The sequence below is a fragment of the Streptomyces sp. enrichment culture genome (genome assembly GCF_964273255.1).
GTDB lineage: Bacteria > Actinomycetota > Actinomycetes > Streptomycetales > Streptomycetaceae > Streptomyces.
Genome location: NZ_OZ186835.1, coordinates 2,059,412 through 2,290,097, shown reverse-complemented (window position 1 = coordinate 2,290,097; position 230,686 = coordinate 2,059,412). Strand labels below are relative to the sequence as shown.

Below are 230,686 nucleotides of genomic sequence, written 5' to 3'. Positions count from 1 at the left end.
ACCCCTTCGGGAACGCGAGACCCACGAGGCCCCACCGGTGGGGTGGGGGCACGACCGAGGGCCGGTTCAAGCCTTCTTGGTCTCCCAGAAGATCTTGTCGATCTGGGCGATGTAGTCGAGGGCCTTCTGGCCGGTCGCCGGGTCGGTGGACGCCTTGGCGGCGGACAGCGCCTTCAGGGTGTCGTTGACGAGCTGGTGCAGCTCCGGGTACTTCTCGAAGTGCGGGGGCTTGAAGTAGTCGCTCCACAGCACGGAGACGTGGTGCTTGGCCAGCTCGGCACGCTGCTCCTTGATGACGGTGGCGCGCGCCTGGAAGTGCGGGTCGTCGTTGCCGGCCATCTTCTCCTGGACGGCCTTCACGGACTCCGCCTCGATGCGGGCCTGGGCAGGGTCGTACACGCCGCAGGGCAGGTCGCAGTGGGCGCTGACCTTTACCTTGGGGGCAAACAGGCGGGAAAGCATGGAGCATTCCTTCCTCGTGATCGTCTTCTCACACTGGACATTACTCCGTGGCCGAGAACTTTAGGCGGGTGCCCCCGCGGGCTTAGGACAAAAGTCCGGGGTGAGACTGGGAGTGGCGGAGGATGAAACCGGGGAGGTGCCGGAGGATGCCGGAGCTGTCGCAGGACGCCGAGCGGTCACAAGCGCCGCTGCCCTTCGGGGTGGCCGAGGTGACGGGGCCGTCCATGGTGCCCACGCTGCACCACGGGGACCGGCTCCTGGTCCACTACGGGGCGCGGGTCCGGCCGGGTGACGTGGTGGTGCTGCGCCATCCCTTCCAGCAGGACCTGCTCGTCGTCAAGCGGGCCGTCGAGCGGCGCGAGGGCGGCTGGTGGGTGCGCGGCGACAACACCTACGCGGGCGGCGACAGCACCGACTACGGGACGGTGCCGGACGACCTGGTGCTCGGCAGGGTGCGCTTCCGGTACCGGCCGCGCCGGACGGGTCAGCGCTCGCCGCTGGCACTGGCGGGCTGGGTGCTCTCGGCGGCCCGGCCCGTGCTGTCCGCCCGGGTGCCCTCCAGGCGCTTGCGGGCGCGGTAGGCGGCCACGTTGGCGCGCGTCGCGCAGCGGTCGGAGCAGTAGCGGCGGGAGCGGTTGGTGGAGGTGTCCAGGTAGGCGTTGCGGCAGGGCCGTGCCTCGCACAGGCCGAGCCGGTCCACGCCGTACTCCGTGAGGTGGAAGGCCAGGCCCATGGCGGCGATGGCCGCGTAGCCGGCGGTCGCGTTGGACGGGTGGTCGGCCAGGTGCATGTGCCACAGCGGGCGCCCGTCGTCGTCCCGCACGTCGTGCCCGGAGATCTGCGGGCTGACCGGGAACTCCAGCAGCAGCGAGTTCAGCAGGTCCACGGCGAGGGTCTCGTCACCGCCGTCCGCCGCTTCGAAGACCGAGCGGAGCCTTCCTCGGACGGAGCGGAAGCGGGTCAGGTCGGCCTCGGTCGCGCGACGTGCCGCGGACTGGTTGGTCCCGAACAGGCCCCGGATCGCGTCGACGGAGGTCAGCGCGTCCTTCCCCCGGGCCGGCTCCTCGGTGTTGACGAGACGGACGGCGAAATCCGAGTAATAGGCCAGTTCCACTTGTAGTCCTTACGACGGAGCTCTAGGGTCGTGCCTGCGGTCAGGTAACGGACGATCGTGCCTTCAGGGTATTACGTGACGGATGCGAGGAGGGGCTCGATGACGGACACACCCACCGCCACCACCGACTGGCAGGCCTGGCAGGAGAGCTGGGACCGGCAGCAGGAGTGGTACATGCCCGACCGCGAGGAGCGGTTCCGGGTCATGCTCGACATGGTGGAGGCCCTGGTCGGCACCGCCCCGCGCGTCCTCGACCTGGCGTGCGGCACCGGCAGCATCACCGCCCGGCTGCTCGCCCGGTTCCCCGGAGCCACCAGCACCGGCGTCGACCTCGACCCCGCGCTGCTGGCGATCGCCGAGGGCACCTTCGCGGGCGACGACCGGGTCACCTTCGTCACGGCCGACCTCAAGGACCCCGACTGGCCGACGGGTCTGCCGCACGACAGCTACGACGCCGTCCTGACCGCCACCGCCCTCCACTGGCTGCACCGGGAACCCCTCGCCGACCTCTACGGACACCTCGCGGACCTGGTGCGCGACGGCGGCGTCTTCATGAACGCCGACCACATGATCGACGAGACGACGCCCCGGATCAACGCGGCCGAACGCGCCCTGCGGCACGCGCGCATGGATCAGGCCAGGCGGGACGGTGCCCTGGACTGGGCCGAATGGTGGCAGCTCGCGGCGAAGGACCCGGTCCTCGCCGGCCCCACCGCCCGCCGCTTCGAGATCTACGGGGAGCACGCCGACGGGGACACGCCCTCGGCCGACTGGCACGCCCGCACCCTGCGGGACAAGGGGTTCACCGAGACCCGCCCGGTGTGGTGCTCCCCCTCGGACACCCTGCTGCTCGCGCTGAAGTGAGCGGCTGCCGGGGCGGCCGGTGAACGGCGGAAGGGGCGGTACGGAGATCCGTACCGCCCCTCGCCGTGCGCGCCCGTCCGCGGACTCAGAAGACCTTGGACAGGAACGACTTGGTGCGCTCGTGCTGCGGGTCGGTCAGCACGTCCCGCGGGTTGCCGGACTCCACGACCACGCCGCCGTCCATGAAGACCAGGCTGTCGCCCACCTCGCGGGCGAAGCCCATCTCGTGGGTGACGACGACCATGGTCATGCCCGACTCGGCGAGGTCGCGCATGACGTCGAGGACGTCACCCACCAGCTCCGGGTCGAGCGCCGACGTCGGCTCGTCGAACAGCATCAGCTTGGGCTCCATGGCCAGCGCCCGGGCGATGGCCACCCGCTGCTGCTGACCGCCGGACAGCTGCGAGGGGTAGTTCCTCGCCTTGTCACCGAGCCCCACGCGCTCCAGGAGCTGCATCGCGCGCTCCTTGGCCTCCGCCTTGTTGGCACCCCTGACCTGCACCGGCGCCTCGATGACGTTCTCCAGCGCGGTCATGTGCGGGAACAGGTTGAAGCGCTGGAACACCATGCCGATGTCCCGGCGGTTGAGCGCGACCTCGCTGTCCTTGAGCTCGTAGAGCTTGTCGCCCTTCTGGCGGTAGCCGACCAGCTCGCCGTCGACGTAGAGGCGGCCGGCGTTGATCTTCTCCAGGTGGTTGATGCACCGCAGGAAGGTCGACTTGCCGGAGCCGGAGGGTCCGATGAGGCAGAACACCTCACCGCACTTGACCTCGAGATCGATGCCCTTGAGGACCTCGACGGCGCCGAAGGACTTGTGGACGCCCTCCGCCTTGACCATCGGGACGCTCGGGTCCCGCTCGGGCGTCGGCGCGGACGACTGCTTCTTCTGGATCATGCCTGGCCTCCGTTCGGGCGGCCGAGGGACAGCAGGTTCGCCTTGACCTTCTGCAGGGGCGTGGGCGGCAGCTGTCGGGTGGAACCGCGGGCGTAGTGGCGCTCCAGGTAGTACTGGCCGACGCTGAAGACCGACGTCAGCATGAGGTACCAGGCAGCCGCCAGGAACAGCATCTCGGCCGGGGAACCGGAGGTCTGGCCGATGTCCTGCGCCACGCGGAGCAGTTCGGAGAACTGCACCACGGACACCAGCGAGGTCGTCTTCAGCATGTTGATGACCTCGTTGCCGGTGGGCGGCACGATCACGCGCATGGCCTGCGGGATGACGATCCGGCGCAGGGTCTTCGCGTGGCTCATGCCCAGCGCGTGCGACGCCTCGGTCTGGCCCTCGTCCACCGAGAGCAGACCGGCACGGCAGATCTCCGCCATGTACGCGGCCTCGTTGAGGCCCAGGCCCAGCAGCGCCGTCAGGAGCGGGGTCATGAAGTCCGACCACTCGTCCCGGTAGAACGGACCGAGGTTGATGTACTCGAACACCAGGCCCAGGTTGAACCAGACGATCAGCTGCACCAGGACCGGCGTGCCGCGGAAGAACCAGATGTAGAACCAGGCGATCGCCGACGTCACCGGGTTGCGGGACAACCGCATGACGGCCAGGATCACGCCGCCGACGATGCCGATCGCCATGGCCAGCACGGTCAGCAACAGGGTGTTGCCCACACCGGCGAGGATCCGGTCGTTGAAGAAGTAGTCCGGGATGGCGCCCCAGTTGATCTTGCCCTGGGAGAACGCGTAGACGATGCTGCCCAGCAGGACCAGGGCGATGACGGCGGTGACGTACCGCCCGTAGTGCCGGACCGGAATGGCCTTGATGGCCTCCGGTCCGGCCGGGGGCTTCCCGTCCGGTCCCGTCGTCTTGTCGATGTCAACAGTCACGGGTGATGCCTTTCAGTGCCGCCTGCTCGCGGTCACTTGCCACCGTTGATGGTGGCTTCCTCGATGGCGCCGTCCGTGACGCCCCACTTCTCCAGGATCTTCTGGTACTCGCCGTTCTCGATGATGGCGTCCAGTGCGGCCTTGAGGGCGTCCCGCAGTTCGGTGTTGTTCTTGGCGACCGCGATGCCGTACGGCGCCGCCTCGACCTGCTCGCCGACGATCTGGAAGTCGTTGCCGCCTCCGGAGGTCTTCACGGCGTAGGCCGCCACCGGGAAGTCGGAGGAACCGGCGTCCGCGCCGCCCGCGCGCAGGCGGGTCTGGGCCTGCTGGTCGTTGTCGAAGCGCTCGATGGTGAGCTTCTTGCCGGCGGGGCACTTCTTCGCCTCGGCCTTGGCGAGGTCCTCGGAGACGGTGCCGCGCTGCAGGACGATCTTCTTGCCGCACAGGTCGGACCAGTTCTTGATGCCCTGGTCGTCGCCCTTCTTGGTGTAGATCGACACGCCGGCCGTGAAGTAGTCGACGAAGTCGACGCCCTCGCCGACCTTCTTGCCGGTCGCGGGGTCGACGCCGTTCTGGCGGTCGGCGTTGTCCGTCATGGCGGACATGGCGATGTCGTAGCGCTTGGAGCGCAGACCCGTGATCAGGGTGTCGAAGGTGCCGTTCTCGAACTCGAACGTCACACCGAGCTGCTTGCCCATGGCCGCGGCGATGTCGGGGTCGATGCCGACGACCTTGCCGGAGCTGTCCTTGAACTCGACCGGCGCGTAGGCGATGTCCGACCCGACCTTGATGACGCCCTTGTCGCGGATCGACTGGGGCAGCTCGTCGGCCAGCGGGGCGGTGCTGGTCTTGGACTCGCCGCTGCTCGAGCCGTTGTCCTTGGTCTGGTCACCGCAGCCGGTGAGAAGCAGTGCGCCTGCGACCGCGATCGCGCCGACCGCGGCAGTCCGGGAGCGCGCGGCGGTGGTACGACGGGTGGTGCTTGCGGTCATGGTGGTTCCTCCGGCGGATGGGTGGAGTGCCGATGGGGTCGGGGCCGTCGTCGATGGGCATCGACAACGCCGCAGGTCGACAACAACACACGTCTTCGAGTGTCGCGACCCCGTGTGATTACGGCATCTTGCCATTCGGACTGGGCCATTCAGGGGGCCCGCCATGTCAAAATCGGATAACGGGTCACACTCGAACCGCACCACTCCGGTACATCACGGCCGGACAGTCTGCGGGAATCTTCCATTCCGGCCGGAAGATCTTCGGTACAACGGGAGATCGGGAGACGAGCCCCGCCTCGTTTGGCGCCCCGCGACCGGTTGCCGCTCGTTTGTCCAGGTCTTGTCCTGAAATCAGTCGATGAATCCCGGCGCCGGTCTGTGACCTTCGCGTTATGGACTCGTCCTCGGTGGCGTCCGTCCGGTAAGAAGGTTCTTTACACCCCTCATCCGGGGCTCAGGGCGCGTGTGCGGCGCGCCCGTCGCGTCAGGCCCGTACGTATCCACCACCGGGCCGAGCGCGGTCCCGCCCACCCCTCACCAGGAGTGGCAAACCCTCAAACCGTGAACAATTAAGGGGTAAAACCTAGTGGCAGCGGAGATTGTCAATCCTCGCAGCGACAGCGAAAGCCGGAACGGGCAGAACGAGGAGGGTTCAGGGGCGGAGCCCCTGGAGTCCTTCGACCCGGCATTCGCGCTGCACCGCGGCGGCAAGATGGCTGTGCAGGCCACTGTGCCGGTCCGCGACAAGGACGACCTGTCCCTGGCGTACACGCCCGGCGTCGCGAAAGTGTGCAGCGCGATCGCCGAGCAGCCGGATCTCGTCCACGACTACACCTGGAAGTCGTCCGTCGTCGCCGTCGTGACCGACGGGACGGCCGTGCTCGGGCTCGGTGACATCGGTCCCGAGGCCTCCCTCCCCGTGATGGAGGGCAAAGCGATCCTGTTCAAGCAGTTCGGCGGCGTGGACGCCGTTCCCATCGCCCTGAACTGCACCGACGTCGACGAGATCGTCGAGACCGTGGTCCGGATGGCCCCCTCCTTCGGCGGGGTCAACCTGGAGGACATCTCGGCGCCCCGGTGCTTCGAGGTCGAGCGCCGGCTGCAGGAGCGGCTGGACATCCCGATCTTCCACGACGACCAGCACGGCACGGCCGTCGTGACGCTGGCGGCCCTGCGGAACGCCGCACGGCTGAGCGGCCGTCCGCTGGGCGACCTGCGGGCCGTCATCTCGGGCGCCGGAGCGGCGGGTGTGGCGATCGCCAAGATGCTCATCGAGGCCGGCATCGGGGACGTCGCGGTCGCCGACCGCAAGGGCGTCGTCTCGCGGGACCGGGACGACCTCACGCCGATCAAGACCGAGCTGGCGTCGTTCACCAACAAGGCCGGGATCTCCGGCACGCTGGAGGCCGCCCTGGAGGGCGCCGACGTGTTCATCGGCGTGTCCGGCGGCACCGTGGCGGAGCCCGCGGTGGCGTCCATGGCCAAGGGCGCGTTCGTCTTCGCCATGGCGAACCCGAACCCGGAGGTGCACCCGGAGGTCGCGCACAAGTACGCGGCCGTCGTGGCCACCGGGCGCTCGGACTTCCCCAACCAGATCAACAACGTGCTGGCGTTCCCGGGCATCTTCGCCGGGGCCCTGCAGGTGCGCGCCTCGCGCATCACCGAGGGCATGAAGCTGGCGGCCGCCGAGGCGCTGGCGTCCGTGGTCGGTGACGACCTCGCCGCCGACTACGTCATCCCGTCGCCCTTCGACGAGCGGGTCGCCCCCGCCGTGACGGCGGCCGTGGCCGCCGCCGCGCGGGCCGAAGGAGTCGCCCGCCGCTGACGCGTCCCGACGTGCGCGGTCGCGAGACCTGGATCGGCCCCGTCCCGGGTGGACGGGGCCGATCGCTGTCTCCGGCGGACGCTCCGGGCGGGGCGCCCGGATTCTGGGCGGCGGGTTGGGCCGACCGGGTGGTCCCCGGGCCGTGCGCGGACCGCCGGGACGCCTCGCGGCGGCTGACGGGAGGGCCCGGGCCGCCTCGCGTGCGCTCTTCCGGAGGGCGCACCCGGGAGCCCACGGGTGGGGATCCCTGCCGGCGCAACAGGGCGTGTCTCACAGCGCGGGACTGTTCCTTCGGTGCCCCGGGGACCCTAGGGTCAAGGTCATGTTCGCTGTCTACGCCGCCCGAATCGACCGCGACCAGCCGCTCTCCGGTCTGGAGTCGGGAGAGCGACCTGCTCCCGAGGCCCGTCCCGGCTGGAGCACCGTCACGGTCAAGGCCGCCTCCCTCAACCATCACGACCTGTGGTCCCTGCGCGGCGTCGGCCTCGCCGAGGACAAGCTGCCGATGATCCTCGGCTGCGACGCCGCCGGGATCGACGAGGACGGCAACGAGGTCGTCCTGCACTCGGTGATCGGCCAGACCGGTCACGGGGTCGGCCCCGGGGAGCCCCGGTCGATCCTGACGGAGCGCTACCAGGGGACCTTCGCCGAGCAGGTGGCCGTGCCGACCTGGAACGTCCTGCCCAAGCCCAAGGAGCTCTCCTTCGAGGAGGCCGCCTGCCTGCCCACGGCGTGGCTGACCGCCTATCGGATGCTGTTCACCAACGCCGGTGTACGGCCCGGTGACTCGGTGCTGGTGCAGGGCGCGGGCGGCGGTGTCGCGACGGCGGCCATCGTGCTCGGCAAGGCCGCCGGGCTGCGGGTCTTCGCCACCAGCCGGGACGAGGCCAAGCGCAAGCGCGCGCTGGAACTGGGGGCCGTGGAGGCCCTGGAGTCCGGCGCGCGGCTGCCGCAGCGGGTGGACGCGGTCATCGAGACCGTGGGTGCGGCGACCTGGTCCCACTCGGTGAAGTCGCTGCGCCCCGGCGGCACCCTGGTGATCTCCGGTGCCACCAGCGGCGACCGGCCCTCCCACGCCGAGCTGACGCGGATCTTCTTCCTGGAGCTCAAGGTCGTCGGGTCGACCATGGGTACCAAGGACGAGCTGGAGGACCTGCTGGCGTTCTGCGCGGCCACGGGAGTGCGCCCGGTGATCGACGAGGTGCTGCCCCTGGACCGGGCCCGCGAGGGCTTCGAACGGATGGCGTCCGGTGAGCAGTTCGGGAAAATCGTGCTGACCGCCCCCTGAGTATTCCTCGCGGTGCCGCTCGGGTGCCGCGCTGTCCCTGTCACGGCCGGTCCGGGTCCCCCGGGCCGGCCGTCGGCGTTCCTCCCGCCGGGCCGCATGTATGTCAACCACAGTTGACAGGGCCGGGTTGTCAACGTAAGTTGACATCATGAGTGAGGCAACCGATCTGGCCGCGCGGGCCGGAGACCGTGATCCGCGCGTGGGGCTGCGGGCCGTCGCCGCACTGCGCCGGCTGCTGGAGCAGTTGGAGGCGGTGCAGGTGCGCAACGCCCGTAACCAGGGCTGGTCGTGGCAGGAGATCGCCGGTGAACTCGGCGTCAGCAGGCAGGCCGTGCACAAGAAACACGGGAGGCATTGATGTTCGAACGGTTCACGAAGGATGCCCGGGCCGTGGTGAAGGAGGCGGTCCGGGTGAGCGAGGAGGCGGGGGACCCGTCCATCACGGCCGAGCATCTGCTGCTCGCCCTGCTGGACCGCGAGGGAAGCCGGGGCGCCTTCGCCCTGGCCGCCCTCGGGCTCGCGGAGCGCAAGGAGTCCGTGCGGGAGGCGCTGGAGGGGGCGCGGCGCAGGGCAGGGCTCACCCGGGCCGAGACGGACGCCCTCGCCGGGCTGGGCATCGACGTGTCGGAGATCGTGGCCCGGGTGGAGGACGCCCACGGCGTCGGGGCGATGTCCGGCGACCGGTGGGGCCGCGGACGACGGACGGGCCACCGGCCCTTCGACCGGGACGCCAAGGAGGTCCTCACGGGCGCGCTGCGGGCCGCCACCGCCCACCGGGACCGCGCCATCGGCGACGAGCACCTGCTCCTGGCGCTCACCGGCCGAGCGGGCGTCCCCGCCGAGGTGCTCGCCGACCACGGGGTGACGTACGAGGCCGTCACCCGCGTGCTCCACGGCAGCGGCGAGGCCAAGGCGGGCTGACCGGGGCGGCCGGCCGGTACGGCCGCCGGGCCGCCCGCGGTCCTGGCGGGTCAGCTTCTGGGACTCCGCAGCAGCGCGCCGATGTGGGCCGCCGCCGTGGAGAGGTGGCGGCGGGTGTCCCGGAGCTGGTCCTCGGTGATGCCGTGGTCCCGGGCCGCGTCACGGATGTCGTCCCGGAAGCGGTCCAGCAGCCGGTCGAGGTCCCGGCCGGGGTCGCCGGTCGGCTCCGTGGCGCCTTCGTGTGCCCAGGAGGGGGTGTAGGAGGCCGGGAAGTCCGCAGGAGTCTCGGAGTACGCCGGCTGGTCGGTCGCCGGCGTACCGCTCTCCCGGCCGAACGGGAAGTCCTTGCCCCCCAGGTTGCTGCCCAGGTCCTTCCCGAGATCCTTGCCGAACTCACTGACCTCCCGGGCCAGTTCGGCCAGCCCCTCGCGCAGGCCCGTCGGCCAGTCGCCCCGGGAGAAGTGGCCCTGCACCTGTTCCTGGACCCGGCGCGCGAGGCGCTGCACCTCCTCCTGGGCCTGTTCCCTGGCCCGCTCCTGGGCCTCCTTCGCCTGGCGCCGGGCCCGCTGGGCCTCCTCGCGGGCGCGGCGGCTCTCGTCCTTGGCGCGGCGGGCCTGTTCCCGCCACTCCTGCTTCGCGCGGCGCATCTCCTCCTTGGCGGCACGCCACGCCTCCGTCTCACCGAGGCCGGAGAGGTCGCCGAAGGGTGAGTCCGTCCCGCTGCCCTGGGCGGCGGCCGGCCGGCGGGCCCGGTCCGCAGCCGCCCGCATCTTGCGCCGCAGGTCGCCCGCCGCCCCCCGCACGTCCGCCTTGATCTCGGCGGCGAGTTCAGCGACCGACTCCCGGATCTCCAGCTCCAGATCGGCCAGCTCACCGCTGCGGTCGGCCAGTTCGGCACGGCCGGCGTCGGTGATGGAGTACACCTTGCGGCCGCCCTCGGTGGTGTGGGTGACCAGGCCCTCCGCCTCCAGCTTGGCCAGGCGGGGGTAGACCGTGCCCGCCGACGGCGCGTAGAGGCCCTGGAAGCGCTCCTCCAGGAGGCGGATCACCTCGTAACCGTGGCGCGGGGCCTCGTCCAGCAGCTTGAGCAGGTAGAGGCGGAGGCGTCCGTGGGCGAAGACGGGGGGCATGTCAGAGCACCTTCTTCTCGGTCGGGTCGGCGGTCGGACCGTCGGCCGGGGCGTCACCGGGGCCGGTGGGCGGAGCGGACCCGCTGTCGGGCGGGGCGGATGTCCCCGGCGCGCCCGCGTCGTCCCCGGACGGGCGGCGCAGCAGGGCGATGGACCCGGAGACGGTCGTGGCCCGCAGTCTGCCGGTGCCGGCGCCGAGACGGCCGGTGATCTTGTGGGCGCCCCACTGGCCCTGTATCCGCAGGTCGTCGAAGGCGTTGGAGATGGCACCGCTCGCCGTGTTCGCCTCGACCTCGGCGTCCGCCGGATCGGGCAGCCGGATCGCGACCTCGCCCGAGACGCTGGTCAGTCCGACGTCGGTCGGGCCGTGCGGATCGAGGTCCACGATCATCGAGCCGCTGACCGAGTCGGCCCGGACGGAGGGGCCGGACCCCTCGACGACCGTCAGGTCGCCGGAGACGGAGTTGAACCGCAGATCGCCGGTGACGGCCTGGGCCTCCAGATTGCCGGACACCGTGTCCGCCCGGACCGGCCCGGACAGCGCCACCAGGGTCGTGTCGCCCGTGACGCCCTTCACCACCGTCCGGCCCCGAATGCCCGAGACCACGGCAGCGGCGCCGACCACCCCCACCTCGACCCGCGTCGCCGCCGGGACCGCCAGCGAGACCACCGCGTTGCGGCGCCATCCCTTGCGGTCCAGCAGCTTCAGGAAGCCCTTCCAGGGCAGATCCTCGTACGCCACCGTCAGGGCACCGCCCTGCTGCGTGACGATCAGGGGCGGACCCTCGATCTCCGACACCTGGAGCCGGGCGGAACCTTCCTCGGTGCCCACGACGTTCACCGTTCCGTTGACGATGCGGACGTGGAGCTCGCTCACGGGCTCGTCGAAGGCGAGTTTCGCGGGCTCCGCGACGGACCACTCGGGCATGGTGGGACCTCCTGAATACGCGCCATATCGCGTCTTACGTGATTCACGATATATCGCGCTCAGGGGAAAACCAAGACACTCGTTCGGGTGGATCGCTCGTCCGCGCTCCTGACGTGCGGGCCGCTTACGCCTGCCTGCTGCCTGCTGCCTGCTGCCTGCTGCGGGGAGCGCGGAGAGTGCGGGGAGCGCGGGGGAGGCAGGGCAGGACGGCGGGAGACGGGAAGGTAGGCGCGGGAAGGGCGCGCGACGGCGCCCTGTGGCATGCCGCGCCTCGGGGTGCGCGCGGTGGGGATGTGGGGGTGAGGCCGTCGTGAGGGGGAGTGGGTGCCGAGGCCGGAGGCCCTGACCGTCGCCGCATGGCGTGGCGCGGTCCATGTCCGCGGGCGGGCCTGGCGGCAGTCCGACACTGCGCGGGACGGCGCACCGCCCCCTGTGCTGCTGCGCTCCTTGGTCCTGCCGCGCTGGTGCCCTGCTGCCGGAGAAGCCCCGAGCTGCCGGCGGTGTACGGACGCCGGGGCTCCGTGCCCGCCCCCGGACGGTCGCTCGCCCTTGATCAGATCACCCGCAGAGCCCCCGCAGTGGGCGTCTGCGTCGAGACGTCACGAACCCGAGGCGCTACGAACCCGAGGTGTCACGAACCCGAGGTGTAACGAACAACGAGGTGTCACGAACCCGAGGCGTCACGCCCCGAGACCTCGGGGACCGAGGCGTCGCAGACCCGACAGAGCAGAGGCCCGAAGGGGGCAGACGCCCCGAGAGGGTGAGCGCCCCGAGGGGTGAGCGGCCCAAGGGGGGAGCGCCCCGAGGGGGTGAGCGGCCCGAGGGTCAGCAACCGGGGAGGCGCCGGCCGGCCGGCCGAGCCGCTGTCACGGGCCGTGCGCAGCACACCCCCGCGCTGGCGGCATCCCCGCCCCGTCTCCACGCACCCGCGCCCGACGCGCCCGCACCCCACAGGCCCGCTGCCGGCGCGACCGCACGACCCACGACCACACGACCGCGCGACCTCACGCCCGCATGCCACGCCCGCCCGCCACCGCACGCCGACGAGCCGAGCCCTCAACGCCGACAGGCCAGTCACCGGCGGCCCGGCCCCCGACACCCCCCGGCACCCCCGGTGCGCCCCGGACCCCGTCGCCGTCGCCTACTCGCCGTCGCCTACTCGTCGTCGTCCTCGTCGTCCAGACGTGCCAGCCAGGTGGCGAGGCGCTCCACCGGTACCTCGAAGTCGGGATTCAGGTCGACGAAGGTCCGCAGCTGCTCCGCGAGCCACTCGAAGGAGACCTCCTCCTCGCCGCGCCGCTTCTCCAGTTCCTCGATGCCACGGTCCGTGAAGTACATGCCGTCCAGGATAGGACCAGGAGAAACGGCTGGGCCGCACCCCCCGGGCGGAGGATGCGGCCCAGCCGTGAAGCGGAACGCGGGGGCGGGGCCTAGGCCTCGAACACCTCGCGCACCAGCTGCTCCTGCTCGGCCTGGTGGCGCTTGGCGGAGCCCACCGCGGGCGACGAGCTGTGCGGACGCGAGATGCGGCGCAGGCGCTCGTCGTGCGGCACGTCGGCGCCGACGGCCAGGTCGAGGTGGTCGATCAGGTTGAGCGCGATGAACGGCCAGGCACCCTGGTTCGCCGGCTCCTCCTGGGCCCACAGGTACTTCTCGGCGTTCGGGTACTTCTTGATCTCCGCCTGGAGCTCGGCACCCGGCAGCGGGTACAGGCGCTCGATGCGGATGATCGCGGTGTCCGTCGCGCCGCGCTTCTTCCGCTCGGCGTCGAGGTCGTAGTAGACCTTGCCGGAGCAGAAGACGACCTTCTTGACCGTGGCCGGGTCGACCGTGTCGTCGCCGATGACCGGGCGGAACTGGCCCGAGGTGAACTCCTCCGCCTTCGAGGCCGCGGCCTTCAGGCGCAGCATGGACTTCGGGGTGAAGACGACCAGCGGCTTGTGGTGCGGGTTGTGCACCTGCCACCGCAGGAGGTGGAAGTAGTTCGACGGCGACGTCGGCATGGCGACCGTCATGTTGTTCTGCGCGCACAGCTGCAGGAACCGCTCCGGGCGGGCCGAGGAGTGGTCCGGGCCCTGGCCCTCGTAGCCGTGCGGCAGGAGCAGGACCACGCCGGAGGTCTGCGCCCACTTCTGCTCGGCCGAGGAGATGAACTCGTCCACGACCGTCTGCGCGCCGTTGACGAAGTCGCCGAACTGCGCCTCCCACATCACCAGCGCGTCGGGGCGGGCGAGCGAGTAGCCGTACTCGAAGCCCATCGCCGCGTACTCGGAGAGCAGGGAGTTGTAGACGTTGAGCCGTGCCTGGTCCTCGGAGAGGTACTGCAGCGGCGTGTACTCCTCGCCGGTGCTGCGGTCGATGATGACCGCGTGGCGCTGGCCGAAGGTGCCGCGCTGGGAGTCCTGGCCCGCCAGGCGGACCGGCACGCCCTCCAGGAGCAGCGAACCGAAGGCGAGGGTCTCGCCCATGCCCCAGTCGATCGTGCCGTCCTCGACCATCGTGGCCCGGCGCTGCAGCTGCGGCAGCAGACGCGGGTGCACGGTGATGTGCTCGGGGATGTTGACCTGGGAGGCGGCGATCCGCTTGACGACCTCCGAGGACACCGCGGTGTTCACGGCGACCGGGAACTCGGCCTGCGGGTCGGTGGCGATCTCGGAGGAGGGCTGCGCGGTGGCCTCGCGGACCTCCGTGAAGACCTTCTCCAGCTGGCCCTGGTAGTCCTGCAGCGCCTGCTCGGCCTCTTCCAGGGTGATGTCGCCGCGACCGATGAGCGACTCGGTGTAGAGCTTGCGCACCGAGCGCTTCTTGTCGATCAGGTCGTACATCAGCGGCTGGGTGAAGGCCGGGTTGTCGGACTCGTTGTGACCGCGGCGGCGGTAGCAGATGAGGTCGATCACCACGTCCTTGTTGAACGCCTGGCGGAACTCGAAGGCGAGCCGCGCCACGCGCACGACGGCCTCGGGGTCGTCGCCGTTGACGTGGAAGATCGGGGCCTCGATCATGCGGGCCACGTCCGTCGCGTACATGGAGGAACGCGAGGACTCGGGGGCCGCGGTGAAGCCGACCTGGTTGTTGATGACGATGTGGACCGTGCCGCCGGTGCGGTAGCCGCGCAGCTGCGACATGTTCAGGGTCTCGGCCACGACGCCCTGGCCCGCGAAGGCCGCGTCGCCGTGCAGCGCCACCGGCAGGACCGTGAAGTCCGTGCCGCCCTTGTTGATGATGTCCTGCTTGGCGCGGGCGACGCCCTCCAGGACCGGGTCCACCGCCTCCAGGTGGGACGGGTTGGCGACCAGGGAGACCTTGATCTGCTCGCCGTCCAGGCCGGTGAAGGTGCCCTCGGCGCCCAGGTGGTACTTGACGTCGCCGGAGCCGTGCATCGACTTCGGGTCGAGGTTGCCCTCGAACTCGCGGAAGATCTGCGCGTACGACTTGCCGACCACGTTGGCCAGCACGTTCAGCCGGCCGCGGTGGGCCATGCCGATGACGACCTCGTCCAACCGGGACTCGGCGGCCGAGTCCAGGACCGCGTCCAGCAGCGGGATGACGGACTCGCCGCCCTCCAGGCTGAAGCGCTTCTGGCCGACGTACTTGGTCTGCAGGAACGTCTCGAACGCCTCGGCGGCGTTCAGGCGGCGCAGGATGCGCAGCTGCTCCTCGCGCTCCGGCTTGGTGTGCGAGCGCTCGATGCGGTCCTGGATCCACTTGCGCTGCTTGGGGTCCTGGATGTGCATGAACTCGACGCCGGTGGTGCGGCAGTACGAGTCGCGCAGCACACCGAGGATGTCGCGCAGCTTCATCAGGGTCTTGCCGGCGAAACCGCCGACCGCGAACTCGCGCTCCAGGTCCCACAGGGTGAGCCCGTGCTCGGTGATGTCCAGGTCGGGGTGCTTGCGCTGGCGGTACTCCAGCGGGTCGGTGTCGGCCATGACGTGGCCGCGGACCCGGTAGGAGTGGATCAGCTCGAAGACCCGGGCGGCCTTGGTGACGTCGTCGTCGTGCGAGGCGTCGATGTCCTTGAGCCAGCGGACCGGCTCGTAGGGGATGCGCAGCGCCTCGAAGATCTCGTCGTAGAAGCCGTTCTCGCCGAGCAGCAGGTTCGCCACGGTGCGCAGGAACTCGCCGGAGGCGGCGCCCTGGATCACCCGGTGGTCGTAGGTCGACGTGAGCGTCATGACCTTGGAGATGCCGAGCTTGTTCAGGGTGTCCTGGCTGGTGCCCTGGAACTCCGCCGGGTAGTCCATCGAGCCGACGCCGAGGATCACCGACTGGCCGGGCATCAGGCGGGGCACCGAGTGCACGGTGCCGAGGCCGCCGGGGTTGGTCAGCGAGACCGTGACGCCGGTGAAGTCGTCCATCGTGAGCTTGTTGTCACGGGCACGTCGGACGATGTCCTCGTAGGCCTGCCAGAACTCGAAGAAGTTCATGGTCTCGGCCTTCTTGATCGCCGCGACGACGAGCTGGCGGTCGCCGTTGGGCTTCACCAGGTCGATGGCGAGACCGAGGTTGACGTGCTCCGGCTTCACCAGGGTCGGCTTGCCGTCCACCCGCGCGAACGAGTAGTTCATCGACGGCATGGCCTTGATCGCCTGGACCATGGCGTAGCCGATGAGGTGCGTGAAGGAGATCTTCCCGCCCCGGGCGCGCTTGAGGTGGTTGTTGATGACGATGCGGTTGTCGAACAGCAGCTTCACCGGCAGCGCGCGTACGGACGTGGCCGTGGGCAGCTCCAGCGAGGCGTCCATGTTCTTGGCCACGGCTGCGGACGGACCGCGCAGGGTGACCTGCTCGGGACCCTCCTTCTTCGCCTCGGTTTCCTTGCCGTCCCTGCCGTCCTTGCCGCTCTTGGCCCCGGCGGCGGGAGCCTGCTTGGCCGGGGCGGGGGCGGGCTTCGCGGCGGGCGCGGCGGCCTTCGCCGGGGCGGCGGCCCGGGCCGGGGCCTTGGCGGGGGCCGGCTGGGCTGCCGGGGCGGCGGCGGGCTTCGCGGCGGGGGCCTGTGCGGCCGGCTTGGCCGGGGCGGTCGCGTTCGCGCCCTGGGGCGCCGCGGCCGTGCTGCTCGCCGGGGCCGAGGTCGCGGGCGCGCCCGGCTTGTAGTCCGCGAAGAAGTCCCACCAGGCTCGGTCCACCGAGTTCGGGTCCTGGAGGTACTGCTGATAGATCTCGTCGACGAGCCACTCGTTGGCACCGAAGGCCGCCGCGGGGTTCTTCCCGGATTGGTCGGTGTCGGACGTGGGGGTACCACCCGGCCGAAGGCTGGGGGAGCTCGAGTTACTGGGGGACTGTGGCGACACGGCGTCAACCGCCCTCTTCCGCTTCACAAGATGATGGACAGCGGGAATCAAGGCTACGCCCCTGAACGCGAGAAGGTCAGGTCGGGCCCGTGCAACGTCGTGGAAGTCACATTGTGAAGGGTGTTTCACCGCGCGAAATGGCGGGAAACAAGCGTGGTTCCGCTTCATCGGCCCTGGTCGGGGGCAGGTCGGCATCGACCCGGCGCACCCCGTGCACGGGTTTCTCCCTGCTCACACGTGTCCGTCAGCGCGAACGCGGGTGGATCATCGGGCTCCGATTCGAACCCTACGTCAACCTCGGGTGGCGGGAGCTCCCGGAAGAGTGACAAGAATTCGGCAACCCCGATCGGATTCGGCCACCCGGATGCGGCCCCCGTGGAGATCGACGGCCCAGCGGGCGATCGCCAGCCCCAGTCCCGTGCCGCCGTCGCTGCCCGGACCGTGGGGCCGGTTGACGCTGCCGCGGTTGAACCGCTCGAAGACCCGGTGCCACTCGGTGCGCGGGATGCCGGGGCCCTCGTCCAGCACTTCCAGCTCCAGGGACCCGGGCTGCTCGCCGCGCCGCGCCTTCACCGTCACCCGGCCGTGCGGCGGGCTGTGCTTGACCGCGTTGTCGATCAGGTTGGCGACCACCTGGTGGATGCGCTCCGGGTCGGCGTGCGCGGTCAGCTCCGGCGGCGACACGTCCAGGCGCAGGTGCACGTCGGTCCGCGTGTGGCTGCCGGAGCCGGTCGCCATCCCCGCCCGCGCCGAGGCGACCATGTTGGCCTCCTTCAGCACGCCCGACAGGTACGGCCACACCTCGAAGCGGCGCTTCTTCAGCGGGACGACGCCGTTGTCCAGCCGGGACAGGTCCAGCAGCGTCTCCACCAGCCGGCCCAGCCGCTCGGTCTGCTTCAGCGCGGTCCGCATCGTCTCCGGGTCGGCCTCGGTGAGACCGTCGACGATGTTCTCCAGCACCGCGCGCAACCCGGCGATGGGGGTGCGCAGCTCGTGCGAGACGTTGGCCACCAGCTCCTTGCGCTGCAGGTCCTGGGCCTCCAGCTCGTCGGCCATGGCGTTGATCGTCTGGGCCAGGTCGCCCAGCTCGTCCCGCCGGTTCTCGCGCACCCTGCGGGTGTAGTCGCCGTGCGAGATGGAGCGGGCCACCGCGTTCATGTCGTCCAGCGGCGCGGTGAGCGAGTGGGCCACGAACTGGGTGATGAGCAGGGTGGCGATCATCGAGAACACCGTGATGAAGCGCAGCTCCGTCTTGGTGTGCACGGCGATCACCGACAGACCGGTGGTGATCAGCACGGAGACGACGACCAGCGCGCCCAGCTTCGTCTTGATCGAGAACGGGCGCACACCGCCCCAGGGCTCCGGGCCCCGCGCGCCTCCGCGTCCGGCCGGCCCGTCGCTCATGGCGTCGGCGTCTCCAGGGCGTAGCCCACGCCGTGCACGGTGCGGATGCGCTCGGCACCGATCTTCCGGCGCAGCGCCTTGATGTGGCTGTCGACGGTCCGGGTGCCGGAGGCGTCCGCCCAGTCCCAGACCTCCGCGAGCAGCTGCTCCCGGGAGAGCACCGCGCGCGGGGTGTTCGCCAGGCACACCAGGAGGTCGAACTCGGTGGGCGTCAGGTGGACGTCCTCGCTGCGCACCCGCACCCTGCGCTGTGCGTGGTCGATCTCCAGCTCGCCCATGCGCAGGATCCCGCTGCGCGGGGTGGTGGCCGCCAGGGCCGCCCGCTCCATGCGGCGCAGCAGGACGTGCACGCGGGCCGCCAGCTCGCGCATGGAGAACGGCTTGGTCATGTAGTCGTCGGCGCCGACGCCGAGCCCGACCAGCATGTCCGTCTCGTCGTCGCGCGCGGTCAGCATCAGCACCGGCACCGGCCGCTGGGCCTGGACCCGGCGGCAGACCTCCAGGCCGTCGAAGCCGGGCAGCATGATGTCGAGGATCAGCAGGTCGGGCTGCCATGCCTCCGCCGTGTCGACGGCGGACGGGCCGTCACCGGCCGTTTGCACGAGGAATCCCTCGGCGCGCAGGCGGGTCGCGATGGCGTCCACGATCGTCGCGTCGTCCTCGACCACCAGGATCCGGCGCTGCGCGCCGGGGGCCGCCGTGCCGTTGTGGGTGGTCTGTGTCTGCTCCATCGCCCGCCCCTGAAGTGTGCTTTCCGGAAACCGTGGGGTGAATCCGTGCTCTGCCCATGAGTGCGATCGACGCGGAAGGGCCCCGCGTCAGTGCAGCAGCGTACGGGGAGTCGCGGCGGCTTTGCTATCCAGGGCGGACGGCGAGGTGCACGACGTCGGGAACGCCCCGGGCAACGGGGATCTCTTCGGTACGCACCTGCTGGAACCCGGCATTCCGCAAGGTTCCCTCGAATTCCGGAGACGGCTTGGCGGACCACACCGCGAGCACCCCGCGCGGCCTCAACACCCGTGTGCACGCGGCCAGTCCGGCGGGCGTGTAGAGGCCCTCGTTGTCCTCGGTGACGGTCCAGTCGGGCCCGTTGTCGATGTCGAGGCAGAGCGCGTCGAACGTGGCGGACGTCTCATTGACGTACGCCACCAGGTCCGTCTCCACGATCTCCGTGCGCGGGTCGGCGAGGGCCTCGGCGGAGAGGCGGGCCAGCGGGCCGCCGTCGCGGTGCCAGTCGATGATGGCCGGTTCGCGCTCCACCACCGTGATGCCTCCCCAGCGCGGCCCGGCGGCGGCGTGTGCGAGTGAGAAGCCGACGCCGAGGCCGCCGATCAGGACGCGTGGCCCCGGCCGCGGCGGGCGGCCCTCCCGGGCGTCGGCCGTGTCCAGCGCCGCCAGCGCGGCGTCGACCAGCAGCCGCTCCGAGCGGCCGTCGGAGGTGTCCATCAGGAAGCAGCCGTTCGCGATGATCTGGAGCAGGTCCCCGTGACGGCGCAGGACGACCTCGCCGTACGGGCCCTCGCGGCGGTCCAGGACTTCGGGGATGACGTACGGGGTGGACATGCGTTCATCTTGGCAGGACCCCGCGCGGCGGTGATCGCTGACAGCGAACACGGCTCCGGGAACATTCGGCAGCGGCTCTGCATTGAGTCGGTATAGCTCAACTTGACTGCCGAAGGGGAGATCATGGCTACTGAGTCCGCATCGCTCGCCCTACCCGTGCTGCCGCTCGACGACGAGGTCGTGCTGCCCGGGATGGTGGTCCCGCTGGACCTGAGCGACTCCGAGGTGCGCGCCGCCGTGGAAGCGGCCCAGGCCGCCGCCCGGTCGACGCCCGGCAAGCCCCGGGTCCTGCTGGTCCCGCGACTGGACGGCACCTACGCCGGCACCGGCGTGCTGGGTACGGTCGAGCAGGTCGGACGGCTGGCCGACGGCGACCCCGGCGCCCTGATCCGGGGCCGCGACCGCGTCCGCATCGGCGCCGGCACCACCGGGCCGGGCGCGGCCCTGTGGGTGGAGGCCACGCGGATCGAGGAGAGCGTGCCCGACCCCCTGCCGGGGCAGGTGGCCGAGCTGGTCAAGGAGTACAAGGCGCTCGCCACCGCCTGGCTGCGCAAGCGCGGCGCCTGGCAGGTCGTGGACCGGGTCCAGGCCATCGACGACGTCTCCGCGCTCGCCGACAACTCCGGCTACTCGCCGTTCCTGTCCACCGAGCAGAAGGTCGCCCTGCTGGAGACGGCCGACCCCGTGGCCCGGCTGAAGCTGGCCACCCAGCAGCTGCGCGACCACCTCGCCGAGCAGGACGTCGCCGAGTCCATCGCCAAGGACGTCCAGGAGGGCGTCGACAAGCAGCAGCGCGAGTTCCTGCTGCGCCGCCAGCTGGAGGCCGTCCGCAAGGAACTGCGCGAGCTGAACGGCGAGCAGGAGGGCGAGGAGTCCGACGACTACCGCGCCCGCGTCGAGGCCGCCGACCTGCCGGAGAAGGTCCGGGAGGCCGCCCTCAAGGAGGTCGACAAGCTGGAGCGCGCCTCCGACCAGTCGCCCGAGGGCTCCTGGATCCGCACCTGGCTCGACACGGTCCTGGAGATGCCGTGGAACGAGCACACCGAGGACGCCTACGACATCCGCGGCGCCCAGGCCGTGCTCGACGCCGAGCACGCCGGCCTGCAGGACGTCAAGGAGCGCATCACCGAGTACCTGGCCGTCCGCAAGCGGCGCGCCGAGCGCGGTCTCGGCGTGGTCGGCGGGCGCCGAGACCAGGGGGCGGCGCGAAGCGCCTCGGTTGAGGGTGGCGGCGGGCGACGGGGGGGCGGTGCCGTGCTCGCGCTGGTCGGCCCGCCCGGCGTCGGCAAGACCAGCCTCGGCGAGTCCGTCGCCCACGCCATGGGCCGTAAGTTCGTCCGGGTCGCCCTCGGCGGTGTCCGCGACGAGGCCGAGATCCGCGGCCACCGGCGCACCTACGTCGGCGCCCTGCCCGGCCGCATCGTGCGGGCCATCAAGGAGGCCGGGTCGATGAACCCGGTCGTGCTGCTCGACGAGATCGACAAGGTGGGCTCCGACTTCCGCGGCGACCCCTCGGCCGCCCTGCTGGAGGTGCTCGACCCGGCCCAGAACCACACCTTCCGGGACCACTACCTGGAGGTCGAACTGGACCTGTCCGACGTCGTCTTCCTCGCCACCGCCAACGTCCTGGAGGCCATCCCGGAGGCCCTGGCGGACCGCATGGAGATCGTCCGGCTGGACGGCTACACCGAGGACGAGAAGATCGTCATCGCCCGCGACCACCTGCTCCCGCGTCAGCTGGAGCGCGCTGGACTGGCCCCCGACGAGGTGACGCTTCAGGAGGGTGCGCTGCGCAGGCTGGCCGGCGAGTACACCCGCGAGGCGGGCGTGCGCAATCTGGAGCGGTCCGTCGCGCGGTTGCTGCGCAAGGTCGCCGCCCAGCACGAACTGGGCGAGCGCGAGCTGCCCTTCACGGTGACCGAGGACGACCTGCGCGGTCTGATCGGACGGCCGCACCACGTGCCCGAGTCCGCCCAGGACCCGGCCGAGCGGCGCACCTCCGTACCGGGCGTGGCGACCGGGCTCGCGGTGACCGGCGCGGGCGGCGACGTGCTCTACGTGGAGGCGTCCCTGGCCGACCCCGAGACGGGCGCCGCCGGGCTGACCCTGACCGGTCAGCTGGGTGACGTGATGAAGGAGTCCGCGCAGATCGCCCTGAGCTTCCTGCGCAGCCACGGCGCCGAGCTGGAGCTGCCGGTGGGCGACCTGAAGGACCGGGGCGCGCACATCCACTTCCCGGCGGGCGCGGTGCCCAAGGACGGCCCGAGCGCGGGCGTCACGATGACCACCGCGCTGGCCTCGCTGCTCTCCGGCCGCCTGGTCCGCACGGACGTGGCGATGACCGGCGAGGTCTCGCTGACCGGGCGGGTGCTGCCGATCGGCGGGGTGAAGCAGAAGCTGCTCGCGGCGCACCGGGCGGGGATCACCACGGTGATCATCCCCAAGCGCAACGAGCCCGACCTGGACGACGTGCCCGAGGAGGTGCTGGACAAGCTGGACGTCCACGCCGTCACCGACGTCCGCCAGGTCCTCGAACTGGCGCTGGCCCCGGCCACCGAGGGCGCCGCGCCGGAGGTTCCGGTCGCCGTGTGACGGCGGTGGCCGGATACGGGAGGCCCGGGCTTTCGTGAGGGAGGCCCGGGCCTCTCCGTGCGTCCGGGCCTCTCCGTGTGTCCTGGCCCTCTGGTACCTCCGGGCCTCTCCGTGCGTCCAGGCCCTCTTGGTGCCTCCGGGCCCTCCCGTGCGGCCGGTCCGGGAACCGGGGCCGGGCGGCGCGCGCGGGTCAGCCCTGGGCGAGGGCGCGGACCCGGTCGACGGTGCCGTTGAAGCGGTTGTGGTCGCCGACGGTCGGGCCGGTCGAGGTGTACTGCCACATCGTGTAGGTGCCCCAGCCCGCGGGCAGTTCACCGACGGTCGAGGCGTACCGGGCGATCCACAGCGGGGTGGTGGAGGCGAAGCCCGCGTAGTTGCCGGTGCACTGCTTCCACCAGCTCGTCGCCGTGTAGAGGACGGCGTCCCGGCCGGTGCGCGCCCGGTAGCGGTCCAGGAAGTCGCGGATCCAGCTCACCATCGAGCTGTGCGACTTGCCGTAGCAGGCGTCGCCGTAGGGGTTCCACTCGATGTCGAGCGCCCCCGGGAGCGTCCTGCCGTCCGGGCTCCAGCCGCCGCCGTGGTCGACGAAGTAGTCCGCCTGGGCGGCGCCGCTCGCGGTGTCGGGGGTCGCGAAGTGGTAGGTGCCGCGGATCATGCCCACGTCGTAGGAGCCGTCGTACTGCTGCTCGAAGTAGGGGTTGCGGTAGTACGTCCCCTCGGTCGCCTTCACGAAGGCCCACTTCACGCCGCTGTTCCACAGCGTCTGCCAGGCGACGTTCCCCTGGTGGCTGGAGACGTCCACCCCTTCCGTCTGGGTGGCGCGGTCGGCGGGCGGGGTTCCCCAGCGGCCGTCGTGGGCGACGACGCCCATGCCCATGGAGGCGGATCCGCGCGGGGGAGCGACGGGGCCGGGCTCGTCCGCCCGGGCGGTGTGGGGGAGGGAGAGGAGGGCGAGCAGGGTCGCCGCCGCGACGGTCGTGCGGGGTATGCGGGAAGCGCCGGACGGACCGGCGGCGCGCGACGCGCGGATTCTGCGGACGGGCATGTACGTGTCTCCGTAGGTCGTGGGCCGGCGGGGGCCGGCCGGGATCCGGACTGTGACCCGCCTCGCATGTAGTGGGCATGCCACCCGGGCGCCTGATAGAGAAGCTGCGCACGCGGAACGCGGAGCGGAGGGAAAAGTCCGGAAGCTGCCGTTGGTCTACGCCTGCGAAATACTGGCCAAGCCGCGACGGCGTCGCCACTTGGCGCGACACTCACGACCCGAAGGACCGAGGCAGGGGCTGACGTGCACGACAACGGAAACGGCGGCGGCGGACAGGCCGCCGCCCCGGCAGCCGGGGACCGGCTGGAACAGCCCGCATTCCTGGCCCTGGAGCGGGAGTTGACGGTGCTGCTGCGACGCGCCCGGGCCAACCAGGGGGAGATGGCCCGGGAGGTCCACCCGGACCTGGAGCCCTCCGCCTACGGGCTGCTCGTCCGTCTGGATGAATGCGGCCGGCAGCGGGCCACCGACCTCGCCGCCTACGTCGGCGTCGGCAAGGCCACGATGTCCCGTCAGGTCCACGCGCTCGAGGACCTCGGCCTGGTCACCCGCGAACCCGACCCCGCCGACGGCCGCGCCTGGCTGGTCGCCCTCACGGCGGAGGGCCGCGAGCGGGTGACCCGGGTCCGCGAGGCCCGCCGCGCCCGCTACGCCGGCCGCCTGGCCCACTGGGACTCCACCGAGGTCACCGAACTCGCCCGTCTGCTGAACCGGCTCAACCAGGAGATGGAGAGGTAGCGGCGGCGGGCTCGCGCGGGCCGCCACCCGGGCGGCCCGCGGGGGACCCTTCCCGGACCTTCCCGGAGACTTCCCGGACCCCTCCCGGACTGCACCCGCGGCGGCGCCCGAGCGCGCCCCGGACAGCCGGGGACGCGCCGTGCTCACAGCTCCACGAACACCACGGTCGCGTCGTCGTGCGTCTTGCTCCGGCCCAGCAGGACCCGCTCCGTGTCGGCCCGCTCCAGCTCCCGCACCCGGTCCACCAGCGCCCGCGCCCCCTCCTTGCGCACCAGGGCCAGGCAGTCCGCCCAGTCCCCCTCGCCGAACCGCTCCACCCAGCGGGTGGCACCGTCCGTCAGCGCGGCCAGGGCCCGCACCTCCCCGCGCGGCAGCGACCCGGTCACCGCGCGGGCGGACACCGACGGGTCCGCGGCCGCCGTGAAGAAGCCGCCCTCCCGGTTGCGCACCGTGGCGTCCACCAGGGCGTCCGTCGCCAGCGCCGAACGGGGCAGCAGGGCGAGCCGGTCGTCCAGCAGGGCCGTGACCGCGCCCCCGGGCGCCTCCACCAGCAACGCCGAGTCGGACAGCACCAGGTACTCGACCTCGCCCGGCGACCAGCGCGCCAGCACCACGGTTGCCTGCGGGGTCCGGGGGTGAGAAAGGTCACAGGTGTCCGCATGGGCGGCGGCGGTCCGGGAGATCGCCCGGGCCAGCAGATCGGCCAGCGGCACACCGGGCAGCGAAACGGTCAGTTCGGACAGGGCCCCGCCCAGGTGCGCGGTGAACCAGGGGACGGAATGGAGACAGCCGGTGCCGTCCGGCGGCGGCGTCACCCCGTCCAGCACCACGAGGGTGCCGCCTTCCCCCGACGCGGGCAGGCCCACACTCGCGAAGTCCTCGTTGGGGCGGCCCGCGTCCCCGGGCTCCGAAACCAGCTCAGTGCGCATCCGGCCAGTCTGCACGACCCCTTCACAAGGGTCGCCGAAGACCACCCCTCCTGCCCCGGATCCCCCCGGTGACGCAGGTCAGGTGCCTGGTTTGGGGCGTATTGCAGACTCCCGGAAACGCGTGGCGGCGAATATTGCCACCGCCCGGCCCCCACGTCCAACCGGTATGCGGTGGAAGGCCCCTGCGCGCGGCCCCGGAACTTGCCCACCAACTCCCGTCCGATGTTCACTCCTTCGAGTGGCGGGTCAGGTGATGCGCTTTCCCTGTCCTCCCCCGCTGGGAGGGTCGGGCGTTGGCGGCCCTGCCGCCCGGGTGGCGTGGACGGCTCGGGGGAGGCGCGGACACGCCCGTTGACGGAGCGTCACCCGGACCCACGGGTACACGAGTCAGGAATGCGAGCACCGGTGCAGAAGACGCGGCCTCGTCGCCCAGGCAAGCAGCCGACCCCGACGGGGGACGCCGAACGGACACCCACCGTCGGCAGGGGCCGCCCCACCCACGTACGCAACCGGCTCATCGTGGCCGTCGCCGTCGTGGCCGCGGCGATCGCCGGAGCCGGCGCACCCTCCGTGCTCGCCGCCTCGGCCGAACTCAGCGACGCCCAGGACCTGGTGAACCTCGCCGAGCAGACCCAGGACGCGCTCAGCCTCGCGCACTCCCTGGCCGACGAGCGCGACGAGGTCACCTCCTACATCGCGGCCGGCCGCCCCCGGTCCAAGGCGCCCTCCGAGCAGCACAGCTCCCGCGTCGACCGCCTCGTCGAGGAGATGCGCGCCGACTCCGACACCTCCGACGCGCTGCGCGACGACCTCGACGCCGTCGCCGCCGTCCGCAGGGCGGCGCTCACCGGCAAGAGCAGTGCCCTCGAAGCACACGGCGCCTACTCCGCCGCGATCACCGAACTGCACCGCCTCGCCGAGCGGCTGGCCGACCGGACCCCGCCGCGCGCGGGCTCCGGCGCGCACTCCCTCGCCGACCTCGACACCGCCGTCCAGCAGGCCGCCGCCGCCCGGGGACTGCTGCTCGCCGCCTTCAACGTGCCGAGCACCCCCCAGACCGTCATCGACCCCCTCACCGGGGCGGCCACCACCACCTCCGTCTCCTCCGAGGCCGACGCCGAGCGGCGCGACGAGCTGACCGCCGCCGCCATGGAGGCCCGGGTGCGCTCCGACGCCGCCCTCGCCGCCTTCCGCGACACCGCGCCCAAGGCGGCCCGCTCCTCCTACGACGCCACCGTCACCGGCCACGAGGTCAACTCCGCCGAGAAGTACCTCGCCAAGCTCACCGACGCCCCCACCCTCTCCGACGGCGAGCTCGCCACCAGCACCAAGAAGCTCCAGGCCGCGCTCACCGCCCGCGTCGAGACCATGCGCGGCGTGGAGTCGTCCCTCTACGACAAGCGCGGCAAGGAACTCGCCCAGCTGCGCGACGACGACGTCACCGCCCTGGAGATCCGGGTCGCCGTCCTCGGCGCGCTGATGCTGGTCGCCGTCGCCGTCGCCACCGCGATGGCCCGCACCCTCACCCGCCCCCTCTCCGTGCTGCGGCGCGGCAGCGCACGGCTCGCGGAGGCCGAGAACCCGGTCGGCGAGGACCCGATCACCTTCACCGGCCGCAACGACGAGTTCGCCCAGGTCGTCCGCTCCGTCAACGCCCTGCACGCGCACGCCGCCGGGCTCGCCGAACGCGTGGCCACCCTGGAGGCCGACCGCAAGCACCTCGTCGGCCAGCGCCAGAAGATGGCCGACGCCCGCGAGGAACTGCGCGCCGAACTCGCCGAGTCGGCCGCCCACCTGGAGCGCCTGCGCACCAGCATCGGCGGCACCTTCGTCAGCCTCGCCCTGCGCACCCTCGGCCTGGTGGAACGGCAACTGGGCGTCATCGAGTCGCTGGAGGAGCGCGAGGACGACCCGGACCGGCTCGCCACCCTGTTCAAGCTGGACCACTTCGCCACGGTGATGCGCCGGCACAGCGAGAACCTCCTCGTCCTCGCCGGCACCGAGCACGTCCAGCGCACCGCCGGGCCGGTGCCCCTGGTCGACGTGGTGCGGGCCGCCGTCAGCGAGATCGAGCGGTACGAACGCGTCCGCATCGCCGCGCTGCCGCCGCACGCGCACATCGCCGGGTTCGCCGCGGACGACCTCTCCCACCTGCTCGCCGAACTGATGGAGAACGCCACCTCCTTCTCCCCGCCGGACCTGCCCGTCGAGATCTCCGGCTGGCTGATGGAGAACGGCGAGGTCATGCTCTCCGTCCAGGACGAGGGCATCGGCATGGCCGCCGACCGGCTGGAGCGGCTCAACGAACGCCTGACCGCGTTCGACCCGGAGGCCCCCTACGAGCAGGAGGGCGAGGACGGTCTCGGCCTCGGCCTGTACGTCGTCGCCCGGCTGGCCCAGCGGCACGGCCTGCGGGTGAAGCTGCGGGAGCAGAAGCAGGGCGGGATCGCCGCGGTCGTCGTCGTCCCCCAGCCGCTGCTCGCCGCGCCCACCCCGTCCGCCGTGCCCGCCACTGGTCCCGTGCCGGGCGGCGCGGCGTCCTACTCGCTGCCGGGTGCCGACGCCGAGGCCAACTCCAACGTCCTGCACGGCCGCACGGAGAGCGACGACCCGCTGGTCGACCTCGCGGAGCGGTCCCTGGCCCGGGAGGAATCCGCGGCCCCGGCCGAGGAGCCGGAGCAGCCCGGCCGGCCGGACCCGGCGGACCGGGAAAGCCCGGCCGAGGGAGCCGAGGAGCCCCGGGCGAACGACCTCCCCGGCGACGCGGCGGACGACCTCCCCGGCGGCGTGGCGCGGGACGCGGTGGCGCGTGACGCCGGCCGCCCCGGCCCGGACGCCTCGGAGCGGGTGGATCACGCGGCGGCCGAGGACGGGACCGACCCGGCCGGCTCCGCGGGGCAGGAGCCCGGCGAGCAGCGGGCCGCGGGCCACGACGCGGAGGCTCCGGGTGAGCCCCACGCCGCGGACGCTTCCGCCGCCGCTGCCTCCGACACCGCCCCCGGCGCGGACGCCGAGGAGCCGGACACCCCCGGCGCCGCCGTTCCGGACGCCGACACGGCGAACGCCGACACGTCCTCCGACACGGCGAGCACCAGAACCTCCGCCGACGCCGACGCCGACGCCGACGCCGACGCCGATACCGACGCCGACGCCGATGCGCCCGCCCCCGGCGCCCCCGCAGACGCCGACGTGCCCGCCGACCATGCCGGACAGGACGGCCCCGCCCGCCCCGTACCGCCGCAGCGGCCCGCCGAGACCACGATGGAGCTGCTGATCCCGGCCCCGTCGCAGCCGGGCGACGACCGCGCGACCGGACCGGACCACCGAGGCGGCACGCCGGACGCTCCCGACGACGCTCCCGCCCCCTCCCCGGCCGTCCCCGCCCAGCAGACCGGCGCGGACGCCGACGCGGCGACCCGCACCGACGCGGCGACCCGCACCGACGCGGCGACCCGCACCGACGCCGGGGCGGACACCGAGCACGCCCGGGTCCCCGACGGCCCGGCCGCCGACGGGCCCGAGGCCGCCGAACCGGTCACCGCCAAGGGCCTGCCCAAGCGCACACCCAGGATCACCGCACCCGCCGAGACCCCACGGCCGCGCACCGGCTCCGTGGACGCGGAGGCCCTGCGCCGCCGCCTCGGCGGCTTCCGCCGGGGGGCGGAGGCCGGTTACCGGGACGTCGAGGCGGAGATCAACGAGCAGACGGGACCCCACCGGGCACCGTCCGCCGCCACCGCACCGCAGGCGGCACGCGCCAGGGACGCCGAGGACACCACCGGCACCGCAGCGGCCGCGACCGAAGAAGCCACGGGGGGCACCGTCGAGGAGGCAAGCAGTTGACCGCGCCCAGTACCTTCGGACTGAGCAGTGAGGCCCGCAACCTGCACTGGCTGCTGACCAACCTCGTCGAGGAGGTGCCCGGCATCCTCTCCGTCGCCGTGGTCTCCTCCGACGGACTGCTGCTGCTCTCCTCCGACGCCGACCGCGTCACCGCCGCCCGTGCCGCCCGCGCCGAGAAGCGCACCGGCCCCCGCGGCTCCGCCGCCGACCTCGCGACCATCGTCTCCGGCATCGGCAGCCTCACCGTCGGCGCCGCGAAGCTGATGGACTCCGGGCCGGTCAAGCACACCATGGTCGCGATGGACGAGGGCAGCCTGTTCATCATGTCGATCAGCGACGGCTCGCTGCTCGGCGTGCACGGCTCCGCGGACTGCGACATGAGCGTGGTCGCGTACCACATGGCCCTGTTCGTGGGCCGGGCCGGCCACGTCCTGACCCCCGAACTGCGGCACGAACTGCGCCAGTCCCTGGAGACCGAGTCCGCCGGGAGCACCCGATGAGCAGTACGCCCAGGAAACAGCTACCGGTGCGCGGCGGTGACCGCAAACCCGCCCGCGTGCGCCCCTACTCGCTGACCGGGGGCCGGACCCGTTTCGGCCACGTCCTGCTCGTGGAGACCTTCGTCGCGAGCACCGCCGCCCTGGAGGCCCCCGAGGAGCGGAAGGAACTGACGAGCGGAGGGCTCTCGGCGGTCATGCCGGAGAGCAGGGCCATCGTCGAACTGTGCCGCCGGATGCGGACGGTGGCCGAGATCGCCGCGCTGCTCAGGATGCCGCTCGGCGTGGTCCGCGTCCTGCTCAGCGACCTGGCGGACCAGGGAAAGATCCGTGTCCACGGAACCGGGACCGGCCACGGCACGGGCCGCCCCGACCGCGCGTTGCTGGAAAGGGTGCTGAGTGGACTCCGCCGTCTCTGACGCCGCCCCCGGTGTCTCCCCGCTCGTCGAAGGCGACGAGCCCCTGCTGCCCTGGCAGACGGACCGCACCCGGGCGCCGATCGCCACGAAGATCGTCGTGGCCGGCGGCTTCGGCGTCGGCAAGACGACCCTCGTCACCGCCGTCTCGGAGATCACGCCCCTGCAGACCGAGGCGCTGATGACCGAGGCGAGCGAGGGCACCGACGACCTCACCGCCACGCCGGAGAAGCTCACCACCACGGTGGCCATGGACTTCGGCCGCATCACGCTCGACGACGACCTGGTGCTCTACCTCTTCGGCACCCCCGGCCAGCAGCGCTTCTGGTTCATGTGGGACGACCTGGTGCGCGGCGCGATCGGCGCGGTCGTCCTCGCCGACACCCGGCGGCTGAAGGACTGCTGGCCGGCCCTGGACTACTTCGAGAGCTGCGGGCTGCCGTACGTCGTCGCGGTCAACCACTTCGACGGCAGCGAGCGCTTCGAACCGGAGGACGTGCGGGAGGCGTTGACGATCCCCGCGCACATACCCGTCATGATCATGGACGCGCGCAGCCGGATCTCGGCCATCGAGACCCTGTTGTCCCTCGTGGGCCACGCGCTCGACGAAACCCCCGAGTAGGAGTCACCCCCGTATGCGGAAGATACTCGTCGTCGGAGCCGGCCAGTCCGGCCTCCAGCTCGCTCTCGGCCTCCAGTCGCACGGGTACGACGTCACCCTGATGTCGAACCGGACCGCGGACGAGATACGCACCGGCCGGGTGATGTCGACGCAGTGCATGTTCCACACCGCGCTCCAGCACGAGCGCGACCTCCAGCTGAACTTCTGGGAGTCCCAGGCGCCGAAGATCCGCGGCCTGGGCGTCTCGGTCGCCGCCCCCGGCTCCCACGACCCGGGCCCCACCCAGCGCGCCATCAACTGGCTGGGCATGCTCGACGGTTTCGCGCAGTCCGTGGACCAGCGGGTGAAGATGGCGGGCTGGATGGAGACCTTCGCCCAGCGCGGCGGCCGGCTCGTCATCCACGGCGTGGCGGTCGGCGACCTCGACTACTTCTCCCGCGCCTACGACCTCGTGCTGGTCTCGGCCGGCAAGGGCGAGCTGGTGCAGATGTTCGGCCGCGACGCCGGACGCTCCCCGTACAGCGAGCCGCAGCGCGCCCTCGCGGTCGCCTACGTGCACGGACTCGCGCCCCGCCCGGAGCACCCGGACACCGAGGCCGTCCGCTGCAACGTGGTCCCCGGCGTCGGCGAGATGTTCATCATGCCGACCCTCACCACCACGGGCCGCGCCGACATCCTGTTCTGGGAGGGCATCCCCGGAGGCCCGCTGGACGCCTTCAAGGACGTCAAGGACCCGGGCGAGCACCTCGCCCTCACCCTGGACCTGATGAAGACCTTCCTCCCCTGGGAGTACGAGCGCACCCCCGGGGTCGAACTGACCGACGCGGGCGGCACCCTCGCCGGCCGCTACGCCCCGACCGTCCGCAACCCCATCGGGCGGCTGCCCAGCGGCGGGGCGGTCCTCGGGGTCGCCGACGTGGTCGTCGCCAACGACCCGATCACCGGCCAGGGCTCCAACTCGGCGTCCAAGTGCGCCGCGTCCTACCTCGCCTCCATCCTCGAACACGGCGACAAGCCCTTCGACGAGAGCTGGATGCAGCAGACCTTCGACCGCTACTGGGAGACCGCCCGGCACGTCACCAAGTGGACGAACGCGATGCTCGCGCCGCCGCCCGAGCACGTGCTGAACCTGTTCGGCGCGGGCGGGCAGTTCCAGACGGTGGCGGACCGTTTCGTCAACTGCTTCGACGACCCGTCCGACCTGGAGAACTTCTTCTTCGACCCGGCCAAGGCGGACGCCTACCTGGCCGAGGTCGCCGGCGCCGCGGCCGGTCCCGCCGGCGCGCCCGCCTCCGCGTAGCCCTCGTCGGATCCCTCCGTGGCCCCCTCGGGGAGCTCGGGCGGCTCGTAATGCCGCAGGGGCTCCCCGTCCGGGTCGGGGCGCACCGCGCCCAGCACCGGGTTCGCGGCGATGGGGGAGACCTTCACCCGCGCCCCCGGACGCGGCGCCTGCACCACCATCCCGTCGCCCAGGTACAGGGCGACGTGGGTGGCCTCGGGGAAGTACACGACGAGGTCCCCGGGCCGCAGCCGGTCCAGCGGGACACGCTCCAGCTCCGCCCACTGCTCCTGGCTGGTGCGGGGGACGGATGCCCCGGCCGCGGCCCACGCCTCGGACGTCAGCCCCGAACAGTCGTAGGCCGCCGGGCCCTCCGCGCCCCACTCATAGGGCTTGCCGATCTGCTCGACGGCGTACCGCACGGCCCGCTCACCCGCCGCGGTCGGGGTGCGCCCGGGGCCGGGGGAGCCGAGCGCTCCGGAGGCGAGGAACTCCTCCTGCCGCTCGGCCGTCCGCGTCCGCTCCAGCTCGGCGAGGGCGGCCAGCTCCTCGGTGCTGAGCGAGGCGAGCAGTTCCTCGACCTCACCGAGCCGTCGGCGCACCTCGTCGCGCTGCTCGCGGTGCCGCTCGGCGAGCACGAGCTGGTCGTCGAGGGCCTTGCGGGCGCGGCGGGCGAGCGCGGCGGCCCGCTGCTCGCCGGCGGCCAGCCGTCCCACCGTCTCGGTCCGCTCCCGCGCCACCCGGCCGATCACGTGCCGCTGCTCCAGCGCGCGCTGCGGGTCCCGCGCCAGCAGCAGCCGCAGGTAGGGCGAGAGGTCGGAGCTGTTCTGGTACTGCTGCCGGGCCAGCCGTCCGGCCGCGCCCCGGCTGTCGTGGAGGGTCAGCCGGGCCCGGGCGAGGGCGCGGTCCAGCCGGGCGGTCTCGGCACGCTGCTTCCTCAGCCGCTCCTCGGTCGCGTTGAAGGTCTCGGTGGCCCTGCCGGCCTCCCGGTACAGCTCCTGAAGCTCCGTCAGCAGCTCCGCGACCGACCGGCCTTCGGCGCCGGGCACGTCCGTCCGCGCTCCGGCGGCCGCGCCGGACGCGCTCCGCTCCGGCCCGCTGCCCGTGGCGCCGGGCGACGGTGCGGGCACGGCGGCCGCGGGCAGTGGCGCGAACACCGCTCCGGCGGCCAGCGCCGCCGTGCACACCAGACGCAGCACCCTTGCTGACACGTCATCACCTCCGATCCGGGGCGGCTTCTCCGCTCCGCATCGCGAGCATCAGACGGTCCTGCGCGGCCCGCGCGCCGGGTGTGCGCGGTTCGGCGCAACGGGGTCACCCGTGCGCGTCGTCCGGCTTGCCCGGCGGCGTGGCGTCCGGACGGCCGGCCGGCCGGGACCACGGCCAGCGCGGACGGCCCGCCGACCGGTCGGCACCGGGGTCGTACACGTACTTCCACCCCCGGGTCAGCCCCGTCCGCCCGCTGTGGCCGCGGGGCGTGCGCCGGTAGACCAGCACGGTCTCCGGGCCGCCGTCGGGCGCCGGGACGGGGATGCGGTACGTCTTGGGCGGATGCCCGGTCATGCCCAGCAGCACGGGCAGGACGCGGCCGTCCATGGGCCCGCCCTCGAAGGGGGTGTCTTGGCTCTTCACCGGACCAGTGTCCGTCATCCGCCCGGCCGGCCCGCGTCCGCCGCCCGCCCGAGGGCGGTGCCGGTCAGCCGTCGGCCGCCAGCGCCCGGACCAGTTCCTCGGTCTGCGCGTCGCGCCGTCCGGTGACCTCCAGGCCCGCCACGAACTGCTCCACGAGCCAGTCCCGCAGCTCCTGGGCCGGGGGCTGCTGGTCCTCGTCCAGCCAGATCAGCGAAGCGGCCTCCACGGCGGTGATCCACATCCGGATCGTCATCCGCAGGCGGGGCCCGGCCGCGTCGACCCCCAGATGGTTCAGGATGTGTTCGGCGGCGGCCCGGCGCACGCCGTCCACGATCGCGGTCGTCCGGGAGGTCTCCACGACGCTGCCGCCCTGGAGCAGCGCGCTGAACCCCGCGCCGTGCTCGTCCACGAAGGCCAGGTAGCGGTCCAGGGCCCGGGACAGCCGGGGCAGCCGCGGGCCCTCGTGCGGCTCGTCGAAGCAGTGCCGCAGCTCGTCGGCGGCGGACCCGAGGGCCGCCTCGTACAGCTGCTGCTTGCCGCCGGGGAAGTACCGGTAGACCAGGGGCCGCGACACCCCGGCCGCCTCCGCCACGTCGTCCAGGGAGACGTCCTCGGGGGCGCTGTGGGCGAAGAGGGACAGTGCGGCGTCGAGGAGCTGACTGCGGCGCTCCTCGACGCTGAGCCGCCGGTAGGCGGGGGTGGGGGCCTGCGGGGTCATGCCCCGCAGCGTAACCGCCCGCACCCCGGACCGGTGGGGGCGGCCGGGGCGGCGGCCCCGCACCCCGCCGAACCTGATCGACCACTGGGCTGAACGCGGTCGCGAACCCGCGCCGACACCTCTGCCGGCCTGCGAGCCGTCGGGGCTGCCCTCGGGCCCGTTGTCCGAGCACACGGCTCAAGCGCAGGGGGCGGGGACGCAGGACGCAGCACCGCGGCCCCGAACGCGACCAGAGTGCCGAGCAGGCGTGCGGCCAGAATGACGACCGGGTCCGCCGCTCCCCTGCCCGGCACCGCCCCAGGACATCGGCCATGGCCGCCCACGCCTGCCTGACCGTCCTGGGTGCCCACAGGCCGGACACCGGGTGAGCGGAAACGGATCCCTCAGCTCGTCCACCACGACCTCGCCGGGATCAGACGGCTGATCACCGCCTCACCGTTGCAGCACTAGGCTCTTCCCAGAACGTGACCAGGGGGTAGAGCAGTGCGAATAGAGCGTCACCAGGTGGGCGAAGCGGCCGTGCGAGCAGCGCGCGAGGACTTCACGAACCGCATCGGAGGCTACGTCCGGTCGATGTCACGGGTCGACCGGATGTCCACTTACACATGGCAGTCGATCGCCGACCAGTTCCTCGATCACCTGGGCGCGCTCTCCGTCGAAACGCCCTGTCTCGACACGGCGGAGGCCAAGGCCGTCCTCGAGGACGCCTGCGAGGCGGCGGCCGGCGCCGTCGCCTACGCCGCCTACCACCCCCACTGCGCCTTCCAGGTCTTCCTGCACTACGTGAACTTCGGCATGTGCTACGACCCGGGTGACGACGCCCCCGAGGAGAGCGTCGCGCCCGGGAAATGGATCGACGCGCTCTGCCTGGCCGTCCTCGGGGACAAGGCCAAGTGGCACGGCGAGGCCTTCCACTTCGCCCGGCAGAAGTTCGCCGAGCGGCTGAAGGGCACGCCCACCGGTGAACTCGCCACGGGTCTGACGGCCGTGGTCCTGGACGACACCGGCGACGACGAGGACTACCCGCCGAGCGCGCGGGCCAAGCTCACCGCCGTCGACGCTGCCCTCGACCGGATCCGGATCCGCGCCGAGGAGACCGGCAAGCCGCTGCTGGACCGGCCGGACAGCGTGGCACTGCGGGCGCTGCGCGCGCTGGCCGCCGAGGACCGGGAAACCTTCGACGCCGCACTGGCCGACGTCCTTGCTCGACACGCCGCTCAGCACGGCCCCACGGCCTCCCCGAGCAGCCTGCTGCCCCTCGTTCCCCTCGCGCTCGCCGCGCTCGCTCACCGGGCCCTGGGCTGGGCGCCTGCCGTCCACACCGACTACCTCCCGCGCGCCCTGGTCACCGGCTTCGAGACCCCCGGCCCACGGGTCGCCGGGTTCGGCCGGGACCGGCGGCCCGACGCGGTCGCCGCGCTCGCCGCGGGTCCGCTGGCGGTGGAGCGGCCGGCTCTCGACTGGACGGTCAGCCCGCGGACCCAGGAAATGTACGACAAACGCGTCCGGGAGGTGTGCACCCCCAGCGCCGGGGAACCCCTGGCCGCCCGGCGGCTCGCCCGGGTCATGAACGATCAGGAGCGCCTCTTCAAGCGGTACGCGGGGAGCCCGGAAGAGGCCACGCAGACCCAGCTCACGGCCCTCCGGCTGGCCTCCCGGACGGGGGCCGCCCTCTTCCGGATCGCACTGGCGGAGCCGGGCACCGAGGTCGAGGTGTCCATCGACGGCCACCGAGTCCGCTGTACGGCTGAGCGGGGCGAGCATGCCGGCGCCGGCACGTGGCAGAAGGCCACCGCCCTGGCACTCATCACGGGCGCGCGCGAGGACCTCGCCCCGCTGGTCCTCACCGGCCCTGCCTTCGCCCGTCCGGACGGCTCCGCGTTCGGTGCGTACCGCGAGGCCCTCCACGCCTATCTGAAGGGCACCGATCCCGAACCGGCCGCGCAGCGGGCCGTGCGGCAGGCTGAGAGGGTCGAGGTCCGGGGTCTCGCCATGCCGCCTGCCGTGCTGCTGTCGCAACTCGTGGACGGCGACGAGGAGAGCTTCAACCTGGCCCTGGCCGACGCACTCGAGGCCCACCGAGCGTATTACCAGGTCGCCGACCGCGCCGACGACCCGGACGCCTCAGTGGACCTCGACGTCCTCGCCCTGGCCTGCCACGCCCGCCGCCGCGGATGGACCATCCGCGTGGAAACCCCCTACCTCCCGCAGCGCATCCTGCAGGCCGCCGAACCGTTCTAGTGCCGGTGCCGTAGCACTACGCCAGCAGCCCCGACGACTTCCACAGGCGCCGGCCCACGCCGCGCAGCACGCCGATGTCGTCCAGGAAGTCCGTGAGCCGCTTGGACCCCTGCTGCATCACGTCCCGCCGGTGCCCGCTCGCCTTCACCTGGGCGAGGGCCTCGCGCTTGTCGAGGCCGACGTTGGTGTAGACCTCCGGGTTCACGAAGGCGACCGAGAAGACCCGGGCGAACTCGCCGGAGGTGATGCGGGTGAACTCCTGGGACCACTTCGGCGCGGTCACCATCTGGCGCCGCAGCTCCTCACGCGCGTACCGCACGTGACGGGCCTCCTCGACGACGTGGATGCGCGTGACGCCCCGGATCAGCGGCTGCACGCGCTCGTCGGGGAACGTGAGCCGCTGCATCCAGTCCAGGACCTCCTCGCCGAGCAGGGTGGCCGTGAAGGAGCCCGGGGTGGTCGAGATGGTCTTGAACAGCCGGCCGAGCTGCTGGTGGACGCGGCTGACGGGGTACCAGGGGGTGCCGCCGTGGGTGATCAGCCGGGCGAACATCTTGGAGTGCCGGCACTCGTCCTCGATCTCGGTGAGCGCGTACCGCACGTGGGCGCTCGTCGCGGACTTGTCGTAGATGTGCCGCACCAGCAGCTGCATGAGGATGATCTCGAACCAGATGCCGAGCGAGGCGAGGGCCGCGGCCTCGTGCTGGGACAGCAGGATGCGCTGCTCCTCGCTCATCCGCTTCCACATCGGGGTGTCGTACAGGGACACCAGCTCGGGAGGCCAGAACCACTTGCCCTCCTCGAAGGGCGCCTCCCAGTCCAGCTCCTTGTCCGGGTCGAAGGAGTGCTTGGCGGAAGAGTCGAGCAGCCGCTGGGCGACCTGCTCGCGGTCCTTGAGCAGGCCGAGCGCGTCGCGCAGGCCGTCCAGCGCGTCGGCTTCCGTCAGGGTCGTCATGGCGGTTCCACCTCATGGGCGTCTCGGGTTACCGGTGGTTCACCCCACTTATGAGACTGCCTGTCAGCAAGGTCGTCAATCCCTCCGGCACGACTTGTTGACGAACGGTCTATCGGGCGGAGTGTGTCAACGGCTCGCCCGTGCTCCTGCTCCACCTCGTCGGGCGTCGGAAAGCGGACGCGCCCTGGGTACGCCGGCCGTGCCGTTTCCCGTGGACACCGATCTCACCGCCGTCCACCGCCGTCCACCGCCGTCCAGCGCCGTCCGTGGGGCCTGTCGGGGTCCTGGGGCGTGTTCCGCCCTACGGGTTGTCGTCACCTGTCACGCCCACATCAGCAGCGATGCGAGGGTGACAGCTGCTTGGCAGGACTCGGCGGTTTTGTCGTAGCGGGTGGCGATGCCGCGCCACTGCTCGAGGCGGTTGAAGCACCGTTCGACGACGTGCCCCTGCCTGGCGTACCTCACGGATGTGTTACTTCGTCAGCCGGTGCCCGGTCGGCTCCGCGTTTCTCCGGACACGGGCCGTCGGTGGTCCTCCTCGCGAGGTTGGGAGCGCTACCCCAGTTCGTCGGCGCGCCGCTGGAGGCGCTCGGCGAAGGTGTCCCAGTCGGGCCCGAAGGACAGGAGGTCGGCGGCGGCTTCCCTCAGCAGCTGTGGGTCGTCGGGGCGTTGCAGACAAGCAAGGCGGTAGGCGAGGTTTCTGGCCCAGGGTGGCAGGGCCATCCAGTCCTCGGTGAGGACCTCCCGGAGCATGGCGAGGATGTCGTCGGCCGTCGCAAAGGTGAGCTGCTCGACGAAATCACGGGAGGCTTCGACGACCTGCCGGCTGTCGGCGGCGTCGATCGCACGGCTGAGGTTCCTCGCCGCGGGAGTGAGGTCGGGCATGGTCGGGGTCTCCTGGTGGTTCTCGACCGGTGCGCCCAGGTCCGGGGCGGGGTCGTGGCGGCGGCGACGGGGCCAGACCTTAGCAGCCGGTCCCTTCGCCGGCCGGAGGGGCACGGGCGCGGCCCGGAGGGTTCTGCCGCGCGGCCGGACGCTACGGGTTGAGCCAGTAGGTCGACAGTTGGTAGGCGCCGTCGGGGCGTTGGATGACCCGGTATCCGACGTCGTGGCCGTCGATCTTCACCGATCCGTCGAGCGGGCCGCTGAATCCGGGGGTTCCGGCTCGGGGAACGGTGCCGCCGTCCCTCATGTACGCGTAGACGTCCGAGACGATCGCCTGCTCGATCTGATCGGGTTTCAGGTCGGTGGTGCGCAGGTCGTTGGTGACGCCGCCAGGTCCGGTGTGGGCCCGGTCGTAGCCGTGACCGGTGTTGAAGTGCCACTGGTCGTCGCCCACCTTGGCGGAGCGTTTGAGGTCCTGTCCCTCGCCCTTGGACGTGTACTCGCCGATGGTCGGGCCGTCGGTGTTCGAGTACGGCGACAGGCCGAAGGGGTCGCACAGGGTGTGCGGGTTGGACACGTAGGCCACCGGGTTCGGTGCCGGCGAGAGACCGAGGGGGTCGGGGGACGCGTAGCGGGCCGTGGCCGGGTCGTAGTAGCGGAAGAGGTTGTAGTGGAGTCCGGTCTCCGGGTCGTAGTACTGGCCGGGGAAGCGGAGCGGGGTGTAGGCGCTGCTGGTCCGGGTCCAGGCGGTGGTTCCCCACAGGGTGGTGCGGCTGCGCCAGGCGATGTCCCCCATGGGGCCGACCAGTTCGGTGGGGGCGCCGATCAGGTCGGTGACGATGGCGAAGAACCGGCGGTCGATCTCCTTCTGCCGGATGTCCGGGGAGAGAATCCGTTCGGTCTGGGAGAGCGGCACGAGCCCGCGGTGTTCCCAGGTCACAGCGACCGGGCGGGGGGCATCGGCGGTGACGGTGACCTGCTCGCAGAGTGTGGGGCCGTCCCACGTGAAGCGGACCTCCTCGACGACCGTCCCGCCGTCCGGGCCGAGGCGTTGCTTGGCGGTGCGTCGGCCCAGCGGGTCGTAGCGGTAGCGCCAGCGGGTGCCGTCGGGGGTGACCACGGCGGTGAGGCGGTTCTCGGCGTCCCAGGTGTAGCGCCAGGTGTCCGGCTTCCTCGAGAGGCGGATCTTCTGGCGCAGGACGACCCGGCCGGCGGCGTCGTGCTCGAAGCGGACGTCGCCCGCGCGGGTGATGGTGGTGCCCGTGTAGGCACGTGTGCCGGTCGCCTCACCGCCCGGGTGGGCCCTGGGCCAGGTTGCCTCGGTCTGGTTGCCGCTCGCGTCGTAGACGTACCGCTCGCTCCAGTCGGGGGCCTGGACGGCGGTGACCCGGCCGGCGGCGTCGAGGTCGAAGGTGCGCGTCCCGGAAGAGCGGTCGGAGGTGGCGACGAGGTGGCCGTGGGCTCCGTAGGTGTAGGTGCGCTCGTCGAGGGTGCGGGAGCCGGCGGTGAGGCGCCCGCCGGCCAGGCGGCCGGCGCTGTCCCGGTCGGAGGTCTGCGTGATGAAGCCGTCGAAGGCTCGTCGCACCTCTCGTCCGGCCGCGTCGTGCGTGAAGGTGATGTCGTGGTCGCCGCAGGTGACGCTGGTGGGGCGGCCTGCGGCGTCGTGTGCGTACCGCGTGACCAGTCCGGTCGGGGTGGTGCGGCGGGTCCGGCGGCCGAGGGCGTCGTAGGCGTACTCCAGGGCATGGCCGTCGACCATTTCGGTCTTGAGGCGTCCGCACCGGTCGTAGCGGCGCACCAGCCGGCTGTCCGGGCCCGACGCCTGGATCAGGCGGCCCGCCCGGTCGTAGGAGTGGACGGTGACCTGTCCCCCGGCCTCCCTCCGGATCAGCCGGCCGAGCTCGTCGTAGGCGTACGTGGCGACGGTGCCGAGGTGGTCGGTCCTGGTGGTGAGCTGCCCGGCGGCGTCCAGGCCGTAGGCCACGGTGCGGCCGTCGAAGTCGGTCTCGCGGACGAGGCGGCCGGCCCGGTCGTACTCGTACGTCCACACGAGGCCCTGCGGGTCAGTGACCCCGACGAGCCGGAGATCGGCGTCGTGCTCGAAGACGTAGCGGGCGCCGTCGGGTTGGACTCGGGCGGCGAGCAGGTCGAAGTGGGTGTACTCGAACCGGGTGACGCCTCCGGTCGGGTCGGTGTGGGTGAGGCAGTTGCCTTCGCCGTCGTAGGTCCACGACTCCGTCGTGCCGTCGGGGCGTGTGCGCTGGGCGAGCCGTCCGTCGGGGTGCCACCGCAGGCGGGTCACTCCTCCGGCGGGGTCGACGACGCGGACCAGGCGGCCGAGGGCGTCGCGTTCCAGGCGGGTGGTGCCGCCCGCCGGGCCGGTCACGGTCACCGGCAGGCCCTCGGGGCCGCTGTCGACGGTGGTGGTGGCACCGAGTGCGTCGGTGACCGAGGTCAGGAGGCCGGCGTCGTCGTAGGTGTAGCGGGTGGTGTTCCCGGCCGGGTCGGTGACCGCGGTGCGGTTGCCCCGCTCGTCGAACTCCTGCAGCCACCGGGCGCCGTCCGGGTCGTGGCGCTCCACGGGCAGCCCGAGTGGGCCGCGCGTGACGCGCAGTTCGGTGCCGTCGGGGCGGACGACGGACAGGAGCCGGTCCTCGGCGTCGTAGGTGTGGACGGTGGTGCGGCCGAGGGGGTCGGTGCGGGTGAGGAGGTTGCCTCGTGTGTCGTAGGTGTAGCGGGTGGTGTGGCCGAGGGGGTCGGTGGTGGCGATCACCCGGCAGCGGTGGTCGATCAGGTGCCGGGTGGCGTGGCCGGCGGCGGTGGTGAGGGTGGTGGTGCGGTGGCCGGTGTCCGGGTCGGGTTCGGTGTAGGCCAGGGTGATCTGGACGTGCCCGGCTTCGCCGCCCTCCGCCACGACACGGTCACGGTCGTCGTAGGCGTAGTCGTAGCGGCTGCCGTTGGAGTCGATCCAGGCGGTGACGCGGCGGCGGTCGTCGTAGACGAAGGTGGTGGTCGCGCCGGAGGGTTTGGTGACGGTGGTGAGGTTGCCGTCCTCGTCGTAGCCGTAGGACATCAGCGGCAGATCGGCACCGTCCTCGCCCCCGCCGGCCAGGTGCAGTGCGGTGATCAGGCCGTCGGCGGAGGCGAGGTCGATCCGGCGGCCGGCCGAGTGGACCAGGGCCGTGGGCAGGCCGTCTCCGGCGCGGTCGACGGTGACGGTATGGCCGTTGCGTTCGGTGAAGCAGGCCAGCCAGGCGGTTCCGTCGCCACCGGGTTCGGCGTCGGGCGGGGCGGTGAAGCGACGGGTCAGGCCGGTGTCGGGGTCGGTGAGCGTGTAGTCGCCGTCCGCGTCCCGGGCCAGCAGGGTGCGGGCGGGGCCGGACTCCGGGCGGGTGGCGGTGCCGGGGGCGGGGTGCGGATAGGTGATCAGCAGCCCGTCGGCGGTGACGTGGACGATGCCGACCGGGTCGACCTCCAGGCGCTCGTCGACGGTGGAGGTCCAGGACGGCCCCAGGAAACGGCCGGCCGTGCAGCCCGACTCGGTGCGGCGGGTGAACACCAGCGGCAGGATGCCGGGGATCTCCACGTCCGTCTGCGGCAGGAACATACGGCCCGAGGCGAGGTCGACCGGGTCGGTGCCGTCGGTCGTGCGGTCGCCGTCCGGCCGGTTGTGGGTGCCGTCGGGCGCGTCGTCGACCAGCCTGCGCACCCGGGCCGCGTCGGCCGCGTCGGCGGCGACGCGCACCCCCTTGACGGCGGCGCCACCCCCGCCCGTGGCCACGGTCAGCGCCACGTCCGGCAGCAGACGGCCGAAACCCTCGTAGGGGTCCTTCGTGAAGTCGCTGACCATCTGCTTGCCGGTGCCGACCGGGTCGTTGGCGGCCAGCACCAGCCCCGCGGCCAGGCTGTTGAGGCTGGTGGCGTATTCGGCGGGGTGGGTCAGGTTGTACGGGTCGAGGGGGTTGATGCCCCGCACGAAGTTGAGCAGCCCGGCGGTGCCCTTGATGACGCCGCCGCCGACATGGTCCCCCATGATCTGGAACTCCTGGAGGCCGTCGCCGAGTTGCTCCGTGTACGACGGCTTCTCCGGCGCCATGTCCCGGGCCGCGCGCACCGCTGTGCGGGCCGTCTCGGCCGCGGTGTTGCGCTGCTTGCGGGCCTCGGCCAGGATCTCCTGCGCCTCTTTCATCAGCTTCTTGCCCGGGTCGTCGAACGTCGGAGCCGGGCAGGGCGGAAGCGTGGAGGGGTCCCGCTTGTCGGCGGGCAGGGCGTTGTAGCGGTCGACGGCCTTGTTGTAGGAGTCGACCTTCTTGCGGTGGGCGTCGGCGGCGTCCTCGGACGCCTTCACCCCGTCCTTCCACTTCTCGATCGCCGTCTGCGCCTGCCCCTGCGCCCAGGTCACGGTGGAGGCGAACGACTCCAGCGCGGCGGCGGCCTTCTCGCAGGCGTCGGCGCCCTCGAACCACTTCGGCGGCTGGGTGCTCACCGCCTTGCGCAGCGCCTCGGCCGTCTCCCCCTTCAGACGGGAGGGGTCCAGGCCCTTCAGGCCGCCGCCCGCGTCGTCGAACGCCTTCTGGAAGCCGCGCAGTTTCTCCGCGGTGGAGCGGATCTTGTCCGGGCTTCCGTGGACCAGTTTCGTCTTGTCCTCGGTGTCCCCGAGGTCCATCTCGTCGACCTCGGCGCCCATCCGGTTCGCGACCGAACGGGACTGCTCGCGCACCCAGTCCGCGCCGGACTCCCAGCCGACGTCGTCCAGCCGGTCCGCGGTCCAGTTGCCCGCGCCCTCGACCCTGTCACCGAGCCATTCGACACCGTCCTCGACCGCTTCCTCGACCGAGTCGGGAGTGATGTCCTTGATGAAGTCGCCGATGCCCACGCTCAGTTGCCTCCGCCGTCACCCGGACCGCCCTGCTGCTGCGCCTGCTGGGCGCGTTCCTCGGGCGACGGACCGAACGTCTCGTCCAACGCCCGGTTCCACTCGTTCTCGTCGATGCCCAGCCGCTCGTTGAGCCACTCCGCCTGCTGTCCGCCCCGCCCCTCCGTGAGCAGCGAACGGCCGGTGTCCTTCCAGGTCTGCTCGATCTCCTCACCGGCCCGCTCGAACGACTCGCGGCTCCAGTCCGGGTCGAAGGCGTCCGGCGTGAACACCTCACCCCAGCCCTGCTGGGCGATCTCCTCCTCGGAGGCGTGCGGGTTGCCGCCCATCAGGGCGTTGACCCCCACCTTCAGCGAGCCGGCCACGTACTGGTCGTGCTCCCACAAGGTGCCCGCCGCGAGGCCGAGCCGGTTCGCGATCTGGCTGGCGTCGTTGACCAGGGCGCGCACACCCCACTCCCACCGCTCGCAGAAGTCCTCGAAGTCCACCGACAGGCCGTGGTGCCCGGCCTCCATCCCCGTCATCGACAGCCCGGAAAAGCCCTTGCCCATGATCGAGCCGGTGGCACCGCCCAACTCCCCCAGCCCGTCGATGGTGGCGCCCACGCCCTTGGTGAACTTCGCCACCGAGGCGGCATCGAGATTCAGATCCACATCGTCAGCGGCCACGGCCGTGCCCCTCCCCGTCCGAGCCGACGGCCCCGGCGTCCACGGCAGCTTCGCCGGGCACGATCCCCGTGACCGGCGGGAAGAACATCGACCCGTCCTCGGTCGCGATGTCCACCGCCAGCCCGGCCGGCTCCCCCAACCCCGGCACGATCTCGTCCACGATCCGCGCACCCAGCAACGCCGCGTAGTCCAACGGCCCTTCCGTCATCCCGCGCTGCTCCGCGAACCGGGCCAACGCCGCCTCGTCCGTGAAGCCACACACCCACCGCACCCCACCCGAATGCGCGCTCCACAGGCGGCCGTCCACCGACGGCACCAGCAGCACCGACCGGCGCATCTCCCCCACCAGGGCCCGCGGATCACCGACCCCGGCCCGCTGTTCCGCGATCCGCTCGGCCAACGCCGTCCTCGCCTGCTCCATGCCCCGACCCGCTCCTCGCGCTTCCGACAGTCCCGGCGCCTCACGTTCGCATCACGCCGGGCTCGCGGGCCCGGCACCGGACCCCGACCCCGACCCCCTGATCCGCCCTGATCCGAACGAAGGGGCCCCAGGGAACCCTAAGAGACGACGCACGGGACGGGGCAGGCGGTTCTTGTGCAGGAACGGTTCACAGCGGGCCGGAGTTGCTCAGCGTCAAGGCCCGGACGCCTACGGGGCCGGAGGCACGGGCCCGTCCCCGTACGGTCCCGGGGGCCGGGTAGGGCCGGGGCCCTCGCCGGGCGGGTCGGATGCCCATGGAGGCCGTCTCGATCGCCGGGCTTCACTCATGGGTGAAACTGACCAAGCCCTACTGGACCGCCGAGCAGCCCAGCCCCTCCGGCGCCTCGCCCGTCGCCGGTTCCGACGCGCCCGCCGGGAAGGCCGTGCGCAGCGTGAAGGCGTACGGGGTGGGGCCGTGGGCGCGCAGGTGGAGGACGCGTGCCTCGGCCTCCGCCACCGTCGGGCGGCGTCCCGCCGGGACCCACCACAGGGCGACCATCGCCTCCTCGACCCGCTCGAACCACTCGCGGCGCCGGGCGAGCATCTCGCGGTGACGGCCCCGGTACATGAACGCGGTGAGCGCGTCCGTGTCCCGCCACACCGACAGGTTGACGATCATCCACCGGTCCCCGAAGACCGGCACGTCCGTCGCGTTCCCCGCGTCCCCGACCAGGCGCCACACGAAGCCGTCGGCGGCCTCCGCGTCACCGTTCACCGGGTCCAGCGCGTCGACGAAGTCCTTGAGCCGAGGGGAGTCCAACGGGGCCAGCAGACGGGCGATGTTCACCTGGGCGAGTTCGTGCACGGCGGTTTCGGTCATGCGGCGGACCGTAAGTCGGCCCGGCGTCCCTCCGGTACCCCCGTCTCGCCCAGTGAGCACATCAAGTGCGCTATGGCGAGGCTGAGTTGAGGACCGCTTCCATCACCGCCCGGGCGACGGGCGCCGCCGTTCCGCCGCCGCTGATCTCGCGCCGGTTCGCCGCCGCGTCCTCCACCACCACCGCCACGGCCACCCGCGCCTGCGCGTCCCGCTCGCCCTGCGCCCAGGCGACGAACCAGGCGTACGGAGTGCCGGAGTTGCCCAGGCCGTGCTGGGCGGTGCCGGTCTTGCCGCCCACCACCGCACCGGGGATCGCGGCATTGGTGCCGGTGCCCTTCTCGACCACCTCGCGCATCAGCTCCTGCATCCGCCGTGCCGTCGAGGGGTGCATCGCCCGCCGCGCCGGCCGCGGCCCGGCCGTCGCCACCGTGCTGCCGCCCGCCCGCGTGGACCGCTCCACCAGGTACGGCTGCCGCACCTGCCCGTTGTTGGCGACGGCCGCCGCCACCATCGCCATCTGCAACGGGGTGGCCCGGGTGTTGTACTGGCCGATCGAGGACAGGGCGAGCTGCGCCCGGTCCATCGTGGTGTCGAAGGTACTGCGCGCCACGGAGAAGGGGATGCGCAGGCCGGCGTGGTTGAACCCGAAGCCGTGCGCCGTGGCCGTCATGTCCTCCAGCCCGGTCGTCACCCCCAGCTTGGCGAACACCGTGTTGCAGGACCAGACGAACGCCTCCCGCACCGACGCGTCCGCGCAGCCGCGGGAGGAGTTCGTCAGCCCCGTCGTCGTCCCCGGCAGCCGGTACGGCTCCGGCGAGTCCGTCGGCGCGTCCAGGTCCTTGACGACACCCGCGTCCAGAGCCGCCGCCGCGGTCACCACCTTGAACGTCGACCCGGGCGGATACGTCTGCCGCACCGCGCGGTTCAGCATCGGCTTGTCCGGGTCGGCGTTCAGCCGCGCCCAGGTCTCCCGCGCCTCAGCCCCGTTCCCCGACAGCGGCTGCGGGTCGTACGACGGCACCGACACCAGCGCCAGGATCCGCCCGGTCGACGGCTCCACCGCCGCCACCGCGCCCTTGCGCGAGCGCAGCCCCTCGAACGCGGCCCGCTGCGCCGCCGGGTGGATCGTCGTCTCGACGTGACCGCCCGGGCTGCGCGAGCGCGTGAAGTCGTTCCACAGCGGCAGCGGCGCGAGCGCCGGGTCGGTGCCGGACAGCACCCCGTCCTCGGTGTGCTCCAGCAGCGTCGTCCCGTACTCCTGGGAGGCGAACCCGGTCACCGGGGCGTACAACGGCCCCTCGGTGTACGTCCGTTCGTAGCGCAGGTGTTCCCCGGTGTCCCGCGAGCCGGTTACCGGCCGGCCGCCGACGAGGATGTCGCCGCGCGGCTGGTCGTACCGGGCGATGGTCTCCCTGCGGTTGGCCGGGTTGCCGTCGTAGGCGTCGGCCCGCAGCACCTGGACGCGGGCGGCGTTCACCAGCAGGGCCACCAGCAGCAGCGCGCAGAAGAGCGCCGCGCGCCGGATGTACGGCGTCACCGCAGCCCACCTCCCTCGTCCTGACGGCGCGCGGAGTCGCTCAGCCGGACCAGCAGCGCCACGATCGCCCAGTTGGTCACCACCGACGAACCGCCCTGCGCGAGGAACGGCATCGCCATGCCCGTCAGCGGGATCAGTCCCGTCACCCCGCCCGCGATCACGAACACCTGCAGCGCCACGATCGAGGCCAGCCCCACGGCGAGCAGCCGGCCGAAGGGTTCGCGCAGCGCGAGCCCCGCCCGGTAGCCGCGCTCCACCAGCAGGCCGTAGAGCAGGAAGATCGCCGACAGTCCCGCCAGGCCCAGCTCCTCACCGGCCGTCGCGAGGATGAAGTCGGACTTCACCGCGAAGCCGATGAGCACCGAGTGCCCCTGGCCCAGACCGGTGCCGAGCAGACCGCCCTCGGCGAACGCGAACAGCGACTGCGCGATCTGGTTGGCGCCCTCGCCCGCCTCGATCGACGCGAACGGGCTGCGCCAGGTCTCGATCCTGCGGTGCACGTGCGGCTCCAGCCGGCCCACCGCCAGCGCCCCCAGCGAGGCAAGCAGCAGCCCGACCGCGATCCAGCCGGTGCGGCCGGTGGCGACGTACAGCAGGACCACGAACAGGCCGAAGAACAGCAGCGAGGTCCCGAGGTCCCGCTCCAGCACCAGGACGCCCACGCTCACCAGCCAGACGGCGACGATCGGGCCCAGCACCCGCCCCGTCGGCAGCCGGAGCCCGCCCACCCGGCGTCCGGCATAGGTGAGGGCGGCGCGGTTCGCCGCGAGATACGCGGCGAAGAACACCGCCAGCAGCACCTTCGCGAACTCGCCGGGCTGGATGGAGAAACCGGCGACCCGGATCCAGATGCGGGCGCCGTTCACCGCCGGGAACAGGATCGGCACCGTCAGCAGCACCAGCGCGGCGGTGACACAGAGGTACGTGTAGCGCTGGAGCACGCGGTGGTCGCGCAGCACCAGCACCACCGCGATGAACAGCGCCACCCCCAGCGTCGACCACACCAGCTGGGTCGGGGCCGCCCGGTCCCCCGGCGTCTCCAGGTCGAGCCGGTAGATCAGCACCAGACCGAGCCCGTTGAGCAGGACGCCGATGGGCAGCAGCAGCGGATCGGCGAGCGGTGCCCGCAACCGCACCGCCAGATGGGCGACCAGCGCGAGCACGCCGAGCCCGGCGCCGTAACCGGCGGCGCCGGGCGGGACGGAGCCGTGCCGGGCGAGGCCGACCGCGCAGTACCCGTACACCGACAGCAGGACCGCCAGGACGAGCAGGGCGAGTTCGATCCCGCGGCGCCCGGAGGGGCGGACGGCGGGCGGGGACGGGTCGGCCGTCGCCGGGGTGGTTCCGGCCTTGCTCATGTCCGGAACCTACCCATGGGGGGTGTGCGCGTCCGGCTCATCAGCACCAGCGTGGCGCGGGCCCGATGTTGTCGATGTAGCGTGCGGCTCCCCAGGCCCAGGTGCCGTCCGTGAGGAGGTACCAGAGCGGGTTGCCGTTCACGTTGTCGCCGGGGACCTTGCAGAAGATCGAGACGACCTCGCCGCGGTGCGCGTACCGGATGACCTGCGAACCGCGGGTCGGCGCGCTGCGCAGGGCCAGCCGGTCCGCCGTCACGACACCCCGGTACGCGCCCTGGTCGCCGTGGCCGCCGCCGCTCATGTGGCCCCAGTCGCCCTGGCCGCCGGTGCCGTTGCCGCCCTGCTGGTTGCCCTGGCCGCCGGTGCCGTTGCCGTTCTGCTGGCCCCAGGTGTTGTTCCCGCCCTGCTGGTGGGTGCCGCCGCCCTGCTGGCCGGAGCCGCCGTCACCGTTGCCGCCGTTGCCGCCCTGCTGGCTCCACGGGGTCTCGTCGGCGGGGGCGGTGCCGGCGCTCGCGACGGCCGGCGTGACGGCGGTCGCCAGCGCGAGCGCACCGGCCGCGAGCGCTATGGGCAGCCGGCGGGTCAAGGGGGAGCGCAGGGACATGGCGATACCTCCATATGAGGTCGAAAGCATGGAAAGCTGACTTGTCGCCACATTAGGAGCCGACGCGGGGACCCCGCCCGCCCTGCTGCGCCATCGGAGAAGCCGTCAGGTCACTCCACCGGCGGTCGCGGGCGCCTCCTGAGGCAGGGTCAGCCTGGCCACGGCGCCGCCCTCCGGAGCGTTCGACAGCTCCAGCCGGGCACCGAGCACCTCGGCCTGCCCCAGGGCGATGGTCAGGCCCAGCCCGTGCCCCTTGGACCCGCTCTCCGTGCGGAACCGCTGCGGCCCGTGCGCGACCAGGTACTGCGGAAAGCCGTCCCCGTGGTCCCGCACCGTCACCACCGGCCCGTCGACGGTCAGCGTCACCGGCCCCCGCCCGTGCCGGTGCGCGTTGGCGACCAGGTTGCCCAGCACCCGTTCCAGCCGCCGCCGGTCGGTCTCCACGGCGGTCTCCCGCACCACGACGACCTCCGTGTCCGTCCCCGACCCCCGCACCACCCGCCGGGCCAGCTCCCCGAGCCACTCGGTGTCCAGCTCCAGCCGCTCCCGGCCGGCGTCCAGCCGGGAGATCTCCAGCAGGTCCTCGGTGAGGGTGCGCAGCGCCGCCACCCTGTCCCGCACCAGCTCCGTCGGCCGGCCCGGCGGCAGCAGCTCGGCGGCCGCGTGCAGGCCGGTCAGCGGGGTGCGCAGCTCGTGCGCCACGTCCGCCGTGAACCGCTGCTCGGCGAGCAGCTTGCCCTGCAGCGACGCCGCCATGGTGTCCAGCGCGGCGGCCACCGCCGCCACCTCGTCCTGCGGCCGGGTGCGGTCCCTGGCCCGCGGATCCTCCACCCGTGCGTCCAGATCGCCCGCGCTGATCCGCCGCGCCACCCGCGCGGTGGTGTGCAGCCGCCGCGTCACCCGGGTCACGGCGAAGGCGCCTAGCAGTAGCGTGGTGCCGATCGCCAGCCCCGAGGACCACACGATGGCGCGGTCCAGCCCGTCGATCGTGCGCTCGCCCTGGGAGTAGTCGACCCACACCGCCAGCGCCCGTCCACCGTCCAGCGGCCCGGCCGCCCACATCGCGGGCCGCCCGTCGTGCTCCGCGACCATGGTGCCGCGTTCCCCGGACACCGCGAGCCGGCGCAGCTCGCCCGGCAGCTGCTCCGGGTCCACCCCGGCGTGGCGGCGCGGCGACTCCCCGGCCTGGTACGCCTCGGTCGCCTCCGCCAGCCGCCGCAGCGCCAGCTCACGGGCCTGGCCGACGGTCTGGTCGGTCACCTGGACGTGCACCAGGATCCCGAGCAGGGCGGCCAGCGCGCAGCACATCACGGTGATGAAGACGGCCGTCTTCAGGGCCAGGGGCCCGGCCCAGCGGGGGAGCGCGCGTCTCACCGAGCGACCGCCGGGGACTGCGAGGAGCGGGCGGACGAGAGATCCCTCGACTCCGGGGACACGGAGGGCGCCGAGGACCGCGAGGGCTCCGGGGATACCGAGGGCTCCGGGGACGCCGGGGACGCCGAAGCCGGGTCCGGAGGCCGGGGGGACGCCGAGGACCCCGGACGGGCCGACGTGTGGGTGCGCAGCATCTCGTCGTGCGTCAGCAGCATCGCCCGCTGGTCCGGGTCCCAGGTCCACTGGAGCCGGTACTCGTACCCGGCGACCTCGGAGGGGGAACGGATGATCACCGACCGCCGGGCCAGCTCGACACCGCTCAGGGCGTCGTCGTAGGCCATGATCCGCGTGAGCCGGTTCCGCCCGGCGGTGTAGACGCGCACGGCGGTCAGCTTCTCCGGCAGCAGCCGGAAACCCAGCGTCAGCTCCTCGCGGCCGTCACCGGTGAGGTCGCGGTAGTACGGCTCGAGCACCGGACAGCCGTCCTCGCCCTGCCGCGCACCGGGTTCCGCGGTCCGGGGGCCGCCGGCGCAGTCGGCCATCCGGCGGGCCGTCTCCCGGAAGGGTGCCGCGTCGCCCTCGTAGTCGTCCGGGTGGGCGGCGATCTCGGCGCGCACCACCGCGACCGGGTCCACCGCGCGGATGTCGCCGCCGGGCACGGTGACCCCTTCGATCACCTCGGTGTCCACCTCGCCGAGGTCGAACGCCGGGCTCGACGCGGGCGTCAGTTCCGGCCACAGCCGGGCCGGACTGATCGCGGTGGGCGTCGCCCCGGCCCCGCGCAGCCTCCCGTCGTCACCGCAGCCCGCGAGGGCCGCCGTCACCAGCAGGAGACAGGCGGTACGGCGGACGGCACGCTGACGGCGGCTGGCGGGCACAGCACTCCTGGGTTCGTGGGCCGGTGCGCACACACCTTATTCGCGAGGAAGTCCCCTTTTGGGTACCGGGTGGCCCTGCGGCGCCCGGGGGAGCCCCGGGGCCACGGGGGCGGCTGACCAGGCAGGCCGCCCGGTCGGCGGGCCGGGCCCGTCGGCGGGCGGGGCGGGCCGTGGTGGCCCGGCCGTGGCGGGTGGCGGGTGGCGGGTCGTGCCGGAGCGGGCGGGCGGCGGGCCGTGGTGGGGCGGGCGGGCGGTGGCGGGGTGCCGCCCCGGCGGGTGGCAGGCCCCGCCTCCCGCCTCCGGCCTCCCGTCTCCGGCCTCCCGCCCCCGCTCCCTGCCGGGGAGCCGCCCGTCCGGCGATCCCAACTGCTCCCCACGGCGGCCGGGTTCTTGCCCCTGGAGCACCGCGGCTGGTCCCATGGACGTGGGGTGATGGTGCATGGACCGACTGCGCGTCATACCGATCCGGCAGCACGGCCGGGAGCGGCTGTACGTCTGCCGCCCGGACGGCGGCCACCTCGCCTGGTACGACCCGGAGGCGGGCCGGGTCGACCTGCGGAGCGCCGATCAGGAAGAGGCGGTGCTGACCGCCCTCGGGCCGTTCCTCACCGGCCCCGTGTCGATCGGCCCGCCGCCCGTGCCCACGCCCGCCGAGCTCGCCCGCCTGTCCCTCCACCCCGACGACGACCTCGCACCCAACCGTCCCGGCGAGGCGCTGCTGGTCGCCCTCGACCGTGCCCCGGGACGCGCGCACCGCCGGTTCCTCCGCGGCCCCGATCCGCGCCGCAGGGCCCTCGACGCGGAGCAGACGGTGGGGGAGGCCCTGGACCGGCTGGAGGACGCGGGCTGGCACACCCTGCACTCCGTCCCACTGCCCGGCGGCGACCGGATCCACCACCTGCTGATCGGCCCCGGCGGTCTGCACGCCGTGCACACCCTGGACGCCCACCGGCAGCGCGTCTCGGTCGTCGACCCCCGGGTCGCCGTCGGCCGCCGCGAGCCCCGGCCCCTGCTGCACCGCGTCCGCGCCGACGCCTCCCGGGCCTCGTACGCCCTGACGGCCGAGGTCGGGGCGGTGCTGGTGGTGGTGGGCGCCTCCCGGCTCACGGTGCCGGCCGTCCCGCGCGGGGTGCGCGTCCTGACGGACGCGGACGTGGCGGAGCCGGCCCGCCCCGGCGGAGTGCTCAAGCCGGCCGACGTGGAGGCCCTGTACGCCATGGCCCGCGACCGGACCACCTGGTCACGGGTGTAGCGCGGGGTGACCGGCGCGCTCCCGGGCGGGGGCGGCCGGTGCGATGGCCGGTGCGATCCGCCGTGGCCACGTCAGGGCCGTGGCAGGGGGGCCGCCTCGGACGGGTCCAGCAAGGGGGCCAGCAGGTCGCCGTGGTCCTGGAGGCGGGGTGGGAGGTCCGGGGCACGGAACGCCAGTCTTTCGGGTGCCCGGCACTCCTCGACCTCCTCCCAGGTCACCGGAGCCGACACCAGCGGCTCGGCCCGCGCGCGCATCGTGTACGGCGTGGCCGTGGTCTTGCGGGCGGCGTTCTGGCTCCAGTCGACGAACACCTTCCCCGGGCGCAGGCTCCGCGTCATCCGGTGCAGTGCGAGCCGGGGCATGGCCTCCTCCGCCTCCACGGCGAGCCGCTTCGCGTACTCCGACACCTCCTCGGACGAGGCGCCCCGGACCGCGGCCAGCAGATGCAGGCCCTTGGAGCCCGAGGTCTTCGCGTACGCCTCGACGCCGTCGGCCGCCAGCCGCTCCCGGAGCCAGAGGGCGACCTCGCAGCAGTCCACGACGGTCGCCGGAGCACCCGGGTCCAGGTCGAACACGATCCGGTCGGCCTCGGCCGGGTCGTCGATGAGCCACTGGTGGGTGTGCAGCTCGGCGACCAGGTTCGCCGCCCACATCAGGCTCGGCAGATCCTGGAGCAGCACCATCCGCGCGGGGCCCTCCGACCGGGGCACTTCGGCGGTGGTGACCCAGTCGGGCGTACCGGGCGGCACGTTCTTGGTGAAGAACACCTGGCCGTCCGGGCCGTCCGGGTACCGCAGGAACGACACCGGCCGGTCCCGCAGATGCGGCAGCAGTACGTCGGCGACGGTCGCGTAGTAGTGCAGGACCTCCGCCTTGGTGAACCCCGTGGCGGGATACAGCACCTTCTCCAGATTGCTCAGCGCGAGCCGTCGCCCCTCCACCTCGGTGATGGGCGCCATACGATGAGAATCCCACGCAAACCGGGGCAAGCACCCCAGGAGTGATCGGCAGACGACCGGAAAGGTGCTCACGTGAGATCCATATGGAACGGCGCGATCTCGTTCGGCCTGGTCAGCATCCCGATCAAGCTGGTGAACGCCACGGAGAGCCATGCGATCTCCTTCCGCCAGATCCACACCGAGGACGGCGGCCGGATCCGCTACCGCAAGTTCTGTGAGCTGGAGGACCGCGAGGTCAGCTCGCAGGAGATCGGCAAGGGCTACGAGGACGCGGACGGTTCGATCATCCCCATCACCGACGAGGACCTGTCCCAGCTCCCGATCCCCACCGCCCGCACGATCGAGATCGTCGCCTTCGTGCCGTCCGACCGGATCGACCCGCTCCAGATGAGCTCGGCGTACTACCTCCAGGCGAGCGGGGCGCCGGCGGCCAAGCCGTACACCCTGCTGCGGGAGGCGCTCAAACGCAGCAACAAGGTCGCCATCGCCAAGTTCGCCCTGCGCGGGCGGGAGCGGCTGGGCATGCTCCGGGTGGTCGAGGACGCCATCGCCATGCACGGTCTGCTCTGGCCCGACGAGGTCCGCGCCCCCGAGGGCGTCGCCCCCGACACCGACGTCACCGTCCGCGACAAGGAGCTGGACCTGGCCGACGCCCTGATGGACACCCTCGGGGAGGTCGACCTGGAGGACCTGCGCGACGAGTACCGCGAGGCGGTGGAGGAGGTCATCGCCGCCAAGGCCGCCGGGGAGACCCCGCCGGAGATGCCGCAGCCGGAGCGGGAGGGCAAGGTGCTCGACCTGATGGCGGCGCTGGAGAACAGCGTCCGCGCCGCCCGCGAGTCCCGCGGGGAGGAGGACGCCGAGGTCAAGCAGCTCCCGCAGCGCAAGACGTCCCGCTCCTCCGCGAAGGAGACCGGCGGGAAGAAGTCCGCGTCCACGGCGAAGAAGGCGCCCGCGAAGAAGACGGCCTCGGCCTCGTCGTCGTCGGCGTCGAAGTCCGGCGGGAGCGGCAGCGGCGGCGGCAAGTCGGGGGCGCGCAAGTCGGCGGCCAAGAAGACGTCGTCGGCGAAGAAGACGGCCGCGAAGAAGACCCCGGCCAAGAAGACGGCGTCCCGCAAGCGCTCCGCCTGAGGCACCGGCCGGGCGAGGGACCGGCGGGCCGCCGGGACGGAGGGCCAGGGGGCGGCGTCCGTGCGCGACGGCACCTCGACGCGGTCCGTCCCGCGCTGCGGCCCGGGCCCCCGAGGGGACGCCCTGCGGTGGCCCGGCCACCGCAGGGCCGTGGCCGACGGTGCTCCGGGGCGACCCCCCTCCACCGCCGACCGCCTGCACGCCTCGGCGGCGGGCCCGCTACCGGGCCCGCTCCCCGGCCCGTTACCGGGCCCCCTACCCGGCCCGCCGCAGCGCCAGCACCGCGTTGTGGCCGCCGAACCCGAACGAGTTGCTGAGCACCAGATCGCCGTCGTCGGGCAAGGCACGCGGGGTGCCCCGCACGACGTCCAGGCCGATCGCCGCGTCGACCTCGGCGCAGCCCACCGTCGGCGGCACCACCCGGTGGTGCAGGGTGAGCGCGGCGGCGACGGCCTCGACGCCGCCCGCCGCGCCCTGGAGGTGCCCCAGGTGGCCCTTCAGCGCGGTGACCGGCACGTTCCGCCCGCCCAGGACGCTCCGCAGGGCCCGCGCCTCCGCCAGGTCGCCGTCCACCGTGGCGGTGGCATGGGCGTTGACGTGCACGACGTCCGCGACCCGGCCCCCGGCGTCCCGCACCGCCCGGCGCAGCGCGAGGGCGATCCCGTCGCCGGACGGATCGGGGGCGGCGACGTGGTGGGCGTCGGCGGAGAGCCCCCACCCGGCGGCTTCGCAGTAGACGCGTGCCCCGCGGGCCCGCGCGTGCTCCTCGGACTCCAGGACCAGCACACCGGCCCCTTCCCCGTTGACGAACCCGTCACGGTCCGCGGCGAACGGGCGCGACGGCGGGGCGACCGAGGGGTCCCCGTCCGCCAGCGCCCGCATCGCGGCGAAGGACGCCATGATCGCGGGCGTCACGACGGCCTCCGCACCCCCGGCGAGCGCCACGTCGACCCGCCCGTACCGGATGCGGTCGACGGCCTGCCCGATCGCCTCCGTGCCGGAGGCGCAGGCACTGGTCACGGTGCGCGCCTCCCCGGTGATGTGCAGGTCCAGCGACACCTGCGAAGCGGCCTGCGACGGCACGGTCATCGGGGTGGTCAGCGGCGAGACCCCGCGCGGCCCCCGCTCCCGGAGCCGGCGGTCGCCGCCCACCAGGACGGACGCGTCCCCGAGAATCGCCCCGAGGCTCACCCCGACCCGCTCCGGGTCGATGCCGCTCTCGCGGGTGCCGCCCGGCGCGTACCCCGCGTCGGCCCACGCCTCGCGGGCCGCCAGCACCGCGAACTGGGCGGCACGGTTCATCCGCCGGGCGGCCTGCCGGGACAGCAGCTCCGCCGGGTCCACCGGCACCGTCCCGGCCACCCGGACCGGCAGGCCGTCGAACGCGTCGTCGGCCACCTCCCGTATGCCGTGCCGCCCCTGCAACAGTCCCTGCCACAGCGTGTCCGTGCCGACGCCGAGCGGGGTCACGGCACCGAGGCCGGTGACGACGACGCGCCGTCCCGCGCCGACCGTGGAACCGGCGTGGGCGGGCCGCGGCTCGTGCCGTACGACGTCGCCCGCGTGGTCCGCCTCGGCCGCCCACCGCCGCACGTCCGCGTCGCTCACGGTGTCCGTGCCGACGGCGGGGGCGGGGGCGGGAGCGGGGTGAGGGGAGGAGGGGGAGGGAGAGGGGGAGAGATCGCCGGCCACGGAGGTGCCGTCGGCGCCGGTCGTGTCGGTCGCGCCGGCTGCGTCGGCTGCGTCGGTCGGGGCGGCCGGGCTGGCCGGGCTGGCCGGGTCGGCTGCGGGGGCCGGGGCGGTCGCCTCGCCGCCCGGCTCGTCCGGCTCCCGTTGCCAGGTGCCCCAGCGCCGTACGTACGTCTCCTCCGTCGCCTCGGGATCGACGGCGCGCAGCCGGGTCAGCCGGTCCCCGTCCCGGAACGCGACGCCGTCGAGCGGGGGCGAGGACGCCAGAGGCACCGCCGCCACATCCATCCGCCGCCCGGCGGCCGTCACGCGCTGCTCGCGCCGCAGCACCTCCTCGCGGTCCGTACCGCCGAGCGGCGGCCGCAGGGTGACCCGTATCACGTCGGGTGACTCGGGCAGGGTGTGCGTCACGACGTACCACCGGCGCCGCGTCACGTCGTCAGGGGACAGCGCGACGAGATCGCCCGGGACGACCTCGGCGGCACTCACCGGGTGCGGGTTCATGGGGAGTTCGTTGGTGCCGGAAGAGTGGGGCATGGGAGGACATGCTTTCTTTGGTCCGAACTGTCGTACTGATGACCGTTGCGAGTGAACTGCACGCATCCCGCCGCGACCACTGTTGAATGACGTACATGACCGTTTCGTCAGAATCTGAGAGGTTTCGGCGTGTACTGATCGACTGCGCAACTGGGCACGTGCGAGCCCCACTTACCCTCCGGTCGCCCCTCTCGTGTGGAACGGGTCACTCCCGGCCGCCCGTCCGCCCCGCCTGCCAAGAGCTCCCACCCCTCGTCCCCCCGGGCCGCGGCGCACCGGCGTGGCCTGCCCCTCCACGTGAACTCACCTCCTGAGCAACGGACTTGTGGCACCGGCCCGAGCCGCCGCTGTCCGCCCGTCGGAACGAGGGATCCTGGAACGCGAGTTCGGCGTCCTCTCAGGCGGGTGTGCTTCGATGAACGCGATCCGTGGGACTCGTCCGCGGGACGGGAGCGCCCGGGTCGCACGGAAGGACGAGGTCCGGTGGAGGGCATGACCGAGGACGAGTTCGACGCTTTCTACGCGGCCGCGTTTCCCCGTCTGACCGGGCAGCTCTACGCCTTCACCGGGGACCTGGGGGAGGCCCAGGACGTGGTCCAGGAGGCGTTCGTACGGGCGTGGGACCGGCGCCGCAAACTGGTGGCCGACGAAGCGCCCGAGGCGTGGGTGCGCACCGTCGCCATGCGGCTGGCGGTCAGCCGGTGGCGGCGCGCCAGACGCTGGCTGGAACTGATGCGCGGCACGCCGCCCCCCGAACCCGCGCCGGGCCCGGGACCCGAACGCACCGCCCTGGTCGCCGCGTTGCGCTTACTCCCGGAACCACAGCGCCGGGCCATCGTCCTCCATCATCTGTGCGACTTCAGTGTCGAGCAGGTAGCCTCCGAAACCGGTGCGCCCGTGGGGACGATCAAGGTCCGGCTGTCCCGCGGGCGGGCGGCGCTGGCGAGGCATCTGACGGTGGACGAGGCCGAGGAACCGGCCTGGAGGGAGGGCGGCCGTGTCGGATGAACTCGCCTCGGCCCTGCGGAGGCTGGCAGCCGACCACGAACTCCCGCCCACCGTCCCCCCGGCCCGCATCCGCTTCCGCGCGGTGCGCCGCGCCCGCCGCCGCCGTGCCACCGCCGCCGTCGGCATGACGGCCGCGGCCGCCTGCGCTGTCACCGCGCTCGCCTTCACCCTCCACCCCGGCGGGACCGCCGCCGCCCACCGCAGCCCCGCCGCGGGCTCCACGGCCCCCGCCCCGGCTCCCGTCGCCACCGCTTCCGCGAGCCCGGCGACCCCGGTACCGGACCCCACCGACGAGGACGTCCTCGACCTGCGTCGGCACACCCTCACCGTCGACCACCGCACCATGCGCGTCGACGCCCGGTCGGACGAGGCCGCCACCCTCCCCGCCGGCAGCGAACTCACCGTGGCCGCCAAGCACGCGGTCAAGGAACTCCCGGCCGAGGCCGTCATCAAGGACGGCTACGGCATCAAGGTCCTGTACGTGGTGGAACTCCGGGCGGCCGACCGGAAGGCCACCGTGTACGTGGGCGCCCGCGCCGACGCCTCCCTCCGCGGGAAGCTCGGCTGGACGGCCCTGAGCTCCACCGACGCGAAGTGGTTCTACGCCCACATCCGGGTCGGCGACCGCATCGACGTGACCTGACGAGGCTCGGCGGGACGCCCCGGCCGTCCCGCGCACCGGGCACCACGACGAGGCGGCCCGCCACCGTCGACGGACCGCCCCTGCCCCGTGCCCGGAGCCGGCCGGCCCCGCCCCCGTCAGACCGTGAGATCTGTCAGACCTGCTCGATCGGCCGGCCCTGCCGGCCCTGACCGGGACGGCATCGCTGTCAGCCCCACACGCTCGTGTAGTTGTACTGACGGTGGTAACGCGGCGTCCACAGGCTCGGGTAGGGCTCCTTGATGTTCCCGCACGCCCCCAGCTGGATCGCGCCGCGCCGTCCGGTGTCCATCAGGCACTTGCCGCTGGACGCCTCGACGATCTCCCAGTGGTCGTTGCCCTGGTCCACCCAGCGGAAGTACTGCCCCGGCCCCTGGCAGTGACCGATCACGATCGGGGTGCCGTCCGCCTGCGAGGCGTTCTGGGCGCCCAGACAGTACTTGCCGTAGACACCGATGAAGAACAGGCCGGGCGTGGGCGACTGCATGAAGTAGAACCGCTGGTGGAGCTTGCCCTTGCAGTCGAAGCGCTGGACGACCGCCCCCGGGTTCTGCGACGCGCCGCGCACGTCCATGCACTGCCAGGAGTACGAGGCCCGCATCTCGTAGATGGCGGCGTTGTCGATCCAGCCCGTGTAGCGGATCGGCGGATCGGCTGCCGTGGCCATGCCCGGGAACAGCATGACCAGCAAGGACGCCAGAACCGCGAGGATCCCCCCACGGCGCACACATCGAGCCACTGCGCTTCCTCCTTTGCCTGAATTCCGAGCGGTGAGGTGCGCCGGTGCCGTGATCTGATGGCTTGTCGTGTTCAGCACCGGAACGCCCTGAAAGCTAGTGCGTCCGGTCGTCCGGCTGTACCGCCTGTTCAGGGGGGTTGTGTGGGCGGGGGGAGAGTGCCGTGAGCGAGGGTTCCGGGCTCCAGCGGTCCCAGTCGTTCATGATCCTGGCGACCGGCCTCTATCGGGCCAGCCACCTGGTGGTCGGCGTCCTGGCGGTGGCCCAGCACCAGCGGCACAGCCCGCTGTCCTGGGCGGGCGTCACCGTCGCGCTGGCGGTGAGCGTCCTGCTCTTCGCCACCGCCCGCTCCCACGGCTGGTTCACCACCGGGCCGGTCCTCGCGGACCTGCTCCTCGTCGGCTGCGTCCTGCCGTTCGTCGTGTACGCCGGCGGCGCGCGGCGTCCGGCGGAGGTCGCCTGGGCGATGCTCCTCGGCGGCTCGGCGAGCGCCGCGTCGGCGGTCGCCCTGCGCCGGCTGCCCGCCGTGGCCGGAGCGGTCGCCGCGCTCCTCGCGACGCACGCGGCCGGCTACTGGCTGACCGACGCGGACGTGGCGGTGGTCGTCGCGCATCTCAACGCCGTCGTGGCCTCTGCCGTCATGGCCCGCGTCTTCTGGTGGTACCTGCGCCGCCAGGGCAGCAGGCTGGACGCCGCCACCGCCCAGGCCCTCGCCGCCGAGACGGAACGCGCCCGGTACGCCGAACGCATCGCCCACCACCGGGCGTTGCACGACACGGTCCTCGCCACCCTCACCGCCATCGCCACCGGCCGCGCCGACCCCGCCGCACCCCCGGTCCGCGAACGCTGCGCGCGGGAGGCGGCCTACCTGCGCCGCCTGATACAGCAGCAGACCGACGAGGAAGCCGTCTCCTGCGGTCCGCGGGGAACGACCGCGGACGGCCGCGCGACCTCGCCCGCGATGGCCGCCGTCGAACGGGCGGTCCACTCGGCGGAATGCCTGGGCCTGCGCGTCACCGCCCAGTACCAGGGCCTGGAAGCGCTCACCGGCCTGCCCGCCGACGTCGCGACGGCCCTCGGCGCCGCCCTCACCGAGGCCCTCAACAACGCCCTGTGCCACGCAGGCACCGGACGCGCCTACGTGACCGTCACCGGCTCCCCGGACGGCACCGCCCGGGTGACGGCGGTCGACCGCGGCGTCGGCTTCGACCCGGCCACCGTCGCCAAGGGCCTGGGCCTGCGCTCCTCGGTCGCCGCCCGGATGCGCGAGGTGGGCGGCCGCGCCGACATCGACAGCGCCCCCGGCGAGGGCACCCGCATCGAACTGCGCTGGCCGGCATGACGGGCACCATCATCACCGTGGGCGCGGTGGACGACGACCGGATGCTGCTCGACGGCCTGCGGCTCTGGCTGGCCGACGTCCCTGGCATCCACCTGGCGGCGACGGCCCCCACGGTCGGCGAACTCCTCACCCCGGCACCGGCACCGGCCACGCCCGCCGGGCCGCCGTGCCTGGACGTCGTCCTGCTGGACCTGCTCCTGCGCGACGGCTCCAGCCCGTCCGACAACATCCGCCGCCTGCGGGCGGCCGGACCCCGCGTCCTGGTCATCAGTACGGTGGCCGACCGCGGCAGGATCGTCGCCGCTATGGCCGCCGGAGCGGACGGCTACCTCACCAAGGACCACGACCTCCCCACCCTGGTGACCGCCCTCACCGACATCGCCGCGGGCGGCACCGCCCACTGCCCCGAACTCGCCTTCGCCTGGGCCCACGACGACACACCCGCCCGCCCCGCCCTGTCGCCCAAGGAACGCCAGGTGCTGGTCGAGTACGCCTCCGGCCTCACCCTCAAGGCCACGGCCCGGCGCCTCGGCATCAGCCCGCACACCGCCAAGTACTACCTGGACCGGGTCAAGGACAAGTACCAGCAGGCGGGCCGCCCCACCTACACCAAGACCGACCTGGCGAGCCGGCTGCGCGAGGACGGCTGGGCCCCCGACTGAACCCGCTCCGTCCGCGAGGTGAACGGCCGGCCAAAGCCGACCGGCCGGATATGCGTACGCCCGCCGCGCCGCCACCGTCGCCGCTGCCGGGCAGTGAGCGGCCGGAACCCGCGCCGAGCCCCCCGGACCACCCGCCAACCCGCCAGATCCCTCGGGGCGTGTGCTCCTCTACCGGCTGCTCCACGGTGCCGGCGCCCCGGCCCTCGCCCGCGCGTGGCCGCGCACCCGCACCGGGTGCGGCGGCGCCCCCGTGGTGACCAGTACCAGTTCGCCCCCGTCGTGGGGCGCCCCGAACAGCACGGCCTCACGGAGCCGGGGTTCGACGGCACGCGGGTCGGCGACCACGGGCTCCCCGGGACCGGCCACCCGCACGGCGAACACCCGGTCGCAGACCAGCACCGGATCACTGCCCGCCACATCGTCGGCGGCATACACCCGGACGAGGCCGTCCTCCCCGAGCCGTTCGAGCACCCGCAACGCCGGCACCGGCGCCCGCCGCAGGGCCACCGCCCGCCGACGCGTCAGCAGCCCCGAGCCCAGCAGCGAGAGCCCGGGCAGCCCGGCGACCAGGACCAACAGCTGCCAGTCGAAGGCGTCGTAGGGCTCGGCCACCAGACGCCGCCACGACCCGTCCTCCAGCACCGTCACCGTGCCCCCGACGGGGTAGTGCTCCGGGAAGAGCGCGTCGACGGTGACCGTCCGCGTACCGTCGAGACGCACCCGCAGCGACAGGTCGTGCCGCGCGACCACCTCGGCCTCCACGGCGACGGCCGCGTCGGCGCGCCGCTCGTCCGCCCGGATACCGCCGAGCCCCATCCCCACCGCCCAGGCGGCCAGGCCGCACAGCGTCGCCCCGACCGCGATCAGGATCGTGCCCCGCCGCAACGGCATCACGGACGCCGGCAGCGGATGCCGTGCCTCTCCCGCCGCCCGCAGGGCGAGCTCCCGCTGCCGACGCCGGGCCGCCACCCGCTCCCGGGCACCGGCCCAGCACAGCCCGACGGCCGCGATCACCCCGAGGTTCGCCACCGCCGACGCGGCATCCGCGCCCGGCACTTCCGTCAGCCCCACCGAGACGGCCAGCAGCGGCGCGGCGACCAGCACCAGATCCGACCCCCGGGCCGCCCAGTACACGAGCCCCACGGCCAGCCCCAGTTGCGCCATGCCGCCCCAGTCCGGCCCGCACGGCACCGCCTCACTGCACACCGGCCCCGGCTCCACAGCGAAGGCCCACACCAGGGAGGCCAGCAACGCCGACACCGCCCACACCGGCCGCGCCCACCCGGCGGGCCGAGCCCGCTCCCACGCCCACGCGTCCCCCGACGACCAACCGACCACACCCGCAGGAACCGAAGCCGACGGTATCGGCACAGGACTCTCGATCACGCCTGGAGTATGGCGGAGGCGGGGGAACGGGGCCCGCGTTTTCCTCCAGGCCCCGTCCACCCCCGTCGGTACGAGGCGTCGCCGCCCAGTGACAACCGCCCGGCGGAAACGTGTGGTCACACCCTCTGGGCGGTCAGCCACCCTTGTGTCCCGAGGGAGCAGTCCTCCGCCCGGCCGCTCCGCCGCTCCCCGTCCCCGAGGCGTCACCGGAGGAGCCGGTAGCGGGCCTGGGTTAGGGACCGGTTCAGGATCCGGGCCCGGTACGGGACCGGACGCACAGGGTCGGTCTCGGTCGCCACCATGGCCCGGATCCAGATGTCCTCATGTCCTCATGGCACTCATGACACATCCCCTGCGCGCGCACTCCCGTGCTCCGGACCGGTCCCGGCGAGCCCGCGCAGACGGCCGTAGAAGGCCGGTACCAGCAGGGCGTTGGCCAGGGTGAGGCCGGTGGCGACGAGGACGGTCCGGGAGCTGCCGAGTTCGTGGTACAGCCAGCCGCCGATCGCCCCGCCCAGGGAGTCCCCGGCGAGGAAGGCGCTCTGCACCAGCCCGAAGAACACCCCGGCGAGCGCGCCTGGAAAGGCGTTGAGCTGCAGCAACTCCTGGGACACCGTCGCCCCGAGCAGGAAGGCACCGCGCACCGCGAGGGCACAGGCCGCCAGCCAGGGGCTCACGGACAGGGCCAGGAGCAGCGTCGCAGCCGCGCAACAGCTCTCCGACACCAGGAACACCGCCAGCGGCGACCGGGAGCGCAGGAACCGCCCGGCGACCGCCGCCGCGACCAGCCGTACGACACTGGCCACGGCCAGCACCACACCCACCAGGGCCACCGGCACACCGCGCTCGGCCAGCAGCAGGGGCAGGTAGGGGCTGAGGATACTGACGTAGAAGCCCATCAGCAGACCGAGCCCGACGATGCCCGACGCCAGCCCTCGGTGCCGCCGGAACACGGTACGGAACCCGGCGTCGCCACCAGCGTCCGGAGCCGTGCCGTCAGGGCCGGTGCGGGGCCGGCTCGGCGGAACCAGCAGCAGGCCCGACAGCACACAGCCCGCGGCGAGCAGCAGCACGGTGACGTAACCGGAGTCCCCGGCGCCGACGAACGCGGCGAGCGCCCCGGCGGTGCCCATACCGAGCGCCGTCCCCGCCTGCGTCATGAACTCCCGCCGGGACACCAGGCCGACCCGCTGGTCGTCGGTCGTGTTGTGCAGGGTCCAGGTCCGCAGACCGATGAACACCGACGACGCCCCGGCACCCGCCACCAGCCCGGACACGACGGCGACGAGCGCACTGTCGTGCACGATCCGCAGCGCCATACCGGCCGCGTACAGGGCCGTGCCCACCGCCAGGACCGTCCGCGGCCCCCACCGGTCCGCGAGCCGCCCGATGAACACCGACGTCGTGCCTGCGAGAGCCATCGCCGTATACGAAAGCCCGAAGTTGACGAGGTCGTCGTGCTCCGCGAAGTACAGCGGATGCACTGTCTTCGACAGCCACATCCCCGCGAAGAACACGAAGGTGAACGCCACGACGCGGCGCCCGCCCGGCACGGTCGCACCATGCCCGGGAGACGTGTCGGGGGCAGAGGGAGGGGGAGGAACGGCGGACGACGAGAACGACGAGAACGACGAGAACGACGAGAACACGGACGTCTTGCCGGCTCCGGACACGCGACTTCTTGTCGCCAGGCGGCCGGGGGATCGTTTTCCTTCGGGCCTTCGCCCCCGGCGCGCCCTCGGTACGCCGGACCAGGGCAACCGTCCACTCCCCAAGGCTCCCCTCCCTCGCCGCATCGCACTTCAGCCGCTCCCGGACGCGTGAAGGCGACTGCGATCCGCTCGACACCTGCGCGTGCGAGCCGGGTCGTCAGGAGCCGGCACCACGACACACGACCTCCTCCTACCACCGAGTGGAGGGAGCTCCCCGAGCCGCGTGCCGCTCGGCCGTCGGCGTCAGAAACCCGGCCGCCGGCTCATCCGGCCGCCGCCCTGACGGCACGCCGCAAGCCCGCGCCCCGAGAACCGACTCGGCGGAGGACAGACGAAGTCGTGGCGCCGTCCCGTCTCCCGGAGAAGCTGCACGGGTGAACGAGCGTCAGGCACCGCCGCCCGGTGAACAAGTGACGCCGCGTTCGACCGATCACGGCGTGCGTCGCGAACAGACGGGGTGGCGATCACCTACGTGCCACCGGCCAGATTCCGAACATCGGAAGCGACAGCCGCATCACACCTTCTCCCCATGCTGACCAGGAGAAAAGGACGTTGCTCTCCCGGCTCTGCACGACAGCGCGGTGTCACCTTCCAGCCCTGATGGAACGCGAACCGGTCAACCCGTTCGCCGCCCGGAGTGACCTCACTCTCGCGCGAATCAGGTCATCCTCCCCGTTCCTTGGCGCAGCACGGCGAAGCTGAGGGTGGCACCACTCACCTCCCGAATGCGTGCAGCAGTCGTGGTGACCGTCGACTGGCTGAGGAGGAGCCCCGCTGCATGCGTCGGACACGGTTGTGCGTCCCTGCAAGCACGGGAGTTCGCGCTGACTCCACGGCAGCCGTATCGCCGGGCGCACCGCGCCACGCACGCTCACCCGGATGTCCGACGCCACACCACCTCGAGCGCCCGCAGCTCACTCCACCGGGGTGATTTTCCGCTTTCCTGCCACAACACCACCCATCCAGTGCAATATCCCTTGCAGAGCACTCGGGTGTGGTCGGAAGCACACCGTCGTGGTGGTGCTCGCTCTGGCACGGGAGAACGCACGTGATAGCACTCGGATCGACCCTCACCCTGAAGCACGCCCGTGGCTACGTTCCCAAGCGGGGCGTCACCACATCAGGCGCACAGGACGGCGGGTTCGCCAACGAATGGCACTTGGAAGCCGTTGACCGACCGCGGCTGACGATCCACGACACGCGCTGGGACGGCGGCGAGCGGGACGTGGTCCTCCAGCAGGTCCCCGTGTTGCCCGAGATGCCCGCCGCCTTGGCCAACCTGCACAGTCGGCACCGGGCCGGAATCACCGCGGTGTCCGATGAACGCCGTAGGATCACGGCCTTCTTGTCCCTGCCGCAGCCGGAGGGAAGGCCGCGTCAGAAGCGCGCCCTGACCACGGCGCAGTTGGCCCAGGGGTGCGGGCCCACGCGGCTGTGCCAGTTGCTGGGGCGCCCCGGTGTCTCGCTCACTCCGGCCTGCGATCCGACAGATCCACAGGACATCGAACGCTTTCAGCATGCGATCACCTTTGATGACGAGGACCAGGAGACGCCCGTTATTGCTTACGTTTTTACACGGCTCATGCCGACGTTGCGGCACACCGGTTGGGCCGCCGATGAGTGACGGGCGGCTGGACGCGTGCGCACGGCATAGCTTCTCCAATGGTGGGCGGGGACGCCGGCGAACCGCTCTCCGTACTCCGCACCGAATGCATGGTCAACGGCCTGAGCGCTGCTGAGCGGCCGAGAACGGCACCGAAACGGTGGTGCACCGGGCCGGCAGGACGGCTCCACCGTCTCCCGTGTCGCTCGCGCCGGTTTCCCAGTGGCCGTACGACAACAACGGGTGCGCCATTCGCCCAGGTTTGCAAGTAGCCCGCCATCCATCGTTGAGGGTTCTCAGCCCGATTGCCGGTGCCGGAACAGGGGGAAGGGGGAGGATGAGCTCGGGGGCCGTGGAGACGGCATCGCTGGCCGGGGGGAGACGACACACCATGAGCGTGACCGTTGGACCCGGGAACGCCCGGCCCACTGCGCAAGAGGCTCGGGAAGCCTGGGCACGAGAGGCGTACGTGGTCCTCGCGGATGTAGCGCGCAGCTATCACGCCGTCATCACGTACAAGGAGCTCGCACAGGAGATCCAGCAGAGGACCGGAATCCACACCAAGGCTCTCCTCCAGAACTGGATCGGTTCCGTCCTGGGCAGGGTGGTCCATGAAGCGCATCGCCGGGGAGATCCTCCGCTGACTGCTCTGGTGGTCCGCGGCCACGACGGCATGGTGGGCGACGGCTACAAGGAGGTCCTGAAGGTTGCCGGAGAACCGCCGGTGGAAGACGTACTGGAACGCGAGCAGCACGCTGCCGAGGCCCGTCTCAGGTGCTACAGACACTTCGGGGCGACCCTGCCGGTCGAAGGTGGTGTGCCCGCCCTTGCACCCAGGTATCAGGCGCTCATCGACCGTCGCCGCACACGTACCGAGAAGCCCCCACCCGTCTGCGGTACGTGTTTCATGCAGCTCCCTTCAACCGGCGTCTGCGACTCGTGCGGCTAGCCCCTCGTCTCGGGCGGGGCCCGCGTACGGGGACCCAGAGGGCACTGCGGTGTCCGCCTTGACGGCACACCCGCAGTGAAAGAGTCCCGGGGACGCCGAGACGATGGATCTCGCCCAGCCCTCTCGTGTCACCCCGATCGCGATGGCGTTTGAGACATGCGACGCGGCTCCAGTAGACCGCGAGGCCGCCGACGGGGCGTTCCTCCGTCTAACAGCCCCGGCCTATACCGCTCCGATCCGCATGCCTGGGGCCAACGCGAAGACCCCGTCTCAGCGTTTCCGCTGGTGACGAGGTCTGGGTCACACCTACACAGTGTGCCCCCGGCAGGATTCGAACCTGCGCACACGGCTCCGGAGGCCGTTCACCGATGGGAGGTATGCCCTGGTCAGAGCTTCACTGTGTCCTGATAGCAGCGTCTCTGTCCACAAATAGGCCGCGGCCGCGAACCGAGCCTAACGACGAAAACGCGGGCTGGCTTAGCCTCGGCCGCCGACCATGAGCCCACCCATCATAAGATCACTGACGCCCGCGGGCGGTCAGACGGTGGTCTTCACCGGTGAGAAGTGCGGAGGGAGGAGAGCTCAGGCCGAGCCGACTAGGGGAGCTAGCCGGTCGAGCAGCTGGTCACGGGTGCACTGGTGTTCCTCGTAGATTTTCCGTGCCTCCTGGAGCAACTCGCCGACCTTCCGGCCCGGTTCTACTCCGAGCGTGTCGATGATGTCTCTTCCAGTGATGGGCAGGAGCTTGGAAACTTCGGTGAGTAGCACGCGTTCGATGCACTGACGGGCGGCGAACTCCAGATCCGACTCGTTCGTAATCCTCAGGGCCTTCCTTATCTCGTTCTCGCTCCGTCTGAACAGCGCGACCGGGTCGACAGTGTTCCGTCCCATGTCGCTCGCTACAGTGGAGACGATCTCGTGGAAGCGGTGGGCGGGCCAGTCGCGCGAGATCCGGTCCTCCCATTGCTGGCATATCTGGGCGCGTGCGTCGTCAGCCCTGATGTCTTCGACCTGCTTGGTGAGTTGGCTAACGAATTCGCAGGCCTCGCCCAGCAGGACGTGGAGGGCCCGTCTCCAGTCCTCGTCGGAGCTGGGGAGCAGAACGGCGCACGCCCCTTCGAACCAGTCAGAACAGGTCTTGAGGATCCCCCGATCGTGATTGCCCGACGCCGGGTTGATGGTGTGCTGGGACCACGTCCGAAGCGCGTGCACGAGCCGCTCGTGTGCGCGTATCTCCGGCAGGTTCTGGACGGCTGGCCGGTCCATCAGGAACTTGACGCCGACTCTCCCGGCTTCTTTGTAATGGCTGTAGAGCCAGCTCGCGGTTCTGATGAATGCAAGTTCTGGCGCGGCATCGACGTTTGGGGTCGGCAGCGAAACGGTTCCGAACACCGGAGTGGCGCTAGCGAGCAGCGCGCGGGACAGATCATCGATATGCTCACGGAGCCGGACGAACTCCACCAGCTGATCCTTAGGAGTGTTCGCAGTCCTTGACACGGGGTCAGCGCTCCTGTCGCCGGGTGTGGAGGAACGACTCGGGATCGGCGATGATGCCCAGTAGGTTGAAGCCGATATGGAAGTTGCCGAGGTTGGCGCCGGACTTGAGTTCGCGGCCCCTGAACTCCGATGGAATGAACTTCACACGTCGGCGCAAGCTCTCGACGTAGACCTCGCCCCGGCGTAGGTCGCTGGAGAGCCGGGCGATCTCGCCGCTAAACAGCTGAGGGTTTCCGTGGCTGTCCGACGCGAGGTAGGAACGGATGATCCGCCGCCGTCCCCTGACCTCGTCGGACCGCGTCTCGAGGTCGGAGAAAGTTGAGAAGGCAGCACCGAGATCCCCTCGGTGAAACTCCGCGATGCCGCGGATGAAGGTCAAGGGAATGTCCCGGTAATTGGGCCCGGCGTCCTCGATTGCGGAGATCAGTCGGAGTGCCTCCTGCCACTGCTCCTGGTTGAACGGCAGGCACTCCCGTTCGTCGCCGAACAGGCGCTTACCCGCATTGTGTAGCCACCAGAGATCCAGTCTCAGATTGAGACATCTGCTGTCCCTGGATACCAGCTCCTCGTACGTGTCGAGATAGTCCAGGGCATGAGAGATCCTTTGGTGCGCTGATGAATCAAGCGTCCCCTTGATAGGTGTGGACGCGATCGCCCGAGCCCTCAGATATACGCCTGCCCCCGACCCACGTTCGACCAGTGCCTGGAAAGCCTCATCCGCCAGCTTGAGGCTGTTGGCCTTGGTGGCGAACTCCATGCGACGCCTGTGGTAGTTCTGGACCTGGCTGGGATCGAGATCCTCGGGCGACAGCGCCTCAAAGGCGCTGAGAACGTCCACGATCGCCTCTGAGCGGCCTTCGTCGCTCAGTGAATCGAGAATGTCGCGGGTTGACCAAGCAAGGACGTCGAGAGGGTAGAAGCTGTCCTGCTCTTCTTCTCGTGCTAGCGCGAGCTCCTGTTTCGCTCGCTCGAAGAACTCGACTTGCTCGGCTGTCCGATGTTCACTGCTCATGATCTGAGCCTGGGCCGCGTAGGTGGACGCCAACTCGACCCGCAATTTGCTCCTCAGTGGAGACAGCGCATCGGGCCGGAACTGGGTAAGAGCGATGTGCAGGACCTCTGCCGCGGTCCGTAGGGCCACGCTCGCCTGTGGCAGGTTGTGAGTGTTTTCCCCCTGGTGCTGGTTATTGCGTGACCATATTGCGAATTCCCGCAGTAGGTTGGCCTCCTGCAGCATCAGCCGGGGATTCTCTAGCCCGCGTTCTTCGCGCAACTCTCGGAGCGCATCGGAGATGAGTGGAAATTCCTTGCGGTAACGAAGGGGTTCGGGGCCCTGGGCGCCCATGGCTCGGACCAGGTCGGCGACGAAATCGATTTCGCGAGCACCGGAGATGGCATACTCCGAACCGCGAGCCTCAACGATCAGGCGCAGTGCGTAGTCCAGCTCGCGAGCGGTGGTCCCGAGCCGACTGGTGACTATGAGCTGGGCCTCCAGACGGCTTCGGGATCCCAGCCTAAAGTTCCCCTCGTGGTCCTCCTCCCAGCGCACCAGATCAACCTCGTCGAAAAGGCGGGCGACGTTAAAGTAGCCCGGCCTTCCGGTGGCTCGGATCAGTAGCTCCAGTGGCACGGACAGCCCGAACTGGCCGGCGACCATGACAAGCGCCGTCAATTCCTCCACGACCGTGAAGTTCTCAGAATCCGTAGTGTTGGCGGCTCTGCTGTCAAGGGACAACTGGGGAATGAGGCCCGCCTTCAACAGGGCATAGCCCAGTGCTGTCTTTGGACTGTCCTTGACATCCGGCCGGGAGACCCGTTTGACCAGGTGCCGCTCGACTTGCTCCAACTCGCGGACAACACCTCTACGGACGGTTGCCCGGGTCGGCGGGAGTAGGCGATAGAGGAACGCGAGGAAGCTTGCTTCCAGGCTGAGCTTGCGCTCGACAATCTGGGCCAGGCTCTCGTCGAGCGCGGTCAGAAATTCCGCTATACGTCGTGGCTCATCGCCCATGAGCATAGCGGGTGCCTCGACGTAGTCCTTACGGCGTTTCGACGGGATCTTGGTTACGTCAATGCGATAGCTGCTACCGACGAGGACTACGCGGCGTCCACGTCCGGAAAACCGTCGGGCGATATCCGCATACCAGTCCATATCCCGCATCGCGTCCCAGACGATGATCGTACTGTCCGCTCCTTCTCGCTCGGCCCACTGGCAGAAGGCGTCCAGGGCGGGCAGGGCGGAGGTACCGACACTCTGGCCGAGGTGTATCACCGGGTACCGGCGGCGGCTGGCGAGGGCATATGCCACGCTGGCGAGTGCCACGCTTTTGCCCGTCCCGGTCCCCCCGTGCAGGACGAGCGGCCGGTCTGAGATCTCTCGCCGTGCGGCGCGATTCAGGACTCCCTCTTCGATGCGTCGCTCGAAATCCCGGTGGAACGCGAAATCCCGCCCGATCCCCTCCCAGTCAACGCTGGCCGGTGACGAGCCGAGGAAGTGGCGGAATGCGGAGTAGCGGGCATCCGCGGAGACGGGAGCCGGTGTGACGAGCACGGCTTCGCTAAGCAGCTGGGCATTCGACGACAGCGGCACCCATAGATCCCGGGGGACCGAGTGACTGCCGCCGCCGAAGCTGACGAGACGCTGGAGATCACCTTGTTCGACGAGGGGGTCCGTGGTGATGAGCCCCGCAGAAAGGCCCTCTTCAAGCACGAGGGCGAGCGGCTGGTCGTGGACCACTAGGTATCCGTCAGCTACCAGCTCGGCCAGCATTGGATGCTTCAGCAGCTCGTCCGTGGCGGAGAAGAGATGACACTGTCCGCTCTCCATCTGGAGAACCAGGCCGGCCAGATCTTCGACCGTTAGCCAGTCGCTAGTGGTGTATCCGTCGATGGCCAGGGTGCCGAGCGGCCCGAGTGCCTCAACCATCCTGTAAGCTAGAGCGTTTGCCACGGTCCGCCGCTTCAGCTTTTCGATCCTGGATGCCGGGAACCGCTCGTCCGGCTCTGTTCTGGCCGTGCATCCATAGAGGTAGGTGCAGTGGAGCCGCCGCCGGTTGCGGGGATCGGTGGGTTTATACCGCTCGCTGAAGATCCGCTGAACCTCTCGCCAGGGTTTCTCGAACACGCTAGGCCAGATACTGTCGATGGCCGAGGACCACACTCCAACCCACGGGTAGTCCGAGATGACGTCCAGTTGCTCGGACGGAGCAAGCTGGTTGCACCGCTCCTCAAGCCAGTTGGCGAAGCCAGGTCCGGCATCGCCTGCCGTGAGTAGAACGTCGTAGCCGTCGACGTCCCCCCCGAGCTTCTTCTGTGCCAATGAGAGGAGTGGGTCGTCCAGGCCGCCAAGACGCAGATGGCTCTGACCAAGCAGAAGCCCGGCCGGGCCGTGGTTGATCCTGTCGATGAACGCCTGGGTTGGACGGTCCATTCAGGTCACTTCCCAGCCGAAGTCTGACGGTTTCCCGCAAAGCTTAGCCTGCTGAAGATCGTTGTGGAAGGCGTTCGGCGAGGGGCGGCACCGCAAGATCATCACCGTGCTATGTGAACCGGAACGGTCAGTCGCTGGCGGCCGCGTTCCGCGATTTCACCAGTGTCCACGTCCGGGGAGTCACCTCACTCCTCTGCCCAGCCCATTGCCGCGTCGACATCCTGTTCCAGTACGACGCTAGGCTGCCGAGTGTCGCTGCCGTCCGTCGCCGTTGCCGTCACCGCCGCCGGCCGCAGCTTCTGTGAGCACCGCTTTGAAAGTCGATTCCCCATCCGTGCAGAAGGCTCCGACTCGTGCTCGCCGGGAAGTCGGGAGGCCCGCCCCAGCCGCCGGGTCCGTCGCCGTTTCGCCACGTTGATGTCAGCCAGTGAGCATTTTCAGCATTGCCTCTCCAGGGTGAGGACAGCTTTGGCGATGACGGTCATGCGGTTGGGGCTGATCCGGGACCTGCGGAAGATCTGCCAGGACTTCAGCCGTGCCATGCCGCGTTCAACTGGTGCTCTCGCCGCGGCCAGAGCACGGTTGGCGGTGCGCTGGGTGAGGGAGAGCTCACCACTCGGTGGCCGTTTGAGTCCGGTGGTGACCCAGGGGCCGGCGCCTTGGTAGGCGCGGTCAGCGAGGATCGGGACGCCCTGGCGTTCGCAGATCCGGATGATGCGGTGGGTGCGGGCTGCGGTCAGGTCGTGGGTGCGGCCCGGCAGCGCGGGCGAGATCCACAGGACCTCACCGGCGGGGTCGGTGACGATCTGGACGTTCACGCCGTGCCGGCGGTGCTTGGCCGAGTAGTCGGCCCGGCTGTCGCCGACCCGGTCGCACTCGGCGAGGGTCCCGTCCAGCAGGACGAACTCCGGATCATGCTCGCGCAGCCCGGGGCCCGTTCGGCAAGCAGAGCGGTCACGGCGGCGACATACGCGTGGGCGGTGCCGACGGATATCCCGAAACCGGACGCGAGCCGGGTAAGGGTGTCGTGGCGGCGTAGGTACACCAGAGCGACGAGCGCCCGCTGGTGCGGCGGGAGTTTGCACCGCCGGTCACCCTCACGGGTGACGATGAGCATCGTGACCCACTCGACAAGGGCATGCGGGAGGTCGAGTGCGGCAGGATAGGGAACCAACAGGGCTCCTGTGCCGACGGGTTGAGACTTCGAACACCTCCCCCAACGGCGGGGGCTTTGTGCGTTGCGGCCGTCACCTCGACCTCACCGGCGTCACCCGATCAGTGGCCACGCTGAAAATGCTCACTGAACCGGCCACGGCTCGCGCGGTCCTCGACTCGCTGAAGCTCAAGCTCGACGGCACGGCAGCAGCGGCGGAGACCGTGCGGCGCAAGCGTCGGACGCTCGTCAATGCCGCGAATTACGCCGTCGACCTGGGGGAGCTGCGCGAGAACCCCATCACGGCTGTCCGCTGGCAGAAACCGAAGGTGTCCAACCAGGTCGATCCGCGGGTTGTCGCCAACCCAGAGCAGGCACGGAACGTTCTGGCGGCGGTTTCCTACGTGGGCGGGTACCGGCGTGCCCGTGGTCGTCGCCTCGTGGGTCTGTTCGCCGCCATGTACTTCGGCGGTCTTCGGCCAGCGGAAGCGGTCGGCCTCGTCGAGACGGACCTGAACCTTCCCGAGCAAGGCTGGGGCTCGACGCTGCTCCACCGGACCCGTCCGTCCGTCGGCAAGCAGTGGACCGACTCGGGGGAGACCCATGACGACCGCGGGCTGAAGAAGCGGCCGACCGAGGACGTGAGGCGGGTGCCGATCCCGCCTCACCTCGTCGCCGTGCTCCGCGAGCACCTGGCCACCTTCGGCACGGCGGACGACGGACGGCTCTTCTTCAGTGAGAGGGGCTCAGTCATCCCGTCCTCGACCTACTACCGTGTGTGGCAGGAAGCCCGGTTCCTCGCGCTTCCGCCGGCCGTCGCGGCCTCGCCGCTCGCAAGTCGGCCGTACGACCTCCGGCACTCGGCGCTGTCGACGTGGCTCAACGCCGGTGTCGACCCGACCGAGGTGGCCGAGCGCGCCGGCAACAGCGTGGAGGTCCTGCTGACCCGCTACGCCAAGTGCCTTGACGGACGGCAGGACGTCGCCAACCGGCGTATCGAGGACTTGCTCCGCGAGTACGAGTGACCCCGCCTGACCGTGTCCGAGGCCCCTGGCATCCACCAGGGGCCTCGCTTCTACCGGTTCCTTCGCTGGTCATACCGGCTTGACACCGCCGCGATGGTCGGCCGATCTACGCAGTGCTCAATGCCTCCTTGGAGGACGACTCGAACAAGTAGGGAAGCGAGCGGCGCATCATGCATGAACCATCCATAGTCTCCAGCACCCCGCGTCAGTGATCAGCGTGGTCACGACGCATGAGGGTTCGGAGCACCTTTAGTTGATTGTCAAGACTACCTTTTTGGTCAAGACCGAATGCTTCAGGTCAACTTCACAGCTAACTTCCTTGACCTTCGATATTTCTTAAGCGAAGTCGCTTAAATAAGCATGTGGCTGCCGAAGAATTGGATCAGTGCAGCTCACGGCTCCTTCAATTTGCAGGAGAGTGGCCGTGGAGCTACATAAGCGCCTAACTTCGGCCTGCCCAAAAACAAAAAAACTGTGCCCAATTTCGGCGTTTGCCCTGGTCAGAGGCCAGACCCATGCTCATCGCCATGAAACACGTCGCAATCAGTGGCGCCCTGGCCGTCTTCGGCTTCCTGGGCCTCTTGATCACCCTCATGGCCGCTCTTCTGCGCCAGCTCCCTGAGCTGTTCTCGGCCTGGCGCGAGGTCCGTAGAGCTCTGCGGAGCACCGCACGGGATGGCGGGGCCGATGACCGTCAGCCGTTGTAAGCGGTCAGGCTGACCGGGCCACTCTTGATCGGGCCGTATCAACTAGTAAGTCTGAGCCGGTGCGCCCCATCGGCGCGCCGGCCATCCTTACGGGTGCCTGTCGGCGGCCTCTGCGGCATGATCAACGTCCAGGGCGGTGCGTCTGGCGGTGGTGCGGGCCTCATCGTTTCCAGATGCTCACCTGCGCCGATGCCGGAAGAGCCCGTCCACGCCTCGTCCACGGACCCCGACGTACAGCCGCTCCGACCTGCATCCGCCTGCATAAACGCGAAGACCCCGTTCTCAGCGTTTCCGCTGGTGACGGGGTCTTTGGGCACCTCATGCTGGGTGCCCCCGGCAGGATTCGAACCTGCGCACACGGCTCCGGAGGCCGTTGCTCTATCCCCTGAGCTACGGGGGCGTGTCGGGCGCGGTGATCGCGGCGACGGGTAGAACACTACCAGTTCCGGTGGGGTGGTCATGAACCCCTTTTGGTGAGTCGGCCGGGGGCGTGGGCGGGGGTCGGGTCAGCCTGGTGGGCAGGGTTCGCTCATGCGGGGTGGAAGTGGGGAAAAGCCGGACGCGGTGGTCGGTGCGGACCTACTCTCGAGTTGTGCCAGGGGCTTCTGGCCGGGTTCTTGTTGTGGACGACAACAAGGTCATCCGGCAGCTGATCAGGGTCAATCTCGAGCTGGAGGGCATCGAGGTCGTGACCGCGGCCGATGGTGCCGAGTGTCTCGAAGTCGTCCATCAGGTGCGGCCCGACGCGGTCACCCTTGATGTGGTCATGCCGCGGTTGGACGGCATACGGACCGCGGCGCGGCTGCGGTCGGATCCGCGTACCCGGGATCTTCCGCTGGCCATCGTCAGTGCCTGCAGTCCGCACGAGGTGGAGAGCGGGCTCGAAGTCGGCGTGGACGCCTTCCTCGCCAAGCCCTTCGAGCCGGCCGAGCTCGTGCGCGTCGTGCGGCGGTTGGTCGAGTCGGGCTGGCGTGACGGGGGGCGTCCCGGCGAACGGCCCGGGGTCGACCGGCTCGGGCGGGTTCCCGACGGGGCCGACGGGTCGCAACGCGCTGCCGGGCACGCCTGAACGCTGGCACCCTGCGCCTGCACCCTGCCCTGCCCCCCGGTCCCAGCTTCCCGGGACTCCTGACTCCTCGCGGCGCCTGACGTTCCCGGTGCACCCGAAGGCCGAGGGGCAGGACAGAAGGAGGACGGGGAGAAGGGCAGGGGCGGGGGACAGGGGAAGGGGAGCGCGCCCCTCTGTCGTCGGTCTTCCGCCAGCGGTCGTCGGGCCAGTCGGCCGTCTGCCGGGCGCGGGTCCGGCGCGCAGGCCTGCGGCGGCCGGTCTGTCCACATGACGGGACCACCGCAAACCGGTTCGCCTACCCACCCCCCTCCTCGCCTACGCTGGTCCCGTGACCCCCGTAGAGCTCTCCCGCACCGTGCTGCGCGCGGTGCGTCGTGCTGTCGAGGAGGGGGAGCTGGAGGTGGCCGTGCCCGAGCGGGTGGTGGTCGCGCCGCCGGGGGGCGGGGGGTGCGGGGACTACGCCACCGGTGTCGCCCTGCAGCTCGCGCGGCCCGCGGGGGAGACGCCTCAGCGGGTCGCCGGCATCCTGCGGGCGCACCTTCTCCGGCAGAGCGGGATCCGTGACGTCGCCGTCACCGGACCGGGGTTCCTCAACATCAGCCTGGGCGGTTCGGCCGCCGTCGCCCTCGTCGCCGAGATCCTGGCGGTCGGCGCCCGGTACGGGGAGAGCGACGCCCTCCGCGGTCAGGTCGTGCGGCTGGGCGTGCCCGCGGAGGTGCGTGCCGTCGTCCAGGGTGAGGTGATCGCCCGCCTCCTCCGGGCGCAGGGGGCCGACGTCCACCTCGTCCACCTCACCCCCAGGGCGCAGACCTCCCGCCCTTCCGGCTCCACCGGCTCCACCGGCTCCTCCCGCCCTTCCGGTTCCTCCGGCCGTGACGCCGACGGTGGAGCCGTCCGCCTGCCCCGGGAGTGGGGCGCCGTTCTCGGGGTGCCCCACGTTCTTCCCGCGCCAGGCGGGGACGTGTCCGCACTCGCCCCCGTGCCCGTGCCCGTCCCCGCCCCCGCCGACGTCCTCGCCCTCGGCCGGGACGCCGCCCGCTGGGCGTTGCTGTATCCCGCCCCGCACGATCGGCCCGTCGTGCCCGGCGTGCATCTCCTGCAGCGGGAGAGCAACCCCCTGTTCCGCGTGCGGTACGCCCACGCCCGGGTCCGCTCCCTGCTGCGCAACGCGGCCGACCTGGGGTACGGGTCCGACCTGGGGTACGGGGCCGACCTGGGGTACGGGGCCGAGCCCGGCGAGGCGGTCGGTCAGGCGCCCGCCGAGCGTGCCCTCCTCGCCCTCCTCGGCGATCACCCCCGGGTTCTCGCCGCCGCTGCCGCTCAGCGCACGCCCGACCGTCTGGCCCGGCAGCTCGTCGCCGTGGCCGATGCCGTGATGCCGCTGTTGCCGTCCGTGCTGCCGCTCGGGGAGGAGAAACCCTCGGCCGCCCACCGTGCCCGGCTCGCGCTCGCCGAAGCCGCCGGGGCGGTGCTGGCCGGCGGCCTGGACCTGCTCGGCATCGACGCACCCGACCACCTCTGAAAGAGCCTGCGAAGAATGAGCCGTTCCGCACACCCCGCCGGGCCCCGCTACGCCGATGTCCTGCCCGAGGGGCACTACTCCGCGCCGCCCGCCGATCTCAACGCCCTCGACCCCAAGGTGTGGGCCGAGACCGTCACCCGGAACGAGGACGGGGTCCTCACCGTGGGCGGGATCCCCGCCACGCGGCTGGCCGAGGAGTTCGGCACGCCCGCCTACGTCCTGGACGAGACCGACTTCCGGGCCCGGGCACGGGCCTGGCGCACGGCCTTCGGGGACGACGCCGACGTCTTCTACGCGGGCAAGGCGTTCCTGTCCCGTGCCGTGGTGCGGTGGCTGCACGAGGAGGGGCTGAACCTCGACGTCTGCTCCGGAGGGGAACTGGCGACCGCCCTGTCCGCCGGGATGCCCGCCGAGCGGATCGCCTTCCACGGCAACAACAAGTCGCCGGCGGAGATCCGCCGTGCCGTGGAGGCCGGGGTGGGGCGGATCGTGCTCGACTCGTTCCAGGAGATCGTGCGGGTCGCGCACATCGCGCAGTCGCTGGGCAAGCGGCAGCGCGTGCAGATCCGCATCACGGTCGGGGTCGAGGCGCACACGCACGAGTTCATCGCCACCGCCCACGAGGACCAGAAGTTCGGCATCCCGCTCGCGGGCGGGCAGGCCGCCGAGGCGGTGCGGCGGGCGTTGCAGCTCGACGGGCTGGAGCTGATCGGGATCCACTCGCACATCGGCTCGCAGATCTTCGACATGTCCGGGTTCGAGGTCGCGGCGCACCGCGTCGTCGGGCTGCTCAAGGACATCCGTGACGAGCACGGGGTCGAACTGCCCGAGATCGACCTCGGCGGCGGCCTCGGCATCGCGTACACGAGCGACGACGATCCGCGCGAGCCGCACGAGATCGCCAAGGCGCTGACCGAGATCGTCACCCGGGAGTGCGAATCGGCGCGGCTGGCCACGCCGCGCATCTCTGTGGAGCCGGGGCGGGCCATCGTCGGGCCGACCGCGTTCACGCTGTACGAGGTCGGCACCATCAAGCCGCTGGACGGGCTGCGGACGTACGTCTCCGTGGACGGCGGGATGTCGGACAACATCCGCACCGCGCTCTACGACGCCGAGTACAGCGTCGCCCTGGTCTCCCGCACCTCCGACGCCGAGCCGATGCTGTGCCGTGTCGTGGGCAAGCACTGCGAGAGCGGTGACATCGTGGTGAAGGACGCCTTCCTTCCGGCCGACCTGGCCCCGGGGGACCTGATCGCCGTGCCGGCGACGGGCGCGTACTGCCGGTCGATGGCCAGCAACTACAACCACGTGCTGCGTCCGCCGGTCGTCGCCGTGAACGACGGCGGTGCCCGGGTCATCGTGCGCCGTGAGACGGAGGAGGACCTGCTCCGGCTGGACGTCGGGTAGCGGGCGTGCGGCGCGGCACCGGAGGTGGAAGATCTCCGGTGTCCGGGCCGCGACAATGAAATAGATGTCTCACGATCCGGACATAGGGCAGAAACGTCCGTCCGGTGAGTGAGACTGGTGCAACCGAGACGGTAATCAGGAAACGAGGTCGGATGATGCGTACGCGTCCGCTGAAGGTGGCGCTGCTGGGCTGTGGAGTGGTCGGCTCAGAGGTGGCGCGCATCATGACGACGCACGCCGACGACCTCGCCGCCCGCATCGGCGCCCCGGTGGAACTGGCCGGGGTCGCCGTGCGCCGCCCGGACCGGGTGCGCGAGGGCATCCCGGCCGGGCTGATCACCACCGACGCCACCGCCCTGGTCAAACGCGGCGACCTCGACGTGGTCGTCGAGGTCATCGGCGGGATCGAGCCCGCCCGGTCGCTGATCACCACCGCCTTCGAGCACGGCGCGTCCGTCGTCTCCGCGAACAAGGCGCTGCTCGCCCAGGACGGTGCCGCGCTGCACGCCGCCGCCGAGCAGCACGGCAAGGACCTCTACTACGAGGCCGCCGTCGCCGGTGCCATCCCGCTGATCCGCCCGCTGCGCGAGTCGCTCGCCGGGGACAAGGTCAACCGGGTGCTCGGCATCGTCAACGGCACCACCAACTTCATCCTCGACAAGATGGACACCACCGGCGCCGGCTACCAGGAGGCCCTCGACGAGGCCACCGCGCTCGGCTACGCCGAGGCCGACCCGACGGCCGACGTGGAGGGCTTCGACGCCGCCGCGAAGGCCGCCATCCTCGCCGGGATCGCCTTCCACACCCGCGTGCGCCTCGACGACGTGTACCGCGAGGGCATGACCGAGGTGACCGCCGCGGACTTCGCCTCCGCCAAGGAGATGGGCTGCACCATCAAGCTGCTCGCCATCTGCGAGCGCGCGGCGGACGGGAACTCGGTCACCGCCCGCGTGCATCCGGCCATGATCCCGCTCACGCACCCGCTGGCCTCGGTGCGCGGCGCGTACAACGCCGTCTTCGTGGAGTCGGACGCCGCCGGGCAGCTGATGTTCTACGGCCCGGGGGCGGGCGGCGCGCCGACCGCGTCCGCCGTGCTCGGCGACCTGGTCGCGGTGTGCCGCAACCGGCTCGACGGAGCCACCGGACCGGGCGAGTCCGCCTACGCCGCGCTGCCCGTCTCGCCGATGGGCGAGGTCGTCACGCGCTACCACATCAGCCTGGACGTGGCGGACAAACCGGGTGTTCTCGCCCAGGTCGCCACCGTGTTCGCGGAGCACGGTGTCTCGATCGACACGGTTCGCCAGCAGGGCAAGGACGGAGAGGCATCCCTCGTCGTCGTCACCCACCGTGCGTCCGACGCGGCCCTCGTCGGGACGGTCGAGGCGCTCCGCAAACTCGACACCGTGCGCGGTGTCGCCAGCATCATGCGGGTTGAAGGAGAGTAGGCAGCAATGACCCACCAGTGGCGCGGAATCATCGAGGAGTACCGGGACCGGCTGCCGGTATCGGACACCACGCCGGTCGTGACGCTCCGCGAGGGCGGTACGCCGCTCGTGCCCGCGCAGGTGCTCTCCGAGCGCACGGGCTGCGAGGTCCACCTCAAGGTCGAGGGCGCCAACCCCACCGGGTCCTTCAAGGACCGCGGCATGACGATGGCCATCTCCAAGGCCAAGGAGGAGGGCGCGAAGGCCGTCATCTGCGCCTCCACCGGCAACACCTCGGCCTCGGCCGCGGCCTACGGCGTGCGGGCCGGCATGGTGTCGGCGGTGCTCGTGCCGCAGGGCAAGATCGCGCTCGGCAAGATGGGCCAGGCGCTGGTGCACGGCGCCAAGATCCTCCAGGTCGACGGCAACTTCGACGACTGCCTCACGCTCGCCCGCGGACTCAGCGACAACTACCCCGTGGCGCTGGTCAATTCGGTCAATCCGGTACGCATCGAGGGCCAGAAGACGGCCGCGTTCGAGATCGTCGACATGCTCGGCGACGCCCCCGACATCCACGTCCTGCCGGTGGGCAACGCGGGCAACATCACCGCGTACTGGCGGGGGTACCGCGAGTACGCCGCCGACGGCGTCTCGACCCGCACCCCCCGCATGTGGGGCTTCCAGGCCTCCGGCAGCGCCCCGATCGTGCGCGGCGAGGTCGTCAAGGACCCGTCGACCATCGCCACCGCCATCCGCATCGGCAACCCGGCCTCGTGGCAGTACGCGCTCGACGCGCGCGACGAGTCCGGCGGTCTGATCGACGAGGTGACGGACCGTGAGATCCTGCGCGCCTACCGGCTGTTGGCCTCGCAGGAGGGCGTCTTCGTGGAGCCTGCGTCCGCTGCTTCGGTGGCCGGTCTGCTGAAGGCGGCCGAGCACGGGAAGGTCGACCCGGGGCAGCGCATCGTGTGCACCGTCACCGGCAACGGCCTGAAGGACCCGGACTGGGCCGTCGCGGGCGCCCCGCAGCCGGTCACCGTCCCGGTCGACGCGGCGACCGCGGCGGAACGGCTGGGCCTGGTCTGAGGCGTGCGGGAGTCCGGGCGCCCGAAGGCTGGGGCGTCCGGACATCCGGGCCCCCGGACATCCGGGCCCCCGGACATCCGGGCCCCCGGACATCCGGGCACCCGGGCCTCGGGGCGTTCGGGCGACATGCGTGTCGTGGCCGCCCGGTGCCGGTGCCGTCGCCGGCCGATGCGGTGGAGGGCGATGTCGCGGCAGGGGTGCCAGGCAGGTGAGCGCTGCGGCACGTGTGGTCTGAGTGGCGGTGGCGCATGGGGAGCGTTCGGTACCTCACCGGGTACAGCAGAGCCGTGGGACACCCGCCGAGCAGCCCGTCGGCGTCAGCCGGGCATCCCGGTCGGGCGTGCGGCCCGGGCCGCGTGTGCCGCATGTGCGGGCATTCCGGACGGTGTTGGGGTGTTCGGCCGACCTTCGGCCCCCTCCGGCCCCCTTCAGCCACGGGCGGCGTCCACTCGCCCCCGGAACCATGAGCCCCGGAGCCCCGAAGCCCCGAAGCGCAGGGCCGGAACCCCGGGCCGAAGCCCGGCGCGCAGGACCGGACGCCCCGCCCCATAGCCTCCGGGCGGCGGCCTCCCGCGCGGGACCGTCCGCGCGCGGGGCCACCGCCCGCGCCACGCGTCGCCGCCGGACAGCCCTCCCCGCACGCCCCCAGGCACCCCGATCCGGTACACGTACCGCCCCCGGGTTTGCCGCGCCGACACAGGCGTAAAACGGCGCCCACCTGGGAAAGTTCCGGACAGGGGGCACAGGGGGCTTACGACACGCATCGTGCGCCTCCCGTGCGCCCTATGTCGACACAGAACCTTCCTTCGATAGGCTGTACTGAACCCGCCCGCCGCATATGCCGCGGTACAGCGTCGTCCCCGTGGTCCGGCCCGTGGCCCGGGACGGCCGGGCAAGCGGCCGGCCGGCCCGGCCGGCGGCGTCCCCCCATCGGTTTCCGTACGTCATCGAATGTCATTCGACAGACACGCAGCTCAAGGAGAGTCATCGAGCGATGGCCGGTCCCGCCTTCCGCGCTGCCGCCGTCCGGGTGCGCGTTCCCGCCACCAGCGCCAATCTCGGCCCGGGCTTCGACGCCTTCGGCCTGGCGCTGGGCCTGTACGACGACGTGGTCGTCCGCGTGGCCGACTCGGGACTGCACATCGACATCGCCGGTGAGGGCAGCGAGACCCTCCCGCGCGACGAGAGGCACCTGCTCGTACGCTCCCTGCGCACCGCCTTCGACCTGCTCGGCGGGCAGCCCCGCGGCCTCGAGATCGTGTGCGCCAACCGCATCCCGCACGGCCGCGGCCTCGGCTCCTCCTCGGCGGCCATCTGCGCCGGCATCGTCGCCGCCCGCGCCGTGACCATAGGCGCCGACGCCAAGCTCGACGACACCGCGCTGCTCGAACTCGCCACCGAGATCGAGGGCCACCCCGACAACGTCGCGGCCTGCCTGCTCGGCGGCTTCACCCTGTCCTGGATGGACGCCGGCCCCGCCCGCGCGATCCGGATGGACCCGGCCGCTTCCGTCGTTCCGGTGGTGTTCGTCCCCGGGAAGCCGGTCCTCACCGAGACCGCGCGCGGCCTGCTCCCGCGCACCGTCCCGCACGTCGACGCGGCCGCCAACGCGGGCCGTGCCGCCCTGCTCGTCGAGGCCCTGACCAGGCGCCCCGAGCTGCTGCTGCCCGCCACCGAGGACCGCCTGCACCAGGAGTACCGCGCCCCGGCCATGCCGGAGAGCGCCGCGCTCGTGGAGCGGCTGCGGGCGGACGGCGTCCCCGCGGTGATCTCGGGGGCCGGGCCGACGGTCATGGCGCTGGCCGACGCGGAGAGCGCCGACAAGGTGGAGGCGCTGGCCGGCGCGGACTGGGCCGCCAACCGGCTCGACCTGGACCAGCACGGAGCGAGCGTGCTGCCGCTCGCCACCTGACACACGGTTGCCGGACAAGGAGAGGGGGAATGTTTGTTGGATCCGGTAGTGTTAACCTCAAGTCTGCACCCGACCCCACCATGGCGAGGTGCCTCGTGTCCCCGTTCGGGACAGACATTCTTCCGGGAGCTCCCCAAGCCACACTGTGTTCTCTGCTACGTACGCGAGTAGTACGTCGTACGCGGACATCGAGGGCCCACCGGGCTCGCTCCGGAACCGGTGCAACCACGCCACGTGTCACCAGGTGCCACGGCTCGAGGTAGCGCCATCACCAGAAATTTCTTCCGCCGCTGAGGCGGACCACCGCCCCGGCACGGTTCTCGGAAGAAGAACCGAAGCCGGACAGCACAACCGGTCGCCGAGCCAGACAGGCCGACGTCCGCTCCAGGGAAGGACCCTTCGTGAGCGACACCACCGATCTGATGGGCGCACGTGTCGAGGAGACCGCTGCCGCGCCCGCCACGGACGCTTCCGCGCCTGCCACCGGTGCCGGCTCCCGGCGGCGCCGCGGTACCGGCCTCGAGGGCATGGTGCTGGCCGAGCTGCAGCAGGTCGCGTCCGGCCTCGGAATCAGGGGCACCGCGCGCATGCGCAAGAGCCAGCTGATCGAGGTCATCAAGGAGGCGCAGGCCGCCGGAGGCAGCGCCCCGGCCAAGGCCGACGCGCCCGCCGAGAGCGAGGCCAAGCCCAAGCGCCGTGCCACCTCCCGTGCCCGTACGGACGACGCCGCCGCGGAGAAGAGCGCGGACGCTCCCGCCGAGGCCCCCGCCGAGAAGGCCGCCGCCGCTGCCCAGCAGCAGATCGACATCCCGGGCCAGCCCTCCCCGAAGGCCGACGCCCCCGCCGAGCAGGCCGCCGCCGAGGCGCCCGCCGAGCGCCGCCGGCGCCGCGCCACCGCCGAGGCCGGAGCCCCGGCCGCGACCGGCACGGTCGCCGCGGACGCCAAGACGGACACCCGTTCCGAGCCGCAGAGCGAGCCGAAGGGCGACGCCCCGGCGCAGCAGGGCCAGCAGTCGCAGAGCCAGCAGTCGCAGGGCGACGCCAAGTCGGACCACGACGGCGAAGGCCGCCGCCGTGACCGCCGGGACCGCGGACGCGACCGCGGCGACCGTGGCACGGAGCGCGGCAACGACCGTGGCAACGACCGCGGGGACCGCCGCGGCAAGGGCGACGACCAGCAGCAGAGCCAGGGCGGCCAGGGCGGCCGGCAGAACCAGGGCCAGCAGCAGGGCGGCGGCGGCCGGCAGGACCGTCAGCACGACGACGACGACTTCGAGGGCGGCCGGCGTGGCCGTCGCGGGCGCTACCGCGACCGCCGTGGCCGCCGTGGCCGCGACGACGTGCAGGAGCCGCAGATCGCCGAGGACGACGTCCTGATCCCGGTCGCGGGCATCCTGGACATCCTCGACAACTACGCCTTCATCCGCACCTCCGGCTACCTGCCGGGCCCGAACGACGTGTACGTCTCCCTCGCCCAGGTCCGCAAGAACGGCCTGCGCAAGGGCGACCACATCACCGGTGCGGTCCGCCAGCCCAAGGAAGGCGAGCGGCGCGAGAAGTTCAACGCGCTCGTCCGCCTCGACTCCGTCAACGGCATGGCGCCCGAACACGGCCGCGGCCGCCCGGAGTTCAACAAGCTCACCCCGCTGTACCCGCAGGACCGGCTGCGCCTGGAGACCGACCCGGGCGTGCTGACCACGCGGATCATCGACCTGGTGTCGCCGATCGGCAAGGGCCAGCGCGGTCTGATCGTGGCCCCGCCGAAGACCGGCAAGACCATGATCATGCAGGCGATCGCCAACGCGATCACCCACAACAACCCCGAGTGCCACCTGATGGTCGTCCTCGTCGACGAGCGTCCGGAAGAGGTCACCGACATGCAGCGGTCGGTCAAGGGCGAGGTCATCTCCTCGACCTTCGACCGCCCGGCCGAGGACCACACCACGGTCGCCGAGCTCGCCATCGAGCGTGCCAAGCGTCTGGTGGAGCTGGGTCACGACGTCGTCGTGCTGCTCGACTCGATCACGCGTCTGGGCCGTGCGTACAACCTCGCCGCCCCGGCCTCCGGCCGCATCCTGTCCGGTGGTGTCGACTCGACGGCCCTGTACCCGCCGAAGCGGTTCTTCGGCGCGGCCCGCAACATCGAGGACGGCGGTTCGCTGACCATCCTCGCCACCGCCCTGGTGGACACCGGGTCCCGCATGGACGAGGTCATCTTCGAGGAGTTCAAGGGCACCGGCAACGCCGAGCTCAAGCTGGACCGCAAGCTCGCCGACAAGCGCATCTTCCCCGCGGTGGACGTCGACGCGTCCGGCACCCGCAAGGAGGAGATCCTGCTGGCGCCCGACGAGCTGGCCATCGTCTGGAAGCTGCGCCGGGTGCTGCACGCCCTGGACCAGCAGCAGGCGGTCGAGCTGCTGCTCGACAAGATGAAGCAGACCAAGTCGAACGCCGAGTTCCTCATGCAGATCCAGAAGACGACGCCGACGCCCGGCAACGGGGACTGACGTCCGACGGGAGCCCGTCCCCGCGCGGGAACGGGCTCCCCGCCCGCAACGCACCGAAGTGGCCGTCCTGCTCGCAGGACGGCCACTTCGCGTGCACTCGGACAGGTGTACGATCACGCTCTTCGGTCCGTCGATCATCCTCCGGGCCGGACATCCGATCCCAAGGGGGGACTCGCGTGGGTACATCCATGTCCGGATCCGGCCGTCACAGACGCCGCGCCCGGATCGCTCTGCCCGTTGCCGCCGCCGGCGTCGCCGCGACGGTCGCCGCCGCGCTGCTGACCTCGTCCGCGGGGGCCGCCCCGGCCCTGCCGCGGCCGACCGTCACACCGGCCGCCACCTCACCGTCGCCCGCCGAGCTGACGCGGCGCGTGACCGGCGCCCTGGCCGGGGACGACCTGCCGGGCGAAGGCAAGCGCTCGGCGCTGTCCGGGAGCACCGACACCGGCTCCCGGGTGGACGCCAAGATCATCGGCGGGAGTACCACCGGCATCAGCACGGCGCCGTGGATGGCCCAGCTCCACTACTACGACGACCGCGGCACCGCCGCCACCACCGACGACATCGGCTTCTTCTGCGGCGGTGCCGTCGTCGCACCGACGAAGATCCTCACCGCCGCGCACTGCGTCAAGGGTTACAACTGGAGGGCCCACGGCGCCGTCGTCACCGGCACCGCCCAACTCCCCTCCGCCGAGGGCGACCTGCACGGCGGCACCGTCAGTGGCGTGTGGCGGCAGTGGCACCACGCGTCGTACAGCGCGCGCACCATCGACAACGACATGGCCGTGCTCACCCTGCCGTCGCCGGTGCGGGCCACCCCGATCCGGCTCACCACCGCCGGGGACACCGCCTCCTACACCGCCGGCCGCAGCGCCAGGGTCTACGGCTGGGGCCGCACCAGCTCCACCAGCCAGGACGGCTCGCAGGTCCTGAAGACCGCCACCCTGCCGATCCAGTCCGACGCCACCTGCGCCCGCACGTACGGCACGGACTTCGTCAAGGGCCACATGGTCTGCGCGGGCCCGCCCGCCACCGGCTCGGACGCCGGCACCACCTCCGCCTGCAACGGCGACTCCGGCGGGCCCCTCGTCGTGAACAACCGGATCGTCGGCGTGGTCTCCTGGGGCGTGAAGGACTGCGTGGAGCGGGGCGCCCACAGCGTCTTCGCCAAGGTGAGCGGCTACGTCGGCGCCACCTACCCGCGGATCGACGACTCCGACCTCAGCGGCGACCACCGGGCCGACCTGTGGCTGCGCAAGGCGTCCAACACCACCGGCTACTCCCGCGACTCCAAGGGCACCTCCTTCGCCGCCCGCAGGAGCTGGGGCAGCTGGAAGGGCGTGAACACCGTCCTGCAGACGGACCTGAACCGGGACGGCCACCAGGACCTGGTGTACCGGCGCAGCAGTGACGGCGACGTCTTCTGGACCCGCTACGTGATCTCCAGCGGCGCCTGGTCCACCAAGCGGGTCTTCGACAACTGGAAGTCGCGCACCCGCATCGTCGCCCCGGGCGACGTCACCGGCGACTACCTGCCCGACCTGCTGTCCGTCGACTCCGCCGGCGTGCTGTGGATCTACCCCGGCAAGGGCAACGGCACGTTCGCGAGCCGGGTCAAGGCCGGCACCGGCTGGAACCAGTACGACACGGTGCGCGGTCACGGCGACTTCAACGGCGACGGCCGCACCGACCTGATCGCCCGAACCAAGGGCAAGGGGTACGTGTACCTGTACAAGGGCACCGGCAAGGCCGGCACGGCGGCCTTCGCCGGGCGGGTGAAGGTGCGCACCTGGACCGCGAAGACCTACAACACCCTCGTCACCCCGGGCGACGTCACCGGCGACGGCCGGGCGGACCTGCTGGCCCGGAAGCCGAACGGCACCCTGTACCTGTACCGGGGGACCGGGAAGGCCACCAGCGAGATCTTCGCCACACGCACGTCCGTCGGCACCGATTTCAAGCAGTACGACATCCTCGGCTGACGCCGCAGGTGAGAGCCGGATCCACCGTTCCCGGCGGAACCCGGACGTGCCCGGCCGGCCCCCGGCCGGGCACAGGGCCCCGTGCAACCCTGTGCCCGGTTTCCCCGTCTGAGGCGGAGAGCGACGATAGGTGTCACAAGGGTCTTCACCGGCCATGTCCGACACCGACCGCAGGGGGTACCCGACCGGACACGAGCTGAGGAGCGCATGACTGCCGAGAGCACACCGGGATCCGGTGCACCCGGACCCGGCACACCGGGGGAGCCCGCCGCGGAAGGGCCGCGCCGACGGGCCGGCGGCACGCGGCGCCGGCCGCGTGGCAAGCGCACCGGTCTCAGGATCGCCGCGTGGACCGCCGCGGGCATCGTCGTGCTGGGCGGCACGGGTCTCGGCTACGTCTACTTCACGCTCAACGGGAACATCAGCAGCGTCGACATCGACCAGGCCCTCGGCACCGACCGGCCCGACAAGGCGGACAACGGCTCCGAGAACATCCTCGTCCTCGGCTCCGACACCCGCGCCGGCGGCAACAAGGACCTCGGGGGCGGCGCCGACGACGGCACCGCCCGCTCGGACACCGCGATGATCGTGCACGTCCACGAGGGCCACGAGAAGGCCAGCGTGGTCTCGCTGCCCCGGGACACCCTCATCGACCGGCCCGAGTGCACCGACGCCGACGGCGGCACCCACCCCGCCGCCCGCAACGTCATGTTCAACTCCGCGTACTCCACCGGCGGGGCCGCCTGCGCGGTGAAGACCGTCGAGGAGATCACCGACCTGCGCATGGACCACTACCTGGAGGTCGACTTCTCCGGCTTCCGGAAGCTCATCGACGAACTCGGCGGCGTCGAGATCACCACCAGCAGGCCCATCGACGACCCCGACAGCCACCTGAAGCTGGACCCCGGCACCCACCGGCTCGACGGCGAACAGGCCCTCGGCCTGGTCCGCACCCGGCACGGCGTCGGCGACGGCTCCGACCTCGGCCGCATCCAGCTCCAGCAGGCCTTCATCAAGGCCCTCGTCCGGCAGGTCAGGGACGTCGGCGTCCTCACCAACCCGAAGAAGCTCTACGACCTCGCCGACACCGCCACCCGGGCCGTCACCACCGACTCGGGCCTGGGCTCGGTGAACTCCCTGATCTCCTTCGCCAACGGCCTGAAGGGCATCGGTCCGGACGACCTGCGGATGGTGACCATGCCGGTGCGGTACGACCCCGCCGACCCCAACCGCGTACTCGTCCAGCAGGACAAGGCCCGCCTGGTCTGGGACGCGCTCAAGAACGACCGGGCGATCCCCGGGGCGGCGACCGAGGACTCGGCCACCGGTGAGGCCGAGGACGTCGTCAGCGCACCGTAGGGCCCACCCGGTGCCCATCCCGGCCCGCGCCCCGGCCGGACCCCTCCGCCGCCGGACCCCTCCGCCGACGGGAAACCCGCCCCCGAGGGAACAAAAAACGGCCACCCCCGGTTTTGGGTGGAGGCCCCAGTCCTGGCAGACTGGTTCGTCGGCTCCGGTTCACGCTCCCGCACCCCGTGGTGGCGACCCGGCGCCCTCCCGGAATCTAGGAGACACCTTGAAGCGCGACATCCACCCCGAGTACGTCGAGACCCAGGTCAGCTGCACCTGCGGTGCGTCGTTCACGACCCGCAGCACGATCGAGTCCGGCACCATCCGGGCCGAGGTCTGCTCCGAGTGCCACCCGTTCTACACGGGCAAGCAGAAGATCCTCGACACCGGTGGCCGTGTGGCCCGCTTCGAGGCCCGCTTCGGCAAGGCTTCCGGCTCCAAGAAGTAGCGAGCCGCCCATCGCCGGTCCACGGCAGCGTCCCCGGCCGGGGGCGCTCCCGGGACCGGCGTTTTTGGTCGCCCGCCCCTTCACCCCGCAGACCGCAGGAGCCCAAGATGTTCGAGGCCGTCGAGGAACTCGTCGCCGAGCACGCCGACCTGGAGAAGAAGCTCGCCGACCCGTCGGTCCACGCCGACCAGGCCAACGCGCGCAAGCTGAACAAGCGCTACGCCGAACTCACCCCGATCCTCGCCACGTACCGCTCCTGGAAGCAGACCGGCGACGACATCGAGACCGCGCGCGAACTGGCCGCCGACGACCCCGACTTCGCCGCCGAGGTCAAGGACCTGGAGCAGCAGCGCGAGGAGCTCACCGAGAAGCTCCGCCTGCTCCTCGTCCCCCGCGACCCCAGCGACGACAAGGACGTCATCCTGGAGATCAAGGCGGGCGCCGGCGGTGACGAGTCCGCCCTGTTCGCCGGCGATCTGCTGCGCATGTACCTGCGCTACGCCGAGCGCGTGGGGTGGAAGACCGAGATCATCGACGCCACCGAGTCCGAGCTGGGCGGCTACAAGGACGTCCAGGTCGCCGTGAAGGCCCGCGGCCAGGTCGAGCCCGGCCAGGGCGTGTGGGCCCGGCTGAAGTACGAGGGCGGGGTGCACCGGGTGCAGCGGGTGCCCGCCACCGAGTCGCAGGGCCGCATCCACACCTCCGCGGCGGGCGTCCTGGTCACGCCCGAGGCGGAGGAGGTCGACGTGGAGATCAACCCCAACGACCTGCGCATCGACGTCTACCGCTCCTCCGGGCCCGGCGGGCAGTCCGTGAACACCACCGACTCCGCCGTGCGGATCACGCATGTCCCGACCGGCGTCGTCGCCTCCTGCCAGAACGAGAAGAGCCAGCTCCAGAACAAGGAGCAGGCCCTGCGCATCCTGCGCTCCCGGCTGCTCGCCATGGCCCAGGAGGAGGCGGAGCGGGAGGCCGCCGACGCCCGCCGCAGCCAGGTCCGCACCGTCGACCGCTCCGAGAAGATCCGGACCTACAACTTCCCGGAGAACCGCATCTCCGACCACCGCGTCGGCTTCAAGGCGTACAACCTGGACCAGGTCCTGGACGGCGACCTCGCCGCGGTGATCCAGGCCTGCGTCGACGCGGACTCGGCCGCCAAGCTGGCCGCAGCGTAATCCCCGTAGACCGTCCGGAGGACCCGTGAACCTGCTGCTCGCCGAGGTGGCCCAGGCCACCCAGCGGCTCGCCGACGCCGGCGTGCCCTCGCCGCGTACCGACGCGGAGGAGCTCGCCGCGTTCGTGCACGGCGTCAAGCGCGGCGAGCTGCACCACGTGCCCGACTCCGACTTCGACGCCCGGTACTGGGAGGTCATCGCCCGCCGCGAGGCGCGCGAACCGCTCCAGCACATCACCGGCCACGCCTACTTCCGGTACCTGGAGCTCCAGGTCGGCCCCGGGGTGTTCGTGCCGCGCCCGGAGACCGAGTCCGTCGTCGGCTGGGCCATAGACGCCGTCCGCGCGATGGACGTCGTCGAGCCGTGCATCGTCGACCTGTGCACCGGCTCGGGCGCCATCGCGCTCGCCCTCGCCCAGGAGGTGCCGCGCTCGCGCGTGCACGCCGTGGAACTGTCCGAGGACGCGCTGCGCTGGACCCGCCGCAACATGGAGGGCTCCAGGGTCGACCTGCGTCAGGGCGACGCGCTGACCGCGTTCCCCGACCTCGACGGCCAGGTCGACCTGGTCATCTCCAACCCGCCGTACATCCCGCTCACCGAGTGGGAGTACGTCGCCCCCGAGGCCCGGGACTACGACCCCGGCCTGGCCCTGTTCTCCGGCGAGGACGGTCTGGACCTGATCCGCGGCCTGGAACGCACCGCGCACCGGCTGCTGCGCCCCGGCGGCGTGGTCGTCGTCGAGCACGCGGACACCCAGGGCGGCCAGGTGCCCTGGATCTTCGCCGAGGACCGCGGCTGGACGGACGCCGCGGACCACCCCGACCTGAACAACCGCCCCCGGTTCGCCACCGCGCGCAAGGCACTGCCGTGAGCGGCCCGCAGACTCCCTTTCCCAGCAGCACGTGTACGAGGAGGCCCGCCTCATGGCCCGGCGATACGACACCAACGACGTGACCGACCGCGCGACCGGTCTGCGCGAGGCCGCATCGGCGGTACGTCGTGGCGAACTCGTGGTGCTGCCCACGGACACCCTCTACGGCATCGGCGCGGACGCCTTCACCCCCGAGGCGGTCGGCGACCTGCTGGAGGCCAAGGGCCGCGGCCGGAACATGCCCACCCCCGTCCTCATCGGCTCCCCGAACACGCTGCACGGCCTCGTCACGGACTTCTCCGAGCAGGCCTGGGAACTCGTCGACGCCTTCTGGCCGGGCGCGCTGACGCTGGTCGCCCGGCACCAGCCGTCCCTCCAGTGGGACCTCGGGGACACCCGCGGCACGGTCGCCGTGCGCATGCCGCTGCACCCCGTCGCGATCGAACTGCTCACCGAGGTCGGCCCCATGGCCGTGTCGTCGGCCAACCTCACGGGCCACCCGGCTCCCGAGGACTGCGACGCCGCCCAGGAGATGCTCGGCGACTCCGTCTCCGTCTACCTCGACGGCGGGCCCACCCCCGGCATCGTCCCGTCCTCGATCGTCGACGTCACCCGCCCCGTGCCGGTGCTGCTGCGCGAGGGCGCCCTCTCGCCGGACGAACTGCGCAAGGTCGTACCAGACCTCGAGGTGGCGAATTGACAGCCCCTGAGGCGGGGCGTGGCATAGGCAACGAGGAACACGGCGCGGAGATCACGTCGACCTTCGGCTTCCCGCGCGACACCTTCCGCATCCTCCACGTCAGCACCGGCAACGTCTGCCGCTCACCCATCACCGAGCGGCTGACCCGGCACTTCGTCAGCCAGCGGCTGGGCATCCTGGGCGGCGGGCTGATCGTGGAGAGCGCCGGCACCTGGGGCCACGAGGGCGCACCCATGGAGACCCACGCGGAGACCGTGCTGGGCGAGTACGGTGCGGACGCCTCCGGCTTCGTCGGCCGCGAACTGCTCGACGAGCACGTCATACGGGCCGACCTGGTCCTCACCGCGACCCGCGACCACCGCGCCCAGGTCATCTCCATGGGCCACTCGGCCGGGCTGCGCACCTTCACGCTGAAGGAGTTCACCCGCCTGGTGAACGCCATCGACCCCGCGACCCTGCCCCCGCTCGACGACGGCCTGGTCATGCGCGCCCGCGCCCTGGTCCGCGCCGCCGCCGCACTGCGCGGCTGGCTCCTGGCCCCCACGGCCGAGGCGGACGAGGTCCACGACCCGTACGGGGCGCCCCTGACGTTCTTCCGCTCCATCGGCGACGAGATACACGAGGCCCTGGACCCGGTGGTGACGGCGCTGACGGGGGTTCCGGCGCGCGCCTGAGCCGGTGACGGCGCCGACGGAAGCTCCGGGCGCGCGCCTGACCCCCCCGGGGGCCCCTACGGGGCGGGCAGATCCGGAGCGGCCGGGCCCCGGGGCAAGGGCGTTCCGGGCAGGGGCCGCGCCGGCTGCCGTGACCCGTCCGGCCCCCACCGGTTCCGCAGCCGCGCGTTTCCCGAGGCCCCGGCCTACATTGGTGCTACGTCAGCGTCGACGTCCGGGAGCCCCACCATGACGGTCAGCCCTGCCCTCGAAGCCGATGTCCTGCGCCGGCAGGACCCCGAACTCGCCGACATCCTGCGCGGTGAGCGCGAGCGGCAGCGGACGACGCTCCAGCTGAGCGCCGCCGAGAACTTCACGTCCCCGGCCGTGCTGGCCGCGCTCGGCTCCGCCCTGGCCAACAAGTACGCCGAGGGCTACCCGGGGGCCCGGCACCACGGAGGCTGCGCCTACGCCGACGCCGCCGAGCGTCTCGCCGTGGAGCGCGCCAAGGCGCTGTTCGGCGCCGAGCACGCCAACGTCCAGGCGCACTCCGGCTCCTCCGCCGTCCTCGCGGCCTACGCCGCCCTGCTGCGCCCCGGCGACACCGTCCTCGCCCTCGGGCTGCCCCACGGCGGTCACCTCACCCACGGGGCGCCCGGCAACTTCTCCGGCCGCTGGTTCCGCTTCGTCGGCTACGGGGTGGACGCGGAGAGCGGCCTCGTCGACCACGAGCAGGTCCGCGCCCTCGCCCTCGCCCACCGGCCCAAGGCGATCGTGTGCGGTTCCATCGCCTACCCGCGCCACATCGATCACGGCTTCTTCCGCGAGGTCGCCGACGAGGTGGGCGCCCACCTCATCGCCGACGCCGCCCACCCCATCGGCCTGGTCGCCGGGGGAGCGGCGCCGAACCCGGTGCCGTACGCGGACATCGTCTGCGCCACCACTCACAAGGTGCTGCGCGGTCCGCGCGGCGGGATGCTGCTGTGCCGCGCCGAGCTGGCCGAGCGCGTGGACCGGGCGGTGTTCCCCTTCACCCAGGGCGGCGCCCAGATGCACACCGTCGCCGCGAAGGCCGTCGCGTTCGGCGAGGCGGCCACCCCCGCCTACACGGTGTACGCCCACCAGACCGTCGCCAACGCCCGGGCGCTGGCCGCCGCCCTGGCAGCCGAGGGACTGGTCGTCACCACCGGCGGCACGGACACCCACCTGATCACCGCCGACCCGTCCCCGCTCGGCGTCGACGGCCGCACGGCCCGCGGCCGGCTGGAGGCGGCCGGGCTGGTGCTGGAGTGCTGCGCGCTGCCGCACGCCGACGCCCGCGGACTGCGCCTGGGCACGGCCGCGGTCACCACCCAGGGCATGGGGACGCGGGAGATGACCTTCGTGGCCGGACTGCTGGCGAGCGTGCTGCGCGGCGGGACGGAGGCGGCGCGGGCTCGGGAGGACGTACGGGAACTGGCCGCCGCGTTCCCGCCGTACCCGCACTGAGCGCCGGGCCGCCGGGTAGGCGGACAGGATGCACAGTCGTCCGTGCAACCATCGTCGCTACCCGGAAGTCCCCACCCATATGCGTGCCTCGCTAGGGTGTGGGGCTGTGATGGCCAGCGAGACCTGTGGGGAAGCCCGTGCGTGAATACCTGCTGACGCTCTGCATCACGGCCGCGGTGACGTACCTGCTGACCGGTCCGGTCCGCAAGTTCGCGATCGTGGCCGGTGCGATGCCGGAGATCAGGGCGCGGGACGTGCACCGGGAGCCGACGCCGCGGCTCGGGGGCATCGCGATGTTCCTCGGACTGTGCGCGGGCCTGCTGGTCGCCGGCCATCTGACGAACCTCAACGAGGTCTTCGAGAAGTCCAACGAACCACGGGCCCTGCTGTCGGGCGCCGCCCTCATCTGGCTGCTCGGGGTGCTCGACGACAAGTTCGAGATCGACGCCCTGCTGAAGCTGGGCGCCCAGATGATCGCCGCGGGCGTCATGATCCTTCAGGGGCTGACGATCCTGTGGCTGCCGATCCCGGGCATCGGCACGGTGGCCGTCACACCCTGGCAGGGGAACCTGATCACCGTCGCCCTGGTGGTCATCACCATCAACGCGGTCAACTTCGTCGACGGACTCGACGGCCTCGCGGCCGGCATGGTGTGCATCGCGGCCACGGCGTTCTTCCTCTACAGCTACCGGCTCTGGTACGGCTACGGTGCCGAGGCGGCCGCGCCGGCCACGCTGTTCTCCGCCGTGCTCATCGGGATGTGCCTCGGCTTCCTGCCCCACAACATGCATCCCGCGCGGATCTTCATGGGGGACTCCGGTTCGATGCTGATCGGGCTGGTGCTCGCGGCGAGCGCGGTGTCCGTCACGGGGCAGCTGGACGTCGAGGCGCTCAACGTCAACCTGGGCGGCGACCGGGAGACGACCCATGCGATGCTTCCCGTCTTCATCCCGCTGCTGATGCCGCTGACGATCATCGCGGTGCCCATGGCCGACCTGATCCTGGCGATCGTGCGGCGCACCTGGCGCGGCCAGTCGCCGTTCGCAGCGGACCGGGGGCACCTGCACCACCGGCTGCTGGAGATCGGCCACTCGCACAGCCGGGCGGTGCTGATCATGTACTTCTGGTCGGCGCTGATCGCCTTCGGCGCGCTCGCCTACTCCGTCAACTCGGCGTCCATGTGGATCGTCCTGGGCGTGGTGCTGCTCAGTGCCATCGGCCTGGTCCTGCTCCTGCTGCCGCGCTTCACGCCGCGCACCCCGCGCTGGCTGGAGGCCTTCGTCCCGCCGCGCTACCGGCGGCGGCGCGGGGCCGGCGGAGCGGCGGCGGGTGCCCGGGCGCCCGAGGTGCGCGACGGCGCGGCGCAGGCCGCGGGGGCGGCGGCGGAGGAGCGGACGCCCGTCGCGGCCGGTGTCGCCGGGGTCAACGGGGCGACCGCCGTGGGCCACCGCGCACGCCTGGGCGGCGACCGCCGGGCCCCGGCCGAGGCGGACGCCCGCTCGGCGCCCACGGCGCGGTGAGCGGGACGCACGGCGGGACCGCGGCCGGTCGGCGCCCACGGGCGCGGTGAGCGGGGCGCACGGCGTCACCGCAGGGCGCTGAGCGAGCGGCTCGGCTCTGGCATCCGCCGAGTCCGGCGGGCCCGCGGGTGTGAGCGGGGGAACACCGGCGGCCCGGTCGGTGGGCAAGGTAAGAATCCCCCTAGAACATTGCCAACTCGTGGCAGATCGTTGGGGCTCCGTTGGGCCCTCCTTGAGGGTGCGAATCGCCCCAATATCAGGCATGTCGTCCCGAACCCCGGTCCTGACATGCGGGTTCACCCATCCGTGTGACACCGAGCACGCTCGTCGGGTAAAGACTGCATCAAATAGTTTGTGATACCGTTCACGAGTCCCCGGGCAGAGCCGCCGGGCCGCAGTGCGACGGCCCGCTCGGTGCGAGGAATTTCCATCCGGTCCGGGGGACTACGCTCGTCCGTGACGACACCCCCTTGCCATCTGAAAGCGGAGTTGCCGCCATGCCGTCAATCGACGTCCGGATCCTGATCAAGGCTGCCGTGCCCACCGCTGCCGTCGGTGCGGTCGCAGTCGCGATCGGCGCCGCCGTCGAGGGCGGCAAGGGCGCGATCGGGGGAGGTGTCGGGACGCTGCTCGTGATCCTCCTCATGGGAGTGGGGCTGTACGTCATGCAGTGGACCGCCAAGTCGCTGCCCCATCTGTTCCAGGCCATGGGACTGATGATGTACCTGGCGCAGATCCTGCTGATGTTCATCTTCATCGCACTGTTCAAGGACACGACGCTGTTCCATCCGAAGGTCTTCGCCCTCTCCCTGCTCGTCTGCACCCTCACCTGGGTCGCCGCGCAGGCCCGGGCGCACATGAAGGCCAAGTTCCTCTACGTGGAACCGGATTCGACGGTGAGTGAGCAGAAGAAGGAAACTCCGGGGCGTTCGTCGTGAGGCGTAGGGCCGCGATAAAGGCGCATGCGGGACCCTGCTATCGTCCGGTGCCAACTGCGGCATCGCGGGCGCGGGCATCCGAGATGACGCCTGCCGTATCGCGAGGCGTGATGCCCCCCGGCCGCCCCCACATTCGTTACACCAGTCCCGTGCCGATCCGCGGCCTCGTGCCGCGCCGACACCACGAGGTTGCCCAATCCATGCGCCACGCCGAAGGAGCCCGCGGTGAGTGCTGACCCGACGCAGGTGCTCGCCTTCGAGACCGACTGCCACATCTTCGACGGCTGTGGCTTCCCGTCTCCCGGGCTGCACTCGTTCGTCTTCGAGCCCCTCTGGGGCGACGGCGACAGCAACCTGTACTTCAACAAAGTGATGTTGCTGGCGCTGATCGGCTCACTCGTCGTGATCGCCTTCTTCTGGGCGGCCTTCCGCCGGCCCAGGGTCGTTCCCGGCAAGCTGCAGATGGTCGCCGAGGCGGGATACGACTTCGTCCGCCGGGGCGTCGTCTACGAGACCATGGGCAAGCGCGAGGGCGAGAAGTACGTCCCGTTCATCGTCGCCCTGTTCTTCTTCGTGTGGATGATGAACCTCTGGTCGATCATCCCGCTCGCCCAGTTCCCGGTGACGTCGATCATCGCCTACCCGGCGGCGCTCGCCCTGGTCGTCTACGCGGTCTGGGTCTCGTTGACCTTCAAGAAGCACGGCTTCGTCGGCGCCCTGAAGAACTTCACCGGTTACGACAAGTCGCTCGGCGCCGCGCTCCCGGTCGTCATGCTGATCGAGGCCTTCTCGAACCTGCTCGTGCGCCCCTTCACGCACGCCGTGCGACTCTTCGCGAACATGTTCGCGGGTCACATTCTGATCGTGCTGTTCACCATCGCCAGTTGGTACCTGCTGAACGGCATCGGGATCGCCTACGCCGGCGTCTCGTTCGTGATGGTGCTCGTGATGACCGCCTTCGAGCTCTTCATCCAGGCCCTGCAGGCCTACGTCTTCGTCCTGCTGGCCTGCACCTACATCCAGGGCGCGCTCGCCGAGCAGCACTGAGCCGCCCCGCTCCACACCCCCAGTCGTCCGGTGGCGCACCCCCACCGGCCCGTGAAGAAAAGGAAGAACTGGCATGTCCCAGACCCTCGCTGCCGTCTCCGGCTCGATCGCTTCCGTCGGTTACGGCATCGCCGCCTTCGGCCCCGGCATCGGCGTCGGCATCATCTTCGGCAAGGGCACCGAAGCCATCGCCCGCCAGCCCGAGGCCGCCGGCCTGATCCGCGCCAACCAGATCCTCGGCTTCGCCTTCTGTGAGGCGCTCGCCCTGATCGGCCTGGTCATGCCGTTCGTCTACGGCACGTGATCATCTGATTCACGACCGCCCCTCTAGACGAAAGGCACTTTGATATGAACGCACTGCTTCATATCGCGGCCGAGGAGCCTCAGAACCCCCTCGTCCCGCCGATTCCCGAGCTCGTCATCGGCCTGCTCGCCTTCGTCATCGTCTTCGGCTTCCTCGCCAAGAAGCTCCTCCCGAACATCAACAAGGTTCTGGAGGAGCGCCGCGAGGCGATCGAGGGCGGGATCGAGAAGGCCGAGGCCGCTCAGACCGAGGCCCAGAGCGTGCTGGAGCAGTACAAGGCCCAGCTCGCCGAGGCCCGGCACGAGGCCGCGCGCCTGCGCCAGGAGGCACAGGAGCAGGGCGCCACGCTCATCGCCGAGATGCGCGCGGAGGGCCAGCGGCAGCGTGAGGAGATCATCGCCGCCGGTCACACCCAGGTCGAGGCCGACCGCAAGGCCGCGTCCGCGGCCCTGCGCCAGGACATCGGCCGGCTCGCCACCGAACTGGCGGGCAAGCTCGTCGGTGAGTCCCTCGAGGACCACGCCCGGCAGAGCCGTGTGATCGACCGCTTCCTCGACCAGCTCGAGGAGAAGGCCGAGGCAGCACGATGAACGGAGCGAGCCGCGAGGCACTGGCCGCCGCACGTGAGCGGCTCGACGCGCTGACGGACTCCACGTCCGTGGACGCGGCGCAGCTCGCCGACGAGCTGGCCGCCGTCACCGCGCTGCTCGACCGCGAGGTCAGCTTGCGCCGGGTCCTCACCGACCCGGCGCAGGCCGGCGACGCCAAGGCCGACCTGGTGGGTCGGGTCCTCGGCGGTCAGATCGGCGGCCCGGCCGCCGACCTGGTGGCCGGCACGGTGCGCTCCCGCTGGTCGCAGTCGCGCGACCTGGTGGACGCGCTGGAGGAGCTGGCCAACACGGCCGACTTCACCGCCGCCCAGCGGGCGGGCGTGCTCGACGACGTCGAGGACGAGCTGTTCCGCTTCGGCCGGATCGTCTCGTCCGACACGCAGCTGCGGGCCGCGCTGACCAACCGCGCCGCGAGCGACGCGGCCAAGGGCGAGCTGGTGCGCAGCCTGCTCCGCGGCCGGGCCGGAGCCACGACCGAGCGTCTGGTGACGCGCCTTGTCACCGCGCCGCGCGGACGTAGCCTGGAAGCGGGACTCGAGTCCCTGACCAAGCTCGCCGCGGAGCGCCGCGACCGCGCGGTCGCCGTCGTCACCTCGGCGGTCCCGCTGAGCGACACCCAGAAGCGGCGTCTCGGTGCCGCGCTGGCGAAGCTCTACGGCCGTGAGATGCACCTCAACCTCGACGTGGACCCCGAGGTCCTGGGCGGGATCCGGGTGCGCGTCGGCGACGAGATCATCAACGGCTCGCTCGCGGACCGGCTGGAGGACGCCGCCCGGCGCATGGCGAGCTAGCAGCAAACTCCATAAGCATGACTACGGCCCGGGTTGGGCCGTGCAGAGGATTCACCTCTCATTGGGGGGAGTCCCGACTCGTGGAATACCCCCAAGTGAAACTTCGGGCCCAACAAGGAGAGCAGGGAACTCAGATGGCGGAGCTCACGATCCGGCCGGAGGAGATCCGGGACGCGCTGGAGAATTTCGTCCAGTCGTACAAGCCGGACGCGGCCTCGCGCGAGGAGGTCGGTACGGTCACCCTTGCCGGCGACGGCATCGCAAAGGTCGAGGGTCTTCCGTCGGCCATGGCCAACGAACTGCTGAAGTTCGAGGACGGCACCCTCGGCCTCGCCCTCAACCTCGAGGAGCGCGAGATCGGTGCCATCGTCCTCGGTGAGTTCAGCGGTATCGAGGAGGGACAGCCGGTCACCCGTACCGGCGAGGTCCTGTCCGTCGCCGTGGGCGAGGGCTACCTGGGCCGTGTGGTCGACCCGCTCGGCAACCCGATCGACGGCCTCGGCGAGATCGAGACGGAGGGCCGCCGCGCCCTCGAACTGCAGGCCCCCACGGTCATGCAGCGCAAGTCGGTGCACGAGCCGATGGAGACCGGCTACAAGGCCGTCGACGCCATGACCCCGATCGGCCGCGGTCAGCGTCAGCTGATCATCGGCGACCGCGGCACGGGCAAGACCGCCCTCGCCGTGGACACGATCATCAACCAGCGCGACAACTGGCGCTCCGGCGACGTGAACAAGCAGGTCCGCTGCATCTACGTCGCCATCGGCCAGAAGGGCTCGACCATCGCGTCGGTCCGCCGCGCGCTGGAGGAGAACGGCGCGCTGGAGTACACGACCATCGTCGCCGCCCCGGCGTCCGACCCGGCCGGCTTCAAGTACCTCGCCCCCTACACCGGCTCGGCCATCGGCCAGCAGTGGATGTACGAGGGCAAGCACGTCCTGATCATCTTCGACGACCTGTCGAAGCAGGCCGACGCCTACCGTGCCGTGTCCCTGCTGCTCCGCCGCCCGCCGGGGCGCGAGGCCTACCCGGGCGACGTCTTCTACCTGCACTCCCGTCTGCTGGAGCGCTGCGCGAAGCTGTCCGACGACATGGGTGCCGGTTCGATGACGGGTCTGCCGATCGTCGAGACCAAGGCCAACGACGTGTCGGCGTTCATCCCGACCAACGTCATCTCCATCACCGACGGCCAGTGCTTCCTGGAGTCGGACCTGTTCAACGCCGGTCAGCGGCCCGCGCTGAACGTCGGTATCTCCGTCTCCCGAGTCGGTGGTTCCGCCCAGCACAAGGCGATGAAGCAGGTCTCCGGCCGTCTGCGCGTGGACCTGGCCCAGTTCCGTGAGCTGGAGGCGTTCGCCGCCTTCGGTTCGGACCTGGACGCCGCGTCGAAGGCGCAGCTGGAGCGCGGTCAGCGCATGGTCGAGCTGCTGAAGCAGGACCAGTACCAGCCGATGGCCACCGAGGACCAGGTCGTCTCCGTCTGGGCCGGCACCACCGGCAAGATGGACGAGGTGCCGGTCGCCGACATCCGCCGCTTCGAGAAGGAGCTGCTGGAGTACCTGCACCGCAAGGAGCAGGGCCTCATGACCTCCATCCGCGAGGGCGGCAAGATGTCCGACGACACCCTGCAGGCCGTGGCCGACGCGATCGCGGACTTCAAGAAGCAGTTCGAGACGAGCGACGGCAAGCTGCTCGGCGAGGACGCCCCGGCCGCTGCCGCCAAGTGACGTAAGGAAGGGACCTGACTCATGGGAGCTCAGCTCCGGGTCTACAAGCGTCGCATCCGATCCGTCACCGCGACCAAGAAGATCACCAAGGCGATGGAGATGATCGCCGCCTCGCGAGTCGTCAAGGCGCAGCGCAAGGTGCGGGCCTCCTCGCCGTACGCGGAGGAACTCACCCGCGCGGTCACGGCGGTCGGCACCGGTTCCGACGCCAAGCACCCGCTGACCACCGAGGCGGAGAACCCGGCCCGCGCCGCGGTCCTGCTCCTCACGAGCGACCGCGGCCTGGCCGGCGCCTTCAACGCCAACGCCATCAAGGCCGCGGAGCAGCTGACCGAGCGCCTGGAGCGCGAGGGCAAGCAGGTCGACACGTACATCGTCGGCCGTCGTGGTCTCGCGCACTACAACTTCCGTGAGCGCAAGGTCACGGAGTCGTTCAGCGGCTTCACCGACGACCCCTCGTACGCGGACGCCAAGAAGGTCGCGGCCCCGCTGATCGAGGCCATCGAGAAGGACGCGGCGGACGGCGGCGTGGACGAGCTCCACATCGTCTACACCGAGTTCGTGTCGATGATGACGCAGACGGCGGTCGGCGCCCGGCTGCTGCCGCTGCGTCTCGAAGAGGTCGCCGAGGAGTCGGCGACGAAGGACGAGATCCTTCCGCTGTACGACTTCGAGCCCTCGGCGGAGGATGTCCTCGACGCCCTGCTGCCGCGCTACGTGGAGAGCCGTGTCTACAACGCGCTGCTCCAGTCGGCCGCTTCGAAGCACGCCGCCACGCGGCGCGCGATGAAGTCGGCCACCGACAACGCGGGCGAGCTGATCAACACGCTCTCCCGGCTTGCCAACGCGGCCCGCCAGGCCGAAATCACCCAGGAAATCAGCGAGATCGTCGGTGGCGCCAGTGCACTGGCCGACGCGACCGCGGGGAGTGACAAGTAATGACCACCACTGTTGAGACCGCGACGGCTACGGGCCGCGTCGCCCGGGTCATCGGCCCGGTCGTCGACGTGGAGTTCCCCGTCGACTCGATGCCGGACATCTACAACGCCCTCCACGTCGAGGTCGCCGACCCGGCCAACGCGGGCGAGCTGAAGACGCTGACCCTGGAGGTCGCCCAGCACCTGGGTGACGGCCTGGTCCGCACCATCTCCATGCAGCCCACCGACGGCCTGGTCCGCCAGGCCCCGGTGACGGACACCGGCTCCGCCATCTCCGTCCCGGTCGGCGACTTCACCAAGGGCAAGGTGTTCAACACCCTCGGTGAGGTGCTGAACGTCGACGAGCAGTACGAGGGCGAGCGCTGGCCGATCCACCGCAAGGCGCCCAGCTTCGACGAGCTCGAGTCGAAGACCGAGATGTTCGAGACCGGCGTCAAGGTCATCGACCTCCTCACCCCGTACGTCAAGGGTGGAAAGATCGGTCTGTTCGGCGGTGCCGGCGTCGGCAAGACGGTGCTCATCCAGGAGATGATCTACCGCGTCGCCAACAACCACGACGGTGTGTCGGTGTTCGCCGGTGTCGGTGAGCGCACCCGTGAGGGCAACGACCTCATCGACGAGATGAGCGAGTCGGGCGTCATCGACAAGACCGCGCTGGTCTTCGGCCAGATGGACGAGCCGCCGGGGACGCGTCTGCGCGTCGCGCTGGCCGGCCTGACCATGGCCGAGTACTTCCGCGACGTCCAGAAGCAGGACGTGCTGTTCTTCATCGACAACATCTTCCGCTTCACCCAGGCGGGTTCCGAGGTGTCGACCCTGCTCGGCCGCATGCCCTCCGCGGTGGGCTACCAGCCGAACCTGGCCGACGAGATGGGTCTCCTCCAGGAGCGCATCACCTCGACCCGTGGTCACTCGATCACCTCGATGCAGGCGATCTACGTCCCCGCGGACGACCTGACCGACCCGGCCCCGGCCACCACCTTCGCCCACCTCGACGCGACGACGGTGCTCTCCCGTCCGATCTCGGAGAAGGGCATCTACCCGGCCGTGGACCCGCTGGACTCGACGTCCCGGATCCTGGACCCGCGCTACATCGCGCAGGACCACTACGACGCGGCCATGCGCGTGAAGAACATCCTGCAGAAGTACAAGGACCTGCAGGACATCATCGCGATCCTCGGTATCGACGAGCTCGGCGAGGAGGACAAGCTCGTCGTCCACCGTGCCCGTCGCGTGGAGCGCTTCCTGTCCCAGAACACCCACGTCGCCAAGCAGTTCACCGGCGTGGACGGTTCGGACGTGCCGCTGGACGAGTCGATCGCCGCGTTCAACGCGATCTGCGACGGCGAGTACGACCACTTCCCGGAGCAGGCGTTCTTCATGTGCGGTGGCATCGAGGACCTGAAGAAGAACGCGAAGGAGCTGGGCGTCTCCTGACCCCCGCGCCGTGGGTGGGCCCCCGGGCCCACCCCTGAGGGGGCGGGTCCGTCCCGCCCCCTCCTTCACGCCCCTTAGACTTGTAATCGACACCCGGCACGACCGCCGGGTGGTGACCCGAGGAGCCACCTTGGCAGCTGAGCTGCACGTCGCGCTGGTCGCGGCCGACCGAGAGGTCTGGTCCGGCACGGCCACTCTGGTCGTCGCGCGCACCACGTCCGGCGACATCGGCGTCATGGCCGGTCACCAGCCGCTGCTCGGTGTGCTGGAATCGGGCCCCGTGACCATCCGCACCGGCGAGGGGGAGACGGTCGTCGCCGCCGTGCACGGCGGTTTCGTCTCCTTCGCGGACAACAAGCTGTCGCTGCTGGCGGAGTTCGCCGAACTGGCGGGCGAGATCGACGTCCAGAGCGCGGAGCAGGAACTGGCCCGCGCGAAGGCGGAGGACGATGCCGTGGCCGAGCGCCGCGCGAACGTCCGCCTGCGGACGGCGTCGGCGGCCCGCTGAATCCAGCGCTGTGCGATGACGTGACTCAGCCGCGGCCGGCACCGGAGCAATCCGGAGCCGGCCGCGGCTGAGGCAGATCTGGATGATTTTTCCGTTCCGTTACCTAGGAGACGAGGAGGTCGGTGTCGATGGTCCTCGCTCTGACTGTGTGCGGAATCGTGGTGGTACTCGTGGTGGCGGGCCTGTTCGTGTTCGGGCTGCGCCGCCGCCTCATCCAGCGCTCCGGCGGGACGTTCGACTGCAGCCTGCGCTGGGACGCGCCCGAGGCCGGTGACTCCGGCGGCAAGGGCTGGGCCTACGGCGTGGCCCGCTACAACGGTGACCGGGTGGAGTGGTTCCGCGTCTTCTCCTACGCGCCCCGCCCGCGCCGGGTCCTGGAACGCTCCGCCATCGAGGTGGCCGGCCGCCGCGTCCCGGAGGGCGAGGAGGAGCTGGCGCTGCTCTCGGACGCGGTGATCCTCGCCTGCCGGCACCGCGGCACGCTCCTGGAACTCGCGATGAGCGAGGACGCGCTGACCGGCTTCCTCGCCTGGCTGGAAGCGGCTCCGCCGGGACAGAGGGTGAACGTCGCCTAGAGCGGCGTTCAGGGCCCCTCTGGGTGGGGGTCCCCCCCCGGCGGCGGAGCCGTTGGGGGAGGGTGAACGTCGCGTAGGGCGGCGTTCGGGGAGCCGCTGGGTGGGGGTGCCCCCGGCGGCGATGCCCCGTCGGCTCGGGAAGGTCCGACGACGGTGCGCATCCGCCGCGTTCCGAGCGTGCAGAGCTCTCACCGAGGGTGACCGGCGCCCACAACGATCTCGTCCCTTCCGCGGCAAGCGGTCCCGAGGCTGCCGCCCCGGAGCCGCAAGCCCCCCTGCCGTGCCCGCGAGCGGCCCCCTGGCGGAGTCGAACCGGGCGAGGACGTCGTGGCGCCGGCCGGGTGCGGCGTCCGCTGCCGGCGACGGGGCGGGGGTGGTGCCGGAGCGGGGCGCGGCACGGCTCCGGCCGGCGTACGGGAACCGCCCCCGGACGCGGTCGTCCGGGGGCGGTCCTGTGCCCGTGGCCCTGAGGCCGGGGCGTTGCGGTCGTTGTTACTTCAGGCCGCTGTCGATGGCGCTCACGAGTTCGCCGTTCGCGGTGTCACCGCTGAACTCCCAGAAGAACGCGCCGCCCAGGCCCTGGTTCTTGGCCCAGGCCATCTTGCTCTTGATGGTGGCGGGGGTGTCGTAGGACCACCAGTTGTTGCCGCAGTGGGCGTACGCGGTGCCGGCGAAGGTGCCGGTCACGGGGCAGGTGTTCTTCAGGACCTTGTAGTCCTCGATGCCCGCCTCGTAGGTGCCGGGCGCCGCGCCCGTCGCGGTGCCGCCGGGGGCGGACTGGGTGACGCCGGTCCAGCCGCGGCCGTAGAAGCCGATGCCGAGCAGCAGCTTCTTCGCCGGGACGCCCTTCGCCTTGAGCTTGGCGATCGCGGCGGCCGAGTTGAAGCCCTCCTTCGGGATGCCCTCGAACGAGGTCAGCGGCGAGTGCGGGTTGGTCGGGCCGGTCTTGTCCCAGGCGCCGAAGTAGTCGTACGTCATCACGTTGTACCAGTCGAGGTACTGCGCGGCGCCGCCGTAGTCGGCGGCGTCGATCTTGCCGCCGTCGGAGCCGTCCGCGGTGATGGCGGCGGTGACCAGGTAGTCGTCGCCGAACTCGGCGCGCAGGGCCTGCGAGAGGTTCTTGAAGGCCGCAGGGCCGCTGGTGTCACAGGTCAGGCCGCAGGCGTTGGGGTACTCCCAGTCGATGTCGATGCCGTCGAAGACGTCGGCCCAGCGCGGGTCCTCCACGACCTGCTTGCAGGACTTGGCGAACGCGGCCGGGTTCTGTGCGGCCTGGCCGAAGCCGCCGGAGTAGGTCCAGCCGCCGAAGGAGTACAGCACCTTGATGTGCGGGTACTTGGCCTTCAGCTGGCGCAGCTGGTTGAAGTTGCCGCGCAGCGGCTGGTCCCAGGCGTCGGCCTGGCCGCTGACGGACTGGTCGGCGGTGTAGGCCTTGTCGGTGGCGGCGTAGGCGTCGTCCAGCTTGCACTGGCCGTTCACCACGTTGCCGAAGGAGTAGTTGATGTGGGTGATCTTGGCGGCCGAGCCGGACGTCACGAGGTCCTTGACGTGGTAGTTGCGGCCGTAGACGCCCCACTCGGTGAAGTAGCCGAGGTTGATCTTGTCGCCGGGGGGCGGCGGCGGTTCCTCGGTGTTGCCGGTGGTGCGGACCTTCACCGCGCCGCTGACCGGGCCGGTCTGGTCGGCGGTGTCGCGGGCCTGCACGGAGTAGGAGTAGTCGGTGCCCTTGCTGAGCCCGGTGTCCGTGTAGGTGGTGCCGGTGACCGTGGCGACCTTGGCGCCGTCGCGGAGCACGTCGTAGTTCTTGACGCCCTTGTCGTCGGTCGCCGCCGCCCACGACAGCTTCACCGAGGTGTCGGTGATGTTGGAGGCGGTGGGGGTGCCGGGCGCGGAGGGTGCCTCGTCGTCGGGGACGCTGCCGCCGCCGTCGCAGCTGCCGCCGTTGAGCTTGCAGCCGGAGGGGGAGCCGGTGCCGCTGCCGTTGAAGCCGAAGGAGACGGACGCCCCGGGGGCGAGGGTGCCGTTCCAGCCGAGGTTCTTGGCGGTCCAGTGGTCACCGGAGTTGGTGACGGTGGCGTCCCAGGCCGAGGTCACCTTGGTGCCGACCGGGAAGTCCCACTCGATGGTCCAGGCGTTGATGGTGGTGGTGCCGGTGTTCTTCACCGTCCACTTGCCCTCGAAGCCGGAGCCCCAGTCCTGGGTCTTGGCGTAGGTGGCGGTGGCGGAGGTGGCGGCCTGGGCGGGCGGTGCGAGGGCGACCAGGCCCGACAGGGGGAGCAGCAGGGTCGCGAATCCTGCCGCGGCTCTGTGTCTGAAGCGCATGCTGCGCCTCCTTGTGAGGTTGTGGAGGGGACGTGACTGAGCCATCACGCCCACGGTGCCGCGAGAATAGAAAGGTCTGGACCACGGGTCAATAGGTCTGGACCACCTGGACGGTTTGTCCGCCCCCGCCGCGCTAGATCCCCAACTCCTGCGCGAGCACCGCCGCTTGCACCCTGCTGCGCAGGCCCAGCTTGCCCAGCAGGCGGCTGACGTGCGTCTTCACCGTCGCCTCCGCCATGTCCAGGCGTTCGGCGACGTCGGCGTTGGACAGTCCCTCACCCAGGCAGGACAGCACCTCGCGTTCGCGCCGGGTCAGCGTCCGCAGAACCTCCGGATCCGCCTCCGGAGCGCGCCGGGCGGGCTTCGCCGCGAACTCGGCGATGAGCCGCCGGGTGACGGCCGGGGCGACGATGCCCTCGCCGCGCGCCACCGTGCGCACCGCGGCGAGCAGACCCTGGGCGTCGGTGTTCTTCAGCAGGAAACCGGCCGCTCCCGCGCGCAGCGCCCCGAACACGTACTCGTCGAGGTCGAAGGTGGTCAGCACCAGCACGTCGGCCAGTCCCTCGCCGACCACCTCACGGGTCGCCGACACCCCGTCCAGGCGGGGCATCTGGACGTCCATCAGCACCAGGTCCGGGCGCAGATCACGGGCGAGTGCCACCGCCTGCTCACCGTCCGCCGCCTCGCCGACCACCTCGACGTCGGGCGCGCTGCGCAGGATGAGGACCAGTCCGGCGCGGACGGCGGACTGGTCCTCGGCGACCAGGACACGGATCATCAGGCATCTCCCGGAACGGAATCGGTGTCGGTGACGGGCAGGGAGGCGCGGACGGTCCACACCGCGCCCCGGGCGCCGTCCGGGCCCTCGTCGGGGCCGGCCTCGAAGGTGCCGCCGAGCAGGGCGGCCCGCTCGCGCATGCCCACCAGGCCGGCCCCGGAGCCCGGGACGCGCGGGGCGTCGCGGCCGCCGTAGGGGCTGGTGACCCGGACGTCCAGGGTGCCGTCCGTGCGGCGCAGCCGGACCGTCACCCGGCCCGCCTCGGCGTGCTTGAGCGCGTTGGTCAGCGACTCCTGGACGATCCGGTACGCGGCGAGCTCGACCGGCGCGGGCACGGAGCACGGCTCGGAGTCCAGGACGGCGTCCAGGCCGTTGGCGCGGGCGCCCTCGACCAGCGCGGTGAGGCCGTCCAGGGTCGGGACGGCCGCGGGTTCGCGCTCGTCGCTGCCGTCCCGCAGGATGCCGATCAGGCGCCGCATCTCGGAGAGCCCCTGCACGCTGTTCTCCCGGATCACCGTCAGCGCCTCGTGGGAGGTGCGCGGTTCGTCCAGGGAGAGCGCGGCGGTGGAGTGGATGGCGATCGCCGACAGGTGGTTGGCGACCACGTCGTGCAGTTCCCGCGCCATGCGGGCGCGTTCCTGGTTGACGGCCTGGGTGCGGTCCATCTCGGCGAGCAGGGCCGTCTGTTCGGCGCGCAGCCGGGCGGCGTCGGCGGCGTCGCGGTGGTTGCGCACGATGAGCCCGGTCGACGCCGGCCCGAAGGACACGGCGGCGACCACCAGCCCGATCAGCAACGCCTCCGGCACCCGCCACACGGCGTAGGGGATCACGATCGCGGCGACCGTGATCACGCCGGTGATCTTCGGCAGGCGGCGGGCGGTCGCGGGCGGGCCGTACACCACCGCCGCGTACGCCAGGTCGGTGTACATCACGATCGTGGCGATGCTGCCCTGGGTGACCGAGTCCGCGGCCAGCGCCGCCGTGCCGATCAGCAGGGCCGTCCGCGGTGCGGTGCGGCGCAGCAGTTCGCAGCCGGAGATCACCACGAGCGGCGCGAGCAGCGCCCACCGGCCGGTGAGGAGCACCATCGGGTCGTCCGTCTCGCGCAGAGCCAGCCCGAAGCCCCACAGCAGCAGGCCCCCGGCGAGACCCGCGAGCGCGATCCACGCGTCGAAACGGGGAGGTCGGGACAGTCGTACGGCCATGGCCTCCATCCAACACGGTGGGGGCGTGCGGTGCCCGGTCCCCGGGAAGGGTCCTGGACTGCATCTTTCGATGTACCCCGAGTTCGTCGTCGGCGACGACGTCCGCGGCCGTCCGGTCCGGAAGCCTGGGAGGGTGACGGAGAGGAGCGAGACGTGATCGTCGCCCTGATCGCGGCCTGCGAGATCGGCTTCTGGGTGCTGCTGGCGGCCGGACTGGCCTGCCGTTACCTGCTGAGGATGCCGCGCACCGGCCTGGTGCTGCTGCTGTGCGAGCCGCTGCTGGAGGTCGTGCTGCTGGTCGTCACCGCCCTGGACCTGAAGAACGGCGCGGAACCGAACTGGACGCACGGCCTGGCCGCGCTCTACATCGGCTACACGGTCGGCCACGGCCACCGCACGGTGAAGTGGCTGGACGGCCACGCCGCCCACCGCCTGGGCGGCGGGCCGCGGCCGGCCGGCCCGCCGAAGTACGGACTGGCCCGCGCCCGGCACGAGACACGGGTGTGGCTCGGCACGCTGGCCGGCGCCGCGGTGGCGACCGTGCTGCTCCAGCTGGCCATCTGGTACGTCGGCGACCCGGGCCGCGTCACGTCCCTGGAGTCCTGGCGCTCCACGGCCTGGCGGGTGGCCGGGATCCACGGCCTGGTGGCCCTGGCGTACTGGGTGTGGCCGAAGAAGGCCCCGGCCGACGACGCCGGCGCGAGCGTCGCGGACCATGAGAGGGCGGGCCGGTGAGGCGGGCGGCCGAGCACTGCGCCACCGGCGCCGGCACGGTGCTCGGGGGCCTGGCCCTGTGGCGCTACACCCAGGGCGTGGAGCTGCCGGTGGTCTCCCTGCCCACGGTGGGCGTCCTGCTCATGTGCCTCGGCGCCGCCGAGATCCTGCTGGGCCTGTACCAGGCCGTGCGCCGGTAGGGCTCAGCGCTCCCCGCCCGGCACCCACAGCACGTCGCCGGTCTCCTTGTTGGCGATCCGGGCCAGGATGAACAGCAGGTCCGAGAGGCGGTTGAGGTAGGTGGCGGTGAGCGGGTTCATGCTTTCGCCGTGCGCCTCCAGGGCGGCCCAGGTCGAGCGCTCGGCCCGTCGCACGACCGTGCACGCCTGATGCAGCAGCGCGGCGCCCGCGGTGCCGCCCGGCAGGATGAACGAGCGCAGCTTCTCCAGCTCGTCGTTGAAGCGGTCGCAGTCCGCCTCCAGCCGGTCGACGTAGAACTGCTCGACCCGCAGCGGCGGGTACTCGGGGTTCTCCACGACCGGCGTCGACAGGTCGGCGCCCACGTCGAACAGGTCGTTCTGCACGCGGGTGAGGACCGTGACGACGTCCTCCCGCAGACCGCCGAGCGCGAGCGCCGTGCCGATCACCGCGTTGGCCTCGTTGGCGTCGGCGTAGGCGGAGATCCGCAGGTCCGTCTTGGGGACCCGGCTCATGTCCCCCAGGTTGGTGGTGCCCCGGTCACCGGTCCGGGTGTAGATGCGCGTGAGATTGACCATGGGGCCAGCCTAGTTCGGGTGCGGCTCCCGGGGGGCGGTGGTGTGCGGGGGGTCACGGAGCGCCGGAGGGCGTTCCGGCCGCGCCGCCGGGGTGCGGCCGCAGCGGCCGGGCGTGCGGCGGGGCGCACGCCCGGCACTGGTCAGATGCCGCAGGTGGGCGCCGACCAGTAGGCGGACGGGTCGAAGGCGACGTGGGTGTGGTCGTTGTGGCCGGGGTAGCCCGGGCCGAGGATCTCGGAGAAGCCGTGGACCCGGGCCTGGCGGGCCAGGGTGCACAGGCTGGGCGATCCGACGAGGTCGGCCGCGTCGCCGTACAGGTGGCGGCTGTTGGACGCGCCGCCGACGGCGCTGTTGCAGGAGTACGAGCGGAAACCGCTGGAGATGGTGATCGGGACGTCACCGAGCTGCCGCCGCATCGCCTCCAGCTTCCACATGGTCTTCAGCGCGTTGGCCTTGGCGGTGGCGGCCGGGACGGCGCCGCCGGACCAGGTGGAGTTGCACTTGTTGAGTTCGGCGTAGCTGAAGTGGGCGGGGGTGCAGTCGGCGTCCTGGAGCGCGTAGATCTTGCTGAAGGTGGCGGGTCCGGCGACACCGTCGGCGGACAGGCCGTAGGCGGCCTGGAACTTCTTCACGGCGGCCGCGGTGCGGGCGCCGTACTGGCCGTCGTAGGAGAGCCGTTCGCCGGAGGTGACCCAGCCGGCGACGCGAATCTGCAGTTGCGTCACGTCGCTTCCGGAGGAGCCCTGGGACAGGGTGCGGTTCCAGGTGTAGCACTCGTCGGCGTGCGCGGTGCCCGCGGTGGCGCCCACCCCGAGGACCGTACCCGCCATGAGCATGACAATCGTGAGAAGGGTGCGTGTCGCGCGTCTGAACATTCCGGCCTCCCGACCGTCTCGCTGGGGAGAAGGAGGCGCCGCCGCCGGACGGCCGCCGCCGACCAGCGTGCGGCAGAGTGCTACGCGCGTCAACAACGCCGCGGTGGAAAGCGCGTGTTGACGGCCCGCCGGACGGCCGTCGGGCGTTGCCGGGCGGCCCGTTCCGCCGCACCCCGGGGACCCGTCCCGGGCCCCGCGCGCACCGGGCCCGGCGGACGTGACCGGTGTCTCACCCCGTGAGACGTGACACGCATTACTAACCCCCTCCCACGCCCCCTCGCGACCGCTAGTGTCCGCCAGTGACGTACAGGAACAGTGTGTGAGCGTTCGAAGGGGAGTCGCACAGTGGCAGGCAAGCTCGCCGTCATCGGGGCCGGTCTCATGGGGTCCGGCATCGCCCAGGTCTCCGCTCAGGCGGGCTGGGACGTCGTCCTGCGCGACGTCACCGACGAAGCGCTCACCCGGGGCACCGACGGGATCAAGGCGTCCTACGACAAGTTCGTGAGCAAGGGCCGGATGGAGGCGGTCGACGCCGAGGCCGCCCTCGCCCGGATCACGCCGACCACCGACCTGGACGCCTGCGCGGACGCGGACGTCGTCGTCGAGGCGGTCTTCGAGAAGCTGGACGTCAAGCACGACATCTTCCGCGCGCTCGACAAGATCGTGCGGGAGGACGCCGTCCTCGCCTCCAACACCTCGGCCATCCCGATCACCAAGATCGCGGCCGTCACCGAGCGCCCGGAGCGGGTCGTCGGCACCCACTTCTTCTCGCCGGTGCCCATGATGCAGCTGTGCGAACTGGTCCGGGGCTACAAGACCAGCGACGAAACCCTCGACCGGGCACGGGAGTTCGCCGAGTCGGTCGGCAAGACCTGCATCGTCGTCAACCGCGACGTGGCCGGCTTCGTGACCACCCGGCTCATCTGCGCCCTGGTCGTCGAGGCGGCCAAGCTGCACGAGTCGGGCGTGGCCAGCGCCGAGGACATCGACCTCGCCTGCAAGCTCGGCTTCGGCCACGCCATGGGACCGCTGGCCACCGCCGACCTCACCGGCGTCGACATCCTGCTGCACGCCACCGACAACATCTACACCGAGTCCCAGGACGAGAAGTTCGCCGCTCCGGAGCTGATGCGCCGGATGGTTGACGCCGGTGACATCGGCCGCAAGAGCGGGCAGGGCTTCTACGAGCACTGATCCCGACCCCTCACCCCGGCGACATCACTCGCCGGGGTGAATTCGGTATCGGTTCGCTTACAGATAGCAACCTCTGCCTCCTCCACGCAGTCAGAGGATGCAATACCTCAGTCAAAAAGACGCGGAGCACGAGACGCACGCACGGGAGCGCATATGCACATCAGGGGCGACCACGTCGAGCTGGTCGTCGGGGGCCGCCTCGACGTCCGCAGCGCGGCGGACGCCCGTACGGTTCTGCACTCGGCCGTCGACGACGGAGTCGGCGACCTGGTCCTGGACCTGTCCGAACTGGACTCCTGGGACGCCACCGGACTCGGCGTGATCATGGGAGCCCACCGGCGGGCCGGCCGCTGCGGCCGGCGCCTGGTGCTGCGCGGCGTCCCGCCGCAGATGCAGCGCCTGCTGGTGGCCACCCGGCTGCACCGCATCCTGGCGATCGAGGGGGGCATCGGAGTGGACACGCTCCCGCGTGTGTGAGGCGGCGCGGACCCCCGCCGGATGACCGGCAGGACCCGCCACCCGGGCCAGCCCCGGCCGCGCCCCGCGGCACACGCACAATCCTCACGAGACCGTGACGTCGCGGACGGCGCGGTACCCCGGACTGTCGTACATACTGAGCGAAGGTTTAGGGTCTGGCTGCCCGCTGCCACGACGAGCCTCGAGCGGGCCCGGACCAGGAGCGACAGCGGGTGTGCGCAAGGCCGGGGAGGGCTTCAGGCACACGACGCTTTTGGGGGGCTAGGACCTATGGACCCGCACCACACGGGACCCGAGGAGTACGGCCACGACGGCACCGGCCACCCGCCGCGCCAGCGCCCTCCCCGGGAATCCCTCACATCGGACTTCGGCCAGCCCGCGCTCGCGCGCACCGTGCAGCTGGTCTCCGGCGACTTCCTGCTCACCGTCAACCCCGTCGACGGCAGCGAGATCGAGCCGTGCCCGCCCGCCGAGCGGCCCGCCCGCCCGGTGAAGCTGGACGCCGCCGGCCGCGCCGAGACCGAGCGCGCCGCCCGGCCGCCCGTCCCGCCCGGCCCGGCCCACCCCGAACCGCCGCTCCTGGCCCGCCAGGACGAGCGCGAGCAACTGGTCAGGCTGCTCGCCCGCGGCCGCTCCGTACGCCTCACCGGACCCGGCGGCTCCGGCCGCACCCGGCTGCTCGACATCGTCGCCGACGACTGCGCCGACCTCGCCCCCGACGGCGTCGTCCGCCTCAACGGCCTCGGCCGCAGCGCCGACGACGTGCTGTACGACCTCTTCCACGCCGTCTACAGCGCCCCGCTGCACCGGCCGGAACGGGACGAACTGCTCGCCTGCGTCCGGGAGATCGGCGCCGTCGTCGTCCTGGACGACCTGGAGTTCGGCGGCGCGGCCCTCGACGGGCTGCTGGACGCCTGCCCCGAGTGCGCCTTCCTGTTCGGCGCGACCCCCGCCGTACCCGCCCCGTCCGCCGAATCGGGCGTCGAGGAGGTCGCGCTGGCCGGCCTCGACCGCGCCGCCGGCCTCGACCTGCTCGGTCACGTCGTCGGCCGCAGCCTCACCGAGGACGAGTCCAACTGGGCCGGCGACCTCTGGTTCGAGTCCGAGGGCCTGCCCCTGCGCTTCGTCCAGGCCGGCGCGCTGCTGCGCCAGCGGGACCGGATGCGGGCCGGCGCCGGCGCCGTCGACGAGTTCGGCGTCTTCGAGGACGCCCGGCCCGACGACCTGCCCCCCGAGGCCGCCGCCGACGCCGACGAGGTGCCGCTGCCCGCGCTCGGCGAGGCCGCGGCCCCCGCCCCGCTGCTCGCCTCCCGGCTCAGCGCCTCCGCCCGCGCCACCCTGCGCTTCGCGGTCGCCCTCGGCGGCGAACTGCCGCACCAGGCCCACCTGCCCGCCCTGGTGGGCGACACCCACGCCGACGCAGCGCTGGGCGAGCTGGCCGCCTGCGGACTGGTCTCACCCGTCGGCGCCCGCTACCGGCTCGCCGCCGGAGTGATGGCGCAGCTCCGGGCCGCCGGATACGCCGACGACCTGGACGCCCGGATCCGCACCGCCGGGCAGCACTACTCCTGGTGGGCCGGGCACCCGTCGGTGACCCCGGAACGGGTCTGCGCCGAGTCCGACGCGCTGCTCGCCGCGCTCACCGTGCTGGCCCCGCTCACCGCCGCCGTCACCGAGGGCGAGCCGAGCACCGCCGTGCTGCTGGCCCGCACCGCGGCGCCCGCCTTCGCCGCCGGACTGCACTGGAGCGCCTGGGAACGGGCACTGCGCTCGGGCGCCGAGGCCGCCCGGCTGGCCGGGGACGTGGGGGAGGAGGCCTACTTCCACCACGAGCTCGGCATCCACGCCCTGTGCGCCGGACAGCTCGACCGGGCCCGCACCGAACTGGAGGCGTCCATCGGCCTGCGCGGCGCGCTCGCCGACAAGCGCGGCACGGTCGCCGGCCGCCGCGCCCTGGCTCTCGTCGCCGACCGCTCGGGCACCCCGATGGCCCTTCCGCCGCTCGCGGGGGACGGACTGCCGGACGTGCGGCCCGAGGAGCCGCCCACGCCCTCACGGGGCGCTCCGTCGGCCTTCCCCGCGCTCCAGCCGCCCGCCGACACCGGCCTGGTCGTCCAGCGCACCGGCGCCACGCCCGTCGCCGCCCCGACGCCCTCGCCGAAGGCCGGCGGCGGCCTCAAGGGTGTGGCCCGGCGCAACCTGGTGGCGACCGGCGCGGGCGCCCTGCTGGTCGCCGTGCTCGGCACGGTGGTCACCCTCGGCGCGACGTCCGGCAACAACGACACCGGGACGCCGTCGGAGAACGTCGGTGTGAACCCCTCGGCCAGCCAGGGCGTCGACGACGGCAGCCTGGGCGCCGACCGCGCCGGCGAGGACGGCGACACCGGCACCGCCACCAGCCGCCCCACCGATCCCGGCCCGGACGGCACCTTCGGCACCTCGGACGACCCCACGCCCACCGAGAGCGGTTCGCCCCGCCCGTCGGACGGCCCCGACGACTCCGGGGAGCCCGGCGACCCGACGTCGACGACGAAGCCGTCGTCGTCCACCCGGCCGCCGTCCTCGACGAAGCCGCCGACCTCCACCAAGCCGGCCGACCCCACCCCGACCACGCCGACGGACCCGCCGAGCGAGACGGAGACGACCCCGCCGCCCACGGACACCGAGGAGCCCCCGCCGCCGTCCACCAGCGACAGCGCGAGCGGCGAGGCGCCCTCCTCCCCGGCGGCGTCCAGCAGTTCGGCGAGCGCCCCGCGGAGCAGCGACGCGGGCACGCCCGGTGACCCGGACACGGTGATCTGACACCCGGCCCGCGGGCCGCGGCGCGAAGGGCCGGATCCCCCGTGGGATCCGGCCCTCCGTACACGGCGTGGACGCTCCTCGCTCAGAACAGGCGCAGCTTGTCGTCGTCGATGCCCCGCAGCGCGTCGTAGTCCAGGACCTGGCAGCCGATGCCCCGGTCGGTGGCGAGCACCCGCGCCTGCGGCTTGATCTCCTGCGCGGCGAAGATGCCGCGCACCGGGGCGAGATGCGGATCGCGGTTCAACAGCTCCAGGTAACGGGTGAGTTGCTCGACGCCGTCGATCTCACCGCGTCGCTTGATCTCCACCGCGACGGTCTGCCCCGCGGCGTCCCGGCACAGGATGTCGACCGGTCCGATCGCGGTCATGTACTCGCGCCGGATGAGGGTGTAGCCCTCGCCGAGGGTCTCGATACGGTCGGCGAGCAGCTCCTGAAGGTGTGCTTCCACGCCGTCCTTGATCAGACCGGGGTCCACCCCCAGTTCGTGCGAGGAGTCGTGGAGGATCTCCTCCATCGTGATGATGAGCTTCTCGCCCGCTTTGTTGACGACGGTCCAGACCCCCTCCTCCGCTCCGGTCCCCTCCTTCAGCGTGCAGGGCGGCGACATCCAGTTCAGGGGCTTGTAGGCCCGGTCGTCGGCGTGGATGGAGACGCTGCCGTCCGCCTTGACCAGGATCAGACGGGGCGCCGGGGGGAGGTGGGCGGTGAGCCGCCCGGCGTAGTCCACGGAGCAACGGGCAATGACGAGACGCATGGTCGGCAACGCTACTCGACCGGCCCGCCCCGATGCGATTCGCCCGGGAACCGGTCCCGGATTCAAGGACCGCACAGGGCCCGTGAGGCCCCTCTGGCACGTCCTGAATCTCCTGGAAACCACGTGTTCGTCGATGGCCGATTACCGGCCCACAGGTTGTTCCGCATCCGGCTGTTCGCCTGGTGCGGGCCCGATCGGTTGCTTACGGTAGTGAACGGGAGGTCGCGAGACGTGTACGCAGCGTGTCCGATATCGCGAACTCCCTTATCTGTCAGGCAACCCCTGCTCGACGGGGGTGCGAGAGGAGAACCCATGTCGCTCGACGTCTCACCGGCCCTACTCGAACAGGCCGAGCGAGGCGAGGTCGACGAAGCCGCCTTCGTCGACTGCGTCCGGACCTCCCTGCCGTATGCATGGGAGATGATCAGCTCCCTGGTGGCCCAGCTGAAGGTGGACGGCGGAGTCTTCGCCGACAACCAGACGCCCCCGCCGGACGAGCAGGCACGCGGTCAGCTGCTGCGTGCACTTGCGAGTGACGCGATACGTGGCGCGCTGCAACGGCACTTCGGTGTCCGGCTGGCCTTCCAGAACTGCCACCGGGTGGCGGTGTTCCCGCTCGACTCCTCGGTCGACGAGACGCTGGCGCGCTTCACCTCCATCCGCGGTCAGTTGCTGAACCAGTCCCCGGAGCTGCGCGACTGCTGATGCGCCCCCGTCCTTCGCTTGCCGCTCCGTACGCGGGAGGTGCGGTCTGTACCGGGGCGGCAAGCCCCATGGCTCCCCGGCTCGTTCAGGCGAGCTGGGGGAGCACGTCGCTGCCGAGACGCCGGACGTTCTCCTCGGTCGCGGCGAGGTCGCCGGAGCCCTCGACGAGCAGCGCGAAGCGGGAGATGCCGGTGCGCTCACCGGTCGCGGCGAGCCGGTCGGCGCACAGCCGCGGCGTGCCCACCGGGTGCAGCTCGCAGAGCAGTTCGGTGTACGCGAGCGGGTCGCGCATCTGCCGCTGACGCCCGTCCACGGTCACATGGGCCTCCAGCCCCTGCCGCAGCCAGCCGGGCATCGCCTTGGTGAGGGTCTCCACCGCGTCCGAGCGGCGGTCGGCGATCTGGCAGACGCCGGCGGAGACATGGGCGGCCCCGTGGATCTCGGCGGCGGTACGGCCGCAGGCGCGCGCGTGCCGCCGCCACAGGGCGACCATCTCGGCCTTCTCCTCGTCCCCGACGTGCATGCCCAGCAGCATCGGCAGGCCGCGCTCGGCGGCCAGCCGCACGCTCGCGGGCGAGGTGCAGGCGACGACGACCTCGGGGCCGTCGCCCGGGGTGAGCGACTCCGACGGCCGCGGGACGACGGGGACTTCGCGGAACCGGAAGCGTTCGCCGTCGGCCCCGACCCGCGGGTCCCGCAGCCAGCGCGTCAGCAGATCGAGTGATTCCGGGAAGCCCTTCTCGTACGCCTCCAGGCCCGATCCGAACACCTCCAGGTCCACCCAGGGGCCCCCGCGCCCGACCCCCAGCGAGAAGCGGCCGCCGCTGGTGAGGTGCAGCAGGGCGGCCTGTTCGCCGAGCGTCACCGGGTGCGTGGTGGGCAGCACGCTGACCGCCGTACCGACCCGCAGCCGCCGGGTGCGGCCGAGCAGCAGCGCGGCCAGGGTCACCGCCGACGGGCAGGTGCCGTACGGGACGAAGTGGTGCTCGGCCAGCCAGACCGAGTCGAGCCCCGCCTCCTCGGCCACCTCCGCCGAGCGGACCGCACGGTGCAGTGCCTCCCCTTCGCCCTGCCCGGGGAACTGGGCGGCCAGTACGAAACTTCCAACGCGCATTGCTTTCCTGCTTCCTTGGCTCCGACACGGAGCTCCCCCGCACGGCATAACCGTCTGACACGTGCCGAGGACACGGCCGCGCGGGGGATTTTCCGGATTGTCTGCAGAATCGGCCGCAGGCCGGGGTCCCGGAGGTGCTTCCGGAGCGGTGCGGACGTGGGGAAGGTGCGCGGGTACCCGGCGGTCCGCCGCGTACGCTGGACGGGTCGCTGCACCCTGTATAGCCCCGTGAGGTGTCCCTTGTCCCCGCGTCGCAACCGACCCAAGGGAGCCGGTTCCGCCGGCCGCAGTGCCGACGACGACCGCGCCGGCCGCTACGGCGGCTGGCAGTCCACGGAGAGCTGGCAGGGCGAGGAGTGGAGTGTGCGGCACGTGGCCGGAGCCAGCGCGCGCGGCAAGGCCTACCGCTGCCCCGGCTGCGACCAGTTGATCCCGGACGGGGTGCCGCACCTGGTGGCCTGGCCGGAGCACTCCGGCGTCGACGAGCGGCGACACTGGCACAAGGCGTGCTGGAACGCGCGCGACCGCCGCGGCACGCGGGTGCAGCGGTCCCGCAACGCGCCGAGGTTCTGACGCTCCCGGCCGGTTCTCCGGCGGCGGAGGCGCACACCCGGGGGAGCACCGGGTGCCGTCCGGGTTGATAGGCAAGTAATTACTTGCCTATGGTGGGGCGGTGGACGACGACCTGTTCAAAGCCCTGGCCGACCCCACGCGCCGCATCATCCTGGACGAGCTCGTGGAGAAGTCCGGCCAGACCCTGTTCGAGATCTGCTCGCGGCTGGCCATGAAGCACGGGCTCGGCATCTCCCGGCAGGGTGTTTCCCAGCACCTGGCCCTGCTGGAGGCGGCGGGCCTCGTGGAGACCAGGCGCGAGGGACGCTACAAGTTCCACGACCTCGACACGGCCCCGCTGCGGCAGATCACCGAACGGTGGCCCCCCACCGCCCCGACCGGACCGGAGAACTCCCCATGAAGATCCATCTGACCAGCGTCTTCGTCGACGACCAGGCCCAGGCACTGCGCTTCTACACGGACGTCCTCGGCTTCGTGAAGAAGCACGACGTCCCCGTGAGCGGCGAGGACCGGTGGCTGACGGTCGTCTCGCCCGAGGACCCCGACGGCACCCAGCTCCTCCTGGAACCCCTCGGCCACCCCGCCGCCCGCACCTACCGCGACGCCCTCGTCGCGGACGGCATCCCGCTCGCCCAGTTCGCGGTCGACGACGTCCACGCGGAGTACGAGCGGCTGCGCGGCCTCGGGGTCCGCTTCACGCAGGAGCCGCTGGAGATGGGCCCCGTCACCACCGCCGTCCTCGACGACACCTGCGGCAACCTCATCCAGATCGCCACACAGGCGCAGTAGGCGGCGGACCGGCGACGCGGCCCGCCGACGCCCCGCGCGGGGGAGCGGGCCGCCCCGGCCCGCTCCCGCGGGCACGGCCTACACGTCCCGGGTGTGGAGCAGGGCGAAGGCCGCGCCGAGCGCGGCGGCCGTCAGACCGGCCATGATCCACAGCGGGTCCCAGCCGGCCGGGCCGGAATCGCTGAGCGAGTTGGAGTAGAAGATGCTCAGCTGGTTCGGGACCGAGTACTGGAAGAGCGCCTGCTGCAGGCCCTGCAGCGAGGACGAGAACATGAACAGCGCCAGCACCAGCGGGGCCAGCAGGACACCGATCATGATGGTGATGGCGCCCGCCGAATGCCGGATCAGCGAGCCGACGGCCAGCGACAGGGTGCCGAGCAGCGCCAGGAACAGCGAGACGCCCAGCGTGCCCTTCAGCCATTCCTCGCCGTTCGGGGTCCTGGCGCCGCTGCCTTCCAGCATCGCCACGTGCAGCAGCGCGACGAGCGAGGCGGACACCAGGGTCACCACGAAGGCCACCAGGAAGAAGACCACGGCCTTCGCCGCCAGCACCCGCGCCCGCGCGGGACAGGCGACCGTGGTGGTGCGGATCATGCCGGTGCCGTACTCCGACGCCGTGGTCAGCACGCCCAGCGTGATCAGGCACATGCTGCCCACCAGCAGCCCGAACAGGCCGAGGCCCATCGGGCTCTGCCCGTTCAGGTCCGCGTCGGCGGACAGCACCAGGAGCCCGGCCAGCGCGCCGATGCCGACGACCAGCAGCACGAACACGCCCAGCGTCCACACCGTGGAGCGCACCGACCTGATCTTCGTCCACTCGGAGGCGATCGCGTGCCCGAGGTGCGTGCGCACCACCGGGATCGGCGACGTGTACCGGGGGAGTTCCGCGTCCGGGCCGGCGTCGGCGGCCGGCGCAGGGTCGGGTGCGGGGTCGCGCCGCGGCGCGGTGTCGGGCGTGCTCATCGGGCGTCCTCGGGCTTGGTCAGGTCGGGGGCGGCGGGGCCGGAGGCCGGGGCGGGCGCACCGGAGCCCTGGTCCGGGCCGTCCTGCGCTGCCGCGAACGGCTCCTCGCCCGGCTGGGGCGGGGGCGGCGCGTACCAGCCCGGCTGGCCCTGGCCGGGTACCGGCATCGGCGGCGGGGCGTCCTCGGGCGGCGGCTCCTCGAACCCCTCCTTCTGGTCCGTGGTGGAGCGGTAGTCGACGGCGCCCTGCGTCATGCGCATGTACGCCTCCTCCAGCGACGCCTGGTGCGGCGACAGCTCCCACAGCCGGACGTCGCAGGAGTGGGCGAGGTCACTGATCCGGGGCAGCGGCAGCCCGGTCACGCGCAGCGCGCCGTCCGGCTCGGGCAGCACCCGGCCGCCCGCCTCGGTCAGCGCGGCGGACAGCTTCTCGCGCGCCTGCGGCTCGGCGTCCGGGATGCGGACCCGGGCGAAGTCGGCGGAGTTCGCGGAGATGAAGTCCTTCACGCTCATGTCGGCCATGAGCCGCCCGCGGCCGATGACGATCAGGTGGTCGGCGGTCAGGGCCATCTCGCTCATCAGGTGCGAGGAGACGAAGACCGTGCGGCCCTCGGCCGCGAGCGCCTTCATCAGGTTCCGCACCCACAGGATGCCCTCGGGGTCGAGACCGTTCACCGGCTCGTCGAACAGCAGCACCTCGGGGTCGCCGAGCAGCGCGGCGGCGATGCCGAGCCGCTGCCCCATGCCCAGGGAGAAGCCCTGGGACCGCTGCCGGGCCACCTCGTGCAGGCCGACCACGCCCAGCACCTCGTCCACCCGGCGGGCCGGGATGCCCGACAGCTGGGCCAGGCTCAGCAGGTGGTTGCGGGCGGTCCGGCCCCCGTGCACCGCCTTCGCGTCCAGCAGCGCGCCCACCTTCCGGGCCGCGTTCGGGAGACTGCGGTACGGGTGCCCGCCGATGGTGACGTGACCGGAGGTGGGGTTGTCCAGACCGAGGATCATGCGCATGGTCGTCGACTTGCCCGAACCGTTGGGGCCCAGGAAGCCGGTCACGGCACCCGGACGCACCTGGAACGAGAGGTCGTACACCGCGGTCTTCGCGCCGTACCGCTTGGTCAGGCCGACAGCCTCGATCATGCTCCGCACCCATCGAAGGATCTGGACAGCGGGGCACACGCCCCCGTAAGGGTTAGGAGGATATCGAGACGCTGACGGTTCCGCTCAGGACGAGACGAAACCGCGCCCGGTCCTCCCACCCCTCCGGGGGCGCCGGTCACCCCTGAGGGCCCGGCCGGCCCACTCCTAGGCGTCACGCTTCCTGAGCACCAGGTAACCCCCGAGAACCGCCGCCAGCGCCCACAGCGCCATGATGCCCAGACCGCCCCAGGGGCCGTACGGGGTGTCGTCGTCGAGCGGCCGCACCACCTGCATGATCCGGCTGCCGGCCTGGTCGGGCAGGAACTGGCCGACCTTCTTCGTGGCGTCGACGGTGCCGAGGATGTTGGAGACCAGGAAGAAGAACGGCATCAGGATGCCCAGCGACAGCATCGGCGAGCGCAGCATCGCGGCCACACCCATCGAGAACAGGGCGATCAGCGCCATGTAGAGGCCGCCGCCGATCACGGCCCGCAGGACCCCCTCGTCCCCGATGGACGCCCTGTGCTCGCCGAGCAGGGCCTGGCCCAGGAAGAAGGCGGCGAAACTGGTCGCCATGCCGACCACCAGGGCCAGCGCGGTCGCCACCCCCAGCTTGCTGAACAGGAACGTGGCGCGCTGCGGCACCGCCGCCAGGGACGTGCGGATCATGCCGGTGCTGTACTCGTTCGACACCACCAGCACGCCGAACACGATCATCGCGAGCTGTCCCAGGCTCATGCCGGCGAAGCTGATGAACGTCGGGTCGAAGGTGAGCCGGTCCCGCTCGCTGAGGTTGTCGAACTGGCTCTTCGTCAGCGCCGAGATCAGCATGCCCAGCGCGATGGTGACGACCACCGCCAGGGAGAGCGTCCACACCGTGGACGCCACCGACCGGATCTTGGTCCACTCGGAGCGGACCACCTGTCCTGCCGCCATGGTCAGCCCTTCTTCCAGTCGGCGCCCCACTGCTGCTGCTGCGGCTGCTGCTGTGGGGGAGGGGTCGGGCCGGAGTGGGCGTGGTACTCCACCGACCCCGCGGTCAGTTGCATGAAGGCCTCTTCCAGGGACGCCCGGTGCTGGCTCAGCTCGTGCAGCACGATCCGGTTCTCGGCGGCCAGCTCGCCGATCTGCTCGGCCTTGCTGCCGTCCACCTCCAGCACCCCGTCGCCGCTCTCCACGACGCTGATCCCGGCCTGGTGGAAGGCGTCCAGGAGCTGCTCGCGCTGCGGGGAGCGGACCCGGACGTAGGAGCGCGAGTTGTGCTCGATGAAATCGGCCATCGACGTGTCGGCCAGCAGCCGGCCCTGGCCGATCACGACGAGGTGGTCGGCGGTCAGGGCCATCTCGCTCATCAGGTGGGAGGAGACGAACACCGTGCGGCCCTGCGCCGCGAGCGACTTCATCAGGGTGCGGATCCAGTGGATGCCCTCGGGGTCGAGTCCGTTGACCGGCTCGTCGAACATCAGGATCCGCGGGTCACCGAGCAGCGCGCCGGCGATGCCGAGCCGCTGGCCCATGCCGAGCGAGAAGCCCTTCGCCTTCTTCTTCGCCACCGCGGTCAGGCCGACCGTGTCCAGCACCTCGTTCACCCGCTGCCGGGGGATGCCGTTGCTCTCCGCCAGGCACAGCAGGTGGTTGAAGGCGGTGCGGCCGCCGTGCAGCGCCTTGGCGTCCAGCAGTGCCCCGACGGCCTTCAGCGGGTCCTTCAGCTGATCGTACCGCCTGCCCTCGATCCGGACGTCGCCGGCCGTCGGCCGGTCCAGTCCCAGCACCATCCGCATCGTGGTGGTCTTCCCGGCCCCGTTGGGGCCCAGGAAGCCCGTGACGATGCCGGGTCGCACCGTGAAGGTCAGATTGTTGACCGCCACCTTCTCGCCGTACCGTTTGGTCAGCCCTTCGAGCTCGATCATGCCCGCCACGCTAGAGGGCGACGAAGCCCTCTGCCACCTTCGGGGCAGAGGGCTTCGGGGCAATTCGGCCGTTGTACGCCGGATCGTTACCGGGACTGCTGGGCCGGGACCCCGCGGGAGACCGGCTCGTCCTCCGTGGCGGGCGCGCCCGTGGCGGCCACCGCGGCACCCGTCAGCGTCGCCAGCATCTCGCGGACGTTGGTCAGCTGGGCGTTGATGGAGTCGCGGCGGTTGGTCAGGGCGGCGAGCTCGCGCTCGGATTCCGAACGGATCCGGTCGGCCTTGGCGTTGGCGTCCGCCACGATGTCCTCGGCCTGGCGCTGCGCGGTCTCCACCGTCTGGCGGGCGCGGCGCTCGGCGTCGGTGCGCAGCTTCTCCGCCTCCAGCCGCAGCTGCTCCGCACGGTGCTCGATCTCGGCGAGCCGCTTCTCGGCCTTGGCCTGACGGGACGCCAGGTCCCGCTCGGACTGCTCGCGGCGCTTGGCGAGGTTCGTCTCGAAGTCGGCGGCGGCCTGCGCGGCCTTGGCGCGGGTCTCCTCGAAGAGGGCGTCCGCCTCCTCGCGCTTGGACTGCGCGTCCTTCTGCGCCTCCGAGCGCAGCTGGGCCGCCTCGCCCTGGGCCTTCTCGACGATCCGGACACCCTCGTCCTCCGCCTTGGCCTTGCGCTCCGCGGCGTACGACTCGGCGTCGTTGCGGACCTGCTGGGCGGCCGACTCGGCGAGCTCACGGTGCTGCTCGGCGGCGCGGCGGGCCTCCTCGCGCAGGTCCTTCGCCTCTTCCTCGGCGAGGCGCAGGATCTTCTCGACCCGGGCGCCGAGACCGGCGTACGACGGCTCGGCGTCGTTGACCTGGGCCTGGGCGTTCTGGGTCTCGAGGTGGAGCTCCTCGATGCGCTTTTCCAGAGCGGTGATGCGGGCGAGAGCGCTGTCACGGTCGGAGACGAGCTTGGAGATACGTTCGTCCACCTGAGCGCGGTCGTATCCACGCCGCACAAGCTCGAAGCCGTAGGGGGAAGTGTCGCTCATGGGGTTCCTGTCGAATGAGACCGGTGAGGTGATAGGGGGAATCCTAGGCGCCGAAGCGGTGTGTCATCGAGCGGATGCACGTTTGATACGGAGAATGACACCCCTTTTGAGTGGCTGACGGTCCCAGGGCTTGCCAAAGCCCTGGGCAAACCCCCTCACCAGGAGGGGATTTGCCCTGTTTGACGGTTCTCGGTGCGTCCGCGGAACGTTCTCGGTGCGTCCGCGGCCACCCTCCCTGTGCCCTCGCGTCCACGCGTCCTGGAGGCGCTCCGGCGGCCCGGCCGCTACGCGTCGGAGGACTTGGCGCCCGCCCGGGCACCCGCCCCCGCCTTCACCGCGCCGTCCTTGCCGCCGCCGGGCGCCTCGAAGGACTCCAGCGCCTCCAGGACGTCCTGCACGCGGGAGATCTCGGCGTTGATGTCCTCGCGGCGCCGCACCAGGACCTCCAGCTCGCGCTTGCCCTCCTCGACCGTGCGCCGCGCCTCGCGGACCGCCTCCGCCTTCAGCTCCTCGGCCTCCTTCACCAGCGCGGCCTTCTTCTGCTCCGCCTCCTTCAGCAGGCCCTCGGCCTTCTTCACGGCGGCGATGCGGACCTTGCCGGCCTCCGAGTTCGCCTCCGAGACGATCTCCTTGGCCTTCGCCTCCGCCTTGGCCAACTGCTCCTCGGCGGCCTTGATGAGCGCGTCGCAGCGGTCACCCGTCGACTTCATCGTCTCGGCCGCCTCGCGGCGGGCCCGCTCGTGCAGCTCCTCGATCTCACTGGTGATCCGATCGCGCAGCTCCTCGGCCCGCTCCCTGATCTGCGTCGCGTCCCGGCGCGTGCCGGCCAGCAGCTCGTCGGCGTCCGTACGGGCCTTCTCCACCAGCGAGTTGCCCTCGACGGTGGCCTCGGCCACCAGCCGCTCGGCCTCGCTGCGGGCGGCGCCCACCATGGTGTCGGCCTGCTCCTCCGCATCCGCCGTGGTCTTCTGCGCCTGCTGCTGAGCCTCCGTCAGCAGCTTGTCGGCCTCCGCGGTGGTCTCGGTGATGAGCGTGTCGACCTGCTCGGCCGCCTCGGAGCGCTTGCGGTTGGCCTCCTTGCGCGCCTCGTCCAGCGCCCGCTCGGCCTCCTGGCGCGCGGACGTCACGAGCCGTTCGGCCGCCGCCTCGGCGTCCGCCCGCAGACGTTCCGCCTCGGTCCGCACCCGCTCCGCGTGCTGCTGCGCCGAACCGACCGTCTCGGCCGCCTCCGCGCGCAGCCGCTCCGCGTCGCCGGTGGCGTCCGCGATGAGCTTCTCCGCCTTGGCGACGGACTCGGCACGCACCCGCTCGGCCTCGGCGGCCGTCTCGGCGCGCAGCCGGTCGGTCTCCGTGATGGTGTCGGCGGTGAGCCGCTCCGCCTCCTTGCTCGCCTCGGTGACGAGGGCGTCCGCCTGCGCCGCCGCCTCCGAGCGGATGCGGTTGGCGTCCTCCCGGGCCTCCGCCCGGGTGCGCGAGGCGCTCTGCTCCGCCTCGGCGATGGTGTCCGAGGCCTCCGTGCGCACCCGCTGGGCGTGCTCGGCGACCTCGGCGCGGATGCGGTCCGCCTCCGTGATCGCCTCGGACACCGTCCGCTCGGCGAGGGACTTGGCGGCCTCGGTCTCCTCCCGCGCCTCCCGGCGCAGCCGCCCGGCGTCCTCGCTCGCCCGCTCCCGCTCCGCGTAGGCGTCGGCGCGGACCCGGTCCGCCTCCTCCTCGGCCTCCCGCCGCGTGCGCTCCGCCGCGTGCTCGGCGGCGCTGCGCAGCCCGGCGATCTCCTCCTGCGCCTGCTCGTGCAGCCCCGCCACGGAGTCCCGCACCTGCTGGGCGTGCTGCTCGGCCGCCGACACCATCTCCGTGGCGCGCCGGTCCGCCTCCTCGACCAGGCGCACGGCCTCGGCCTGCGCCTCCTCGACCCGCTTGCGCGCCGACGCCAGCAGCTCCTCGCTCTGCTCGCGCGCCCGTTCGCGCTCCCGGCCGGCCTCCTCCCGGGCCGCGCCCAGCAGCTCCTCGGCCTCGCGGCGGCGGCGGGCCGCCTCCTCCTGCGCGGCGGCCAGCGTCTCCGACGCCTCCGTGCCCAGCCGCTCGGCCGCGGCCTGCGCCTCGGCCCGCATCCGGTCCGCGCTCTCCTGCGCCTCCGACTTCAGCCGCTCCGCCTCGGACGCGGCCTCCGAGCGCAGCCGCACCGCGACCGCCTCGCCCTCGGCGCGGGACGCCGACGCATCGGACGCCGCCTCGTCGCGCAGCCGCTCGGCCTCGGCCTCCGCCTGCTCCTGCAGCGTGCGGATCCGTTCGGCGGCCTCCGAGCGCAGCCGCTCGCCCTCCTCGGCCGCCTCCCGGCGGATCCGGGCCGCCTCCGCACGGGCCTCGCTCAGCGCCTCCTCGGCGGCGGCCAGCCGTTCCTCGGCCTCCGAGCGCAGCCGCTTCAGGTCCTCGGCGGCCTCCGCGTGCCGAGCCGCGACCGCGCGGTCGGCCTCCTCGCGCAGCTCGCGCGCGGCACGCTCGGCGTCCGCCGTGAGCGCCTCGGCCTGCTCCACGGCCTCCGCGCGGTGCCGCTCGGCCTCCTTGCGGGTGCGTTCCAGGGTCTCCTCGGCCTGCCGGCGCAGCGTGGTGGCGCGCTCGATGGCCTCGGTGCGGACCTTCTCGCTGTCCGTCTGCGCCGTGGAGCGCAGCTCGTCCGCGTCGGCCTTCGCCTTGGCCAGCAGCTCCTCGGCGGACTTCGCCGCCTCCTCGATCTGCGCCACGGCCTCCTTGCGGGCCTCCGCGCGGATCTTCTCGCCCTCGGCGACCGCGTCGGCGCGCAGCTGCTCGGCCTCGCCGCGCAGCCGGCGGGCCTCCTCCTGCAGCTCGACCGTCCTGGCGCGGTACTCCTTGGTGTCGTCCTTGGCCGCGCCCTTGAGCTGCTCGGAGATGTCCTGCGCCTCGGCGCGCAGCCGGTCCGCCTCGGCCTCGGCCTCCTTGCGGATCCGCTCGGCCTCCTCGGCGGCGGCCCGGGTGGTCCTCTTGGCCTCCTCGGACGCCTTGTCCAGGACCTCCTCGGCCGTCCTGGCCGCCTTGGACAGCTGGGTGGCGGACTCCTCCGCGGTGAGCGTGCGGGCCTTCTCGGCCGCCTCGGCGACGATCTTCTCGGCCTCGGCACGCGCGTCCGCACGCAGCTGCTCGGCCTCCGCCCGGGCGGCCTCCGCCTCCTTGGTCGCCTCGCCGACCAGCCGCGCGACCTGCTCCTTGGCGGTGCGCGTACGGGTCTCGTTGGCCGACTCCGCGGAGCTGAGCGCCTTGGCGGCCGACTCCTTGGCCTCGGCGAGCACCTTCTCGGCCTCGGCCCGCGCCTCGCGCAGCGCCGCCTCGGCCTCGGCCATCCGCTCCTCGGCGGCCTTGGCCATCTCCTGGGCCTCGCGGCGCGCCGACTCCGACTCGGACGCGGTCGACGTCCGCAGCTGCTCGGCGTGGTCGGTGGCCTCCTGGGCCTGGGTGGAGGCGGCGTTCAGCAGCCGTTCGGCGTCCGCGCGGGCCCGGCGCAGCAGCTGCTCGGCCTCCGCGCGGGCCGCCTCCGCCTCGCTCTGCAGGCGCTGGCGCGCCTCGTCGGTCAGCCGCTCGGCCTCCGCGCGGGCGGCGGCCATCGCCTGCTCGGCCTCCGCGCGGGACTCCTCCAGCAGGCGCCGGGCCTGCTGCTCGGTGCGGGCGCGCAGCTGCTCCGCCCACGCCACGTTCTCGTTGACGTGCGACTCGACGGTCTGCCGGCGCTCGGCCAGCTCCTGGTCGAGCTGCTGGCGCCGGGTCACGGCCTCCTGGTGCAGCTCCGCCTGGAGGCGGGCCGCCTGCTCGGCGTGCTCCTGGAGGATGCGCTGGGTCTGCGCCCGGGCCTGGCTCAGCTCCCGCTCGGCGTCCGCCCGGAGCTGGTCGGCCTGCAGCTGCGCGTTCCGCAGCAGCTGCTCCGCCTGGTACCCGAGGTCACCGCCGTCGTAGGAGGGGCGGGACATGATGGTGCGCCGCGCCTCGTGCAGCTTGGCGCGCAGCACCTCGACCTGGTAGCCGAGGTCATCGGCGTGCTGGATCGCCTTTTCCCGCTCGGTCTTGAGCCGTTTCATCTCGGCTTCGAACCGAGAGAGGTGGTCGACGTCAGCCGCCGGCTCTCGCTCCTGGCTCTCGTAGCCCCGCACTGCGCGGTCCCATCCGTCCCCTGGTCGCAAGTCTGGCCGAGCCCCGCCCATCCGCCGAACGGGGCCCCCGGGGAATGGTGTCAGATCACTGGGGGAGCATGGGCTGCTGCCCCGGCGCTCGCCCCCCGAAACCCGGACCCCGGTGGTCCTGACGTGCTCGACGGCAGGACCTGGTCACCCTGTATCGAGCGGCGACCGCACCCAACCCTACCGGCCCCTCTGTACGTGGGTCAGTGCTCAGGTGACTCAACTGGCGCCGAAGTGACCAGTTCTGTCAGTACGCCATGGCAGTCCTTGGGGTGCAGGAAGGTGATGCGTGACCCCATGGAGCCGCGCCGGGGCTCTTCGTACAGAACGCGTACGCCCTTGTCCTTGATGTCGGCCGCGTCCGCGTCCACATCCGCCGTACCGAAAGCGATGTGGTGCACCCCCTCGCCGTTCTTCGCGAGCCACTTCGCGACGGTGGAGTCCTCCCGGGTCGGCTCCAGCAGCTGGAGGTAGGAGGCACCGCCGTCCGAGGTGTCGTTGATCTTGAGCATGGCCTCGCGCACGCCCTGCTCCTCGTTGACCTCCGAGTGGAACACCTCGAAGCCGTAGGTGGCCCGGTAGAACTCGACGGTCCGGTCCAGGTCGAAGCAGGCGATCCCGATGTGGTCGATTCGCGTCAGCATGGATTCAGTGGAGCGCCCCGCGCGTGGTTACGCAACGTGCGCGCGATCACACCGTGAGCCCGATGACGCGGTCGGTCGCGCCTCAGTACATTCGAAGTAAACCCTCGTTCACTCCTCGGCTGTGCAGGCCGGTAAGGGGATCGCCGCTCATGTCTTCTGCATCTTCCGCACCGAACGGCACGACGTCCGTCATCGTCGCGGGCGCCCGCACCCCGATGGGGCGGCTGCTCGGTTCGCTGAAGTCCTTCTCCGGAGCCGACCTCGGCGGCTTCGCGATCAAGGCCGCCCTCGACCGTGCGGGAATCGGCGGCGACCAGGTCCAGTACGTGATCATGGGGCAGGTGCTCCAGGCCGGGGCGGGGCAGATCCCGGCGCGCCAGGCGGCCGTGAAGGCCGGCATCCCGATGAACGTCCCCGCGCTCACCATCAACAAGGTGTGCCTCTCCGGCCTCGACGCCATCGCGCTGGCCGACCAGCTGATCCGCGCCGGTGAGTTCGACGTGGTCGTCGCCGGCGGCCAGGAGTCCATGACCAACGCCCCGCACCTGCTGCCGAAGTCCCGCGAGGGCTTCAAGTACGGTGCGGTCCAGATGCTCGACGCCATGGCCCACGACGGCCTGACCGACTCCTTCGAGAACATCGCCATGGGCGAGTCCACGGAGAAGCACAACACCCGCCTGGGCATCGCCCGCCCCGAGCAGGACGAGATCGCCGCCCTGTCCCACCAGCGCGCCGCCGCCGCCCAGAAGAACGGTGTCTTCGACGCCGAGATCACCCCGGTGGAGATCCCGCAGCGCAAGGGCGACCCGGTCCTGTTCAGCAAGGACGAGGGCATCCGGGGCGACACCACCGCCGAGTCCCTCGGCAAGCTGCGCCCCGCCTTCGCCAAGGACGGCACCATCACCGCCGGCTCCTCCTCGCAGATCTCGGACGGTGCCGCCGCCGTCGTCGTGATGAGCAAGGCCAAGGCCCAGGAGCTCGGCCTGGAGTGGATCGCCGAGATCGGCGCCCACGGCAACGTGGCCGGCCCGGACAACTCGCTGCAGTCGCAGCCGTCCAACGCGATCCGCCACGCCCTGAAGAAGGAGGGCCTGGAGGTCTCCGACCTCGACCTGATCGAGATCAACGAGGCGTTCGCCGCGGTCGCCGTGCAGTCGATGAAGGACCTCGGCGTGTCCTCGGAAAAGGTGAACGTCAACGGTGGTGCCATTGCCCTCGGTCACCCGATCGGGATGTCCGGGGCGCGGCTGGTGCTGCACCTGGCGCTGGAGCTCAAGCGGCGCGGCGGCGGCGTCGGCGCGGCGGCGCTGTGCGGCGGCGGCGGCCAGGGCGACGCACTGATCGTGCGGGTGCCCGGGGCCTGAGCCGGGGAAAGTGTCGGGCAGGTCGTCTTTCGTGAACGGAGCTGTGATGCAGGACGTCTCCACTCTGGTGGCCCAGGCCAGGGAGGGCAGGCCACGGGCCGTGGCCCGGCTGATCTCCCTGGTGGAGGGGGCGTCCCCGCAGCTGAGGGAGGTCATGGCGGCCCTGGCGCCGCTCACCGGCAACGCCTACGTCGTCGGCCTCACGGGCTCGCCCGGGGTCGGCAAGTCGACCTCCACGTCGGCGCTGGTGACCGCCTACCGCAAGCAGGGCAAGCGGGTCGGTGTCCTGGCCGTCGACCCCTCCTCGCCGTTCTCCGGGGGCGCCCTGCTCGGTGACCGCGTCCGGATGTCGGAGCACGCCTCCGACCCGGGCGTCTACATCCGCTCCATGGCCACCCGCGGCCACCTGGGCGGCCTCGCCTGGGCCGCGCCGCAGGCCATCCGCGTGCTCGACGCGGCCGGCTGCGACGTGGTGCTGGTGGAGACGGTCGGGGTCGGCCAGTCGGAGGTGGAGATCGCCTCCCAGGCCGACACCTCGGTGGTGCTGCTGGCCCCCGGCATGGGCGACGGCATCCAGGCGGCGAAGGCCGGGATCCTGGAGATCGGCGACGTCTACGTGGTCAACAAGGCCGACCGGGACGGCGCGGACGCCACCGCCCGGGAGCTGAACCACATGCTGGGCCTGGGCGAGGCCCGCGGGCCCGGCGACTGGCGCCCGCCGATCGTCAAGACGGTCGCCTCGCGCGCGGAGGGCGTCGACGAGGTCGTCGAGGCGCTGGAGAAGCACCGCGCATGGATGGAGGAGCGGGGCGTGCTGGCCGAACGCCGGCGGGCCCGGGCCTCCCGCGAGGTCGAGACCATCGCGGTCACGGCCCTCAGGGAGCGCATCGGGGACCTGCACGGCGACCGCCGTCTGGGCGCCCTGGCGGACCGCATCATCGCCGGCGAGCTGGACCCGTACCGCGCGGCGGACGAACTGGTCGCCGGGCTGACCGAGGGCTGAGCGGCCGGCCGGTCACGGAACACGTGAGGGGCGGTGGCGGGGTTCTCCCCGCCACCGCCCCTTTCACGTGGCCACCGGGCCGGACGGGTACCGGGCCCGATGATCACGCGGTTACGTGATCACCGAGTCACGTGGTCGTGGTGCCTCCGCGTCCGGAGGGTGCGTCCGGCCCGGCTCAGTCGTCGTCGGCGTCGTCGGCGTCGTCGTCCGAGCGGTCGGAGTCGTCGTCCCGGTCCGCGGTGACCTTGCCGTTCTTCAGGTCCACGTGCCAGTCCTTCTCGGCGCCGCGGGCGTTGGTGGTCTCGACCTCCCAGCCCCGCTTGTCGTCGTCCTCCAGGTCCACCGAGGTCACCGTGCCCTTGGCGGCGGCGGCCCGTGCGGCGTCCTGCGCGGAGACCGAGGCGCCCTTCAGCGCGGCCCGCACCTCGGCGGTGTCGTCGGAGTCGTCGTCGTCCCGGTCCGAGCCCAGCACCTTGCCGGTGGCCGGGTCGATCCGCACGCTGTACCAGGCGTCGGAGCCGGTCAGCACGTCGACCTCCCAGACCGTCCGGCGGTCGGCGTTCCGAGCGTCCTCGTCGTCCAGCTCGGCGGAGACCGCGGTGCCGGGGCGGTGCTTCAGGGCGGCGGCGATGGCGTCGGCCGCGGTCACCTTCCCGGAGGCCGCCCGCACCTCGTCCCGGTCGTCCCGGTCGTCGCGACCGTCGTCCTGGTCGTCGCGACCGTCGTCGTCGCGGTCGTCGCGGTCGTCCCGGTCGTCGTCGCGGACGTCGTCCCGGGTGTCCGCCTGCCGCGTGGCCGGCGCATCGTCCCCCGCGACCGCGATGGCCGTCGCGGTGCCTCCCCCGACGAGGGCCGCGGCCGTGACGACGGCGATCACGATGTTGCGCTTCATGCTGGTTCCTCCCCAGTCGCAGTGCTTCACGTCGAGTCGCTCGCTTTGGCGCTGTTCGACGTCCTCAATGTCGCCGATCGACGCTGAGAGGAACCTGAAGCCCCCTGAAGATCTCTTCAGCTTCGCTCTGCGACCCTCGTACGCATGCGCCCATCCGTCCCGCCCGCCACCCCTCATCACCTCGCCGGAGGCGCTCCGCGCCGCCCCACCCGGCTGCTGATCGTCGAGGACGAGAAACGCCTCGCCCTGTCCCTCGCCAGGGGCCTGATGGCCGAGGGCTACGTCGTGGACGTCGTCCACGACGGCACCGAGGGGCTGCACCGGGCCTCCGAGGGCATCCACGACCTGGTGATCCTCGACATCATGCTGCCGGGACTGAACGGCTACCGGGTCTGCGCCGCGCTGCGCGCCGCCGGCCACGAGATGCCGATCCTGATGCTCACGGCCAAGGACGGCGAGTACGACGAGGCCGAGGGGCTGGACACGGGTGCGGACGACTATTTGACCAAGCCGTTCTCCTACGTCGTCCTCGTCGCCCGCGTGAAGGCGCTGCTGCGCCGCCGCGGTCAGGGCGCCGGGGCCTCCCCGGTGCACGTGCACGGGGACCTGAAGGTGGACACCGCCGCCCGCCGGGTCTTCCTGGGCGAGGACGAGGTGACGCTCACGGCCAAGGAGTTCTCCGTGCTGGAGCAGCTGGTGCTGCGGGCCGGGGAGGTGGTGTCCAAGGCGGACATCCTGGAGCACGTCTGGGACTTCGCTTATGAGGGCGACCCGAACATCGTCGAGGTCTACGTCAGCGCGCTGCGCCGCAAGCTGCGCCCGGGCCTGATCAGGACCGTGCGCGGGGCCGGGTACCGGCTGGAGACGTCGCCGTGAGCCTGCTGTTCGGTTCGGTCCGGGCCCGGGCGACGCTCGGCGCCACCCTGGTGGTCGCCGTGGCCCTCGCCGCCGCCGGCGTGGCCCTGGTCCTGTCGCTGCGCTCCAACCTGATCGGGGAGGCGGGCACCCAGGCGGAGCGCTCCGCCCGCGCGGTGGCGGCCGAGCTGGCCGCCGGGACACCGTACGACGGCCTGTCGGGGCTGGACGGCGACGACCGTCCCGTGCAGATCGTGGACGAGGACGGGCGGCTGGTCGCCGCGACCCAGGACCTGGAGCGCATCAGCGGCACGACCACCTCCGAGGTGCGACCGCGGCCCGCCGACGCGCCGCGCGAGGACGACTTCGACGACGACGATGACGACGATGACGATGACGACGACTCGGCCCGCGGCCGGAACGCCGCTGAGTCCCTGGAGCCCGGCGAGATCGGCCAGGAGGTCACCTTCACCAACGGCTCCGCGACGATCGACGGGGACACGGAGGACTACCGGTACGCGGCCGTCGACGTGGAGACCCCTCGGGGGGAGCGCCTCACCGTCCACGCGGGCGGTCCGCTGGCCGCCGAGCACAGTGCCGTGCAGACGGCGCGCACGGCGCTGCTGATCGGCGTCCCGCTGCTGTCCGGGCTGGTCGCCGTGGTGACCTGGCTGGTCACCGGGCGGGCGCTGCGGCCGGTCGCCGGGATCCGCCGGGAGATGGCCGCGATCACCGCCTCGGAGGACCTGACCCGCCGGGTGCCGGAGCCGGACACGCACGACGAGATCGCCCGCCTCGCCCGCACCACCAACGAGACGCTCGCCGCCCTGGAGGCCGCCGTCGAGCGCCAGCGCCGGTTCGTCGCGGACGCGTCGCACGAGCTGCGCAGCCCGATCGCTTCCCTGCGCACCCAGCTGGAGGTGGCCGCCGCCCACCCCGAGCTGCTCGATCTGGACGGCGCGGTGGAGGACACCGTGCGGCTCCAGCACCTGGCCGCCGACCTGCTGCTGCTCGCCCGGCTGGACGCCGGTGAGCGGCCCTCGGACACCCGGGTCGACCTGGCCGCCCTGGCGCGGGAGGAGGCGGCCGGGCGGACCGGCGTGGTGGTGCCGCACACGGAGCCCGCCGAGGTGGCCGGCTCGCAGGGGCAGCTCGCCCGGGTGCTCACCAACCTGCTGGACAACGGGCGCCGGCACGCCCGCGAGACGGTGACCGTCACCGTGCGGCGGGAGGACGGCTGGGCGGTGCTGGGCGTCGCGGACGACGGTGAGGGCGTGCCCGAGGCGGACCGCGAGCGGATCTTCGAACGGTTCGTCCGCCTGGACGCCGCCCGCAGCCGCGACGACGGCGGTGCCGGTCTGGGCCTCGCCATCGCCCGGGACGTCGCCGCACGTCACGGCGGAACGCTCACGGCCGGGCAGGCGCCGACGGGCGGAGCCCTGTTCGAGCTCCGCCTGCCGTTGGCGGGTGCCTGACGGGACCGCCGGTCCTGGACGTCCGGTCACGGACCGCCGGTCACGGACGCCCGGTCGGCGCCGCCGTGCGGCGGCTGCCGGGCCGTCCGGGGGCGGCCCGGGTCAGGGGCGTCCCCGCTGCCCGCGCAGGTGCTCCGCGATGGGCTTGAGCGCCTTGTCGAGTTCGGTCAGGGATTCGGGGGCCAGCAGGTCGATGAAGTGCCGTCGTACGGACGCCACGTGGTGGGGCGCGACCTTCTGCATGGTCTCCATGCCGTGCTCGGTCAGCACGGCGTACAGGCCCCGGCGGTCCGACTCGCAGTTCTCGCGGCGGACCAGGTCCGCGTTCTCCATGCGGGTGATCTGGTGCGAGAGCCGGCTCTTGGACTGCAGGGTGGCGGAGGCGAGGTCGCTCATCCGCATCCGGCGGTCCTCCGACTCGGAGAGGTTCACCAGGATTTCGTAGTCGTTCATCGTCAGGCCGAACGGCTGCAGGTCCTTCTCCAGCTGGTAGGTCAACAGCTTGTTGACTTCCAGATGAGTGCGCCAGGCACACTGCTCCGCATCGCTCAGCCAGCGCGTGGCCGTCTCGGTCTCCATGTATGCAGTCTACCTAAGAAGTTGAAAGGCGAACTAGTAAGGCATTCCGTGTGACTGCGTGCACGCGTTCGATGTCACACTCCGCAGACTACCGCTCACAGCCCGAAGCGACGCTGGAGGTCTCCCAGCTGTCCGGGAAGCCGCGGTCCGCCCGCCGCTGGTCCGGACCCACCGGAACCGCCGCCTCCGGGCACCCCCGGCTGCGCCGGAGGCGCCCCCGTGGCCTGCTCGGGCATCAGTGTCTCCGAGGACTGCAGCAGCACCGTCCCGGCCCCCACGAACTCGAACTGGTGCTCCTCGCCGGACGCCCCGCCCAGGCCCGTCATCGCACGTAGACCGCCCATGACGCCGGTCAGGTAGCCGTGGTCGTAGTGGTGGCACGGAGACGGGCAGTCGGCCCAGCCGACCAGCGCCTGCGGGTCCACCCGGACCGGGGGTTCCATGAAGACCACCGGACCGTTGGACGCGGCCACGAACTTTCCGGTTCCGATCAGGGTCAGGAAACCCGGCACGATCGATTGCTTCAGTGACAGACTTGGCTGAAAAGCGAGCAAGTTGCCGGAGCGAATGGTCAGGTTACCGTCCTCCAGGTCGTACGAATTGACGTCGAAGGCCCGGTCGGCGAGCAGCATCTTGCCCGCGCCCTCCGCCACGACCCAGTCGCTCGCGTGCAGTGGCGAATGGAACGAGGTGCGGACAATCCGGTCGAGCCGGCCGTGCCCGATGCCGTTGAATTCGATCGACCCGTAGTAGGCGATCATCTTCCCCTTCTGCAGGAACCACTGGCTCCCGGTGAGCTCCACGCAGAACGTGTAGGGGTCGACGTTGTCGTCGGCCGGCAGGGTCGTCGGGTCGAACACCGTCGGGCCGGTGCCCGGGGCGGGGTAGGTGCTCACAGCTTCTCCTCCGAGGCCTGGACGTAGACCGCACCGCTGCCGCTCAACTCCAGCTGGAACGCCTCGCCGGAGCCGCGGCCCACCATGTCCCGCCAGCCCAGGGCGGTCGACAGCTTGTTGCGGACGTCGCCGTGGTGGGCGACGTAGGCCTGCGGGTCGACGTGCACGGGACGCTGCGGGGTGATCGGGAGCTCGATGACCCCGCCGTGGGCCATGACGGCGACGGCGCCGTGGCTCCGCAGGGTCGTGGTGAACAGCCCCTGCCCGGAGACCTGGCCCCGCACGACGCCCATCACACCGCCCTGCGAGCCGAGGAAGACGGTCCCCTGTTCCAGCGTGCCCTCGAAGGCCAGCAGGCGGTCCGCCTCGACGTAGAGGGTGTCCCCGGAGAGGTCGATCACCTGGATGTGGTGGCCGCCGTGCCCGAACAGCACGCTGCCGCTGCCCTCGACGGTCATCAGCGGCGTCGCCTCGCCCGCCACCCGCCGCCCGATCATCGACCGCACCCCGCCCTGGCCGCCGGTCAGGTTGGGGGTGAAGGAGACGTCCCCCTGGTAGGCGAGCATCGCGCCGCGCTGGCTGAACAGCCTCCGGCCGGGCGTCACCGTCGCCCGGATCATCTTGGAGTTGATCTCCTCGAAGCCCATGTCACACGTCTCCCGCGATCGTGTTCCGCTCGCTGGGCTGCACGTAGACCAGACCGTCGCCCTCGAAGCGGATCTGGAACGCCTCGCCGCCGCCCTCGCCCAGCAGCGTGCGGAAGGTCACCCCGGACTGGAGCGACTGCCGCAGGTTCCCCCGGTGCGCCACGTACGCGCCGGGGTCGACGGTCAGCGGGTACTGCGGCCCGACCCGCAGCAGGACCGCCGGTCCGTCCGACATGATCGCCACCTGACCGTGCCCCTCCACCGTGGTGGTGAACAGCCCGTTGCCCTGCGAGGCGCCCCGCAGCCCGGTGAAGGTGGTCCCGGTGCGCAGGCCGGCGTCCGCCGCCAGCAGGTTGCTCGACTCGACGTACAGCGTGTCGCCCTGCAGCCCGACGAGGTTGATCTCGGCGGCCCGGTCGGCGAACCAGCAGGTCCCGTTGCCCTTCACCTCCATCACGGCCATCTGCTCACCGGTCAGCCGCCGGGTCACCATCCCCCGGATGCCCTCGCCGCCCCCGCTGAGCTTCTTGAACGTCATGTCGCCGTCGTACGCGACCATCGAGCCGTTCTTCGCCTTCACGGCATCCCCGGTCATGTCGACGGCGAGCACCTTGCTGCTCTGAAGTCGGAACATCGCCACATCGGTGACCGTAGCCGGACTTCTGCCCCCTCGGACAGGTCCGCGCGGCGCGGGCGGACCCCCTCCGGTGATCGCGGAGGGCGTTTGCCAGAATGGGAGCACGCTTGTGCGTGCGTTCACAAACCGTCAGACCGTCGAAGCCGACGTCTCTCCCATCGAAGGTGACCCGTGGACCTCAAGACCGCCGCCGCCCTCCGCCGACTCCGCCTGGTCTCGGGCCCCGAGGCGATCTCCTTCCTCGTCCTGCTCGTCTGCTCGGTCCTGAAGCGGACCACCGACTTCAACGCCGTCCCGGTCATGGGCGCGATCCACGGCATCCTGGTCGTGCTCTACCTGGTCTTCTGGGCCGACGCCTGGAACCGCGCCAAGTGGTCGCTGAAGACGGCCGTCTTCTACTTCCTGATGATGGTCCTGCCCACCGGCGGCTTCTTCGCCGAGCGCCGGCTCAAGCGTGAGGCCGAGGACGCCGTCATCGCCTCCCGCGCCCGCACCGAGGGGGTCGTGAGCGCGTGATCGTCGCCTTCTCCGTGACGCCGCTCGGGGTCGGCGAGGACGTGGGGGAGTACGTCGCCGACGCCGTGCGGGTGGTCCGCGAGTCCGGGCTGCCGAACCGCACCGACGCCATGTTCACCTCGGTGGAGGGGGAGTGGGACGAGGTGATGGACGTGGTGAAGCGCGCGGTGGCCGCCGTCGAGGCGCGGGCACCGCGGGTCTCCCTCGTCCTCAAGGCGGACATCCGCCCCGGCGTGACCGACGGGCTCACCGGCAAGGTCGACACCGTCGAACGGCACCTGGCCGCCGCCCCCGGGGAGACCGACCGGGCCTGACCCGCCCCCGGTGGGACCCGGCCCGGGTTCCGCCGGCGGCCGGGGGCACCGCCCCCGAGGGCGCCGCCCGCGCTCAGGGGCGCGCCGCTCGCCGCAGGCGGTGCCGGACCGCCCGCTGGGCCACCGGGCCGAGGTCCTCGAACGCGGCCACCAGAACACCCAGGTGCTCCAGGGCGCCCAGCGCCGCGTCCGCCCCGGCCGCGTCCACCCCCTCGTACAGCTCGATGCCGACGAAGGACGCCGCCACCGCCCGGGCCAGTCCGCCGACGTCGGCGAACTCGCCGAACGGGGTGGCCGGCAGCAACCGCGCCAGGACCCGTTCGATCTCCGCGATCCACAGGTCCAGTCCCGCGGCGGTCGCCGTCGCGAGCGTGTCCTGCGTCTGGGCGCCGGCCAGCAGCTGGCCGAGCACCGCCACGTTGCCCGCGGCGCGCTCCTCCTCGTGCATCGCCCGGCCGAAGGCCAGCAGCTCGGAGAGGGTGCCGACGGCCGCCAGCCGGGGACCGTAGCGGGCGATCCGCTGCTGCGTGGCGTGCCGGCAGGCGGCGGAGAGCAGTTCCTCCACCGAACCGAAGTGGTAGAAGACCAGGGCCTGGTTGACCCCCGCGGCGGCCGCGACGGTGCGGGCCGAGACCTTGGTGATGCCCTGCTCGGCCAGCGTCCGCAGGGCGCCGTCCAGCAGCTTGGCCTTGGTGTCCCGGGCCGCGCTCATGCGCGCCGCTCCTCGCGCACCGGGCGCAGGCCGGGCCGCACCCCGCACGCGCGGACGTCGTGGTACGCGGCGGTGAACGTGCCCTCGTAGCCGAAGAGCGGGCCGAACCGGCGGTTGGTGACGCTCACGCGGATGCGGAAGCGGCCGGTGCGGTCGTCGAAGGACTCCCGGACCTCGGCCTCGGCGCCGATCGCTCCGGGGACGCGCACGTCCACCGGGCCCTCGCGGAAGCGGTGCTCCCCCGAGCGGATCAGCAGGGAACCGTCGGGCTCGGCGCTCAGGCGCAGCTCGGTGGCGAGGTGCTGGTGGGTGCCGAGGTAGTCGAGGATCCGGTCGCCGCCGGGAGCGAGCACCATCTGGGCGTCGAAGCGGCGGGGACGGCCGGGCAGCCGGAAGGTACGCACGAAGGTCACCGTCTCACGCCCGAAGCCGTCGGTGTACGGCACGTTCTCGATGGTGAAGGGGACGTCACGGCCCTGCCGGGGCACGAGGATGTTCCGGGTGCCGCCCAGCGCGAGGAACGGCTTGACGAACGCCCGGCCGTGCCAGACGCGGTCCATCACGCCGCGGCCGGTGCAGGCCTCGCCGCTCGCCAGGCCGACGGAGAAGCGGCGGCGCAGTTCCGGGTGCAGCCGGTCGAAGGCGTCGCCCATCGCGGTGCGGAAGATCGAGGTCATCGCGGCAGCTCCAGGGTGTGCAGCAGGCGCGGCGCACGGGCCCGGTCGGGCGGGGTGCGCAGACAGCGCCGGGCCGCCGGGGTGCGGGGCGAGGGCGGCGCGAAGAGGGCCGCGCAGACGGCCACCGCCGGCAGCAGCGGGACGAGGTAGGCCGCGGCCGGGGGGAGCTCGGCGGGCCGCAGCGCGAGGGCGGTGCCGGCGGCCGTGACGGCCACCACGCGCAGCGTCAGGTCCGCGAGCCAGTTGCGGCGGGCCCGCTCCGGGGTGACGCCCTCCTCCAGCCAGAGCCGCAGCCGGTCGAAGGACCACGCCGTCGCCCAGCCCATCAGGGGGCGCAGCACCAGCCGGTCGGCGAGGGCGCCGAAGCGTCCCCAGCGGGGCCGGTAGTCGTAGCCGGTGAGGAACCGCACGCCGTCGCCGTCCGGGACGTAGCGCCAGTAGCCGCTGCCCTCGGCGAGCAGGGAGAGCGGGTGGCCGGAGGAGAACCGCAGGGCGGAGGTGCGGGTGCCGTCCGGCCGGTGCCGCTCGCCCGCCGCGACGCCGGTCCCGGAGACGGTGAGGAACGGCAGCACCCGGGTCGCGTAGCGGAACCGCTGCGGCTCGCCGTCGGCGCGCGGCAGGTACGTGATCTCGGTGAACCGCAGGTCCCATCGCTGGTGCCGGCTCGGCTCCTGCGTCCGGTCCCAGATCTCCTCCAGGCCGGATCTCACCCGTGTCTCGACGTACAGCCCCATGGTGCCCCCAGGTCGGCCGGTGGTTTTGAGCGAATGCTCAAACGCGGTGCGGCGCAGCGTAGCGGGTTTTGAGCACTCGCTCAAACGGTGCGGGCTGCGGCGCGGGCGACCGAACCGCGAGACGGAGCTGACCACCATATGACCGGCCGGTAGGGTCTGGACCGTGCCGAAGCCGCTCAGTCTCTCGTTCGATCCCATCGCCCGCGCCGACGAATTGTGGAAGCAGCGCTGGGGCAGCGTGCCCTCCATGGCCGCGATCACGTCGATCATGCGCGCGCACCAGATCCTGCTGGCCGAGGTCGACGCGGTGGTCAAGCCCTACGGGCTCACGTTCGCGCGCTACGAGGCGCTCGTGCTGCTCACCTTCTCCAAGGCGGGCGAACTGCCGATGTCCAAGATCGGCGAGCGGCTGATGGTGCATCCCACGTCCGTGACGAACACGGTCGACCGCCTGGTCCGCTCCGGCCTCGTCTCCAAGCGCCCCAACCCCAACGACGGCCGCGGCACCCTGGCGGCCATCACCGCCAAGGGGCGCGAGGTCGTCGAGTCGGCCACCCGGGACCTGATGGCCATGGACTTCGGCCTGAGCGCCTACGACGCCGAGGAGTGCACGGAACTCTTCGCCATGCTGCGGCCGCTGCGGCTGGCGGCGGGGGACTTCGAGGGGGAGTGAGGCCCGTCAGCTTGTCGACGGTCCTCACACGTAGGGATGGGTTCCAGCCCCGGAGGGCTGCAGAAACGCTCGGCCAGTCGGCTCGCGTCGGGAAACTGGTGGCCGGCCTTCAAGCGGAAGGCCGGCTTCCACGTCGATCGTCGAGGAGTCCGAGGGTGCGCCTTCGTCATTTCGCCCACCGTCTGTCCGCTTCCTTCACCGTGCTGGCGCTCTGCGCTCTGGGCAGCCTGGGCGCGGCCGGCCCGGCTCATGCCGGCGCAACGGGGTCCAGCGCCATCGGCACCTTCTCGTACGAGGTGCGGGGCGCGACCGTGACCGTCCCCGTCGGCTGTTTCCTGACCCATTCCATCAGCGGCTCGGGAAAGCGGATCACCGGGCAGATGGCGGGGGCCGACTGCATGGGGCTGGCCGCGACCTTCTCCCGGTTCTGCAACTGGAGGATCGACTTCGCCTTCGCCGACACCAACGGGCGGACGTACCTGACCTCTCGGGGGGCCACACATGCCGAGTGTGACGGGGCGCCCCTGCGGCGGGCCGGAGCGCGGACCCTGCCCACGTACGGGAAGGCGTGCGCGAAGCTCCACATCAACGGCAAGCTGCGCGCGACGCAGTGCCACTACATCACCAAGTGACGTGGTGGCGCCGCCGGGGTGGAGGTCAGGCCCCCACGGGAGCGGGGTCGGTGTCCTTGGTGATGAGCGGCTCGGCCTCGCGGGTCACGCGCCGCTCGACGAAGAAGGCCGCCGTGGGGACGGTGCCGGCCAGCAGTACCCACAGCTGGCGCCCCACCGGCATCCTCATCTTGTGACCGAGGTCGAAGGCGAAGATCAGGTACAGCACGTAGAGCCAGCCGTGGGCGATGCCGACCACCGACACGAAGCCGTCGAAGCCGCTCATGCCCAGCAGGCGCTTGCCGATCACGCCCACGGTCAGCAGGACCAGGAGGACTGCGGTGATGTAGGCCATCACCCGGTAGCGGGTCAGGACGCTCTTCTTCATGGCGTCGAGGGTAGCCGGTGCCGTATCGGGCTCCGTACCCCCGTCCTGGCGTGCACCGCTGTCCTTTACTAGGACGTCCTAGTAAATTCAGTGGTATGGACGCTCACGCCATCGAAGAGGGCCGCCGGCGCTGGCAGGCCCGGTACGACAGCGCGCGGAAGCGGGAGGCCGACTTCACCACCCTGTCCGGGGATCCGGTGGAGCCGGTCTACGGGCCCCGGCCGGGCGACGCCTACGAGGGGTTCGAGCGGATCGGGTGGCCCGGGGAGTTCCCCTTCACCCGGGGGCTGTACCCGACCGGGTACCGGGGGCGGACCTGGACCATCCGGCAGTTCGCGGGGTTCGGCAACGCCGAGCAGACCAACGAGCGGTACCGCACGATCCTCCGCAACGGCGGGGGCGGGCTGTCCGTCGCCTTCGACATGCCGACCCTGATGGGCCGCGACTCCGACGACCCGCGCTCCCTCGGCGAGGTCGGGCACTGCGGGGTGGCCGTCGACTCCGCGGCCGACATGGAGGTCCTGTTCCGGGACATCCCCCTCGGTGACGTGACGACGTCGATGACCATCAGCGGGCCCGCGGTGCCCGTCTTCTGCATGTACCTCGTCGCCGCCGAACGGCAGGGCGTCGACCCCGCCGTGCTCAACGGCACGCTCCAGACGGACATCTTCAAGGAGTACATCGCGCAGAAGGAGTGGCTGTTCCAGCCGGAGCCGCACCTGCGCCTGATCGGCGACCTGATGGAGCACTGCGCGGCCGGCATCCCCGCCTACAAGCCGCTGTCCGTCTCCGGCTACCACATCCGCGAGGCCGGGGCGACGGCCGCGCAGGAGCTCGCCTACACGCTCGCGGACGGCTTCGGGTACGTGGAGCTCGGCCTCAGCCGCGGGCTGGACGTCGACGTCTTCGCGCCGGGGCTGTCCTTCTTCTTCGACGCGCACGTCGACTTCTTCGAGGAGATCGCCAAGTTCCGCGCCGCCCGCCGCATCTGGGCGCGCTGGATGCGGGACGTGTACGGCGCCCGCAGCGAGAAGGCGCAGTGGCTGCGCTTCCACACCCAGACCGCCGGCGTCTCGCTGACCGCCCAGCAGCCGTACAACAACGTCGTGCGCACGGCCGTGGAGGCGCTGGCCGCCGTGCTCGGCGGGACCAACTCGCTGCACACCAACGCCCTCGACGAGACCCTGGCCCTGCCCAGCGAGCAGGCCGCCGAGATCGCCCTGCGCACCCAGCAGGTGCTCATGGAGGAGACCGGCGTCGTCAACGTCGCCGACCCGCTGGGCGGCTCCTGGTACGTCGAGCAGCTCACCGACCGCATCGAGGCCGAGGCGGAGAAGATCTTCGAGCAGATCAAGGAGCGCGGTCTGCGGGCCCACCCGGACGGGCGGCACCCGATCGGGCCGGTCACCTCGGGCATCCTGCGCGGCATCGAGGACGGCTGGTTCACCGGCGAGATCGCCGAGTCGGCGTTCCGCTACCAGCAGGCGCTGGAGAAGGGCGACAAGAAGGTCGTCGGCGTCAACGTGCACACCGGGTCCGTCACCGGTGACCTGGAGATCCTGCGGGTCAGCCACGAGGTGGAGCGCGAGCAGGTCCGGCTGCTCGGCGAGCGCAGGGCCGCCCGCGACGACGCGCGGGTGCGCGGCGCGCTGGACGCCATGGTCGGGGCGGCCCGCTCCGGCGCCAACATGATCGAACCCATGCTGGACGCCGTACGGGCCGAGGCCACCCTGGGCGAGATCTGCGGGGTGCTCCGGGAGGAGTGGGGCGTCTACACCGAACCGGCGGGCTTCTAGAGAACCCGGGCCCGTTCCGCCCCGGGCCCGTTCCGCCCCGGCCGGTTCCGCCTACGCCGCCGGGGCGGCGGCCAGCCCCGACAGCATGACCCGGGTGAAGGACCGCACCCACTCCCCGTCGGCCGGCGCCGCGCTCACCAGGGTCCGGTGCACCACGGCCCCGGCCACCATGTCGAAGATGAGGTCCACCGTGCGGGCGGACTGCTCCGGGTCCGTCTCGGGCGGCAGCTCGCCCCGGGCCTGTGCCCGCGCCCGCCCGGTGCGCACCAATCGTTTCTGCCGCTCCACGATCGAGGAGCGGATCCGCTCGCGCAGCGCCTCGTCCCGGGTCGCCTCGGCGACCACCGCCATGAGCCCGCTGCGGGCCTCCGGGCGGGCCAGGATGGCGGCGAACTGCAGCACCACGCCCTCGATGTCGGCGGCCAGCGAACCGCGGTCCGGCAGGCACAGCTCGTCGAAGAGTTCCGCGACGGCGTCCACGACCAGCTCGTTCTTGCCCGCCCAGCGGCGGTAGAGGGTGGTCTTGGCGACCCCGGCACGGGCCGCGACGTCCCCCAGGGTGAGCCGCGACCAGCCGAGCTCGACCAGGGCCGCACGCGTGGCGGCCAGGATCGCGGCGTCCGCGTCGGCGCTGCGCGGACGCCCGGTGCGGGCGGCGGGGGTGCGGCTGTGCATGGCACGACCTTAGCCAGCGGCCGGTTCCGTGCGTCCGTGAGAGAGATCACCGCACGGGGCTCCTCCGCGGCGCCGGCTTACCGTTACGCTACGACCCGTAGCGAAAGCGCGCGCAGACCGGCGCGCCCGAGCGACGACCACCCGGGGCCCTACGGGCGCCACCGGGCGCGGGGTGGGGACCCGGCGCCCAACACCACACGTACGCCTGGCTTTCCGGGCGCTTTTCACACGCACGCGGGGTACGGGGGAGGATAGACCCATGCAGCCACGGAACATGTCCATGAGCGGGGTCGTCGACCTCGCCGCGGTGAAGGCGGCCCAGGAGGCCAAGGCGAAGGCGGAGCAGGCGCGCGCCGAAGCGGCCCGGCAGGGCGGCGGGGGTGCCGTCTCCCCGGCCGATCTCGTCATCGACGTCGACGAGGCCGGGTTCGAACGCGACGTCCTGCAGCGGTCCACCGAGGTCCCGGTCGTCATCGACTTCTGGGCCGAGTGGTGCGAGCCCTGCAAGCAGCTCAGCCCCGTCCTGGAGCGGCTCGCCGTCGAGTACGACGGCCGCTTCCTGCTCGCCAAGATCGACGTCGACGCCAACCAGATGCTGATGCAGCAGTTCGGCATCCAGGGCATCCCCGCGGTCTTCGCGGTGGTGGCCGGGCAGGCCCTGCCCCTCTTCCAGGGCGCCGCCGGCGAGGCGCAGATCCGCCAGACCCTGGACCAGCTGGTGCAGGTCGCCGAGCAGCGTTTCGGCCTGACCGGCCTCACCGTCGACCCGGAGGCCGAGCCGGGCGGTGCCACCGCCCCGGCCGCGGCCGAGGTGCCCGCGGGGCCGTACGACGCCCTCCTGGAGGCCGCCGTGCAGGCGCTGGACTCCGGTGACCTGGGCGGCGCCATCCAGGCGTACCGCAACGTGCTCGCCGACGACCCCGGGAACCCGGAGGCCAAGCTGGGCCTGGTCCAGGCCGAGTTGCTGCAGCGCGTGCAGGGCCTCGACCCGCAGAAGGTGCGCGCCGAGGCCGCCGAGAAGCCGGGCGACGCCCGGGCGCAGATCGCCGCCGCCGACCTGGACCTGGTGGGCGGCCACGTCGAGGACGCGTTCGGCCGCCTCATCGAGACGGTCGGCCGCACGGCGGGCGACGAGCGGGAGGCGGCGCGGGTGCGGCTGCTGGAGCTGTTCGAGGTCGTCGGCGCGGAGGACCCGCGGGTGACCGCGGCCCGCAGGGCGCTGGCCCGCGCGCTGTTCTGACGCGCTCCGCCCTGGGGCGGAGCCGGGCACCCGGGCCGGACGGCTGTTTTGTCCGGTTCCGGGCCCGTGGTGCCCGAGTGGGTGACTGGCCGACGGGTGTCCGTGCGACCGCGCTTTGCCAAAACTTGGCAATCGCGGCAGCTGTTACTGCGAGTAAGTCGCGGGCGCCGGTCTGTCGGTTTCTGTCCATTGATCAACAGCTTTGTACGCCCCCTCCAGGACACCCAGCGTCGCCGCACGGGGCCGCTGGGTCGTCCCGCGGTTATCCGGCCGTTACTAGCGAGTAACGAACCCCCTTGTGCGGGCGGCGAGAATGCACCACGATCGGCGACGCTCGGTCCCTTCCCTCCCCCCGACAGCCGGTCGGGTCAGGGAGACCCTGGGTCCCCACCGAGCAGGGCCGGCGGCCGTCGCCACCGGCTCTTGGACAGGGGGGTCTTCGTCCACCCGGCGAAGCCTGTCCAGCAGGTTGTGCGTGATGCGTGTCAGGCGCGACCAGTGGTTGTCGCTCGGGGGTGATCGCCGGTGATTCGGGCGCAGTGTGCGCCGCCGAGTGCGGGCGCTCCCCTTCCGAGGACGTAGCACTTCTCCCATCCCTGTCCGGCCGTCCGCCGACTGGCGGCGCGTCAGGACAGGAGATGTACGTCCGAGAAGGAGGAAATATGGAGTCCCAGGTGCGTGGCGGGACCAGATGGAAGCGGTTCGCTGTGGTCATGGTGCCCAGCGTCGCCGCCACGGCAGCGATAGGTGTCGCCCTCGCGCAGGGTGCTCTCGCCGCTTCGTTCAGCGTGTCGGGCCAGTCGTTCAAGGTCACCACGAAGGAGCTCGTCGGTACGGGCTTCTCGCAGTACGGCGCCCTTGACGAGGGGTACACCCTCACCGGCAAGAAGACGGTCCACCCCGTCGCGGTCTCGGCGTTCAAGTCGGCGACCATCAAGAGCCTGTGCCAGTCGGTCGTCACCCCGAACATTCCGGTGCTCGGGAACGTCAGCCTGATCCTGCGCGCCGGTGACGGTGCTCAGCCGGTCGAGGCCGAGAACCTGTACATCGACGTGGCCGACCTCAACGCCGATGCCACGTTCACGAACATCGACATCGGTGTGGCCGCCAAGGACGCCAACAAGGGTCCGGGCATGAAGGGCGGCAACGAGCAGGCCAACCCGTACGGGTTCGCCCAGCAGGCCGACAAGGCCGTCCTGAAGGACGTGAAGCAGACGGCGTGGGCGACCACCGCCGGAACCTTCAAGCTCAGCGGCCTGAAGATGTCGCTGTCGACGGGTGTCAAGGAGTGCTACTAAGCACTCCTTGACGGGCGGGGGAGCCGGTGGCGCCCCCGCCCGTCCACCTTCCCGCCGCGCGTGGTCACGCGCGGCGCACATCACCACCACAGCAATGCCGTACCAGGGAGCTGTTTTCCATGAGCGCCGAGACTCCTGCCGCCGCCGGCCAGTTCACCCGCCGAAGGCTGCAGTTCCGCGCCTGGCGGGGTGAACGGCCGTTCTGGGCCGGGTTGTTCGTCCTGCTCGCCGGACTCCCCATCGCCTACTTCCCGTACGCCAACCTCCAGATCGGACACCTGACGCTCGCCATGGCGACCACGGCGGGCGCCGGGTCCCTGATCATCGGCGTGCTGCTCGTCGTCCTCGGTGTCAGCCTCTGGTTCCAGAAGCACGTCCGGGTCTTCGCGGGAGTCGCGGCGATCCTCCTCGGGCTCGTGTCCATCCCCGTGTCCAACTTCGGCGGCTTCCTCATCGGCTTCCTGCTCGCCCTCATCGGCGGAGCGATGGCCGTGGCCTGGGCGCCGGGTGTGCCGCCCGCGGAGCAGCCGCCGGCGGACGGCGGGCACACGGACGGCGCCCCGGAGGGTGCGGCGGACGAGACCACGGCCCTGCCGCCGGTCGAGGGCCCCGCGGCGGTGGACGAGCCGCATGATCTGTCAGGAACGAGCCCGGGGAACGGGGCGAACGGGAGGCACAGTGCCGGCTGACGAGGCGACCCGCGGGGCTGACGCGGAGAAGTCCCGCGCGAGAACCGGGCCGCGGCACGCGGCACCCAGGAAGCCGCTGTTCACCCGCTTCCACATGCCGGCGGGCAAGGCGATAGCCATCGCGGCGATGCCGACCGCCGTCCTGATGGGCATGGGGTTCACTCCGACGCTCGCGCAGGCGGACGACCAGCCGACGTCCAGGAGCCTGACCGCCGACGAGTTCAAGGACTGTCTGGCGGCCCTGGAGGAGGCCGAGAAGGGCGACAAGGACGACACGGACGAGGAGGACGGCGACGACGCCTCCGCCTCGCCCACGCCGTCCCCCTCGGCGAGCGCCACCGCGTCGCCCGGTGAGGACACCGGCGAGCCCGCCGCGTCCTCCGCCGCCGACGGCAAGGGTGCCGACGCGGACGCGCAGAAGGGCCGTGCCTCTTCGCCGGATTCAGGTTCCGACGACAAGGCCGAGCCCGCGCCCGCCCCGTCCGCGAGCGCCGGGGAGACCACCGAGCCGGAGCCCTCCCCGTCGGAGACCGACCGCAACGTCCTGGAGAAGATCGGCGACGCCCTCAAGGACGTCTTCACCCCGAAGGACAAGGAGGCCGAGCAGAGCCCGGCCCCGTCCGTGAGCGGCGAACCGGCCGAGGACCCGGCCGCTGCCGCGAAGGAGACCACGGCGAAGACCGCGGACCCCGCCGCCGGGAAGCCGGACGCGTCCGAGAAGGCCGACGGCGGACCGGCCGGTGCGGACCAGGACGCCGGCCCGGCGGACGAGGAGTCCGGCGAGCCGGAGGAGGAGGCCACCGAGACCCCGCAGGCCGAGGCCACCCCGTCGCCGAGCCCGTCCGAGACGTCCACCACCGGCCTGGAGGACTGCCCGGTCGCCACGGACGCCGAGGGCGGTGTCGACAACACGGTGCCGCTGCCCGACGACCCCTGGTTCCTGAACGCCAGTTCGCTGCTGCTGAAGGGCGCCGACTACAAGGGCATCGTCCAGGTGCGGACCGCCGACGGCAGCACCAAGAAGGTCCTGAAGTACGTCGTCTCCGACGGCACCGACATCGGCGACCTGCACCAGACGGTCAAGGACAAGCAGTCCGGCAAGACCTACCACGTGCGGGCGGCGAAGGGCTCGACGTCCACGATCCGCGACGGCGACACCGTCATGTACACGGAGAGCATCTCCGGGAAGCTGCTCGGGCTGATCCCGATCACCTTCGACCCGGAGCACCCGCCGCCGCTGAACATCCCGCTGATCTACTTCACCGACGTGACGGTGCAGCAGGCCGGCCAGTTCGGCGGAACCCTCCACATCCCCGGGCTGCACCAGTTCGTGGACTAGGACTCTCGTCCGGATCACGCCGGGCTCGCGGGCCCTCGTCCGGACCCCGCCGGGATCCGGACCGCAACGCCGCACCCGCGCCGTGTCCCGCCGCGCACTCGCCCACGCCCGACGGCGCCCCCTGCCACCAGGGGGCGCCGTCGGCGTCGTACGGGGGTCAGGCGTCGGTGCCGCCGAGGTGGTGCACCCGCACCATGTTGGTGGTGCCGGGGACACCGGGGGGCGAGCCGGCCGTGATGATCACGACGTCGCCCTCGCCGAAGCGGTTCAGCTTGACCAGTTCCTGGTCCACCAGGTCGACCATCTCGTCGGTGCTGTTCACGAAGGGCACCACGTGCGGCTCCACGCCCCAGCTGAGCGCGAGCTGGTTGCGGGTCGACTCGTCGGTGGTGAACGCCAGGATCGGCTGCGCCACCCGGTAACGGCACAGGCGGCGGGCCGTGTCGCCGGACTGCGTGAAGGCCACCAGGCCCTTGCCGCCGAGGAAGTCCGCGATCTCGCAGGCCGCGCGGGCCACCGAACCGCCCTGGGTGCGCGGCTTCTTGCCCGGCACCAGCGGCTGCAGGCCCTTGGACAGCAGTTCCTGCTCGGCCGCCTGGACGATCTTCGACATCGTCCGCACGGTCTCGACCGGGTAGGCGCCGACACTCGACTCGGCCGACAGCATGACCGCGTCCGCGCCGTCCAGGATCGCGTTGGCCACGTCGGACGCCTCGGCGCGGGTCGGACGGGAGTTGGTGATCATCGACTCCATCATCTGGGTCGCCACGATCACCGGCTTGGCGTTGCGCCGGCAGAGCTCGATCAGGCGCTTCTGCACCATGGGGACCTTCTCGAGCGGGTACTCGACGGCCAGGTCGCCGCGGGCGACCATGACGCCGTCGAACGCCATCACGACGTCCTCCATGTTCTCCACCGCCTGCGGCTTCTCCACCTTGGCGATGACCGGGACCCGGCGGCCCTCCTCGTCCATGACGCGGTGCACGTCGGCGACGTCCTTGGCGTCCCGGACGAAGGACAGCGCGACCAGGTCGCAGCCCATCCGCAGCGCGAACCGCAGGTCCTCGACGTCCTTCTCGCTCAGCGCGGGCACGTTCACGGCCGCGCCGGGCAGGTTGATGCCCTTGTGGTCGGAGATGACACCGCCCTCGATGACGATCGTCCGCACCCGGGGACCCTCGACGTCCAGCACCTTCAGCTCGACGTTGCCGTCGTTGATCAGCACCTGGTCGCCGCGGCTGACGTCGCCCGGCAGGCCCTTGTAGGTGGTTCCGCAGATCGTCCGGTCGCCCGCGACGTCCTCGGTGGTGATGGTGAACTCGTCACCGCGCACCAGCTCGACGGGACCCTCCGCGAAGGTCTCCAGACGGATCTTGGGGCCCTGGAGGTCGGCGAGCACACCGATGGCCCGGCCGGTCTCCTTGGCGGCGGCACGGACGCGGTCGTACCGGCCCTGGTGCTCGGCGTGGGTGCCGTGGCTGAAGTTGAAGCGGGCCACGTTCATGCCGGCTTCGATCAGGGCGACGAGCTGCTCGTGGGAGTCGACCGCGGGGCCGAGGGTACAGACGATTTTCGAACGGCGCATGGGGCGATCCTATCGGTTTGTTTCGCTCCGGAATATTCCGTCTGGCGGAAAATACAAATGAGAAAGGCGACGCTCAATTGTTCTTTCCGACCAGCGCGTAGGTCTGCGTGGCAATCTCCCTTTCCTCGTCCGTCGGTACCACGGCGACCGCGACCCGCGCACCCTCCGGCGAGATCAGCCGCGGCGCGTCACCGCGTGCCGCGTTGCGCGCGCCGTCGAGCGCCAGGCCCAGCCCTTCCAGGCCCTGCACGGCAGCCTCCCGGACCGGAGCCGAGTTCTCGCCGACCCCGGCGGTGAAGGCCACCGCGTCCACCCGTCCGAGCACGGCGCAATAGGCACCGATGTACTTCTTCAACCGGTGAATGTAGAGGTCGAAGGCCAGCTTCGCCTCTTCGTCGCCCTCGTCGACCCGGCGCCGGATCTCCCGCATGTCGTTGTCCCCGCACAGCCCGACCAGACCGCTCCTCTTGTTGAGGAGGGTGTCGATCTCGTCGGCGGACATTCCGCCCACCCGCATCAGGTGGAAGATGACGGCCGGGTCCATGTCCCCGGACCGCGTACCCATCACCAGTCCCTCCAGTGGCGTCAGCCCCATGGAGGTGTCGACGCACTTCCCGCCCCGCACCGCCGAGGCGGACGCCCCGTTGCCCAGGTGCAGCACGATCACGTTCACCTCCTCGGGCGCCTTCCCGAGCAGGTGCGCCGTCTCCCGGGAGACGTAGGCGTGCGAGGTGCCGTGGAAGCCGTAGCGGCGCACGCGGTGCTCGTCGGCGGTCCTCACGTCGATCGCGTAGCGGGCCGCCGCCTCCGGCATCGTGGTGTGGAAGGCGGTGTCGAAGACGGCCACCTGCGGCAGGTCGGGGCGCAGGGCGCGCGCGGTGCGGATGCCGGTGAGGTTGGCCGGGTTGTGCAGCGGGGCCACCGGTATGAGCCGCTCGATCTCGGCGCACACGGCGTCGTCGATCAGGGTCGGCTCGGTGAAGCGCAGCCCGCCGTGCACCACCCGGTGCCCGATGGCGGCCAGGTCCGGGGAGTCCAGCCCCAGCCCGTCCTCGGCGAGCTCCTCGGCCATCGCCTTCAGGGCGGCCTCGTGGTCGGGGATCCGGCCGGTGCGCTCCCGGGAGCCGCCGCCGGCCGCGAGCGGCACGTGCCGGACCAGCGAGGTGCGCTCACCGATGCGCTCGATCAGACCGGTGGCCAGGCGCGCGCCGTCGCCCATGTCGAGGAGCTGGTACTTCACCGACGAGGAGCCGGAGTTGAGGACGAGCACCCGGGCCGGACCGGCCGGGCGGGTCCCGCCGGACGGGACGGAGGAGGGCGACGGACGGGACGGACTCACGGGTGGGACGCCTCTTCGTTCTCGGACGCGTTCTCGGACGCGGTGTCGGGTGCGGTGCCGGACGCGTTCTCGGACGGACCGGGGGACTGGGCCTGGATCGCCGTGATGGCGACCGTGTTGACGATGTCCTGGACCAGAGCGCCCCGGGACAGGTCGTTGACCGGCTTGCGCAGGCCCTGCAGGACGGGGCCGACGGCGATCGCCCCGGCCGAGCGCTGCACCGCCTTGTAGGTGTTGTTGCCGGTGTTCAGGTCGGGGAAGATCAGCACGCTCGCCTGCCCGGCGACCTCGGAGCCCGGCAGCTTGGTCGCCGCCACCGAGGGCTCCACGGCCGCGTCGTACTGGATCGGCCCCTCGATCTTCAGGTCGGGCCGGCGGGCGCGCACCAGCTCGGTCGCCCGGCGCACCTTGTCGACGTCCGCGCCGGAGCCGGACGTGCCCGTCGAGTACGACAGCATCGCGATCCGCGGCTCCACCCCGAACCGGGCCGCCGTGACCGCCGACTGCACGGCGATGTCGGCGAGCTGTTCCGCGTCCGGGTCCGGGTTGACCGCGCAGTCGCCGTAGACCAGCACCTTGTCGGCCAGGCACATGAAGAAGACCGAGGAGACGATCGAGGCGTCCGGCCGGGTCTTGATGATCTCGAAGGCGGGCCGGATGGTCGCCGCCGTCGAGTGCACCGACCCGGACACCATGCCGTCGGCCAGACCGTCCTGGACCATCAGGGTGCCGAAGTAGTTCACGTCGGCGACCACGTCGTACGCCAGCTCCTCGGTGACACCCCGGTGCGCCCGCAGCGCGGCGTACCGGGCGGCGAACGCCTCCCGCAGGTCGGAGGCGGCCGGGTCGATCAGCTGCGCGTCGCCGAGGTCGATGCCCAGGTCGGCGGCCTTCTTGCGGATGCCGTCCACCGGCCCGAGCAGCGTCAGGTCGCACACGCCGCGGCGCATCAGCACCTCGGCCGCGTGCAGCACCCGCTCCTCGGTGCCCTCCGGCAGCACCACCCGCCGCCGGTCGGAGCGGGCCTGCTCCAGCAGCGAGTGTTCGAACATCATCGGGGTGACCCGGTCGCTGCTGGGCGCGGAGACGCGGCGGCTCAGCTCCCCGGTGTCGGCGTACCGCTCGAACAGGCCGAGCGCGGTCTCCGCCTTGCGCGGGGTGGCCGCGTTGAGCTTGCCCTCCAGGGAGAACAGCTGCTCGGCCGTGGGGAAGCTGTTCCCGGGCACCGACAGCACCGGGGTGCCGGGCGCGAGACGGGCGGCGAGGGTGAGGATCGCCTCGCCGGGCACCTCGTCCAGGGTGAGCAGGACGCCCGCTATCGGCGGGGTACCGGCGCTGTGCGCGGCCAGCGCCCCCACCACCAGGTCGGCGCGGTCGCCGGGGGTGACGACGAGGCTGCCGGGCAGCAGCGCGGCGAGCAGGTTGGGGAGCATCGCGCCGCCGAAGACGAAGTGCAGGGCGTCCCGGGACAGTCCGGAGTCGTCGCCGAGGATCACCTCTGCGCCCAGGGTCTGCGCGATCTGGGAGACGGTGGGCGCGGCGAGCGCCGGGTCGTCCGGGACGACGTAGCAGGGCACTGGCAGGCGGGTGGCGAGCCGTTCGGCGATCTCGTCGCGGTCCTCGGGGGCCACCCGGTTGACCACCATGGCGAGGACGTCGCAGCCGTGGGTGTCGTAGGCGCGGTAGGCGTTGCGGGCCTCGGCGCGCACCGACTCCGCGGTCTGCCGCCGCCCGCCCACCACCGGGATCACCGAGGCGCCGAACTCGTTGGCGAGCCGCGCGTTGAGGGACAGCTCGTCGGGGAACTGGGTGTCGGCGTAGTCGGTGCCGAGGACCAGGACGACGTCGTAGTCGCGGGCCACCCGGTGGAAGCGGTCGACGAGCGTCGACACCAGCTCGTCCGTGCCGCGTTCCGCCTGGAGCGCCGAGGCCTCCTGGTAGTCCATGCCGTAGACGGTCGACGGATCCTGGGTGAGCCGGTAGCGGGCCCGCAGCAGCTCGAACAGGCGGTCCGGCCCGTCGTGCACCAGGGGACGGAAGACGCCGACCCGGTCGACCTGCCGGGTCAGGAGTTCCATCACTCCCAGTTCGACGACCTGGCGGCCGTCGCCGCGGTCGATGCCGGTCACGTACACGCTGCGGGTCACGCGCGCTCTCCGTTCCGTCGGGTGTCGGCGGTGGGTCCGGGGGCCGCCCGAGGGGCGCCCGCCCGGGCGGGCGGCGAACGGGACAACCCTCTTGACCGTACCCTCGCCGCGGGACCGGACGCCCCCCGCGCCCGGCCGGGACGGGACGGCCGGCCCCGCGGGAGGACCGGCCCGCCGCGAGGCATGAAACAATCGGGGTTGGCTCACCGGTATCGACAGCGACCAGGAGACACAGCACGATGCGTATCGGAGTTCTCACCGCAGGCGGCGACTGCCCGGGCCTGAACGCAGTGATCCGGTCCGTCGTGCACCGGGCCGTCGACAACTACGGCGACGAGGTCATCGGCTTCGAGGACGGCTACGCCGGTCTCCTCGACGGCCGCTACCGCACCCTCGACCTCAACGCGGTCAGCGGCATCCTGGCCCGCGGCGGCACCATCCTCGGCTCGTCCCGCCTCCAGCGGGACCGGCTCCGCGAGGCCTGCGAGAACGCCTCGGACATGATCCGAGACTTCGGCATCGACGCGCTGATCCCGATCGGCGGCGAGGGCACGCTCACCGCGGCGCGCATGCTGTCGGACGCCGGTCTGCCGGTGGTCGGTGTGCCCAAGACCATCGACAACGACATCTCCTCCACGGACCGCACCTTCGGCTTCGACACCGCCGTGGGCGTCGCCACCGAGGCGATGGACCGCCTGAAGACCACGGCCGAGTCCCACCAGCGCGTGATGGTCGTCGAGGTGATGGGCCGGCACGCGGGCTGGATCGCCCTGGAGTCCGGCATGGCCGCCGGTGCCCACGGCATCTGCCTGCCCGAGCGGGCCTTCGACCCCGGGCAGATCGTCAAGATGGTCGAGGAGCGCTTCGCCCGCGGCAAGAAGTTCGCGGTCATCTGCGTCGCCGAGGGCGCGCACCCCGCCGACGGCACCATGGACTACGGCAAGGGCGAGATCGACCAGTTCGGCCACGAGCGCTTCCAGGGCATCGGCACGGCCCTGGCGCGCGAACTGGAGCGGCGCCTGGGCAAGGAGGCCAAGCCGGTCATCCTCGGTCACGTCCAGCGCGGCGGTGTGCCGACGGCGTACGACCGGGTGCTCGCCACCCGCTTCGGCTGGCACGCGGTGGAGGCCGCGCACCGGGGCGACTTCGGGCGGATGACCGCGCTGCGCGGCACGGACATCGTGATGGTGCCGCTGGCCGAGGCGGTCACCGAGCTGAAGACGGTCCCGACGGACCGCATGGACGAGGCCGAGTCGGTCTTCTAGTCCACCACCTCCCGCCGCCTCCCGTCGCTCTTCCGGCCCGCCGGCCCCGGGTGGCCGCCCGGGGGCCCGGCGGGCCGCGACGACGGCCCGGTCATGGCCCGGTCATGGCCCGGTCGTGACGTCCGGCAGCCGCGGGCGGCGTCGGCGGGTTCGACGGCCGTCCCGGTGGCCGCGCCGTCCCGGTGGGCGCGCGCCCCGCGCCGCCGCGGGGCGAGGCCGCGCGGTTCCCGCCGCTCAGTCGTGGCCGGCCGCCGTCCAGAAGTGCTCGACGACGTGGTCCAGGAACGCGCGGCCCGCCTCGCCCGCGTCACCGCTGCCGCCGCCCCAGCTCAGGGTGGCGGCCATGTGGCCCTGGTACTCCTGGTGCAGGCGCTGGAGCACGCGCTCCAGCAGCCGCCGGTCCAGCGGCACGATCCGCGACACCGGCCGCACGTACGCCTGCCAGCGGGTCGTCGCCGCGTTCCGCAGCAGCTCGGCGAGCTTCGCCTCCCGCCCGGTGACGGCGATGTGGTCGGCCAGGGACAGCGAGAGCACCGCGGCGAGCGCGGTGGCCTGCCGCTCGGAGCCGCGCCACTGCCCCGTCTCCTCCATCCGCAGGTACGCGTGGATCTCCTGCCCCACGGCACGGGCCACGTCCTCGGGGGCCAGACCGCGGGCGATGCGGTGCTCGCGCAGGGTGCGCGGACGGCCGATCAGCTCACCCGGCGAACACCACAGCACGCCCGCCAGGGCGGTGAGTTCGGTCCCGGACGGCGCGGCGAGCCCGCGCTCCCAGCCCAGGACGAGGTCCGGCGTGACGTAGGGGAGCCCGTAGGAGACGCGCAGGGTGTGGGCGATGTGGGCGGCGTCCATGCCGAGGGCGGAACGCAGGCGGCGGGCGGCGGCGGCGTTGAACGGCGGGGCCTGCCGGGGGCGGTTCGGTCGGGCGGTAGGTCGGGGCACGGCCCACAAGCTAGGCCCGCCGGACGGCGGTGACTACGGTCGGTTCGGCCAGGATCACTCATTGTGCGAAGCTACGGCTACCGGTGGGTCGCCCCGTGGGGCGGACCGGCGCCCCGCGCGGCCGCGCGAGGTGGATCCGGACCCGGCGAAGACGAACCGCAAGCTCAGCGGGCATATGCGCGATCCTCGGCGCCGCCGGGGCTCCCCCGGCGGATCGAGCGCCTGTGCGGCCGCCGGTGTGCGGCTCGTACCCCCGTGCGCCCCGCCGTCCTCACCCGCCCCCCGGACGGTGTCCTCCCGGCGGCGCAAACCGCACCGGCGCGCGGCCGGCGGTGTGCGCCTGTCGCGCGTACCGGCGCGCGCCCCGGGGCGGCTCAGGCCGCACCGTCCGGCCCCCGCTTCAGGGCCGGCGCGTCACCCACCGGTACCGCAGCTCCGGGCGGCCCACCGTGCCGTACTGGGGGCGCCGGGCCGCGTGGCCGGCCTCGACCAGGTGCTCCAGGTACCGGCGGGCGGTGATCCGGGAGATGCCCACCGCCTCCGCGACACCCGCGGCGGTCATGCCCTCCCCGGCATCGCGCAGCGCCACCGTGACCCGCTCCAGGGTCGGGGCGCTCAGCCCCTTGGGGAGGGCCGCCGGGCCGGGCGCCCGCAGGACGGCCAGGGCCCGGTCCACCTCGTCCTGGCCGCTGGCCTCGCCCACCGCCGCGTGGAACTCGGCGTACCGGACCAGCCGGTCCCGCAGGGTGGCGAAGGTGAACGGTTTCAGCACGTACTGCACCACCCCGAGCGACACGCCCTCGCGGACCACGGCCAGGTCCCGCGCCGAGGTCACCGCGATCACGTCGGCGTGGTGACCGGCCGCCCGCAGCGAGCGGGCCAGCTGGAGGCCGTGCCCGTCCGGCAGGTGCAGGTCGAGCAGCAGCAGGTCGACCGCGGTGCGCTCCAGCGCGCGGCGCGCCTCCCCGCCGGAGTACGCCTTGCCGACGGCCGTGAACCCGGGCACCCGGCCGACGTACATCACATGGGCGTCCGCGGCGACCGGATCGTCCTCCACCACGAGCACCCGGATGGGCCCGCCCGTCATGCGCCGCCTCCCGTACCGACCGGCGTCGCCCCGTCCGGGGCCCGCTCCCGTCGGGACCGGGCGGCGGCCGTGGCCCGCAGCGGGAGCCGCACCTCGAAGACCGCGCCGCCGTCGTCCGGCGAGGTCACCGCCAGCGCACCGCCGTGGCGGGCCACGGCCTGCCGGACCAGGGCGAGCCCCAGCCCGCGCCCGCCCGGCCCCGCCGGCTTCGTGCTGTAGCCGCGCTGGAACAGCGTCTCGGCGTGCTCCGGGTCGACCCCCGGGCCGGTGTCCCGGACGCTGAGGACCAGCTCCGCGTCCTGCCGTGCCGGCTGCGCGCCCTCCCGGTCCGGATCCTCGTCGTGCCGGGGGCGTTCCGCGTCCTGCCGGGTCAGCGCCGTGACGGTCACCCGGGGCCGCGTGCCGCCCTGGGCCGCGTCCACGGCGTTGTCGATCAGGTTGCCGAGGATGGTGACCAGGTCCCGGGCGGGCAGCGAATCGGGCAGCAGCCCGTCGTCCAGCCGGCTGTCCCCGGACACCACCAGCTCCACGCCCCGCTCGTTGGCCTGGGCCGTCTTGCCCAGCAGCAGCGCCGCCAGCACCGGCTCGCTGACCGCCGCCACCACCTGGTCGGTGAGCGCCTGCGCCAGCTCCAGCTCGGCCGTCGCGAAGTCCACCGCCTCCTCGGCCCGGCCCAGTTCGATCAGCGACACCACCGTGTGCAGCCGGTTCGCCGCCTCGTGCGCCTGGGACCGCAGCGCCCGGGTGAAGCCCCGCTCCGAGTCCAGCTCGCCCATCAGCGACTGCAGCTCGGTGACGTCCCGCAGGGTCACCACCGTGCCGCGCCGCTCCCCGCCGGAGACCGGCGAGGTGTTCACCACCAGGACCCGGTCTTCGGTCAGGTGCACCTCGTCCACCCGGGGCTCGGAGGCGAGCAGCGCTCCCGTCAGGGGACCGGGCAGCCCCAGCTCCGCGACCGGTCTGCCCACCACGTCCTCCTCGTCGGCCACGCCCAGCAGGTCCCGGCCGCCGTCGTTGATCAGCGCGACCCGGTACTGCCCGTCCAGCATCAGCAGCCCCTCGCGCACGGCGTGGAGCGCGGCCTGATGGTAGTCGTGCATGCGGCTGAGTTCGGTCGCGTTCATGCCGTGGGTGTGCCGGCGCAGCCGTGCGTTGATGACGTACGTGCCGATCGCGCCGAGGCCGAGGGCGCCCGAGGCGACCACCAGCAGCGCCGTGAGCTGCCCCCGGGCGCGCTGACTGATCTCCTCCACCCGTATGCCCGCGCTGACCAGGCCGATGATCCGGTCCCCGTCCCGGACGGGGGTGACCGCCCGCACGGACGGGCCGAGCGTACCGGTGTAGGTCTCGGTGAAGGTGCGGCCCTCCAGGGCGGGGCCGGTGTGGCCGCGGAAGGACAGGCCGATCTCGTCGGGGTCCGGGTGGGTCCAGCGGATGCCCCGCGGGTTCATGATCGTCACGAAGTCGATGTCGGTGTCCCGCACCACCGCCAGCGCGTACGGCTGGAGGGCCGCCGAGGGGTCGGCCGAGCGGATCGCCTCCCGGACGGAGGGCGAGTCGGCGACCGAGAGCGCCACCGCCGTGGCCTGGTCACCCGCCGCCTTCTCCGCCTGGCTGCGGTCGCTGACGAAGCCGAACACCGCGTACCCCACCACCAGCACCGCGATCAGCACGGCCTGCATGGCGAACAGCTGGCCCGCGAGGCTGCGGGGCCGGGGGAGGGGCAGACGCATCCCGTCAGTGTGCCTTCCGGTCCCGCGATGAACTAAATGAACGGAAGGGTGACCGCGCTCACAGGGCGAGACATAGTCACGGCGTTCCCCCGAACACCAACCCCCGGACGTGAGCCGCACGCCGGTGATGCCGACGACGACGTCAAGGAGGGCCGCCGTGACCAGCACAGCCGATACGGCACCAGCCGCACCCAAGGTCAAGCGGGACCGCACGCACTACCTCTACATCGCGGTGATCATCGCGGTCGCCCTCGGCATCGGCGTGGGCCTGCTCGCCCCGGACTTCGCGGTCGGGCTGAAGCCCATCGGCACCGGGTTCGTGAACCTGATCAAGATGATGATCTCGCCGATCATCTTCTGCACGATCGTGCTGGGCATCGGCTCCGTGCGGAAGGCCGCCAAGGTCGGCGCGGTCGGCGGGATCGCCCTCGGCTACTTCATGGTCATGTCGGTCGTCGCGCTCGCCATCGGGCTGATCGTCGGCAACATCCTCGACCCGGGCACCGGCCTCGCCGTCACCGACGCGGTCAAGGAGACCGGCCACGCCCAGATCGACACCGAGGCCAAGGACACCACCGAGTTCCTGCTCGGCGTCATCCCGGCCACCATCGTGTCCGCCTTCACCTCCGGCGAGGTCCTGCAGACCCTGCTGATCGCCCTGCTGTGCGGCTTCGCCCTGCAGGCCATGGGCAACGCGGGCCGGCCGGTCCTGCGCGGCATCGAGCACATCCAGCGCCTGGTCTTCCGCGTCCTGGCCATGATCATGTGGGCCGCGCCGGTCGGCGCCTTCGGCGCCATGGCCGCGGTCACCGGATCCGCCGGTCTCGACGCCCTCAAGAGCCTCGCCGTGCTGATGCTCGGCTTCTACGTCACCTGCGTGCTCTTCATCTTCCTGGTGCTGGGCGCCATGCTGCGGATCGTCGCGGGCCTGAACATCTGGACCCTGTTCCGCTACCTGGGCCGCGAGTTCCTGCTGATCCTGTCGACCTCGTCCTCCGAGTCGGCCCTGCCGCGGCTCATCGCCAAGATGGAGCACCTGGGCGTCAGCAAGCCGGTGGTCGGCATCACCGTCCCGACCGGCTACTCCTTCAACCTCGACGGCACCATGATCTACATGACCATGGCCTCGCTGTTCATCGCCGACGCCATGGGCACGCCGATGTCGGTCGGCGAGCAGATCCCGCTGCTGCTGTTCCTGCTGGTCGCCTCGAAGGGCGCGGCCGGCGTGACCGGCGCGGGCCTGGCGACGCTGGCCGGCGGCCTGCAGTCGCACAAGCCGGCCCTGGTGGACGGCATCGGCCTCATCGTCGGCATCGACCGCTTCATGAGCGAGGCCCGCGCCCTGACGAACTTCGCGGGCAACGCGGTCGCCACCGTGCTGATCGGCACCTGGACCAAGGAGATCGACAAGGAGCGGGTCCAGGAGGTCCTGGCCGGCCGGGCGCCGTTCGACGAGCGGACCCTGCTGGACGACCACGCCGGCGAACCGGACCAGGCCGCCGCCCCCGCGGAGCCGGCCGGGGCGGACGGCGAGAAGGAACTCGCCAAGGCCTGACGCCACGGCCGCACGGGCCCGTGCGGCCGTCCGTTCCTCCCGGGCGGCCGGGTGGTTCCCCCCACCTCCTGCCGCTCAGCCGCCCGGGTCCCCGGAGGCCCTTCCCGTACCGGGCCTCCACCCCGCCGAGCGGCCGGGTCCCGTCCCCCGCGGGCCCGGCCGCCCGGTCCGTGTCCGGACACGACAAAACCCCCGGCAATTGCGTCCGGGGGTTTTCGCGGCGTATATTCAATGATTCGCGACTTCCAGAGGAAGAATCGCATGTGAAGTTCAGTGAGCTCATTATATCCGGGCGGGAGTTGCATTGTCAAACACCGAATTTCCGGACGATGAATTGCGAGAGGAACAGGAATTCATCGACGGACTGTACGCACGCGTCGACGCCGTCCGCGGCGACGCCGAGGACTCCGTGACGGACGCCCTCGCCCAGGGGAACACGCCCATGCAGGCCCGGCTGGAACGGGACATCCTCGTCGCCGAGCGCTCCGGCCTGCTCGCCGCGCTCAACGCGGTGGACGGCTCCCTCTGCTTCGGCCGCATCGACCTCGCCGCCGGCGACAGCCACCACATCGGCCGCATCGGGCTGCGCGCCGACGACGCCGACCGCACCCCCGTCCTCATCGACTGGCGCGCCGACGTGGCCCGCCCGTTCTACCTCGCCACCGGCCACACCCCGATGGGACTGAGGCGCCGCCGCCACATCTCCACCGAGGGCCGCGAGGTCACCGCCCTGCACGACGAGATCCTCGACCTGGGCGACGAGACCCGCACCGGCCACGAGGACCCCACCGGCGACGCCGTGCTGCTCGCCGCCCTCAACTCCGCGCGCACCGGCCGCATGGGCGACATCGTCCGTACCATCCAGGCCGACCAGGACCGCATCATCCGCGCCCCGCACCGCGGGGTCATGGTCGTGGAGGGCGGCCCCGGCACCGGCAAGACCGCGGTCGCCCTGCACCGCGCCGCCTACCTCCTCTACGAGCACCGCGACCTGCTGGCCCGCCGTGCCGTCCTGATCGTCGGCCCCAACCCGGCGTTCCTCGGCTACATCGGCGAGGTGCTGCCCAGCCTCGGCGAGACCGGCGTGCTGCTGGCGACCGTGGGCGAGCTGTTCCCCGGCGTGCGGACGACCCGGACCGACACCCCCGAGGCCGCCGCCGTCAAGGGCCGGGCGGAGATGGCCGGTGTCCTCGCCGAGGCGGTCCGCGCCCGGCAGGCGCTGCCCGACCCGGTGATCACCATCGAGCACGACCGCGACGTGCTGATGCTCGACGACGACCTGGTGCGCGTGGCACGGGAACGCACCCGGGCCGCCAGGCTGCCCCACAACGAGGCCCGGGAGCACTTCGAGGGACACATCCTCAACACGCTCACCGACATGGTCGCCGAACGCATCGGCACCGACCCCTACGACGGTTCCAACCTGCTCGACCCCAGCGACGTCACCCAGATCCGCGACGAACTCGCCGAGAACCCGGAGGTCTGGTCCGCCATCGACCTGCTGTGGCCGCGGCTCACCCCGCAACGCCTGGTCGCCGACCTCCTCGCGGCCCCGGAGGACTTCCTGCCCGCCGAGGACGCCGACGCGGTCCGCCGCCCGGTGACCCGGCACTGGACCGTCTCCGACGTGCCGCTGCTCGACGAGGCCGCCGAACTCCTCGGCGAGGACGACCGCCTGGCCCGCGAGCGGGCCGACCGCGAACGGCGGGCGCAGGTCGCCTACGCGCAGGGCGTCCTGGACGTCTCGTACGCCTCGCGGACCTACGAGTTCGAGGACAAGGAGGAGGACGACCCCGACTCCGTCGAGGTGCTGTCCGCGCACGACATCATCGACGCCGAGCGCTTCGCCGAACGCCACGAGGAGGAGGACCACCGCAGCGCCGCCGAACGCGCCGCCGCCGACCGCACCTGGGCCTTCGGGCACATCATCGTCGACGAGGCGCAGGAGCTGTCGCCGATGGCCTGGCGGCTGCTGATGCGGCGCAGCCCCACCCGCTCGATGACCCTGGTCGGCGACCCTGCGCAGACCTCGGAGGCGGGCGGCGTCGGCTCCTGGTCGGACATCCTCGCCCCCTACGTGGAGGACCGCTGGGAGCACACCCGGCTCGGCGTCAACTACCGCACCCCGGCCGAGATCATGGACGTCGCGGCGGCCGTGGTCCGCGCCGAGCACCCCGGCTTCGAGCCGCCCGGCTCGGTCCGCTCCACCGGCGTCCGGCCCTGGGCCCGGGCGAGCGACGACCTGCCCGGCGCCGTCGCAAAGGCGGTGGGGGAGCTCACCCCCGTCGAGGGACGGCTCGCCGTGATCGCGCCCCGGGACCTGCACCGCGCCCTGGCCGCGCGCCTGGACGGGGTCACCGCGGGCGCCGAGCCGGACCTGACGCACGACGTGGTCCTGCTCGACCCGCGCCAGGCCAAGGGGCTGGAGTTCGACTCCGTGCTCGTGGTCGAGCCCGGCCGGTACGGCACCAGCGACCTGTACGTGGCGCTCACCCGGGCCACCCAGCGGCTCGGCGTCCTGCACACCGAGCCGCTGCCGGAACCGCTGGCCCGGGCGCTCGCCCCGGACCCCGCCTGACGCGGGACCCGGGGCCGCCCGCCCGGGTCACGCCGGGCGCAGCCACACCGTCGCCAGGGGCGGCAGGACCAGCCGGACGCTCGCCGGGTGTCCGTGCCGGCCCTGCGGCTCCGGCTTCACCGGGTCCGGGTTGCCGACGTCGCTCCCGCCGTAGCGGGCGGCGTCGGTGTTCACGGCCTCGTGCCAGGCGGGCACGTCGTCCGGCACCCCGAGCCGGTACGCGGAGCGGACGACCGGGGCGAAGTTGCTGACCGCGAGCAGCGGGGTGCCGTCGGCGTCGTACCGCAGGAAGGCGAGCACGTTGTCCTCCGCGGCGTCCCCCGTCACCCAGCGGAACCCCTCCGGACGGGTGTCGAGGCGCCACAGTGCGGGAGTGCGCCGGTAGACGGTGTTCAGCTCCCGCACCAGGTCCCGCACCCCGCGGTGGTCGGCCTCGGCACCGTAGTGCGGGTCCAGCAGCCACCAGTCCGGCCCGTGCGCCTCCGACCACTCGGCGCCCTGGGCGAACTCCTGCCCCATGAACAGCAGTTGCTTGCCCGGGTGGGCCCACATGAAGCCCAGGTAGGCGCGCAGGTTGGCGCGCTGCTGCCACCAGTCGCCGGGCATCTTCGACACCAGGGACCGCTTTCCGTGCACCACTTCGTCGTGCGAGATCGGCAGGACGTAGTTCTCGCTGTAGGCGTACACCATCGAGAAGGTCATCTCGTGGTGGTGGTGCCGGCGGTGCACCGGGTCGTGGCTCATGTAGGCCAGCGAGTCGTGCATCCAGCCCATGTTCCACTTGAGCCCGAAGCCCAGGCCGCCGAAGCCGCTCGGACCGTGGTGGTGGGTGGCCCGGGTGACGCCGTCCCAGGCGGTCGACTCCTCGGCGATCGTCACCACGCCGGGCACCCTGCGGTACACCGTGGCGTTCATCTCCTGGAGGAAGGCCACCGCGTCCAGGTTCTCCCGCCCGCCGTGCTCGTTCGGCGTCCACTGGCCGGGCTCGCGCGAGTAGTCCAGGTAGAGCATCGAGGCGACCGCGTCCACCCGCAGCCCGTCGATGTGGAACTCCTCGCACCAGTACAGGGCGTTGGCCACCAGGAAGTTGCGCACCTCGCGCCGCCCGAAGTCGAACTCCAGGGTGCCCCAGTCGGGATGCGCGGCCCGCAGCGGATCGGCGTGCTCGTACAGCGGCCGCCCGTCGAACTCGGCCAGCGCCCACTCGTCGCGCGGGAAGTGCGCGGGCACCCAGTCCATCAGGACCCCGATGCCCGCCCGGTGCAGCGCGTCCACCAGGTACTTGAAGTCGTCGGGGGTGCCGAGCCGGGCCGTCGGCGCGTAGAAGCCGGTGACCTGGTAGCCCCAGGAGCCGCCGAAGGGGTGCTCGGCGACCGGCATCAGTTCCACGTGCGTGAAGCCCAGGTCCTTGACGTAGGCGGGGAGCTGCTCGGCGAGCTGCCGGTAGGTCTGCCCCGGCCGCCAGGACGGCAGGTGCACCTCGTACACCGAGAACGGCCGCTCGTGGGCCGGCGCCTGCGCCCGCTGCTCCAGCCACTCGGCGTCGCCCCACACGTACTCCGACGAAGTGATCACCGAGGAGGTGGCCGGGGGGACCTCGGTCCGGCGGGCCATCGGGTCGGCGCGCAGCGTGCGCGAGCCGTCCGGCCGGGTGATGTCGAACTTGTACAGCTCGCCGTCGCCGATGCCCGGCACGAACAGCTCCCACACCCCGGTGGATCCCAGGGAGCGCATGGGGAAGGCGGTGGCGTCCCAGAAGTTGAAGGTGCCCGCCACCCGCACCCCGCGCGCGTTGGGCGCCCACACCGAGAACCGGGTGCCGCTCACGCCCTCGTGCGTCATCGGGTGCGCGCCCAGCACCGTCCACAGCTCCTCGTGCCGGCCCTCACCGATCAGGTGCAGGTCCAGCTCGCCGAGCGTGGGCAGGAACCGGTAGGCGTCCTCGGTCTCGTGGACCGTGTCCGGGTAGCGCACCAGCAGGTGGTACGCCGGGACCTCCCGCAGCGGCAGCAGCCCGGAGAAGAACCCCGCGCCGTCGTCGTGCAGGTCCACCCGCAGGCCGCAGGAGACGACCGTGACCGCGTGGGCGTACGGCTTGAACACCCGGAAGACGACCCCGCCGGGCACGGGGTGGGCACCGAGCACGTCGTGCGGGGCGTGATGCGTGCCGTTCAGCAGCCGCTCCCGGTCCTCGTCGCCGAGGGCCGGGGAGACGGCGATCTCCATGTCGGGGGGTACGGGCTGACGGGTGGCGGTGTCCCCGGCCGGCCCCGGCACCCGCGCCGCCCCGGCGCCGGACGGTGCTCCGGCACCGGACGCCGCCCCGGTGCGACCGTCCGCCGGGATCGCCTCCCGAGGGCTGTCCTTCTCCGTCGGGGCCTTCTCCGCCCGGACCTTCTTCGCCGGGACCTTGTCCGCCCGGACCTGCGTCGCCGGGATCTTCTTCGCGGGGGCCTTCTTCGCCGCGGTCTTCTTCGGCCCGGCCTTCCGGGCCTTCTCCGCCGTCTTCCTCGCTGCCGCCGTCTTCTCGGCTGCGGCCTTCTGCGCCGCCGTCTTCTTCGCTGCCGCCCCCGTCTTCTTCGCCGCCCCCGTCTTCTTCGCCGCCCCCGTCTTCTTCGCCGTGCCCTCGGCCGTCGCCGCCGGGGTCTTCTTCTCCGCCGCCTTCACCGTCGCCGCGGCCCGGGCGGCGCCGGCCTTCTTCGTCGTCTCCCGCGCCGCCTTGCCCGCCGGCGCCGGCCCCGCCGCCCCCCCGCCGGCCGCCGCGGCCTTCCGGCCGGCGGTGCCGGTCCCGGCGGCCTTCCTCGCGGCGGACTTCTTCCTCGGCGCGGCGGGCGGCGGCACGGCCTGCCGCTCGGCCGGCGGTCCGTCCGGCTGTTCGGGCTGCGGAGCGCTGGGCTCGGGGCGGGGGGTCACGGGCGGAGCCTCCTGGACGAAGGGGGTGGTCAGGTCGGGTCGGCGGCGCCGGAACCGGCGAGCCGGCGCACGGCGGCCATCGGCACGGGCAGCCACTCGGGGCGGTGCCGGGCCTCGTACAGCACCTCGTAAACCGCCTTGTCGGTCTCATAGGCACGCAGCAGCACCGGTTCGGTGCGCGGGTCGCGGCCGGCGGTCTCCGCGTAGCCCGTGCAGTAGGCCGCCCGGCAGCGCGCGGCCCAGTCGGCCTGCGGCGGGTCCACGGAGCGGGCCGCGTAGTCGAAGGAGCGCAGCATGCCCGCCACGTCCCGCACGGCGGGCTGGGGCATGCGGCGCTCGGCCAGCGGGCGGGCCGGCTCGCCCTCGAAGTCGATCAGCGACCATTCCCCGGCCGGGGACCGCAGGCACTGCCCCAGGTGCAGGTCGCCGTGCACCCGCTGCGCGGTCCACACGTGCCCCTCGGAGGCCAGGTCCTGAAGTGCGGTGAACGCCGACCGCAGCCCCGCCTCGTACGGCCGCAGCGCCGCGACCGCCCGCACCGCCGCGTGCAGCCGCTCGGTCATGCCGTCGACCATGGACCGCAGCTGCGGGTGGCCCAGGCTGACGGTCGGCAGGGCGCGGGCCAGCGAGGTGTGCACCTCGGCCGTGGCGCGCCCGAGGGCCCGGGCGTCGGCGAGGAAGTCCTCGCCCTTGGCCAGCGCCCGCAGCGCCAGCTCCCAGCCGTCCGTCGCGCCCTGCACGTACGGCTGGAGCACTCCCAGGACGTACGGTTCCGCCGCGGGCGGACCGGCGGCCCCGGCATCGGCGTCCGCGAGCAGCCAGGCCGTGGGCGGCGGCACCCGGGTCCCGCCCTCCCGCGCCAGCGCCAGCGGCAGCTCCAGGTCGGGGTTGACACCCGGCACGACCCGGCGCAGCAGCTTCAGGATGTAGGTGTCCCCGTAGACGACGGAGGAGTTGGACTGCTCGGCGGTCATCAGGCGCGGCACCAGGCCGGGCCGGATCTCCTGGCGCGGGTCCCGCTCGAAACGGAGCCCGCCGATCCGTGCCTGGGTGCGCAGGGCTTCCAGGAGCAGTTCGGCGGGCCGGGTGTCGTGCAGGGCCTCGTAGACCGTCCGTCCGGCCAGCGGGCCCCGGGTGACATGACCGATCAGCGCGGGCGCGAGCCGGGGCGGCAGCGCCTCGCGCACGCCTATGAACAGCTGGTAGCAGTCACCGGGCTGCCGCTCCTGCCCGCCGTGGCCCGCCGCGAGCGGCTGCTGCGCCCGGACCAGCAGGTGGTACAGGCCCAGCTTGGCGGTGGACGGCAGCAGCTCGGTGACCGCGACCGGGGTGAACCCCGTGACGGGGCGCCCCTTGCCCGCGAACCAGCGCTGTCTGGGCAGCCATTCCCTCAGCAGCGGATCGAGTGACGCAAGGAGGCCGGGCGGTGCGCTGACGGTGCGGGTGACGGCTTCCGACATGGCGTCGCGTCCTTTCCCCCTCGTCGGCGGGCCCCCAGGGCGCCGCCGGTGGGCGGGGTGTTACTGATGCGTGCCCCGGGCGGGGCGGAGGAAACCGCACCGCCCCGGTTCTACGCGGCGTCCTTGCGGAGCCGGAACCAGTAGAAGCCGTGCCCCCCGAGGGTCATCAGGTACGGCAGTTCCCCGACGGCGGGGAAGCGCACCCCGCCGAACAGCTCCACCGGGTGCCGCCCCTCGAAGGCGCTGAGATCCAGCTCGGTGGGCTGCGCGAAACGGGAGAAGTTGTTGACGCACAGGACCAGGTCGTCCTCGTACTCGCGCAGGAAGGCGAGGACGGCCGGGTTGGAGGACGGCAGTTCGGTGTAGGTGCCCAGGCCGAAGGCCGGGTTCTGCTTGCGGATCTCGATCATGCGCCGGGTCCAGTGGAGCAGGCTGGAGGGGGAGGCCATGGAGGCTTCGACGTTGGTGACCTGGTAGCCGTAGACCGGGTCCATGATCGTGGGCAGGTAGAGGCGGCCGGGGTCGGAGGAGGAGAAGCCGGCGTTGCGGTCGGGGGTCCACTGCATGGGGGTGCGCACGGCGTCGCGGTCGCCGAGCCAGATGTTGTCGCCCATGCCGATCTCGTCGCCGTAGTACATGACGGGGGAGCCGGGCAGGGAGAGCAGCAGGGCGGTGAAGAGTTCGATCTGGTTGCGGTCGTTGTCCAGCAGCGGGGCGAGCCGGCGGCGGATGCCGATGTTGGCCCGCATGCGGGGGTCCTTGGCGTACTCGGCCCACATGTAGTCGCGTTCCTCGTCGGTGACCATCTCCAGGGTCAGCTCGTCGTGGTTGCGCAGGAAGATGCCCCACTGGCAGCCGGAGGGGATGGCGGGGGTCTTGGCGAGGATCTCCGAGACGGGGTAGCGGGACTCGCGGCGGACGGCCATGAAGATGCGCGGCATGACGGGGAAGTGGAACGCCATGTGGCACTCGTCGCCGCCGGCGGCGTAGTCGCCGAAGTAGTCCACGACGTCCTCGGGCCACTGGTTGGCCTCGGCCAGCAGCACGGTGTCGGGGTACTGCGCGTCGATCTCCTTGCGCACCCGCTTCAGGAACGCGTGGGTCTCCGGCAGGTTCTCGCAGTTGGTGCCCTCCCGCTGGTACAGGTACGGCACCGCGTCCAGCCGGAACCCGTCGATGCCCAGGTCCAGCCAGAACTTCAGCGCGGAGATCATCTCCTCCTGCACCGCCGGGTTGTCGTAGTTGAGGTCCGGCTGGTGGGAGAAGAAGCGGTGCCAGTAGTACTGCTTGCGCACCGGGTCGTAGGTCCAGTTGGACGCCTCGGTGTCGACGAAGATGATGCGCGCGTCCTGGAACTGCTTGTCGTCGTCGGCCCACACGTAGTAGTCCCCGTAGGGGCCGTCGGGGTCCTTGCGGGACTCCTGGAACCACGGGTGCTGGTCGCTGGTGTGGTTCATGACGAAGTCGATGATCACGCGCATGCCCCGCTGGTGCGCGGAGTCGACGAACTCCACGAAGTCGGCGAGGTCGCCGAACTCGGGCAGCACGGCGGTGTAGTCGGAGACGTCGTAGCCGCCGTCGCGCAGCGGGGACTTGAAGAACGGCGGCAGCCACAGGCAGTCCACGCCGAGCCACTGGAGGTAGTCCAGTTTGGCGGTCAAACCCTTCAGGTCGCCGACGCCGTCACCGTTGCTGTCCTGGAAGGAACGGACCAGCACCTCGTAGAAGACGGCGCGTTTGAACCACTCGGGATCCCGGTCCCCGGCGGGGGTGTCCTCGAAGGTGTCCGGCACGGGTTCGTTGACGATCATGATGTGGGTGACCCTCCCATGTGCGGAGTGGACGGCCGCAGATCCGACGTGTGCTCACCCGGGGTGTGGTCCCCGGGCCCCCGGCCGACGACGAGTACATGCGCTCCCCCCGGCCCCAGGCGCACGTAGTTGGCGCTGCCCCAGTGATAGGTCTCTCCGGTGAGCTCGTCGCGCACCGGCACCGTCTCGTGCCGGTCCAGGCCGAGACGCGGCATGTCCAACGAGACCGTGGCCTCCTGGGTGTGGTGCGGGTCGAGGTTGGCGACCACCAGAACCGTGTTCGAACCCTTCCGTTTCGAGTATGCGATGACCGGCTCCTGGTCCGCATGGTGGAAGTGCAGGTCCCGCAGCTGGCGCAGGGCGGGGTTCTCCCGGCGGAGGGTGTTGAGCTTGGTGATGAGCGGGGCGATGGTGCGTCCCTCGCGTTCGGCTGCTTCCCAGTCGCGGGGCCTGAGCTGGTACTTCTCGGAGTCGAGGTACTCCTCGCTGCCTTCGCGCAGCGGGGTGTTCTCGCACAGTTCGTAGCCGCTGTAGATGCCCCAGGTCGGCGAGAGGGTGGCGGCGAGGACCGCGCGGACCTCGAAGGCGGGCCGGCCGCCGTGCTGCAGATAGGCGTGCAGGATGTCGGGGGTGTTGGCGAAGAAGTTGGGCCGCATGTAGGAGGCGGCCTCCCCCGACAGTTCGGTCAGGTACTCGGTCAGTTCCTGCTTGCTGTTGCGCCAGGTGAAGTAGGTGTACGACTGCTGGAAGCCGATCTGCGCCAGCGTGTGCATCATCGCCGGCCGGGTGAACGCCTCCGCCAGGAAGATCACGTCCGGGTCGGTGCGGTTGATCTCACCGATCACCCGCTCCCAGAACACCACCGGCTTGGTGTGCGGATTGTCCACCCGGAAGATCCGCACCCCCGCCCCCATCCAGTGCCGCAGCACCCGGCAGGTCTCCGCCACCAGCCCGTCCATGTCCGCGTCGAACGCGACCGGGTAGATGTCCTGGTACTTCTTCGGCGGGTTCTCCGCGTACGCGATCGACCCGTCCGGGCGGTGGTGGAACCACTCCGGATGCTTGTGCACCCACGGATGGTCCGGCGAGCACTGCAGCGCGAAGTCCAGCGCCACCTCCATGCCCAGCTCACCCGCCCGCGCCACGAACCGCGCGAAGTCCTCCAGGGTGCCCAGCCGCGGATGCACCGCGTCGTGGCCGCCCTCCGCCGACCCGATCGCCCACGGCACCCCCACATCGTCCGGACCCGCGTCCAGCGTGTTGTTCGGCCCCTTGCGGAACGTCGTCCCGATGGGGTGGATCGGCGGCAGGTAGACCACGTCGAAACCCATCGCCGCGATCGCGTCCAGCCGCCGCGCGGCCGTCTCGAACGTGCCGTGCGGCTCCCGCTCGGTGCCCTCCGAGCGCGGGAAGTACTCGTACCACGACCCGAACAGCGCCCGCTCCCGCTCCACCAGCAACGGCAACGGCTCACTGCTGGTCACCAGCTCCCGCAACGGATACCGCGCCAGCACCGCGTCCACGTCGGGAGTCAGCGCGGCCGCCAGCCGGGAGGCCGCCGGGCGGCGTGCGTCGCGCAGCGCGTCCACGGCCGCCAGCAGGACCTCCCGCGGCTCCTTCTCCGGCACGTCCGTCGCCGCCCGCTCGTGCAGGCGGGCCCCCTCCTCCAGCACCAGCTCGGTGTCGAGACCCGCCGGGACCTTGATCCGCGCGTGGTGCCGCCATGTGGTGACCGGATCACCCCAGGCCTCCACGGTGTACGTCCACAGGCCGGGCTCACCGGCGGTGACCTCGGCGCCCCACCGGTCGGTGCCGGGCGCCAGCTCCCGCATCGGCGTGAACGGCCCCGGCCGGCCCCCCGGATCCGTCAGCACCACGTTGGCGGCCACCGCGTCGTGCCCCTCGCGGAACACCGTGGCCGAGACCTGGAACGTCTCCCCGGTGACGGCCTTGGCGGGCCGGAGCCCGCCCCGGACCAGCGGGCGCACGTCCAGGACCGGGATGCGGCCCACCGACGGCACGGGGCCCGTGGCGGAGGCGTGACCGGCGAGGGTGTCCGGACCGGCGACGCTCGGCGCCCCCGTCCCGGCCGGCCCGGCGGCCGGCGGCGGACCGTGGTCCGAGGCACGGGCCGGAGGGGATTCGGCGGCCCCCCGCCGCGCGCGGGCGCCGGGCGTCGGGGGCGATGACGAGTGGTGCTTGGCGGGCATGACCGCTCCTGTCCGCGTCAACGTGGGTGGGCGGATGACTGGGGGAAGGCGGGTCCTGCGTGGTGCTCCTGAGGGAGTACCCGCAGGAGCCTTCCCACCCTATTCGGGTGGGCAATCCGGCACTTTGTTAACTACTCGCGCGTATGTCGACACGGCGGAGTCGATTGTTTCGGTACCCCGCGGCCCGGCCCTCCGGGCGCCGGGCCCGTGCCCGCTCCGGCGGCCCTCCCGGGTCCCGCGCCGGCGGCCGGGTACGGCTGCGGACGGGTGGACGGCCCCCGGCCCCCAAGGGCGCGGCGCACCGGCCCGCCGGCCGGCCGCCGTCCCCCGCACCACCCCTGCGACCAGGCACGTCGCCGCCCGCACCGGGGCGGGGCGGGTGCGCGGCCGGGTGCTGCGCCGCCGCACGGGACGGGTGCGGGCGGCCCCGTCGGTCTGCCGCCGGGCTCGGCGGCCCGGCGACGGCCGAGGTGCCGCCGGAGCGGCTGCCGTGACGGAGGAGCCCGGTGGGGGATGCGGACCGGCCACCGTGGCGTCCGCGGGAAACGGCCGGATTCTTGTCCTGCGGCCCGTCCGTGCCGCCGGGCGTCCGTCCCGCCCGCCGTCCGGCCGCCTGCCCTCCGGCCCTGCCGGTCGCCGGGCGCCCCCAGCCGGCGCTCCGCGATCACCGGGCCCACCGGCCTCCGGGACGGTCCGGGCAGCCGCCACGCCCGGGGTGCGGAGCGTGCGGGACCAAATAGCACAAGAGCGCCCACAGGTGGGGAACCGGCCACATCGGGTATGCGAGGAATCGTTTGCTCTGCCCCACGGCACCACCCGCTCGCCCGGCCTCCGGCACGACGGCCTCCCGCGCCGGTACTGTCGGCAGGGATGCCGAGACGCACACCGCGTCTGTCACGAACGCGCCGAGGTGGAATGTGAAGGCGATCCGTCGATTCACCGTCCGACCCGTTCTCCCCGAACCCCTCCGGCCCCTCAGCGATCTGGCCCGCAACCTGCGCTGGTCCTGGCACGAAGGGACCCGCGACCTCTTCCGGTCCGTCGACCCGGAACGCTGGGCCGCCGCGGGCTGCGACCCGGTCCGGCTGCTGGGCAGCGTGCCGCCCGCCCGGCTCGGCGAACTCGCCGGCGACCATCTCTTCCTCGACCGCCTCACCGCGGTCACCGACGACCTGGACGACTACCTCACCGGCGACCGCTGGTACCAGTCCCGCACCGACGACCTGCCCGCCGCCATCGCCTACTTCTCCCCGGAATTCGGCATCACCGCCGCCCTGCCGCAGTACTCCGGCGGCCTGGGCATCCTCGCCGGAGACCACCTCAAGGCCGCCAGCGACCTGGGCGTGCCGCTCATCGGCGTCGGCTTGCTCTACCGGCACGGCTACTTCCGCCAGTCCCTGTCGCGGGACGGCTGGCAGCAGGAGCACTACCCCGTCCTCGACCCCAACGAGCTGCCCCTGGTCCCGCTCCAGGAACCCGACGGCACCACCGCGCACGTCACCCTCGCCCTGCCGGGCGGCCGGTCGCTGCACGCCCGGATCTGGCTGGCCCAGGTCGGCCGGGTCCCGCTGCTGCTGCTGGACTCCGACGTCGAGGAGAACGACCCCGGCGAGCGCGGCGTCACCGACCGGCTCTACGGCGGCGGCAGCGAGCACCGGCTGCTGCAGGAGATGCTGCTCGGCATAGGAGGGGTGCGGGCGGTCCGGGCGTACTGCAGGCTCACCGGGCACGCCGCCCCCGAGGTCTTCCACACCAACGAGGGCCACGCCGGCTTCCTCGGCCTGGAGCGCATCGCCGAGCTGGGCGCCGAGGGGCTCGACTTCGCCGCCGCGCTGGAGGCGGTCCGGGCCGGCACCGTGTTCACCACCCACACGCCCGTCCCGGCCGGCATCGACCGCTTCGACCGCGAACTGGTCGCCCGGCACTTCGGCCCCGGCGCCGAACTGCCCGGCATCGACGTCGACCGCGTCCTGCGGCTCGGCATGGAGACGTACCCGGGCGGGGAGGCGAACCTCTTCAACATGGCGGTGATGGGGCTGCGCCTCGCCCAGCGCGCCAACGGCGTCTCCCTGCTGCACGGGCACGTCAGCCGGGAGATGTTCGCCGGGCTGTGGCCCGGTTTCGACCCGGCGGAGGTGCCCATCACCTCCGTCACCAACGGGGTGCACGCCCCCACCTGGGTGGCCCCCGAGGTGTTCCGGCTCGGCGCCCGGAAGATCGGCGAGGCACGGGCCGAGGAGGCTCTGACCGTCGGCGACTCCGACCGCTGGGACTCGGTCGCGGACATCGCCGACCAGGAGATCTGGGAGCTGCGCCGCTCCCTGCGTGAGCTGCTGGTGATGGAGGTGCGCGAGCGGCTGCGCGCCTCGTGGCGGCAGCGCGGGGCCGGTACGGCCGAGCTGGGCTGGATCGACCGGGTGCTCGACCCGGACGTGCTGACCATCGGGTTCGCCCGGCGGGTCCCGTCGTACAAGCGGCTGACACTCATGCTGCGCGACAAGGACCGGCTGATGGAGCTGCTGCTGCACCCCGAGCGGCCGGTGCAGATCGTCGTCGCGGGCAAGGCGCACCCGGCGGACGAGGGCGGCAAGCGGCTCATCCAGGAACTCGTCCGGTTCGCCGACGACCCGCGGGTGCGGCACCGGATCGTCTTCCTGCCCGACTACGGCATGGCGATGGCGCAGAAGCTCTACCCCGGCTGCGACATCTGGCTGAACAACCCGCTGCGGCCGCTGGAGGCGTGCGGGACGAGCGGGATGAAGGCCGCGCTGAACGGCTGCCTCAACCTCTCGGTGCTGGACGGCTGGTGGGACGAGTGGTTCCAGCCCGACTTCGGCTGGGCCATCCCCACCGCCGACGGCAGCGCCACGGACCCCGACCGGCGGGACGCCATAGAGGCCGCCGCCCTCTACGACCTGCTGGAGCAGCGGGTGACCCCCCGCTTCTACGAGCGGGGCGAGAGCGGGCTGCCCGACCGGTGGCTGGAGATGGTCCGCCACACCCTCGGCTCGCTCGGCCCCAAGGTGCTGGCCGGGCGGATGGTCCGGGAGTACGTCGAGCGCCTCTACGCGCCCGCCGCGTCCGCGCACCGCGCCATGGACCCGCGGACGGCTCGCGAACTGGCCGGCTGGAAGGCCCGGGTGCGGTCCGCCTGGCCCGGGGTGAGCGTCGACCACGTGGAGACCTCCGACACCCAGGCGACCGCCGAACTGGGCACCACGCTGGCCCTGCGGGTGCGGGTGAACCTCGGCGACCTCGGCCCGGACGACGTGGAGGTGCAGGCGGTCTCCGGACGGGTGGACGAGGCGGACCGCATCACCGACGCGAACGCCGTGCCGCTGAAGCCGTCGGGGGCACCGGACCCGGAGGGCCGCTGGGTGTACGAGGGCCCGCTGTCCCTGGACCGCACCGGGCCGTTCGGCTACACGGTCCGCATCCTGCCCGGGCACCGGCTGCTGGCGTCCGGCGCGGAGATGGGCCTGCTCGCCGTGCCGTCCGACGACCTGGTGGCGGCCGCCGGTCTGCTGATGAGGTGACACCCCCGGGGGCGGCGGGGACTCACGGGTCCTCGACGCCGTCGGTGGCCAGGCGGCGCAGGACGGTTCCGCAGCGGCGCGCGTAGGCGTGCTGGAGCCCGCGCGTCGCCGGGCCGCCGGCCCGGGCGTACCAGGCCGCCGGCCGGCTGAAGGCGGACACGGTCAGCCACACGGTCCCGTCCCCGGTGCGGTCCACCACGAAGGACTCCTCGCCGCGCTCCGGGTGGCCGGCCAGGGTGCCGTAGGCCCAGCCCGCCCTGCGGTGCTCCTCCTCGGCCCAGACCACCCGGCACGGGGCCCGGACGACTCCGGCGAGGGTGACGGTGACGTCCACCCCGGGGGCGGCCCGGTCGGCGGCGGCGTCCACCCCGACGCCCATGGCCCGGTGCATCTCCCAGGTGAACAGCGCCCGGGTGGCCTGCCGGAACACCACCTCGCCCTCGCCCAGCCGGGTACGGACGTGCAGGGGGTGGAAACCCGGTGGGCAGAAGCCCTGTTCACGGGTCTTGCCGACGTGGTCGTAGGTGAAGTCCGCCGAAGACATGGGACCCAAGGGTAGGGCGGCGCCCGCGCCGTGGAGCACGGCGGGGCGCCGCCCGGTGGGCTCGTCCCGGTTTACGGGAAGGTGAGCTTGAAACTGTTGATGTAGCCGGTGTCGTACCGTGCCCGGTCCTGCACGCGCAGCTTCCAGGTGCCGTTGGCCGTCTCCGAGGAGGCGTTGACCGTGTAGGTCTCCTGGATGTTGTCGGCGGAGCCGCCGGTGCGGCTGCGCAGCGGGTACACGGTGCCGTCCGGGGCCACCAGGTCGACGACCAGGTCGCCGCTCCAGGTGTGCCGGATGTCCACCGTCACGCGGAGGTCGGACGGGGCGTTGCCGGAGCGTCCGGTGACGGTGACCGAGGAGGTCACCGCGGCGCCGTTGTCCGGGATCGCCACGTCGGCGGTGTTCTCGAAGGACGTGCCGCCGCCGCCACCGCCGTCACCGGGGCGCGAGCCCACGTTGACGCCCGCCCAGGCGTCCTGCACCGCCTTGTACTCGGCGCTGTCCGTCCCGTACAGCTCACCGGCCGCCGCCAGGGTGCCGGTGCGGGCGCCGGCGTAGTTGGTGGTGGAGGTGAACTTCGTGGTCAGCGCGCGGAACCAGATCTTCTCCGCCTTGGCGCGGCCGATGCCGGTGACCGGGAGGCCGTCGGAGGTGGGCGAGTCGTAGGTCACCCCGTTGATGGTCTTGGTGCCGCTGCCCTCGCTGAGCAGGTAGAAGAAGTGGTTCGCCGGGCCGGAGGAGTAGTGCACGTCGATGCTGCCGATGCCCGAGTACCAGGCGTCCTTGGACTTGCCGTCCCGGCTGGGCTTGTCCATGTAGCGCAGCGGGGTGCCGTCGCCGTTGATGTCGATCTCCTCGCCGATGAGGTAGTCACCGACGTCGGAGGAGTTGTTCGCGTAGAACTCGACGGTCGCGCCGAAGATGTCGCTGGTGGCCTCGTTGAGGCCGCCGGACTCGCCGCTGTAGACCAGGCCCGCGGTGTTCGAGGTGAGGCCGTGGGTCATCTCGTGCGCGGCCACGTCGATCGAGGTGAGCGGGTTGGCGTTGCCCGCGCCGTCGCCGTAGGTCATGCAGAAGCAGCTGTCCGACCAGAAGGCGTTGACGTAGTTGTTGCCGTAGTGGACCCGGGAGTAGGCGCCGACGCCGTCACCGCGGATGCCGCTGCGGCCGTGCACGTTCTTGTAGTAGTCCCAGGTCAGGGCCGCCCCGTAGTGGGCGTCGGCGGCGGCCGACTCCAGGTTCGAGGGGTTGCCGTTGCCCCAGACGTCGTCGGAGCCGGAGAACAGCGTTCCGGTGCCGGACGTGCCGCGGTTCAGGTTGTACGTCCGGTGGTTGCCGCGCGCGCCGTCGGTGAGGTTGTACGTGGACCCGGACCGGGTGGTCGTCAGGTCGACGGTGCCGCTGTAGACGGTGTGGCCGGTGCCGTTCTGCACGGCCTGCCACTCGTACAGCTTCTCGCCGGTGGTGGCGTCGGTGACGACGTGCAGTTCCTGCGGGGTGCCGTCGTGCTGGAGGCCGCCGACGACGGTCTCGTAGGCCACGACCGGCTTGCCGTCGGCCGCCCAGATCACCTTGCGGGGGGCCCGGTCGACGTCGGGGCCCTTGGCCTTCTCGGCCTTCGCGGCGGACAGGGCCTGCTGCTCCGCCTTCGCGGCGGGCACCGCGGCGGCGGTGGTGGCGGGCTTCACCGCGGTCCGGGTGGCCTTGACGACCTTGTCGGCCTCACCGGCCCGGTCGCCCTGGACGACCAGGTCGCCGCCGAGGACCGGCAGCCCGTCGTAGGTGCGCTCGTAGCGGACGTGCACGGTGCCGTCGCGGTCCTTCAGGACGTCACGGACGACCAGCTTCTCCTTGGCGCCCAGGCCGATCTCCTCGGCGGTCTCCGCCTTGGTGGCGTCGGCCTCGCGGATCAGTTCGGCGCGCTGGGCGGGGGTGAGCCGGACCGACTCCGAGCCCGGCTTCGCCGCGCTCTCGGCGGCGGGGGCCTGCTCCGGCGCGGCGGTGGCCGTGCCGGCCTGGACGGCCGTCGCGACCAGGGCGGCGACCCCGGCGAGTGCGACGGCGGCGGTGCTGCGGGGGGTGCGTCTGTGGGAAGACCTGCTTCTCAACACTGACTCCTTCTGCGCGGCCGCGGGTCGCGCGGCCAGGGGAGACCGGCCGGCGGGTGGGCCGGCCGGGCAGAACAGGGCGGTACGCGGAACCAGCTGCGGTGCTCGGCCACCGTCCCCGGGCGTCGGCGCGGTGCGGTGGGGTTGCCGGGAAGGGGCCGTGGGAAGAGTGGCAGGTGATCGCGGTTTCTGTCAGGACCGCGTCAAGAGTTTGGCGGAAATCGTTCGTTGTACGGAAGTCCGGATCCGTTATGCGGACGCGCCGCGGTGCGCGGCGGGGGCCGGTGCAGGCGCCTTGCGGGCGCCTCGCGTGCGGGACCGCCGCGGCGGCGTGGGGGCGCGCCCCCGCCGGTCGCGGCCGGTGCGGCGTGCGGGGCGGGCCGGCCGTGCGGGGCCGCTCCGGTGTCCGGTCGCGGTCCGCGGTCAGCGGTGCGCGGTCCGGTGTCCGGCCCGCGGTCCGAGGTCAGCGGTCGGCGTCGGCGTCGGCGTCGTGCGGGCGGTGCGGCGGCCCGTGCCGGCGTCGGGCATGCCCGGCGGGCGGCACGGGGCGTCCGTGCCGCCTACGCCAGGCTGTCGCGCCAGGCCCGGTGCAGGTCCGCGAAGCGGCCGGTGCCGGCGATGAGGTCGGCCGGGGGGCCGTCCTCCACGATGCGGCCGTGCTCCATCACCAGGACCCGGTCGGCGATCTCCACCGTGGACAGCCGGTGGGCGATGACCACCGCCGTCCGGCCGGTCAGCACCGTCGCCATCGCGCGCTGCACCGCGCGCTCGCCGGGGACGTCCAGGGAACTGGTCGCCTCGTCGAGGATCAGTACGGCGGGGTCCGCGAGCAGCGCCCGGGCGAACGCCACCAGCTGGCGCTGGCCCGCGGAGATGCGGCCGCCGCGTTTGCGGACGTCCGTGTCGTAGCCGTCGGGCAGAGCGGTGATGAAGTCGTGCGCGCCGATCTGCTTGGCGGCCCGCTCGATCTCCTCGCGGGTGGCCTCCGGCCGGCCGATGGCGATGTTCTCGGCGACCGTGCCGGAGAACAGGAACGCCTCCTGCGTCACCATCACCACCCCCCGCCGCAGCTCCGGTCCCGCGAGGTCGCGCAGGTCGACGCCGTCCAGCAGGACCCGGCCCTCGGTGGGGTCGTAGAAGCGGGCGAGCAGCTTGGCCAGCGTCGACTTGCCCGCGCCGGTCGAGCCGACGACCGCGACCGTCTGCCCCGCCGGGAGCGTCAGGTCGAAGCGGGGCAGCACCTCGCCGCCCGTGCGGTACGCGAACCGGACGCCGTCGAAGACCACGGTGCGGCCGGGGTGCCCGGAGCGCCGGACCGGGAGCTCGCGGGGCGCGGCCGGTTCGGGCACGGACGGGGTCTGCGCCAGCAGCCCGGCGATCTTCTCCAGCGAGGCCGCGGCCGACTGGTAGGCGTTGAGGAACATGCCCAGCCGGTCGATCGGGTCGTACAGCCGCCGCAGGTACAGCACCGCCGCCGCCAGGACGCCCAGCGCGAGGGTGCCTTCCGCGACCCGGTAGGCGCCCCACAGCACCACCAGCGCGACGGTGGTGTTGGCGGTCACCCGGGAGCCCACCACGTAGCGGGCCATCTCCAGCAGCGCGTCGCCGTTGGTGCGCTCGTGACGCCGGTTCAGCACCCGGAAGTCGGCGTCGTTGGCGGCCTCCCGGCGGAAGGCGCGCACCGGCCGGATGCCGTTCATCGTCTCGACGAACTTCACGATGACCGCGGCGATGGCCGTCGACCGCTTGCGGTACACCCGCGTCGCCCGCCGCCGGTAGGACCGCACCAGCGCGTAGAGCGGCAGGAAGGACGCCAGCGCGACCGCGCCGAGCCCCAGGTCCAGCCAGAGCAGCAGCACCGAGATGTAGACGCACGACAGGACGACCGTCACCAGCTCCTGGAGCCCTTCCTCCAGCAGCTCGCGCAGCGCCTCCACGTCGGTCGTGGAACGGGAGATGAGCCGGCCCGAGGTGTAGCGCTCGTGGAAGTCGACGCTCAGCGCCTGGGCGTGGCGGAAGATCCGGCCGCGCAGGTCGAGCAGCACCGCCTGGCTCACCCGGGCGGAGGCGGTGATGAACCCGTACTGCAGCGCGCCCGCCGACGCCGCGCACAGCAGGTAGCCCACGGCCACCGCGATCAGCGGCCCGTGGTCGTCGGCACGGAACGCGGGCACCGCCCGGTCGATCCCGTAGGCCACCAGCAGCGGGCCCGCCTGCACCGCCGCCTGCTGGAGCAGCAGCAGGAACGCGGTGAGCGCGACCCCGCGCCGCAGCGGGGACAGCAGGGACCGCAGCAGGGCCCCGGTGGCGCCCGGGGGTGCCGGCAGGACGTCCCGGTCGAAGGGGTCGCCGGTCTCCTCGGGCGACCGGTCGTCGTCCCGGCCGGGGGCGGGCGCGGTCGTGGCCGCCGTCATCGCGGGTCCTCCTGTCCGCCGGCCGGCTCCCCGGCCATCAGGTGGGCGTACTCGGCGTTGGTGCGCAGCAGTTCGTGGTGGGTGCCGACGGCGGTGATCCGGCCGCCGGACAGCAGGGCGACGCGGTCGGCCAGCAGCACGGTGGACGGCCGGTGGGCGACGATGAGGGCCGTGGTGTCGGCGAGCACCCGGCGCAGGGCCGCCTCCACCGCGGCCTCGGTGTGCACGTCGAGCGCGGACAGCGGGTCGTCCAGCACCAGGAAGTCGGGCCGGCCCACCACCGCGCGGGCCAGCGCCAGCCGCTGCCGCTGACCGCCGGACAGGCTCAGTCCCTGCTCGCCGACCTGGGTGTCCACACCCTGCGGCAGCGCGTGCACGAAGTCCGCCTGCGCCACCCCGAGCGCCCGCTCCAGGTCGTCCGGCCCGGCGCCCGAGGCTCCGGCGCCCATCAGCACGTTCTCCCCGACGGCGGCCGAGAACAGGGTGGGTTCCTCGAACGCGACGGCGACCCGGGCGCGCAGTTCCTCGCGGGGCATCGCCGTGATGTCCACCCCGTCCAGGGTGATCCGCCCGGAGGTGACTTCGTGCAGCCGGGGGACCAGGGCGGTGAGCGTGGTCTTGCCGCTGCCGGTCGCGCCCACCAGGGCCAGCGACTCGCCGGGACGGATGTGCAGGTCGACCCGGTCCAGCACGGGCGGGGAGTCCGGCGGGGCGTCCGGGTAGCGGAAGGTGACGCCGTCGAAGCGCAGCCCGTCGGCGCGGCGGGGCGCGGCGGCACCGGCGGGGGGTGCCGTCCGGTCCTCCTCGGGGGCGTCCATCACCTCGAAGTAGCGGGTGGTGGCGGTCGCCGCCTCCTGGCTCATCGCCAGCAGGAATCCGATCGAGTCCACCGGCCAGCGCAGGGCGAGCGCCGTCGACAGGAACGCGACCAGCGTCCCCGCCGACAGGGTGCCGTCGGCCACCCGCATGCAGCCGAGCACCAGGGCGGCGCCGACGGCCAGTTCGGGCAGGGTGACGATGATGCCCAGGATGGTGGCCAGCAGCCGGGCCTTGTGCAGTTCCGTGCCGCGCAGCCGCCCGGCCAGTTCGTGGAAGGCACGCGCCTGACTGCGGTGCCGCCCGAACCCCTTGATGATGCGGATGCCGAGCACGCTCTCCTCGACCACGGTCGTCAGGTCGCCGACCTGGTCCTGGGCCTTCCGTGACGCCGCCGAGTAGCGCTTCTCGAACACCACGCAGGTCACCATCACCGGCACCGCGGGCACCAGGACGACCAGGCCCAGCGTCCAGTCCTGCGCCAGCATGATGCCCAGGCCGACGAGGATGGTGACGCCGTTGACCAGCAGGAAGGTCAGCGGGAAGGCCAGGAACATGCGCAGCAGCATCAGGTCGGTGGTCGCCCGGGACAGCAACTGCCCCGACGGCCACCGGTCGTGGAAGGCCACCGGCAGCCGTTGCAGATGCCGGTAGAGGTCCGCCCGCATCCCTGCCTCGACGCCCGACAGGGGCCGGGCCACCAGCCAGCGCCGCAGCCCGAACAGCAGCGCCTCCGCCAGTCCGAGCAGCAGCAGGTACAGCGCGCCGAGCCACACGCCCCCCGGGTCGCGGTCGGCGATCGGACCGTCGACCATCCACTTCAGGACGAGCGGGATCACCAGGCCGATGCAGGAGGCCAGGACCGCGATGAACGCGGCGGTGAACAGCCGCGCCCGCACGGGCCGCACGTACGGCCACAGCCGCAGCAGGGTGCGCACGGTGGAGCGGGGCGGGGCGTCCGGCCCGGAACCGTCGTCCGAGCGGGGTTCGGCGGTGGGGAGTGAGGTGGACATCAGCAGTGAGCCTACGGATCGATGCTGACACTGCCCACCGAGTTTCGGCCCGACCGGACTCCGTCCGGAGACCTACGACCCGCGGGCCGGCGCGGGCACCCCCGGCCCCGGAAGCCCGCCCGCTCGGGCGGCGTTCGCCCTGGCCCGCCGCCGTCGATCGGCGGTCGCGCGCTGCCCGACGCCGGCAGGTCGTACCGTCCCCTATCAACCGATCGGACGATGGCAGCCGAGCGGGACGGCCGATGCGCGCGGGCCCCGGCCGCCGGAAGACTGACCGGCATGTCCGTCATCGAAGTCACCGATCTGCGCAAGACGTACGGCGGCCGGCCCGTGGTCGACGGGGTGTCGTTCACCGTCGAGGAGGGCGAGATCTTCGGGATCCTCGGCCCGAACGGCGCCGGCAAGACCACCACGGTCGAGTGCGTGGAGGGCCTGCGGGTGCCCGACGGGGGACGGGTGCGGGTCACCGGGCTCGACCCCGTCACCGAGCACGACCGGGTCGCCCGCGTCCTCGGCGCCCAGCTCCAGCGGAGCGCGCTGCAGCCCAAGCTCACGGTCCGGGAGGCCCTGGAGCTGTACGCGTCCTTCCACCCGGCCCCCGCCGACTGGCGGCCCCTCACCGAACGCCTCGGGCTGACGGAGAAGTTGGGCATCCGCTACGGCAAGCTGTCGGGCGGCCAGCAGCAGCGGCTGTCGATCGCGCTCGCCCTGGTCGGCGACCCCCGGGTGGTGGTGCTGGACGAACTGACCACCGGGCTCGACCCGCGCGCCCGGCGCGACACCTGGCAGCTCATCGAGGACATCCGCGCCGGCGGTGTCACCGTCCTGCTGGTCACCCACTTCATGGAGGAGGCCCAGCGGCTCTGCGACCGGATCGCCGTCATCGACCGCGGCCGGGTGGCGGCGCTGGACACCCCGGCCGGGCTCATCCGCCGCTCGGCCGGCGCCACCGTCATCAGCTTCACCCCGTCCCGGCCGCTGGACGAGAGCGACCTCGCCGCGCTGCCGGACCTCGCCTCGGCCGAGTACCGCGAGGACCGCGTCACGCTGTCCGGCACCGACGCGACCGTCAACGCGGTGATCACGCTGCTGGCCCGCACCCGCGTCACCGCGCACCAGCTGCGGGTCACCGACGCCACGCTGGACGACGCCTTCCTGGACCTCACCGAGGGGGCGGGCGCCACCGGCACACCGGCTGCCACCGCCACACCGGCTGCCACCGGCACACCGGCTGCCACCGGCACACCCGGCCCGTCCGCCGCCGGCCCGGCCGGCCCGACCGAGGAGCTCCCGGCATGACCGCCGCCCTGTTCAACTCCGCCGTCCTGCGCACCGAGGTGCGGCTGTTCCGCCGCGAGCCCGGCAACCTGTTCTGGATCCTGTTCTTCCCCAGCCTGCTGCTGGGGATCCTCGGTGCCGTCCCCGCCTTCCGCGACCCCGACCCCGGCCTCGGCGGGCTGCGGGCCATCGACCTCTACGTCCCCGTCGCCGTCCTCCTCGGCGTCCTCATCGCCGGGCTCCAGGGCATGCCGCAGACCCTCACCGGCTACCGCGAACAGGGCATCCTGCGGCGGATGGCCACCACACCGGTCCGGGCCACCGCCCTGCTGTCCGCGCAGATGCTGGTGTACGGCGGGAGCGCGCTCGTCTCCGCCCTCCTGGCGCTCACGCTCGGCCGGGTCGTCTACGGCGTGTCCCTGCCCGGGCAGCCCGCCGGCTACCTGCTCGCCCTGCTGCTGGCCGCCCTCGCCTGCCTCGCGTTCGGCGCGCTGATCTGCTCGCTGTCCCGGACGACGAAGATCGCGGCGGCGCTCGGGTCGGCGGCGCTGTTCCCGGCGATGTTCTGCGCGGGCGTCTGGCTGCCCGTGCAGGCCATGCCCGACCTGCTGGCCCGCATCGTCGGCTGGACCCCGTTCGGCGCCGCCTCCGAAGCCCTGAACGACGCCGCCGCCGGGGCCTGGCCGGGCTGGGACCACCTGGGCGTCACGGCAGGCTGGACGGTGCTGCTGACCGCCCTCGCCGCCCGCTGGTTCCGCTGGGAGTGAGCGCCCCGCCATGCCCGACACTGGTGCGATGACGCGGACGGGGGACAGCGCGCGGGCGGCCGGCCGGCTGGAGCAGCGGTGGGCGCTGTTCCACCGCTGGGGACCGTACGCCCTGCTCGCCACCGGCACGGTGCTGGCGGCGTCCACCGCCCGGGTCCTCGGCATGACCCGGGCGGAGGTGCACGCCTGCGCCGCGCTCGTCGTCGCGACGCTCGTGCTGCAGCTGTGGTGGGGGCGGGCGTCGCGCGGCCGTGCGACGCCCTCGACCGCGAGCACGGTCTACTTCACCCTGCGGATCGCCCTCAGCTTCGCCCTGACCTGGCTGAACCCGCTGTTCGCCTTCCACGCGGCGATCAACTACTTCGACATCGGGCGGTTGCTGCCGCAGCGGCTGGTCGTCCCCGGGCTGCTGGCCGCCGCCGTCACCGTCGCGGGCTCCCAGAGCGGCGGCCTGCCGCCGGGCGACGCGACCGGCTGGATGGTCTTCGGCGGCGTCCTCGGCGTCAACGCGGCGCTGCTGCTCGTCTTCTCCCACATCGCCGGCCTGGAGGAGGCCCGCGCCCGCACGCAGGCCGAGACCATCGACGAACTGGAGCGCACCAACACGGCGTTGCAGCAGGCGCTCGACGAGAACGCGGCCCTGCACGCCCAACTGGTGGTCCAGGCGCGGGAGGCCGGGGTGGCCGACGAGCGGCGCCGGCTGGCCGCCGAGATCCACGACACCCTCGCCCAGGGACTGACCGGCATCATCGCCCAGCTCCAGGTGGTCGCCGCCGCCGGCGACCCCCGCCTGGCCCGGCAGCACCTGGACCGGGCCGCCGCCCTGGCCCGGCACAGCCTCGGCGAGGCCCGCCGTTCCGTGCACAACCTGTCCCCGGCCGCCCTGGCCGACGACGCCCTGCCGCAGGCCCTGGAGAAGACGGTGGCCGAGTGGGAGGAACGCACCGGCGTCCCCGCCCGGTACACCACCACCGGAACCGTCGAGCCGCTCCACGACGAGGTGGCGGCCACCCTGCTGCGGATCGCCCAGGAGGCTCTGTCCAACACCGCCCGGCACGCGGGCGCCACCCGGGTCGGCGTCACCCTCTCCTACATGGGTGACGAGGTCACCCTCGACGTCCGCGACGACGGACGCGGCTTCGACCCGCGGGTCCGCCGCGCCCGCGACGGCGGCGGCGGCTTCGGCCTGGACGGCATGCGGGCCCGTGCCGAACGCATCGCCGGGTCCCTCGGGATCGAGTCCGAACCCGGTCTGGGGACGGCGGTGTCGGCTCGCGTACCGTTGGTCCGCCATGACTGACGCGCCCGAGGAACCCGCCGTCTCCCTGCTCGTCGTCGACGACCACCCCGTCGTCCGGGACGGCCTGCGCGGCATGCTCGCGTCCGTGGCGGGCTTCCGCGTGCTCGGCGAGGCGTCCGACGGCGTCGAGGCACTGGAACGGGCCGCCGCCCTGGACCCGGACGTGATCCTGATGGACCTGCGCATGCCGGGCGGCGGGGGAGTGGAGGCCATCCGCGAGCTGACCCGCCGGGGCATCCGCGCCCGGGTGCTCGTGCTCACCACCTACGACACCGATGCGGACACCCTCCCCGCCATAGAGGCGGGCGCGACCGGCTACCTGCTCAAGGACGCGCCCCGCGAGGAGCTGTTCGCGGCGGTGCGGGCGGCCGCCGAGGGCCGGACGGTGCTCTCCCCGGCGGTGGCCTCCCGCCTGGTGTCCGCGGTGCGCGCGCCCCGCCCGGCCGGCGGCGAGACGCTGTCCGCGCGGGAGCGGGAGGTGCTCGTCCTGGTCGCCCGGGGCACCTCCAACCGGGAGATCGCCCGGGAACTGTTCATCAGCGAGGCGACCGTGAAGACCCACCTCACGCACCTGTACGCCAAGCTGGGCGTGCGGGACCGCGCGGCGGCCGTGGCGGCGGGCTACGACCGCGGCATCCTGGGCTGACACCGCGACCGGCCCGGGAGCGGCCGGGTACCGCCCCCGGCCACCCCGCGGGCCCGTCCCGTCAGCGCACCCGCAGCAGCAGCACCGTCCGCCCCGGCACCGTCAGGACCGAACCCGCCCGGTGCACGGCGTCCGGCGCGGACGCCTGGTCCTCCCGCCCGGTGTCGACGACGACCTCGTAGCGGTCGGCCCACGGCGGCCCCGGCAGCACGAAGTCCACCGGCTCGCCCCCGGCGTGCAGCACGGCCAGGAAACTGTCGTCGAGGACCGGCGACCCGTCCTCGTCCCGGCCGGGGATGTCCCGCCCGGAGAGGTACATGCCGAGCGTCGCGGCCGGCGCGTACCAGTCGCCCTCGGTCATCTCCGTGCCGTGCGCCGTGAACCAGGCCAGGTCGCGCAGCCCGTCCGCCGAGTGCGGCCGACCGGAGAAGAAGGCCCGGCGGCGCAGCACCGGGTGCCGGTGACGCAGCCCGATCAGCCGCGAGGTCAGGTCGCACAGCGCCCGCCACGCGGGGTCGTCCAGCAGCGTCCAGTCCACCCAGCCGGTCTCGTTGTCCTGGCAGTAGGCGTTGTTGTTGCCGTGCTGGGTGCGGCCCATCTCGTCCCCGGCCACCAGCATCGGCACGCCCGTGGACAGCAGCAGCGTGGTCAGCAGGTTGCGCAGCTGGCGCCGCCGCAGGGCCAGGACGTGCTCGTCGTCGGTGGGGCCCTCCGCCCCGCAGTTGAAGGACCGGTTGTCGTCCGTGCCGTCCCGGTTGCCCTCGCCGTTGGCCTCGTTGTGCTTGCGGTCGTACGACACCAGGTCGCGCAGCGTGAAACCGTCGTGCGCGGTGACGTAGTTGACCGAGGCGTACGGGCGGCGCCCGCCCCAGGCGTACAGGTCGCTGGAGCCGGACAGCCGGTAGCCCATCTCCCGCACGTCCGGCAGCGCGTGCCGCCAGAAGTCCCGCACGGTGTCGCGGTACCGGTCGTTCCACTCCGTCCACAGCGGCGGGAAGGCGCCCACCTGGTAGCCGCCCGAGCCGACGTCCCACGGCTCGGCGATCAGCTTGACGCGGCGCAGCACCGGGTCCTGGGCGATCACCGCGAGGAACGGGGAGAGCATGTCGACGTCGTGCATGGAGCGGGCGAGGGCCGCCGCGAGGTCGAAGCGGAAGCCGTCGACGCCCATCTCGGTCACCCAGTAGCGCAGCGAGTCCGTGATCAGGCGCAGCACGTGCGGCTGGACGACGTGCAGGGTGTTGCCGCAGCCGGTGTAGTCGGCGTAGCGGCGGGCGTCCGGCTGGAGGCGGTAGTAGCCGCGGTTGTCGATGCCCTTCAGGGACAGCGTCGGGCCCAGCTCCCCGGCCTCCGCGGTGTGGTTGTAGACCACGTCCAGGATGACCTCCAGGCCCGCCGCGTGCAGGGCGCGCACCATCCGCTTGAACTCGCCGACCTGCTGCCCGGTGGTGCCGGAGGCCGCGTAGCCGGCGTGCGGGGCGAAGTAGCCGATGGAGTTGTAGCCCCAGTAGTTGCGCAGGCCCCGGCTGAGCAGGTGGTCCTCGTGCGCGAACTGGTGCACCGGCAGCAGCTCCACCGCCGTCACGCCCAGCTTCACCAGGTGCTCGATCGCGGCCGGGTGGGCGAGCCCCGCGTAGGTGCCGCGCAGTTCCTCCGGGACGCCGGGGTGCCGCTGGGTGAAGCCCTTGACGTGCAGCTCGTAGATCACCGAGTCCGCCCACGGGGTCTTGGGCCGGCGGTCGTCGGACCAGTCGTCGTCGTCGTGCACCACGACGCCCTTGGGCACGTACGGGGCGGAGTCCCGGTCGTCGCGCACCGTGTCCGCGACGTGCTGCTGCGGCCAGTCCCGGACGTGTCCGTACACCTCGGGCGGCAGCGCGAAGTCGCCGTCCACCGCGCGGGCGTAGGGGTCCAGCAGCAGCTTCGCCGGGTTCCAGCGGGCCCCCGTCCACGGGTCCCAGCGGCCGTGCACCCGGTAGCCGTACCGCTGACCGGGCCGCACGCCCGGCACGAAACCGTGCCAGATGCCGTGCGTCAGCTCGGTCAGCCGGGCCCGGCTCTCCCGTCCCCGTTCGTCGAACAGGCACAGCTCGACCCCCTCCGCCCCGCCCGCCCACAGGGCGAAGTTGGTCCCCGCCACCCCGTCCGGGCCCACCCGGAACCGGGCGCCCAACGGCGTCGGCCGGCCCGGCCGGACCGGCACCGCCGGCGCGGACGCCACCGGCCGCCTGCCGTTCACGACGACGGCCGGGCGCCCCTCCCCGGTGGCCCGCTGTGCGGCCACCGCCTCCTGCTCGGCTGCGCTGGACACCTGTCAGCCTCCCGCGGCTCGTGGAACGACGGTGGTCACGAGTGCGCGGCCCTCCGGTCGGCTCCGGCCGCGGCTGTCCGGCGCGTCGTTCTCCCCACAGTTCTGCCCAGAGCGTGCCGCGCACTCACGTTTCCCCGCCCGGCGGCATGGTCGTTTCCCGAACGCGCGCCCGGTCGTTGGACAGCGCGTGAGGCACGTACAAGGGCGCGCACGGCGCGCGAGGGCCGCACTGGCCGCCGTACTGACATGGGCAGGACTGCTGACCGGAGCCGTCGGGTGCACCACGGACGGCCCCCTGAGCGGGGCGTTCGGCCCGCCGGCCGCCGAGGACGTCATCCGGGTGACGCCCGACGACGGGAGCACGGGCGTCCGCCCCGACCGCGAGCTGCGCGTCCGGGTGCCGGAGGGACGGCTGGAGTCGGTGGCGGTGGTGAAGTCCCAGGACGCCCGGAGCTCCCCGGTGCCGGGGCGTCTGTCCGACGACGGACGCACCTGGCGGCCCGACGGCGAACGGCTGGCGCTCGCCGCCGAGTACACCGTCGACGCGGTCGCCGTGGACGGCAACGGCCGCCGCTCCGCCCGCCGCACCACCTTCACCACCCACGTCCCCGAGGAACGCTTCATCGGATACGTGGCCCCGGAGAACCGCTCCACCGTCGGCACCGGGATGATCGTCTCCCTGGAGTTCAACCGGAAGATCACCCACCGCGCCGCCGTCGAACGTGCCGTCCGGGTCACCTCCGAGCCGCCCGTCGACATCCGGCCGCACTGGTTCGGCCGCTCCCGGCTCGACTTCCGCCCCGAGCACTACTGGAAGCCCGGCACCCGCGTCACCGTCGAGCTGGGCCTGCGCGACGTCGAGGGCGCCCCCGGCGTGTACGGGCTGCAGCAGCGGACGTTCACCTTCACCGTCGGCCGCAGCCAGGTCTCCCGGGTCGACGCCGCCCGGCACACCATGCAGGTGCGGCGGGACGGCGAACTGCTCGCCACGGTCCCGGTGACGGCGGGAGCACCGAAGACCACCACCTACAACGGCACGATGGTCATCACCGAGATGCTGGAGGTGACCCGGATGGACAGCCGCACCGTCGGCTTCGGCGGCGAGTACGACATCCCGGACGTGCCGCACGCCATCCGGCTGACCGAGTCGGGCACCTTCCTGCACGGCAACTACTGGGCCGACGCGGACGTCTTCGGCTCCACCAACGTCAGCCACGGCTGCATCGGGCTGCGCGACGTCAAGGGCGGCGGGGCGGACACCCCGGCGGGCTGGTTCTTCGACCGCAGCCTCGTCGGTGACGTGGTCGAGGTGGTCAACAGCAAGGACAAGAAGGTGGCTCCCGACAACGGCCTCGGCGGCTGGAACATGGACTGGGAGGAGTGGCGTGCGGGCAGCGCGGTGAAGTGACCCCGCCGGCCGGGCCCCGGCCCGGTCCGGCCCACCCCCGCTCGTCCCGGCCCGTCGTTCTCGCGGCGTTGTCCCGCCCGTCCCCCTCGCCTCCCGCCGTCGGTCCCACAGACAGTTGAAGTTGGGACTGAATGGTGACATTCGCACCCAGCCCAAGCCCCCTGGCCTGGGGTTACGATGCGCCGAAGCGCGCGAGGGGCGCGCGGGGGCGCGGGTCCGGCCAGGCCCGCCGAGGGGAGATACAACGTGAACGTGGGGCCGATATCGGGGGCGTCCGTGGGCGCGCGGCGACGGACCGGCAGGAAACTGGCCGCACTGGCACTCGGGGTGGTGCTGGCGGTCACGGCCTGCGGAGGCGGGGACCCGGAACAGGGCCCGGGCGACGGCAAGGGCAAGGGCAAGGCCGCCGCCGCGGCCGTCGGCAAGCAGTCCGAGGCCGTGGTGACCATCGCTCCCGAGGACGGCGCCGAGGACGTGAAGACCAGCGGCGCCCTGAAGGTCTCGGCCACCAAGGGCAAGCTGACGGAGGTCGTCGTCCGGGACGCGGACGGCGGCAAGATCGAGGGCGAGATGTCCGCCGACGGCCGCACCTGGACGCCGTCCACCCACCTGGCGGGCTCCACCAAGTACACCGTGCACGCCGTGGCGAAGGACTCCGAGGGCCGCACCGCCGCCGAGGACGCCGACTTCACCACCCTGACGCCGAAGAACACCTTCATCGGCAACTTCACCCCCGAGGACGGCTCCACGGTCGGCGTCGGCATGCCGTTCTCGCTGCGCTTCACCCGGGGCATCACCAACCCCGAGGACGTCGAGAAGGCCATCCGCATCACCACCGAGCCGGCCGTCGAGGTCGCGGGCCACTGGTTCGGCAACGACCGCCTCGACTTCCGCCCGGAGCACTACTGGAAGGCCGGCACCAAGGTCACCGTCGACCTCAACCTCGACGGCGTCGAGGGCCGTCCCGGGGTCTACGGCAAGCAGGCGAAGAAGGTCTCCTTCACCATCGGCCGCAGCCAGGTCTCCGTCGTCGACGCCAAGAAGCACACCATGAAGGTGAAGCGGGACGGGAAGGTCATCAAGACCATCCCGGTCACCACCGGTGCCCCCGGCACCGAGACCTGGAACGGCCAGATGGTCATCACCGAGCGGCTCAAGGTCACCCGGATGAACGGCGAGACGGTCGGCTTCGGCGGCGAGTACGACATCAAGGACGTCCCGCACGCCATGCGCCTGAGCACCTCGGGCACGTTCATCCACGGCAACTACTGGGGCGGCAACGCCTTCGGCAACTACAACGCCAGCCACGGCTGCATCGGGCTGCGCGACACCCGCGGCGGCTGGGACAAGAAGGCCCCGGGCGCCTGGTTCTTCGACAACTCGATGATCGGGGACGTGGTCGTCGTCAAGAACTCCAAGGACGCCACCATCGCCCCGGACAACGGGCTGAACGGCTGGAACATGTCCTGGGAGAAGTGGAAGGCATAGCCTCCCCCCGTCCGCGCGGCCCCGGTGCGAGCCACGGCACCGGGGCCGCGCCGTGTCCGGGCAAGGAGCCGGGGGCGGGCGGCGCTCCGGCGGGCCCCGGCCCCGTGTCCGGTGTGACGGACCGCACCCACCCCGGTCGCCGTTAGTCCCCGTTAACCTGCTGGCATGACCGTACATCTCGAAGTCGCGGACGGCGTCGGCACCCTGCGTCTGGACCGCCCGCCGATGAACGCCCTGGACGTGGCCACGCAGGACCGGCTGAAGGAACTCGCCGAGGAGGCCACGCGGCGCGACGACGTGCGCGCCGTGGTGATCTACGGCGGGGAGAAGGTGTTCGCGGCCGGCGCGGACATCAAGGAGATGCAGGCCATGGACCACACCGCGATGGTCCTGCGCGCCCGCGGCCTGCAGGACTCGTTCACGGCCGTGGCCCGCATCCCCAAGCCGGTGGTGGCCGCGGTCACCGGCTACGCGCTGGGCGGCGGCTGCGAGCTCGCCCTCTGCGCGGACTACCGCATCGCCGGGGACAACGCCAAGCTGGGCCAGCCCGAGATCCTGCTCGGTCTCATCCCGGGCGCCGGCGGCACCCAGCGGCTGTCCCGCCTCATCGGGCCGTCCCGCGCCAAGGACCTCATCTTCACGGGCCGTCAGGTCCGGGCCGACGAGGCGCTGACCCTCGGCCTGGTGGACCGGGTGGTACCCGCCGCCGAGGTCTACGAGCAGGCGCACGCCTGGGCGGCGAAGCTGGCCAAGGGGCCCGCGCTCGCGCTGCGTGCGGCCAAGGAGTCCGTCGACACCGGGCTGGAGACGGACATCGACACCGGCCTCGCCGTCGAGCGGAACTGGTTCGCGGGTCTGTTCGCCACCGAGGACCGGGAGCGCGGCATGCGCAGCTTCGTGGAGGAGGGCCCGGGCAAGGCAAAGTTCGTGTGAAACCTCGCCCCAGGGCTTGCCATTGACACGATGTCTGATCCGGCCCCCTCGGCGCGGCGGTTTATGGGAGCCTTAAGGCACCCTTAAGCCTGTCGTGACGAGGGGGCCCGTCGATTGTCGAACAGCGAGCCGTTCCCGCAGGCAGGAAGCGGTGGGAACGATCCCCTGCTGCCTCTGGCATATGACGGCGGACGATCGCACACAGGGGGCGTACGGGGGGCGTATTCGCCCGTACCGGCCCCTGACGTGCCGCTCGGCGGCCATGATGGGGCCATGGCGGGGCTGGAGGGTTTGGGACAGCCGCGGGGAGACGGACGGGCGACGGCGTCACGCTGGTCGCCGACGGTCGAGGACGAACAGGCCCTGCGCGCACTGGAGTTGTACGGCGATCCGACGGAGTCCGAGGTGTCGCTGCCGTCGCTCCCCGAATCCGCCGCCATCGCCCGCAGGATCGCGCAGGTGGTCGTCCTGCGTCACTGGGGGCTGACCGCCCGCACCGCCGAGGACACCGTGTTGCTCGTGTCCGAACTCGTCGGCAACGCCGTCCGCCACACCGGCGCCCGGGTCTTCGGACTCCGGATGTCCCGCCGTCGCGGCCGGTTCCGCGTCGAGGTGCGCGACCCCTCCCGCGGCCTGCCCTGCCTGATGCCGGTCCAGGAACTGGACACCAGCGGACGCGGCCTCTTCCTCGTCGACAAGCTGGCCGACCGCTGGGGCGTGGACCTGCTGCCCCGCGGCAAGACCACCTGGTTCGAGATGCGCGTCTCCGAGCGCTGAGCGGCCGGCGCCGCCGCCACGGGTACGGCGGACGGGGGCCCGCGCGTTAACCTGACCTGCGTCGTCCGGGCTCCGGGCGGGTCCGGCGGAACGCCGACCAGTACAACGCGAACAACACGAAGAGGGGCGGATCGGTGGCGGACATCGAGGAAGCACGCAAGCAGTTCGAGCGGATCGACACGAACGGGGACGGGTTCATCACCGCTGCCGAGTTCAAGACCGCCCTCGCGCAGGGCGGCGACTGGAACGTCACCGAGGAGGTCGCCGAGGCGATCATCGCCTCCCGCGACCTGAACGGCGACAAGCTCCTGTCGTTCGACGAGTTCTGGGTCCACCTCCGCAAGTGAGGCCCCGCCGGGGCCCGGACCGCGCGCGTGCCGCCGTGGACCGGGCCCCGCGGCATGCCCGGAGCCGGGGGCGCCCGCCGCGCCACCCGGATGGCCGGATTCAACCGGTTGCCCGGAATAGCCCCGGTCTCCCGGAGGTTGGCAGGGTCCACCGGCGTCCATGGGGACGCGGGTGAGACATCCATCCGAAGGGCGAGGCGAGGCGGACCATGAAGATCGGCATCATCGGCGCGGGGAACATCGGCGGCAATCTCACCCGGCGGCTCACCGCCCTCGGGCACGACGTCTCCGTCGCCAACTCGCGTGGCCCGCAGACCCTCACCGCCCTCGCCGAGGAGACCGGGGCGACACCGGTCACGGTGCGGGAGGCGGTCCGCGGCGCGGAGATCGTGGTGGTCACCATCCCGGTCAAGGCCGTGCCCCGGCTGCCGTCCGGGCTGTTCGACGGGGCTGCCGCGGACCTGGCCGTCATCGACACCGGCAACTACTACCCGCAGCGCGACGGACGCATCGCGGGCATCGAGGACGACGGCCTGACCGAGAGCCGCTGGGCCGAGCAGCACCTCGGTCACCCGGTGATCAAGGCGTTCAACGGGACCTACGCCCAGGACATCCTGGACCGTCACCGCCCCGCCGGCGCCCCCGACCGGATGGCCCTGCCCGTGGCCGGGGACGACGAGGCGGCCAAGCGGAAGGTCCGTGACCTGATCGGGGAACTCGGCTTCGACACCGTCGACGCCGGCGGTCTCGACGACTCCTGGCGCCAGCAGCCGGGCACCCCGGTCTACGGGCTGCGCGCCGGCGTCGATGGCGTCACCGAGGCGCTGGCGAAGGCGTCCCCCGAGCGCGGTCCCGACTTCCGCGGATGACACCGGGCCGGGGCCTGACCTGCGCGTCGCGCGGAGGTCAGGCCCCCTCGGCCCACTGTCTGAGGGCCGCCTCGTCGGCGAAGTCCGCGACGTTCTGGTCCAGCGGGTCGTCGGTGTACTGGTGGAAGCGCCAGGCGGCCTCGACGCGGGGCTCGCCCGCCGCGACGTAGTCGGCGATCCAGAGGCCGTCACCCGCCTGTGAGGTGGTGTCGACGTTGAGCCAGAAGTCCCGGTTGCAGTACAGGACGACCCGGTGTCCGGGCCGCAGCTCCTTCACCAGGTCCAGGAACCGGTCCTTCTCGGCGGCGCTCGCCCGGGTGCCGCCGCCGGTGGTCTCCCAGTCGACGGCCAGCAGGTCGCCCTTCTTCAGGGGCGCCTCGCTCACGAAGTGCTCCGCCTGGGCGGTGAGGTCGCCCGGCCAGAGGAAGTGGTAGAAGCCGGTGACCAGACCGGCGTCGCGCGCCCGCTTGGTCTGGTCGGCCAGCTTGGGGTTGGTGTACCGACGGCCCTCCGTCGCCTTGACGAAGACGAAGGACAGGCCGTCGGTGTCGTAGGACGCGGTCTGGTGCGAACTCACGTCGATGCCACGCAGCATGAGGGCTCCCTGACGTGCTTGTGGGGGGACTCGCGGGGAGAAGGGGAGTCGCAGGACTCATGCCCCGCCCCGGCACCGCCGACCCGCGACGGACGGGAAGTGATCGCCCTTGACCGCCTCTGCCCGGTGCGGGCGCCTCAGCATTCGATGATGTTCACCGCGAGCCCGCCCCGGGCCGTCTCCTTGTACTTGACCGACATGTCCGCGCCGGTCTCCTTCATCGTCTTGATGACCTTGTCCAGGGACACCTTGTGCGAGCCGTCGCCGCGCAGCGCCATCCGGGCCGCCGTGACCGCCTTGACCGCGGCCATGCCGTTGCGCTCGATGCACGGGATCTGCACCAGGCCGCCCACCGGGTCGCAGGTCAGGCCCAGGTTGTGCTCCATGCCGATCTCCGCCGCGTTCTCCACCTGCCACGGAGAGCCGCCCATCACCTCCGCGAGGGCGCCCGCGGCCATGGAGCAGGCGGAGCCCACCTCGCCCTGGCAGCCGACCTCGGCACCGGAGATGGAGGCGTTCTCCTTGAAGAGCATGCCGATCGCGCCGGCCGCCAGCAGGAAGCGGACCACACCCTCCTCGTCGGCGCCGGGCACGAAGTTGACGTAGTAGTGCAGCACCGCCGGGATGATGCCCGCCGCGCCGTTCGTCGGGGCCGTGACGACCCGGCCGCCGGCCGCGTTCTCCTCGTTCACGGCCATCGCGTAGAGGGTGATCCACTCCATGGAGAGCGCCTGCGGGTCGCCCTCCGAGCGCAGCTTGCGGGCGGTGTTCGCGGCCCGGCGGCTCACCTTCAGGCCGCCCGGCAGGATGCCCTCGCGGGACATGCCGCGCGCCACGCACGCCTGCATGACGCGCCAGATCTCCAGCAGGCCCTCGCGGATCTCCTCCTCGGTCCGCCAGGCCCGCTCGTTCTCCAGCATCAGCGCGGAGATCGACAGGCCGGTCTCCCGGGTCAGGCGCAGCAGCTCGTCACCCGTGCGGAACGGGTACTTCAGGACCGTGTCGTCCAGCTTGATGCGGTCCGCGCCGACCGCCTCCTCGTCGACGACGAAGCCGCCGCCCACCGAGTAGTACGTCTTCTCCAGCAGCGTCGCGCCCGAGGCGTCGTACGCCCACAGGGTCATGCCGTTGGCGTGGTACGGGAGCGCCTTGCGGCGGTGCAGCACCAGGTCGTCGTCGAAGGAGAAGGCGATCTCGTGCTCGCCGAGGAGCCTCAGCCGGCCGCCGGCCCTGATCTTCTCGACCCGTTCGTCGGCGGTCTCCACGTCGACCGTGCGCGGCGAGTCGCCCTCCAGGCCGAGCAGCACCGCCTTGGGGGTGCCGTGGCCGTGGCCGGTGGCGCCGAGCGAGCCGTACAGCTCGGCGCGGACGGAGGCCACCGAGCCCAGCAGGCCCTCGTTGCGCAGCCGCCGGGAGAACAGGCCGGCCGCGCGCATCGGGCCGACCGTGTGCGAGCTGGACGGGCCGATGCCGATCGAGAACAGGTCGAAGACCGAGATGGCCACGGGAGGACTCCTAGGGGTTCGGCGGACGACGCTGTCCGCCGGCGGTACAGGGGGTGCGAGTGGGGGTGCGTGTACGACGCGGGGCATCGCGCCCACCGGTTCCAGTGTGCGCGATGCCCCGGACGTTCGTACGAATCAAAGGGTACGAAATTACTTCAGACCGGGGTACAGCGGATGCTTCGCCGCGAGGGCCGTCACCCGGGCCCGCAGCGCCTCGGCGTCGTACTCCGGCTTGAGCGTCTCGGCGATCACGTCCGCGACCTCGGCGAAGTCCTCGGCGGTGAAGCCGCGGGTGGCCAGGGCGGGCGTGCCGATGCGCAGGCCGGAGGTGACCATCGGCGGACGCGGGTCGTTCGGGATCGCGTTGCGGTTGACGGTGATCCCGACCTCGTGCAGCCGGTCCTCGGCCTGCTGGCCGTCGAGCTGGGAGGCGCGCAGGTCGACCAGGACCAGGTGCACGTCCGTGCCGCCGGACAGCACGTCCACGCCGACGGCCCGGACGTCGTCCTTCACCAGGCGCTCGGCCAGGATCCGGGCGCCCTCCAGGGTGCGGCGCTGGCGGTCCTTGAACTCCTCGGAGGCGGCGACCTTGAACGCGACCGCCTTCGCGGCGACCACGTGCTCCAGCGGACCGCCCTGCTGGCCGGGGAAGACCGCGGAGTTGATCTTCTTGGCCAGCTCGGCCGTGCTGAGGATCACACCGCCGCGGGGGCCGCCGAGGGTCTTGTGGGTCGTGGTGGTGACGACGTGGGCGTGCGGCACCGGGTTGGGGTGCAGGCCCGCCGCGACCAGACCGGCGAAGTGCGCCATGTCGACCATGAGGTAGGCGCCGACCTCGTCCGCGATCCGGCGGAACGCGGCGAAGTCCAGCTGCCGCGGGTAGGCCGACCAGCCCGCCACGATCAGCTTCGGCTTCTTCTCCTTGGCCAGGCGCTCGACCTCGGACATGTCGACGGTCCCGGTGTCGTCCACGTGGTAGGCGACCACGTCGTACAGCTTGCCGGAGAAGTTGATCTTCATGCCGTGGGTCAGGTGACCGCCGTGCGCCAGGTTCAGGCCCATGATCGTGTCACCGGGCTTGAGCAGCGCGAACATCGCGGCGGCGTTGGCCTGCGCGCCCGAGTGCGGCTGCACGTTGGCGTGCTCGGCGCCGAAGAGCTCCTTGACCCGGTCGATCGCGATCTGCTCGATCACGTCGACGTGCTCGCAGCCGCCGTAGTAGCGGCGGCCGGGGTAGCCCTCGGCGTACTTGTTGGTCAGGACGGTGCCCTGCGCCTCCATGACCGCGACCGGGGCGAAGTTCTCCGAGGCGATCATCTCGAGGGTGGACTGCTGCCGGTGCAGCTCCGCGTCGACGGCGGCCGCGACGGCCGGGTCGAGCTCGTGCAGGGGCGTGTTCAGAAGCGACATTGCGGCGACGACTCCTCAGCCCGCGATGTGGGCGTCGTACTCGGCGGCGGTCAGCAGGTCCGACGGCTCGTCGGTGATGCGCACCTTGAACAGCCAACCGCCCTCGAAGGGAGCCGAGTTCACCAGCGACGGGTCGTTCACCACGTCCTCGTTGACCGCGGTGACCTCGCCGGTGACCGGGCAGTAGAGGTCGCTGACCGACTTGGTCGACTCCAGCTCGCCGCAGGTCTCGCCCGCGGTCACCGTGTCACCGACCTCGGGGAGCTGGACGAAGACCACGTCGCCGAGCGCGTTCGCCGCGTGCTCCGTGATGCCGATCGTCGACACGCCGTCCTCGGCGTCCGACAGCCACTCGTGTTCCTTGCTGTACCGCAGGTTCTGGGGGTTGCTCATGGCCTGGATTCTCCTGTACGCGGGGGACTGCTGATGGGGGAGGGACAGCGGCGGACGCCCGTGGACGGCGGCGCGACGGCACCGGTCCGCACGCGCGGACGGCTGTCCGGAAACGCTACGACGGTGTCACTTCTGACGCTTGTAGAACGGCAGCGCCACGACCTCGTACGGCTCCTGACGGCCGCGGATGTCGACGGCGACCCCCGCCGTGCCGGGGGCCGCGTGGGCCGGGTCGACGTAGGCCATCGCGATGGGCTTGCCCAGCGTCGGCGACGGCGCGCCGGAGGTGACCTCGCCGATCACCTCGTCGCCCTTGACGACCGGGTACCCGGCGCGCGGGACCCGGCGGCCCTCGGCGACCAGGCCGACCAGCACGCGGGGCGGGTTCTGCTCGGCGCGCGCGGCGGCCTCGGTGAGGGCGGCGCGGCCCACGAAGTCGCCCTCCTTCTCGAACTTCACCACCCGGCCGAACCCGGCGTCGAACGGCGTCAGCGAGCTGCTCAGCTCGTTGCCGTACAGCGGCATGCCCGCCTCCAGGCGCAGCGTGTCCCGGCAGGACAGCCCGCACGGCACCAGGCCGACGCCCTCGCCGGCCTTGGTCAGCGCCTGCCACAGCTCGACCGCGTGCTCCGGCTTCACGAACAGCTCGAAGCCGTCCTCGCCGGTGTAGCCGGTACGGGCGATCAGCGCGGGCAGACCCGCCACGGTGCCGGGCAGCCCGGAGTAGTACTTCAGGCCGTCCAGGTCGGCGTCGGTGAGGGAGGCGAGGACGGCGACGGACTCGGGCCCCTGCACGGCGAGCAGCGCGTAGGCGTCACGGTCGTCGCGCACCTCGGCGTCGAACCCGGCCGACCGCTCCAGCAGCGCGTCGAGCACCGTCTGCGCGTTGGAGGCGTTGGCGACGACCAGGTACTCCGACTCGCCGAGCCGGTAGACGATCAGGTCGTCCAGGATGCCGCCGTCCTCGGCGCAGATCATCGTGTACCGGGCCCGGCCCTGCTTGACCGTGCCGATGTTGCCGACCAGCGCGTGGTCGAGGAGCGCGAGCGCCTGCGGCCCGCTGACGGTGATCTCGCCCATGTGGGAGAGGTCGAACAGGCCCGCCCTGGTGCGGACGGCGATGTGCTCGTCGCGCTCCGAGCCGTAGCGCAGCGGCATGTCCCAGCCGGCGAAGTCGGTCATCGTCGCGCCGAGCGCGCGATGCACGGCATCCAGCGCGGTACGGCGGAGTTCGGAACTGCTCATCGGTAGGTCTCCCAGTGGCGATGGGGTCCCCCGCGCCGGTGTGGCCGCTCGAGCGGATCGAGAGCCCGGGGCCGCAGGACGGCGTGGGGAAGGCGAGGACGATCCTCCCCATCTGTCATCGGAACCTGAGAGGTTCGCCATGACCGCCCGCGAGGGGGCGGCGTACGGCTTGCACCTTGGGTGGAGCCACCGGAGCAGTGTCGCGACGGCCCGCTTTTCAGATGTGCCTCGCCCGCGCGGTAACGGTGCCTGAGAGATTCAAGGGAGGAACTTGCTCCTTCGGCGCCCCGGCGTGCCACAAGTGGCCGGGGACTCTCCCGCGCGGATTCAAACGGCCGGTATGCAGTTGGCGGGCTCATCATTGCACGCATTCCCGGGGCGCGGCAGGGGGACCCTTCACAGGGGACGCGCAGGGTGCGCGTCCGGTCACAACGGGCTGTCACCGGCCTGTTGCGGGAAACGGACGGAATCGAGTGACGCCCGGCATTACCTTCTCTTTACAGTCAGCGCGGCACGGGACTTCCGCACCCGGCCCAGGGGAGGACTCACGGTGAACAGGACCACGGTGCACGCCGGCCCGGCGGGCGCCGCCCCGCCCGGACAGCCGGCCGCCCCGGCCGGGGTGCCCGCACAGGCCGGCGCCCCCTCCGTCGCCGCCACCGCCCCCGGGTGCGCGGCCCCGGGAGCCCCGACCGGCGGATCCCTCCCGGCGCCCGCGGTCCGCGACCTGCGCGGGCTCGCCGGGAGCGGGCCGCACGCGCTGCTGTTCGGCCCGCGGGACGTCGTCGTGGTCACCGGGCTGCCCGGCAGCGGCAAGTCCACGCTGATGCGGCGCACCGTGCGCGGCACCCGTGTCGACTCCCAGGACACCCGGGACCGCTGGGACGCCCGCATGCCCGGCTTCCTGCCGTACGCCGTGTACCGGCCCCTGGTCCGCCTGGACCACTACGCCGGCCTGCGCCGCGCGCTGCGCGGCGGCGGGGGCGTCGTCGTGCACGACTGCGGCACCCAGGCGTGGGTGCGCCGCTGGCTGGCCCGTGAGGCGCGCCGCCGGGGAGCGGCCCTGCGCCTGCTGCTCCTCGACGTCACCCCCGAGGAGGCCCTGGACGGCCAGCGCGCCCGCGGGCGCGGCGTCTCGCGGTACGCCTTCCTGCGCCACCGCGCGGCCGTGGGCCGGCTGCTGCGCGCGGTGGAGCGGGGGGAGGGGCCCGCCGGCTGCGGTTCGGCGGTCCTCCTCGACCGGGACGCCACGGACACGCTGCACCGGATCGGCTTCACCGGCTGACGGGCCGGGCGGGCCGGGCGCCGGGTCGTGCGGGGAGCCGGACCGTCAGCCGCGTCGCGGCCGGCAGGCGTCCGGTCCCGTCCCGGCGCACCACCGTCCGCACCGGCTCCCCGCACGGCCGGACACCGGCCGTGCGGCAGCGGTTAGCCTTTTCGCCACAGCAGTGGTTCCAGGCAGGCGGTAGGCACATGGACTTCCCGGCGGGCTTCTCCGCGGACTTCCCGGCGCAGGCACATCCCCATCCGCACGGTGGATGGCCCGGCAACGAACTGGAGGAGGTGCTCTCCGCCTCCCTCGGCGTCCCCTCGGCCGGCGGCCGGATCGTCGAGGTCCTCGGCCGCAGCTTCGTCTGGGTGCCCCTGCCGAACGGCGGCGGGCCCGACAGCGGCTCCCTCGACCTGCCCACGATGGAGCTCGACGGGCAGGTGTACGTCCCGGTCTTCAGCTCCGAGGAGCAGTTCCGCCAGGTCGCCGGCTCGCACCTGTCGTTCACCGTCGCGCCCGCGGTGGAGTTCGCCCGCGGTCTGCCCCCGCAGGCGGGCATCGCCGTCAACCCGGGCGGTGTCGTCGGCATCCCGCTGCCGCCCGAGGCCGTGGCGGACCTGTGCCGGGCCGGGCGCACCGAACTCGACGGCACCGGGACCGGCGGCCGGGTGCGGCTGTTCGAACCCGACTGGCAGGACGACCCCGTCGACTTCCTCGCGGCGGCCGGCGCCGAGTTCGAGGCCCTCGGCGTGGTCCGCACCGCCCGCCGGTGCCTGGCCGCGGTCGAGACCGCGGACCCGGTGCTGTTCATCGGCATCGAGCTGACCCGGTGGGACGAGGACCCGCACACCCTGCCGACGGACGCGCTGGGCCGCGCCCTGGGCCGGGCGCCGGTGCGGTGGCCGGTCAACGTCGTCCTGCTGGACATCGCCCAGGACCCCGTCGGCGACTGGATGCGCGACCGGGTGCGGCCCTTCTACCAGCAGCAGTAGCCCGGCCGGGGGCGTACCGGGGCGGGCGGACACCTTCCCTCGCCCCGGGACCGGCGGCGGCGCGGGCGGCCGTACGGCCGCCCGGACCGGTACCGGTCCGGCCGGCGCGGGGCGGCTTAAGCTAGGTTCATTGGCTCGGGCGAGGCGTTGTACGGAGGGGCGATACAAAGTGAGCGCTGGCACCGCGGCGGCCGGGCAGGTCGAGCACATGCTGCGCCAGGTGACGCCCGGGCGTTACGACGCCTACGAGGCGTTGCTGCGCGCGCTCGCGACCCCCTCCTCCGGCCAGGTCTGGATGCTGCTGTGGCACGGCCAGGCCGGCTCGCCGGACGCCCAGTACGGGAACATGGACGTCGACGGCCTCGGCTACGCGCCCTGCGTCACCTCCGCGCAGGAGCTGTCGGCCAGCGGCTGGAACCGCTCCTACGAGGTGGTCGACGGGCTCGACGTGGCCCGTGCCCTGTACCCCGACCGCTACGGTCTCTGGCTCAACCCGCACGCCCCCGGCGGCGGCGTCGGCATCCCCTGGCTGGACCTGCGCCGCATCGCCACCGGCCTCGACCGGCAGCCGGCCGGACCGCTGCGGCTGTCCGAACCGGCCATCGAGATCCCGCAGTTCTACGCCCTGCTCGCGCAGAACGCACACCGCACCCCGGCCGTCCGCGCGCTGCGCCGCGCCTGGGTACAGCCCGCGCTGGGGGCGCCGTACCTGGCCATCGGGCTCGACGTGTACGACGTGTCGCCGCCGTCGGTGGACGCGGTGCGCGGCATGATGCAGCAGTCGCTCGGCGCCGTCCCGGACGGCCTGCCGGTGTCCACGGTGGCGATGTCCGACGAGCACGACCCGGTCGCCATGTGGCTGCGCGTCAACGCCCGTCCGTTCTACGACCGGGAGGCCCACGCCCCCGCCGCCGCCCCGGCCCCCGCGGCCGGTTACGGCCACCCGCCCGCGCAGCGGCACTGACCGGGCCGGATCCGCGGCGCGCACCCGTCGGCGGACGGCTCCGGCGCCCCTGCGAGCCGACCGGAGCGTCCAGGATGCGGACCGGCGGCCGTGGACGGAACTCCACGACGCCCGGACGCCTGAATTCCCGTCGGACGGTCTGGACCTCATACGAGGCGGCGGGTCGAGCTACCGCCGGTCACCCATCCATCACCTGCGGTTTCGCGTCGAGCGCGGCACACGCCCAGCCGGACGGAGGGTGCTTGACGGCGGGTCCGGAGGGTCCGCGGCGGGCGGTCCCGGCAACGGGCGCCTGATGCGTCCCTTATGTCAAGTGTTCAGATCTCAGGTAGGTATCACCGCTATCCGGACTGTTCCTGACTCCCTGCGAACGTGAGTAGTGTTCGGGCGGTCATCTTGCATCCACATAGCGGACCCGGAGTGGCCCCATATGCGCATATCCAAGTCCCGAGCCGCTCGGGTGATCACGGCCGCGGTCGCGGTCGGTCTGATCGCCACGGGCTGCTCCAGCGACCGGGACAGTGACAACGAAGGCAGTGGCGACAAGGACACCTTCGTCTTCGCCGGCGCCGGTGATCCGGGTTCCCTGGACCCTGCCCTGGCCAGTGACGGTGAAACCTTCCGCGTGACCCGGCAGGCCTTCGAGGCCCTGCTGGAGCACGAGTCCGGCGGCAGCGAGCTGGTCGGCGGTCTCGCCGAGAAGTGGTCCAGCAACGACGAGGGCACCGTCTGGACCTTCGACCTCCGCAAGAACGTGAAGTTCCACGACGGCGAGGAGTTCAACGCCGCCGCGGTGTGCGCCAACTACGACCACTGGTTCAACTGGACGGGCACGTACCAGTCGAGCGCGGTCTCCTACTACTGGCAGACCATCATGGGCGGGTTCGCGAAGAACGAGGACCCGGAGACGCCCGAGGCGAACTACAAGTCCTGCACCGCCAAGGACGAGCACACCGCCGTCATCGAGGTCAAGAAGCCCTCCGCCAACCTCCCCGGCGGCTTCTCCCTCAACGCCCTCGCGATCCACTCGCCGAAGGCCATCGAGGCGTACAAGAAGCAGGACGCCTCCGCCAAGGGCGACGCCATCACGTACCCCAAGTACAGCCAGGAGGCCGGCACGGTCGCCGGTACCGGCCCGTACAAGATCACGAAGTGGAACAAGGGGAACAAGGAAGTCTCCCTGGAGCGCTTCGACGACTACTGGGGCGAGAAGGCGAAGATCAAGAACCTGGTCTTCCGCACCATCTCCGACGAGCAGACGCGCCGTCAGGCCCTGGAGGCCGGTGACATCGACGGCTACGACCTGGTCGCCCCGGCCGACGTCAAGACCCTCGAGGACAAGGGCTTCGTCGTCCCGACCCGTGGCGTCTTCAACATCTTCTACGTGGGCATGAGCCAGTCGGCGAACCCGGCCCTCAAGAAGAAGGAGGTCCGCCAGGCGATCGCGCAGTCGATCGACAAGGAGAACCTGGTCAAGACCCAGCTGCCCGAGGGCGGCAAGGTGGCCGACCAGTTCATGCCGGACACCGTCGAGGGCTACTCCAAGAACGTCAAGCAGTACCCGTTCGACGTCGACGCGGCGAAGAACCTCCTCAAGAAGGCCGGTGAGGAGAAGCTCGAGATCGAGTTCTGCTACCCGACCGAGGTCACCCGCCCGTACATGCCTGCCCCGCAGGACCTGTTCGAGCTGATGAAGGCCGACCTGGAGAAGGCCGGCATCACCGTCAAGCCGAAGGCCATGAAGTGGGCCCCGGACTACCTGGACGCCACCGAGGCCGGCTCCTGCGCCCTGCACATGCTGGGCTGGACCGGTGACTTCAACGACGGCTACAACTTCATCGGCACCTGGTTCGCCGGGTTCGACAAGCAGTGGGGCTTCAAGGACAAGAAGGTCTTCGACGCCGTGAACGCCGGCTCGAAGCTGGGCAACCACGAGGAGCGCGTGGCCGCGTACACCAAGGCCAACGAGGTCATCATGGACTACCTGCCGGGCGTCCCGGTCTCGTCGTCCCCGCCGGCCATCGCCTTCGCCAAGAACGTGAACCCGCCGAACGTCTCCCCGCTGACGCAGGAAGTGTTCGCCGAGGCGTCCTTCAAGTAGGCGCACGCGGTGTGAAGCACCAACGGGGGGTGTCCGCCCGGCCGTCGCAACTCGGCGGCCGGGCGGTTCCGTTCAGTAACACATCACGCTAGAAAGGGGCATGCGGGGTGCTGCGTCTCGTCGTACGAAGACTGCTCCAGCTCATACCCACGCTGCTCGGCCTGTCGGTACTGCTCTTCCTCTGGCTCGACCGGCTGCCCGGTGGACCCGCCTCAGCGATCCTGGGGGAGAAGGCCACCGAGGCCGAAGTGGCGCGCATCAACCGTGCGCTCGGGCTGGACCAGCCCGTCCACGTCCAGTACTGGCGCTTCCTCAAGCGCATCTTCGAGCTCGACCTGGGCACCTCCACCCAGACCGGCCAGCCGGTGTGGGAGGAGTTCACGCTGCGGTTCCCGGCGACCGTGGAACTCAGCATCGCCGCGATCCTCATCGCCGTGCTCGTCGGCATCCCGCTCGGCTACCTCGCGGCGAAGCGCCGTGGCGGCTGGATCGACGTCGCCTCGGTCTCCACGTCGCTCGTCGGCATCTGCATCCCGGTGTTCTTCCTGGCGATCCTGCTCAGGTCCGTCTTCTCCGTGCAGCTGGGCCTGTTCCCGAGCTCCGGACGGCTCACCACCGGCATCAACGCGACCGAGGTCACCGGCTTCGCGGTCCTCGACGGCCTGCTGACCGGCGAGTTCGACGCGAGCTGGGACGCCATCTGGCACCTGATCCTGCCCGCGGTCGCCCTGGCCTCCATCCCCCTCGCCGTGATCGTGCGCATGACCCGGGCGAGCGTGCTGGAGGTGCTCGGTGAGGACTACGTGCGCACCGCCGAGTCCAAGGGACTGGAGAAGCGCGTGGTGCGCGGCCGCCACGTGCTGCGCAACGCGCTGCTGCCCGTGATCACGGCGGTCGGCCTGCTGACCGGCAGTCTCCTGTCCGGTGCGGTGCTCACCGAGTCGGTCTTCGACTTCGGCGGCATCGGCTCGTTCATCCGCACGGCGATCGACGGCCGTGACTACCCCGTGCTCGTCGGGTTCATTCTCTTCATCGCGATGGTCTACGTCCTCATCAACCTCCTCGTCGACATCGCGTACAGCCTTATCGACCCGAGAGTGCGGGTGCACTGACGTGACGACCGTGACCAAGAAGGCCGACAAGATCGACCGGCTCGCGGAGCTGATGACGACCAACGAGGTCACCAGCGGCGCCAGCCTGTGGCGCGAGGCGATGCGGCGGCTGCGGGCCAGCAAGATGGCCGCCATCGGCGCGGTGATCATCTCCCTGTTCGTCGTCCTCGCGATCGTCGGACCGTGGGTCGCCCCCCACGCGCCCACCGCCCAGACCTGGCGCGGCGACGTCTTCCCCAACCGCGGCGAGTTCGTCGGCATGCGCGGCGAGAACTGGTTCGGCCTGGACCACCTCGGCCGGGACCTGTTCAGCCGGTGGCTCGTCGGAGCCCGTCAGACCCTGCTCGTCGGTGTCGTGTCGATGCTCATCGGCCTCGTCGTGGGTGCCGCCATCGGCATCTGCTCGGGCGCCGCTGCGACCCTCGGCGGACGCGCCGGACAGCGGATCGACACCGTGATCATGCGGTTCACCGACATCATGCTGTCGCTGCCCTCGCTGCTGCTGGCCGTCTCCATCGCCGCCGTGATGGGACAGTCGCTGACCACCGTGATGATCGCCGTCGGTGTCGTGCAGATCCCCATCTTCGCGCGGCTGCTGCGCGGCTCGATGCTGGTGCAGGGCGGCTCGGACTACGTGCTCGCGGCCAAGTCCCTCGGCCTGCGCAAGAAGCGGATCGTCCTCACCCAGATCCTGCCCAACTCGCTCAGCCCGGTCATCGTCCAGGCGACGCTGTCCCTGGCCACCGCGATCATCGAGGCGGCGGCCCTGTCCTACCTCGGCCTCGGCAACCCGGACCCCGCCATCCCGGAATGGGGGGTCATGCTCGCCCAGGCCCAGCGCTTCTTCGACAACGAGCCGATGATGGCGGTCTACCCCGCGCTCGGGATCATCATCACCGCTCTCGGCTTCACCCTGCTCGGCGAGGCCATGCGCGAAGCGCTCGACCCGAAACTGCGAGGCTGAACTCCCATGGCTCTACTCTCAGTCGACGAACTCAGCGTCACCTTCACGGCCAAGGGCCGCAAGGACTCGATCGCGGTCGACGGTGTCTCCTTCGACGTCGACGAAGGCCAGGTTGTGGGTCTCGTCGGCGAGTCCGGCTGCGGCAAGTCCGTGACCTCGCTCGCCCTGATGGGACTCCTGCCCGCCAAGGGCGTGCGGGTGGGCGGCCGGGCCGTCTTCGACGGCCGGGACCTGCTGACCATGTCCGCGCAGGAACGCCGGGACATCCGCGGCAGCCAGCTCGCGATGATCTTCCAGGATCCGCTGTCCTCGTTGAACCCGGTCGTCCCCATCGGCGTCCAGATCACCGAGATCCTCCAGCGCCACCGCGGCCTGAAGGGGGAGGCCGCCCGCAAGGAGGCCGCCCACCTGCTGGACCGGGTCGGCATCCCCGACCCCACCCGGCGGATCAAGGAGTTCCCGCACCAGCTCTCCGGCGGCATGCGGCAGCGCGCGCTGATCGCGATGGCCGTGGCATGCGCGCCCCGGATGCTCATCGCGGACGAGCCGACCACCGCCCTCGACGTCACCATCCAGGCCCAGATCCTGGAACTGCTCAAGGAACTGGTCGACCAGGAGGGCACCGCCCTGCTGATGATCACCCACGACCTCGGCGTGGTGGCCGGCCTCTGCGACCAGGTCAACGTGCTCTACGCGGGCCGGGCCGTCGAATCGGCCGGGCGGCGGGACCTGTTCACCCACCCGACCCACCCGTACGCCCACGGGCTGCTCGGCTCCATCCCCCGGCTCGACGCGCCGCGCGGGGAACCGCTCCACCCCATCCGCGGTTCCATCAACGACCGGATCGCCTGGACCGACGGCTGCGCCTTCGCGCCCCGCTGCGACCGGTACACCATGGAGTGCCTGACCGGCACGCCCGAACTGACCGAACCGCGTGCCGCCGGACACCAGGTCCGCTGCGTCAACCCGGTCCTTCCCACGTCCCCGGCGGAGGTCTCGGCATGAGCCTGCTCGAACTCTCGGACGTGAAGGTCCACTTCCCCGTCAAGAAGGGCGTGCTGTTCGACCGCACGGTCGGCCACGTCTACGCGGTCGACGGCGTGTCCCTGAAGGTCGAGGCCGGTCAGACCTACGGGCTCGTCGGCGAGTCCGGCTGCGGCAAGACGACGCTGGGCCGCGGGGTCCTGCGGCTGGTCGACATCACCGACGGCGAGGTCGTCTTCGACGGGACCGACCTGGCGAAGCTGCCGGACGAGGAGATGCGCCGGTACCGCCGGCGGCTCCAGATGGTCTTCCAGGACCCGCTGGGCAGCCTCAACCCGCGGCAGAACATCGAGTCGATCCTCAGCGAGGGCATGGCCGCCCACGGGATCGGGGCGAACCAGGCGGAGCGGCGGGAGCGGATCAAGGAGGTCCTGGCCAAGGTCGGCCTCCCGGTCAACGCGCTCTCCCGCTACCCGCACGAGTTCTCCGGCGGTCAGCGCCAGCGCATCGGCATCGCGCGGGCCCTGGTCCTGGAACCCGACGTGATCATCTGCGACGAGCCGGTCTCGGCGCTCGACGTGTCGGTGCAGGCCCAGGTGATCAACCTGCTGGAGGAGCTCCAGAAGTCGCTGGGACTGACCTACGTGGTCATCGCCCACGACCTGGCGGTGGTGCGGCACATCTCCGACGTCATCGGGGTCATGTACCTCGGCTCCCTGGTGGAGGAGGCGCCCAGCGACGCCCTGTACGCCGCGCCCAAGCACCCGTACACCAAGGCCCTGATGTCGGCGGTGCCGCTGCCCGACCCCGAGGCCGAGGACCGTCGCGAGCGGATCCTGCTCCAGGGCGACCTGCCGTCCCCCGCGAACCCGCCGTCGGGGTGCAGGTTCCACACCCGCTGCCCGTGGGCGCAGCCGACGTGCGCGACCGACCGTCCCGCACTCGTGGACGCGGGCGACGGGCACAAGGTGGCCTGCCACTTCGCCGCCGAGATCGAGTCGGGGGAGCTGCAGCCGACCCGGCCGACCGACATCGGCGCCGTCACGCGGACCGACGAGGCGGTGACGGAGCAGCCCGAGGAGGCCGTCGAGGCCCCCGCAGCCCTGCTGCCGGCCGACTCGACGACCAAGCCGGACCCCGGAGCGGTGAAGGAGAAGATGGCCGCCACGGCCGAGCCGACGGCCGACGCGATCGCCGAGGCCGAGGTGGCCGAGGCGGCCGAGGGAGCCGCGGACCCCGAGGCGTCCGACGGGGCCGCCGACGCCGAGGGGCCGAAGGACTCCGGGGCGTCCGTGGACAAGACCGGCTGACGGACCACGGGACAGCGACGCGGGGGAGCGCCGGGCGTTGAGCCCGGCGCTCCCCTTTGTTCGGGGTCGTCCCGGGGTCGTCCCGGGCCGGTCCGGGCGCCGGGCCGGCCCGCTCGGTCACGAGGAGCCGCGGCCCGGGCCGTCCGGCGACGGGCCGGGGACCCGGCACGGACGCGGCGCGGGTGCCGGGGACCCGTCACGGACCCGGCGCGGGTGCCGGGGGCCCGCCCCTGGCACGCGGTGCGGCGGGGACCGCCGGCTGAGCCAGAATGGCCGGGTGCTCCAGCAACTGTTCAGCCCGTCCCTCCTGCACGCGCTCGACCTGATCGGCATCTTCGCCTTCGCGATCTCGGGTGCGCTGCTGGCCGTCCGCAAGAACTTCGACGTCTTCGGCCTGGCCGTGCTTGCGGAGGTCACGGGTCTGGGCGGCGGTCTCTTCCGGGACCTGGTGATCGGTGCCGTGCCGCCGGCCGCCTTCACCGACCTCGGCTACTTCGTCACCCCGCTGATCGCCACCGTGCTGGTGTTCTTCTTCCACCCCCACGTGGAGCGCCTCCAGCGGGGCGTCAACGTCTTCGACGCGGCGGGCCTCGGCCTGTTCTGCGTGGTCGGCACCGTCAAGGCGCACGACTACGGGCTGAACCTGGCCGCCAGCGCGGCCCTGGGCCTGATGACCGCCGTGGGCGGCGGTGTGCTGCGCGACGTCCTGGCCAACGAGGTGCCCTCCCTGCTGCGCTGGGACCGCGACCTGTACGCGGTGCCCGCGATCGTCGGTGCCACGCTCACCGCGGTGTGCATCCGCTTCGACACCCTGAACCCGGTCACCAGCGCCTCCGCCGCGGTCGCCGCGTTCCTCATCCGGCTGCTGGCCCTGCGGTTCAACTGGCGGGCGCCCCGGGCGTGGCAGCGGCGCTCCTCGGTCCGGGAGGAGTAGCGCCGGACGGGACGGGCTGAGCGCCGAGTTCCTCCGTCAGCCAGCGGAAGGACGGGATCACCTGGGGCCGCCACAGCGCCATCGTGTGTCCGCCCGCACTGCGCGGCAGCCGCACCACCTGCACGCTCGTCGGTGACGTCGCCGCACGGGCGAGGGCGGTGGCGTCCTCGTAGCCGTCCTTGCGCTGGCCGGACAGGTAGAGCGAGACCTTGGGCGGCGCGACCGCCTCGCGCAGCATCCGCAGCGGGTTGTGGGCGCTGCGCAGCACGGGGTCGCGGCCGGTGAGGGCGGTGCGCTCGGCGGCCGGGTCGTTGAAGCCGGACAGGCTCACGGCGGCCCGGTAGCGGTCGGGGTGGGCGAGGGCCAGCTTGGTGGCGCAGTGGCCGCCCGCCGAGTAACCGGCCACCGCCCAGCCGTCCGGCGCCGCCTGGGCGCGGAAGTTGTCCCGGACCATGCGCGGCACGTCGACGCTCAGCCAGCTCTCGGCGTTGACCCGGCCGGGCAGGTTGGCGCAGCCGGTGTCCGCGCCCGGCAGCAGGGAGGTGCGCGCGGCGACCAGGATGAAGGGCGCGATCCGGCCGCTGCGCATCAACGGCAGCAGCTGTTCGTGCGCGTCCAGGGTGCCGAACCAGGCCTTGGCCGACCCCGGGTATCCGGGGAGCAGCTGGACGACCGGGAACGCGTGGTCGCGCCAGGCCGGGTCGTCGTACTGCGGCGGCAGCCAGACGTACACCTCGGCCCGCACCCCCGACACCCGTCCGTCGAGCCGGGTGACCCGGACCCCGCCCGCCGCCCGCATGCCCGGTCCGCCGGCCGGGGTGAAGGTCTGGGCCACCTTCGGCAGACGCTCGACCGCGACGCCGCCGGTGCCGTCGCTCCCGAGGTCGGCGGCCTCCCGCACGTGGTCGCCGGTGCCGAGCAGGTCGGACCAGCTGTCGTAGAGCTGGTTGCTGTTGTTGACCAGGGTGAAGACCAGGGCCACCGCGGTGACCTGGGCGAAGACCAGCATGAGCATCCGGGTGGCGGCCCGCACGGCACGCGGTCCGCCGACCCGGGTCCACAGGGCGAGCGGCAGCGCGAGGGCGAGGGCGGTCAGCACGGCCAGGGTGCAGAGGAACGGGATCCCGGTGAGGCTCATGCCCCGATAGAGGGGAGGACGGGTCCGGGGGTTCATCCCAAACCGGTCGGCGCCCGGACATCGTCTGTGATGTCGCCCGCGGACGCACGCAAAGCTACCGCTTAGTAGGTGACTCTTGTACTGTACAGCCCATGCCAGATGCAGCCTCCGCCCCGGCCGCCGTCCGGGCCACGATCGGTGACAGCGAGTTCGACCGCGACACCGCGGTCGTCCGTCGCGCGCCCGGCGTCTACGACATCGACCTCTCCGCCGGCTGGACGATCATCAGCGCCGTCAACGGCGGCTACCTGCTGGCCGTCCTGGGCCGCGCCCTCGCCGACACCCTGCCGCACTCCGACCCGTTCACCATCTCCGCGCACTACCTGACCGCCTCCCAGCCGGGCCCGGCGGTCGTCCGCACGGAGACGGTCCGCACCGGACGCAGCCTGTCGACCGGGCAGGCGTCCCTCGTCCAGCAGGACGAACAGGGCCGGGAGGTCGAACGCATCCGCGTCCTCGCCTCCTACGGCGACCTGGACGCCCTGCCGGACGACGTCCGCACCACCGCCGAGCCGCCCGCCATCCCGCCGATGGACCAGTGCTTCGGCCCCGAGGACGGCCCCGCCCCGGTCGAGGGCAGCTCCGCCATCACCGACCGGCTGATGCTCAAGCTGGACCCGTCCACCCTCGGCTGGGCCCTCGGCAAGCCCTCCGGCCGCGGCGAGATGCGCTCCTGGTTCGGCCTGGCCGACGGCCGGGACCAGGACCCGCTGTCGCTGCTCCTCGCGGTGGACGCGCTGCCGCCCACCGCCTTCGAACTCGGGCTCTCCGGCTGGGTGCCCACGGTCGAGCTGACCGCGCACGTCCGCGCCCGTCCCGCCCCGGGTCCGCTGCGCGTCTCCGTCACCACCCGCAACCTCGCCGGCGGCTTCCTGGAGGAGGACGCCGAGGTCTGGGACTCCGCCGACCGCCTGGTGGCCCAGTCCCGCCAGCTCGCCCGCGTCCGGCTGGGCTGAGCGGCCCGCCCGCGGGCGGACGCCCCTCCACCGAGGGCCGGGACGGATCCGCTCCGTCCCGGCCCTGCGTCGTCGGCGCACGCGCCGGGGCGCGCCCGGTGGCTGCCTGCGCCTGTCGCCGGGTCCCGTCACCCGGCGGTGGCCGCCCTCGTCGGCGGCCTGTGCCGGGCCCCCTGCCCGCTTCGCCGCCGGGCCCGCGCCCGGCCGCCGGTCCTCATGCGCGTACCGGCGCGTCCAGCCAGTGCTGTCGGCCGATGCCGATGAGCCGCAGGCGGCGGGAGGACAGACGGGCCACCCGCTCCCGCTCCTCCGGGGGCGCGTCCAGCGTCTCCAGGAACAGGGACGCCGTGCTCAGCATCAGGTCCACGTAGATCTGGGCGAGCATCAGCAGGTCGTCCTCGCCCCACCCCCGCGACACCGGATCCGTGGCCAGCGCCTCGGCCACCTCACCGGCGAACAGCGCGAGTTGGTCCCGGATCGCCTCACGCACCGGACGGACCCCGCCGTGCCGCTCCCGGGCGATGAAGCGGACGTGGGCGGGGTACCTGTCCACGTGACCGGCGATCAGCTCGACGGCCCGGGTGATGCGTTGCTCGGTGTCGCCGGGGGTGGCCACCGTGGTCCGGATCATCGGGTGCAGGCTGCCCAGCGCCTCCTCGACCAGCACCACGCCCAGGTCGGCGATGGAGTGGAAATGCCGGTAGAAGGCGGTCGGGGCGACGCCCACGGCGCGGGTGACCTCACGCAGTCCCAGGCTGCTCAGGCTCTGGTTCTCCAGCAGTTCCAGCGCCGCGTCGAGGAGGGCCCGCCGGGTCCTCTGCTTCTGGGCCTGCCGGGTGCCGGGGGTGTGACTCATGCCATGCAGTCAACAACTGTTCTCCGGGATTGCAAAGTGAGGGCCCCGCTAGACTGGGTAGTCAGTGAACGAGTGTAACTACGACTGTTCACCCAAGTCTCTGGGGGAAACCGATCATGCTGTTCCTGGTCGCCGCACTCATGCTGCTCGGCGTGGTCCTGGGCACCGTCGCCCACGCGCCGCCGGAGTTCACCGTCGTCGCGGGGCTCGCCGTCGCCGTGTGGCTGGGCATCTTCGCCCTGCGCGAGCGCCACGGCCGCCGCGGCTCGGCGCACTGACCCCTCTCACCGTCCTGACCGTACTGACCGCGCTGACCGCGCACCGACCGAACACGGCGCGCGTCCGGGACGCCCGGTGGGCTCCCGCACGGCGGCGCGCGAGCCTCGGGGGCACCCTGGGCCGCGCGCTCACCGCCGGAAACGACGCCCGCACCGGCGCCCCGCGCTCCCGCACCGTGCCGGCCTCCGACCGTCCGACGTCTCGCCGACCGAGGGAACCGATCACCATGCGGCTCACCGCTCCGGCCACCGACCGCACCGGAATCCGCGACGCCGACGGCATGGCCGTCGCGTCCTTCGTCCTGGGCCTGCTGGGCCTGCTCGTCCTCAATGTCGTCCTCGGGCCGCTCGCCATCGTGCTCGCGAGCCTGGCCCTGTGGCGGGGCACCGCCCGGCGCGGACGCGCCTTCCTCGGCCTCGGGCTCGGCGTCGCCGACCTGCTCGTCCTGCTGGCCTTCATGCAGGCGGACGGCACCGTCTCCTGGAGCCTGTGAGGCGAAGGGTGACGGGTGCGGGTGACCTGGCGCGTGACGCGTGGCGCCTGACGGGTGACGTGTGACGCCTGATGGGTCACCGCTGACGGGCTCGCGGGTGACAGGAGCCCGGGGCCGGTGTGCCGAGCCCGTCGGCCGCAGAGCGCCCGAACGGCCGCGAGGGCCGTCGGCCGGGAGTCCGGGGCGCGACGTGGCCCCGGACTCCCGGCCGACCGCGCCCCCGGGTGGCCGTCCGGTGCCCCGTAGAATCGGCCCCACCATGGCATACCTCGACCACGCCGCGACCACCCCGATGCTCCCCGAGGCAGTCGAGGCACTCACCGCGCACCTCGGCGTCACCGGGAACGCCTCCTCCCTCCACGCGGCCGGCCGACGGGCCCGGCGCACGGTCGAGGAGGCCCGGGAGACCCTCGCCGAGGCCCTCGGCGCCCGGCCCAGCGAGGTCGTGCTCACCTCCGGCGGCACCGAGGCCGACAACCTGGCCGTGAAGGGCCTGTACTGGGCCCGCCGGGACGCGGATCCGGCCCGCACCCGGGTGCTGGCCAGCCCGGTCGAGCACCACGCCGTCCTGGACGCCGTCCACTGGCTCGGCGAGCACGAGGGCGCCACCGTCGAGTACCTGCCCGTCGACCACCACGGCCGGGTGCACCCCGACGCCCTGCGCGAGGCCCTGGCCCGCAACCCCGACGACGTGGCCCTCGCCACCGTCATGTGGGCCAACAACGAGATCGGCACCGTCCTGCCGGTCCGGGAACTCGCCGAGGTCGCCGCCGAGTTCGGCGTACCGCTGCACTCCGACGCGGTTCAGGCGTTCGGTCAGGTGCCGGTCGACTTCGGCAGCTCCGGGCTCGCCGCGATGACCGTCTCCGGCCACAAGATCGGCGGCCCCTACGGCATCGGCGCGCTCGTCCTGGGCCGCGACCAGACGCCCGTCCCCGTGCTCCACGGCGGCGGGCAGGAGCGCCACGTCCGCTCCGGCACCCTCGACGTCCCGGCCGTCGCCTCCTTCGCGGTCGCCGGGCGGGTGGCCGCCAAGGAGCAGGAGCGCTTCGCCCGCGAGGTCGGCGCCCTGCGCGACGACCTGATCGCCGCGGTCCGCCGGGCCGTCCCGGACGCGATCCTCGGCGGCGACCCGGAGCCCGGAGGACGGCTTCCGGCCAACGCCCACTTCACCTTCCCCGGCTGCGAGGGCGATTCCCTGCTGCTGCTGCTCGACGCCCAGGGCATCGAGTGCTCCACCGGCTCCGCCTGCACGGCCGGCGTCGCCCAGCCCAGCCACGTCCTGCTGGCCACCGGCACCGACCCCGACCTGGCCCGCGGCACCCTGCGCTTCTCCCTCGGCCACACCTCCACCGAGGCCGACGTGCGGGCCCTGGCCGAGGCCATCGGCCCGGCCGTCGAACGCGCCCGCGCCGCGGGACTGTCCTGACCGTCCGGGGGCGCTGCCGGGCCGACCGCCCGGGCGCGCCGCCCGGCCCTGGGGCGGCTGATCAGGGGGAGGCGGAGGCGTCCGGCGTGCTCAGCGACGTGCGGGCCCGGCGGACCAGCTTCATGTACCGGTCCCAGTCCCAGTGGGGGCCCGGATCGGTGTGGTCGGTGCCCGGCACCTCGACGTGCCCGATGATGTGCTTCCGGTCGACCGGTATCTCGTAGCGCGCGCAGATCCGGGCCGTCAGCCGCGCCGACGCCTCGTACATCTCGTCGGTGAGGTCCTGCGGCCGGTCCACGAACGCCTCGTGCTCGATGCCGACACTGCGCTCGTTGTAGTCCCGGTTGCCCGCGTGGTACGCCACGTCCAGCTCGCGGATCATCTGCGCCACACGGCCGTCCTGGCCGACGATGTAGTGGGTGGCCGCCCGGTGTCCCGGGTCCTGGAACGCCTTCACCGCGCTGTCGAAGCTGCCCTGCGTGACATGCACGACCACCATGTCGATGCCGTAGTCGTCGGGGCGGTCCGCGCGACGCCAGTTCGCCTCCGAGGCGGCGATCCAGCGGGCGTCCGCGAAGTCCACCTCGCCCGGCTTCCGGGGCTTGGCCACCCCCGGGGCACGCCACCACAGCCGGGCCAGCTCGTCCCGCGCCAGCACCGCGGTGCCCGCCGCGGCCGCCACTCCGCCCACGATCAGGGCCCGCCGCCCGATGCGCCGGTCCCCGTCCTCGGATGCTCGTCTCGCCCCCATGCGATCTCCAACGGATACCCGGCGGCCGTGGTTCCCGCGCCCCCGTACCCTGGAGGGGCTATGACTGACACCCCGCAGCGCACCCGCCCCCTCCGCGTCCTGGCCGCCATGTCCGGCGGAGTCGACTCCGCCGTCGCCGCCGCACGCGCCGCCGAAGCGGGTCACGACGTGACCGGCGTCCACCTCGCGCTCTCCGCCAACCCGCAATCGTTCCGCACCGGGGCGCGGGGCTGCTGCACCATCGAGGACTCCCGCGACGCCCGCCGCGCCGCCGACGTCATCGGCATCCCCTTCTACGTGTGGGACCTCGCCGACCGCTTCCGCGAGGACGTCGTCGAGGACTTCGTCGCCGAGTACGAGGCCGGCCGCACCCCGAACCCGTGCCTGCGCTGCAACGAGAAGATCAAGTTCGCCGCGCTGCTGGACAAGGCGCTCGCGCTCGGCTTCGACGCCGTGTGCACCGGCCACTACGCCCAGGTGGTCCTCCGCGAGGACGGCACCCGCGAGCTGCACCGCGCCTCCGACATGGCCAAGGACCAGTCGTACGTCCTCGGTGTGCTCGACGACCGCCAGCTCGCCCACGCGATGTTCCCCCTCGGTGACACCGTCACCACCAAGGAGGAGATCCGCGCCGAGGCCGAGCGCCGCGGGCTCGCCGTCGCCAAGAAGCCCGACTCGCACGACATCTGCTTCATCGCCGACGGCGACACCCGGGGCTTCCTCGCCGACCGCCTCGGCCGCTCCGAGGGCGACATCGTCGACGAGTCCGGCGCCAAGGTGGGCACCCACGAGGGTGCGTACGGCTTCACCATCGGCCAGCGCAAGGGCCTGCGGATCGGCACCCCCGCCCCCGACGGCAAGCCCCGCTACGTCCTCGACATCTCCCCGGTCGACAACACGGTCACCGTCGGCCCGGCGAACGCGCTCGACGTCACCGCCCTCACCGCGATCCGCCCCCGCTGGTGCGGCGCGGCCCCCGTCGGCCCCGGCACCTACACCGCCCAGCTGCGCGCCCACGGCGGCGAGACCGAGGTGACGGCGGAGCCCGTCGACGGCGAACTGCGCGTCCGCTTCACCGAGCCGGTGCGCGGTGTCGCCCCTGGCCAGGCGATCGTGCTGTACGACGGCACGCGCGTGGTGGGCTCGGCGACGATCGCCTCGACGGTCCGCGCGACGCAGCAGGCGGCGACGGCCTGAGGCACGGGCCGGGAGCGGGTGGGGTTGCTCCGGGAGGAGGCGACGCGCCAAGTGGGGCGGAAAGCAGGGGTATCGGGTCCGGCAGGGCGGATGCCCGACTTGCCCGCCGGAGCGGCCTCTCCGTCGGAGACGGACGTTACTGTGCCGAATCCCGGCTAACGACTGCCGTGGTGGAACAGCTCGGACCTGGTCGCAGTGACAAATGAGGTGAACGCTCTCCGGCCGACCGAGAAATGCCGTCTCGGGTAAACGCTGTCGCGTATTGCTATGTGGGATTCGTCGCATGCCGCGAACTCAATGCATGCGTTGCCGGATGCCTCGGAATGCGAGGACTTGAGCCACTTCAACTCGTTCACGGTCGACACCTCTTACAGATCTCCGATGATGTCGAGGACAAAGTCCCTCGATTCCCTCGGATTCAACGCCACTCGCTCGATCAAGTCCAGCCGTGTCCGGAAGTTGGCCAGATGGGTGGGGGAGTCGAAGAAGACCGCACCGATGGGCGAGTCCACCTGCACCGTGTCCAGGTGCGGGTTCGGAGCCGCCGCGTACATCACGGTGTCCCCGGCCATGGGGAAGCCTTCTGCTGCGAAGGGGATGACGAGTAGCCGGACGTTGTCGCGTTCGCTCTCTTCGAGCAAGCGGTTCAGTTGGGCCTTCGCGATGTGGCGCCCGCCGATGCGCATCCGCAGGGCCGCTTCATGGATATAACCCACATAGGGCACACCTGGACTCCTCGCGATCACGCTGTGCCGGCCGATGCGCTGTGCCACCCGGAGTTCGACCTCCAGGCGCGGCAGAGCCGGAACGAACAGATCGAAGAGGGCCCTTGCGTGGTCCTCCGTCTGGAAGATCCCGGGGATATGGGCGGTCTGGAGTGTTCTGATGCTCGTGGCGTGGTGCTCCAACTCCGCCACATCGAGAAAGTCCGGCGGGATTTTTCCCCGGTACTCGTCCCACCAGCCTTTCGGTCGCCCTCCCGTCATCGCGGCCAGAGCGTCGATCAGTGCGGGGTCGTTGCACTCGTAGATGCTCGCGAGTCGACGCAGCCGATCCTCGCTGATGCCGAACCGGCCTGACTCGATGTTCGAGATCATCGTGCGGTCCACGCCGAGGCGCGTCGCTGCCGCGGGTGCGGCCATCCCTGCAGCCTCGCGCAGCCGCCGCAGTTCGGCGCCGAACCGACGCTGACGGATGCTCGGGTGGTGCCGTGGCGCCATCTACAACTCCTTGCTCGCGCGCACAGTTTGCCGATCCTCGTCAGGGGCGTCCACTCCGGAGAGGCAGTAAAACCCGTTCTGATGAACCAGGTAGCACGTGTTTTAGTCTGCGCGCTAGCGTGTGAGCCACGCCACCCGCATCCCACCCGGCGGAAGCGCACCGCCCGCCCCCTGCCGTCCCGGGCCCGACGGAAGGGGTGCGCGGCGGCAGGCCACCGTCGGACATCGCGGACCGGACCCGCGATGTGGCCGGACGCGGGCGGCGCCGTACGGCACGGAGGTGTCGATCACCCCGACGAACCGGGGGGCCGACGCGCCGCGCCACGGACAGGACCGCCCACGCACAAGGAGGTGCCGCGTGAACGACGCGGAACCGGAACACCAGCCGATCCCCGAAGCACCCGGCGCGGACGAGCACACCGTCCCGGCCCCACCCCTCATCCCGTTCACCGAGACCTGGGAGTACGAGCTCCGATTCCCCCGCGATCCCCGCGGGCCGGCCGTCGCCCGTACGACGCTCAAGGCCGTGCTGGGAGCGCACGGACTGGGCGAGTTCACCGATCGCGCGGAACTCCTCACCTCCGAACTGGCCACCAACGCCGTCCGGTATTCGCCCGGCCCCGCCATCGTGCTGCTGCGCTGGACCAACCCCGTGCTGAGGGTCAGCGTCATGGACACCTGCCCGGTGTTCCCGCTGCCGTCGGCCCCGGACATGGCCGAAGCGGAACGCGGACGCGGCCTGCTGATCCTCGATCTGCTGGCCGACGACTGGGGCGGATGTGCCCTCGGGGAGTCGTTGTACGGGGTGGGCGGCAAAACCGTCTGGTTCGATCTGGTCCTCGGCGGAGGTGACCCACCACCCGGAGGAGGGGCCGATCACGGTTCCGGACCCCTGCATCCGGGCCCGCCCGTGCTCGCCGCCTGACCGGGCGGCCCACCGGGCCCTCCCGCCCGCCTCGCGACGCCGTGAACGCCGGCTCCGATGTGTTCACGGCTTCGCCCCAACGATGCGCCCGCGCCGCGCCGGCGGAGGGCGCGCACGCCCGCCCGCGCACCGCGCCGTTCCGCCACCCGGGTGATCACCCGGTGCACCTCGTCCCGCACCCGTGTCCCGGACGGCGGCCGCGCCGATCACCCGGGTGTGATGCATCGGATCCCCGGCCTCTCGCGCCGCACCCGCACCCTGGCCGTCACCGGCCTCGGTGCCCTGGTACTGCTGTCCTCTCCCGCCGTCCTGCCCGCCGCCCACGCGGGCCCGGACGCCTCCGGCCCGGCCTCGCCGACGGTGCCGCGCCCGGTGACCGCCGGCGAGGCGGTGACGGCCGCGCGCCTCGACGCGGTCCGCCACGACCCGCGGCGTGCGCGGGAGTTCTTCCGCCGCCTGCCCAAGGGGGGCGACCTGCACAACCACCTGTCGGGCGCGGTCTCCACCGAGTACCTCGTGGAGCTGGCCGCCGAGGACGGGCTGTGCGTCGACACCGCGACGATGACCGCCGTCCCGCCCCCGTGCGGTGCGGGCACCCGCCCCGCCGCGGACGCCCGTACGGACCGCGCCTTCCACGACGCCCTCGTGCGTGCCTGGTCCATGCAGGACTTCCCGGCCGACGGCAACGGCCACGACCACTTCTTCGCCACCTTCGGCAGGTTCGGCGAGGTGACGTGGCGGCACCGCGGGAAACTGCTCGCCGAGGTCGCGGACGACATCGCCGAGCAGAACCAGTTCTACCTGGAGACCATGGTCACCCCGGCCTCCGACGGGGCGAAGAAGCTCGCCGCCGAGGTCGGCTGGGATCCGGACCTCGCCCGGCTGCACGAGAAGCTGACCGCCGGGGGCAGGCTGGACCGGCTGGTCACCGAGGCGAAGAAGGAGTCCGACGACGCCGACGCCGAGTTCCGCGCCGCCGCCCGCTGTGACACCGGCAGCCCCCGGCCCGCCTGCCGCATCCCGGTCCGCTGGATCTCCCAGGTCTCGCGCGGCAGCGCCCCGGAACGGGTCTTCACGCAGATGGCCCTCGGCATGCGCCTGGCCGAGCGCGACGGGCGGTTCGTCGCCGTCAACCTGGTCCAGCCCGAGGACGCGGAGGTCGCCCTGCGCGACTACAGCCTCCAGATGCGCATGCTGAAGTACCTCCGCGGTGTCTATCCCGGCGCCCATGTCACCCTGCATGCCGGTGAGTTGTGGCCCGGTCTGGTCAAGCCCGCCGACCTCGCGTTCCACATCCGGGAGGCCGTGGAGGTCGCCGGCGCCGACCGCATCGGCCACGGCGTGGACCTCGTCCACGAGGACGACTGGCAGCGCACCGCCCGCACCATGGCCGCCCGCGAGACCGCCGTCGAGGTCCCCTTCACCAGCAACGCCCAGATCCTGGGGGTGCGCGGCGACGACCACCCCTTCGAGACCTACCGCGCCCACGGGGTGCCGGTCGTCCTGGCCACCGACGACCCCGGCGTCAGCCGCATCGACATCAGCCACGAGTACCGGTACGCCGCCGACACGTACGGCCTGTCCTACCCGGAGCTGAAGGACCTGGCCCGGGCCTCCCTGGAGTACGCCTTCCTCCCGGGCGCGAGCCTGTGGCACGGCAACCCCACCCGGGACGGCTACCGTCCCGTCGCCGCCTGCCGCGGGGTCCGGCTGGGCACCCTCCGTCCCGGCGCGGACTGCCGGCGCCTGCTGGACGCCAGCCCCAAGGCCGCCGCGCAGTGGGAGCAGGAGCGGGCCTTCGACCGCTTCGAGACGGGGATCCGCACCGCCCGCTGAACCCCTGCCGGGCCGGGCCGCCGCGTGCCCTCCGCCGCCGCCTCCCGCGGCGGCGGAGACGGCCGGTGCGGGAGGCGGCAGCGGGGTGGGCGCTGCGGCCTCACCGCCCCGCCGGGACGGCTCACCGCCCGAAGAACTCCGCCAGCACCGGCGCCAGGACGTCCGGCTCGACCATGTGCGTCTGCCCCTGGAGCGTGCGGTACGTGCCACGGGGCACCGTGTCCGCGATCGCCCGCGCGGCCTCACGCATCCAGCCCGGACTGGCGTCGCCCGCGATGGCCAGCACCGGCACCGGAATGGACGCCAGCAGCTCCCGGGGCACGCCCCCGTCACCCATCACCGCGTCGTCGTACGCGAGGCTCGGCGCCATCGACTCCATGCCGGTCCACAGGGCGGACTGCCGGGCGCCCTCGATGACCGCCTCGCCCAGTCCGGTCAGCCGCAGGAACAGCTCCACCGCGTCCCCGCGCCGCCCCTCGTCCAGGGCGGCCGTCAGCTGCTCGGTGTACCGGGCCCGCTCCGCCAGGTCCTCCTCGGAGATGGCGTACGGCGTCTCGTACACGGCGACATGACGCACCGGCAGCCCGCTCGCCGCCGCCCGCAGCGCCAGCGCGCCGCCCGACGACACCCCGTACAGCGACGCCGCACCGCCCAGCTCCTCGATCAGCGCCGCCAGGTCCTCGACCTCGCGCTCCACCGCGTACGGCGGGGTGTCACCGCTCGCGCCCCGGCCCCGGCGGTCGTACACGACCACCCGGAACCGCTCCGACAGGGGAGCCGCCAGCGGCGCCACCGTGCCGCCGGTCGACATCGCGCCGCTGACGAGGACGATCGTGGAACCCCGCCCTGCGCTCTCGTAGGCCAGGGACGTGCCGTCGCGCGAAGTGATGTTCTTGTCCATGTCTCAGCAGACTGCCGCACCGCGCGGTGTTCGTCGGTGAGGCGGGCGGCGCGTCCACCGATCGCCTCGGTTCGGTGTCACGACGGCCGGCCGTCCCGGTCCTCCCCGCCGGTCAGTCCCGGTCCACGTCCGCCTCGTAGAAGCACAGGTGGTCCTTGATCCGTGCGACGCCGGGCTTCGGGTCCGGGTAGGACCACACCAGGTCCGCCTTGTCCGGCACCGACCAGTACGACGCCGTGCCCTTGAACGGGCAGTAGGTGTGCGTCCCGGAGGGGGTCAGCAGGTCCAGCCGCACGTCCTCGGGCGGGATGTAGTACCGCACGGGGCAGCCCGTCTCCCGCAGCACCAGCGCCCGGTCCGTGCGGGCCAGTTCCCGCCCGCCGTGCACCACGCGCACCTGCCGGTCGCTCTCCTCGATGCTGATGCGATGTCCTGCGGTCACGACGGTCCCTCCTGGAGGATGCGGCGGCGCCGCCGGCCGGACGGCCGGCCCGTTCCGGGTACAGCGCGCGCCGGCCGCCCGTTCTTCCCGCCCCGGGGGACCGGAGCGCACCGGGCGGGGTGGCCCGTACCGTGGGGCCGTGAACATCTGCGTCTTCCTCTCCGCCGCCGACCTCGACGAGCGCTACACGCGCCCCGCGCGGGAGTTCGCGCGCCTGCTCGGCAAGGGCGGGCACACCCTGGTGTGGGGTGGCTCCGACGTCGGGCTGATGAAGGTGGTCGCCGACGGGGTGCAGGCCGCGGGCGGCCGGCTCGTCGGCGTCTCCGTGGACTTCCTGGCGGCCAAGGCACGGCAGGGCGCCGACGAGATGGTCGTCGCCCGGGACCTCGCCGAGAGGAAGCGCCTGCTGCTGGAGAAGTCCGACGCCGTGGTGATCATGGTGGGCGGCACCGGAACCCTCGACGAGGCGACCGAGATCCTGGAACTGAAGAAGCACGGGCACACCGACAAGCCCGTCGTGCTGCTGAACACCGCGGGCTTCTACGACGGCCTGAAGGAGCAGTTCCTCCGGATGGAGGCGGAGGGCTTCCTGCCCCGCCCGCTCACCGACCTGGTGTTCTTCGCCGAGGAGCCGGTCGGGGCGCTGGCCCACCTGGAGGAGAGCCGGGGCATCCGCTGAGCCTCCCGTGATGCGAGCATGGCGGACATGGCTACCCATGTGATCACCGGAGCGGGCTCCGGCATCGGCGCGGCCGTCGCCCGCCGCCTGCACGCGCGCGGCGACGACCTCGTGCTGCACGCGCGCAGCGCGGGGCGGGCGAAGGAACTCGCCGACGCGTTCCCCGGCGCCCGGACCCTCGTCGGCGACCTCGCCGACCCCGACCGGCTCAGCTGGGCCTTCTCCCACCAGTCGGTCCCCGAGCAGGTCGACTCCCTGCTGCACATCGCCGGCGTCGTCGACCTCGGCCGGGTCGGTGAGCTGACCCCGAAGACCTGGCGGCACCAGCTCGACGTGAACCTGATCGCCCCCGCCGAGCTGACCCGGCACTTCCTGCCCCAGCTCCGCGCGAGCCGCGGGCACGTGATCTTCGTCAACTCGGGGGCCGGCCTCAACGCCCACGCCGAGTGGTCCGCCTACGCGGCCTCCAAGCACGGCCTGAAGGCCCTCGCCGACTCCCTGCGCCACGAGGAGCACGCGGCCGGCGTCCGCGTCACCTCCGTCTACCCGGGCCGCACCGCCAGCCCCATGCAGGCCAAGGTGCACCAGCAGGAGGGCAAGGACTACGACCCCGGCCGATGGATCGACCCCGAGTCGGTCGCCACCACCGTGCTGATGGCCCTCGACCTGCCGAGGGACGCGGAGGTCAACGACCTGACGGTGCGCCCGGGCCACCCGTAGGGGAGAGGCGGCCGGGGGCACCACCCCCGGCCGCCGGCTGCGTACGCTTCTCCCGTGAGCGAAGAAAGCCAGATCAGCTTCGGTCCCGCGACCGGCGTCGGCTCCCTGCCCGGCACCGACGCGCGGGAAGCCGCCAAGACCGCCACCGGGAGCTTCGAGGACTTCCCGCACCTGCCCGAACTGCCCGCCCGCGGCCCCGGCGCCGACATGATCGGCCGCACCGCCGGCATGCTCGTCGAGCTGTACGCGCGCGTGGAGCCCAGCGGCTGGCGGATCGGCGACCGGCCCGGCCGCGACACCCGGCGGGCCCGCTCCTGGCTCGGCGAGGACCTGGACGCGCTGGAGGAGTTCACCCAGGGCCACCGGGGACCGCTCAAGGTGCAGGCGGTCGGCCCCTGGACCCTCGCCGCCGCCCTGGAGCTGAAGAACGGCGAGGCCGCCCTCTCCGACCCGGGCGCCTGCCGCGACCTCGCCGCCTCCCTCGCCGAGGGGCTGCGCCTCCACCTCGCCGAGGTGCGGCGGCGGGTGCCCGGCGCCCGGCTCGTCCTCCAGCTCGACGAACCGTCCCTGACCGCCGTCCTGCGCGGGCAGGTGCCCACCGCCAGCGGATACCGCACCCACCGTGCCGTGGACCGTCAGACCGTCGAGGCGACCCTCCGCGACGTCGTGTCGGCGCACGACGGCGGGCCCGTCGTCGTGCACTCCTGCGCCCCGGACGTGCCGTTCGCCCTGCTGCGCCGGGCGGGCGTGGCGGGCCTGTCCTTCGACGCCTCCCTCCTCACCGAACGTGACGACGAGGCGATCGGCGAGGCGGTCGAGGACGGCATCCGGCTGCTCGCCGGTGTCGTGCCCGGCACGGACGGCCCGTTGTCGGACCCGGGCGGTAGCGTCGGAGGAGTCAGAACGCTGTGGCGCAGGCTGGGGCTGCGACCGGACCTCCTGGCGGAGGCCGTCACGCTCACCCCGGCGTGCGGACTCGCGGGGGCCTCCCCGCAGTACGCGCGGGCCGCCTACGCCCACTGCGTCCGGGCCGCGAGATCCCTCGCGGACAACCCTGAGTAACGGGAGGACACCCAGTGGCCGGCGACCAGCAGGCGGAGACGACGAGCGTGCCCGCCGAGGCGCGCGAGAAGCACGCACAGCTCGCGGAGCAGATCGAGGAGCACCGCTTCCGGTACTACGTGAACGACGCGCCCGTGATCAGCGACGCCGAGTTCGACCGGCTGCTGCGCGAGCTGGAGGCACTGGAGGAGCAGCACCCCGAGCTGCGCACCCCCGACTCGCCGACCCAGAAGGTCGCCGGGGCGTACGAGACGGAGTTCACCTCGGTCCAGCACCGCTCGCGCATGCTCTCCCTGGACAACACCTTCAACGACGAGGACCTCGCCGCCTGGACCGAGCGCATCCACCGCGAGCTGGGGGAGCAGGCGTTCCACTTCCTGTGCGAGCTCAAGGTCGACGGGCTCGCCGTCAACCTCACCTACGAGCGGGGCCGCCTCACCCGCGCGGCGACCCGCGGCGACGGCCGCACCGGTGAGGACATCACGCCCAACGTCCGCACCATCGCCGAGATCCCCGACCGGCTCACCGGCGAGGAGGTGCCCGAGCTGGTGGAGATCCGGGGCGAGGTCTTCTTCCCCATGGAGAAGTTCCAGGAGCTCAACGCCCGCCTGGTGGCCGCCGGGGACAAGCCGTTCGCCAACCCGCGCAACGCGGCGGCCGGTTCGCTGCGCCAGAAGGACCCGCGGGTGACCGCCACCCGGCCGCTGCACATGGTCGTGCACGGCATCGGCGCGCTGGAGGGCTTCCCCGGCCGCATGACCCGGCTCTCCCAGGCGTACGACCTGCTGAAGTCCTGGGGCCTGCCCACCTCCCCGCACAACAAGGTGGTCGACGGCATCGAGGGCGTCCGGGAGTTCATCGCGTACTACGGCGAGAACCGCCACTCCGTGGTGCACGAGATCGACGGCGTGGTCGTGAAGCTGGACGAGATCCCGCTCCAGGGCCGCCTCGGCACCACCTCCCGCGCCCCCCGCTGGGCCATCGCGTACAAGTACGCGCCCGAGGAGGTCAACACCAAGCTCATCAACATCCGCGTGGGCGTGGGCCGTACGGGCCGGGTCACGCCCTACGCCCAGGTCGAGCCGGTCACCGTCGCCGGGTCGGAGGTCGAGTTCGCCACCCTGCACAACCAGGACGTCGTCAAGGCCAAGGGCGTCCTCATCGGCGACACCGTGGTGCTGCGCAAGGCCGGCGACGTCATCCCCGAGATCCTCGGCCCGGTCGCCGACCTGCGGGACGGCAGCGAGCGCGAGTTCGTCATGCCGGCCGAGTGCCCCGAGTGCGGCACGCCGCTGAAGGCGATGAAGGAGGGCGACGTCGACCTGCGCTGCCCCAACGCCCGCACCTGCCCCGCCCAGTTGCGCGAGCGGCTGTTCTACCTCGCCGGCCGCAAGGCCCTGGACATCGAGCACTTCGGCTATGTCGCCGCCGCCGCCCTCACCCGGCCGCTGGAACCCGCCGACCCGCCGCTGCGCGACGAGGGCGACCTGTTCGACCTGACCGTCGAGCAGCTGCTGCCCATCAAGGCGTACGTGCTCGACCAGGACAGCGGGCTGCCCAAGCGGGACCCGAAGACCGGCGAGGAGAAGGTCGCCACCGTCTTCGCCAACCAGGAGGGCGCCGCGAAGAAGAACGCGGTGGCGATGCTGGAGAACATCGCGGCCGCCAAGGACCGCCCGCTCGCCCGCGTGCTGACCGCCCTGTCGATCCGGCACGTCGGACCGGTGGCGGCGGAGGCGCTGGCCCGCGAGTTCCGCTCCATCGACCGCATCGAACAGGCCACCGAGGAGGAACTGGCCGCCACGCCGGGCGTCGGCGGGATCATCGCCGCCTCGCTCAAGCAGTGGTTCGCCGAGGACTGGCACCGCGAGATCATCCGCAAGTGGAAGGCGGCCGGGGTCCGCATGGCGGACGAGACCTCCGGCGAGGACGAGGGCCCGCGTCCGCTCCAGGGCCTCACCGTGGTGGTGACCGGCACCCTGGAGCGGTTCACCCGTGACGGCGCCAAGGAGGCACTGCAGGACCAGGGCGCGAAAGTGACCGGATCGGTCTCCAAGAAGACGTCCTTCGTGGTCGTCGGAGACAACCCCGGATCGAAGTACGACAAGGCCGTGCAGCTGAAGGTGCCGGTCCTGGACGAGGCGGGTTTCGAGGTCCTCCTCGCGGACGGGCCGGAAGCCGCCGCCGAGGCCGCGCTTTCGGCCGACGGGTAACGGTTGAAGCCCCCCGGATCGGCGCATACCAGATGCATACGGGTGGCCGGGGCGCATTCGGGCAACCGTCGGCGACCGGTGCCCGTGGAAGCCTTCCGCGGCCTACTGTTGAGAGGTGCACCTGCCGTGCCCAGCCGCGGTCGGGGCATCCCAGTGTTCGCCAAGGGTCCGGGGTAAGGCTTTCCATCGCGGAGCCGCTGAGGGTTGTCGGGCATCGGGCCGCGTGGCGTGGCCACCGCCGGCTGTGAGAGGGACGGGAATGGAACCGACCGAGAGCGCCGCCCCGGGCTCACGGCTGCGTCTGGGCCGGCTGACCGCCGTCCGCCGGCGCGGACGCGCGGCCGGGCGGCCCGCGGACCGGCCGGGCTCGCGGGAGCACACCGCGGCGGACTCGGCGGACGGACTCGGCCACGCCCGGCCCCGGCCCGCCGTCCGGGGCCCCGTCCTGTCCGACACCGACGGCGAACGCCACCTGCCCTGGCCCGCGTTGCCCACGGCGATCGTCGCCGCGGCCGCCTTCGTCCTGGGCGCCGGCTTCCTGTACGCCTTCACCGGCGGCCACGCCCTCTTCCCGTCCGGCACCGTCGGCTGGTCGCTGGCCGTGCTCGCCGGCATCGTCGTCGGCCACCTGGTCATGCTGGGCCGCTCCCGCTGGTGGGGCGGCACCGGCTCGGGCGCCGCGCTCACCCTCGCCGTACTGCTGCTCTACGGCTGGGTGCCCGCGGGCATGGTCAGCCTCACCGTCGTCGTGCTGGTCGGTGCCGCCCGCCGGGGCCGCTGGCGGCAGGGCGTCCTGCACGGCGCGGTCGACCTCCTCGGGATCGGCGCCGGCGCCCTGGTACTGGCCGCGTTCGGCTCCGTGCCGTCCGTCGAGAGCCCCTCGGCCCCGGACAGCTGGTCCTTCGCCACCGCCTTCGAGGTGGTGCTGGTCGCCGTCGCCTACCTCGCCGTCACCCGCACCCTGTTCTGGTACCTGCACACCCCGCGTGCCGGGCTGCCCACCGTCGCCCGCACCGCCCTGGTCCGGCAGGCCCTGGTCGCCGTCGCCCTGCTCGGGATAGCCCCGCTGATCTGCGTCGTCGCGGACGCCAAGCCGCTGCTGCTGCCGCTGTTCGCCATCCCGCTCATCGCGCTCGACTCCACCCTGTGGATCGCCCGGGCCCGCGCGGAGGAGCAGCTGCGCGACCCGCTGACCGGCCTGCCGAACCGCCAGTGGCTGCTGGAACGGATCTGGACCGCCCTGGACGACGCGGAGCGCATCGAAGCCCGCTCCGCCCTCATGCTGATCGACCTCGACCGGTTCCGTTCGGTCAACGACACCCTCGGCCATCTCGCCGGCGACCGGCTGCTGCTGCAGATCGCCGACCGGCTGAGAGCCGCCCTGCCGCGCGGCGCGGAGGCGGCGCGGCTCGGCGGCGACGAATTCGCCGTGTTACTGCCCGTCGCCGACTCCACCACGTCCGCGACCCGCGTCGCCCGCGGCCTGGTCGCGGCCCTCAGCTCGCCGCTCGACCTCGACGGACTCACCCTCGTCCTGGAGGCCAGCGCGGGCGTCGCCGTCTTCCCGGACCACGCGCTCGACGCCGAGGGCCTGCTGCGGCGGGCGGACGTGGCGATGTACCAGGCCAAGCGGGACCGCACCGGCGTCGAGGTGTACGAGTCCAAGCGCGACTCCAACACCCCTGACCGGCTGGGCCTGCTGGGCGACCTGCGCCGGGCCCTGGACGCCCACGAGGTCCAGCTGCACTACCAGCCCAAAGTCCGCTTCGACGGCCAGGTCTCGGGCCTGGAGGCCCTGGTGCGGTGGGTGCACCCGGAGCGCGGCCGGGTCCCCCCGGACGAGTTCATCGCGATCGCCGAGTCCTCCGGACTGATGCCCCACCTGACGGAGTACGTCCTGGAGACCGCCCTCGAACAGGTCGCGGCGTGGCGCGCCCAGGGCCTGTTCGTGCCCGTCGCCGTCAACGTCTCCCCGCGCGACGTCCACACCCCCGGCTTCGCCGGCTCCGTCGCCGCGCGCCTGGCCCGGCACGGCGTCCCGGCCGGTGCGCTCCAGCTGGAGATCACCGAACACGTCCTGCTGGAGGACCCGCAGCGCGCCGCCGACACCCTCAACGCCCTGACCGGGCACGGCGTGAAGATGTCCCTCGACGACTTCGGCACCGGCTACTCCTCACTGGTGCACCTGAGGCGGCTGCCGGTCAGCGAACTGAAGATCGACCGTTCCTTCGTGGCCCGGCTCGCCGTCGACAGCGAGGACGCCGAGATCGTGCGCTGCACGATCGACCTCGCCCACTCGCTCGGCCTGCTCGTCGTCGCCGAGGGCGTCGAGGACGACGAGACCTGGGAACGCCTGCGCGACCTGCGCTGCGACGCCGTCCAGGGCTGGCTCGTGGCGGCCGCGATGCCGCCCGACGAGACCACCGCCTGGCTCCTGGCCCGCGGCTCCCGCGGCTGGCAGCGCCCCGCGGCGGCCCTCCCCGCCGCCGCGGGCGACGACTCCGGCCGGGTCGGCTAGGCGTACGGTTCCGGCACCGGCCCGCACCGTTTCACGGGCACCACCGCGGGCCCCATAGGATTGGCCCCAAACACACACACTCACCCCAGAGGATCGCTGCATGCCTGGCATCACGCGCGAGGAGGTCGCCCACCTCGCCCGGCTGGCGCGTCTGGAGCTGAAGCCCGAAGAGCTCGACCACTTCGCAGGCCAGCTCGACGACATCATCGGCGCGGTCGCCCGCGTCGGCGAGGTCGCCGACCAAGACGTCCCGCCGACCTCGCACCCGCTCCCGCTGACCAACGTCATGCGGCCGGACGAGATCCGTCCCTCGCTCACCCCCGAGCAGGCGCTGTCCGGCGCCCCGGCCCAGGAGCAGCAGCGTTTCAAGGTGCCGCAGATCCTGGGGGAGGAGTAACCGCCATGAGCGATCACATCATCAGGCTCACCGCGGCCGAGACCGCGGCGAAGATCGCCTCCGGCGAACTCACCGCCGTCGAGGTCACCGAAGCCCACCTGGCCCGCATCGAGGCCGTCGACGAGAAGGTGCACGCCTTCCTGCACGTCGACCGCGAGGGCGCCCTCGCCCAGGCGCGCGCCGTCGACGACAAGCGCGCCCGGGGGGAGAAGCTCGGCCCGCTGGCCGGCGTCCCCCTCGCCCTGAAGGACATCTTCACCACCGAGGGCATCCCGACCACCGTCGGCTCCAAGATGCTCGAAGGCTGGATCCCGCCGTACGACGCGACGCTCACCCAGCGTCTCAAGGACGCCGACGTCGTCATCCTCGGCAAGACCAACATGGACGAGTTCGCCATGGGGTCGTCCACCGAGAACAGCGCCTACGGCCCGACCGGCAACCCCTGGGACCTCACCCGGATCCCCGGCGGCTCCGGAGGCGGCTCGTCCGCCGCGCTCGCCGCGCACATGGCACCCCTCGCCATCGGCACCGACACCGGCGGCTCCATCCGCCAGCCGGCCGCCGTCACCGGCACCGTCGGCGTCAAGCCCACGTACGGCGCGGTCTCCCGCTACGGCATGGTGGCGTTCTCCTCCTCCCTCGACCAGGGCGGCCCCTGCGCCCGCACGGTCCTGGACGCGGCCCTGCTGCACGAGG

194 protein-coding genes, 1 tRNA gene, 2 pseudogenes and 2 riboswitches (1 of these 199 only partly in view) are annotated in these 230,686 nt (G+C 72.2%); of the genes and pseudogenes, 108 read left to right on the top strand and 89 right to left on the bottom strand.

What is annotated here, in order from left to right; all coding sequences use genetic code 11:
• Positions 1-66: 66 nt before the first annotated feature.
• Positions 67-462, bottom strand: coding sequence for a superoxide dismutase, Ni (gene sodN, locus ACSU53_RS09695; RefSeq protein ID WP_004983535.1), 396 nt, complete (start codon positions 460-462; stop codon positions 67-69).
• Between the two features lie 146 nt (positions 463-608).
• Here sodN and sodX point away from each other — a divergent pair, with 146 nt between their 5' ends.
• A complete protein-coding gene (gene sodX / locus ACSU53_RS09690) occupies positions 609-1,043 on the top strand; it encodes a nickel-type superoxide dismutase maturation protease (RefSeq protein ID WP_437026454.1) in 435 nt (144 codons plus the stop codon).
• On the opposite strand, the gene ACSU53_RS09685 is transcribed toward sodX, so the two are convergent.
• Entirely contained in the window at positions 947-1,576 is a 630-nt protein-coding gene (locus ACSU53_RS09685; protein ID WP_437026453.1) for a CGNR zinc finger domain-containing protein, read from the bottom strand. The genes sodX and ACSU53_RS09685 overlap by 97 nt on opposite strands.
• 99 nt (positions 1,577-1,675) lie before the next feature.
• Between ACSU53_RS09685 and ACSU53_RS09680 the strand changes: the two genes are divergently transcribed.
• Positions 1,676-2,440: a class I SAM-dependent methyltransferase gene (locus tag ACSU53_RS09680; protein ID WP_437026451.1), complete on the top strand. Its 765-nt coding sequence runs from the start codon at positions 1,676-1,678 to the stop codon at positions 2,438-2,440.
• A gap of 85 nt (positions 2,441-2,525) precedes the next feature.
• Here the strand turns inward: ACSU53_RS09680 and ACSU53_RS09675 are convergent, their stop codons facing one another.
• From ACSU53_RS09675 to ACSU53_RS09665, 3 genes are read right to left on the bottom strand one after another with little or no spacing between them, the layout of a single operon-like run.
• The gene (locus ACSU53_RS09675) at positions 2,526-3,278 is read right to left on the bottom strand and encodes an amino acid ABC transporter ATP-binding protein (RefSeq protein WP_362092558.1); all 753 of its coding nucleotides are present in this window, start codon (positions 3,276-3,278) and stop codon (positions 2,526-2,528) included.
• 53 nt (positions 3,279-3,331) lie between these two features.
• The gene (locus tag ACSU53_RS09670) at positions 3,332-4,270 is read right to left on the bottom strand and encodes an amino acid ABC transporter permease (protein WP_437026450.1); all 939 of its coding nucleotides are present in this window, start codon (positions 4,268-4,270) and stop codon (positions 3,332-3,334) included.
• A 32-nt stretch (positions 4,271-4,302) separates the two neighbouring features.
• The gene (locus ACSU53_RS09665; RefSeq protein ID WP_437026448.1) at positions 4,303-5,262 is read right to left on the bottom strand and encodes an ABC transporter substrate-binding protein; all 960 of its coding nucleotides are present in this window, start codon (positions 5,260-5,262) and stop codon (positions 4,303-4,305) included.
• A gap of 586 nt (positions 5,263-5,848) precedes the next feature.
• Here ACSU53_RS09665 and ACSU53_RS09660 point away from each other — a divergent pair.
• From ACSU53_RS09660 to ACSU53_RS09645, 4 genes are all read left to right on the top strand, one after another.
• Positions 5,849-7,087: an NAD(P)-dependent malic enzyme gene (locus ACSU53_RS09660; RefSeq protein WP_437026447.1), complete on the top strand. Its 1,239-nt coding sequence runs from the start codon at positions 5,849-5,851 to the stop codon at positions 7,085-7,087.
• 322 nt (positions 7,088-7,409) lie between these two features.
• Positions 7,410-8,375, top strand: coding sequence for a zinc-binding dehydrogenase (locus ACSU53_RS09655; protein WP_437026446.1), 966 nt, complete (start codon positions 7,410-7,412; stop codon positions 8,373-8,375).
• A 148-nt stretch (positions 8,376-8,523) separates the two neighbouring features.
• Complete coding sequence (locus ACSU53_RS09650; RefSeq protein WP_437026444.1) at positions 8,524-8,733, top strand: helix-turn-helix domain-containing protein; 210 nt, start codon at positions 8,524-8,526, stop codon at positions 8,731-8,733.
• Entirely contained in the window at positions 8,733-9,296 is a 564-nt protein-coding gene (locus tag ACSU53_RS09645) for a Clp protease N-terminal domain-containing protein (RefSeq protein ID WP_437026442.1), read from the top strand. Before ACSU53_RS09650 ends, ACSU53_RS09645 begins: the two co-directional genes overlap by 1 nt.
• A 50-nt stretch (positions 9,297-9,346) precedes the next feature.
• Here ACSU53_RS09645 and ACSU53_RS09640 read toward each other — a convergent pair whose 3' ends face one another.
• The 7 genes from ACSU53_RS09640 to ACSU53_RS09610 form a co-directional block, all read right to left on the bottom strand.
• Positions 9,347-10,426 carry a helix-turn-helix transcriptional regulator gene (locus ACSU53_RS09640; RefSeq protein ID WP_437026440.1) on the bottom strand — a complete coding sequence of 360 codons (1,080 nt, stop codon included), beginning with the start codon at positions 10,424-10,426 and terminating at the stop codon, positions 9,347-9,349.
• A gap of 1 nt (position 10,427) precedes the next feature.
• Positions 10,428-11,354 (bottom strand): DUF4097 family beta strand repeat-containing protein, encoded by a 927-nt coding sequence (locus ACSU53_RS09635; protein WP_437026438.1) that lies wholly within the window; start codon positions 11,352-11,354, stop codon positions 10,428-10,430.
• A 1,155-nt stretch (positions 11,355-12,509) separates the two neighbouring features.
• On the bottom strand, positions 12,510-12,692 hold the full coding sequence (locus ACSU53_RS09630) for a DUF6104 family protein (RefSeq protein ID WP_164434833.1): 183 nt from the start codon (positions 12,690-12,692) through the stop codon (positions 12,510-12,512).
• Positions 12,693-12,784: 92 nt separating this feature from the next.
• On the bottom strand, positions 12,785-16,645 hold the full coding sequence (locus tag ACSU53_RS09625) for a multifunctional oxoglutarate decarboxylase/oxoglutarate dehydrogenase thiamine pyrophosphate-binding subunit/dihydrolipoyllysine-residue succinyltransferase subunit (protein WP_437026437.1): 3,861 nt from the start codon (positions 16,643-16,645) through the stop codon (positions 12,785-12,787).
• Positions 16,646-16,936: 291 nt separating this feature from the next.
• Complete coding sequence (locus tag ACSU53_RS09620) at positions 16,937-18,049, bottom strand: HAMP domain-containing sensor histidine kinase (protein ID WP_437026435.1); 1,113 nt, start codon at positions 18,047-18,049, stop codon at positions 16,937-16,939.
• Entirely contained in the window at positions 18,046-18,780 is a 735-nt protein-coding gene (locus ACSU53_RS09615) for a response regulator transcription factor (RefSeq protein ID WP_437026433.1), read from the bottom strand. The genes ACSU53_RS09620 and ACSU53_RS09615 overlap by 4 nt, the downstream gene beginning before the upstream one ends.
• Before the next feature lie 124 nt (positions 18,781-18,904).
• The gene (locus tag ACSU53_RS09610) at positions 18,905-19,612 is read right to left on the bottom strand and encodes a spermidine synthase (protein WP_437026431.1); all 708 of its coding nucleotides are present in this window, start codon (positions 19,610-19,612) and stop codon (positions 18,905-18,907) included.
• A gap of 123 nt (positions 19,613-19,735) precedes the next feature.
• Between ACSU53_RS09610 and lon the strand changes: the two genes are divergently transcribed.
• Positions 19,736-22,204 (top strand): endopeptidase La, encoded by a 2,469-nt coding sequence (gene lon, locus ACSU53_RS09605; RefSeq protein ID WP_437026429.1) that lies wholly within the window; start codon positions 19,736-19,738, stop codon positions 22,202-22,204.
• Between the two features lie 190 nt (positions 22,205-22,394).
• Here lon and ACSU53_RS09600 read toward each other — a convergent pair whose 3' ends face one another.
• A complete protein-coding gene (locus ACSU53_RS09600) occupies positions 22,395-23,249 on the bottom strand; it encodes a lysozyme (protein WP_437026427.1) in 855 nt (284 codons plus the stop codon).
• Positions 23,250-23,492: 243 nt separating this feature from the next.
• On the opposite strand from ACSU53_RS09600, the gene ACSU53_RS09595 reads away from it, so the two are divergent.
• The gene (locus ACSU53_RS09595) at positions 23,493-23,987 is read left to right on the top strand and encodes a MarR family winged helix-turn-helix transcriptional regulator (RefSeq protein WP_437026426.1); all 495 of its coding nucleotides are present in this window, start codon (positions 23,493-23,495) and stop codon (positions 23,985-23,987) included.
• Between the two features lie 143 nt (positions 23,988-24,130).
• On the opposite strand, the gene ACSU53_RS09590 is transcribed toward ACSU53_RS09595, so the two are convergent.
• The gene (locus tag ACSU53_RS09590; RefSeq protein ID WP_437026424.1) at positions 24,131-24,916 is read right to left on the bottom strand and encodes a protein phosphatase 2C domain-containing protein; all 786 of its coding nucleotides are present in this window, start codon (positions 24,914-24,916) and stop codon (positions 24,131-24,133) included.
• A 405-nt stretch (positions 24,917-25,321) separates the two neighbouring features.
• Between ACSU53_RS09590 and ACSU53_RS09585 the strand changes: the two genes are divergently transcribed.
• From ACSU53_RS09585 to ACSU53_RS09565, 5 genes are read left to right on the top strand one after another with little or no spacing between them, the layout of a single operon-like run.
• Positions 25,322-28,759, top strand: coding sequence for a nitrate- and nitrite sensing domain-containing protein (locus ACSU53_RS09585; protein WP_437026422.1), 3,438 nt, complete (start codon positions 25,322-25,324; stop codon positions 28,757-28,759).
• On the top strand, positions 28,756-29,259 hold the full coding sequence (locus ACSU53_RS09580) for a roadblock/LC7 domain-containing protein (RefSeq protein ID WP_437026420.1): 504 nt from the start codon (positions 28,756-28,758) through the stop codon (positions 29,257-29,259). The genes ACSU53_RS09585 and ACSU53_RS09580 overlap by 4 nt, the downstream gene beginning before the upstream one ends.
• Entirely contained in the window at positions 29,256-29,675 is a 420-nt protein-coding gene (locus tag ACSU53_RS09575) for a DUF742 domain-containing protein (RefSeq protein WP_437026418.1), read from the top strand. The genes ACSU53_RS09580 and ACSU53_RS09575 overlap by 4 nt, the downstream gene beginning before the upstream one ends.
• Positions 29,656-30,294 (top strand): GTP-binding protein, encoded by a 639-nt coding sequence (locus tag ACSU53_RS09570; RefSeq protein ID WP_432054213.1) that lies wholly within the window; start codon positions 29,656-29,658, stop codon positions 30,292-30,294. Before ACSU53_RS09575 ends, ACSU53_RS09570 begins: the two co-directional genes overlap by 20 nt.
• Positions 30,295-30,307: 13 nt before the next feature.
• Complete coding sequence (locus tag ACSU53_RS09565; RefSeq protein ID WP_437026416.1) at positions 30,308-31,594, top strand: styrene monooxygenase/indole monooxygenase family protein; 1,287 nt, start codon at positions 30,308-30,310, stop codon at positions 31,592-31,594.
• On the opposite strand, the gene ACSU53_RS09560 is transcribed toward ACSU53_RS09565, so the two are convergent.
• From ACSU53_RS09560 to ACSU53_RS09550, 3 genes are all read right to left on the bottom strand, one after another.
• Positions 31,534-32,784 carry an NlpC/P60 family protein gene (locus tag ACSU53_RS09560; protein ID WP_437026414.1) on the bottom strand — a complete coding sequence of 417 codons (1,251 nt, stop codon included), beginning with the start codon at positions 32,782-32,784 and terminating at the stop codon, positions 31,534-31,536. The genes ACSU53_RS09565 and ACSU53_RS09560 overlap by 61 nt on opposite strands.
• 103 nt (positions 32,785-32,887) lie before the next feature.
• Entirely contained in the window at positions 32,888-33,205 is a 318-nt protein-coding gene (locus ACSU53_RS09555; protein WP_437026413.1) for a hypothetical protein, read from the bottom strand.
• Positions 33,206-33,269: 64 nt separating this feature from the next.
• Positions 33,270-33,923: a TetR/AcrR family transcriptional regulator gene (locus tag ACSU53_RS09550; protein WP_437026411.1), complete on the bottom strand. Its 654-nt coding sequence runs from the start codon at positions 33,921-33,923 to the stop codon at positions 33,270-33,272.
• Positions 33,924-34,514: 591 nt separating this feature from the next.
• Between ACSU53_RS09550 and ACSU53_RS09545 the strand changes: the two genes are divergently transcribed.
• A complete protein-coding gene (locus ACSU53_RS09545; RefSeq protein WP_437026409.1) occupies positions 34,515-36,164 on the top strand; it encodes an immunity 49 family protein in 1,650 nt (549 codons plus the stop codon).
• Between the two features lie 16 nt (positions 36,165-36,180).
• On the opposite strand, the gene ACSU53_RS09540 is transcribed toward ACSU53_RS09545, so the two are convergent.
• From ACSU53_RS09540 to ACSU53_RS09485, 12 genes are all read right to left on the bottom strand, one after another.
• On the bottom strand, positions 36,181-37,119 hold the full coding sequence (locus ACSU53_RS09540; RefSeq protein WP_437026407.1) for an AurF N-oxygenase family protein: 939 nt from the start codon (positions 37,117-37,119) through the stop codon (positions 36,181-36,183).
• Positions 37,120-37,440: 321 nt separating this feature from the next.
• The gene (locus tag ACSU53_RS09535; protein ID WP_437026405.1) at positions 37,441-37,584 is read right to left on the bottom strand and encodes a hypothetical protein; all 144 of its coding nucleotides are present in this window, start codon (positions 37,582-37,584) and stop codon (positions 37,441-37,443) included.
• Between the two features lie 90 nt (positions 37,585-37,674).
• Positions 37,675-38,004, bottom strand: a complete 330-nt coding sequence (locus ACSU53_RS09530; protein WP_437026403.1) for a hypothetical protein — start codon at positions 38,002-38,004, stop codon at positions 37,675-37,677.
• Positions 38,005-38,155: 151 nt separating this feature from the next.
• Positions 38,156-42,880 carry a putative T7SS-secreted protein gene (locus tag ACSU53_RS09525; RefSeq protein WP_437026401.1) on the bottom strand — a complete coding sequence of 1,575 codons (4,725 nt, stop codon included), beginning with the start codon at positions 42,878-42,880 and terminating at the stop codon, positions 38,156-38,158.
• 2 nt (positions 42,881-42,882) lie between these two features.
• Positions 42,883-43,548, bottom strand: coding sequence for a hypothetical protein (locus tag ACSU53_RS09520; RefSeq protein ID WP_437026399.1), 666 nt, complete (start codon positions 43,546-43,548; stop codon positions 42,883-42,885).
• The gene (locus ACSU53_RS09515; protein WP_437026398.1) at positions 43,538-43,969 is read right to left on the bottom strand and encodes a hypothetical protein; all 432 of its coding nucleotides are present in this window, start codon (positions 43,967-43,969) and stop codon (positions 43,538-43,540) included. Before ACSU53_RS09515 ends, ACSU53_RS09520 begins: the two co-directional genes overlap by 11 nt.
• A gap of 367 nt (positions 43,970-44,336) precedes the next feature.
• Positions 44,337-44,849 (bottom strand): DUF3291 domain-containing protein, encoded by a 513-nt coding sequence (locus ACSU53_RS09510; protein WP_437026396.1) that lies wholly within the window; start codon positions 44,847-44,849, stop codon positions 44,337-44,339.
• A gap of 70 nt (positions 44,850-44,919) precedes the next feature.
• The gene (locus ACSU53_RS09505) at positions 44,920-46,386 is read right to left on the bottom strand and encodes a penicillin-binding transpeptidase domain-containing protein (protein ID WP_437026395.1); all 1,467 of its coding nucleotides are present in this window, start codon (positions 46,384-46,386) and stop codon (positions 44,920-44,922) included.
• Positions 46,383-47,744: an FtsW/RodA/SpoVE family cell cycle protein gene (locus ACSU53_RS09500; RefSeq protein WP_437026393.1), complete on the bottom strand. Its 1,362-nt coding sequence runs from the start codon at positions 47,742-47,744 to the stop codon at positions 46,383-46,385. The genes ACSU53_RS09505 and ACSU53_RS09500 overlap by 4 nt, the downstream gene beginning before the upstream one ends.
• A gap of 40 nt (positions 47,745-47,784) precedes the next feature.
• The gene (locus tag ACSU53_RS09495; protein WP_437026391.1) at positions 47,785-48,348 is read right to left on the bottom strand and encodes an SH3 domain-containing protein; all 564 of its coding nucleotides are present in this window, start codon (positions 48,346-48,348) and stop codon (positions 47,785-47,787) included.
• 105 nt (positions 48,349-48,453) lie between these two features.
• Positions 48,454-49,722 (bottom strand): ATP-binding protein, encoded by a 1,269-nt coding sequence (locus ACSU53_RS09490; protein ID WP_437026389.1) that lies wholly within the window; start codon positions 49,720-49,722, stop codon positions 48,454-48,456.
• The gene (locus tag ACSU53_RS09485; RefSeq protein ID WP_437026387.1) at positions 49,719-50,600 is read right to left on the bottom strand and encodes a hypothetical protein; all 882 of its coding nucleotides are present in this window, start codon (positions 50,598-50,600) and stop codon (positions 49,719-49,721) included. The genes ACSU53_RS09490 and ACSU53_RS09485 overlap by 4 nt, the downstream gene beginning before the upstream one ends.
• A gap of 439 nt (positions 50,601-51,039) precedes the next feature.
• Between ACSU53_RS09485 and ACSU53_RS09480 the strand changes: the two genes are divergently transcribed.
• Positions 51,040-51,852, top strand: a complete 813-nt coding sequence (locus ACSU53_RS09480) for a nuclease-related domain-containing protein (RefSeq protein WP_437026385.1) — start codon at positions 51,040-51,042, stop codon at positions 51,850-51,852.
• Positions 51,853-51,923: 71 nt separating this feature from the next.
• On the opposite strand, the gene ligD is transcribed toward ACSU53_RS09480, so the two are convergent.
• Positions 51,924-52,811, bottom strand: a complete 888-nt coding sequence (gene ligD, locus ACSU53_RS09475; RefSeq protein WP_437026384.1) for a non-homologous end-joining DNA ligase — start codon at positions 52,809-52,811, stop codon at positions 51,924-51,926.
• A 72-nt stretch (positions 52,812-52,883) separates the two neighbouring features.
• Here ligD and ACSU53_RS09470 point away from each other — a divergent pair, with 72 nt between their 5' ends.
• Positions 52,884-53,942 carry a Ku protein gene (locus tag ACSU53_RS09470; protein ID WP_437026382.1) on the top strand — a complete coding sequence of 353 codons (1,059 nt, stop codon included), beginning with the start codon at positions 52,884-52,886 and terminating at the stop codon, positions 53,940-53,942.
• 255 nt (positions 53,943-54,197) lie between these two features.
• On the opposite strand, the gene ACSU53_RS09465 is transcribed toward ACSU53_RS09470, so the two are convergent.
• The gene (locus ACSU53_RS09465) at positions 54,198-56,168 is read right to left on the bottom strand and encodes a beta-ketoacyl-[acyl-carrier-protein] synthase family protein (RefSeq protein WP_437026380.1); all 1,971 of its coding nucleotides are present in this window, start codon (positions 56,166-56,168) and stop codon (positions 54,198-54,200) included.
• 492 nt (positions 56,169-56,660) lie between these two features.
• Between ACSU53_RS09465 and ACSU53_RS09460 the strand changes: the two genes are divergently transcribed.
• The gene (locus ACSU53_RS09460; RefSeq protein WP_362091721.1) at positions 56,661-57,176 is read left to right on the top strand and encodes a SigE family RNA polymerase sigma factor; all 516 of its coding nucleotides are present in this window, start codon (positions 56,661-56,663) and stop codon (positions 57,174-57,176) included.
• Positions 57,166-57,819 (top strand): hypothetical protein, encoded by a 654-nt coding sequence (locus tag ACSU53_RS09455; protein WP_437026378.1) that lies wholly within the window; start codon positions 57,166-57,168, stop codon positions 57,817-57,819. The genes ACSU53_RS09460 and ACSU53_RS09455 overlap by 11 nt, the downstream gene beginning before the upstream one ends.
• 187 nt (positions 57,820-58,006) lie before the next feature.
• Here ACSU53_RS09455 and ACSU53_RS09450 read toward each other — a convergent pair whose 3' ends face one another.
• Positions 58,007-58,504, bottom strand: a complete 498-nt coding sequence (locus ACSU53_RS09450) for an RICIN domain-containing protein (RefSeq protein ID WP_437026376.1) — start codon at positions 58,502-58,504, stop codon at positions 58,007-58,009.
• 233 nt (positions 58,505-58,737) lie between these two features.
• Here ACSU53_RS09450 and ACSU53_RS09445 point away from each other — a divergent pair, with 233 nt between their 5' ends.
• Both ACSU53_RS09445 and ACSU53_RS09440 read left to right on the top strand, forming a co-directional pair.
• Positions 58,738-59,916 (top strand): sensor histidine kinase, encoded by a 1,179-nt coding sequence (locus ACSU53_RS09445; protein WP_437026374.1) that lies wholly within the window; start codon positions 58,738-58,740, stop codon positions 59,914-59,916.
• Positions 59,913-60,578, top strand: coding sequence for a response regulator (locus tag ACSU53_RS09440; protein WP_437026372.1), 666 nt, complete (start codon positions 59,913-59,915; stop codon positions 60,576-60,578). The genes ACSU53_RS09445 and ACSU53_RS09440 overlap by 4 nt, the downstream gene beginning before the upstream one ends.
• Positions 60,579-60,746: 168 nt before the next feature.
• On the opposite strand, the gene ACSU53_RS09435 is transcribed toward ACSU53_RS09440, so the two are convergent.
• Positions 60,747-61,838 carry a hypothetical protein gene (locus tag ACSU53_RS09435; protein ID WP_437026370.1) on the bottom strand — a complete coding sequence of 364 codons (1,092 nt, stop codon included), beginning with the start codon at positions 61,836-61,838 and terminating at the stop codon, positions 60,747-60,749.
• A gap of 464 nt (positions 61,839-62,302) precedes the next feature.
• Complete coding sequence (locus ACSU53_RS09430) at positions 62,303-63,517, bottom strand: MFS transporter (RefSeq protein ID WP_437026368.1); 1,215 nt, start codon at positions 63,515-63,517, stop codon at positions 62,303-62,305.
• A gap of 1,207 nt (positions 63,518-64,724) precedes the next feature.
• Between ACSU53_RS09430 and ACSU53_RS09425 the strand changes: the two genes are divergently transcribed.
• On the top strand, positions 64,725-65,300 hold the full coding sequence (locus ACSU53_RS09425; RefSeq protein WP_437026367.1) for a hypothetical protein: 576 nt from the start codon (positions 64,725-64,727) through the stop codon (positions 65,298-65,300).
• A gap of 370 nt (positions 65,301-65,670) precedes the next feature.
• Positions 65,671-66,228: a hypothetical protein gene (locus tag ACSU53_RS09420; RefSeq protein WP_437026365.1), complete on the top strand. Its 558-nt coding sequence runs from the start codon at positions 65,671-65,673 to the stop codon at positions 66,226-66,228.
• Positions 66,229-66,810: 582 nt separating this feature from the next.
• Here ACSU53_RS09420 and ACSU53_RS09415 read toward each other — a convergent pair.
• The 3 genes and pseudogenes from ACSU53_RS09415 to ACSU53_RS09405 form a co-directional block, all read right to left on the bottom strand.
• Complete coding sequence (locus tag ACSU53_RS09415) at positions 66,811-67,689, bottom strand: hypothetical protein (RefSeq protein ID WP_437026363.1); 879 nt, start codon at positions 67,687-67,689, stop codon at positions 66,811-66,813.
• A 40-nt stretch (positions 67,690-67,729) separates the two neighbouring features.
• Positions 67,730-71,155 (bottom strand): hypothetical protein, encoded by a 3,426-nt coding sequence (locus ACSU53_RS09410; RefSeq protein ID WP_437026361.1) that lies wholly within the window; start codon positions 71,153-71,155, stop codon positions 67,730-67,732.
• Between the two features lie 437 nt (positions 71,156-71,592).
• Positions 71,593-72,329, bottom strand: a pseudogene (locus tag ACSU53_RS09405) (transposase family protein).
• 119 nt (positions 72,330-72,448) lie between these two features.
• Between ACSU53_RS09405 and ACSU53_RS09400 the strand changes: the two are divergent.
• Positions 72,449-73,333 (top strand): annotated as a pseudogene (locus ACSU53_RS09400) (tyrosine-type recombinase/integrase); the annotation flags it as partial.
• Positions 73,334-74,368: 1,035 nt separating this feature from the next.
• Here the strand turns inward: ACSU53_RS09400 and ACSU53_RS09395 are convergent.
• Positions 74,369-74,440, bottom strand: a tRNA-Arg gene (locus ACSU53_RS09395).
• Positions 74,441-74,632: 192 nt separating this feature from the next.
• Between ACSU53_RS09395 and ACSU53_RS09390 the strand changes: the two genes are divergently transcribed.
• The 26 genes from ACSU53_RS09390 (at position 74,633) to ACSU53_RS09265 (ending at position 104,030) form a co-directional block, all read left to right on the top strand.
• Positions 74,633-75,109, top strand: a complete 477-nt coding sequence (locus tag ACSU53_RS09390) for a response regulator (protein ID WP_437026359.1) — start codon at positions 74,633-74,635, stop codon at positions 75,107-75,109.
• Between the two features lie 328 nt (positions 75,110-75,437).
• A complete protein-coding gene (gene nrtL, locus ACSU53_RS09385; protein ID WP_437026357.1) occupies positions 75,438-76,631 on the top strand; it encodes an ArgS-related anticodon-binding protein NrtL in 1,194 nt (397 codons plus the stop codon).
• A 15-nt stretch (positions 76,632-76,646) separates the two neighbouring features.
• On the top strand, positions 76,647-78,038 hold the full coding sequence (gene lysA / locus ACSU53_RS09380) for a diaminopimelate decarboxylase (RefSeq protein ID WP_437026356.1): 1,392 nt from the start codon (positions 76,647-76,649) through the stop codon (positions 78,036-78,038).
• A gap of 152 nt (positions 78,039-78,190) precedes the next feature.
• Entirely contained in the window at positions 78,191-79,483 is a 1,293-nt protein-coding gene (locus ACSU53_RS09375; RefSeq protein ID WP_437026354.1) for a homoserine dehydrogenase, read from the top strand.
• 6 nt (positions 79,484-79,489) lie between these two features.
• Positions 79,490-80,548, top strand: a complete 1,059-nt coding sequence (gene thrC / locus ACSU53_RS09370) for a threonine synthase (protein WP_437026352.1) — start codon at positions 79,490-79,492, stop codon at positions 80,546-80,548.
• Between the two features lie 994 nt (positions 80,549-81,542).
• On the top strand, positions 81,543-82,460 hold the full coding sequence (gene thrB / locus ACSU53_RS09365; RefSeq protein ID WP_437026350.1) for a homoserine kinase: 918 nt from the start codon (positions 81,543-81,545) through the stop codon (positions 82,458-82,460).
• Between the two features lie 401 nt (positions 82,461-82,861).
• Positions 82,862-84,967, top strand: a complete 2,106-nt coding sequence (gene rho, locus ACSU53_RS09360) for a transcription termination factor Rho (RefSeq protein ID WP_437026348.1) — start codon at positions 82,862-82,864, stop codon at positions 84,965-84,967.
• A 188-nt stretch (positions 84,968-85,155) separates the two neighbouring features.
• Positions 85,156-86,949 (top strand): trypsin-like serine protease, encoded by a 1,794-nt coding sequence (locus ACSU53_RS09355; RefSeq protein ID WP_437033094.1) that lies wholly within the window; start codon positions 85,156-85,158, stop codon positions 86,947-86,949.
• A 207-nt stretch (positions 86,950-87,156) separates the two neighbouring features.
• Positions 87,157-88,308: an LCP family protein gene (locus ACSU53_RS09350; protein ID WP_437026346.1), complete on the top strand. Its 1,152-nt coding sequence runs from the start codon at positions 87,157-87,159 to the stop codon at positions 88,306-88,308.
• 217 nt (positions 88,309-88,525) lie between these two features.
• The gene (gene rpmE, locus ACSU53_RS09345) at positions 88,526-88,747 is read left to right on the top strand and encodes a 50S ribosomal protein L31 (RefSeq protein ID WP_393105289.1); all 222 of its coding nucleotides are present in this window, start codon (positions 88,526-88,528) and stop codon (positions 88,745-88,747) included.
• Between the two features lie 107 nt (positions 88,748-88,854).
• On the top strand, positions 88,855-89,922 hold the full coding sequence (prfA, locus tag ACSU53_RS09340) for a peptide chain release factor 1 (protein WP_437026344.1): 1,068 nt from the start codon (positions 88,855-88,857) through the stop codon (positions 89,920-89,922).
• Between the two features lie 25 nt (positions 89,923-89,947).
• A complete protein-coding gene (gene prmC, locus ACSU53_RS09335) occupies positions 89,948-90,793 on the top strand; it encodes a peptide chain release factor N(5)-glutamine methyltransferase (RefSeq protein WP_362091788.1) in 846 nt (281 codons plus the stop codon).
• Positions 90,794-90,845: 52 nt separating this feature from the next.
• Positions 90,846-91,493: an L-threonylcarbamoyladenylate synthase gene (locus ACSU53_RS09330; protein WP_437026341.1), complete on the top strand. Its 648-nt coding sequence runs from the start codon at positions 90,846-90,848 to the stop codon at positions 91,491-91,493.
• Entirely contained in the window at positions 91,490-92,167 is a 678-nt protein-coding gene (locus ACSU53_RS09325) for a protein-tyrosine-phosphatase (protein ID WP_437026339.1), read from the top strand. The genes ACSU53_RS09330 and ACSU53_RS09325 overlap by 4 nt, the downstream gene beginning before the upstream one ends.
• 228 nt (positions 92,168-92,395) lie before the next feature.
• Positions 92,396-93,634: a serine hydroxymethyltransferase gene (gene glyA, locus ACSU53_RS09320; RefSeq protein ID WP_437026337.1), complete on the top strand. Its 1,239-nt coding sequence runs from the start codon at positions 92,396-92,398 to the stop codon at positions 93,632-93,634.
• A 137-nt stretch (positions 93,635-93,771) separates the two neighbouring features.
• On the top strand, positions 93,772-95,154 hold the full coding sequence (locus ACSU53_RS09315; RefSeq protein WP_437026335.1) for an MraY family glycosyltransferase: 1,383 nt from the start codon (positions 93,772-93,774) through the stop codon (positions 95,152-95,154).
• Between the two features lie 497 nt (positions 95,155-95,651).
• Positions 95,652-96,092: a hypothetical protein gene (locus ACSU53_RS09310; RefSeq protein WP_437026333.1), complete on the top strand. Its 441-nt coding sequence runs from the start codon at positions 95,652-95,654 to the stop codon at positions 96,090-96,092.
• 225 nt (positions 96,093-96,317) lie between these two features.
• Entirely contained in the window at positions 96,318-97,139 is an 822-nt protein-coding gene (atpB, locus tag ACSU53_RS09305; RefSeq protein WP_164442807.1) for a F0F1 ATP synthase subunit A, read from the top strand.
• Between the two features lie 73 nt (positions 97,140-97,212).
• On the top strand, positions 97,213-97,443 hold the full coding sequence (gene atpE / locus ACSU53_RS09300; protein WP_164442808.1) for an ATP synthase F0 subunit C: 231 nt from the start codon (positions 97,213-97,215) through the stop codon (positions 97,441-97,443).
• 44 nt (positions 97,444-97,487) lie between these two features.
• Positions 97,488-98,033, top strand: coding sequence for a F0F1 ATP synthase subunit B (locus tag ACSU53_RS09295; protein WP_362091809.1), 546 nt, complete (start codon positions 97,488-97,490; stop codon positions 98,031-98,033).
• Positions 98,030-98,845 (top strand): F0F1 ATP synthase subunit delta, encoded by an 816-nt coding sequence (locus ACSU53_RS09290; RefSeq protein ID WP_437026330.1) that lies wholly within the window; start codon positions 98,030-98,032, stop codon positions 98,843-98,845. The genes ACSU53_RS09295 and ACSU53_RS09290 overlap by 4 nt, the downstream gene beginning before the upstream one ends.
• 134 nt (positions 98,846-98,979) lie before the next feature.
• Positions 98,980-100,572, top strand: a complete 1,593-nt coding sequence (gene atpA / locus ACSU53_RS09285) for a F0F1 ATP synthase subunit alpha (RefSeq protein ID WP_432054249.1) — start codon at positions 98,980-98,982, stop codon at positions 100,570-100,572.
• A 21-nt stretch (positions 100,573-100,593) separates the two neighbouring features.
• Entirely contained in the window at positions 100,594-101,511 is a 918-nt protein-coding gene (locus tag ACSU53_RS09280; protein WP_437026328.1) for a F0F1 ATP synthase subunit gamma, read from the top strand.
• A complete protein-coding gene (gene atpD / locus ACSU53_RS09275; RefSeq protein ID WP_437026326.1) occupies positions 101,511-102,947 on the top strand; it encodes a F0F1 ATP synthase subunit beta in 1,437 nt (478 codons plus the stop codon). The genes ACSU53_RS09280 and atpD overlap by 1 nt, the downstream gene beginning before the upstream one ends.
• A 130-nt stretch (positions 102,948-103,077) precedes the next feature.
• Entirely contained in the window at positions 103,078-103,455 is a 378-nt protein-coding gene (locus tag ACSU53_RS09270) for a F0F1 ATP synthase subunit epsilon (RefSeq protein WP_437026324.1), read from the top strand.
• Between the two features lie 128 nt (positions 103,456-103,583).
• Entirely contained in the window at positions 103,584-104,030 is a 447-nt protein-coding gene (locus ACSU53_RS09265) for a DUF2550 domain-containing protein (protein ID WP_362091826.1), read from the top strand.
• A gap of 492 nt (positions 104,031-104,522) precedes the next feature.
• On the opposite strand, the gene ACSU53_RS09260 is transcribed toward ACSU53_RS09265, so the two are convergent.
• The 3 genes from ACSU53_RS09260 to ACSU53_RS09250 all read right to left on the bottom strand — a co-directional run bounded on the left by ACSU53_RS09260 (position 104,523) and on the right by ACSU53_RS09250 (position 108,335).
• Positions 104,523-106,352, bottom strand: coding sequence for a glycosyl hydrolase family 18 protein (locus tag ACSU53_RS09260; RefSeq protein WP_437026322.1), 1,830 nt, complete (start codon positions 106,350-106,352; stop codon positions 104,523-104,525).
• 133 nt (positions 106,353-106,485) lie between these two features.
• Positions 106,486-107,130 (bottom strand): response regulator, encoded by a 645-nt coding sequence (locus tag ACSU53_RS09255; protein WP_437026321.1) that lies wholly within the window; start codon positions 107,128-107,130, stop codon positions 106,486-106,488.
• Positions 107,130-108,335, bottom strand: coding sequence for a sensor histidine kinase (locus ACSU53_RS09250; protein WP_437026319.1), 1,206 nt, complete (start codon positions 108,333-108,335; stop codon positions 107,130-107,132). Before ACSU53_RS09250 ends, ACSU53_RS09255 begins: the two co-directional genes overlap by 1 nt.
• Positions 108,336-108,488: 153 nt before the next feature.
• On the opposite strand from ACSU53_RS09250, the gene ACSU53_RS09245 reads away from it, so the two are divergent.
• Positions 108,489-109,070 (top strand): hypothetical protein, encoded by a 582-nt coding sequence (locus ACSU53_RS09245; protein ID WP_437026317.1) that lies wholly within the window; start codon positions 108,489-108,491, stop codon positions 109,068-109,070.
• Positions 109,067-109,249 carry a DUF5708 family protein gene (locus ACSU53_RS09240; RefSeq protein WP_437026315.1) on the top strand — a complete coding sequence of 61 codons (183 nt, stop codon included), beginning with the start codon at positions 109,067-109,069 and terminating at the stop codon, positions 109,247-109,249. Before ACSU53_RS09245 ends, ACSU53_RS09240 begins: the two co-directional genes overlap by 4 nt.
• 3 nt (positions 109,250-109,252) lie before the next feature.
• On the opposite strand, the gene ACSU53_RS09235 is transcribed toward ACSU53_RS09240, so the two are convergent.
• Positions 109,253-109,825, bottom strand: coding sequence for a cob(I)yrinic acid a,c-diamide adenosyltransferase (locus ACSU53_RS09235; RefSeq protein WP_437026313.1), 573 nt, complete (start codon positions 109,823-109,825; stop codon positions 109,253-109,255).
• A 140-nt stretch (positions 109,826-109,965) separates the two neighbouring features.
• Complete coding sequence (locus ACSU53_RS09230; RefSeq protein WP_437026312.1) at positions 109,966-110,700, bottom strand: D-Ala-D-Ala carboxypeptidase family metallohydrolase; 735 nt, start codon at positions 110,698-110,700, stop codon at positions 109,966-109,968.
• A 345-nt stretch (positions 110,701-111,045) separates the two neighbouring features.
• Here ACSU53_RS09230 and ACSU53_RS09225 point away from each other — a divergent pair, with 345 nt between their 5' ends.
• From ACSU53_RS09225 to ACSU53_RS09215, 3 genes are all read left to right on the top strand, one after another.
• Positions 111,046-111,894: a 3-hydroxyacyl-CoA dehydrogenase family protein gene (locus ACSU53_RS09225; RefSeq protein WP_437026310.1), complete on the top strand. Its 849-nt coding sequence runs from the start codon at positions 111,046-111,048 to the stop codon at positions 111,892-111,894.
• A 153-nt stretch (positions 111,895-112,047) separates the two neighbouring features.
• On the top strand, positions 112,048-112,371 hold the full coding sequence (locus ACSU53_RS09220; protein WP_164336093.1) for an STAS domain-containing protein: 324 nt from the start codon (positions 112,048-112,050) through the stop codon (positions 112,369-112,371).
• 270 nt (positions 112,372-112,641) lie between these two features.
• Positions 112,642-115,173: an ATP-binding protein gene (locus tag ACSU53_RS09215; protein ID WP_437026309.1), complete on the top strand. Its 2,532-nt coding sequence runs from the start codon at positions 112,642-112,644 to the stop codon at positions 115,171-115,173.
• An 82-nt stretch (positions 115,174-115,255) separates the two neighbouring features.
• Here the strand turns inward: ACSU53_RS09215 and nucS are convergent, their stop codons facing one another.
• The gene (gene nucS, locus ACSU53_RS09210; RefSeq protein ID WP_437026307.1) at positions 115,256-115,927 is read right to left on the bottom strand and encodes an endonuclease NucS; all 672 of its coding nucleotides are present in this window, start codon (positions 115,925-115,927) and stop codon (positions 115,256-115,258) included.
• Between the two features lie 312 nt (positions 115,928-116,239).
• Between nucS and ACSU53_RS09205 the strand changes: the two genes are divergently transcribed.
• Entirely contained in the window at positions 116,240-116,632 is a 393-nt protein-coding gene (locus ACSU53_RS09205) for an SCO5389 family protein (protein WP_164336165.1), read from the top strand.
• Between the two features lie 85 nt (positions 116,633-116,717).
• Here the strand turns inward: ACSU53_RS09205 and ACSU53_RS09200 are convergent, their stop codons facing one another.
• A complete protein-coding gene (locus ACSU53_RS09200; protein ID WP_437026305.1) occupies positions 116,718-117,746 on the bottom strand; it encodes an LLM class flavin-dependent oxidoreductase in 1,029 nt (342 codons plus the stop codon).
• 240 nt (positions 117,747-117,986) lie between these two features.
• Between ACSU53_RS09200 and ACSU53_RS09195 the strand changes: the two genes are divergently transcribed.
• The 3 genes from ACSU53_RS09195 (at position 117,987) to ACSU53_RS09185 (ending at position 119,108) form a co-directional block, all read left to right on the top strand.
• Positions 117,987-118,319, top strand: coding sequence for an ATP/GTP-binding protein (locus tag ACSU53_RS09195; RefSeq protein ID WP_437026303.1), 333 nt, complete (start codon positions 117,987-117,989; stop codon positions 118,317-118,319).
• A 100-nt stretch (positions 118,320-118,419) separates the two neighbouring features.
• Positions 118,420-118,719, top strand: coding sequence for an ArsR/SmtB family transcription factor (locus ACSU53_RS09190; protein WP_437026301.1), 300 nt, complete (start codon positions 118,420-118,422; stop codon positions 118,717-118,719).
• Positions 118,716-119,108: a VOC family protein gene (locus tag ACSU53_RS09185; RefSeq protein ID WP_437026299.1), complete on the top strand. Its 393-nt coding sequence runs from the start codon at positions 118,716-118,718 to the stop codon at positions 119,106-119,108. Before ACSU53_RS09190 ends, ACSU53_RS09185 begins: the two co-directional genes overlap by 4 nt.
• A gap of 78 nt (positions 119,109-119,186) precedes the next feature.
• On the opposite strand, the gene ACSU53_RS09180 is transcribed toward ACSU53_RS09185, so the two are convergent.
• From ACSU53_RS09180 to mce, 7 genes are all read right to left on the bottom strand, one after another.
• Entirely contained in the window at positions 119,187-120,071 is an 885-nt protein-coding gene (locus ACSU53_RS09180; RefSeq protein ID WP_437026297.1) for an ABC transporter permease, read from the bottom strand.
• Entirely contained in the window at positions 120,068-121,207 is a 1,140-nt protein-coding gene (locus ACSU53_RS09175; protein ID WP_437026295.1) for an ABC transporter ATP-binding protein, read from the bottom strand. The genes ACSU53_RS09180 and ACSU53_RS09175 overlap by 4 nt, the downstream gene beginning before the upstream one ends.
• 165 nt (positions 121,208-121,372) lie before the next feature.
• Positions 121,373-122,143: an ABC transporter permease gene (locus ACSU53_RS09170; protein WP_437026294.1), complete on the bottom strand. Its 771-nt coding sequence runs from the start codon at positions 122,141-122,143 to the stop codon at positions 121,373-121,375.
• Positions 122,144-122,145: 2 nt separating this feature from the next.
• Positions 122,146-123,117, bottom strand: coding sequence for an ABC transporter ATP-binding protein (locus ACSU53_RS09165; protein WP_437026292.1), 972 nt, complete (start codon positions 123,115-123,117; stop codon positions 122,146-122,148).
• Positions 123,118-123,203: 86 nt separating this feature from the next.
• Entirely contained in the window at positions 123,204-124,142 is a 939-nt protein-coding gene (locus ACSU53_RS09160) for a cellulose-binding protein (RefSeq protein WP_362091879.1), read from the bottom strand.
• Positions 124,143-124,426: 284 nt separating this feature from the next.
• Entirely contained in the window at positions 124,427-128,299 is a 3,873-nt protein-coding gene (gene scy, locus ACSU53_RS09155) for a polarized growth protein Scy (RefSeq protein ID WP_437026290.1), read from the bottom strand.
• Positions 128,300-128,529: 230 nt separating this feature from the next.
• Positions 128,530-128,970 (bottom strand): methylmalonyl-CoA epimerase, encoded by a 441-nt coding sequence (gene mce / locus ACSU53_RS09150; protein ID WP_164335145.1) that lies wholly within the window; start codon positions 128,968-128,970, stop codon positions 128,530-128,532.
• A gap of 149 nt (positions 128,971-129,119) precedes the next feature.
• On the opposite strand from mce, the gene ACSU53_RS09145 reads away from it, so the two are divergent.
• Together ACSU53_RS09145 and meaB are read left to right on the top strand one after the other, a co-directional pair.
• Positions 129,120-130,334 carry an acetyl-CoA C-acetyltransferase gene (locus tag ACSU53_RS09145; protein ID WP_437026288.1) on the top strand — a complete coding sequence of 405 codons (1,215 nt, stop codon included), beginning with the start codon at positions 129,120-129,122 and terminating at the stop codon, positions 130,332-130,334.
• 46 nt (positions 130,335-130,380) lie between these two features.
• Positions 130,381-131,337 (top strand): methylmalonyl Co-A mutase-associated GTPase MeaB, encoded by a 957-nt coding sequence (gene meaB / locus ACSU53_RS09140; RefSeq protein ID WP_437033093.1) that lies wholly within the window; start codon positions 130,381-130,383, stop codon positions 131,335-131,337.
• Positions 131,338-131,512: 175 nt separating this feature from the next.
• On the opposite strand, the gene ACSU53_RS09135 is transcribed toward meaB, so the two are convergent.
• A complete protein-coding gene (locus tag ACSU53_RS09135; protein WP_437026286.1) occupies positions 131,513-132,229 on the bottom strand; it encodes a PepSY domain-containing protein in 717 nt (238 codons plus the stop codon).
• A 267-nt stretch (positions 132,230-132,496) separates the two neighbouring features.
• Here ACSU53_RS09135 and ACSU53_RS09130 point away from each other — a divergent pair, with 267 nt between their 5' ends.
• Both ACSU53_RS09130 and ACSU53_RS09125 read left to right on the top strand, forming a co-directional pair.
• Positions 132,497-133,105, top strand: coding sequence for a response regulator transcription factor (locus tag ACSU53_RS09130; protein WP_437033091.1), 609 nt, complete (start codon positions 132,497-132,499; stop codon positions 133,103-133,105).
• On the top strand, positions 133,102-134,559 hold the full coding sequence (locus ACSU53_RS09125; protein ID WP_437026284.1) for a sensor histidine kinase: 1,458 nt from the start codon (positions 133,102-133,104) through the stop codon (positions 134,557-134,559). Before ACSU53_RS09130 ends, ACSU53_RS09125 begins: the two co-directional genes overlap by 4 nt.
• Positions 134,560-134,661: 102 nt before the next feature.
• Here the strand turns inward: ACSU53_RS09125 and ACSU53_RS09120 are convergent, their stop codons facing one another.
• From ACSU53_RS09120 to ACSU53_RS09105, 4 genes are all read right to left on the bottom strand, one after another.
• Positions 134,662-135,138, bottom strand: a complete 477-nt coding sequence (locus ACSU53_RS09120; RefSeq protein ID WP_437026282.1) for a MarR family winged helix-turn-helix transcriptional regulator — start codon at positions 135,136-135,138, stop codon at positions 134,662-134,664.
• Between the two features lie 95 nt (positions 135,139-135,233).
• A complete protein-coding gene (locus tag ACSU53_RS09115; protein WP_437026280.1) occupies positions 135,234-136,034 on the bottom strand; it encodes an AIM24 family protein in 801 nt (266 codons plus the stop codon).
• On the bottom strand, positions 136,031-136,681 hold the full coding sequence (locus tag ACSU53_RS09110) for an AIM24 family protein (RefSeq protein WP_437026278.1): 651 nt from the start codon (positions 136,679-136,681) through the stop codon (positions 136,031-136,033). Before ACSU53_RS09110 ends, ACSU53_RS09115 begins: the two co-directional genes overlap by 4 nt.
• A 1-nt stretch (position 136,682) precedes the next feature.
• Positions 136,683-137,315, bottom strand: a complete 633-nt coding sequence (locus ACSU53_RS09105) for an AIM24 family protein (protein WP_437026276.1) — start codon at positions 137,313-137,315, stop codon at positions 136,683-136,685.
• A gap of 174 nt (positions 137,316-137,489) precedes the next feature.
• Here ACSU53_RS09105 and ACSU53_RS09100 point away from each other — a divergent pair, with 174 nt between their 5' ends.
• Both ACSU53_RS09100 and ACSU53_RS09095 read left to right on the top strand, forming a co-directional pair.
• The gene (locus ACSU53_RS09100) at positions 137,490-137,834 is read left to right on the top strand and encodes a DUF3817 domain-containing protein (RefSeq protein ID WP_437026275.1); all 345 of its coding nucleotides are present in this window, start codon (positions 137,490-137,492) and stop codon (positions 137,832-137,834) included.
• Positions 137,831-138,148: an MTH1187 family thiamine-binding protein gene (locus tag ACSU53_RS09095; RefSeq protein ID WP_437026273.1), complete on the top strand. Its 318-nt coding sequence runs from the start codon at positions 137,831-137,833 to the stop codon at positions 138,146-138,148. Before ACSU53_RS09100 ends, ACSU53_RS09095 begins: the two co-directional genes overlap by 4 nt.
• Before the next feature lie 73 nt (positions 138,149-138,221).
• Here the strand turns inward: ACSU53_RS09095 and ACSU53_RS09090 are convergent, their stop codons facing one another.
• From ACSU53_RS09090 to ACSU53_RS09080, 3 genes are read right to left on the bottom strand one after another with little or no spacing between them, the layout of a single operon-like run.
• Positions 138,222-138,860 (bottom strand): TetR/AcrR family transcriptional regulator, encoded by a 639-nt coding sequence (locus tag ACSU53_RS09090; protein ID WP_437026271.1) that lies wholly within the window; start codon positions 138,858-138,860, stop codon positions 138,222-138,224.
• On the bottom strand, positions 138,857-139,537 hold the full coding sequence (locus ACSU53_RS09085) for a DUF4166 domain-containing protein (RefSeq protein ID WP_437026269.1): 681 nt from the start codon (positions 139,535-139,537) through the stop codon (positions 138,857-138,859). Before ACSU53_RS09085 ends, ACSU53_RS09090 begins: the two co-directional genes overlap by 4 nt.
• Positions 139,534-140,271 carry a hypothetical protein gene (locus tag ACSU53_RS09080; protein WP_437026267.1) on the bottom strand — a complete coding sequence of 246 codons (738 nt, stop codon included), beginning with the start codon at positions 140,269-140,271 and terminating at the stop codon, positions 139,534-139,536. The genes ACSU53_RS09085 and ACSU53_RS09080 overlap by 4 nt, the downstream gene beginning before the upstream one ends.
• 163 nt (positions 140,272-140,434) lie before the next feature.
• Between ACSU53_RS09080 and ACSU53_RS09075 the strand changes: the two genes are divergently transcribed.
• Both ACSU53_RS09075 and ACSU53_RS09070 read left to right on the top strand, forming a co-directional pair.
• A complete protein-coding gene (locus tag ACSU53_RS09075; protein WP_437026265.1) occupies positions 140,435-140,944 on the top strand; it encodes a MarR family winged helix-turn-helix transcriptional regulator in 510 nt (169 codons plus the stop codon).
• 155 nt (positions 140,945-141,099) lie between these two features.
• On the top strand, positions 141,100-141,576 hold the full coding sequence (locus ACSU53_RS09070; RefSeq protein WP_437026263.1) for a hypothetical protein: 477 nt from the start codon (positions 141,100-141,102) through the stop codon (positions 141,574-141,576).
• Positions 141,577-141,601: 25 nt separating this feature from the next.
• Here ACSU53_RS09070 and ACSU53_RS09065 read toward each other — a convergent pair whose 3' ends face one another.
• A complete protein-coding gene (locus ACSU53_RS09065; RefSeq protein WP_437026262.1) occupies positions 141,602-141,943 on the bottom strand; it encodes a DUF3817 domain-containing protein in 342 nt (113 codons plus the stop codon).
• A gap of 95 nt (positions 141,944-142,038) precedes the next feature.
• Between ACSU53_RS09065 and ACSU53_RS09060 the strand changes: the two genes are divergently transcribed.
• A complete protein-coding gene (locus ACSU53_RS09060; protein ID WP_437026260.1) occupies positions 142,039-143,739 on the top strand; it encodes an acyl-CoA mutase large subunit family protein in 1,701 nt (566 codons plus the stop codon).
• A 51-nt stretch (positions 143,740-143,790) separates the two neighbouring features.
• Here the strand turns inward: ACSU53_RS09060 and ACSU53_RS09055 are convergent, their stop codons facing one another.
• The gene (locus ACSU53_RS09055) at positions 143,791-144,414 is read right to left on the bottom strand and encodes a TetR/AcrR family transcriptional regulator (RefSeq protein ID WP_437026258.1); all 624 of its coding nucleotides are present in this window, start codon (positions 144,412-144,414) and stop codon (positions 143,791-143,793) included.
• Between the two features lie 259 nt (positions 144,415-144,673).
• Between ACSU53_RS09055 and ACSU53_RS09050 the strand changes: the two genes are divergently transcribed.
• From ACSU53_RS09050 to ACSU53_RS09035, 4 genes are all read left to right on the top strand, one after another.
• Positions 144,674-145,654 (top strand): tetratricopeptide repeat protein, encoded by a 981-nt coding sequence (locus ACSU53_RS09050; protein ID WP_437026256.1) that lies wholly within the window; start codon positions 144,674-144,676, stop codon positions 145,652-145,654.
• A gap of 662 nt (positions 145,655-146,316) precedes the next feature.
• Positions 146,317-146,952 carry a DUF6230 family protein gene (locus ACSU53_RS09045; RefSeq protein WP_192231480.1) on the top strand — a complete coding sequence of 212 codons (636 nt, stop codon included), beginning with the start codon at positions 146,317-146,319 and terminating at the stop codon, positions 146,950-146,952.
• Between the two features lie 119 nt (positions 146,953-147,071).
• Positions 147,072-147,641, top strand: a complete 570-nt coding sequence (locus ACSU53_RS09040) for a DUF6114 domain-containing protein (RefSeq protein ID WP_437026254.1) — start codon at positions 147,072-147,074, stop codon at positions 147,639-147,641.
• A complete protein-coding gene (locus ACSU53_RS09035) occupies positions 147,631-148,980 on the top strand; it encodes a hypothetical protein (protein ID WP_437026252.1) in 1,350 nt (449 codons plus the stop codon). Before ACSU53_RS09040 ends, ACSU53_RS09035 begins: the two co-directional genes overlap by 11 nt.
• A gap of 157 nt (positions 148,981-149,137) precedes the next feature.
• Here the strand turns inward: ACSU53_RS09035 and pyk are convergent, their stop codons facing one another.
• The 3 genes from pyk to pta all read right to left on the bottom strand — a co-directional run bounded on the left by pyk (position 149,138) and on the right by pta (position 154,051).
• Positions 149,138-150,565: a pyruvate kinase gene (gene pyk, locus ACSU53_RS09030; RefSeq protein WP_437026250.1), complete on the bottom strand. Its 1,428-nt coding sequence runs from the start codon at positions 150,563-150,565 to the stop codon at positions 149,138-149,140.
• 73 nt (positions 150,566-150,638) lie between these two features.
• Positions 150,639-151,835, bottom strand: coding sequence for an acetate kinase (locus ACSU53_RS09025; protein WP_437033089.1), 1,197 nt, complete (start codon positions 151,833-151,835; stop codon positions 150,639-150,641).
• Positions 151,836-151,900: 65 nt separating this feature from the next.
• Positions 151,901-154,051 carry a phosphate acetyltransferase gene (gene pta, locus ACSU53_RS09020; protein ID WP_437026248.1) on the bottom strand — a complete coding sequence of 717 codons (2,151 nt, stop codon included), beginning with the start codon at positions 154,049-154,051 and terminating at the stop codon, positions 151,901-151,903.
• Positions 154,052-154,290: 239 nt separating this feature from the next.
• On the opposite strand from pta, the gene ACSU53_RS09015 reads away from it, so the two are divergent.
• Positions 154,291-155,316 (top strand): ATP-dependent 6-phosphofructokinase, encoded by a 1,026-nt coding sequence (locus tag ACSU53_RS09015; protein ID WP_432058461.1) that lies wholly within the window; start codon positions 154,291-154,293, stop codon positions 155,314-155,316.
• 234 nt (positions 155,317-155,550) lie between these two features.
• On the opposite strand, the gene ACSU53_RS09010 is transcribed toward ACSU53_RS09015, so the two are convergent.
• The 3 genes from ACSU53_RS09010 to ACSU53_RS09000 all read right to left on the bottom strand — a co-directional run bounded on the left by ACSU53_RS09010 (position 155,551) and on the right by ACSU53_RS09000 (position 159,078).
• The gene (locus ACSU53_RS09010; RefSeq protein WP_437026246.1) at positions 155,551-156,267 is read right to left on the bottom strand and encodes a helix-turn-helix domain-containing protein; all 717 of its coding nucleotides are present in this window, start codon (positions 156,265-156,267) and stop codon (positions 155,551-155,553) included.
• A gap of 391 nt (positions 156,268-156,658) precedes the next feature.
• Positions 156,659-157,345: a response regulator gene (locus ACSU53_RS09005; RefSeq protein ID WP_437026244.1), complete on the bottom strand. Its 687-nt coding sequence runs from the start codon at positions 157,343-157,345 to the stop codon at positions 156,659-156,661.
• Entirely contained in the window at positions 157,342-159,078 is a 1,737-nt protein-coding gene (locus ACSU53_RS09000) for a sensor histidine kinase (protein WP_437026242.1), read from the bottom strand. The genes ACSU53_RS09005 and ACSU53_RS09000 overlap by 4 nt, the downstream gene beginning before the upstream one ends.
• Positions 159,079-159,235: 157 nt before the next feature.
• On the opposite strand from ACSU53_RS09000, the gene ACSU53_RS08995 reads away from it, so the two are divergent.
• A complete protein-coding gene (locus ACSU53_RS08995; RefSeq protein ID WP_437026240.1) occupies positions 159,236-160,633 on the top strand; it encodes a cation:dicarboxylate symporter family transporter in 1,398 nt (465 codons plus the stop codon).
• A 334-nt stretch (positions 160,634-160,967) separates the two neighbouring features.
• Positions 160,968-163,211: a HelD family protein gene (locus ACSU53_RS08990; protein ID WP_437026238.1), complete on the top strand. Its 2,244-nt coding sequence runs from the start codon at positions 160,968-160,970 to the stop codon at positions 163,209-163,211.
• 27 nt (positions 163,212-163,238) lie between these two features.
• On the opposite strand, the gene glgB is transcribed toward ACSU53_RS08990, so the two are convergent.
• From glgB to ACSU53_RS08970, 4 genes are all read right to left on the bottom strand, one after another.
• Positions 163,239-166,124 carry a 1,4-alpha-glucan branching enzyme gene (gene glgB / locus ACSU53_RS08985; RefSeq protein ID WP_437026236.1) on the bottom strand — a complete coding sequence of 962 codons (2,886 nt, stop codon included), beginning with the start codon at positions 166,122-166,124 and terminating at the stop codon, positions 163,239-163,241.
• A 29-nt stretch (positions 166,125-166,153) separates the two neighbouring features.
• The gene (locus ACSU53_RS08980) at positions 166,154-167,584 is read right to left on the bottom strand and encodes a maltokinase N-terminal cap-like domain-containing protein (RefSeq protein ID WP_437026234.1); all 1,431 of its coding nucleotides are present in this window, start codon (positions 167,582-167,584) and stop codon (positions 166,154-166,156) included.
• A gap of 110 nt (positions 167,585-167,694) precedes the next feature.
• Positions 167,695-169,395 carry a maltose alpha-D-glucosyltransferase gene (gene treS / locus ACSU53_RS08975; RefSeq protein ID WP_437026232.1) on the bottom strand — a complete coding sequence of 567 codons (1,701 nt, stop codon included), beginning with the start codon at positions 169,393-169,395 and terminating at the stop codon, positions 167,695-167,697.
• Entirely contained in the window at positions 169,392-171,605 is a 2,214-nt protein-coding gene (locus tag ACSU53_RS08970; protein WP_437026230.1) for a maltotransferase domain-containing protein, read from the bottom strand. The genes treS and ACSU53_RS08970 overlap by 4 nt, the downstream gene beginning before the upstream one ends.
• A gap of 917 nt (positions 171,606-172,522) precedes the next feature.
• On the opposite strand from ACSU53_RS08970, the gene ACSU53_RS08965 reads away from it, so the two are divergent.
• Entirely contained in the window at positions 172,523-175,141 is a 2,619-nt protein-coding gene (locus ACSU53_RS08965) for a glycosyltransferase family 1 protein (protein WP_437026228.1), read from the top strand.
• Between the two features lie 22 nt (positions 175,142-175,163).
• On the opposite strand, the gene ACSU53_RS08960 is transcribed toward ACSU53_RS08965, so the two are convergent.
• The 4 genes from ACSU53_RS08960 to ACSU53_RS08945 form a co-directional block, all read right to left on the bottom strand.
• Positions 175,164-175,685 (bottom strand): DUF1990 family protein, encoded by a 522-nt coding sequence (locus tag ACSU53_RS08960; protein ID WP_437026226.1) that lies wholly within the window; start codon positions 175,683-175,685, stop codon positions 175,164-175,166.
• 71 nt (positions 175,686-175,756) lie between these two features.
• On the bottom strand, positions 175,757-177,793 hold the full coding sequence (locus tag ACSU53_RS08955; protein ID WP_437026224.1) for a M4 family metallopeptidase: 2,037 nt from the start codon (positions 177,791-177,793) through the stop codon (positions 175,757-175,759).
• Positions 177,794-178,353: 560 nt separating this feature from the next.
• Positions 178,354-180,207 carry an ABC transporter ATP-binding protein gene (locus ACSU53_RS08950; RefSeq protein WP_437026222.1) on the bottom strand — a complete coding sequence of 618 codons (1,854 nt, stop codon included), beginning with the start codon at positions 180,205-180,207 and terminating at the stop codon, positions 178,354-178,356.
• Positions 180,204-182,036 carry an ABC transporter ATP-binding protein gene (locus ACSU53_RS08945; protein WP_437026220.1) on the bottom strand — a complete coding sequence of 611 codons (1,833 nt, stop codon included), beginning with the start codon at positions 182,034-182,036 and terminating at the stop codon, positions 180,204-180,206. The genes ACSU53_RS08950 and ACSU53_RS08945 overlap by 4 nt, the downstream gene beginning before the upstream one ends.
• 279 nt (positions 182,037-182,315) lie before the next feature.
• Here ACSU53_RS08945 and ACSU53_RS08940 point away from each other — a divergent pair, with 279 nt between their 5' ends.
• Genes ACSU53_RS08940 through ACSU53_RS08925 form a run of 4 tightly spaced genes read left to right on the top strand, consistent with a single transcriptional unit; the run spans position 182,316 to position 186,027 of the window.
• Positions 182,316-183,335 (top strand): ABC transporter ATP-binding protein, encoded by a 1,020-nt coding sequence (locus ACSU53_RS08940; protein ID WP_437026218.1) that lies wholly within the window; start codon positions 182,316-182,318, stop codon positions 183,333-183,335.
• Positions 183,332-184,081, top strand: a complete 750-nt coding sequence (locus ACSU53_RS08935) for an ABC transporter permease (RefSeq protein ID WP_437026216.1) — start codon at positions 183,332-183,334, stop codon at positions 184,079-184,081. The genes ACSU53_RS08940 and ACSU53_RS08935 overlap by 4 nt, the downstream gene beginning before the upstream one ends.
• Before the next feature lie 10 nt (positions 184,082-184,091).
• Positions 184,092-185,381: a sensor histidine kinase gene (locus tag ACSU53_RS08930; protein ID WP_437026214.1), complete on the top strand. Its 1,290-nt coding sequence runs from the start codon at positions 184,092-184,094 to the stop codon at positions 185,379-185,381.
• Complete coding sequence (locus tag ACSU53_RS08925) at positions 185,374-186,027, top strand: response regulator (protein WP_437026212.1); 654 nt, start codon at positions 185,374-185,376, stop codon at positions 186,025-186,027. The genes ACSU53_RS08930 and ACSU53_RS08925 overlap by 8 nt, the downstream gene beginning before the upstream one ends.
• Before the next feature lie 61 nt (positions 186,028-186,088).
• Here the strand turns inward: ACSU53_RS08925 and glgX are convergent, their stop codons facing one another.
• The gene (gene glgX / locus ACSU53_RS08920) at positions 186,089-188,338 is read right to left on the bottom strand and encodes a glycogen debranching protein GlgX (RefSeq protein ID WP_437026210.1); all 2,250 of its coding nucleotides are present in this window, start codon (positions 188,336-188,338) and stop codon (positions 186,089-186,091) included.
• A 187-nt stretch (positions 188,339-188,525) separates the two neighbouring features.
• Here glgX and ACSU53_RS08915 point away from each other — a divergent pair, with 187 nt between their 5' ends.
• The 6 genes from ACSU53_RS08915 (at position 188,526) to ACSU53_RS08890 (ending at position 194,160) form a co-directional block, all read left to right on the top strand.
• Positions 188,526-189,746 (top strand): L,D-transpeptidase, encoded by a 1,221-nt coding sequence (locus ACSU53_RS08915; protein WP_437026209.1) that lies wholly within the window; start codon positions 188,526-188,528, stop codon positions 189,744-189,746.
• A gap of 246 nt (positions 189,747-189,992) precedes the next feature.
• Positions 189,993-191,234, top strand: a complete 1,242-nt coding sequence (locus ACSU53_RS08910; RefSeq protein WP_437026207.1) for a L,D-transpeptidase — start codon at positions 189,993-189,995, stop codon at positions 191,232-191,234.
• 165 nt (positions 191,235-191,399) lie between these two features.
• Positions 191,400-192,167 carry an enoyl-CoA hydratase/isomerase family protein gene (locus tag ACSU53_RS08905; protein WP_362091997.1) on the top strand — a complete coding sequence of 256 codons (768 nt, stop codon included), beginning with the start codon at positions 191,400-191,402 and terminating at the stop codon, positions 192,165-192,167.
• Between the two features lie 273 nt (positions 192,168-192,440).
• Positions 192,441-192,944: an ATP-binding protein gene (locus tag ACSU53_RS08900; RefSeq protein ID WP_437026204.1), complete on the top strand. Its 504-nt coding sequence runs from the start codon at positions 192,441-192,443 to the stop codon at positions 192,942-192,944.
• 134 nt (positions 192,945-193,078) lie between these two features.
• Positions 193,079-193,291, top strand: a complete 213-nt coding sequence (locus tag ACSU53_RS08895) for an EF-hand domain-containing protein (RefSeq protein ID WP_432058748.1) — start codon at positions 193,079-193,081, stop codon at positions 193,289-193,291.
• A 179-nt stretch (positions 193,292-193,470) separates the two neighbouring features.
• Positions 193,471-194,160: an NADPH-dependent F420 reductase gene (locus ACSU53_RS08890; protein WP_437033087.1), complete on the top strand. Its 690-nt coding sequence runs from the start codon at positions 193,471-193,473 to the stop codon at positions 194,158-194,160.
• A gap of 37 nt (positions 194,161-194,197) precedes the next feature.
• Here the strand turns inward: ACSU53_RS08890 and ACSU53_RS08885 are convergent, their stop codons facing one another.
• From ACSU53_RS08885 to gcvT, 5 genes are all read right to left on the bottom strand, one after another.
• The gene (locus ACSU53_RS08885) at positions 194,198-194,755 is read right to left on the bottom strand and encodes a glycoside hydrolase family 25 protein (protein ID WP_437026202.1); all 558 of its coding nucleotides are present in this window, start codon (positions 194,753-194,755) and stop codon (positions 194,198-194,200) included.
• 137 nt (positions 194,756-194,892) lie between these two features.
• Entirely contained in the window at positions 194,893-196,260 is a 1,368-nt protein-coding gene (locus ACSU53_RS08880; protein ID WP_437026200.1) for an L-serine ammonia-lyase, read from the bottom strand.
• 150 nt (positions 196,261-196,410) lie between these two features.
• Positions 196,411-197,670 carry a serine hydroxymethyltransferase gene (gene glyA / locus ACSU53_RS08875; RefSeq protein ID WP_437026198.1) on the bottom strand — a complete coding sequence of 420 codons (1,260 nt, stop codon included), beginning with the start codon at positions 197,668-197,670 and terminating at the stop codon, positions 196,411-196,413.
• A 15-nt stretch (positions 197,671-197,685) separates the two neighbouring features.
• Positions 197,686-198,063: a glycine cleavage system protein GcvH gene (gene gcvH, locus ACSU53_RS08870; protein ID WP_164332843.1), complete on the bottom strand. Its 378-nt coding sequence runs from the start codon at positions 198,061-198,063 to the stop codon at positions 197,686-197,688.
• Between the two features lie 126 nt (positions 198,064-198,189).
• On the bottom strand, positions 198,190-199,308 hold the full coding sequence (gcvT, locus tag ACSU53_RS08865; protein ID WP_437026195.1) for a glycine cleavage system aminomethyltransferase GcvT: 1,119 nt from the start codon (positions 199,306-199,308) through the stop codon (positions 198,190-198,192).
• Between the two features lie 102 nt (positions 199,309-199,410).
• Positions 199,411-199,535, bottom strand: a riboswitch (glycine riboswitch).
• Positions 199,536-199,638, bottom strand: a riboswitch (glycine riboswitch). It abuts the riboswitch before it with no gap.
• Between the two features lie 220 nt (positions 199,639-199,858).
• Here gcvT and ACSU53_RS08860 point away from each other — a divergent pair.
• The 9 genes from ACSU53_RS08860 (at position 199,859) to ACSU53_RS08820 (ending at position 209,939) form a co-directional block, all read left to right on the top strand.
• Positions 199,859-200,593: an AAA family ATPase gene (locus tag ACSU53_RS08860; protein ID WP_437026193.1), complete on the top strand. Its 735-nt coding sequence runs from the start codon at positions 199,859-199,861 to the stop codon at positions 200,591-200,593.
• A 188-nt stretch (positions 200,594-200,781) separates the two neighbouring features.
• Positions 200,782-201,570 (top strand): enhanced serine sensitivity protein SseB, encoded by a 789-nt coding sequence (locus ACSU53_RS08855; RefSeq protein WP_437026191.1) that lies wholly within the window; start codon positions 200,782-200,784, stop codon positions 201,568-201,570.
• 208 nt (positions 201,571-201,778) lie between these two features.
• Entirely contained in the window at positions 201,779-202,534 is a 756-nt protein-coding gene (locus tag ACSU53_RS08850; RefSeq protein WP_437033086.1) for an enhanced serine sensitivity protein SseB C-terminal domain-containing protein, read from the top strand.
• Positions 202,535-202,964: 430 nt separating this feature from the next.
• Entirely contained in the window at positions 202,965-204,635 is a 1,671-nt protein-coding gene (locus tag ACSU53_RS08845) for an ABC transporter substrate-binding protein (protein ID WP_437026189.1), read from the top strand.
• 107 nt (positions 204,636-204,742) lie between these two features.
• Entirely contained in the window at positions 204,743-205,747 is a 1,005-nt protein-coding gene (locus tag ACSU53_RS08840) for an ABC transporter permease (RefSeq protein WP_437026187.1), read from the top strand.
• Between the two features lies 1 nt (position 205,748).
• A complete protein-coding gene (locus ACSU53_RS08835) occupies positions 205,749-206,711 on the top strand; it encodes an ABC transporter permease (RefSeq protein ID WP_437026186.1) in 963 nt (320 codons plus the stop codon).
• A 6-nt stretch (positions 206,712-206,717) separates the two neighbouring features.
• Positions 206,718-207,716, top strand: coding sequence for an ABC transporter ATP-binding protein (locus ACSU53_RS08830; protein ID WP_437026184.1), 999 nt, complete (start codon positions 206,718-206,720; stop codon positions 207,714-207,716).
• Positions 207,713-209,005: an ABC transporter ATP-binding protein gene (locus tag ACSU53_RS08825; RefSeq protein ID WP_437026182.1), complete on the top strand. Its 1,293-nt coding sequence runs from the start codon at positions 207,713-207,715 to the stop codon at positions 209,003-209,005. Before ACSU53_RS08830 ends, ACSU53_RS08825 begins: the two co-directional genes overlap by 4 nt.
• 277 nt (positions 209,006-209,282) lie before the next feature.
• On the top strand, positions 209,283-209,939 hold the full coding sequence (locus ACSU53_RS08820; RefSeq protein WP_437026180.1) for a trimeric intracellular cation channel family protein: 657 nt from the start codon (positions 209,283-209,285) through the stop codon (positions 209,937-209,939).
• Here the strand turns inward: ACSU53_RS08820 and ACSU53_RS08815 are convergent.
• Positions 209,884-211,077 carry an alpha/beta hydrolase gene (locus tag ACSU53_RS08815; RefSeq protein WP_437026178.1) on the bottom strand — a complete coding sequence of 398 codons (1,194 nt, stop codon included), beginning with the start codon at positions 211,075-211,077 and terminating at the stop codon, positions 209,884-209,886. The two genes, ACSU53_RS08820 and ACSU53_RS08815, sit on opposite strands and share 56 nt — an antisense overlap.
• A 131-nt stretch (positions 211,078-211,208) precedes the next feature.
• Here ACSU53_RS08815 and ACSU53_RS08810 point away from each other — a divergent pair, with 131 nt between their 5' ends.
• The gene (locus ACSU53_RS08810; RefSeq protein WP_437026176.1) at positions 211,209-212,072 is read left to right on the top strand and encodes a thioesterase family protein; all 864 of its coding nucleotides are present in this window, start codon (positions 211,209-211,211) and stop codon (positions 212,070-212,072) included.
• A 214-nt stretch (positions 212,073-212,286) separates the two neighbouring features.
• On the opposite strand, the gene ACSU53_RS08805 is transcribed toward ACSU53_RS08810, so the two are convergent.
• Positions 212,287-212,928, bottom strand: coding sequence for a TetR family transcriptional regulator (locus ACSU53_RS08805; protein ID WP_437026174.1), 642 nt, complete (start codon positions 212,926-212,928; stop codon positions 212,287-212,289).
• A gap of 116 nt (positions 212,929-213,044) precedes the next feature.
• Between ACSU53_RS08805 and ACSU53_RS08800 the strand changes: the two genes are divergently transcribed.
• From ACSU53_RS08800 to ACSU53_RS08790, 3 genes are all read left to right on the top strand, one after another.
• On the top strand, positions 213,045-213,206 hold the full coding sequence (locus tag ACSU53_RS08800) for a hypothetical protein (protein WP_362092049.1): 162 nt from the start codon (positions 213,045-213,047) through the stop codon (positions 213,204-213,206).
• Between the two features lie 227 nt (positions 213,207-213,433).
• Positions 213,434-213,700 (top strand): DUF4190 domain-containing protein, encoded by a 267-nt coding sequence (locus ACSU53_RS08795; RefSeq protein WP_437026171.1) that lies wholly within the window; start codon positions 213,434-213,436, stop codon positions 213,698-213,700.
• A 259-nt stretch (positions 213,701-213,959) separates the two neighbouring features.
• A complete protein-coding gene (locus ACSU53_RS08790) occupies positions 213,960-215,129 on the top strand; it encodes a cysteine desulfurase family protein (protein WP_437026168.1) in 1,170 nt (389 codons plus the stop codon).
• Positions 215,130-215,190: 61 nt separating this feature from the next.
• Here the strand turns inward: ACSU53_RS08790 and ACSU53_RS08785 are convergent, their stop codons facing one another.
• The gene (locus ACSU53_RS08785; protein WP_437026166.1) at positions 215,191-215,880 is read right to left on the bottom strand and encodes an N-acetylmuramoyl-L-alanine amidase; all 690 of its coding nucleotides are present in this window, start codon (positions 215,878-215,880) and stop codon (positions 215,191-215,193) included.
• Positions 215,881-215,940: 60 nt separating this feature from the next.
• Between ACSU53_RS08785 and mnmA the strand changes: the two genes are divergently transcribed.
• Entirely contained in the window at positions 215,941-217,077 is a 1,137-nt protein-coding gene (gene mnmA, locus ACSU53_RS08780; RefSeq protein WP_437026164.1) for a tRNA 2-thiouridine(34) synthase MnmA, read from the top strand.
• Between the two features lie 155 nt (positions 217,078-217,232).
• Here mnmA and ACSU53_RS08775 read toward each other — a convergent pair whose 3' ends face one another.
• The gene (locus tag ACSU53_RS08775) at positions 217,233-217,433 is read right to left on the bottom strand and encodes a DUF397 domain-containing protein (protein WP_437026163.1); all 201 of its coding nucleotides are present in this window, start codon (positions 217,431-217,433) and stop codon (positions 217,233-217,235) included.
• A gap of 12 nt (positions 217,434-217,445) precedes the next feature.
• Complete coding sequence (locus ACSU53_RS08770; RefSeq protein ID WP_362092066.1) at positions 217,446-218,297, bottom strand: helix-turn-helix domain-containing protein; 852 nt, start codon at positions 218,295-218,297, stop codon at positions 217,446-217,448.
• 358 nt (positions 218,298-218,655) lie between these two features.
• On the opposite strand from ACSU53_RS08770, the gene ACSU53_RS08765 reads away from it, so the two are divergent.
• Together ACSU53_RS08765 and ACSU53_RS08760 are read left to right on the top strand one after the other, a co-directional pair.
• Positions 218,656-219,222 (top strand): ATP-binding protein, encoded by a 567-nt coding sequence (locus ACSU53_RS08765; RefSeq protein WP_437026160.1) that lies wholly within the window; start codon positions 218,656-218,658, stop codon positions 219,220-219,222.
• A gap of 219 nt (positions 219,223-219,441) precedes the next feature.
• A complete protein-coding gene (locus ACSU53_RS08760; RefSeq protein WP_437026158.1) occupies positions 219,442-221,058 on the top strand; it encodes an adenosine deaminase family protein in 1,617 nt (538 codons plus the stop codon).
• Positions 221,059-221,179: 121 nt separating this feature from the next.
• Here the strand turns inward: ACSU53_RS08760 and ACSU53_RS08755 are convergent, their stop codons facing one another.
• Positions 221,180-221,959, bottom strand: a complete 780-nt coding sequence (locus ACSU53_RS08755) for an alpha/beta fold hydrolase (protein WP_437026156.1) — start codon at positions 221,957-221,959, stop codon at positions 221,180-221,182.
• Positions 221,960-222,071: 112 nt separating this feature from the next.
• Entirely contained in the window at positions 222,072-222,401 is a 330-nt protein-coding gene (locus ACSU53_RS08750) for a DUF427 domain-containing protein (RefSeq protein ID WP_437026154.1), read from the bottom strand.
• Between the two features lie 139 nt (positions 222,402-222,540).
• Here ACSU53_RS08750 and ACSU53_RS08745 point away from each other — a divergent pair, with 139 nt between their 5' ends.
• From ACSU53_RS08745 to gatA, 7 genes are all read left to right on the top strand, one after another.
• Positions 222,541-223,080 (top strand): TIGR00730 family Rossman fold protein, encoded by a 540-nt coding sequence (locus tag ACSU53_RS08745; RefSeq protein ID WP_437026152.1) that lies wholly within the window; start codon positions 222,541-222,543, stop codon positions 223,078-223,080.
• Between the two features lie 18 nt (positions 223,081-223,098).
• Entirely contained in the window at positions 223,099-223,800 is a 702-nt protein-coding gene (locus tag ACSU53_RS08740; protein ID WP_437026150.1) for an SDR family oxidoreductase, read from the top strand.
• A gap of 54 nt (positions 223,801-223,854) precedes the next feature.
• Positions 223,855-224,862, top strand: coding sequence for a methionine synthase (locus tag ACSU53_RS08735; protein WP_437026148.1), 1,008 nt, complete (start codon positions 223,855-223,857; stop codon positions 224,860-224,862).
• 14 nt (positions 224,863-224,876) lie between these two features.
• On the top strand, positions 224,877-227,075 hold the full coding sequence (gene ligA, locus ACSU53_RS08730; protein WP_437026146.1) for an NAD-dependent DNA ligase LigA: 2,199 nt from the start codon (positions 224,877-224,879) through the stop codon (positions 227,073-227,075).
• A 259-nt stretch (positions 227,076-227,334) separates the two neighbouring features.
• Positions 227,335-229,593 carry a putative bifunctional diguanylate cyclase/phosphodiesterase gene (locus ACSU53_RS08725; RefSeq protein ID WP_437026144.1) on the top strand — a complete coding sequence of 753 codons (2,259 nt, stop codon included), beginning with the start codon at positions 227,335-227,337 and terminating at the stop codon, positions 229,591-229,593.
• 100 nt (positions 229,594-229,693) lie between these two features.
• Positions 229,694-229,990 (top strand): Asp-tRNA(Asn)/Glu-tRNA(Gln) amidotransferase subunit GatC, encoded by a 297-nt coding sequence (gene gatC / locus ACSU53_RS08720; RefSeq protein WP_362092091.1) that lies wholly within the window; start codon positions 229,694-229,696, stop codon positions 229,988-229,990.
• Positions 229,991-229,995: 5 nt separating this feature from the next.
• A protein-coding gene (gatA, locus tag ACSU53_RS08715) for an Asp-tRNA(Asn)/Glu-tRNA(Gln) amidotransferase subunit GatA (RefSeq protein ID WP_437026142.1) crosses the window boundary here: on the top strand, positions 229,996-230,686 show its 5' portion. The gene runs 806 nt beyond the window's last position; only the first 691 of its 1,497 coding nucleotides appear in the window; it begins with the start codon at positions 229,996-229,998; its stop codon lies beyond the right edge, outside the window.

Coding starts and splice junctions, on each gene's coding strand:
- sodN (WP_004983535.1), bottom strand. CDS start 462: ATGCTTTCCCGCCTGTTTGCCCCCAAGGTAAAGGTCAGCGCCCACTGC.
- sodX (WP_437026454.1), top strand. CDS start 609: ATGCCGGAGCTGTCGCAGGACGCCGAGCGGTCACAAGCGCCGCTGCCC.
- ACSU53_RS09680 (WP_437026451.1), top strand. CDS start 1,676: ATGACGGACACACCCACCGCCACCACCGACTGGCAGGCCTGGCAGGAG.
- ACSU53_RS09675 (WP_362092558.1), bottom strand. CDS start 3,278: ATGGTCAAGGCGGAGGGCGTCCACAAGTCCTTCGGCGCCGTCGAGGTC.
- ACSU53_RS09665 (WP_437026448.1), bottom strand. CDS start 5,262: ATGACCGCAAGCACCACCCGTCGTACCACCGCCGCGCGCTCCCGGACT.
- ACSU53_RS09655 (WP_437026446.1), top strand. CDS start 7,410: ATGTTCGCTGTCTACGCCGCCCGAATCGACCGCGACCAGCCGCTCTCC.
- ACSU53_RS09650 (WP_437026444.1), top strand. CDS start 8,524: ATGAGTGAGGCAACCGATCTGGCCGCGCGGGCCGGAGACCGTGATCCG.
- ACSU53_RS09645 (WP_437026442.1), top strand. CDS start 8,733: ATGTTCGAACGGTTCACGAAGGATGCCCGGGCCGTGGTGAAGGAGGCG.
- ACSU53_RS09640 (WP_437026440.1), bottom strand. CDS start 10,426: ATGCCCCCCGTCTTCGCCCACGGACGCCTCCGCCTCTACCTGCTCAAG.
- ACSU53_RS09635 (WP_437026438.1), bottom strand. CDS start 11,354: ATGCCCGAGTGGTCCGTCGCGGAGCCCGCGAAACTCGCCTTCGACGAG.
- ACSU53_RS09630 (WP_164434833.1), bottom strand. CDS start 12,692: ATGTACTTCACGGACCGTGGCATCGAGGAACTGGAGAAGCGGCGCGGC.
- ACSU53_RS09620 (WP_437026435.1), bottom strand. CDS start 18,049: ATGAGCGACGGGCCGGCCGGACGCGGAGGCGCGCGGGGCCCGGAGCCC.
- ACSU53_RS09615 (WP_437026433.1), bottom strand. CDS start 18,780: ATGGAGCAGACACAGACCACCCACAACGGCACGGCGGCCCCCGGCGCG.
- ACSU53_RS09610 (WP_437026431.1), bottom strand. CDS start 19,612: ATGTCCACCCCGTACGTCATCCCCGAAGTCCTGGACCGCCGCGAGGGC.
- lon (WP_437026429.1), top strand. CDS start 19,736: ATGGCTACTGAGTCCGCATCGCTCGCCCTACCCGTGCTGCCGCTCGAC.
- ACSU53_RS09600 (WP_437026427.1), bottom strand. CDS start 23,249: ATGCCCGTCCGCAGAATCCGCGCGTCGCGCGCCGCCGGTCCGTCCGGC.
- ACSU53_RS09590 (WP_437026424.1), bottom strand. CDS start 24,916: ATGCGCACTGAGCTGGTTTCGGAGCCCGGGGACGCGGGCCGCCCCAAC.
- ACSU53_RS09575 (WP_437026418.1), top strand. CDS start 29,256: ATGAGCAGTACGCCCAGGAAACAGCTACCGGTGCGCGGCGGTGACCGC.
- ACSU53_RS09565 (WP_437026416.1), top strand. CDS start 30,308: ATGCGGAAGATACTCGTCGTCGGAGCCGGCCAGTCCGGCCTCCAGCTC.
- ACSU53_RS09550 (WP_437026411.1), bottom strand. CDS start 33,923: ATGACCCCGCAGGCCCCCACCCCCGCCTACCGGCGGCTCAGCGTCGAG.
- ACSU53_RS09545 (WP_437026409.1), top strand. CDS start 34,515: ATGTCCACTTACACATGGCAGTCGATCGCCGACCAGTTCCTCGATCAC.
- ACSU53_RS09540 (WP_437026407.1), bottom strand. CDS start 37,119: ATGACGACCCTGACGGAAGCCGACGCGCTGGACGGCCTGCGCGACGCG.
- ACSU53_RS09530 (WP_437026403.1), bottom strand. CDS start 38,004: ATGCCCGACCTCACTCCCGCGGCGAGGAACCTCAGCCGTGCGATCGAC.
- ACSU53_RS09515 (WP_437026398.1), bottom strand. CDS start 43,969: ATGGAGCAGGCGAGGACGGCGTTGGCCGAGCGGATCGCGGAACAGCGG.
- ACSU53_RS09510 (WP_437026396.1), bottom strand. CDS start 44,849: ATGACCGAAACCGCCGTGCACGAACTCGCCCAGGTGAACATCGCCCGT.
- ACSU53_RS09500 (WP_437026393.1), bottom strand. CDS start 47,744: ATGAGCAAGGCCGGAACCACCCCGGCGACGGCCGACCCGTCCCCGCCC.
- ACSU53_RS09495 (WP_437026391.1), bottom strand. CDS start 48,348: ATGTCCCTGCGCTCCCCCTTGACCCGCCGGCTGCCCATAGCGCTCGCG.
- ACSU53_RS09480 (WP_437026385.1), top strand. CDS start 51,040: ATGGACCGACTGCGCGTCATACCGATCCGGCAGCACGGCCGGGAGCGG.
- ligD (WP_437026384.1), bottom strand. CDS start 52,811: ATGGCGCCCATCACCGAGGTGGAGGGGCGACGGCTCGCGCTGAGCAAT.
- ACSU53_RS09465 (WP_437026380.1), bottom strand. CDS start 56,168: ATGCCCCACTCTTCCGGCACCAACGAACTCCCCATGAACCCGCACCCG.
- ACSU53_RS09460 (WP_362091721.1), top strand. CDS start 56,661: ATGACCGAGGACGAGTTCGACGCTTTCTACGCGGCCGCGTTTCCCCGT.
- ACSU53_RS09450 (WP_437026376.1), bottom strand. CDS start 58,504: ATGGCCACGGCAGCCGATCCGCCGATCCGCTACACGGGCTGGATCGAC.
- ACSU53_RS09440 (WP_437026372.1), top strand. CDS start 59,913: ATGACGGGCACCATCATCACCGTGGGCGCGGTGGACGACGACCGGATG.
- ACSU53_RS09420 (WP_437026365.1), top strand. CDS start 65,671: ATGAGCGTGACCGTTGGACCCGGGAACGCCCGGCCCACTGCGCAAGAG.
- ACSU53_RS09410 (WP_437026361.1), bottom strand. CDS start 71,155: ATGGACCGTCCAACCCAGGCGTTCATCGACAGGATCAACCACGGCCCG.
- lysA (WP_437026356.1), top strand. CDS start 76,647: ATGAGCCGTTCCGCACACCCCGCCGGGCCCCGCTACGCCGATGTCCTG.
- ACSU53_RS09375 (WP_437026354.1), top strand. CDS start 78,191: ATGATGCGTACGCGTCCGCTGAAGGTGGCGCTGCTGGGCTGTGGAGTG.
- thrC (WP_437026352.1), top strand. CDS start 79,490: ATGACCCACCAGTGGCGCGGAATCATCGAGGAGTACCGGGACCGGCTG.
- thrB (WP_437026350.1), top strand. CDS start 81,543: ATGGCCGGTCCCGCCTTCCGCGCTGCCGCCGTCCGGGTGCGCGTTCCC.
- ACSU53_RS09355 (WP_437033094.1), top strand. CDS start 85,156: ATGTCCGGATCCGGCCGTCACAGACGCCGCGCCCGGATCGCTCTGCCC.
- ACSU53_RS09350 (WP_437026346.1), top strand. CDS start 87,157: ATGACTGCCGAGAGCACACCGGGATCCGGTGCACCCGGACCCGGCACA.
- prfA (WP_437026344.1), top strand. CDS start 88,855: ATGTTCGAGGCCGTCGAGGAACTCGTCGCCGAGCACGCCGACCTGGAG.
- ACSU53_RS09330 (WP_437026341.1), top strand. CDS start 90,846: ATGGCCCGGCGATACGACACCAACGACGTGACCGACCGCGCGACCGGT.
- glyA (WP_437026337.1), top strand. CDS start 92,396: ATGACGGTCAGCCCTGCCCTCGAAGCCGATGTCCTGCGCCGGCAGGAC.
- ACSU53_RS09310 (WP_437026333.1), top strand. CDS start 95,652: ATGCCGTCAATCGACGTCCGGATCCTGATCAAGGCTGCCGTGCCCACC.
- atpE (WP_164442808.1), top strand. CDS start 97,213: ATGTCCCAGACCCTCGCTGCCGTCTCCGGCTCGATCGCTTCCGTCGGT.
- ACSU53_RS09295 (WP_362091809.1), top strand. CDS start 97,488: ATGAACGCACTGCTTCATATCGCGGCCGAGGAGCCTCAGAACCCCCTC.
- ACSU53_RS09290 (WP_437026330.1), top strand. CDS start 98,030: ATGAACGGAGCGAGCCGCGAGGCACTGGCCGCCGCACGTGAGCGGCTC.
- atpA (WP_432054249.1), top strand. CDS start 98,980: ATGGCGGAGCTCACGATCCGGCCGGAGGAGATCCGGGACGCGCTGGAG.
- ACSU53_RS09280 (WP_437026328.1), top strand. CDS start 100,594: ATGGGAGCTCAGCTCCGGGTCTACAAGCGTCGCATCCGATCCGTCACC.
- atpD (WP_437026326.1), top strand. CDS start 101,511: ATGACCACCACTGTTGAGACCGCGACGGCTACGGGCCGCGTCGCCCGG.
- ACSU53_RS09265 (WP_362091826.1), top strand. CDS start 103,584: ATGGTCCTCGCTCTGACTGTGTGCGGAATCGTGGTGGTACTCGTGGTG.
- ACSU53_RS09260 (WP_437026322.1), bottom strand. CDS start 106,352: ATGCGCTTCAGACACAGAGCCGCGGCAGGATTCGCGACCCTGCTGCTC.
- ACSU53_RS09255 (WP_437026321.1), bottom strand. CDS start 107,130: ATGATCCGTGTCCTGGTCGCCGAGGACCAGTCCGCCGTCCGCGCCGGA.
- ACSU53_RS09250 (WP_437026319.1), bottom strand. CDS start 108,335: ATGGCCGTACGACTGTCCCGACCTCCCCGTTTCGACGCGTGGATCGCG.
- ACSU53_RS09235 (WP_437026313.1), bottom strand. CDS start 109,825: ATGGTCAATCTCACGCGCATCTACACCCGGACCGGTGACCGGGGCACC.
- ACSU53_RS09230 (WP_437026312.1), bottom strand. CDS start 110,700: ATGTTCAGACGCGCGACACGCACCCTTCTCACGATTGTCATGCTCATG.
- ACSU53_RS09220 (WP_164336093.1), top strand. CDS start 112,048: ATGCACATCAGGGGCGACCACGTCGAGCTGGTCGTCGGGGGCCGCCTC.
- ACSU53_RS09215 (WP_437026309.1), top strand. CDS start 112,642: ATGGACCCGCACCACACGGGACCCGAGGAGTACGGCCACGACGGCACC.
- nucS (WP_437026307.1), bottom strand. CDS start 115,927: ATGCGTCTCGTCATTGCCCGTTGCTCCGTGGACTACGCCGGGCGGCTC.
- ACSU53_RS09205 (WP_164336165.1), top strand. CDS start 116,240: ATGTCGCTCGACGTCTCACCGGCCCTACTCGAACAGGCCGAGCGAGGC.
- ACSU53_RS09200 (WP_437026305.1), bottom strand. CDS start 117,746: ATGCGCGTTGGAAGTTTCGTACTGGCCGCCCAGTTCCCCGGGCAGGGC.
- ACSU53_RS09185 (WP_437026299.1), top strand. CDS start 118,716: ATGAAGATCCATCTGACCAGCGTCTTCGTCGACGACCAGGCCCAGGCA.
- ACSU53_RS09180 (WP_437026297.1), bottom strand. CDS start 120,071: ATGAGCACGCCCGACACCGCGCCGCGGCGCGACCCCGCACCCGACCCT.
- ACSU53_RS09175 (WP_437026295.1), bottom strand. CDS start 121,207: ATGATCGAGGCTGTCGGCCTGACCAAGCGGTACGGCGCGAAGACCGCG.
- ACSU53_RS09170 (WP_437026294.1), bottom strand. CDS start 122,143: ATGGCGGCAGGACAGGTGGTCCGCTCCGAGTGGACCAAGATCCGGTCG.
- ACSU53_RS09165 (WP_437026292.1), bottom strand. CDS start 123,117: ATGATCGAGCTCGAAGGGCTGACCAAACGGTACGGCGAGAAGGTGGCG.
- ACSU53_RS09160 (WP_362091879.1), bottom strand. CDS start 124,142: ATGAGCGACACTTCCCCCTACGGCTTCGAGCTTGTGCGGCGTGGATAC.
- mce (WP_164335145.1), bottom strand. CDS start 128,970: ATGCTGACGCGAATCGACCACATCGGGATCGCCTGCTTCGACCTGGAC.
- ACSU53_RS09145 (WP_437026288.1), top strand. CDS start 129,120: ATGTCTTCTGCATCTTCCGCACCGAACGGCACGACGTCCGTCATCGTC.
- meaB (WP_437033093.1), top strand. CDS start 130,381: ATGCAGGACGTCTCCACTCTGGTGGCCCAGGCCAGGGAGGGCAGGCCA.
- ACSU53_RS09135 (WP_437026286.1), bottom strand. CDS start 132,229: ATGAAGCGCAACATCGTGATCGCCGTCGTCACGGCCGCGGCCCTCGTC.
- ACSU53_RS09130 (WP_437033091.1), top strand. CDS start 132,497: ATGGCCGAGGGCTACGTCGTGGACGTCGTCCACGACGGCACCGAGGGG.
- ACSU53_RS09120 (WP_437026282.1), bottom strand. CDS start 135,138: ATGGAGACCGAGACGGCCACGCGCTGGCTGAGCGATGCGGAGCAGTGT.
- ACSU53_RS09110 (WP_437026278.1), bottom strand. CDS start 136,681: ATGGGCTTCGAGGAGATCAACTCCAAGATGATCCGGGCGACGGTGACG.
- ACSU53_RS09105 (WP_437026276.1), bottom strand. CDS start 137,315: ATGTTCCGACTTCAGAGCAGCAAGGTGCTCGCCGTCGACATGACCGGG.
- ACSU53_RS09090 (WP_437026271.1), bottom strand. CDS start 138,860: ATGAGCGCGGCCCGGGACACCAAGGCCAAGCTGCTGGACGGCGCCCTG.
- ACSU53_RS09085 (WP_437026269.1), bottom strand. CDS start 139,537: ATGACCTCGATCTTCCGCACCGCGATGGGCGACGCCTTCGACCGGCTG.
- ACSU53_RS09080 (WP_437026267.1), bottom strand. CDS start 140,271: ATGGGGCTGTACGTCGAGACACGGGTGAGATCCGGCCTGGAGGAGATC.
- ACSU53_RS09065 (WP_437026262.1), bottom strand. CDS start 141,943: ATGAAGAAGAGCGTCCTGACCCGCTACCGGGTGATGGCCTACATCACC.
- ACSU53_RS09060 (WP_437026260.1), top strand. CDS start 142,039: ATGGACGCTCACGCCATCGAAGAGGGCCGCCGGCGCTGGCAGGCCCGG.
- ACSU53_RS09055 (WP_437026258.1), bottom strand. CDS start 144,414: ATGCACAGCCGCACCCCCGCCGCCCGCACCGGGCGTCCGCGCAGCGCC.
- ACSU53_RS09050 (WP_437026256.1), top strand. CDS start 144,674: ATGCAGCCACGGAACATGTCCATGAGCGGGGTCGTCGACCTCGCCGCG.
- ACSU53_RS09045 (WP_192231480.1), top strand. CDS start 146,317: ATGGAGTCCCAGGTGCGTGGCGGGACCAGATGGAAGCGGTTCGCTGTG.
- ACSU53_RS09040 (WP_437026254.1), top strand. CDS start 147,072: ATGAGCGCCGAGACTCCTGCCGCCGCCGGCCAGTTCACCCGCCGAAGG.
- pyk (WP_437026250.1), bottom strand. CDS start 150,565: ATGCGCCGTTCGAAAATCGTCTGTACCCTCGGCCCCGCGGTCGACTCC.
- ACSU53_RS09015 (WP_432058461.1), top strand. CDS start 154,291: ATGCGTATCGGAGTTCTCACCGCAGGCGGCGACTGCCCGGGCCTGAAC.
- ACSU53_RS09005 (WP_437026244.1), bottom strand. CDS start 157,345: ATGACGGGCGGGCCCATCCGGGTGCTCGTGGTGGAGGACGATCCGGTC.
- ACSU53_RS09000 (WP_437026242.1), bottom strand. CDS start 159,078: ATGCGTCTGCCCCTCCCCCGGCCCCGCAGCCTCGCGGGCCAGCTGTTC.
- ACSU53_RS08980 (WP_437026234.1), bottom strand. CDS start 167,584: ATGTCGGAAGCCGTCACCCGCACCGTCAGCGCACCGCCCGGCCTCCTT.
- treS (WP_437026232.1), bottom strand. CDS start 169,395: ATGATCGTCAACGAACCCGTGCCGGACACCTTCGAGGACACCCCCGCC.
- ACSU53_RS08970 (WP_437026230.1), bottom strand. CDS start 171,605: ATGCCCGCCAAGCACCACTCGTCATCGCCCCCGACGCCCGGCGCCCGC.
- ACSU53_RS08960 (WP_437026226.1), bottom strand. CDS start 175,685: ATGTCTTCGGCGGACTTCACCTACGACCACGTCGGCAAGACCCGTGAA.
- ACSU53_RS08950 (WP_437026222.1), bottom strand. CDS start 180,207: ATGACGGCGGCCACGACCGCGCCCGCCCCCGGCCGGGACGACGACCGG.
- ACSU53_RS08945 (WP_437026220.1), bottom strand. CDS start 182,036: ATGTCCACCTCACTCCCCACCGCCGAACCCCGCTCGGACGACGGTTCC.
- ACSU53_RS08940 (WP_437026218.1), top strand. CDS start 182,316: ATGTCCGTCATCGAAGTCACCGATCTGCGCAAGACGTACGGCGGCCGG.
- ACSU53_RS08935 (WP_437026216.1), top strand. CDS start 183,332: ATGACCGCCGCCCTGTTCAACTCCGCCGTCCTGCGCACCGAGGTGCGG.
- ACSU53_RS08930 (WP_437026214.1), top strand. CDS start 184,092: ATGCCCGACACTGGTGCGATGACGCGGACGGGGGACAGCGCGCGGGCG.
- ACSU53_RS08925 (WP_437026212.1), top strand. CDS start 185,374: ATGACTGACGCGCCCGAGGAACCCGCCGTCTCCCTGCTCGTCGTCGAC.
- ACSU53_RS08905 (WP_362091997.1), top strand. CDS start 191,400: ATGACCGTACATCTCGAAGTCGCGGACGGCGTCGGCACCCTGCGTCTG.
- ACSU53_RS08900 (WP_437026204.1), top strand. CDS start 192,441: ATGGCGGGGCTGGAGGGTTTGGGACAGCCGCGGGGAGACGGACGGGCG.
- ACSU53_RS08885 (WP_437026202.1), bottom strand. CDS start 194,755: ATGCTGCGTGGCATCGACGTGAGTTCGCACCAGACCGCGTCCTACGAC.
- glyA (WP_437026198.1), bottom strand. CDS start 197,670: ATGTCGCTTCTGAACACGCCCCTGCACGAGCTCGACCCGGCCGTCGCG.
- gcvH (WP_164332843.1), bottom strand. CDS start 198,063: ATGAGCAACCCCCAGAACCTGCGGTACAGCAAGGAACACGAGTGGCTG.
- gcvT (WP_437026195.1), bottom strand. CDS start 199,308: ATGAGCAGTTCCGAACTCCGCCGTACCGCGCTGGATGCCGTGCATCGC.
- ACSU53_RS08855 (WP_437026191.1), top strand. CDS start 200,782: ATGGACTTCCCGGCGGGCTTCTCCGCGGACTTCCCGGCGCAGGCACAT.
- ACSU53_RS08850 (WP_437033086.1), top strand. CDS start 201,779: ATGCTGCGCCAGGTGACGCCCGGGCGTTACGACGCCTACGAGGCGTTG.
- ACSU53_RS08845 (WP_437026189.1), top strand. CDS start 202,965: ATGCGCATATCCAAGTCCCGAGCCGCTCGGGTGATCACGGCCGCGGTC.
- ACSU53_RS08830 (WP_437026184.1), top strand. CDS start 206,718: ATGGCTCTACTCTCAGTCGACGAACTCAGCGTCACCTTCACGGCCAAG.
- ACSU53_RS08825 (WP_437026182.1), top strand. CDS start 207,713: ATGAGCCTGCTCGAACTCTCGGACGTGAAGGTCCACTTCCCCGTCAAG.
- ACSU53_RS08815 (WP_437026178.1), bottom strand. CDS start 211,077: ATGAGCCTCACCGGGATCCCGTTCCTCTGCACCCTGGCCGTGCTGACC.
- ACSU53_RS08810 (WP_437026176.1), top strand. CDS start 211,209: ATGCCAGATGCAGCCTCCGCCCCGGCCGCCGTCCGGGCCACGATCGGT.
- ACSU53_RS08805 (WP_437026174.1), bottom strand. CDS start 212,928: ATGAGTCACACCCCCGGCACCCGGCAGGCCCAGAAGCAGAGGACCCGG.
- ACSU53_RS08800 (WP_362092049.1), top strand. CDS start 213,045: ATGCTGTTCCTGGTCGCCGCACTCATGCTGCTCGGCGTGGTCCTGGGC.
- ACSU53_RS08795 (WP_437026171.1), top strand. CDS start 213,434: ATGCGGCTCACCGCTCCGGCCACCGACCGCACCGGAATCCGCGACGCC.
- ACSU53_RS08790 (WP_437026168.1), top strand. CDS start 213,960: ATGGCATACCTCGACCACGCCGCGACCACCCCGATGCTCCCCGAGGCA.
- ACSU53_RS08785 (WP_437026166.1), bottom strand. CDS start 215,880: ATGGGGGCGAGACGAGCATCCGAGGACGGGGACCGGCGCATCGGGCGG.
- mnmA (WP_437026164.1), top strand. CDS start 215,941: ATGACTGACACCCCGCAGCGCACCCGCCCCCTCCGCGTCCTGGCCGCC.
- ACSU53_RS08770 (WP_362092066.1), bottom strand. CDS start 218,297: ATGGCGCCACGGCACCACCCGAGCATCCGTCAGCGTCGGTTCGGCGCC.
- ACSU53_RS08760 (WP_437026158.1), top strand. CDS start 219,442: ATGCATCGGATCCCCGGCCTCTCGCGCCGCACCCGCACCCTGGCCGTC.
- ACSU53_RS08755 (WP_437026156.1), bottom strand. CDS start 221,959: ATGGACAAGAACATCACTTCGCGCGACGGCACGTCCCTGGCCTACGAG.
- ACSU53_RS08740 (WP_437026150.1), top strand. CDS start 223,099: ATGGCGGACATGGCTACCCATGTGATCACCGGAGCGGGCTCCGGCATC.
- ACSU53_RS08725 (WP_437026144.1), top strand. CDS start 227,335: ATGGAACCGACCGAGAGCGCCGCCCCGGGCTCACGGCTGCGTCTGGGC.
- gatC (WP_362092091.1), top strand. CDS start 229,694: ATGCCTGGCATCACGCGCGAGGAGGTCGCCCACCTCGCCCGGCTGGCG.